This window comes from Arenimonas aestuarii (assembly GCF_054781715.1).
The window spans coordinates 891015-1112061 of record NZ_BAAGTW010000004.1 but is presented as its reverse complement, the minus strand read 5'-3'; the positions used below and the strand labels follow the sequence as shown (position 1 = coordinate 1112061).

The window sequence follows — 221047 nt, the reverse complement described above, 5'->3', positions numbered from 1 at the left end:
TTCACCACCCGCGCCGGTCCCTGTTCCATGCCGATCCGGTAGACGCGGTTTTCGTAGCTGTTGAGCGCGAGCACGCGGCCGTCGCTGTGCAGGCCCAGCGACTCGACGGCGTCGAGGATGCGGTCGGGGTCGAGGTCGGCGAACGGTGTCTCGCCGCCCACTAGCGCGGCAGCTCCAGCGCGGTAGCGCGACTGGCCAGCGCTCGCGACAGGTACAGGTGCGAACCGATGGGCGTGAAGCCGGCCTTGCCGAAGGCCTTGCGATACCAGGCCGCCGGCCGGCGGTGCAGCTCCTTGAGGTCGCCGACGATGTCATCGCCTTGCGCGAACACTTCCAGGAAGGCCACGCCGTGGCAGAGGCGCGCGAATTCCTTCAGGCCGCGCTGCAGTTCGTCGTCGGCCAGGTAGTGCATGACGTCGGAACACACCAGCAGGTCCACCGGCCGCGAGAACCCGACCGCGGCGAGGTCGCCGAACGGCATCCAGTGCAGGTTGCGGCTGGCGCCATAACGATCGACGGCGTAGTCGCTGCTGTCCAGACCCATGTAGTTCAGGCCGGGACGAAGCTTGAGCAGCGGCGCCCGCCAGGCCCCTTCGCCACAGCCGACGTCGAGCACCGACTTCAGCGGCCTGCCCAGGTGGTATTCGGCGGTGGCCACGGCCAGGGCCACCTTGCGGCCCAGCGCGGCACTTCCGCCCAGGTCGCGGCGGCGGTACCAGTTCTCGAAGTAGTCGCGGTCATAAACCTTTTTCATGCCGGCCGCACCTTGCCCCGGCGCAGCAGCCACGCGGCAAAAAGCGCACCGGTGAGATACATGCTCAGCGCATAGATGGCCGGCGCGATGCTGGCGGCGTCGCGGCCCAGTACTTCGATGGCGATGAAGATGGCCAGCGTACCGTTGTGGATGCCGATCTCGAATGCGATGGCGATGGCCTGCGGTTCGGCCAGGCGCACCCCGCGCGCCACGAAATAGCCCGACAGCAGGCTTGCCAGGTTGAACAGCAGGCAGGCCAGGCCAACCACCGGGGCGTACAGGCGGACGATGTCCCACTCCGACGCAAAGGCCATGACGATCAGTACGCCCAGCAGCAGCGAGGACAGCAGGCGCACCGGTTTTTCCGCGGCCGCCGCCAGCGCCGGGCGCCAGGCGCGCAATGCCATGCCCAGGGCCACCGGGCCGATCACCAGCACGGCGACCTCGATGATCTTTCGGGTTGGCGGCGGCACGCTGCCCTCGGCGCCCAGGAAAACCGACAGCGCGAGCGCGGTCCAGACCGGCAGGGTCAGCAGGGCCAGGACGCTGTTGATGGCGGTCAGGCTGATATTGAGCGCGACGTCGCCGCGCGCCAGGTGGCTGAAGAGATTGGCGGTGACACCGCCCGGCGAGGCGGCCAGCAGCACCAGGCCCAGGGCCAGTTCGCCGGGCAGGCCGAACGCCTTCGCCAGGCCGAAGGCGACGGGCGGCAGCAGCAGGACCTGCACGGCCAGGGCCACGGCCACCGCACGGGGCATGGCCAGGACGCGGCGGAAGTCGGACAGGGTCAGGTGCAGGCCCAGCCCGGCCATCACCACGGCCAGCGCCAGCGGCAGGAACAGCACCAGGACCGGGTTGTCGGACATCAGTTCAGCTTGCCGATGATGACCGAACGCATGGAGATGGGGCCGACGACTTCTTCGTTGAAAAACTCCACCGGGTCGTCGTCCCGTTGCAGCGCGAGCACGTAAAGCAGCGGCAGGTAGTGTTCGGGCGAGGGAATCGCCATCAGGGCATCCGGGCCCAGTGTTTCGTAGCCGAGCATGCCTTCGTGGTGGCCCTCGGCGATGCGTTCGGCAATGTCCTCGTCGAAGCGCTGGGCCCAGTCCAGCGGCTCGGTCTGCCCCTGCCGCCAGTAGCGCAGGTTGTGCACGATGTTGCCCGAGCCCACCACCAGCACGCCTTCGTCGCGCAGGGGCGCCAGCTGTTGGGCGAAGTCGTAGTGCCAGGCACCCGGCTGCAGGATGGAAAGGCTCAGCGGCACCACCGGGATGTCGGCCTCGGGGAACATGGGCTGCAGCACGCTCCAGACGCCGTGGTCCAGGCCGCGGTGGGAGTCGAAGTGCACCCGCGGCTGGTCAACGAGCTCGGCAACGCGATGCGCCAGTTCAGGGCTCCCGGGCGCGGGATAGCGCACGTCGAAGAGCGCCTTGGGGAAGCCCCGGAAGTCGTGGATGGTGTCGGGCTTTTCGGCGCTGCCGACATACACGCCCTCGGTTTCCCAATGGGCCGAGACGCACAGGATGGCCTTGGGGCGGGGTAGTCGCTTGCCCAGCGCCTGCCAGCTGCGACGCCAGGCGTTGTCCTCGACGGCGTTCATGGGTGATCCGTGCCCGACAAACAGGGCGGGCATCGGGCCAGGCATGGACGGGCTCATCGAGACACTCTCCGACAGGGGGGACGTGGCCCCCACATTAACCAAGGCCGCGCGGGATGCAAGACAAACGGCTGGCGGCGGACCCGCCGCGACCGTGACTTGCGGCACTGCCGCCGTTCCCGGCGCTGACTATTATTGACTCAACACTATCCACAAGACGCCTGTATCGCTCAGGCCGGGACAGGACCATGCAGGACACCGAGCCGCACCTGAAGAAGTTCCAGAAAGAGCTCAGCGCCGGGACCGTTTCCCTGGTCCTGCTGGCGGTCCTGGCCCGTTCGGACGAACCGCTTTACGGCTACCAGATCGCCAAGCGGCTCGAACAAACCGGCGACCCGCTGCTGGGCGGCAAACAAAGCGCCCTGTACCCGGTGCTGCGCAACCTCAGCGCCGCCGGGCTGGCCGAGAGCCACGTCGTGCCCTCGGTCAGCGGCCCGCCCCGGCGCTACTACCGCATCACCACGCTGGGCCGCCAGGCGCTGTCGGAATGGACCGGCAGCTGGCGAACCACCCGCGACTCCGTTGATTCCGTGCTGGAAGGAAACCTGCGATGACCGCCGTCACCCCGAAGACCATCCCCGAGTACCTCGACCAGCTGCGCACGGCCCTGCGCGGCGCCGACCCGGCCCTGGTGCAGGACGCCCTTTACGACGCGGAGGAGTACCTGCGCTCGGAGATGGCCGCCAACCCCGGCATGGCCGAGGCCGACCTGATCGCCAGCGTCGCCACGAGCTACGGCGCACCCGAGGAAGTAGCCGACATCTACCGCGACACCGAAGTGCAGGTGACCCGGGCACTGCGCACGCCGCCGGCACCTCCGCGCGAAAGCGCGGCGGGTCGGTTCTTCGGCGTGGCCACCGACGCGCGGGCCTGGTCATCGCTGATCTACATGCTGCTTTCGCTGGCCACCGGCATCATCTACTTCACCGTCGTGGTGACCGGATTCAGCGTGTCCGCCAGCCTGGCGCTGATGATCATCGGCGTGCCGGTGGTGATCCTGTTCATCGGCCTGGTGCGCGTGCTGTCCCTGGTCGAAGGCCGCATCGTCGAAGTGCTGCTGGGCGAACGCATGCCGCGCCGGCCGCTCTACCAGGGCCGTGGCCAGCCCTGGCTTGAGCGCATTGGCGCCATGTTCACCGACCCGCGCACCTGGAGCACGATGCTCTACCAGCTGCTGATGCTGCCGCTTGGCGTCATCTACTCCGTCGTCACCATCACCGGCATGGCGCTGTCGGTGGGCCTGGTGGGGGGTGGCGCCGCGGCGCTGCTCGGCAGCCTCGGCCTGCCGGTCGGCGCCGACTGGGATGGCATGTCCTTCGGCGCACCCTGGCAGGCGGGGCTGGTGATGATGCTTGGCACCGTGCTGTTCTTCGCCATGCTGCACCTGGCCCGGGTGGTCGGCCGCGGCCACGCCGCGCTTGCCAAGAACCTGCTGGTGAAAACCGCCCAGCACTGAGCCCCCGACCGCGCCGGGCCGTGTCGTCACGGTCCGGCGCCAGGCCATTGCAGTATGGTGGGCGACCGGATCCACCGCTGGAGTCGCCGATGTCCGATCCCCTGGCCCAGCCGCTGCGCCTGCCCTGCGGCACGACGCTCGGCAATCGCCTCTGCAAGGCGGCGATGACCGAAGGCCTGGGCGATTCCCGCCTGCGCGCGACCTCCCGCCTCGACCAGCTCTACGGCACCTGGAGCGACGGCGGCGCCGGGCTGCTGATCACCGGCAACGTGATGATCGACCACCGGGTGCTTGAGCGCCCCGGCAACGTCGCCATTGATCCCGGCTTCGCGCCCAGCGTCGACGACACCGCCCGTGAACGCCTTCGCAGCTGGGCCAGGGCCGGCACGCGGGCGGGCAACGCGCTCTGGATGCAGATTTCGCACGCCGGCAGGCAGTCGCCTCGTTATGTGACCCGCGAACCGGTGGGCCCCTCGGACGTGCAGCTGGACCTGCTGGGCAACTACGCCCGGCCCCGGGCGCTACGCGAGGACGAAATCCTGGCCCTGGTGCAACGTTTTGCCGATGTCGCGGTCATTGCGCGAGAGTGCGGCTTCACCGGCTTGCAGGTGCATGGCGCGCATGGCTACCTGCTGAGCAGCTTCCTGTCGCCGGTCACCAACCGCCGCAACGACGCCTGGGGAGGGTCGCTGCCCAACCGCGCCCGCTTCCTGGTCGAAGCCGTGCGCGCGGTGCGCAGGGCGGTCGGGGCGGATTTCCCGGTGTCGGTGAAGCTCAACTCCGACGATTTCCGCAAGGGCGGTTTCAGCCACGCCGACTGCCTGGGCGTGGTGGAACTGCTCAACGGCGAATCCGTGGACCTGCTGGAGATCTCCGGCGGCAACTACGAACAGCCGCGCCTGCTCGGGGTCGCCGGCCGGGACGACGACGCCGTGCAGGTTCGCCCCAGCACCCGCGTGCGCGAGGCGTATTTCCTCGACTACGCCACCGCCATCCGACGGGTGGCGCGCATGCCGCTGATGGTGACGGGCGGCTTCCGCAGCCGCGGCGGCATGGAGTCGGCGCTGGCCAGCGGCGATACCGACCTGATCGGCATCGCCCGACCGTTCTGCACGCATCCGGACGTGGCCCGCCGCTTGTTGGCAGGCGAAATAGACACCCTGCCGGCGTTCGAACACCGCCTGCACCTGCGCGCGCGCGGCCGCCTGTCGCCGGCCAGCCCCTGGCTGCTGGCGAAGATGGTCAATGTGCTCGGGGCCCAGGGCTGGTATTACCAGCAGATGGAGCGCTTGGCCGACGGCCGGCGGATAGACCCGCGCCGCGGCATGCTGCGCTCCTTCATGCGTTACTGGTGGAATGACCTGAGCAAGGCCGCCGCGCTGCGGCGCCGGGAGTAACAAGATGAGCCACGATCCCATGCACGGCGACGAGCCGCTGACCGACGAGGCCGTGGTCGCGGCCACCCAGGACTGGCTGGAAAAGGCCGTGATCGGCCTCAACTTGTGCCCGTTCGCCAAGGCCGTGCACGTCAAGCGGCAGATCCGCTACGTGGTCAGCCAGGCCGCCGACGAAGAGGGACTGCTGCAGGACCTGCTGCACGAGCTGCAGTTGCTGGCCTCGGCCGACCCGGGTGACATCGAGACCACGCTGCTGGTGCACCCGTTCGTGCTGCGTGATTTCCTCGACTACAACGATTTCCTGGACATCGCCGACGCGGCGGTGGAGGAACTCGGACTCGAAGGAGTGCTGCAGGTGGCGAGTTTCCATCCGCAGTACCAGTTCGCCGACAGCGCGCCCGAGGACATGGCCAACTTCAGCAACCGCGCCCCGTTCCCCACCCTGCACCTGCTGCGCGAGGACAGCGTGGACAAGGCCGTGGCGGCCTTCCCCGACGCCGACCGCATCTACGAGAACAACATCGCGATCCTGCGCAGGCTCGGCCCGGAAGGCTGGAAGGCGCTCTGGCGCAAGTAACCGGTCAGAAGGCGTCGGCGGGCATCGCCATCAGGCTGGGCGCGCCGGCACGGGCCTCGCGGAAACGTTGTTCGACCTCCGGCAGCAGCCAGGCGAAATAAAAGCGCGCCGTGGCGATCTTCGCCGCGTGGAAATCATCGTCCTTGCCGATGGCCAGCGCTGCCATGCGCGCCCACAGCCAGGCGAAGCTCAGGTGACCGACGATGCGCAGGTAGGGCACGGCCGCGGCGCCGACCTCATTCGGATCTGCTTTTGCCCTGGCGCCGATGTCCCGGGTCAGGTCCGCGGTATCGGCCAGCAGCTTCGCCAGCGGCGCGGTGAATTCGGCCAGTTCCGGGCGTCCGGCATTTTCCTTCAGGAAAGCTTGCACCAGGGCGGCGAAACGACCGAACTTGGCGCCGCCGTCCATCAGCACCTTCCGGCCCAGCAGGTCCAGCGCCTGGATGCCGTTGGTGCCTTCGTAGATCATGTTGATGCGGGCGTCGCGCACGAACTGGTCCATGCCCCATTCGCTGATGTAGCCGTGGCCGCCCAGCACCTGCTGGCACAAGGTGGCGGTTTCCCAGCCGTTGTCGGTCAGGAAGGCCTTCACCACGGGCGTCAGCAGCGCCATCAGCTCGCTGGCTTCTTCGCGCACGGCCGGATCGGGGTGGTCGTGTTCCCGGTCGAGCAGCAGCGCGGTCCACGTCGCCAGCGCGCGCCCGCCTTCGTTGCAGGCGCGCGCGGTGAGCAGCATGCGGCGCACGTCCGGGTGCACCAGGATCGAATCGGCGGCTTTGTCCGGCGATGCCGGGCCCGCGGCCGCGCGGCCCTGCAGGCGGTCCTTCGCGTAGGCGGCGGCGTTCTGGTAGGCGACCTCGGCCTGGCCCAGCGACTGCATGCCCACGCCGAGGCGCGCGGAATTCATCATCACGAACATCGCCGCCAGGCCCTTGTTGGCGTCGCCGATCAGCCAGCCGGTGGCGCCGTCGAGGTTCATCACGCAGGTGGCATTGCCGTGGATGCCCATCTTGTGTTCGATCGAGCCGGCCTTGATGCCGTTGCGCTCGCCGGGCTTGCCGTCGGCATCGGGCAGGAACTTGGGCACCAGGAACAAGGAGATGCCCTTGGTGCCGGCCGGTGCGCCGGGCAGGCGGGCCAGCACCAGGTGCAGGATGTTTTCCGCCAGGTCGTGTTCGCCGGCGCTGATGAAAATCTTGGTGCCGGTGAGGGCGAAGCTGCCGTCGTCCCTGGGCTCGGCCTTGGTCTTGAGCAGGCCCAGGTCGGTGCCGCAGTGCGGTTCGGTCAGGCACATGGTGCCGGTCCAGTCACCGGACACAATCCTGGTCAGGTACACCTGCTTCTGCTGCTCGGTGCCGAAGGCCATCAGGCATTCGTAGGCACTGTGGGAAAGGCCCGCGTACATCAGCCAGGCCTGGTTGGCCGAGTTCCACATTTCGTAAAGGCGGTTGTTCACCAGCGTCGGCAGGCCCTGGCCACCCCAGTCCGGATCGCAGGACACGGACGGCCAGCCGTTTTCGACGAACTGCCGGTAGGCGTCCTTGAATCCCGGGGGCGAGGTGACCACGCCGTCGCCGTGGAAGCTGCAGCCCTCGCGGTCGCCAACCTGGTTGAGCGGCTGGATGACCTGGCTGGCGAACTTCGCGCCTTCCTCCAGCACCGCCTCGATGGTTTCGCGGTCCAGGCCGGCGTGGCGGGGCAGGGCGGCGAGTTCGGCTTCGGCCTGCAGGAGGTCGAACAGCACGAACTGCATGTCGCGCAGCGGGGCAGTGTAGTGGGGCATGGCGGGGTCTCGGGTCGGGCTTCAGGCGCACCATACCGGTGCGTATGTGATGCCGGAGTATGCCCGAGGCCGGGCCATGGCAGCCAGTCCCGCCCTGGGGCGGGACTGGCGCGGGTCGGTCTCAGTCGACCTTGAACGGCTGGCTGTGCAGGACGGCGGTGTTGTCGCCGTTGTAATAGCGCAGCTGGTAGCTGCCCGGCGCTTCGGGCAGCTTGATCGTCACCTGGCGCTGGTCGTAGCCCTTGTCGGACTGCACCCGCCGGTTGAACAGCAGCTTGCCGCGACCGGCATTGGCGGCCGGGTCGAAGACCTGCACTTCGTCGTAGCGGGCGCCGGGGCCGACCCAGCCGATGGTGATCGTCTGGCCGGCCGGTCCGCTGGCCGGGGCGTCGAACGAGACGTCGGTGGCCGTGATCTCGATCGGCTGCACGTGCAGCACGGCCGTGTTGTCGCCGTTGTAGTAGCGGAGCTGGTAGCCGCCGGGCCGCGCCGGCGCCGTCATGGTGACCTGGCGCTGGTCGTAGCCCCGGTCGGACTGCACGCGCTGGTTGTCGACCACCTTGCCGCGACCCGCGTTGCCGGCTGGGTCGAATACCTGCACTTCGTCGTAGCGGGCGCCGGGGCCGGTCCAGGTGACGGTGAAATAGGTCGCCATCGGCACCGAGCCCGGCGCGTCGAGCCCGACTTCCGCCGCCACCACCCGCAGTGGCTGGGTGGACAGGACCGTGCTGTTGTCGCCGTTCCAGTAGCGAAGCGTGTAGTCACCGGGTTTGGCGGGTGCGGTCAGGCGCACTTCGCGCTGGTCGAAGGTCTTGGCCGAGCGCACGCGCTGGTTGTCCACCACCTTGCCGCGGCCGGCGTTGCCGGCCGGGTCGAACACCTGCACTTCGTCGTACTGCGCGCCGGGCCCGATCCAGCCGACAACGAAACTCGAGGCCATGGCCACTTCCTCCGGTGCCGACAGCCCGACATCGGCCTCGACCACGCGAAGCGGAACACTGGTGAGCGCGATGCTGTTGTCGCCGTTCCAGTACCGAAGCGTGTAGTTGCCTGGCTTCGCCGGCGCGACCAGGGTGACCTGGCGCCGGTCGGCGCCGGGCGCGTCGAGCACCCGCTTGTTGTCCACCACCTTGCCGCGGCCGGCGTTGCCGGCGGGATCGAAGACCTGCACCTCGTCGTAGCGTTCGCCCGGGCCGGTCCAGGTGACCAGGATGTCCGACGCGATCGCGACTTCCGCGGGTGCATCCAGCGCCACTTCGGCTTCCACGACGTCAATGCCACGGGTGGCGATGACCTTGCTCATGGCGCCGTGGTAATAGCGCAGCACGTAGCGGCCCGGTTTGGCCGGGGCCACCAGTTCGACCTGCTTTTCGTCGGCACCGGGTGCGTTGAGCACGCGCTGGTTGTCGATGACCTTGCCGCGACCGGCATTGCCGGCGGGGTCGAAGACCTGCACTTCGTCGTACTGGTGGGCCGGGCCGGTCCAGCGGATGGTGAAGCGCGACGACATCGGCACTTGTTCGGCCGCTTCGAGCGTAGCTTCGGGAGCCGGCGGCTCGGGAGGCGCGGCGACCACCGTTTGTGTGAGGGCCGCCGCCAGGCCATCGGCGTCGTTGGCGGCGAGGTAACGACCACCGGTGTTTTCGGCCAGACAGGCTACCTGCTTGCCTTCCTCGGCGCTGAGCCCGAAGCCGACCACGTGGGCGGTGAAGTCCACGCCGGCTTCCTCGAGTTCATTGCCCAGGGCGCAGGGGTCGGCCTTGCAGGTTTCCAGGCCGTCGGTGATGAGGATGACCGTGGCCTTCTGTTCGGTGAAGCGCAGCTCGTTCGCAGCGCGGGCCACGGACTCGGACAGCGGGGTCATGCCAAGAAACTTCATCTTCGCCGCAGCGGCGGCGATGTCGCCGGCGCTCCCGGTGCGCACGGGCACCACCAGTTCGATGTCGTCGCAGTTGCCCTTCTCGCGATGGCCGTAGGCGATCAGGCCCAGCGCCATGGTGTCGGGCGTGTCCTTGAGCACGGTGGCCAGGGTTTCGCGGGCGATCTCGAGCTTGGGTTTGCCGTTGATCTGGCCCCACATCGAACCCGATGCGTCGAGAACGATGATGGCCTGTTCCTGGGCGGGTGCCTGGGCCTGCGCCAGGCCGGAAGCCAGGCAAAACATGGCGAGCGCGGGAATCGTAGTGCGGCGCGTGGTCCGTGGCATGGACAAACTCCTGTTTTCCGGGGGTATTTGCAACTTAACGCGAAACGACGGCGGATCGCGCCACTCAAGCGACGCTGCCGGCGGCGTGGCCGCTGGCCCAGGCCCACTGGAAGTTGTAGCCGCCCAGCCAGCCGGTGACGTCGAGCACTTCACCGATGAAGAACAGGCCGGGCACGGTGTTCGATTCCATGCGGCTCGAAGACACGCCATCGGTGTCAACGCCGCCCAGGGTGACCTCCGCGGTGCGATATCCCTCGGTGCCGCTGGCGATGATCGGCCAGTGCGCCAGCTGGCGGGCGATTGCCGGCAGTTCGCCGTGGCTGTACTGCCGCATGGGCTTGCTGGTGAACCAGGTTTCGCACAGGCGCTGCGCAAAACGCTTCGGGAAGACATCGGCGAGCACGGTGCGCAGCTCCGCGGCCGGCTGCTCGCGCTGGCGTTCTAGCAGCCAGGCTTCGATATCGTGTTCGGGCAAGAGGTCGAGCAGCAGCTCGCGGCCGGGCTCCCAGTACGAGGACACCTGCAGGATGGCCGGGCCGCTCAGCCCGCGGTGGGTGACCAGCATGGCATTGTCGAAACGCGCCTTCCCGCAGCGCGCCGAAACGTGCACCGATACGCCGGCGAGGTCGGCGTAGTGCTCCAGGTGCTTGCCGCTGAGTGTCAGCGGCACCAGCCCGGCGCGTGTAGGCAGCACGGCGTGGCCGAACTGGCGCGCGATGTCGTAGCCAAACCCGGTGGCGCCCATCTTCGGTATGGAAAGTCCGCCGGTGGCGACCACCAGGGACTCCGCCTTCAGCGCGCCCAGGGAGCTGCGCAGCGCGAAGCCGCCACCGGGCGCCGCGCCTATCGTCTCGACGCTGCAGGAGGTGTCGATGAGCACGCCGGCGTCGGCGCATTCGGCCAGCAGCATGGCGACGATCTGCTTGGACGAGTCGTCGCAGAACAGCTGGCCCAGCTCCTTCTCGTGCCAGGCGATGCCGTGGGCATCCACCATGGCGATGAAGTGCTCGGGCCGGTAACGCGCCAGCGCCGACTTGCAGAAGTGCGGGTTGGCCGACAGGAAGTTCGCGGGCGTGGTGCCGGTGTTGGTGAAATTGCAGCGTCCACCCCCCGACATCAGGATCTTCTTGCCGCATCGGTTGGCGTGTTCGAGCACGCGCACGCGGCGCCCGCGCCGCCCGGCGGTGAGCGCGCACATCAGGCCCGCGGCGCCCCCGCCGATGATGACCACGTCGTGTTCCATGGCGCGGACTCTAGCCGTTGAGGTGCACCCGCGACTATCCTCGGATGCAGGCTGGAAGGAGTCGGGCATGGCGGCGAAGAAGGTCCTGGTGGGGTGCCTGGTGGTATTGCTGCTGTTCGCGCTGGGCGCCGTGGCGGCCTGGTGGTTCGTGCTGCGGCCGATGTGGAGCGCGGGCGTCGAGGGCGCGAAGACCTGGATCAGCGCCGTCGACCTGGGCGACGACATCCGCAACCAGGCTCCCTATTCGCCGCCCGCGGACGGCCGCATGACGCCGGCCCAGGTCGAAACCTTCGTACAGGTGCAAAAGGTGGTGGCGTCCGAGATGGGGCCCGACCTGGCGCGACTGGCCAACCAGGCCCAGGCCGCCGCCGGCGAACGCGCGAGCGGTGCCCGCGAGTCGTCGCTGCAGGACCTGGGCACGGTGTTCGGGGAGACCTCGGCGCTGCTTACCCGCCTGCGTGCGGCGCAGGCCAAGGGTGTGAACCAGGCGGGCATGTCGCGGCAGGAATACGCCTGGGTGCGCCGGCAGTCGGTCGCGGCCATGTCCGAACTGGTGCCGGTGCCCGACGTGGCCGGCATGGCCGGGCTGCCGGGCCTGCCGTCCTTCGGCGGGCCCGACCCCGACGACGAAGTCGCCCTGGCCGCGGCGCGACACAACGCGGCGCTGCTGCGCCCGCACCTTCCCCTGCTGGAAAAGACGCTGGGCGCGATGCCGTCCTTGCCCTGACCGGGTTCAGTCCTGGGCCGGACCCTTGCGGTGCGGCTTCTTCGGGCCGAACGACTTCTTCGGGCCGAACGACTTGCGTTCGCCGAAGTCCTTCTTCGGGCCGCCGAACGGCTTCTTGCCGAAGGGCTTCTTGCCCGGCACCTTGCCAGCGGTGTCCGGCGGCTCGCCGTCGCGGGTGATGCGCAGCTGCTGGCCGGCGCACCAGACGGTCTTGAGGTGGGTCATCACGTCCACCGGCATGCCGTCGGGCAGGTCGAGCAGGGTGTGGTCCTCGAAGATCTCGATGCGGCCGATGTGCTTGGCGTCCAGGCCGGCTTCGTTGGCGATGGCGCCGACGATGTTGCCCGGCTTTACGCCATGGTCGTAGCCCACCTCGATGCGGAAGGTCGCCTTGCCCTCGTCGGGCGTGCGCGGCTCGCGCACCTTCTTCGCGAAGGCCGGGCGCTCCGGGCGGTCGCCGCGTTCGAAGCGGGCCGGCTTGGCGTAGCGGTCGGTGGCGTCCTGCACGTCGCGGTCGAAGGCGCGCTTCTTGGCTTCGAACTTGGGGGGCTGCATCAGCAGCGGCACGTCGCCGCGGGCCATCTTGGCCAGCGCGGTGGCGATCTCGATCGCAGGCACGTTCATCTCGCGCTCGTAGTCTTCGATCAGCTTGCGGAACTCGGCAAGTTCGCCGGCGGCCAGCGTATCGGTGATCTGCTGCTTGAACTTGGCGATGCGCACGTCGTTGACGGCGGCCACGGTCGGCAGCTCCATCGGCGTGATCGGCTGGCGGGTCGCGCGTTCGATGGCCCGCAGCATGCTGCGCTCGCGCGGGGCGATGAACAGGATCGCCTCGCCGCTGCGACCAGCGCGGCCGGTACGGCCGATGCGGTGCACGTAACTCTCGGTGTCGTAGGGAACGTCGTAGTTCACCACGTGGCTGATCCGGTCGACGTCCAGGCCGCGGGCGGCCACGTCGGTGGCGACCAGGATGTCGATCTTGCCGTCCTTGAGCTGCGCGATGGTGCGCTCGCGCTGCGCCTGGACCACGTCACCGTTGATCGCGGCGGCGGAGAAACCGCGGGCCTGCAGCTTTTCGGCCAGTTCGTCGGTGGCCTGCTTGGTGCGGGCGAAGACGATCATGGCGTCGAAGGGTTCGGCTTCGAGGATGCGGGTGAGCGCGTCGAGCTTGTGCATGCCGCTGACTTCCCAGCTGCGCTGGCGGATGTTGTCGGCGGTGCGGGTCTTGGCTTCGATCGTGACTTCGACCGGTTCCTTGAGGTAGGTCTGGGCGATGCGGCGGATCGCATGCGGCATCGTCGCGGAGAAGAGCGCGGTCTGGCGCACCGCCGGCATCTTCTTGAGGATCGCCTCGACGTCGTCGATGAAGCCCATGCGCAGCATTTCGTCGGCCTCGTCCAGCACCAGGGTGCGCAGGTGCGACAGGTCGAGCGAGCCCTTGTCCAGGTGGTCGATGATGCGGCCGGGGGTGCCGACCACGACGTGCACGCCGCGGCGCAGGGCCTGCAGCTGCGGGCCATAACCCTGGCCACCGTAGATCGGCAGCACCCGGAAGCCGGGCAGGTGGGCGGCGTACTTCTGGAAGGCCTCGGCGACCTGGATGCCCAGCTCGCGGGTGGGGCACAGCACCAGGGCCTGGGGCGAATTCACCGCCGGATCCAACCTTGCCAGCAGGGGCAGGGCGAAGGCGGCGGTCTTGCCGGTGCCGGTCTGGGCCTGGCCCAGCACGTCCTTGCCGGCCAGCAGGTGCGGGATCGTCGCGGCCTGGATGGGCGAGGGCGACTCGTAGCCGACGTCGGTCAGGGCCTTGAGCAGGGGCTCGCCGAGGTCGAGGTCGCGGAAGAGCAGGGGCGCGTTCGGCGCCACGATCGTGGGGTCGGTCATGGGAAGTCCGTTGGAATTCGGGGTGCTTCGCATTCCGGCACACCACGGACACGAAGAAGGCGCGCAGATTATAGCCTAGAAAGCACGCAAACGCCTGAACCGCTTCGGTATTGCGGCCAGGGACCGATACCTGAATCATGGGCCTCCCGTACCCCCCCGGAGAATGACGATGCGCACCCTCCGCTCGAGCCTCCCGATTGCCCTGGCCTTCGTGGCCCTGGCCACCGCCTGCACCACCACTCCCACCGGCCGAAGCCAGCTGATGCTTGTCGACGAGGCCGCCATGGACCGCATGGGCGCCAGCGCGTTTGACCAGATCAAGTCCAGCGGCCGCCTGGCCAACGACCCGGCGGCGAATCGTTATGTGCGCTGCGTGGCCGACGCCCTGGTGCAGGTGCTCCCCGCACGCGAGCGACAGCAGCGCTGGGAAATCGTGGTGATCCAGGACGACAGCCCCAACGCCTTCGCCCTGCCCGGCGGCAAGGTGGGCGTGCATACCGGCCTGTTCAAGGTGGCGACCACCCAGGACCAGCTGGCGGCGGTGATCGGCCACGAAATGGGCCACATGGTGTCGCGCCACGCGGCCGAGCGGGTATCTCAGCGATTCGCCGCCGACGCGGCGATGCAGGCCTTGAACTCGGCGACCGGCGGCGAGCGCCAGCAGCTGCTTGGCCTGCTGGGCGTGGGGGCGCAGGCCGGCGTGTTGCTGCCGTTCTCGCGCCAGCATGAAGTGGAGGCGGACGTCCTGGGCCAGCGCTACATGGCCCAGGCCGGCTTCAACCCCCAGGGTGCGCCGGCGGTCTGGGAGAACATGATTCGTGCGACCAGCGGCAACCGGCCGCCGGCGTGGCTGTCGACCCACCCGGATCCGGCGTCGCGGGTGCAGTCCCTGCGCGCCTCCGCGCCCGGCCTGATGGCGACCTACCAGCAGGCCCGCGCGGCGGGCCGCGCCCCCAACTGCCGCTGACCCGGCGAGGAACCGAACCAAGATGGCCTACCTCTGGACCAAGCTCTTCCACGTGCTGTTCGTGATCGCCTGGATGGCGACGGTGTTCTATCTGCCGCGTTTCCTGGTGAACCTGGCCGAGGTGGGTGACCAGCCGGCCGTGCGCGACCGGCTGGCGCTGATGGGCAAGCGGCTCTACCGATTCGGGCACGTGATGTTCGGCATCGCCTTCGTGCTGGGGCTGACGCTGTGGTTCCACTTCGACCGGTCTGGCCCCTGGCTGCACGCGAAGCTGACGGTGGTGCTGCTGGTGCTGGCGCACTTCATCATCACCGGCCGCTGGCTCAAGCGGGCGGCCGCCGGCGGCAAGCTGCCGTCGCCGACGACCCTGCGCTGGTTCAACGAAATCCCGCTGCTGCTGGCCATCGGCATCCTCTGGCTCGTCTACTTCAAACCCTTCTGATCCCAGCTGGCTTTGTGGGAAGGCCTTTGCTCCCGATGCCCTTGGCCTTCGGCCAAGCAGAGCGTCGCCACTGAGCGTGCCGCGGGTGGAGGCGCCGCGCCTTCGCCCCGGCCGACACGCCGCGAGTACGTCCATGTAGGCTCCTCGTCGACATCCATGTCTCCGAGGGTCGGCCGGGGCGAAGACGCGACACCTCCTCGACGCAATGTCGAGGCCGATGGGAAAGCAGTCTCTCGGCAAACCGAAGCCTCAGCGCGCTCGTTGCATACAAGCGAGTGCGCATCCCGCAATTGATTTCCTGGCGGCCCCGACGTTCATTCCAGGAGGTAGCGTGCCTCTGCTTGGCCGAAGGCCAAGGGCGTCGGGACTGAAGCCCCTCCCACAAGAGCAGGGGAGGAAGGGCGGGGTCAGGCGCGGGGGCGCTGGCGCAGTTCGCGCCAGGCGACGACGCCCAGGGTTATCGCGGTGAGCGGGATGACCACGGTGCGCATCACCCAGGTGTATTCGTCCAGGCTGCTGTGGTCCTGGGTCCAGAGCACCAGGTAGGTCGTGTAGAAGACGTAGTAGGCCAGGAACAGCCCGCCTTCCCAGCGCGCGATCAGGTGCCCCGTGAACAGCACCGGCAGGCAGGCCAGCGACACCGCGAACATCACCGGCAGGTCGAAGGCCAGCAGCGCCGTCGGCACCCCCAGGCCGTCGCGCGCCACCAGTGCGCTGATGCCCAGCACGCAGACCAGGTTGAAGATGCAGCTGCCCATCACGTTGCCCACTGCGATCTCGCGTTCGCCGCGCGCCGCCGCGATTACCGATGTCGCCACCTCGGGCAGCGACGTGCCCGCCGATACGATGGTCAGGCCGATCACCAGCGGGCTCACGCCCAGCATCGTCGCGAACACCGTCGCCGACTGCACCAGCCAGCGCGAGCCGAACACCAGCATCGCAAGGCCCACCACCATCAGCAGCAGCTGGACCCAGAGCTTCGACAGCCAGGGCGAGTCGGCGCCCGTCACCAGCGCATCGTCCATTTCCGACGGCGGCGAAGACCGGCCAACGTGGTAGAGCAGCCCGATATAGGCCAGCAGCACGGCCACCAGCACCAGGCCGTCGCCGAAGGAAATCTCCCGGTCCAGCGCCATCCAGCCCACCAGCAGGCACAGGCCGACCAGGATCGGCACCTCCTGGCGCACCAGCTGCCGGTCCACCACCAGCGGCGCGACCAGGGCCGACAGGCCCAGGATGAAGAGGATGTTGAAGATGTTGCTGCCGACCACGTTGCCCAGGGCCAGGTCGGTATGGCCGTCCAGGGCCGCCTTGATCGAAATCGCCAGCTCCGGCGCGCTGGTGCCGAAGGACACCACCGTCAGGCCCACCACCAGCGGCGCGATGCCCAGGGACAGCGACAGGCGCGAGGCGCCGCGCACCAGCAGTTCGGCGCCCAGGATCAGCAGGGCCAGGCCGACGAGGAAGAGCAGGATGGTCATGGGTTCTCCGGGATCAGGCGGCCATTATCGCGCAACGATGTGTTGCCGTCGGTGAGGAAGTGGGTGACCGCGGGGCGGGTCGCGGCTATCGTCGGTTCTTCCCGTTCCTACCCGGTCGCCCGCATGGCCCTGGTTACCCGCTGGTTCCGCATCCCCTTCTGGCAGCGCGTGCTTGCCGGCTTCATCCTTGGCGCCCTGGCCGGCTGGCTCATGGGCGAGGCGGCGGGCGTCTGGCTGCAGCCGCTGGGTACGCTCTACGTCACCCTGATCAAGATGATCGCCACGCCGCTGGTGTTCTTCGCGGTCATCAACGCCGTGTCCAGCCTGGCCGGACAGGAATCGATCGCGGCCCTGGGCACGCGCACCTTCCTGTGGTTTGCCGCCACGGCCGCGCTGGCGGTGCTGGTGGGCCTGGGCACGGGGTGGCTGCTCAAACCCGGCCTGGGCCTGGGCGAACTGGCGATGGCGCCGGACTACCAGGTCCGCGAGGTGCCGGGCCCGGTGCAGGTCCTGCTGGACGTGGTGCCGGCCAATCCGTTCCGGGCGCTGGCCGATGGCAGGATCCTGCAGGTCATCTTTTTCGCCGGCCTGCTTGGATTTGCGCTGGTGAAGCTGGGCGAGAAGACGGCGCGGCTGCGCGCCCTGGCCGGCGAGGCCAGCGAGACGATGATCCAGGTGACGCGCTTCGTCCTCGAAGTCACCCCGATCGGCACCTTCGGGCTCATCGGTGCCCTGGTCGGCACCTACGGTTTCGAGCGGCTGCTGCCCCTGGGTGGCTTCGTGGTCGCGCTGTACCTGGCCTGCGCGGTGCACATCGTGGTGGTCTACGGGGGCCTGCTGGCGGCGCACGGCCTCAGCCCGGTCAAGTTCTTCCGCGGTGCAGCGCCGGCGATGCAGGTGGCCTTCGCGACGTCCTCGAGCTTCGCGGCGCTGCCGGCTTCGCTGCGCTCGGCGGTGCACAACCTGGGCGTGAAGCAGGAATACGCGGCGTTCGCGGTGCCCCTGGGCGCCAGCATCAAGATGGATGGCTGCGGCGCGATCTTCCCTGCGCTCACGTCGGTGTTCATCGCCCAGTACTTCGGCATCGAACTCAGCGCCACCCAGTACTTCATCATCCTGCTGGCGTCCGTGCTGGGCAGCTTCGGCACCGCGGGCGTGCCGGGCACCGCGATCGTGATGGCCACGGTCGTGCTCAGCTCGGCCGGGCTGCCGCTGGAGGGCCTGGGTTACCTGATCGCCATCGACCGCGTGCTGGACATGATGCGCACGATGACCAACGTCACCGGCCAGGTGCTGGTGCCGGTGCTGGTGGCGCGCGAGCGCGGGCTGCTGGACCTGGACGCCTACCGCAACGCCGGCAGCAACGTCGGCATCCAGGCAGGTGAAACCGGCCGCTGAGGCGGCCATGACCTTCGTCACGGTGCGCGGGGGCATCGGGGGCAGGTAGGCTCGGGACTTTCCGACCTCGAGTGCCCCCCGATGAAACCGCAACCGCGATGCCTGCTGACGCTCGGCCTGCTGTTGGCGCTGCCCGCCTTCGCCCAGGCCTCGGACCGCTGGGAAATCCCGGTCCAGACCCGCACCCTCGACAACGGCCTGACCGTCGTCGTTTCGTCCGATGACAGCGCGCCGGTCGTTGGCGTGAGCGTGGTCTACAAGGTCGGCATGCGCCAGGAACCGCGCAACCGCACCGGCTTCGCGCACCTGTTCGAACACCTGATGTTCGAAGGCACGCCCAATGCGGGCGAGGGCGTGTTCGACAAGGTCATCACCTCGGGCGGTGGCCGCAACAACGGCTCCACCCGTCCGGACTTCACCAACTACATCGAGGTCGCGCCGGCTTCCGCGCTCGAGCCCATCCTGTGGCTTGAGGCCGACCGCATGACCACGCTCGACTTCAACGAGCGCACGCTGAAGAACCAGCAGGACGTGGTGAAGGAAGAGATCCGCGTCAACGTGAAGAACCAGCCCTACGGCGGCTTCATGTGGCTGGACATCAACCAGCAGGCGTTCCAGAAGTGGGAAAACAACCACGACGGCTACGGAAGCTTCCAGGACCTCGAGGGCGCCACGGTCGAAGACGTCGCGGCTTTCCACCGTGACTACTATGGCCCGAACAACGCCGTGCTGTCGATCGCCGGCGACGTGACCGCGGAAGAGGGCTTCGCGCTCGCCGAAAAGTATTTCGGCGACATCGCGTCGCGGCCGACGCCGGCGCGTCCGGACGTCTCCGAGCCCATCAACACCGGCGAAAAGCGCCTCACCCAGCCCGACGCGCTGGCCCAGGTGCCGGCGCTGGCCGTGGGCTGGAAGATCGCCGAACGCGGCAGCGACGACCACGCGCCCACCGCGGTGCTGGCCGAAGTGCTGGCCGGCGGCGACGCCTCGCGCATGTACCAGGGCCTGGTGAAGGGGCGGGAAATGGCCATCAACGGCCAGTACTTGTTCGGCCTGACCAGCCCCTGGGAGTTTGATGGCCCGACCCTGCTGACGCTGTTCGCGCTGTACAAGCCGCAGTTCACCGCCGACCAGCTGCTGGCGGCGCTGGACGAGGAAATCGCCCGCATCGCCGAAGATGGCGTGGGCGACGAGGAACTGGCCCGCGTGAAGACGCGCATGCTGGCCGACTGGAACAACGGCATGGAGAGTTACCTGGGCCGCGCCGATACCCTGGCGCGCCTGCAGGCCATCTGGGGTGATGCCGCGGTGGCCAACCAGATCCCCGGCTGGATCCAGGCCGTGGATTCTGAAGACCTCCAGCGCGTGGCCAGCACCTACCTCACCGCCGAAAACCGCACCGTGATCGACCGCAAGCCGGTCGCGATGCTGGATGCGGCCGCCAACAACGCCGGCCAGGAGTAAGACCATGAGCCTTCGCAAAACCTTGACCGCCCTGCTGGTGTCCGCCGTGCTCGCCCCGGTCGCCCTGGCTTCCGATATCGCCGCGATGCCGGCCGGCCTGCCGGACTTCGCCCCCGACAAACCCCTGCCCGTGCCCGAAGTCGCGCGGCGCACGCTCGACAACGGGCTGCAGGTCTGGGTGATTCCGCGTGACGGCGTGCCGCGCGTGGACTACGTGCTGGCCTTCCGCGACGCCGGCCTGGCGGCCGATTCCGCGGACACGCCGGCCTTCGCGTCCATGCTGGCCGGGCTGATGGCCGAGGGCACCGCGAAGCGTGATTCGCGCCAGATCGCCGAGGCCGCGCAGGGCATGGGCGGCGGCGTCGGCGCGTATGCCAGCAACGATGGCCTGGTCGTGAACGCCAACGCGCTGCCGTCCAAGGCCGCCGACATGGCGGCGCTGCTGGCCGAGGTCACCCGCACGCCCAGCTTCCCCGAAGACGAGATCCGGCTGGCCAAGGCCAATGCCCTGCAGGGCCTGAAGGCCGCCGAGGCGCAGCCGGGTTTCAGGGCAGAACGGGCCATGCTGACGGCGCTGTACGGCGACCACCCCTACGCGCGCACCCAGGCCACGGAAGCAGGCATCGAGGCCGTGGATCGTGCGCAGCTGGTCGCCGAACACGCGCGCCGGCTGCGTCCCGACAACGCACTGCTGGTGATTGCCGGCCGCATCGGCGAAGACGAGGCGATCGCCCTGGCCGAACGCCACTTCGGTGACTGGCAGGCCCGGGGCGAAGCCCCCATCGCCACGCCGGCCGCACGCACCGGCGCCATGCCGACGCGTGTCCTGCTCGATCGCGAGGGCAGCGTGCAGTCGACCGTGCGCATCGGTCGCCCTGCGATCCGTGCCACGCATGCGGACCAGATCCCGCTGCAGCTGGCCAGCACGGTGCTGGGCGGCAGCTTCAGCAGCCGGCTGATGCAGAACCTTCGCGAAGACAAGGGTTACACCTATGGCGCCCGCCTCGGCCAGCGCAGCCAGGCCGCCGGTGGTGCGCTGGTGTCGAGCGCCGACGTTCGCAACGAAGTGACCGGGGCCGCGGTCGGCGAGTTCTTCGCCGAGTTCAGCCGCCTGGCCAACGAACCCGTGCCGGAGCGCGAGTTGGAGATGAACAAGCGTTACGTCGCCGGCAGCTACCTGATTTCCAACCAGCTGCAGCGTTCGGTCGCCGGCATGCTGGCTTCGAACTGGCTGGTCGGCCTGCCCCCGGAATACATCGGCGAGTTCGTGCCGCGCATCCGCGAGGTCACCGCCGGGCAGGTGCAGGCGATGGGCCGCAAGTACTTCCAGCCGGCGCAGCAGTCGATCGTGGTGGTCGGAGACAAGGCGGTGCTGGAGCAGTTGGCCCAGTACGGCGAGTTCACGGTCGCCGACTAGGATCTGGCCGCGAACGAAAAAGGGCCGCCCATCGGGCGGCCCTTTTTTCTTGGGGGCGGGGCCAACGGCACCCGCCCCGATCCGATGGCGATCAGCGTGCGCTGTCGGTGGTGCCCTGGCGACGATCACCGCCGCCGCGCGGGCCGTGGCCCTTGGGTCCGGCGTGGGCGTGGCGTTCACCGCCACCGCCGGCATGCGGACGGCGACCGCGCGGGGCGGCACCTTCGCGGCGCGCCGGCGGGCGGTTGCCTGCCGGGCGGCCACGCGCCGGGCTGTCGTTGCCCATGCGCAGCGTCTTGGTCGGCGTGTAGCCTTCGACTTCCACGACGGTGATGTCGGCCTTGAGCACGCGCTGGATGGCGCGCAGCAGGCCACTTTCGTCCTGGGCGACCAGCGAGATCGCTTCGCCGCTGGCACCGGCGCGACCGGTGCGGCCGATGCGGTGCACGTAGTCTTCGGCAACCATCGGCAGGTCGAAGTTGATCACCAGCGGCAGCAGCGGAATGTCCAGGCCGCGGGCGGCCACGTCGGTGGCGACCATCACGCGGGCCTGGCCCGACTTGAAGTCGCGCAGGGCCTTCAGGCGCTGGCCCTGGCTCTTGTTGCCGTGGATGGCGACGGCGCTGATGCCCGACTTCTCGAGCTGTTCGGCAAGGCGGTTGCAGCCGTGCTTGGTGCGGCCGAAGACCAGGATCTGGTCCTGGTGGCGCTTGCTGAGGATCTCGATCAGCAGCTCGCGCTTGCGCGAGGTGTCCACCGGATGCACGACGTGGCTGACGCTGGCCGCCGTGGCGTTCTGCGGCGCCACCTGCACCTGCTGCGGGTTGCTAAGGAAATCGAGCGCGAGCTTCTTGATCGATTCTTCGAAGGTGGCCGAGAAAAGCATGGTCTGGCGCTTGCGCGGCAGCGCCGAAAGCACGCGCTTGATCGCCGGCAGGAAGCCCATGTCGAGCATGCGGTCGGCTTCGTCGAGCACCAGGATCTCGACCTGGGACAGGTCGACGGTGCGCTGCTGCAGGTGGTCGAGCAGGCGGCCCGGGCAGGCGACCAGTACGTCGACGCCGCGGCGCAGCGCCTCGATCTGCGGCTGCATGCCGGCGCCGCCATAAACGGTGGCGGTGTTCATGCGCAGGTGCTTGCCGTAGGTGCGCAGGCTGTCGTTGACCTGCACCGCCAGCTCACGGGTGGGGGTGAGCACCAGCGCGCGCGGCTTGCGCGGGCCACGCTGGGGGCCGGCTTCGGCCAGGCGATGCAGCAGCGGCAGCGCGAACGCGGCCGTCTTGCCGGTGCCGGTCTGGGCGCCGCCCATCAGGTCGTGGCCAGCCAGGGCCAGCGGGATCGCCTGGGCCTGGATCGGGGTGGGGGTGGTGTAGCCGACGTCCGACAGCGCGCGGACGAGCTCGGGCGCGAGCCCAAGGGACTGGAAATTCATTCGGTAGTGCTCCGTGGTGTAACCCGGAGCGTTCCCTGAAACCGCGCTGCGAGTCTTGCTTCTGATTTTTCGCAAGGCCAGGGCGGCCGGGCGTGTTTGCGCAACGAAAGGCGTGCGGAGTGGGGCCTGGCGCAGGTCCAAGCGAGCTTGGGACCTGGCGGCGGGGCATACCGGGGGAAAACGGTCAGCCGGTGCAGCAAACGGGGCGAACTCTACGCTATGCGCGGCTCGCGGGCCATCCCCCGGCCTTCTGGCAGGTGAACGCCGCGTTCAGGCTGGCGTAGGATGTGTGCATGAAAATCAGCTTCGAACTCGAACCTGGGGACATCGAGCGTTTCCACGAGGCCCTTGAGCGCGCCGAGCGGCGCGTGGCCTGCGCCGAGGAGTGCGACATCGTCGCGGCTGCCCGGCACAGCCTGCAGACCCTGCCGATCGAATGTGCCCCCGGTTACATCCGCCAGCGGCTGCTGCAGGTGGTGGAGCTGGTGGAAATGCTCGAGGACGAGGCCTGGGCGCTGCCCCAACTCGAACGCCGTGAGGTGCTCAAGCTGCTGGCCTACTTCAGCGACCCCGAGGACCTGATTCCCGACGACGTCGCCGTGATCGGCCTGCTCGACGACGCCATCATGCTCGAACTCCTGCTGCGCGAGATCCGCCACGTGGTGGCGGCCTATGATGATTTCCGGCGGGCCAGGGAAGACCTGGGCGAGGCCGTCGACGAAGCCGGCCGGATCAGCCGCGCCCGCGACCTGGCGCGCCGCCGCGACCAGTTGCAGGCGCGCATGCGTCGTCGACGCGTACGCGACGAAGTCGCCCGCGCCGGCAGCGCCGGCGTCGACGCCTGACCCCCGAGGAGCAGCACAGATGAGCGGTGAACAGCGCGAACTGACCTTCCGTTTCCTGGCCGAGCCCACTGATGTCAATTATGGCGGCAAGGTGCACGGCGGCGTCGTGATGAAGTGGATCGACCAGGTCGGCTATGCCGCGGCGGTGGGCTGGGCCGGCCGCTACAGCGTCACCGTGGCGGTGGGCGGCATCCGCTTCGTGGCGCCCATCCGCACCTCGGACATGGTCACCGTCAGCGCCAAGCTCGTGTACACGGGCACCAGCAGCATGCATTTCTACGTGGACGTGTTCGCGCGCGACCCGATGACCGACGACGACGGCCGCCTGTGCACGCACTGCATGATCGTCTTCGTCGCGCTCGACGGCCCCGAGGGCAAACCCGTGCCGGTGCCGGCCTGGTCGCCGTCGGACGAGTCCGACCAGCACCTGGCCGACTACGCGCTCAACGTGATGTCGCTGAGCAAGGACATCGAACAGGCCGTCGCCCAGCTCAACGGATGAGCCCGATCCACCATGCCCGGCGCTGGCTGTGGCTGCTGCTGGCCTATGCCGCGCTGGGACTGGGCATCCTCGGCGTCTTCCTGCCCGGCCTGCCGACCACGCCTTTCGTGCTGCTGGCGGCGTTTGCCGCGGCGCGTGGCTCCAAGCGCCTGCATGCCCGGCTGCTGGCGCACCGCACCTTCGGTCCGATGATCCGCGAATGGCAGGCCAGCGGCGCGGTCAACCGGCGTGCCAAATACTGGGCGATCGGCATGATGGCGGCGAGCAGCGTGATCATGTTCGCCACCGCACCCAAGGCATGGATGGCCGCGACCGGCACCGCGATCATGGCGGTGGTGGGCCTGTGGCTTTGGCTGCGGCCGGAGCCACCCGCGGGCTGAGGCCGCGGTTTCAGTCCAGGATGCGGCGCGCGCCGGTGTAGTGCCGGCCCCAGTAGGGTCCGTCCAGGCGGTCGAGCCGCACGGTGCCGCCGGTGCTGGGCGCGTGCACGAAGCGGCCGTCGCCGACGTAGATGCCGACGTGGAAGATCGCCCCCTTGTCGCCGAACAGCACCAGGTCGCCGGGTGCCAGCCGGTCGCGCGGGGGCTTGCTGGCGTCGAAGCGGGCAATGTCGCGGGTGGTGCGCGGCAGGTAGATGCGCGCCGCGTCCAGATAGACGTAGCCGACCAGGCCGCTGCAGTCGAAGCCACCGTCGGGCGTATTGCCGCCCCAGCGGTAGGGCGTGCCGACCAGGCCGAGGGCGCGCATCAGCACTTCGTTGGCGAGCAGGGGGTCGGCCGGCGCCACGTCCACGACCTTCAGGGTCGGGGCGGCCGGTGCCTGGGCGCGGCGCGGCGTCGAGCCGCAGGCGGCCAGCAGGGCCGACAGCAGCAGCACGAGCCACGTCGCCATGCGGGGAACTGGCGCCGGGCAGGCGGGGCCGGGATAATGCGCGCTCGCTTTCACGGGTGCAGTTTGCCCCATCCCCGCCGGTCGCGTCACCGGCCCTTTCCCAGGTTTCCCATGAAGATCGAGAAGAACCGCGTCGTCCGTTTCCATTACACCGTCTCCGAGCCGGGCCAGGCTCCCGTCGAGACCTCGCGTGACCGCGATCCGATGGCCATCCTGGTGGGCCACGGCAACATCATCCCGGGCCTGGAGTCCGCGATGATGGACAAGGCCGAGGGCGACTCCTTCGAGGTCACCGTCGGCCCGGAAGAAGCCTACGGCGAACGCCGCGAGGACTTCGTCCAGCGCGTGCCCAAGAAGCACCTTCGTAATGCCCGCGTCCGCGCCGGCGACCAGATCGTGCTGGAAACCTCGATGGGCCCGCGCGCGGTCACCGTCATCAAGGTCGGCGGTACCGTGGTCGACGTCGACCTCAACCACCCGATGGCGGGCAAGACCCTGCAGTTCCAGGTCGAGATCGTCGGCGTGCGTGAAGCCGAAGCGGTCGAGGTCGAACACGGCCACGTGCACGGTGACGGCGGCGTTCAGCACTGAATCTGGTTTAAAGTGGCCATGGGGCGGGGAGGCCCCATGACCATGACCGACACGACCCCCTTGGCGCCCATCACCAGCGCCGACCGTATCCAGGCCCTTGACGCCATCCGCGGTTTTGCCCTGCTGGGCATCCTGCTGATGAACATCGAGGGCATGGTCGGCCCGCTGATGGCTTCGATGAGCGGCGTCGATCCGGCACTTGCCGGCGCCGACCGCTGGGTCGATACGGCCATCTACCTGCTGGTCCAGGGCAAGTTCTTCCCGCTGTTCTCGATGCTGTTCGGCATGGGCTTCGCCATCATGCTGATGCGTGCGCAGGCCGCCGGCAGGCCTTTCTTCGCCGTTTACCTTCGGCGCGTGCTGGCCCTGCTGGTGTTCGGCCTGCTGCACGCCATGCTGGTCTGGCCGGGTGACATCCTCGTTATCTATTCGCTGATGGGGCTGCTGCTGTTGCTGTTTTTCCGCGGTACGCCGCAGTCGCGCCTGCCCAAGTGGGGCATCGCCCTGATGCTGGTGCCCGCCCTGTTCACCCTTGGCCTGGGCCTGCTGGGGACTGCGGTCCAGTCCATGCCGGGCGAGGCCAGCGTCGGCTTCGCGCAAGCCCTGGCCGAGCAGTCCGCTGAAATGGCCTCGGTCATCCAGGCCGAACGCGTGGCCTACGGAAGCGGCAGTTTCGGCGAGGCAACGGCCCAGCGGGTGGACGACTTCCTGGGCATGATCGGCTTCATCGTCATCTACGGCGCCTTCATCCTGGGCCTTTTCCTGGTGGGCGCCTGGTTCACGCGCAGCGGCGCCATGGCCCGCCCGCAGGACCACGCGCGACTGTTCGCAGGCCTTCGCATGGTCGCGCTGCCGGTGGGGCTGGCGATGGTGCTGCTGTCGTACTGGCTGGAGCCGACGATGGACTTCGGCCGCCTCGACATCCGCGCTTCCACGGCACAGGTGCTGCAGATGCTCGGTGGCGCCGTCATGGCCCTGTCCTACCTCGCATGGGTGGTGCACGCGCTGCACGCACCGGCAACCGCGCGCCTGTTCGGCCTGCTTGGCCCGGCCGGGCGCATGGCCCTGACCAACTACCTGCTGCAGTCGATCGTCGCCACCTGGATCTTCTACGGTTATGGCCTGGGTTATTTCGAACAGCTTTCGCGCGCCTGGCAGCCTGTCTACGTGGTCACTTTCTTCATCCTGCAGGTGGCCCTGAGCCATTGGTGGATGGCCCGTTTCCGCTTCGGCCCGGCCGAGTGGGCCTGGCGCGCCGCCACGTACCTGAACCTGCCGGCGATGCGCCGCGGGTAAACTGCACGGCATGAGCCACGATGCCGATGTACTGGTGCTGGGCGCGGGCGTGGTTGGCCTGGCCTGCGCGCATTACCTGCTGTCCGAAGGCCGTTCGGTGCGCGTGCTCGACGCCGGCAAGGTCGGTGCCGCCACCTCCTGGGGCAACTGCGGAACGCTCACGCCCAGCCACGCGGCGCCGCTGGCGGCGCCCGGCATGGTCGGCCAGGCCCTGCGCTGGATGCTGCGGCCCGATGCCCCGCTGTACATCCGCCCGCGCTGGGACCCGGCGCTGGCGCGCTGGCTGGGCAAGGTGGCTGGACGCTGCAACCGCCGCGACTGGCAGCAGTCCGGGCTGGCCAAGGGCAGGTTGCTGAAATACTCGCGTGCGCTGGTCGAAGACCTCGTCTACGGCCAGGACCTGGACTGCGGTTTCGAAGCCGGCGGCCTGCACTACGTCTTCCGCAGCGCGCGGGCGCTCGCCCGCACCCAGCGCGACCTGCCGCTGCTGGCCGAGCTGGGCATCAGCGCCCGGGTGCTCGATGGTGCCGAGCTGGCCGCCGATGAACCCGCGCTCAAGCCCGGCCTGGCCGGCGCCATTCACTTCCCGGGCGATGCCCACCTGCGCCCCGACCGTTTCACCGCCGAACTGGCGCGCATCGTGCGCGCGGCCGGCGGCGTCATCGAAGAAGGCGTGCGGGTCAGCGGCTTCGAGCGCGGCCGCAATGGCATCGAAGGCGTGCAGACCAGCGAGGGCCGGCGCAGCGGTGGCCGCGTGCTGCTGGCGATGGGGGCCTGGTCGGCGGGTTTTGCCGCCAATCTGGGCCTGCCGATACCGATACAGCCGGGCAAGGGGTATTCGATCACCTACGACCGCCCGGCGCTGGCGCCGCGCCGGCCGCTGGTGCTCAAGGAGCGCAGCGTTTGCGTCACCACCTGGGACGACGGCTACCGGCTGGGCAGCACGATGGAGTTCAGCGGCTTCGACGATGGCGCAAACCCGCGTCGCCTGGCCGCGCTGGAGCGTGGCGCCGCCCAATACCTGGTCGAACCCACCGGGCCGGCGCGGCGCGAAGAGTGGCATGGCTGGCGGCCAATGACCTGGGACGACCTGCCGATCCTGGGCCGGGCACCGGGCCACAACAACCTTTTCCTGGCCACGGGCCACGGCATGATGGGCATGGGCATGAGCGCCGGCACGGGGCGCCTGCTGGCCGACCTGATGACCGGCCGCGCACCGGCCATCGATCCCGCGCCTTACGCTCCTTCGCGTTTCGCCGGCTAGACTGGCCGGCATGAGCGACGTCTTCAGCCTCCATCGTGGCGACCTGCCGCTGCTGGTCAGCCTGCCGCATGACGGCATCGCGCTGCCCGAGGACATGGCCGTGCGGGTCACCGAAGCCGCCCGTGGCGTGCCCGACACCGACTGGTACGTTAGTCGCCTGTACGACTTCGCGCGGGCGCTGGGCGCATCGGTGCTGGTGCCCAACTACTCGCGTTACGTGGTCGACCTCAATCGCCCGCAGGACGATGTCTCGCTCTACCCGGGCCAGAACACCACCGGGTTGTGCCCGGCGCGCCGGTTCACCGGCGACCCGGTCTACCTGCCGGGCCAGGAACCTGGTCCGGAGGAGATCGCGATGCGGGTCGAACGCTACTGGCGGCCCTACCACGATGCCCTTGGCGAAGAACTGCAGCGCCTGCGCAGGGCGCACGGCCGCGTGGTGCTCTGGGAAGGGCATTCGATCCGCAGCGTGCTGCCTTTCCTGTTCGAAGGCCGGCTGCCCGACCTCAACCTGGGCACGGCCGGCGGCGAGAGCTGTACGGCGGCGACACAGGCGCGGCTGGAAGCGGTGCTCGCGGCGCAGTCCAGGTACACCTGGGTGGCCAACGGCCGCTTCAAGGGCGGCTACATCACCCGGCACTATGGCCAGCCCGGGCAGGGCGTGGAGGCGATCCAGCTGGAGATCGCGCAGCCCTGCTACATGGACGAAGACGCCGGGCGCTACGACCCGGACCGTGCCGGCCGGCTGCAGCCGCTGCTGGCCTCACTGCTGCGCGCCTCGCTGGGCTGAGCCAGGCCAGGCAGGGCCGGGTGCCTGAGCGCCACTCTCCAGGCGCAGTCCGATGCCCGCATCGCCGGGCTGGATGCGGGCGTGTTTTCCAGATGGCCGGTGGCCTGGCCTTCACCCGCCTGCAGGCCCACCGCCAGCGCCACGGCAAGGAAGAGCACCAGCAGTCGCAGCATCAGACCGCGCTTGCGCGGCAGGGAGTGTGCCTGGGCCGTCATCGTTGCCGCCTCGCGCCGATGTCCACGCGGGTGGCGTCGCGCACCCGGACCTCGATGGCCCGGCTTTCGCCGTCCTCGGCCAGGAACCAGGGCAGCGGCAGGTTGTCGGGGATGACCTGCACCGTGTGCGCGCCGGTGGCGACACGTGGGAATTCGAACTCGCCCTGGCTATCGGTGCGCACCGCGTAGCGGCCGTCGAGCAGCACGGTGACGTTGGCCGCGGGCAGCTCGGATGCCGAGCGTTCGCCGTCGCCGTTTTCGTCCAGGAAGACGCTGCCGCTGATCGAACCCGCGGCCGCGCCCGGCTGGCCGCCCAGCACGCCGGCGCTGGTGCCCGCCTGCCGTTCGTAGCGCAGGCTGATGAACAGCGAACGGTCGCGCGGCAGGGTGACGAAGGGCTGCTCGGTGGCCAAGGGGTCGATGATGAAGGGCGAGCGGCGGGACCCCTGGTTTTCGTAAAGGCTTCCGACCAGCCACCAGTGGCTCGCCACGCGCCAGGCAAGATTGATGTTGAGGTCGGCGCCGCGGACCTGGTCGCCGCCGGTCCAGCGGGCACTGCCGTCGAGCGTGACCCGTTCGCCCAGGTCCAGGCCGCCGTAGGCGGACACCGTGGCCACCGCTTCGGCGGGGCCGCTGTCATAGGAAAGTTCGCCGTAGGCCGCGGAAAAACTGAGGCGGCGGCCCTTGCGCAGGGGCAGGGCGTGGTCAACGCTGACCTGCCAGCTGTCGTCGTCGCCGCCGCCGCTGTGGCTGGTGGCGTGTTCGATCTGCAGCCGGGTCTGGCCCCAGCGCAGGGTCTTGTCCAGGAATAGCTGGGTCGAGCTTGAATCCACGCCCGGCGAAGTGCGCAGCGCCAGGCTGCCACCGTAGGCCAGGGACGGACTGGACTGGTAGCGCGCGTAGCCGGTGCCGTACCAGCCCTCGAAGGAGCGGCCACTGACGCTTTCGATGCGGTCGAGGCCACCGCTCCAGCTCCAGCGCGCATGCTGGTAGGCGAGGCGGTAATAGGCGCCCCGCGAATCGTTGATCACCGGCTGGGCGCCCCACGCCATGTCCGGTTCGAGGTTGAACAGGCCGTAGCGATGGGTGTACCGGCCGGACCGGAGTGAGCCGTCCAGCCACAGGCCCCAGGCATCCACGCCGTCCTTGCGGCTGCTCAACAGGTTCAGGTTGACCCGGTGGCCCTCGCGCTGCCAGCGCGTGGCCCAGTGCACGGCATCGGTGCTTTCGGGCAGCAGACGCGGCACGCCGACCGGCGTCTGCACGATCTGCCCGTCGGTACTGAGCAGGGATACGGCGCTGGTCCAGTCCTCGCCCAGGTTCCACTGGCCGCCGACGGTGCCGACATTGCCGTCGCCCAGGTCGAAACCAACCACGCGTGCACCGCTGAACAGGCCGCTGCGGCCCAGGCCGGCAAACCACTGCAGCCCGTCGTCGGGCCGGGTCCACTGGGTGCTCAGGCCGGCCATGGCGACCGAGGGCAGGAAAACCCGGAACTGTTCCTGCAGCACCTGGCTGGAGGGTGTGTTCACGACACCCAGGCCGTTGTTGCCGCGCCAGCCGCCCCGCAGGTAGAGGCCGCGCTGCCAGAGCGTGGCGGTGCCGCCGATCCCGGACTCGCCGCGTGTGCCGATGTCGGCCTGCAGCAGCGTGGCGTCGAGGGAAAAGGTGCCGTGGGCCTGGGTTTCCCGGAAGCCACCGAAGGACAGCCCGAACTCGGAGAAGTCGTCATCGCCGCGCTGGGTGTGGCTGGCGGTGAGTTCGGCGCGGAAAGAGCGCGGCAGGCCGGTGGGGTCGAAATCAACTTCCGGATCGGCCGGCAGGGGTTGCAGGTCTTGCTCGGCAATCACGTTGTCCTGCCAGGGCTCGCCCTCGAGCGGCTCCTCGTCCTGCGCGGACGCGGCGGGGCTGGCACAAGCCAAGGCGACGAGGACGGCAAGGCACGTCCTCGTTGGCTGACGGGTCGGCTTCATTCCGCGGCCTGGGCTTCTACGGCGAAGGGCGAGCCCTTCCACTCGGTGCGGCCGCTGATGGCAAGCGGGAAGGCGAGGTCGGCGGTTTCACCTTCGGCCAGAACCGGGAACAGAACGATGTCCCGGCGCGCACCCGGCAGCACCGGATGGCCGGCCGGCGTAAAGGTCCACTTGCGGCCCGCGGCGTCGCGGGCGTCGAGGAAGCCCTGAAGTCGCCCGTGGGCATTGCCGTCGTTGCGCACGGTCAGGTAAGGGAGCTTGCGGCCGCCTTCCTCGCGCACGCCGCTGCCGTCGAGCACCAGGCGCGCAGCCCCCTTGCCGATGTCCAGGTACACGATGATGCCGATGCGTCCGGCCACGGGCATGGGCATGTTCGGCACGCGCACCGGCTCGCCTTCGAACAGGATCGCGAAGCGGCACTGGCCGTCGGGCGTGCCCTCGGGCACCCGGACTTCAAAGCGGAAGCGCCGCTTCGAGCGGGCTTCGACCTCGATTTCCTGGGCTTCGATCGCGGTCCACGGGCGGCAACTGCCCTCCACCAGGGATTTGGAGAACTCGGCATTGCCCTGGGCGTCGAGCGCCCAGTCGGCGGTGCCCACCTTCAGGCGCAGCGGCAGGTTGGAGGTGTTGTAGACCTCGATGACATCGCGGTAGACGCCGCCGGCGTTGGCCTGCTCTTCGAAGCGTGGCGGCGAAAGCTGGGCGGAAAACTGCGCCAGCACCGCCGAAGGAGCGGCCAGCAACAGGGCGGCCGCGACCGCGAGGGCGAAGGATCGGCTCACTGGCCCTCCAGCTCGATTTCGAAATGGAAGTCGAGCACCTCGGGACGCTCAAGCAGGCTGCCGTCGGCGAAGATCGTCAGCACGAAGGTGTCGGACAGGCTGCCTTCGGCGACCGGGCCGGCATAGACCAGGGCGCGTTCGCCGTCCGAAAGGGCGCCGGGCAGCAGGGGGCCGCGCGTGGTCCATTCGACCCGCACCGGCGTGGCCTGCTTGTCCAGCACCTGGTAGATGCGGACATTGCGGCCCAGCCAGGGCGAGGTGTCCAGGCGCGCCAGCACGGTCACCTGCCCAGCCATGAGGTTGCCATTGCCGGGCGCGGCGTCCATCCACTGCATGCGTACGAGGCCGCCCAGCACCTGGCTGGCGCTGTCGTCCACGCGCTGCGGGCCGTTGGCCTGGGAAAGGGCCGGCGCCAGCGCCAGCACGGCGACGAAGACGAACCGCACGAGGCTGTTCACAGGGTCACCAGCGTGAAGGTGACGGTGGTGGTGTAGGTGCCCGCGGCGACGACCTGGCTGTTGGCGTAGCTGAAGCTCAGGCAGCTTTCGTTCCAGGTGTTTTGCTGGAAGGTCGTCAGCGGGTTGGATCCGGCGGCCAGCTGCCCCGGCGGGACCGGCTGCGCGCCAGTGTCACCGATGCCGCTGGTGGTCCAGCTGATCTCGGAGACAGGGATGGTGTTGCCCTGCGGGCTGTTGAGCGTCGGCGGTGAAAGCACGCTGAGCTGGGCGGCAAAGTTGTTGGAATTGCCGGGACGGCGGAAGAAGCCACCGACGTAGATCTGGCCGGCATCGCAGAACTGGAAGCCGTCGTAGTCACTGCTGGTGCGGCCGTTGCCGGTCATCGGCTGGGGCACGCCATTGCCGACGTCCAGCGGGCTGAGCGCGACGCGGACCTGGCTGACGGCGCCGCCGCTTTCCGGCGAGCCGCCGGCGATGTAGGGGCGGAAGGCGCCGTTGTTCAACCACACGGGGTAATTTTCGAACTCGCCGTCACCCACGCGCAGGTAGACCGACCGGTCGCCGGCGTCGATCGGCACCTGGTAGGCCAGGGCGGATCCGGGGACCAGGAGCGCCAGAATCAGGGCGATGGCGTGGGCGGTGCGCATGGGCTGTCAGGCGAAGGGGGCGGGACCGGCTGTGCCAATCCCGCCCTTGCTCGCGTCGCTTACGGGGCAGTCGCGGTGTAGGTGACGGTGCCGGTGTAGGTGCCGCCGGCGACCAGCGCGTCATTCTCGTAATCGAAGGACCAGGTGTCGCTGCGGTTCACGACGCCGTTGGTCGCCGGGATGGTGACGGCGGCCGCGCCCACGACAGGCACGTCCAGGCCGGTGGCGCCGCCGGTAGCGGCCGTGCCGGTGATCTGCGACCAGGGAATGATGTCGGTGCCGTTGGTCAGGCCGGTGCCCGAGCCGACCGCTTCGAGGTCCACGTCGCCGGCATTGCTGACCAGGCGCACGCCGACGGTGATGTCGCCGTCCACGGGGGTGCCGTTGCCGATCTGGGAGTCGACGTCGGCGATGCTGGCGACGCCGGAGAGGTCGAAGGTGACCGTGTCGACGTTGGTGCCGGTGGAGCCGACCTGCAGGTAAAGGAAGCGCGGGATGACGATCTCGAAGTCGAGGTCGGCGTTCGCCGTCAGGGCGCCATTGCCGATGTCGAATTCGGAGTCGGCCACGGCCGGGGTCATCGCGATCAGGCCGAGGGCCGCCACGCTGGTGAAAGCGAGGCCTCGGATGCTACGGACGGTCTTCATGAGTCAGGATTCCTTTGAAGTTTGCTTTAGGTGAAACGACTGGACTGTTTGGTCGACATTCCGGGCCGGCTCACCGACCTGGGGCACGCAAACTGCGGGCGAAAGGACTAAAGCAGGAAGCGTGCCAACCAGTTCACCCCGGGGCGAACCGGATGGGCAGGCGTTCGGAAATGTGAAGGGGTTCACGGTATGTGACGGCGCGGCCGCACGCAAACCGGGGCCGTCACCGGCCGTCCGGCCGACGAACGGCAGCCTGGCCGGGGCAGGCGGGGTGAAAATGTGACGCGGCGCGTCACCTTTCCGGGAGCTTCGTCACGGTTTCGCCCGTGATCGGGGGGCTGGCCGGCCCTGTTCGGGCCCGGGCGGGGCCGCTCAGACTTCCAGCGAAGCCAGGTCGCCCTTCGATTCCAGCCAGGCCTTGCGGTCGCCAGCGCGCTTCTTGGCCAGCAGCAGGTCCATCAGCGAGCGGGTCTGGTCGGCATCGTCCACCGTCAGCTGGACCAGGCGGCGGGTATCGGGGTGGACCGTGGATTCGCGCAGCTGCGAGGGATTCATCTCGCCCAGGCCCTTGAAGCGGGTGACGCTGACCTGGCCGCGGATTTTTTCGCGCTCGATGCGGTCAAGCAGCAGGCGCTTTTCTTCCTCGTCCAGGGCGTAGAACACCTGCTTGCCCACGTCGACGCGGAACAGCGGCGGCATCGCCACGAAGATGTTGCCCGCCGCCACCAGGGCCGGGAAATGGCGCAGGAACAGGGCGGCCAGCAAGGTGGCGATGTGCAGGCCGTCGGAATCGGCGTCGGCCAGGATGATCACCTTTCCGTAGCGAAGGCCGTCGATGTTGTCCACGCCCGGGTCGCAGCCGATGGCCACGGCCAGGTCGTGCACCTCGTTCGAGGCCAGCACGCCGCCGGATTCGACCTCCCAGGTGTTCAGGATCTTGCCGCGCAGGGGCAGGATGGCCTGGAACTCCTTGTCGCGGGCCTGCTTGGCGCTGCCGCCGGCGGAGTCACCCTCGACCAGGAACAGCTCGGTGCGGCCCAGGTCCTGGCTGATGCAGTCGGCCAGCTTGCCGGGCAGGGCCGGGCCCTGGGTAATCTTCTTGCGCACCACCTGCTTTTCGGACTTGAGCCGGGCGGCGGCGCGGTCAATCGCCAGCTGGGCGATCTGGGTGCCAAGCTCCACGTGCTGGTTGAGCCAGAGCGAAAACGCGTCGTGCGCCGCGCCCTCGACGAAGGCCGCGGCCTGGCGCGAGCTCAGGCGTTCCTTGGTCTGGCCGCTGAACTGCGGGTCGGTCATCTTCAGGCTCAGCACGAAGCTGATGCGGTCCCAGACGTCCTCGGGCGCCAGCTTCACGCCGCGCGGCAGCAGGCTGCGGAAATCACAGAACTCGCGCAGGGCGTCGGTGAAGCCCGAGCGCAGGCCGTTGACGTGGGTGCCGTGCTGCGCGGTGGGGATGAGGTTGACGTAGCTCTCCTGCACCAGTTCGCCCTCGGGCACCCAGGCCACGGCCCAGTCGGCGATCTCGGTGTCCTTGGACAGGTGGCCGACGAACAGCTCGGCCGGCAGCAGCTCGCGGTCGGCCAGCGCACCGCGCAGGTAGTCGCGCAGGCCATCCTCGTAGTACCACTCGTCCTTGTCGCCGCTGGCGGCATCGTGCAGTTTCACGGTCAGGCCCGGGCACAGCACGGCCTTGGCGCGCAGCAGGTGGCGCAGGGCGCGGATCGAAATCTTCGGCGAATCGAAGTATTTCGGGTCCGGCCAGAAACGCAGGCGGGTGCCGGTGTTGCGCTTGCCGACCGTGCCGACCACGTCCAGGGCCGAGCTGCGGTCGCCGTCGCGGAACTCCATGCGGTGCTCCTGGCCGTCGCGCTTGATGAAGACCTCGACCTTCTTCGAAAGCGCGTTGACCACGCTGACGCCGACGCCGTGCAGGCCACCGGAGAAGGTGTAGTTCTTGCCGCTGAACTTGCCGCCTGCATGCAGGCGCGTGAGGATCAGTTCGACGCCGGGGATGCCTTCCTCGGGGTGCACGTCCACGGGCATGCCGCGGCCGTCGTCGGAAACCTCGACGCTGCCGTCGGTATGCAGCACCACCTCGATCAGCTTGGCGTGCCCGCCCAGGGCCTCGTCCACCGAGTTGTCGATGACCTCCTGGGCCAGGTGGTTGGGCCGGGTGGTGTCGGTGTACATGCCGGGGCGGCGTTTGACCGGGTCCAGGCCCGACAGGACTTCGATGTCGGCGGCGTTGTAGCGGGTGTTCATGCGGGGGAAAGGCCTTCCTGGCGGGTCTTGCGGTGGCGGGCAGGATGCGCGGCGGCCCGGGGCCGGTCAAGCCAGGGCGCCCGGGGCCGAAATGCAAGCCCTTGATGCAAAGAAGTTTCTCGCCCCCGGCGGCCTCAACCGGTAGAATACGGTTTTCCAGCGTCCCCAAATCCCATGACCCGTCTTATATTCGTAACCGGTGGCGTGGTGTCCTCGCTTGGCAAGGGCATCGCAGCGGCCTCGCTGGCGGCCATCCTGGAAGCCCGCGGCCTGCGGTGCACCATGATGAAGCTCGATCCGTACATCAACGTGGACCCGGGCACCATGAGCCCGTTCCAGCACGGCGAGGTCTACGTCACCGACGACGGCGCCGAAACCGACCTCGACCTGGGCCACTACGAACGTTTCCTGCGCGTGCGCCTGAGCCGCAAGAACTCGGTCACCACCGGCCGCATCTATGAAAACGTGATCCGCAAGGAGCGCCGCGGCGACTACCTGGGCGGCACCGTGCAGGTGATCCCGCACATCACCGACGAGATCAAGCGCTGCATCTTCGAGGCCACCGACGGTTTCGACGTCGGCCTGGTCGAAATCGGCGGCACGGTCGGCGACATCGAATCGCTGCCTTTCCTCGAAGCCATCCGCCAGATCCGCACCGAGCGCGGCCCCGACCAGGCCATCTTCATGCACCTGACGCTGGTGCCCTGGATCGCCGCCGCCGGCGAGCTCAAGACCAAGCCCACCCAGCACTCCGTGAAGGAACTGCGCTCGATCGGCATCCAGCCCGACATCCTGGTCTGCCGCAGCGAAAAGCCGCTGCCCGACTCCGAGCGCCGCAAGATCGCCCTGTTCACCAACGTGCCCGAAAAGGCCGTCATCAGCTGCGTGGACGTGGGCAACATCTACCAGCTGCCCCTGTGGCTGCACCAGCAGCAGCTCGACCAGATCGTGGTCGAACGCCTGCGGCTGGAGGAAAAGGCCGCCCCCGCCGACCTGTCGGAATGGGAGGCGGTGGTGGACGCCGTGGAAAACCCGGTGGACGAGGTCACCGTGGCCGTGGTGGGCAAGTACGTGGACCACCAGGATGCCTACAAGTCGCTGTCCGAGGCCCTGAAACACGGCGGCCTGCGCCAGCGCACCCGGGTGAAGCTCAAGTGGCTCGAGTCCGAGCAGGTCGAGAAGGACGGCGACGCCGTGCTTTCCGACGTCGACGCCATCCTGGTGCCAGGGGGCTTCGGCGACCGCGGATTCGAGGGCAAGGTGCTCACCGCCCAGTACGCGCGCGAGCACAACGTTCCTTATTTCGGCATCTGCTACGGCATGCAGGCGGCGGTGGTTGACTACGCCCGCCACGTGGCCGGGCTGGAAGGCGCCAACAGCACCGAGAACGACCGCAACTGTGCCCACCCCGTGATCGGCCTGATCACCGAATGGCGAACCGCCAGCGGCGAGATCGAACGCCGCGACGAAACCTCCGACCTGGGCGGCACCATGCGCCTGGGCCTGCAGGAACAGCGGCTCAAGCCCGGCACGCGCTCGCGCGAGCTCTATGGCAAGGACGTGGTTGGCGAACGCCACCGCCACCGCTACGAGTTCAACAACCGCTACCGCACCCAGCTCGAGGACGCCGGCCTGGTGATCAGCGCGAAGTCCATGGACGACCTGCTGGTGGAAATGGTGGAACTGCCGGGGCACCCCTGGTTCATCGCCTGCCAGGCACACCCGGAATTCCTTTCCACGCCGCGCGACGGCCACCCGCTGTTCATCGGTTTCATCCGCGCTGCGCGTGAGTTCAAGGCCGGCGGCAAGCTGCTGGCCGAGGTCTCGCCAGCGCAAAAATCCGCCGCGGGAGTGAACTGATGGAGCTTTGTGGTTTCAAGGTCGGCCTGGACCAGCCTTTTTTCCTGATCGCCGGCCCCTGCGTCATCGAGTCGCTGGAACTGCAGATGGAAACGGCCGGACGGCTCAAGGAGATCACCGGCAAGCTCGGGATTCCCTTCATCTTCAAGTCCAGCTTCGACAAGGCCAACCGGACATCGGGCACCAGTTTCCGCGGTCCCGGCTTGGAGGCCGGACTGAAGGTCCTGGCGGAAGTGAAGCGCCAGCTGGGCGTGCCGGTGCTGACCGACGTGCATGAATACACGCCGATGGACGAAGTCGCCGCGGTGGTGGACGTGCTGCAGACCCCGGCTTTCCTGTGCCGGCAGACCGATTTCATCCAGAAGGTCGCCAGCGCCGGCAAGCCGGTGAACATCAAGAAGGGCCAGTTCCTCTCGCCCTGGGAGATGAAGCACGTCACCGACAAGGCCCTTGCCACCGGCAACCAGCAGATCATGGCCTGCGAGCGCGGCGCCAGCTTCGGCTACAACAACCTGGTTTCCGACATGCGCTCGCTCAGCGTCATGCGCGACACCGGCTGCCCGGTGGTGTTCGACGCCACCCACAGCGTGCAGCTCCCCGGCGGCGCCGGCGGCAAGTCCGGCGGCCAGCGCGAGTTCGTGCCGGTGCTGTCGCGCGCGGCGGTGGCGGTGGGCATCAGCGGCCTGTTCATGGAAACCCACCCGGATCCGGAAAAAGCCCTGTCCGACGGCCCCAATGCCTGGCCGCTGCCGAAGATGGCGGCGCTGCTGGAAACGCTGGTCGAACTCGACCGCATCACCAAGAAGAACGGATTCCTGGAGCAAGACGCATGAACACCCCCGTTGTTGAACCCCTGAAGCACTCCGGCCTCGGCATCACGGCCACGATCATCGCGGTGGTCGCCGGCCTGGGCCTGCTGGGCGTGTTCGGATACGCCGGCTACGTCGGCATGAACGAACCCGGTGGCGAGCTTTCCGAAACCGACCCGCGGGCGATGATGATCGGCTTCGGCATGCTGGCGGCGATGGCGATGCTGGTGCTGGGCGCCATCCTGGGCGCGGTGGGCCTGTTCGCGGGCACGCGCAAGCGCCTGTTCGCCTGGCTCGGCCTGGTCCTGAACGTGCTGCCGCTGCTTCTGGGCATCGCGCTCGTCATCCTCGGCCTGGCGATGACCGCCTGAGCCCCGACCATCCAAAGCAAAAAAAAGTAGCCATGACCATCATCAGCAAAGTCCACGCCCGCGAGATCCTCGACAGTCGCGGCAATCCCACCCTCGAAGCCGAGGTCACCCTGGCCAGCGGCCACGTTGGCCGCGCCGCCGTGCCCTCGGGCGCTTCCACCGGCACCAAGGAAGCGGTGGAGCTGCGCGACGGCGACAAGAGCCGTTACCTGGGCAAGGGCGTGCGCAAGGCGGTGGCGAACGTCAACACCACGATCGCCGAGGCGCTCGCCGGTTTCGACGGCGCCGACCAGGAAGGCCTGGACCGCAAGCTGATCAATCTCGACGGCACGGAAAACAAGGGGCGCCTGGGCGCCAACGCGCTGCTCGGTGTTTCGATGGCCAATGCCCACGCGGTGGCCGCCGCGCGTGGCCTGCCGCTGTGGCGGCACCTGGCCGGCGACCGCAAGCCGGTGCTTCCGGTTCCGATGATGAACATCATCAATGGCGGCGCGCATGCCGACAACAATGTCGACATGCAGGAATTCATGGTGCTGCCGGTGGGCTTCGACAGCTTCTCCGAAGCGCTGCGCGCCGGCACCGAGGTCTTCCACGCGCTTAAGGCCGTGCTCAAGGGCAAGGGTCTGGGCACCGCGGTTGGCGACGAGGGCGGCTTCGCGCCGGACCTGCGTTCGAACGAAGAAGCCATCGAGGTCATCCTCGAGGCCATCGGCAAGGCTGGGCATCGCGCGGGCGAAGACATCCTGCTGGGCCTGGACGTGGCCAGCTCGGAGTTCTTCGACAACGGCAAGTACAACCTGGTGGGCGAGGGCAAGCGGCTCTCGCCGGAGCAGTTCGTCGATTTCCTCGCTGGCTGGAGCGCCCAGTACCCGATCATCACCATCGAGGACGGCATGGCCGAAAACGACTGGGACGGCTGGAAGCTGCTCACCGAACGCCTGGCGGGCAAGGTGCAGCTGGTTGGCGACGACCTGTTCGTCACCAACCCGAAGATCTTCCGCGATGGCATCGACCAGGGCGTCGCCAACGCCATCCTGATCAAGGTCAACCAGATCGGCACGCTGACCGAAACCCTGGAGGCCATCGCCATGGCCGACGCCGCCAATTACGCGGCGGTGGTTTCGCATCGTTCCGGCGAAACCGAGGACACCACCATCGCCGACATCGCGGTGGCGACCTCGGCCACCCAGATCAAGACCGGTTCGCTGTGCCGCAGCGACCGCGTGGCCAAGTACAACCAGCTGCTGCGCATCGAAGAGGCGCTGGGGGACCAGGCGCGCTACGCCGGCAACCACGCCTTCGTCAGCCTCAAGCGCTGAGTCCCGCCCTTGCGCCGTTGGTGGCCATTCGCCCTGCTGCTGCTGGCCCTGATGGGCCTGCAGCTCAAGTTCTGGTGGGGTGACGGCGGCCTTCCCGAGGCGAGGGAGCTGGAAAGCCGCGTGGAAGAACAGCGGCGCGAGAACGCCCGCCTGCAGCAGCGCAACGACGCCCTGTCGGCTGAAGTCGAGGACCTCAAGTCGGGTGAGGCGGCGGTCGAGGACCGCGCCCGCAGCGAGCTGGGCATGGTGCGGCCGGGCGAGGTCTTCTACCGCGTCGTCGAGCCCGCGCCGCCGGCACCCGAGGCCGGGGAAACCGGGGAGGACGACCGGTGACCTGGGCCATCGTGCCCGCCGCTGGCCGCGGCAGCCGCTTCGGCGGCGGAACGCCCAAGCAGTACCTGGCACTGGCCGGGCGCAGCGTCCTCGAACACAGCCTGCGTGCCGTGCTTGACCACCCCGACGTGGACGGCGTGATGGTGGCGCTGGCCCAGGACGACGCGGCCTGGCCCGGCTGGCGCGAGATCGGCGGCAAACCGGTGCTCACCTGCGTCGGCGGCGGCGAACGCGCGGATTCGGTGCTGGCGGCGGTGCACGCCCTGCCTGCCACCATCAGCGAAGACCAGTGGCTGCTGGTGCACGACGCGGCGCGGCCCTGCCTGCACAAGCAGGACCTGGCGCGACTGCTGGCCGAGGGCCGGGAAGACGCCGTCGGCGCCCTGCTGGCGGCGCCGGTGCGCGACACGCTCAAGCGCGGCGACGACCAGCGCCGCTGCCTGGGCACCGAACCGCGCGACGCACTCTGGCGGGCCCTCACCCCGCAGCTGTTCCGCCGCGGCGGCCTAACCCGCGCGCTGGACGCGGCCCAGCGCAGCGGCGTCCGGGTCACCGACGAGGCCATGGCCGTCGAACGCCTGGGCCTCAAGCCCCGCCTGGTCGAAGGCCGGGACGACAACCTCAAGATCACCACCCCGGCCGATCTCGCGCTGGCCGAGTTCATACTTTCCAAAGCAGGCAAATGACCAACATCCGCATCGGCCAGGGTTATGACGTGCACGCGTTCGGCGACGGCGACCACGTCGTGCTGGGGGGCGTGCGCATACCCCACGATCGCGGCGTGCTGGCGCATTCCGATGGCGACGTTGTCATCCATGCACTGTGCGACGCCCTGCTGGGCGCGCTGGCGCTTGGCGACATCGGCGTGCACTTCCCACCGACCGACGAACGCTGGAAGGACTGCGACAGCCGCGTTTTCCTGCGCCACTGCGCCACGCTGCTGGCGCAGCGCGGCTGGCGGCTGGGCAATGCCGACCTCACCGTCGTCTGTGAGCGGCCGCGGATCGCGGCGCATGCGCCGGCGATGCGCGCGAACCTCGCCGCCGACCTGGGCGTCGACGTGGATGCCATCAGCGTAAAGGCCACCACCTCGGAGAAACTGGGTTTCACCGGTCGTGGTGAAGGCCTGGCGGCCATGGCGGTGGCGCTGCTGGAGCGTTCGTGAGCCGCCTGCCCGGCGGCCACGGCGCGCCGGTGCTGACGGCGGACTTCCGCAGCCGCCTCGAAGATTTCCAGGTCGAGGAACTGGCCGGCTTCGAGCCGGCCGGGCAGGGCGAGCACCTGCTGCTCAGCATCGAGAAGCGCGGCATCAACACCGTGCATGCCGCCCGCCGTCTCGCGCAGTGGGCCGGCATCCCGGATGTCGGTATCGGTTACGCCGGCCTCAAGGATCGCCACGCGGTAACCCGGCAGCGTTTTTCCGTGCACCTGCCCAAACGGGTGGCGCCAGACCTGGCGAGCCTGCAGGACGACTCACTGCGCGTGCTCGAACATGCCTGGCACCATCGCAAGCTGCCGCGCGGTGCCCTGCGCGGCAATCGCTTCGAACTGGTGCTGCGGGAGCTGCGGGGCGAACGCGCGGCCATCGACCAGCGCCTTGAAGCCATTGCCCGCGGCGGGCTGCCCAATTATTTCGGCGAACAGCGTTTTGGTCGCGATGGCGACAACGTCGATGCCGCCCGGCGCATGTTCGCCGGCCAGCGCGTGCGGCGCGAGCAGCGGTCCATCTACCTCTCGGCCGCGCGTTCGGCCATGTTCAATGCCGTGCTGTCGGCGCGCGTGGAAGCCGGCGACTGGGCCACCGGCCGGGACGGGGAGGTCTGGATGCTCGAGGGCAGCCAGTCGGTTTTTGGCCCCGAGGCAGCCGATGGCGCGCTGGCCGATCGCGCCAGTCGCCTGGACATCCATGCCACGGGCCCGCTGTGGGGCCGCGGCGAACTGCGTTGCACGGGCGCCTGCCGGGACCTGGAGCTGGCGGTGCTCGAAGCCTTCCCGGACCTGCGCCAGGGCCTGGAGGACGCCGGCCTCAAGCAGGAGCGCCGGGCCCTGCGCGTGCGCGTGGCGGGCCTGGAGTGGCAGTGGCCGGACGCCGGGCAGCTGGTCCTGCGCTTCGAACTGCCGCCCGGGGCCTATGCCACGGGGCTGCTGGCCGAACTGGGCGAGGTCCGGGACGCGCACACCGGGGGCTGAACCGGGGCACTTGCGTGGGCATCGGCGAGGAGTAATCTGAACCTGCGGTTTTCCAGACTTCAGGAGGTCGCCATGAACACCGCCCGCAAGTGTCTGTTCCTTGCTTCCGCGACGCTGCTGCTCGGCGCCTGCGCCAGCACCGATTCCACCAAGGTGGCGTCCGGTCCCACGATCGGAAACGACAACGACTACATGCTCGCCGTCGAGCAGGCCGCCCGGCCGGCCGGCGTGCGCGTGGTCTGGGTCAATCCGCCCAAGGAACGCAAGGACGAGTAGTCAGCCGGTGCCCGGCCCCTGCTCGCCCGGTCGTTTCCGGGCCAGCAGCACCAGCACCGCGCCGGTACCCCCCATCGCTTCCGGAGCGGAGGCGTAGGCCAGTACGTCCGCGCGCTGGCGAAGCATCCGGTCCACCAGGGCCTTGAGCACCGAGCCGCCGGCGGCGGCCCGCAGGCCCTTGCCGTGGATGATGCGCACGCAGGCATGGCCGCCGGCGCGTGATTGCGCCAGGAACTCGCGCAGCCAGCGTTCGGCCTCGGCGGCGCGCATCTGGTGCAGGTCAAGCTCGCCGCCAATGCTGTACTGGCCGCGCTTCAGCGCCTTGAGCACCTTTTCCGGAACTTCGTCGCGGCGATAGGCCAGGGCCTCGGCCGCCTCGATGGTCGCCTCGAACCAGCCGGTCTGCCGGGACTGCTGCAGGGCAAGGGCTTCGTCGAGTTCACGCATGCGCGGCCGCGGCGCCGGCCGCGGTCGCGCCGGCACCGGCGGAGGCGCTTCAAGCCGGCGTACCGTACCGATGGCCTCCCGGAACAGGGCGGCGTCATCCTCGGTAACCGAAGTGGGTGGCTTGCGCTTGGCCATGAACAAAGGTTACCCCAGCGCAGGTGAGGGTGATGCCGCGGGCGGTGCATCCGCTATCATTGGGGTTCTTCCCGCGGGACTCCTGATGCACGTACTGGTAAGCAATGACGATGGCGTGGAAGCCCCGGGCATCCGCGTCCTGGCCGAGGGCCTGCGTGCCGCCGGCCACGAAGTGACGGTGGTGGCGCCCGACCGCGACCGTTCCGGCGCCAGCAATTCGCTCACCCTGGACCGCCCCATCCGCGTCCGCAAGATCGCCGACCGCACCTGGCGCGTCACCGGCACGCCGACCGACTGCGTGCACCTGGCGCTGACCGGCCTGCTCGAAACCGATCCCGACATCGTGCTTTCGGGCATCAACACCGCCGCCAACCTCGGCGATGACGTCATCTATTCCGGCACCGTCGCCGCGGCGATGGAGGGGCGGTTCCTGGGCCACCCGGCGGTCGCGCTGTCGCTGGTGACCGACGAGAACTCGCCGCGCCACTACGAAACCGCGGCGCGCGCGGCGCTGGAGATCACCGCGCGGCTGCTGGTCGATCCGCTGCCGGCCGACACCATCCTCAATGTCAACGTGCCTGACCTGCCGTGGCAGTCGCTGCGCGGCTACGAAGTCACCCGCCTGGGTCATCGCCACCGCGCCGAGCCCTGCGTCGAGCAGGTCGACCCGCGCGGGCGCCCGATGTGGTGGATTGGTCCCGCCGGCCCGGAGCAGGACGCCGGTCCCGGCACCGACTTCCACGCGGTGCGTACGGGCTGCATTTCGATCACGCCGATCCACGTCGACCTCACGCGCTACCAGGCGCTGGAAAAGGTCGCCAGCTGGGTCGGCGCCCTGGGTGAAGGGATGAACCTCAAGGCATGATGCCCCGTTATCAAATTCGTCCGGAAGCCAAGGGCCTGGGCATGACCTCGCAGCGCGCCCGCGACCGCATGGTCGAGCGCCTGCGCAACGAAGGCGGCATTACCGACGAACGCGTGCTTGTCGCCATGCGCACGGTGCCGCGCCACCTGTTCCTGGACGAAGCGCTGGCCAGCCGCGCCTATGACGACACGGCGCTGCCGATCGGCAATGGCCAGACCATCAGCCAGCCCTGGGTCGTGGCGCGCATGACCGAAGCCCTGGTCGAACACGGGCTGCCCGAGCGGGTGCTGGAAGTGGGCACGGGCTCGGGCTACCAGGCCTCGGTGCTGGCCACCCTGGGCCTGGAAACCTACAGCGTCGAACGCATCGAGGAACTGCTGCGCGTGGCGCGCCGGCGCTTCCGCCACCAGGGCCTGAACGTGCGCACCCGTCACGACGACGGCCGCGCCGGCTGGCCCGAGTACGCCCCGTTCGGCGGCATCCTGGTGACTGCCGGTGCCGCGGCGATCGAGCCGGCGCTGCTTGAACAACTGGCCGAAGGCGGCACCCTCGTGGCCCCGGTGGGTGGACCGAACGGGCAGCGACTGCTGCGCATCCGTCGCATGGACGGGCAGCTGGTGAAGGAAGACCTGGGTGCCGTGGTGTTCGTGCCCCTGCTGCCCGGGACGCTTTGAATGAAGCTGTTCGGACCGCTCTACGATCACTGCCGCAAGCTTGCCGCCCATCGCCACGCGCCCTGGTACCTGGCCTTCATCTCCGCCATCGAGTCGATCTTCTTCCCGGTGCCGACCGACGTGATGCTGGCGCCGATGGCGCTGGCCAGGCCGGAAAGATGGTGGCGGCTGGGCCTGCTCGCGACGCTGACCTCGGTACTGGGCGGCATCGTTGGTTATGGCCTGGGTTATTTCGCCATCGATGCGGTGATGCCCTGGATCGAACGCGCCGGATACGACGACACCTATGACAGGGTGCAGGAGCTGTTCCGGGAATACGGCGTGTGGATCATGTTCGTCGCCGCGTTCACGCCGATCCCGTTCAAGGTGTTCACCGTCGCTGGCGGCGCCGCCGCGATGCCGCTGCTGCCGTTCGTCCTGGCCTCGCTGGTCGGCCGAGGCATCCGGTTCTTCCTGGTGGCCGGCGTGGTCGCCTGGGGCGGCCCGAAGGTCGAGCCTGTTTTCCGGCGCTATATCGAAATCGTCGGCTGGATCGTCGCCGTGCTGATCCTGGGTGCCATTGTCTGGTTGAATATGCGGGCATGACGACCTCCTTCGCCCGCTGCCTGGCCTGGATCCTGGCGATCACCCTGGTCGCCGCCTGCGGGCATTCGCGCGTGGTCAAGCGCGAGGGTTCGCGTTCGGCGCCCGATCGCGCCGTGCAGTCGGTGCCACGCAGCGGCGACTACACGGTGAAGCGCGGCGACACGCTTTATGGCATCGCATTCCGGCATGGCCTGGACTACCGCGAGGTGGCCAGCCTCAACCGGATCGGCCCGCCCTACACCATCTACCCGGGGCAGACGCTGCGCCTGCGTTCCCAGCAGCGGGCGTCGACGACCCGCGCCGTGACCGGCATGCCGTCACCGCGTACGCCGCCGCCGTCCGGGTCGCGAGGCAGCACGCCGACGCGGCCCACGACGCCCGTGGCCACGCCCGCGACGCCCGTGGCCGTGCCCGCCCGGCCGGAGGCCGCGCCGGTGGTGCCCGCGGTGCCGGTCGCGGCGCCGGCCAGCGGCACCTGGCGCTGGCCCACGCAGGGCCAGGTCATCGGCCGCTTCGTATCCGGTGACCCCAAGCGCCAGGGCCTGGACATCGCCGGCAACGCCGGCCAGCCCGTGGTGGCCGCCGCCGACGGCGTCATCGTCTATTCGGGGTCGGGCCTGGTGGGGTATGGCGAACTGATCATCGTCAAGCACAGCGACGAGTGGCTGTCGGCTTATGCCCACAACCGCCGGCGCCTGGTGGGCGAGGGCGCCCAGGTGAAGGCCGGCCAGCAGATCGCCGAACTCGGCCGCACCGGCACCAGCCGCGACATGCTGCACTTCGAGGTGCGCCGCAACGGCAAGCCGGTGGATCCGATGCAAGTGCTGCCGGCCCGGTGAGCCTGCCGGCCGGTTTCAGCCCGGCAGCAGGAACGCCACCACGACCGTGCGGCCTTCGGTCGCCAGTACGTTGAACGTGCGTGCCGCGGCGGCGTTGTCCATCACTTCCAGGCCCACGCCGCGCGTGAGCATGGCGGCCATCACGGCCGGCGAGGGGAATCGCTGGCGCGGCCCGGTGCCCAGGATCGCCACCGAAGGTTTCAGGGCCAGCAGGGTGTCCATGTGCCCGGGTTCGAGTTCGTCAATCGAGGCCGGGCCCCAGTTTTCCACCAGCTGGTTGGGCGCCAGCACGAAACTGGCGTCCAGCGCCTGCTGGTTGACCAGGACGGTGCTGGCGGTCGTGCCGCGCAGCACATAGCTGAAATCCGGGTTTTCCTGCGAGAGCTGCACGGCGTTCCCCGAGGTTTCAGTCCCTGGGCAGGACGATCAGCGGGTTCTCGGCGCGCCGGCGGTAGAACACGGCGACGTTGCCGATGCGGGTGACCAGGGCCGCGTCGGCCCGCGTGGCCAGCTCGGCGATCCACTCGTCGCGCAGTTCGCGGTCACCGGCGTGGATCTTCACCTTCAGCAGCTCGTGGTGCTCCAGGGCCAGGGCGGCCTCGGCGACCAGGGCGTCGGTGATGCCCTTGGCGCCGACGAAGAGCACGGCCTTGAGGTCGTGGGCCAGGCCGCGCAGGTATCGTTTCTGGGTGTTGCTCAGGGCGGTGGCCATGGTCTCGCAGGCGGCTCGAAAGGGGCGCTAGGGTATCATGGTGGCCCGTCCCCCCCAGTAAAGGCCATGGCCCGCAGCCGCAGCAGCCAGCGTTGGCTCAAGGAGCACTTCGACGACCCCTTCGTTAAGAAGGCCCAGTCCGAAGGCATGCGCTCGCGCGCGGCCTACAAGCTCGAGGAGCTGATCGAACGCGGGCGCCTGCTCAAGCCGGGCATGGTGGTGGTCGACCTGGGCGCCGCGCCGGGCGGCTGGTCGCAGGTGGTGCGCCGGGACCTGGGGGGCAGCGGCCGGGTCCTGGCCCTGGATATCCTGGACATGCCCCCGATCGCCGGGGTCGAGTTCATTCACGGCGATTTCAGAGAAGACGGGCCATTGTCCGAACTGGAAGCCTTGCTTGGCGGTGCCCCGGTGGACCTTGTGCTTTCCGACATGGCCCCCAATATGACTGGCGTGGATACCGTGGATCAGGCCCGGGCGATGTACCTGTCCGAACTGGCCCGCGATTTCGCGGACAAGCACCTGAAGGTCGGCGGTGCGTTCCTGATCAAGCTGTTCCAGGGCGAGGGCTTCGATGCCTACGTCAAGGAACTCAGGACGCGCTACGACAAGCTGGTCATCCGCAAGCCAGCGGCGTCGCGACGCCGCTCAAACGAAGTTTATGCGCTGGCCACCGGCAAGCGACGAGGAAGCAACTGATGAACGACCTGGCAAAAAACCTCCTGCTCTGGCTGGTCATCGCCGTCGTGCTGATGGCGGTGTTCAACAGCTTTTCGACGCCGGGGGCGGCCACTTCCGAACTGAGCTACAACCAGTTCATCGAAGAGGTGAAAAGCGGCCGCGTGTCCGAGGTGAACATCGCCGAGGACCAGATCTCCGTCACCGGCAAGCGCACCGACAATTCGGTGTTCACCACGGCCGCGCCGGACGATTCGCGCCTGCTCGACACCCTGTTCGAGAACAACGTCGAGATCACCCAGGAAAAACCCCAGCCGCGCTCGCTGCTGCTGAGCATCCTGTTCAACCTGCTGCCGGTGGCGCTGATCATCGGTTTCTGGTTCTTCATGATGCGGCAGATGCAGCAGGGCGGCGGCAAGGGCGCGATGAGCTTCGGCAAGTCGCGGGCGAAGCTGCAGGGCGAAAACGACGTCAAGGTCACCCTGGCCGACGTCGCCGGCTGCGACGAAGCCAAGGAAGAAGTGGGTGAGCTGGTCGAGTTCCTGCGCGACCCGGGCCGTTTCCAGAAGCTGGGCGGCAAGATCCCGCGCGGCGTGCTGATGGTCGGTCCGCCGGGCACCGGCAAGACCCTGCTGGCGCGCGCCATCGCCGGCGAGGCCAAGGTGCCGTTCTTCTCGATCTCGGGCTCCGATTTCGTCGAGATGTTCGTCGGCGTCGGCGCCAGCCGCGTGCGCGACATGTTCGAAACCGCCAAGAAGCACGCGCCCTGCATCATCTTCATCGACGAGATCGACGCCGTCGGCCGCCATCGTGGCGCCGGCCTGGGCGGTGGCCACGACGAGCGCGAGCAGACCCTCAACCAGCTGCTGGTCGAGATGGACGGCTTCGAGGGCGGGGAGGGCGTGATCGTCATCGCCGCCACCAACCGTCCCGACGTGCTGGACCCGGCGCTGCTGCGCCCGGGCCGTTTCGACCGCCAGGTCACCGTGGGCCTGCCGGACGTGCGCGGTCGCGAGATGATCCTGAAGGTGCACATGCGCAAGGTGCCGATCGACGACGACGTCGAGGCCATGACCATCGCGCGCGGCACCCCGGGCTTCAGCGGCGCCGACCTGGCCAACCTGGTCAACGAGGCGGCGCTGTTCGCGGCCCGTGAAAACGCCAAGTCGGTGCGCATGGAACATTTCGACCGCGCCCGAGACAAGATCCTGATGGGCGCCGAGCGCCGCTCGATGGCCATGAGCGAGGACGAAAAGAAGCTCACCGCCTACCACGAGGCCGGCCATGCCATCGTCGGCCGCGTCGTGCCCGAGCACGACCCGGTCTACAAGGTGACGATCATCCCGCGCGGCCGCGCGCTGGGCGTCACCATGTACCTGCCCGAGGGCGACAAGTACTCCTACAACCGCACCCACATCGAATCGATGCTGTGCTCGCTGTATGGCGGCCGGGTCGCCGAAGAATTGATCTTCGGCGCCGACAAGGTCACCACCGGCGCTAGCAACGACATCGAGCGCGCCACCAAGATGGCCCGCAACATGGCCACCAAGTGGGGCCTGTCGGACGAACTGGGTCCGATCGCCTATGGCGACGAAGAGGACGAGGTGTTCCTGGGTCGTTCGGTCACGCAGCACAAGTCGGTTTCGGACGACACCGCCCGCAAGATCGACGAGGTCGTGCGCAGCATCCTGGACCGCGCCTACCAGCGCACCAAGGAAATCCTGACCAACAACATGGACAAGCTGCACCTGATGGCCGAGGCGCTGCTGACCTACGAAACCATCGATGCTCACCAGATCGACGCCATCATGGAGGGCCGTCGCCCCGGCCCGCCGGCCGACTGGGCCAAGTCCGGCCGCATTTCCAAGGACGACCCGGGCCCCGGCCCGGCCGCCGGCCCGCTTGGCGGACCGATGCCGCAGACCTGATCTCGCTTGCCGGTTCGACTGCAAAAGGCCAGAGTCCAGCTCTGGCCTTTTGCGTTCCTGGAGTCCCGATGTTCGACCTGACGCCCCAACTCGACTGCGCTGGCCGCCTGCTCAAGCTCGACGTGCCCCGGATCATGGGCATCGTCAACGTCACGCCGGATTCGTTTTCCGACGGGGGCGTCCACGACTCCACCGAAGCCGCCGTGGCCCATGGCCTGCGGCTGGCGGAGGAGGGCGCACACCTGCTCGACGTCGGCGGCGAATCAACCCGCCCCGGTGCGGACGAGGTGCCGGTCGAGGAAGAACTGCGCCGGGTGATTCCGGTGATCGAGCGCCTGGTGGCGGAAACCTCGCTGCCGGTGTCGGTGGACACCTCCAAGCCCGAGGTCATGCGCGCCGCGGTCGCCGCAGGCGCCGGCCTGATCAACGACGTCTTCGCCCTGCGCCGCGAGGGCGCACTGGACGCGGCGGCGGCGGCCGGTGTGCCGGTGGTGCTGATGCACATGCAGGGCGAGCCCCGCACGATGCAGGATGCGCCGGAGTACGACGACCTGGTCGGCGACGTGCACCGGTTCCTGGCCGAACGCATCTTCGCCTGCGAAATGGCCGGCATCCCGAAGACGTCCATCGTGCTGGACCCGGGCTACGGCTTCGGCAAGACCGGCGCGCACAACCTGCTGCTGCTGCGCCAGCAGTCGCGCCTGCTCGACCTGGGGCAGCCGCTGCTGGCCGGGCTGTCGCGCAAGCGGTTCCTGGGCGAGGTCACCGGTCGCGAGGTCGGGCAACGCCTGCATGCCTCGGTGGCCGCCGCGGTGCTTGCCGCCGAATACGGCGCCCGCATCCTGCGCGTGCACGACGTCGCGGCCACCGTGGACGCCCTGAAGCTGTGGGCCGCCGTTGCCGCGATGCCCGCACCGCGCCCCACCGAATCAGCAAAACCGTCGATCCGCTGGCCAGACGATGACTGAGTCCGGGGTCCTGGTCACGCCTTGACCAAAGGGGCTGGCGCCCTTGCCCCGCCTGCCTCCTGGCGTTTCATCCACAGGCGTTCTCCCAGGGTTGTCCACAGGGCCTGTGGATTGTCTCCGGGTCCGCCGGCTTCAGGCGGACCCGGCTTCCCGCGCCGTGCGAAAGCCCAGCACCCGCGGATCGACCACGCGCCGCCAAAGCGGCGGCACCAGCGCCAGCACGAACATCGCCGCGTAGCCGCCCGGCAGCTGCGGGCTGTCGGGATGGTGGCGAAGGATGGCGTAGCGACGCTTGGGAAAGGCATGGTGGTCGGAGTGGCGCTGCAGCTGGAACAGCAGCAGGTTCGACAGTGCGTAGTCGGAGTTCCAGCTGTGCAGGTGGGTGGTGCGCTCGTAGCGGCCATCGGGGCCACGCTGGCGTTCGAGGCCGTAGTGCTCGATGTAGTTGATGATCTCCAGCGACCCCGCCGCCAGCAGGCCCTGCACCAGGAAGAAGACCAGCCCGACGGCCCCCAGCCAGGCCAGGAAAATACCCGCGAACGCCAGCCAGGCCAGCGTCCAGCCGATCATTTCGTTTCGCCAATGCAACGGCGCCAGGCCGAGGCCACGCAGGCGTCGTGCTTCGAGCCGCCAGGCGTTGAGCGTATTGCGCCACAGCGCGCGCGGCAGGAAATGCCACAGCGACTGGCCGAAGCGCGCGCTGGAGGCATCTTCGGGCGTGGATACGTGCACGTGGTGGCCACGCAGGTGTTCGATCTTGAAGCCGTGGTAACCCACGCTGGCCAGCAGCAGGCCGCCGACGGAGGGCTCGAGCCGACCGTCCTTGTGGATCAGTTCGTGCGCGGTGTTGATGGCCAGGATGCCGCCGACCAGGCCCTGCGAGAGCAGCCAGCCGGCCGTGCCGCCAACACCGAAGCCGGCCTGGCCGAACCAGTGCGCCGACCACGCCAGCACGGCCAGGTGCACCGGCAGGCAGGCGAGGGTGAGGGCCCGGAACCAGGGTTCCTGCGACAGCTCGCGCTCGCGTCCCGATGGCACGTTCGCGGGGTCGTGGCCCAATGCGTAATCGGCCATCGGCAGCAGCACGAACAGGAAGAACAGGGGGAACCAGGCCATCAGGTCGGGCCGGCCCGTCAGGCTGCCCAGCCACGCGGCCAGGGGCATCAGCGCGGGCACCACGAAGACCAGCAGGAAGGCGAAGCGCTTGAGATTCGGCACGGCGGTCGGACCCACGGTAACCGGCCCCCAGCATACCCCGGGCAGCGCGGTGTTCAAGGGGCAGGCCACTGGCGAAGTCGCTAAGCTAGGCGGCCACCCGCACTCCCAGGAGCCCCCATGGACTGGACGTCCCCGCTGCACATCACCTTCGCCATCTACATCCTGGGCATGGTCGGCATCGGCTTCGTGGCCTGGTATTCAACCAAGAATTTCGACGACTACATCCTCGGCGGCCGCTCGCTGGGCAGCTTCGTCACCGCGCTGTCGGCCGGCGCCTCGGACATGAGCGGCTGGCTGCTGCTGGGCCTGCCCGGCGCGTTCTACGTTGGCGGTTTTTCGGAAGCCTGGATCGCCGTGGGCCTGGTGATCGGCGCCTGGGCCAACTGGCGCTATGTAGCGGCGCCGCTGCGCCTTTACACCGAACGCAGCCAGAACGCCCTGACCCTGCCGGACTACTTCACGCACCGGTTCGAGGACCGAAACAAGCTGCTGCGCTCGGTGTCGGCGGCGATCATCCTGGTGTTCTTCGCGGTGTATTGCGCCGCGGGCATCGTCGCCGGCGCGCGCCTGTTCGAGTCGGTGTTCGAGGTGCCGTACGCCGAGGCGATCTGGTACGGCGCCGCGGCGACCATCCTCTATACCTTCGTCGGTGGCTTCCTGGCCGTGAGCTGGACCGACACGGTGCAGGCGACGCTGATGTTCTTCGCGCTGATCCTCACGCCCATCTTCGTGGTGCTCAGCCTGGGTGGTCCGGAAACCAGCATCGCGCTGGTCGAACAGGTCGACCCGGCCAACCTGCAGTTCTTCAAGGGCGCCACCGTGCTGGGCGTGGTGTCGCTGCTGGCCTGGGGCCTGGGCTACGTCGGCCAGCCGCACATCCTGGCGCGCTTCATGGCGGCCGAATCGGTGCGCACCATTGCCCCGGCGCGCCGGATCGCGATGACCTGGATGATCCTGTGCCTGGCGGGCGCGATGGGCGTGGGTTTCTTCGGCATCGCCTGGTTCGAGTCCAACCCGGCCCGCGCCGGCGCCGTGGCCGACAACCCCGAGCGCGTGTTCATCGAGCTCTCGACGCTGCTGTTCAATCCGTGGATTGCCGGCATCCTGCTGTCGGCGATCCTGGCGGCGGTGATGAGCACGCTCAGCTGCCAGCTGCTGGTCTGCTCGAGCGCGATCACCGAGGATTTCTACAAGGGCTTCCTGCGTCCCAAAGCGGGCCACAAGGAGCTGGTGTGGGTCGGCCGCTTCGCGGTGCTGGCCGTGGCGCTGCTGGCGATCTGGCTGGCCGCCGATCCCGACAGCCGCGTGCTGGGCCTGGTCAGCTACGCCTGGGCAGGGTTTGGCGCGGCGTTCGGGCCCGTGGTCGTCCTGTCGCTGTTCTGGAAGGGCACCACCCGCAACGGTGCGCTGGCCGGCATGATCGTCGGCGCGCTGGTGGTGATCGGCTGGAAACAGCTCGACACCGGCCTGTACGAAATGGTGCCGGGCGTGGCCCTGGCGACGCTGGCGATCGTGCTGGTGAGCCGCTTCGGCGGTGCACCGTCGCCGGCGATGCTGGGCCAGTTCGACGCCGTGCACGCCGAACTGCGGCGCAGCGAGGACTGACCGATGCGCGACACCCGCCCGCTGGCCGTTGCCCTAATGGGGCCCACGGCCTCGGGCAAGACGGCGCTGGCGGTGGACTGGTGCCAGCGCCTGGAGACCGAGGTGATCAGCGTCGATTCGGCGCTGGTCTACCGCGGCCTCGACATCGGCTCGGCCAAGCCCGATGCCGCCACCCTGGCCCTGGCGCCGCACCACCTGGTGGACGTGCGCGACCCGCACGAGGTGTTCTCGGCCGCCGACTTCGCCCGCGAGGCCCTGCCGCCGATGCGGGCCCTGGCCGAACGGGGCAGGGTGCCGCTGCTGGTCGGGGGCACCGGCCTGTATTTCAGCGCGCTGCTCGAGGGCTTGTCGGCGCTGCCCGAAGCGGATCCCGCGGTCCGCAGCGGAATCATTGCCGAGGCGGCCGAATGTGGCTGGCCGGCGCTTCACGCCCAAATGGCGGCGATTGATCCGGCCGCCGGCCTGCGAATCAAACCCGGCGACAGCCAGCGCATCACCCGCGCCCTGGAGGTCTGGCGACTCAGCGGCCGGCCGATCAGCGACTGGCAGCAGGCGGGCGAGCGCCGCCGGTTCCCGTTCCGGGTGCTGCGGCTGGTACTGGCGCCCGCGGACCGGGCCGTGCTGCACGCGCGCATCGAAAAGCGGTTCGACCAGATGCTTGAGCAGGGTTTCCTGGACGAAGTGCGGCGCCTGCGCGCCGACCCGCGGCTGCATCCGGACCTGCCGTCCATGCGCGCGGTGGGCTACCGGCAGGCCTGGGCGCACCTTGAAGGGCAGACGGACGCCCCCACGTTCAGGGATCAGGCCATCGCCGCCACCCGGCAGCTGGCCAAGCGGCAGCTCACTTGGCTGCGCGCGCGCACCGAAGCCCTGTGGCTGGATCCGCAGGCTGAACGGGCCCTCGCGGAGCAGCGCCTGGCGGCCTTCCTGGCCCGCCCGGCGGGGCCTTAGCTGCTAGACTTCCGGGCATTCGCGGCCCCGGACCCTTTGGCCGCAAATCGCGCCACGCTGGCGCGCCACAATAAGAAGATGGAGTCCAAAAGATGTCCAAAGGCCAATCCCTCCAGGATCCCTTCCTCAATGCCCTGCGCCGCGAGCGCATTCCCGTTTCGATCTACCTGGTCAACGGCATCAAGCTGCAGGGCACGATCGAAAGCTTCGACCAGTTCGTGGTGCTGCTGCGCAATACGGTCAGCCAGATGGTCTACAAGCACGCCATTTCCACCGTCGTTCCGGCGCGCAACGTGCGTATCGGCCCGGGCGGCGGCCAGGTTGCGTCCGCCAACGGCGAAGAAGACGAAGCGGGTCCGGAAGATTGATCCGCGTGACGACTGATGTTTGAACGCGCCCGCAAGGGCGAACGCGCCCTGCTGGTGCAGCCGCACCCGCCGGGCATGCAGGATCCGTCCCGCCTCGAGGAATTCACCGAGCTGGCCCACTCGGCCGGTGCCACCGTGGTCGGCATCGTGCCGGCGCGTATCGAGCGGCCGAATCCGGCGTACTACATCGGCACCGGCAAGCTCGACGAGGTCAAATCCGCCTGCGAGGCCATGGAAGCCGACCTGGTGCTGGTGAACGAACTGTTGACGCCTGCGCAGGAGCGCAACCTCGAGCGTGTGCTCAAGCGTCGGGTCGTCGACCGCACCGGCCTGATCCTGGACATCTTCGCCCAGCGCGCGGCCAGCCACGAAGGCAAGCTGCAGGTCGAACTGGCCCAGCTCAAGCATTGGGCCACGCGCCTGGTGCGTGGCTGGACCCACCTCGAACGCCAGCGCGGCGGCGCCATCGGCCTGCGCGGCCCGGGTGAAACCCAGCTCGAGCTCGACAAGCGCATGCTGCAGAAGAAGCTCGAATCGGTGCGTGCGCGCCTGGACAAGGTCGAGGTACAGCGCACGCAGATGCGCCGGGCGCGGATGCGCAACGACATCCCGCGCGTGGCCCTGGTCGGTTACACCAACGCCGGCAAGTCCACGCTCTTCAACACCCTGACCAATTCCGGCGTCTACGCCGACGACCGGCTTTTCGCCACGCTTGACCCGACCACGCGCCGGATCGAGGGCGTGGCGCCGCTGGTGCTTTCTGACACGGTCGGCTTCGTGCGCGACCTGCCGCATGAACTGGTCGCGGCCTTCCGCTCGACCCTTTCCGAGGCGCGCGACGCGGATTTGCTGCTCCACGTGGTGGACGCCGCCGACGAACTGCGCGACGAGCGCATCGGCCAGGTGGATGCAGTGCTGGCCGAAATCGGCGCCGGCGAGATCCCCCAGGTGCTGGTTTTCAACAAGATCGACCGCATCGAAGGCGCCGTGCCCCGGCGCGACCCGGAAGTCGAGGGCCGTGAACGGGTCTGGCTGTCGGCGAAGACCGGTGACGGCCTCGATGGCCTGCGAGAGCTGCTGACCGACCGTTTCCTGGACCGCCGTGTGGCGGGTGAACTGGCGCTGGGGCCGGCCCAGGGCCGCCTGCGTGCACGTCTTCACGAGGTCGGCGCCGTGAAGGCCGAGTCAAGTGACGAAGCCGGCTGGCGGCTTGAGATCGACCTGCCGCGTGCCGTCGCCGAACGCCTGGCGGCCGAGCCCGGAGGTGATTTTCTGGCTGACCTCTTGCTTGTGGCCCCCGCCGCCCCTACCTACAATCCCGAGACCACCTGATGCGTGAGCAAGCAATGGCCTGGAACCAGCCTGGAAAAGGCAATCAAGATCCCTGGAAAGGCAAGGACCCCGGCAACGAGGTTGATGCCTTCGTGAACCGCCTCAAGGGCATGTTCGGTGGCGGCGGCGGTGGCAACCGCGGCCGCGGCTCGAACGCGTCGGGCGGTTTCAATCCAGTGCCCTGGATCATCGGTCTGTTCGGCATCTGGCTGGTGTTCAACAGCTTCAAGCTGATGGACGAACGCCAGCGTGGCGTCGTGCTCCGCTTCGGCGAGTTCAACCGCATCATGATGCCGGGCCCGAACTTCAAGTGGCCCTGGCCGATCGAGTCCGTTTACGTGGTGCCCGCCACCGAAGTGGTCGAGATGACCGACCAGGTGCGCGTGCTGACGCAGGACGAAAACCTGATCGACATCAAGTTCAACGTGCAGTTCAGCCGTACCGATCCGCGCACCTTCCTGTTCGGTTCGGTCAATCCCGAGCAGACGCTCAAGGATTCGGCCGAAAGCGCCGTGCGCGAAGTCGTTGGTCGCAACACCATGGACACGGTGCTCTTCGACCGTGCCCAGCTGGTGATCGCGGCGCAGGAGCGCCTGCAGGAGTCGCTGGACTTCTACCAGACCGGCCTGACCGTCATCAACTTCAACCTGCAGGACGCGCGTCCGCCGGAAGAAGTGAAGCAGGCCTTCGATGATGCGATCGCCGCCCGCGAGGACAAGGACCGCATCCAGAACGAAGCCCGCGCCTACGCCAGCAAGGTGGTGCCCGAGGCCCGCGGCGTCGCGGCGCGCATGCGCACCGAGGCCGAGGGTTACCGCGCCCAGGCCATCGCGCGCGCCGAGGGTGACGCCGAACGATTCACGCTGCTGGTGGACGAGTACCGCCAGGCGCCGGAGGTCACCCGCAAGCGCCTGTACCTGGAAACCATGCAGGAAGTGCTGTCGGCCAACCCGAAGGTGATCGCCGGCGAGAACAACATCCTGTACCTGCCGCTGGGCGGCGAGACCAACCGCACCCGAATCCCGACCGAAGCCCCGGTGCTGCGCCTGCCGGCGACCCAGGCGGCGTCCGAGCCGGAGCCCGAAGCCCGCGACACCCGTCGCCAGGGAGGCCGCTGACATGAACCGTTTCACCGTGATCATCTTCGCCGTCATCGCCGCACTGCTGGCGGCCATGGGTTCGGTTTACGTCGTCAACGAAAGCCAGACCGCCATCGTGCTCAACCTGGGCCGCGTGGTGCGCGCCGACATCCAGCCCGGCCTGCACTTCAAGTGGCCGCTGGTGGAGGAGGTGCGCAAGTTCGACCAGCGCATCCTCTCGCTCGACGACCAGCCGGAACGCTACCTGACGTCGGAAAAGAAGGACGTCAGCGTCGACTTCTTCGTCAAGTGGCGCATCAAGGACGTGGCCACCTATTACCGCGCCGCCAGTGGCGGCAGCGAGGATGCCGCGCGCCAGCGCCTGACCCCGATCGTCAAGAACGCGCTGCGCAACGAAATCAACCAGCGCACGCTGCAGGAAGTGGTGTCCGCGGGTCGGGCCGAACTGTCCGGGGCCTTCCTCAAGAAGGTCAATGAAAGCGCCGAATCGCTGGGCGTGGAAGTGGTGGACGTGCGCATCAAGCGCATCAACCTGCCCGACGACAGCAACATCCTGACCACGGTCTACAGCCGCATGCGCACCGAGCGCACCCAGGTGGCCAACCAGCTGCGCGCCGAAGGCGTGGAGCTCAGCGAGACCATCCGTTCGGAGGCCGACCGCCAGCGCGTGGTTACCCTGGCCGAAGCCGAACGCGACGCCCAGAAGCTGCGCGGTGAAGGCGACGCGCGTGCCGCCGAGATCGCCGCGGCGGCCTACGGCGGTGATCCGGAGTTCTACGCCTTCTACCGAAGCCTCGAGCTGTACCGCAACGCCATGTCCGATGGCCAGACGGTGCTGGTGCTGGACCCGGACTCGGAGTTCCTTCGCTACATGGAAAGCAGCGGGCGCTGAGCCATGCCTGACCTCTGGGCGGCACTTTGCCTGGTCCTGGTGCTGGAGGGGCTGCTGCTGTTCGCGGCCCCGGGCGCCTGGAAGCGCGCCGTTGCCCAGCTGATGGCCCTGGGCGACCGGCCCCTGCGTATCACCGGCGCCGTGATGATCGGCCTGGGCCTGCTGGCCCTGCAGTGGGCCCGGGGCTGAATCCGGGGCGGGCCATGGCCTCGCCGGGCCGGGCTAGCCCCGGCCGGGGAAAACGCGGATAATTTCCCAAAGCCGGGGCGACCTCCGGCTTTTTCCGTGTCTGGGCCCCTGTCGGCGGCCCGACGCCGTCGCCCCGTCGCCAATCCTTATTCGGAGTGCAGGTCATGGGTCAGTCGGTGGTGGTGTTGGGTGCCCAGTGGGGCGACGAGGGCAAGGGCAAGATCGTCGACCTGCTCACCGAGGAAATCGGCGCGGTCGTGCGCTTCCAGGGCGGCCACAATGCCGGCCACACCCTGGTGATCAAGGGCAAGAAGACCGTGCTGCACCTGATCCCCTCGGGCATCCTGCGCGAGGGCGCGCTGTGCCTGATCGGCAACGGCGTGGTGCTCAGCCCGGCGGCCCTGCAGAAGGAAATCGCCCAGCTCGAGGAAAACGGCGTCGAGGTGCGTTCGCGCCTGAAGATCAGCCCGGCGACGCCGCTGATCATGCCGTACCACATCGCCCTGGACCAGGCGCGCGAGAAGGCCGCCGGCGGCAAGGCCATCGGCACCACCGGCCGCGGCATCGGCCCGGCCTACGAAGACAAGGTGGCGCGTCGCGGCATCCGCGTCGCCGACCTGAACTATCCCAAGGAGCTCGCCGACAAGCTGCGCGAGACCATGGATTACCACAACTTCGTGCTCACCAAGTACCTGGGCGTCGAAGCGGTGGACTTCCAGAAGACGCTCGATGAAGCCCTCGAGTTCGGCAAGTACGTCGACCCGATGAAGGCCGACGTCGCCGGCATCCTGCACGAGCTGCGCAAGCAGGGTAAGCGGGTGATGTTCGAGGGCGCGCAGGGTTCCCTGCTCGACATCGACCACGGCACCTATCCCTACGTCACCTCGTCCAACACCACCGTCGGCGGCGCCATGGCCGGCACCGGTGTCGGCGCCGACGCCATCGACTACGTGCTGGGCATCGCCAAGGCCTACGCCACCCGCGTCGGCGGCGGCCCGTTCCCGACCGAACTGCACGACGATGTCGGCCAGGGCATCCGCGACCGCGGCCAGGAGTACGGCGCCACCACCGGCCGCCCGCGCCGCTGCGGCTGGATGGACATCGTCGCGCTCAAGCGCGCGGTCGCCATCAACGGCATCACCGGCCTGTGCATCACCAAGCTCGACATCCTGGACGGGATGGAGAAGCTCAAGATCTGCATCGCCTACGAATACCGCGGCAAGCGCACCGAATACGCGCCGCTCGACGCCGCCGGCTGGGACGAGTGCACGCCGGTGTACCTGGAGTTCCCGGGCTGGGACGAGTCCACCGCCGGCGTCACCGAGTGGGACAAGCTGCCGCCGGCAGCCCGCGCCTACCTGCGCGCGCTCGAGGAACTGGCCGGCTGCCCGCTGGCCATCGTCAGCACCGGCCCGGGCCGTGAGTCCACGATCGTGCTGCAGGACCCCTACGCCTCCTGACCCGGCCGACCGGCGGAACTGTCCAATGAAGACTCCCGCCGGGCTGCAAGCCCTGGTTGACGACGGCGTGGTTCACGCCGTGCTGCGCCAGCTCAAGAGTGGCAAGGAGGCCTCTGTTTTCGTCGTCCGTAGGGGCGACGAGATCCTGTGCGCAAAGGTCTACAAGGATCTGGGGCAGCGCAGCTTCCAGGCACGCTCGCAATACCAGGAAGGCCGCAAGGTCCGTGGCAGCCGCCAGGCGCGTGCCATGGAGAAGGGCAGCAAGTTCGGCAGGAAGGAACTGGAGTCCGCCTGGAAGAACACCGAAGTGGATGCGCTCTACCAGCTGTCGGCGGCGAACGTGCGCGTGCCACGGCCCCTGGGCTATTTCAACGGCGTGCTGATGATGGAGCTGATCGCCGACAGCGAGGGCCATAGTGCCCCGCGCCTGGGAGAAGTCCAGCTCGATGCCGGGCAGGCACGCGAATTCTTCCGGTTCCTGGTACGCCAGGTCGTGCGCATGCTCTGCGTCGGCGTCATCCATGGCGACCTGTCCGAATACAACGTGCTGGTGGATCCCCAGGGCCCGGTCATCATCGACCTGCCCCAGGCGGTCAGCGCCGCCGGCAACAACAATGCGCGGACCATGCTGCTGCGCGACGTGAACCGCCTGCGCACCGCCCTGGCCCGGTTCGCCCCAGATCTCGTGGACCTGCACTATGGCGAAGAGATGTGGGCGCTGTTCGAAAAGGGCGAACTGGGCCCGGAGACCGAACTCACCGGGGCGTTCACCTTCAGTGAGCACGATGCCGACATTGACGCCGTGCTGATGTCGATCGAGGACGCTCGCCAGGAAGCCGTGATCCGGCAGCAGGGCAGGGAAGCGGCGGCGCAGGACGACTGACTAGGCGCGCTGGCCGCTCAGGAAGTGCAGGTGGCGTTCGTACTGGTCAAGCACGTCGTTGATCAACGCGCCGCTTGACCAGCCCATCACGTCGTAGTCCTGGCCGCCTTCGCTCAGGTGTACTTCGGCGCGGTAATAGCGCAGGGTCGCGGCCCGTCTTGCCCGGGTGTCACCAAGCACGAAGCTCGGTGGTTCGTAGGGACGGGGCCGCACCACGTAGTGGAAGTCCAGTTCCTGGCCGTGGCTCACCTTTAGCGTGAGCCGGCCGTCGGCGCCGTCCAGCACCTCGGCCTCGACGCCGCGTCCGCGCAGTTCGTCCGCGACCTCGCGCAGGGCCGGGCGCGCCACCTGGTCCAGGAACAGCCCGACCTCATCCCGGCTCGGCTGGTGCACGAGCGTGCGGATGCGCTGCTGCCAGCCGAGGCCATCGCCGCCTCCCTGGGTGGTGCGCGCGAACTTCACGCTGCTGCGCTTGGCGGCGTCGGTGCGCAGGGCGCGCAGCAGGCCCCAGCAGACCAGGACCATCACCAGGGTGAAGGGCAGGGCGCTGGCGATGGACGCGGTCTGCAGCGCGCTCAGGCCGCCGGCCAGCAGCAGCACTGCGGCCACCACGCCCATCAGCACCGACCAGAAGATGCGCTGCCAGGTGGGTGATTCCTCGTTGCCGCCGGTGGTCAGCATGTCCACCACCAGCGCCCCGGAGTCCGAGGAAGTCACGAAGAAGGTGACCACCAGCAGCGTCGCCAGCAATGAGGTGATCGACGACAGCGGCAGGTGGCTGAAGAATTCGAACAGCGCCACCGTGGTGTCGGCCGCCACCGCGTCGGCCAGGCTGGTGAGGCCCTGCATCATGATCATGTGGATGGCGGTGTCTCCGAAGAACGTCATCCACATGAAGGTGAAGCCCAGCGGCACCAGCAGCACGCCAACCACGAACTCGCGGATGGTGCGTCCGCGCGAGACCCGGGCGATGAACATGCCCACGAAGGGGGACCAGGCGATCCACCAGCCCCAGTAGAACAACGTCCAGCCACCGATCCAGCCGCTGGGCTCGTAGGCATAGAGGTTGAAGGTCATCGAGAACAGGTTGGAGATGTACATGCCGGTGTTCTGCACCAGCGTCTGCAGCAGGAACACCGTCGGCCCGGCGACCAGCACGAACACCAGCAGGATCACGGCCAGCGCCATGTTCAGCTCCGACACCCGGCGGATGCCGCCGTCCAGCCCCAGCCACACCGAGATCGTGGCCAGGCCGGTGATCACGGCGATCAGGATCATCTGCACGCCGATTCCCACGGGCACGCCAAACAGGTGGTTGAGGCCGGCATTGACCTGCATGACGCCGAAGCCGAGCGACGTCGCCACGCCGAAGATGGTGCCGAACACGGCGAAGGTGTCGACGGTATGACCGGCGATGCCGTAGATGCGCTCGCCTATCAGTGGATAAAGCGCCGAGCGGATCGTCAGTGGCAGGCCGTGGCGGAAGGCGAAATAGGCCAGCGACAGCCCCACCACCGCGTAGATGGCCCAGGCATGCACGCCCCAGTGGAACAGGGTGATGCGCATCGCCTGACGGGCGGCCTCGGCGGTGGACGGATCGCCCACCGGCGGATTGCTGAAATGCATCACCGGTTCGGCGACGCCGAAGAACATCAGGCCGATGCCCATGCCGGCCGAGAAGAGCATCGCGAACCAGGACCGGTAGCTGTAGTCGGGCCGGCTGTGGTCCGGCCCGAGCCGGATGCGGCCATAGCCCGACATCGCCACGCCCACGACGAAGACCAGGAAACCCGCCACCGCCAGCACGTAGAACCAGCCGGCCTGGGTGATGACCCAGGCCTGGATGGCGGCGAACTGCTTCTCCGCGGCCTCGGGCCAGATCGCAGCCAGGGCGACGAACAGCACCACGAGCACGCCGGAGGTGATGAACACCGGCGGGTTCATGACGATGCGCCTGCGCGATACCGGGTCCGTCGTTTCCTTCTGCATTCGGGCGTCTCCTGGGTGGGTGGCGCGGCGGCTCAGAAATAGAAGCCGATGTTGATGTTCAGGCGGGTACGCCAGGACTCGTCGCCGGGCGCGAGCCCGATGCCGGGGCCGCCGATGAACCACATGTTGCGACCGGTGATCAGGTCCACGTACGTGAAGGACTTGCCCTTTGCAAAACTGCAGCCGGCGACGTTCTGCCAGGAGTCGCCGGCGGCGGCGCCCACGCCCTGGGTGCTGCTGAGGTTGTTGTAGCAGGTGATGCCGTCGAACCATCCGCTGCGCGGCAGCGACCAGGCGACGTTCGCGCTCAGGACATGGGCTTCGGTGGCGATCTCGAAGGGAAACAGGAAGGCCGAGAGCGCGACCCGCGCACCGGGAACGTCGTAGCGGTACCAGGCCCACTGCGCCTGCCAGGTCCAGGCGCCGCGCTGGTGCTGCAGGTGCAGCGCGGCGCCGTGGTGGCCGTGCCGACGCCCGCTGGCCTGGTCCTGGACGCGACCGGTGAAGGCCGACGCGCCGAATTCGGTGGTCGCGGCCGCGCCTTCGAACTGCCTGGCCCAGCGCAGGTTGATCCGCTCGCGCTCGCGGTAGCGCAGGCTGCCGTCGTCGGCCAGGTCGAAGGAATAGCGGTCGAAGCGCGCTGCGTCGCCGTACTCGTCAGCCAGGAAAAGGCCCGCATGGAAGTTGTGCCCGCCCTCGGCGTGGCGGTAGACCAGGCCGATGTCGTAATCGTCCTCCAGCCCCAGGTAATAGCCCGATCCGAACCAGAAGCTGTGCGAGGCATAGGGCAGCAGGCCGAAGGGCACCTGCTGGATGCCCAGCTTCAGGTCGCGGTCGGCGTCCAGTCGCCAGCCCGCCCAGGCGTGGTGCACGGCGTCGAAGCCGTCGTACCAGCGGTACTGCAGGGAAAAGAACAGGGGCCCCCGCGAACCCTTGGCGTCCACGCGCAGCAGTTCCAGGTCGATGTCGCCGTTGCCGGCCGGGTCGCCGTAGTCCCGCCAGCCGACGTTGAAGCGCACGGCGCCACCGAGGTCGAGGCTGGGGTCGTCATTCGCCGGGGTTGCCCACACGGGGCCGGACCCAAAGCCCAACAACAGGCCCAGGGCTACCAGGCTGCCTCTGATGAAGGGCCGGGTCGCCATGCCCCGACCTTACGAGCCACGTCGGGGCAAGTCCACCCGGACCCGGCCGGGCAATAAAAAACCCCGCCGGAGCGGGGTTTCTTGATGTTGGTGCCCAGGAGAGGACTCGAACCTCCACGGTTTTACCCGCTAGTACCTGAAACTAGTGCGTCTACCAATTCCGCCACCTGGGCAAGTCTTGCCGCAGGGCGACAAGAGCCGCGTAATTTAAGGCCAGGTCCGGTCTTTGTCAACGGTTCCGGGCCAGGCAACAAGGGCCGTGACGCCGGCAGTCAGGGGCCCCGGTGTACCATGGCCGAATGACAAAAGCCCCAAAGAGCAAGAAAAAGACACCGGGCGCCACGCTCCCGCCCTGGATGCCCGACTCGATGCGCGAACAGGCGCCTGCCAAAGGCAAGCCCGAACCCGCGAAACGCAGCCGCAAACCCCGTCCCGACGCCGCCGCCGCGGCCGCAAAGCCGCCGCGGGCCGGCAAGCCCCGCCGGGCGCCCTCGGGCCGGCCGGGCAAACCCGCCGGCGCCGGCGCACCGGGCGTAAAGGACCCGATGGCGGCGCGCGAAGCCGCCCGCTACGAAAATCCGATCGCCAGCCGCGAGGCCATCGCGAACCTGCTGCAGGAAAGCTCCGGCCCGCTGACCGCCGAGGAAGTCGGCGAGGCCCTGGACCTGCTGGCCGAGGACCGTTTCGATGCCCTTTCGCGCCGGCTGGCGGCCATGGTTCGCGACGGCCAGCTGCTGCGCAATCGCCGCGGCGGTTATGCCGTGGCCCAGAAGCTCGACCTGGTCGCCGGCACGGTCATCGCCAACCCCGACGGCTTCGGCTTCCTCAAGTGCGACGACGGCGGCGAAGACCTGTTCCTGCCGCCGGGTGAACTGCGCAAGGCGCTGCACGGCGACCGCGTGCTGGCCAGCATCACGGGCGTCGATCGCCGTGGTCGCCGCGAAGGCGCCATCGTCGAAGTACTCGAGCATCGCCTGACCCGCCTGACCGGCCGCTACAGCGAACGTGCGCGCATCGGCATGGTCGTTCCCGACGACCGTCGCGTGCTGACCGAAGTACTGATCCCGCCGGAGGACAACAATGGCGCCCGCGAAGGCCAGCTCGTGGTCGTTGAAATCACCCAGCCGCCCGAGAAGGGCCGGCCGCCGGTGGGTCGCATCCTGCTGGTGCTGGGCGACCGCCTGACCCCGTCGCTGGTGGTCCAGGCCGCCATCCACGGCCACGACCTGCCGCATGAGTTCCCGCGCGAGGCGCTGGCCGAGGCCGCCGAAGTGCCGCTGGACGTACCGGCCGCCGAAGCGCGCCAGCGGGTCGACCTGCGCAAGCTGCCGCTGGTCACCATCGACGGCGAGGACGCCAAGGATTTTGATGACGCCGTCTGGTGCGAGCCCAATGCCGAAGGTTTCCGCCTGATCGTCGCCATCGCCGATGTTTCCCACTACGTGCGCCCGGGCACCGCGCTCGACGATGAAGCGGTGAAACGCGCCACGTCGGTGTATTTCCCCGGCTTCGTGGTGCCGATGTTGCCCGAGACCCTGTCGAACGGCATCTGCTCGTTGATGCCCAAGGTCGAACGCCTGTGTTTCGCCTGCGAGATGCAGGTGGACTTCGACGGCAACGTCGTGCGCTCGAGGTTCTACGAGGCCATCATGCGCTCGCATGCGCGCCTGACCTACACCCAGGTCTGGAAGGCCGTGGGCGAGGGCGACACCGACGCGGGCAAGGAGGCCATCGCCCAGGTCGGTTCGCTGATGCCCCAGCTCCAGCGCCTTCACCAGCTGTACAAGGTGTTGGCCAAGGCGCGCTCGCGTCGCGGCGCCATCGAATTTGAATCCACGGAAGTGCGCTTCGTGCTCGACGAGCATGGCGAGGTCATCCAGGCCGGCATGCTCGAGCGCAACGATGCGCACAAGCTGATCGAGGAATGCATGATCGCGGCCAACGTCGAGGCCGGCCGTTTCGTCACCGCCAAGCAGGTGCCGGCGCCGTTCCGCGTGCACCCGCGGCCGCCGGAGGCCAAGTACGCCGACCTGCTGGAGTACCTGTCCGAGTTCGGCCTGAGCCTGCCGCCCTGGAGCAAGGTGCAGCCGCGTGATTTCACCCAGCTGCTGCGCAAGATCCGCGTACGCCCCGACGCCGCCCTGCTGGAAACCGTGCTGCTGCGTTCGCAGTCCATGGCGGTCTACCAGACCGAGAACCTGGGCCACTTCGGGCTGGCGCTGGATGCCTACTCGCACTTCACTTCGCCGATCCGCCGCTACCCGGACCTGCTGCTGCACCGGGCCATCAAGCACCTGCTCGAGAGCGGTGGCCCCGACGGCTTCCACTATTCGGCCAAGGAGATGGCGTCGCTGTCGGTGCACTGCTCCGAACGTGAACGCCGCGCCGACGAAGTCGAGCGCGAGGTGGACGAACGCTACCGCAGCGCCTGGATGGAAAAGCACGTCGGCGACGAGTTCGACGGCGTGGTCAGCGGTGTCACGAATTTCGGCCTGTTCGTCGAACTGGCCGGCTCCAAGGTCAACGGCCTGGTGCACGTGACCCAGCTGCCCCACGACTATTTCCACTTCGATCCGCTGCGCCGCAGCCTGTCCGGTGAACGCACCGGCCTGCGCTTCCGCCTGGGCGACCCGGTGCGGGTGCTGGTGCTCAAGGCAAGCGTCGAGGACAAGCGCATCGATTTCAGGCTGGTGGTGCCGGAAGGCGCGCCGAAGAAAAAGAAGAAGGCCGGCTCGCACTGAGCCCGGCGAAGGAAGCACGAGCATGAGCACCAGGAAAGACAACTGGGTCGCCGGCATCAATGCCGTGGCCTCGGCGCTGGAACACGACCTCGAGCACGTGCGCGAGGTGCTGCTCGAGGCCGGCAGCAAGAACCCACGTATCACCGAGATCGAGGAGACCGCCCGCCGCCGCGACGTCTCGGTGCGCCGGGTGCCGCTGCAGTCGCTCGAAGGCATCGCCGGTGGCCTGCGCCACCAGGGCGCGGTGGCCCGCTATGAGGCGGCCAAATCCACCGACGAGAAGGAGCTTCCCGGCCTGGTCGAAGCCGCCGCCGGCAAGGCGCTCGTGCTGGTGCTCGACGGCGTGCAGGACCCGCACAACCTGGGTGCCTGCCTGCGCAGCGCCGCCGCCGCGGGCGTGACCGCGGTCGTGATTCCGAAGGACAAGGCCGCGCCGGTGAACGCCACCGTCCGCAAGACCTCGGCCGGCGCCGCCGACCGCATCCCGGTGGTCAGCGTCACCAACCTGGCCCGTACCATGCGGGCGCTGCAGGAAATGGGCGTCTGGCTCTACGGCCTCGACGGCGAAGCCACCGCCAGCATCCACGCCACCGACTTCACCGGCAACGTCGGCCTGGTGATGGGCGGCGAAGGCGAAGGCATGCGCCGGCTTACCCGCGAAACCTGCGATGGCCTGGTGCGCATCCCGATGCCGGGTGAGATGGAAAGCCTGAACGTCTCGGTCGCCACCGGTGTGGCGCTGTTCGAGGTCGTTCGCCAACGGGGAGTCCAGAAATGAGCCTGCAGTGGTATGACTTCGTGGGGCTGGCCGGCGTGGCCTTCGTGTTGGGCGCCTTCTTTCTGCTGCAGGCCGGCAAGCTGAAAGGCGATTCGCTGGGCTACCAGCTGGCCAACCTGTTCGGCGCCATCTTCATCCTGATCTCGATCTTTGCGGCGGGCCCGGACTTCCGCGACGTCATCTCGGCCACGATCATGCAGCTGGCCTGGATCGTCATCAGCCTCTACGGGCTTTGGCGGGGGCTGCGTTCTCGCTTCTCGCGCGCGCGATCCGGCGGCTCGTCCCAGCCGGACTGAGACCTGCGTCACTTTCCGCCGGCGCCGGGCCTTGTTACTTTCGGTCGGGACGTCCGGGGGGATCCTTGATGAACAAGACCAGATGGTCGGCCTTGGCTGCGCTTGGTGTTGCACTCGTGCCCGTCGCTTCGGGCCAGGCTGGCGGCGGCCGGGGCGACAACGATGGCAGTTCGACGTCCGCGGGAGCCGCGGTCATCGAACTGCGGGTCTGCAATCGCAGCGGAAAGGACGCCCTGGTGGCCATTTCCTACCTTCCCGTCGAACAAAGCCGCTTCTACAACCGCGGCTGGTTCCGGGTGAATGACGGCGAATGCAAGAGCCTGGTCGAAACCGGCAACTCCAACTTCTACTTCTACGCCGACGTGGTGGGCGGCAATCGCCGCTGGGCCGGCAGCCATTCGCTGTGCGTGGAGTACCCGGGGCCCTACAACTTCTATTCCGACGGCTCGGACTATTGCGGGGAGCACCAGGAGGCGCGCAACTTCGTGGCCGCCAGCAAGTCCGAGCCCGGCACCTTCACCTGGAACCTGGACCCCTGAGCCACCGGCGGGCGATCAGCCTGCCGGCAGCGAGGCCAGCCACTCGTCGTCGCTGCCTTCGTTGATGCCCTCGAACAGGAAGGTGCTGAGGTAACGTTCGCCGGTGTCCGGGATCATGGCCAGCACCGCGCTGCCCGGGTCCAGGGTGCGGGCGACCTCCAGGGCCGCGGCGAAGGTGCCGCCGCCGGATATGCCGCAGAAGATGCCTTCGCGCGTGGCCAGGTCGCGCGCGGTGTCGCGCGCCAGCACGTCGTTCACCGGCACGATCAGGTCGTAGATATCGCGGTTGAGCACGTCCGGGATGAAATCCGGCGTCCAGCCCTGGATCTTGTGCGGCTGCCAGTCGCTGCCCGAAAGCAGGGCCGCGCCTTCGGGTTCGGTGGCGGCGATCTTGATGTCAGGACGCGCCAGCTTCAGCACTTCACCGGCGCCGGTGAGCGTACCGCCGGTGCCGTAGCCGGTGACGAACCAGTCCAGGCGCTTGCCGGCGAAATCCTGCAGGATTTCCGGGCCGGTGGTGGCGCGGTGCCAGGCCGGGTTGGCCGGGTTTTCGAACTGCCGGGCGAGGAAGGCACCGTGCTTTTCCGCAAATTCCTTCGCGTACCGCACCATGCCGCTGCCGCGTTCCGCCGCAGGCGTCAGGATGACCTTGGCGCCCAGCGCACGCATCAGCTTGCGCCGTTCAACCGAAAAGGTTTCCGCCATGAAGGCGACGAAGGGGTAGCCCCGTGCCGCGCACACCGCCGCCAGGGCGATGCCGGTATTGCCGGACGTGGCTTCGACCACCATCTGGCCCGGCTGCAGCGCGCCCGAGGCTTCGGCGTCGAGGATGATCGCCATGGCCAGACGGTCCTTCACCGAGGACATGGGGTTGAAGTATTCGAGCTTGGCGTACATCGCCACGCCCTCCGGCGCCAGCCGGTTGATACGCACGATCGGCGTGTTGCCGACGGTACCCAGGATGCTGTCGTGGATCATTGCCCTGACTCCTTCACGCAGAACCGCCGCCAAGAATTGAGCACCGCACAGAACAGTGCCGCCGTTCGTTCGGTGTCGTACACCGCCGAATGCGCCTGGTCGCCGTCCCAGTCGAGGCCGGCGGCCTGCACGGCCCGGCTGAGCACGGTCTGGCCATAGGCCATCCCCGCCAGCGTAACCGTATCGAAGGTCGAAAAGGGGTGGAAGGGGTTGCGCTTGTGCCCGACGCGCGTCACCGCGGCGTTCAGGAAGCCGAGGTCGAAATGGGCGTTGTGGCCGACCAGGATGGCTCGCTGGCAGCCGTTGCGTTTCACCGCCGCCCGCACCTTGGCAAATACGAGGTCCAGCGCTTCGCGTTCCGGCAGGGCGCCCCGGAGCAGGCTATCGAGCCGAATACCGGTTATCTCCAGCGACTTGGGGTCGATCTCGCTGCCTTCGTAGGGTTCGACGTGGCTGGTGGCGACTTCGCCGGGCACGTAGTAGCCGGCGTCGTCGAGCTCGATGGGGATGGCGGCGATTTCCAGCAGGGCGTGCCGGGTGCAGTCGAAACCACCGGTTTCGACGTCGACGACGACAGGGAGGAAGCCGCGGAAACGCTCGGGCATGCGCGGCGGGGAGGTGTTTTCCATGCCGCGCAGGATAACAGGGCCGACCCCTGGCTCAGGCCGGCCAGAGCCTCCCGGCGGCCAGCAGCAGCACCGACAGGATCGCCAGGACCAGGCCCGCCACCGGCACCAGCATCAGCGCCGGCATGGCCACCACCGCCAGCGCCAGCGCCCAGGCCGCGGGGTCGGCGACCGGGCGGCGCGGCGTGGTGTCGGTGCCCGCGGCCAGCAGTGCGTCGAGGCTGAAGCGGCCGGCGCCGTGGAATACCAGCGGCAGCAGCATGGCCATGAACAGCAGCGGCAGCTTGAAGTTGCCGAATCCCTTGTCGGTGATCGCATAACCCCGCCAGAGTTCGGACAGGCTGCCCCAGTCGGCCGGCCAGTGCACCGACACCGTCGCCACCGCGGTCAGCACCAGCAGCGCGAACGCGAAAAAGCGTGTGCCCAGGCCCAGCAGCAAGGCCACGGCACCCAGCAGTTCGGCCCAGGTCGCGAGGGTCCAGCTCAGGTCCGTGGGCGCGAGGTTGAACGGCGCCGGGAACTTGTCCTGGATGCCGGCGAACCAGTTTTCGCCCCGCAGCTTCTGCACGCCCGCTTCCCAGAATTCCCAGGCCAGCAGCAGGCGCAGGCCCAGGGGCGCCAGCCAGCGGCCGGTGCCTTCCAGGCGTTCACTCAGCGCCAGCCAGCGCGTGCTCGAATCGTGGGCCATCAGGGGGTCTCCGGGTTGGTGTGGGTGCCCAGCACGACGCCGTCGCGGCGCAGCTGGTCGAACATGCGGCGGCCATCGGCGACGAAGGCGTCGAGATCGGGCGCCGATGCTTCGGCGGCAAGGGCCTCGAGCTGGGCGCGCCCGGTCAGGCCAGGCTGTTCGGACAGGCGCTGCAGCAGGCGGAAGGTGAGCGGGCTCAGCGAGTGGAAATGCACGCGCTGGTCGGCGCCGCGGCGCACGAGCAGCAGGGTGGGTGCCTCCGGCGCCTCGGTGGGCTGGTAGTCCGGCGCCAGCCGGTGCACCGGCCAGGCATAGGCAAGCGGCCAGGCCAGGGGCGAAGGCACCGGCACGCCGGCGAGAAGGTCGCCGCCGGGGTCGTGCGGTGTCTGCTGGTCGCTGGCTTCGCTGAGGTCCAGCGCCAGCTCCACCCATTCGTAGTGCGCCAGTTCCACCAGCCAGGGCGGGTCGCCCGCGTCCGGCGCCTCGCGCGCCTGCAGGTACTGGATGAACTCCCGCGGCAGTTCCGGGAACAGCGGCGTGCTGCAGCGGTGGTCGCGATAAAAATCGCGCACCAGCGCGTGCCAGTGGCTGTCGTCGAGCAGGCGGCGGATCACCGGGAAGTTGGCGGCCAGCAGGCCCTGCAGGCTGTTGTAGAACAGCTCCCGATAAACCTTCAGGCGCCGGTCCTCGATGCCTGGGGGCGGGGCCTGCTGCTCCGGGTCGCGCACGTGCGCCGCCAGCCGCGCCTGCTGTTCGCGCAAGCGCTCAGGCGCGGGCATGGCGTTCCGCGGAAGCGGCGTACTGGTCCAGCACGGCGCGCACCTGGCCCAGTTCGGCCACCAGGTCGGCGTAGGGCGGGATGTTGAAGTCGCGCTCGAGAAGGGTGGGGCGTGGGCCGAAGCGCGCGCAGGCCGCGTCGAGCAGTGCGAACACGTCGGGTTTCACCGGCGCGCCGTGGGTGTCGACCTTCAGGTCGTCGGCCTCGTCGTAGTGGCCGGCGATGTGGAAATAGGCGATGCGTTCGCCGGGCAGCGCCGCCAGGAATTCCCCGGCGTCGTAGCGGTGGTTGATGGCGTTGACGTAGATGTTGTTCACGTCCAGCAGCAGGTCGCAGTCGGCTTCGGCCAGCACCGCGTTGATGAAGTCGATCTCCGGCATGGCCTGGTAGGGCGCGGCGTAATAGGAAATGTTTTCCACCGCGATGCGTCGACCCAGGGCGTCCTGCACCTGGCGTATGCGTCCGGACACGTGCCGGACCGCTTCTTCCGTGAAAGGGATCGGCAGCAGGTCGTAGAGCTGGCCGTCGGCGCTGCAGTAGCTCAGGTGTTCGCTGAAGACCGGAACCCGGTGCTCGTCGAGGAAATGCCGGAGCTTGCGCAGGTAGGTGTCGTCGAAGGGGTCGGTCGACCCCAGCGACAGCGACAGGCCGTGGCAGACCAGGGGGTGCCGCGAACTCAGGTCGCGCAGGGCGGCGCCGAAGCGTCCGCCCACGCCGATCCAGTTGTCCGGCGCACATTCCAGGAAATCGAAATCACCGGGCGAAGCGGCCTGCAGCGGGCCCAGAAGGGTCCGCCGCAGGCCCAGGCCCGCTGCCGTTCGAGGGAGCGTGCTCGCGGACATCACGGAGCGATAAGGCCTCGCTGCCTCACTTGTCGCCTTCGGCCTTTTCATCGGCCTTTTCGGAGCCGCACTTGCCTTCGCCGCACTTGCCTTCCTCGGCCTTGCCACCGGCCATGTCGGTGCCGCACTTGCCTTCGCCGCACTTGCCTTCCTCGGCCTTTTCACCGGCCATGTCGGAGCCGCACTTGCCTTCGCCGCACTTGCCTTCCTCGGCCTTTTCACCGGCCATATCGGAACCGCACTTGCCCTCGCCACACTTGCCTTCTTCGCCCTTGTGGTCGCTGGCGGAGAGCAGGTAACCCTGGGCCAGTGAATCCATGGCGAAGGCGGAGGTGGACAGGGCCATCGAACCGAGCAGCGCGGCGCTGGCGGCGAGGACGACGGGTTTCAGGGTTTTCTTGGACATGGTGTGGCTCCCTCTTGGGTTGCTTGCAGTGATGCGGGCGTGCCCGCGGTTTAATCCTGAAGGTATTCGCGCGCCAGTGCACGTGCCCGGTGCAGGCGCGCCTTGGTGGCTTCGCGGGTCAGGGACAGGGTGTCGGCCAGTTCGCCGATGGTCAGGCCCTGAACGTCGCGAAGCAGGATGATCTCGCGATAGTGCGGTGGCAGCGACTCCAGCGCCGCCGCCAGGTCCTGCGCCAGCCCGGCCGGTGCGTGCGCGCAGGGGCCGGCGATGTCCTCGGTGAGCTCTTCCTGGCGCAGGCTCCGCCAGCCGCGTTTGAGGCGGTTGCACTCGCGCTTGACGATGCGGAACAGCCAGGAGGTGAACGACTCGAGTTGGCGCAGATCGGCCAGCTTGCGCGACGCGGTGAACAGCGACTCCTGCACGGCGTCTTCGACGTCGTTGACGACGCAGTGGTGCTCGGCGTAGCGGCGCAGGTCCTGGCGCGAACGCGTCAGCACCCGCTCCAGCGCCAGGCAGTCGCCGGCACGCGCGGCCTGCAGGTCGTCCTGCCAGGGCGTTGCGGCGGCGGGGCTTGGCGGGCTTGGATGCATTGCGGTCGTCATACCCCTGAAGTGGCTAGCCGCAGGTGAAAGGATGCGCGGGCAGCCGATTCCATTCAGGCAGTGTTTAGTTAATCGGCGGCGATGCGGGGCCGCCGTGCCGGGGGAGGCCCAGGGACACGCCGGCGGCCACCAGCACGAAGACCGTCGAGATGGCCAGGCAGGCTGCCAGCCCCCAAGCCTGGTACACCGCGCCCGACAGCACCGTCCCGAGCAGCCGGCCGCCGGCATTGGCCATGTAATAGAAGCCGACGTCCAGGGACACGCCATCCTCGCGTGCGTAGCTGACGATCAGGTAGCTGTGCAGGGCCGAGTTCAGCGCGAACAGCACGCCGAAGGCCAGCAGACCGGTCACCAGCACCGCCTGGGCCGGCCAGCCGGCCCACAGCGCGGCGGCCATGCCCGCGGCCAGGGCGGCCAGGGGCAGGGCCCAGCCGAAGGCGGCACGGCCATCGGGAACCGGGCCCCGGCGCAGGCCGGTGATGGCCGGGGCCAGGGCCTGCACGCCGCCGTAGCCGATGATCCACAGCGCCATGAAGCCGCCGACCTGGGCATGCGGCCAGCCCAGGACCTGGGCGAGGAACACCGGCAGTGCGACCACGAACCAGACGTCGCGGGCCCCGAACAGGAACAGCCTTGCGGCCGAGAGCCGGTTGATGGCCCGGCTCTTGGACAGCAGGTCGCGGAACTTCGGCTTGGCCTTGGCCCGCCCGAGGTCGGCCTGAAGCAACAGCAGGCTGCTCCCCCACACCAACGCCAGCGCCGTTGCCATGGCCAGCACCGCACCGGCGAAGCCCAGCCAGGCCAGCAGCAGCGCTCCCAGGAAAAAGCCGACGCCCTTGAGCGCGTTCTTGGAACCGGTGAGCAGCGCCACCCAGCGGTACAGGCGTGCCTGCTGGTCGCCGGGCACCAGCAGCTTGATGCTGCCCTTGGCGCTCATCTTGTTGAGGTCCTTGGCGATGCCGCTCAAGGCCTGGGCCGCCATGACCCAGGGCACGGTCAGCATCGCGGCGGGCACCGCCAGCATCGCCAGCGCGCCGACCTGCAGCGCCAGGCCCAGGTTCATCGTGCGGTTCAGGCCCAGGTGCGCGCCCAGCCAGCCACCGAGCAGATTGGTGACCACGCCGAAGATTTCGTAGAACACGAACAGCATCGCCACCTGCAGCGGCGAATAACCCAGCTGGTGGAAGTGCAGCACCACCAACATGCGCAGCGCGCCGTCGGTGAGGGTGAAGGCCCAGTAGTTGGCCGTCACCAGCAGGTACTGGCGGGTCAGCGGGTTCATCCGCCGGTGCCGACCTTGCGCGCCAGTTCGACGGTGCGGTTGGCGTAACCCCATTCGTTGTCGTACCAGGCGAAGATCTTCACCTGGGTACCGGCCACGACCATCGTGAAAGGACCATCGACGATGCTGCTCCGGGGGTCGCTGCGGTAATCAATGGACACCAGCGGGCGCGTCTCGAAACCCAGGATGCCCTTGAGCGGGCCATCGGCGGCGGCCTTGAGCAGGGCATTCACTTCGTCGACCGTGGTTTCGCGCTTCACCTCGAACACGGCGTCGGTCAGCGACGCGTTCGCCAGTGGCACGCGCACGGCGTGGCCGTTCAGGCGGCCCTTGAGCTCCGGGAATATTTCGGTGATCGCGGTGGCCGAACCGGTGGTCGTGGGGATCAGGCTCATGCCGCAGGCGCGGGCGCGGCGCAGGTCCTTGTGCGGCTGGTCGAGGATGGACTGGGTATTGGTGAGGTCGTGCACGGTGGTGATGCTGCCGTGGCGGATGCCCAGGCCCTCGTGGATGACCTTGACGATGGGGGCCAGGCAGTTGGTTGTGCACGAGGCCGCGGTGACAATGCGATGCACGGCCGGGTCATACAGATGGTCGTTGACGCCCATCACCACGTTCAGCACGCCGGCTTCCTTCACCGGCGCGGTCACGACCACGCGCTTCACGCCCTGGTCCAGGTAGGCCTGCAGGGCGGCGGTGGTCTTCATCTTGCCGCTGGCTTCGATCACCACGTCGCAGCCGGACCAGTCGGTGTCGGCGATGGTCTTGTTGCGGGTGACCGGGAAACGCTGGCCGTCGATCAGCATGGCCTCGCCGTCGGCCGTGGCCTCGCGCGCCCAGCGGCCGTGCACGGAATCGAAATTCAGCAGGTGGGCAAGGGTGGCGGCGTCGCCGGCCGGGTCGTTGACCTGCACGAATTGCACGTCTTTCCAGCCGAAGGCGGCGCGCAGCGCCAGGCGGCCGATGCGGCCGAATCCGTTGATGCCGATCTTGAGGGTCATGGGCGGGTTTTTCCGGGGGTTGGGGCGCAGCGGGAGGCGTCGCCGCCACAGCAGTTTTCGGTGAGGTAGGCGACCAGGCCCTGCACGGCGTCGAGGTTCGCGCGGTAGCGGATGAAGCGCCCCTGCGGTTCCGGCACGATCAGGCCGGCCTGCTGCAAGGCCTTGAGGTGGAAGGAGAGGGTGGCGGCCGGCAGGTGAAGGTGTTCGGCGATTTCACCGGCGAAAGCACCTTCCGGGGCGCGCTCCACCAGCCAGCGATGGATCGCCAACCGATGCGGCTGGGCCAGGGCGGACAGGGCGGCGAGGGCATCTGGCGTTTTCATTGTTCCAGAATAATTAAAATATGTGACCGTTCCAAGGCCACGGCATGCGCCCCTGCAGATGAAACCAGCGGCGTGTACCCGAGGGTGCGACAGGGGCGGCTAGACTTCCCGCGCATGTCTTCCGGACTATTCACCACCTTCCTGCGCCTGGGCCTGACCTCATTTGGTGGACCGATCGCGCACCTGGGCTATTTCCGCCAGGAGTTCGTCGTGCGCCGGGCCTGGCTGTCGGAGGCTGGCTTCGCGCAGCTCTTGGCCATCGCCCAGGTGCTGCCGGGGCCGGCCAGCAGCCAGCTGGGCTTTGCAGTGGGCCTGCTGCGCGGTGGCTGGGTCGGCGGCCTGCTGGCCTTCATCGGTTTCACGCTGCCGTCGGCGCTGCTGCTGTTCGGGCTGGCCCTGCTGGCGCCCCGGCTTGAAGGGCCCACGGCGCTCGCGGTTCTGCATGGCCTGAAGCTGGTGGCGGTGGTCGTGGTGGCGCATGGACTGGCAGGCATGATCCGCAGCCTGGTGCCCGATCTTCCGCGTGCGTTGCTGGCGGGGCTGGCGCTGGCCGTAATGCTTGCCGGTGGCCCAGCCTGGCGGCAACTGGCCGTGATCGTGGCCGGAGGCCTGATCGGGCCCTGGCTCTGCCGGAGCGCGCCGCGGCTGCCCGCGGACGAACTGCGCGTGGGCCATAGTCCACGCGCGGCCTGGTGGTTGCTGGCCGTTTTCGGCATCGGCCTGGTGCTGGCCCTGCTGTACGCGGAGCGGCCGGCGTCCTTGCCTGCCGTCGCCGGCGCGTTCTACGAGGCCGGCGCACTGGTGTTCGGCGGGGGCCATGTCGTGCTGCCGCTGCTCGAGCAGTCCACCGTCGCCACGGGCTGGATCGGTCGCCAGGAATTCCTTGCCGGCTATGGCGCCGCGCAGGCCGTGCCCGGACCGATGTTTTCGTTGGCTGCCTACGTGGGGGCGATGGTCCCGACCGGGCAGGCGCCGCTGGTCGGGGCCGCCGTCGCCCTGCTGGCGATCTTCCTGCCGGGACTGCTGCTGATGGCCGCGTTGTTGCCGCTGTGGTCGCGGTTGGCCCGGCAGTCATGGGCACCGCCGGCCATCGCCGGCATCAACGCCGCGGTGGTGGGGCTCCTGGCGGCGGCTTTCCTGGCCATCGTGTTGCCCGCAGGGGTGCACGGCGGCGGCGATGCCGCCGTCGCGCTGCTGGGAATTTGCCTGCTGGCCTCCGGACGCGTGAACGTGCTGTGGGTGGTGGCCACGGTCGTGGCCACCACGGTCGTGCTTCAGGCGTCTTCGGGTTCCTTGTAGGCGTCGACCGGGATGCAGGCGCACATCACGTTCTTGTCGCCGTAGACGTTGTCCACGCGCGCCACCGGCGGCCAGTACTTCTGCTGGCGCAGGCTGGCCAGCGGGAAGGCGGCCAGTTCACGCGGGTAGGCGTGAGTCCACTCGCTGGCCGTCACCGCGGTGGCGGTGTGCGGGGCGTTGCGCAGCGGGTTGTCTTCGCGGTCGAGCTTGCCTTCCTCGACGGCGCGGATTTCGTCGCGGATCTGGATCATCGCGTCGATGAAGCGGTCGAGTTCGTGCAGCGATTCGCTTTCGGTCGGCTCGACCATCAGGGTGCCGGCGACCGGGAAGCTGAGCGTCGGAGCATGGAAGCCGAAATCGATCAGGCGCTTGGCCACGTCCTCGGCGCTGATGCCGGTGCTGTCCTTGAGCGGGCGCAGGTCCAGGATGCACTCGTGTGCCACCAGGCCGTTCCGGCCGGTGTAGAGCGTCTTGTAGTGCGGTGCCAGGCGGCGGGCGATGTAGTTGGCGTTGAGCAGCGCGACCTGCGTGGCCTTGCGCAGGCCGACGGCGCCCATCAGCGTGATGTACATCCAGCTGATCGGCAGGATCGAGGCGCTGCCGTAGGTCGCGGCGCTGACCATGCCGACGTCGCCGCGGCCGCCGAGCGACTTGGGCAGGAAGGGGGCCAGGTGCGCCTTCACCGCGCAGGGCCCGACGCCCGGGCCGCCGCCGCCGTGCGGGATGCAGAAGGTCTTGTGCAGGTTCAGGTGGCTGACGTCCGAGCCCCACTTGCCGGGCTTGGCCAGGCCGACCAGCGCATTCATGTTGGCGCCGTCGGTGTACACCTGGCCGCCGTGCTGGTGCACGACCTCGCAGATCTCGACCACGTCTTCCTCGAACACGCCGTGCGTGGACGGGTAGGTGATCATCAGCGCCGCCAGGCGGCTGGAATATTTCTCGGCGTTGCGGCGGATGTCGGCGAGATCGACGTTGCCGTTGGCGTCGCACTTGGTGACCACGACGGTCATGCCGCACATCTGCGCCGAGGCCGGGTTGGTGCCGTGCGCCGATTCGGGGATCAGGCAGATGTCGCGTTCGGGCTGGCCGTTGGCACGGTGGTAGGCGCGGATCGCCAGCAGGCCGGCGTATTCGCCCTGGGCACCCGAGTTCGGCTGCAGGCTGACGGCGTCGTAGCCGGTGCACTCGACCAGCATCGCTTCGAGGGTGTCGACCAGCTCGCGGTAGCCGCCGGTCTGGTCGGCCGGTGCCAGCGGATGGATGTTGGCGAACTCCGGCCAGGTCACCGGGATCATCTCGGCGGTGCCGTTGAGCTTCATGGTGCAGCTGCCCAGCGGGATCATGGTGCGATCCATGGCCAGGTCCTTGTCGGCCAGCGAACGCATGTAGCGCAGCAGCTCGTGTTCGCTGTGGTGGGTGTTGAACACCGGGTGCTGCATGAAATCCGATTCGCGGCGCAGCGGCGCCGGCAGCGCATCGGCGGTGCCGGCATCGAGTTCGTCGATGTCCTCGATCCGGGCGCCGAAGAGCTTGGCCAGCGCCAGGACGTCGGCGCGGGTGCTGGTTTCATCCAGGCTGATCGCCAGGCTGCGACCGTCGATGCGGCGCAGGTTGATGCGCGCGGCGGCGGCCCGGGCGTGCACGGCATCGGCATCGACGCCGGTGATGTGCAGGGTGTCGAAGAAGCCCGTCCCGACCTCGACGTCGGCCTTGCGCAGCGCCGTCGCCAGCAGGGCGGCCAGGCGATGGGTGCGGGTGGCGATGCGGCGGATGCCATCGGGGCCGTGGTAGACGGCGTACATGGAGGCCATGACCGCCAGCAGCACCTGGGCGGTGCAGATGTTGGACGTGGCCTTCTCGCGGCGGATGTGCTGTTCGCGGGTCTGCAGGGTGAGGCGATAGGCGGCCTTGCCCTCGGCGTCGATGGATACGCCGATCAGGCGGCCCGGCATGGAGCGCTTGAAGGCGTCCCGGCAGGCCATGAAGGCCGCGTGCGGGCCGCCGAAGCCAAAGGGCACGCCAAAGCGCTGGGTATTGCCGACGACGATGTCGGCGCCCCATTCACCCGGCGGGGTGAGCAGGGCCAGGGCGAGCAGGTCGGTGGCGACGCAGACCAGGCCGCCGCGCGCGTGCACGGTGTCGGCCAGGGCGCGGTAGTCGTTGGCGTGGCCGTAGGTGTCGGGGTACTGCAGCAGCACGCCGAAGGCTTCGACGCCGGCCAGGTCGGCGTCGGCGGCGACGGCCAGTTCGATGCCCAAGGGTTCGGCGCGGGTGCGCAAGACTTCCAGCGTCTGCGGGTGCACGCCGGCGGAAACGGCGAACACGTTCGACTTCGACTTGCCCGAGCGCTTGGCCAGGGTCATGGCCTCGGCGGCGGCGGTGGCTTCGTCGAGCAGGGACGCGTTGGCGATCTCCATGCCGGTGAGGTCGGCGCACATGGTCTGGAAGTTGATCAGCGCTTCCATGCGGCCCTGGGAAATCTCGGCCTGGTAGGGCGTGTAGGCGGTGTACCAGGCGGGGTTTTCCAGGATGTTGCGCAGGATCACGTTCGGCGTGTGGGTGCCGTAATAACCCTGGCCGATGAAGCTGCGGAAAACCTGGTTGCGGCTGGCGACGGCGCGGATCTTGGCGATCGCCTCGACCTCGGAAATCGCTTCGGGAAGCGCCAGCGGCGCGGCCGACTTGATGCTGCCGGGCACGATGGCGTCGGTCAGCGATTCAAGCGAGTCGTGGCCGATGGTGCGCAGCATGTGCGCGATCTCGGCGTCGTTGGGGCCGATGTGGCGTTCGAGGAAGGCGTCGTGGTGCTCGAGCTGGCGCAGGCTGTCGCGATTCATGGTCGATCCGGACGAGGGAAGGGTCCGTGCATGCCGCACGGGGCGCCCCTCTGTCCTTTTGCCTGAGAGTTTTGGCCGCCATCTTGATGCGGCCATGCCCCTTCGGCGCCGGCTGGTTCCGGTCTCTCCAGAGTCGCTCGCGCGGTTGCGGTTCCGGGTCCTGAGCGATTACGGGCGTTACGCCTTCGGCGCTGGCCATGGCCAGCCTCTCCCGCTCCGCGCATCGAGCCCCGCCATTCTACCCGATGGCGGTGAAACCGGGGTCAGGATCGACATTTCATCGGCCGATATGCCCGCAGCCCGCAGGCCTGGGGTGGAAGGGCGCCGCCGAACCCGGTTTTCGCTTGACGGGGGCAGGGCGCCTGGAATAAGGTTGGCACACGCAACTAAATGGCCCCGTCCCATGGCAAGTGCCGCCACCACCAAGCTGATGCTGGACGCCCGCAAGCTCCAGGCCGCCGTGGCCGAGCTGGTGCGCATCTACCAGGTCCGCGACCGCGACCGCATCTGCTGCCACGACATCTCGGTCACCCAGTGCCATGCCCTGGAAGTGCTGGCGACGCGCGGCCCCATGCGTGCCCAGGCCATGGCCGAGGCCCTGAGGTTGGACAAGAGCACCGTCACCCGCGTGATCGACGCCCTGGTGCGCAAGGCCTACGTCGAACGCCTGCCCGACCCCGACGACGCCCGGGCCCAGTCGCTGCGGATCACGCCCGCCGGCCGCGCGCTGTTCAAACGCATCGACGACGAGATGGTGCAGCAGCAGGCGGCCTTGCTGGGCGACCTGGCCCCCGAGGTGCGTGCCGGCGCCACCGAACTGATCCGGCGCCTGGCCAAGGCCGCCGAACAGCGGTTCGTCCCCGGCGCCTGCGCCCCCTCCGAATGTGCCCCGGGCGAGGCCGGGCCAGGCTGCGGCTGATTTTTTCACCCAAATAGTTGTCTCTACCAATTAAATCCCGGTCCGGGAGTCCAGAGGAGATCGCCATGAACACATCGCTTCCCGTTGTCATCATCGGGGCCGGCCCGGTTGGCCTGGCCGCCGCCGCCCACCTGCTCTCGCGTGGCCTGGAGCCGCTGCTGCTCGAGGCAGGTGATTCCGTCGGCACCGGCATGCAGCGCTGGGGCCACGTGCGCATGTTCTCGCCCTGGGAGTTCACCATCGACAGCCAGGCGCGCGCCCTGTTGGCGGCTAGCGGCTGGAAGGAACCCGAGCTCGCTGCTTTCCCGACCGGAGGCGAGGTGGTCGAACAGTACCTGCGACCCCTGGCCGCAACCCGGGAGATAGCGTCGCGACTGCGCCTGGGTGCGCGCGTGCTGGGCGTGGCCCGCCACCGGCGTGACCTGATGAAGGACGCCGGCCGCGACGCGCAGCCCTACGTCGTGCATTACCAGGACGCCGACGGCGAGCACGAGGTGATGGCCCGGGGCGTGATCGACGCCTCGGGCACGATGGGAAACCCGAATACCCTGGGCGCCTCCGGCCTGCCTGCGCTGGGCGAACGTGCCCTCGGCGACCGGATCGCCTACGGCATTCCCGATGTGCTGGGCGCCGAACGCCAGCGCTATGCCGGCAAGCAGGTGCTGGTGGTGGGCAGCGGCCATTCGGCCTTCAACGTGCTCAAGGACCTGGCGCGCCTGTCGACTCAGTCGCCCGGCATGCACGTGCACTGGGCGCTGCGGCGCACGTCGCTGGCGCGCGTGCTCGGCGGCGGCGACAACGACCAGCTCAAGGAGCGCGGCAGGCTCGGCCAGGACATCGCCAGGCTCGTGGGCGAGGGCATGCTGACCGTGCACGCCGGCATCGAGATCGACGCACTCGAAACCACTGCCTCGGGCATCGTCGCCCGCGCAGGCGAACGACGCCTGCCCGCCGTGGATGAAATCGTCGCCGCCACCGGCTTCCGCCCGGACCTGTCGCTGCTTTCGGAAGTGCGGCTGTCGCTGCACGCGGGCACGCAGAGCCCGACCGCGCTGGCACCGCTGATCGATCCGAACCAGCACAGCTGCGGCAGCGTTCGCCCGCACGGCGCCGAAGAACTGCGGCATCCGGACGACGGCATCTACATCGTCGGCATGAAGAGCTACGGCCGTGCCCCGACCTTCCTGCTGCTGACCGGCTACGAACAGGTGCGTTCGGTCGCCGCCGCCCTGGTGGGTGACTGGGAGGCCGCGCGCCGGGTCGAACTGGTGTTGCCCGAAACGGGTGTCTGCATCACCCAGTTCGCCGACGAAGTCACCGCCTCAAGCCCGCCGGCGAACTCCACCGGCGGCTGCTGCGGTGGCCCGCCTGTCCGGGACGCCGCGGCCTGCTGCGTCGCGGACGAACGTGCGAAGGCCGTGGGGTCTGCTGGCTGCGGCTGCGGATCGCCCAAGCCGGCGGCGCTGGCCAGTCCCGAGCCCACCGCGGCCACGGCCGGTTGCTGCGGCTGAGGCCCTGGCGATGCCAGGACGCGGCACGGCGGCAGTGTGGTGGCTGGGTCTCGCCCAGTGCGTGGCCTGGGGGGTGCTGTATTACGGCTTCCCCGTCTGGCAACTGCCGATGCAGGCACGGTTCGGGCTGTCGATGGCCTGGGTGGCGGCGGCTTACTCCGCCGCCTTGCTGGTGGCAGCCCTGGTGGCGCCGCGGGTCGGGCGTGGATTTGACCGCGGCCACGGCGCGGCACTGTTCCGACTCGGACTGCTGGCGGGCGTGTCCGGCCTGTTGGTGCTTGCGTATGTCCAGCACCCCCTGGCCCTTCTCCTGGGCTGGCTGGGCATCGGCATGGGCATGGCGCTCACGCTTTACGAAACGGCCTTCGCGCTGGTGCACCGGGCGATATCCGACCCGGCGCTGCGGCTTCAGGGCCTGGCGGCGGTAACCGTGATGGGTGGACTGGCGAGCACGGTGTTCCTGCCGCTGCTCGGGAACCTGGTCGAATACACGGACCTGCGTACGTCGCTGCTGACGGGCGCCGTGGCGGTACTGGCGGCGGGCTGGCTGGTGGAGCGCCGGGTGCTGCCGGCCCTGCCTGCCGCGCCCGTGGATATGTCGGCGCCGGAGTCGCATCGTCCGCATTCGCGAGGTTCGATCACCACGCTGGCGACGATATTCACTACGGGCACCGTGGCCGGCATGGCCCTGATCACGCTTTTCGTACCACTGCTGCTTACGCGCGGCATCAACCTGGCCCACGCGGCCCTGGTGCTGGCGGCCTTCGGCGTGGCGCAGCTGCCGGGAAGGATCTGGCTGCTGCGCGGTGGCCGCCTGCCTTCGGTTGCCGTGCTCACCGTCTGGCCGATGGCGATGCAGGCCGCGGGGCTTGTCGCTGCCGCCTTCGCTCATTCGACGGTGGTCGCCGGCCTGGGCGTGGCCTTGTTCGGACTGGGCGCAGGCCTGCACACCCTGGCCAGGCCGTGGCTGGTGCAGCTGCGCTTCGGCGCGGATGCCGGCCACCGCAATGGCCAGGTCGCGATGAGCCAGGGCATCGGCCGCGCCCTGACGCCGGTTGCCTCGGCGCTGGCGGGGGCGCTGGTGCAACCACACTGGATCCTTCTGGCGCTGGCCCTGGTACTGCTCTGCCTCGTGCCCTCAGCTCGCCGGCTTTCTGCGCAGGCGCTCGTCCATCACGGCAGTGACCAGGGCGCCGCAGAAGAACACCAGCGCGGCGTAGTAGATCCACACCAGCAGCTGCACCAGGGTTCCGAAGGAGCCATAGGCGCTGCCCGGCGTCGCCTCGGTCAGGTGCAGGCGGATGGCCCAGCGTCCAAGGACGAACAGCGCAGCCGTAATCGCGCCGCCGATCAGGGCGCGCCGCCAGGGCACCGGGCGGTCGGGCAGGAAGCGGTATAGCAGGGCGAAAACGATCACCTGCAGCGGCCCGGGTATGCGCGGGTTCTGGGCTCATGCCCACCACTAATGGCGGGCATGGTGGCGCAGGTCGCGGGTTACTGGCCGGCCGTTACCTGGCTGGTCAGGTCGCCCTTCTCGCGGTCGCCTTCGGGCAGTTCGCCGTGCACCAGGAACCAGGTGTTCTCGGCGATGTTGGTGGCGTGGTCGCCGATGCGTTCGATGTTCTTGGCGATGAACAGCAGGTGGGTGCAGGCGGTGATCTGGCGCGGGTCTTCGGCCATGTAGGTCAGCAGCTCGCGGAACAGGCCGGTGTATTCGGCGTCGATCTCCACGTCGCGGCCACGCACGGCCAGGGCACGGTCGGCGTCGCGCTCGCGGTAGGCTTCCAGCGCCTCGGTGACCAGGGCGTTGGCCAGCTTCGCCAGTGCCGGCAGGCCGCGGGCGGCCGAGACCGGCGCGGTCTGGTTGAGCACCATGGAGCGCTTGGCGACGTTGGCGGCGTAATCGCCGATGCGCTCGATGTCCGACGAGATGCGCAGCGCGGCATAAACCTCGCGCAGGTCGCGCGCCATCGGCTGGCGCAGGGCCAGCAGGCGCAGCACGTCGTGGCTGACTTCGTGCTCGAGCGTGTCGATGGCCTCGTCGTTGGCGACCACGCGCATGGCGGCCTGGGTGTCGCGACGCTGCAGGACGTCGATGGCGGCGTCGAGCTGGGCGACGGCGATCTGGCCCATGCGGATGATTTCGCCGTCGAGCCGGGTGAGTTCGTCGTCGTAGCTCTTGACGATATGGTCGTGGGAATGGGGCATGGTGGGCGTCCTCAGCCGAATCGGCCGGTAATGTAGTCTTCGGTCTGCTGCTTGCCGGGCTTGGTGAAGATGGTGGTGGTCGGACCGTGCTCGACCAGCTCGCCCAGGTACATGAAGGCGGTGAAGTCCGAGCAGCGCGCCGCCTGCTGCATGTTATGCGTCACGATCAGGATGGTGAACTGCTGCTTGAGCTCGGCGAAGAGCTGCTCGATCTTGCCGGTGGCGATGGGGTCGAGCGCCGAGGTCGGTTCGTCGAACAGGATCACCTGCGGCTTCAGCGCCACCGCACGCGCGATGCACAGTCGCTGCTGCTGGCCACCGGATAGTCCCAGGGCCGTCTGCTTGAGCTTGTCCTTGACCTCGTCCCACAGCGCCGCCTGGCGCAGGGCTTCCTCGACGCGGTTGGCCAGGTCGGCCTTCGACAGGTTTTCGTAGTGGCCGATGCCGTAGGCGATGTTGTCGTAGATCGACATCGGGAACGGCACCGGCTTCTGGAACACCATGCCGATCTTGCTGCGCAGCCGGTTGAGCGGGTACTTCGGATCCAGCACGTCCTCACCGTCGAGCAGGACCTGGCCGCTGGCGCGCTGGCCCGGGTAGATCGAGTAGATGCGGTTGAACACCCGCAGCAGCGTCGACTTGCCGCAGCCCGAGGGGCCGATCAGCGCGGTCACCTTGTTCTTGGGCACATCGAGGTTGATGTCCTTGAGCGCGGTGAAGTCGCCATAGTGGAAGGCAAGGTCGCGCGCGGCCAGCTTGACCTCCGACGGCGAATCATCGGCGGCCGCGCTCGGGACGGCGGTGGCGAAGGTGATCGGGGCGTTAGTCATGTTGGGTCTTGTTTCGCAGGAGTAGGAAGCGTGCGAGCAGGGACACCGTCAGCACGAACAGGGTGATCAGGAAGGCGCCGGCCCAGGCCAGCTGGTTCCAGTATTCGAAGGGACTCATGGCGAACTGGAAGATGGTCACCGGCAGGTTGGGCATCGCGCTGCCCAGGTCGGTGTTCCAGTACTGGTTGTTGAAGGCGGTGAACAGCAGCGGCGCGGTTTCGCCGGAGATGCGCGCCAGGGCCAGCAGCACGCCGGTGATGATGCCCGGCAGCGCGGCGCGGTAGAGGATCTGCGTGGTTACCTTCCACTGCGGGATGCCCAGCGACAGCGCCGCTTCGCGCATCTGGCTGGGCACCAGGCGCAGCATCTCGTCGGTGGTGCGAACCACGACCGGCAGCACGATGAAGGCCATGGCGATGGCGCCGGCCCAACCCGAGAAGGTGCCCGTGGTGCGCACCACAAGGGTGTAGATGAACAGGCCGAGCACGATCGACGGCGCCGACAGCAGGATGTCGTTGACGAAGCGGATGACTTCGCCGATCTTCCTCGACCGGGCGTATTCGGACAGGTAGGTGCCGGCGGCGATGCCCACCGGCGCACCCATCAGCACGGCCAGCGAACTCAGGATCAGCGAGCCGACGATGGCGTTCTTCAGGCCGCCGGTGTCCTGCCCGGGCGGCGGCGTCATTTCGGTGAACAGCTGCAGGCTCATCGCGTCCACGCCCTTGCTGATCGTGGTCCACAGGATCCACACCAGCCAGAACAGGCCGAAGATGGTGGCGGCGCCGGAGAGCACCATGGCCAGGCCATTGACCAGCCGGCGGCGGATATAGAGGTTGCGGGCAACGGTGCTCATCAGTTGCCTTCCCGCTTGGCCAGGCGCATCAGCATCAGCTTGGCGATCGCCAGCACCACGAAGGTGACGATGAACAGCACGAAGCCCAGGGCCAGCAGCGCCGACTGGTACATGGGCGTGGTGGCCTCGGCGAATTCGTTGGCGATGGTCGCGGCGATCGAGTTGCCGGGCATCAGCAGGGACGCGTGGATGTTGTGCGAGTTGCCCAGCACGAAGGTGACGGCCATCGTTTCACCCAGCGCACGACCCATGCCCAGGAAGATGCCGCCGATCACCGCCGAGCGGGTGTAGGGCAGCACGATGTCCCAGACCACCTCGAAGGTGGTCGAGCCCAGCGCGTAGGCCGACTCCTTCAGGCGGTTGGGCACGGTCATGAAGACGTCGCGCATCACCGACGAGATGAAGGGGATGACCATGATCGCCAGCACGATGCCGGCGGTCAGCATGCCGATGCCGAGCGGCGGACCGGAGAACAGCAGGCCGACGAAGGGCACGGCGCCGAGGTTTTCGTCGACCCAGGGATAGACGTTGTCGGCCAGGAAGGGCGCAAGCACGAACAGGCCCCACATGCCGTAGATGATGGACGGGATGCCGGCCAGCAGTTCGATGGCGGTGCCCAGCGGCTGCCGGATCCAGGCCGGCGCCACTTCGGTAAGGAACAGCGCGATGCCGAAACTCACCGGCACGGCGATGATCATGGCGATGATCGTGCTGACCACCGTGCCGTAGATCGCGACCAGTGCACCGTACTCTTCGGTGACGGGGTTCCAGGCCGTGGAGGTCAGGAAACCCGGGCCGAACTCCATGAAGGCTTCGCGGCCGCCCCAGAGCATGGACAGCGCGGCCAGTCCCAGCGCGGCCAGTACGAACCAGCCGGCAAGGGTGACGATGTTGCGAAACGCCCAGTCTCGGAAGGCATCGGCGAGATGTGGGCGGTCGACGGGATTCGGGGCGGAAGCGGTGTGCATGCGCGGCGCTCTTGTGTTGGGGCCTGCGTTCGTAAGCAGGCCCGCGCGCCGGAAGGCGCGCGGGCCGGACCAGCGGTTTGGCGATTACTTGAAGTTGGTGACCCAGTAAGCTTCGATCTGCTCGACCAGGGCATCCGGCAGCGGCACGTAGCCGAGCTGCGTGGCCGAATCGTCGCCGTTCTCGTAGACCCAGTCGAAGAACTCGCGGGCGGCCTTGTTGCCTTCGGCGTTCTTGGGCTGCTTGGACATCAGGATGAAGTTGGTCGCGGCGATCGGCCAGGCGTCGTCGCCCGGGGCGTTGGTCACCACCAGGTAGAAGTCCTTGGCCTTGCCCCACTCGGCGCTGGCCGCGGCAGCCTGGATCGACGCGTTGGACGCTTCGACGTAATTGCCGTTGGCGTTCTTCATGGTGGCGTAGGCCACCTTGTTGGTCAGCGCGTAGGACAGTTCGATGTAGCCGATGGCGCCCTTGATCTGCTTGACGTAGGCAGTCACGCCCTCGTTGCCCTTGCCGCCCACGCCGGTCGGCCAGCGCACCGAGGTGCCTTCACCGACCTTGGTCTGCCATTCCGGCGACACCTTGGACAGGTAGTTGACGAAGTTGAAGGTGGTGCCCGAGCCGTCCGAGCGGTGCACGACGGTGATGCGCAGGTCCGGCAGCGCCACGCCCGGGTTGAGGCCGGCGATCGCCGGGTCGTTCCACTTGGTGATCTTGCCCAGGTAGACGTTGGCCAGGGTGGCACCGTCGAGCTTGAGGCCGTTGGCGGCGATGCCCGGCACGTTGAAGGCCGGCACGATGCCGCCCATGACCGAGGGGAACTGCACCAGGTTCGAGGCGGCCAGGTCGTCGGGCTTGAGCGGGGCGTCCGAGGAGCCGAAGTCGACGGTGTTGGCCTTGATCTGGGCGATGCCGCCACCCGAGCCGATGGACTGGTAGTTCACGCGGTGGCCGGTGGCGGTGTTGTAGTCGGCCGACCAGCGGGACATGGTGGGGAACACGAACGAGGCGCCGGCGCCGGTGATCTCGGCGGCCTGGGCGGAGGTGCCCAGCACGGCGGCAACGGCCAGGACGGCGATGCGGGACTTGGTCTTGAGCGAGCTAAACACGGTCAACTCCTTGGGATTCCGGGTAGGGCGGGCAGGGCCGCGCCCTCGGGTGTCAATGATTTATGACGAATGTGACAGCGGGGTTACATGCTCATGCAGCGGGGCCGGTCGCGGCCCCGCCGGTTGGGTTCACCAGAAGAAGGAAGCGCGGGCCTCGAGGATGTTCGGGTCGTCCTGGACGCCGCGGCGGTCGGAATCGACCATCACGTAGTTCATCGAGAACTTGAAGTGCGAGCGCCAGTACCAGTTCACGCCGGCGGTGATCGAGTTCATTTCCCCGCCCAGGACGCTGCCGTCGTCCAGGTTGATGGCGTCATACCGCAGGCCGAGCTGCCACATGCCCGAGGCCGGGGAATTCGGGCGGGACGTGGCGATCACGCCCTTCTTGTAGCCCCAGGTTTCGCCGGTGACGTTCCACAGGCCGGACACGTACCAGGCGTCGCCCGTGAAGTCGTCCGGGCTGGCGTAGCGGTCCACCGTCGAAGTGAAATATTCGGCCTGCAGCTTGACCGGACCGTTCACCCAGGCGGCTTCGGCACCGAGGGTGCGCTGGCGGTCGGTGTCGGCCAGGGTGCCGGTGTCGGCCAGGCGCACCGCGGCCAGGTCGGCCTGGGGGCGGGCGCGCAGGCGCAGGCTGTCGGCATCGGTGTCCAGGTCCACGAAGGACAGGCCCAGGTGCAGCAGCTGGCCATCGGCCTTGATCGGGCTGAAGTAGCCGCGCACGCCAAAGCCCGGGCCATGGGCGCCGTCGGTCAGTTCGCGCGAGAACACGCTGCCGACCAGGCCCCAGTTGTCGCCCTCGGTCGCCAGCTGGGCGCCCAGGCGGCGCGCCACGGCGAAGGTGTTGGTGGCGGTCGCCTTGGAGATGAAGTCATTGTTCTTGGTGCTCGACAGCTCTTCCATGCTGTTGGGCTGCTTGTACTGGCCCACGGTCAGCGTGGTGGCGCCGTTGAACTTCCAGGCGACGTTGGTATCGAGGAACTTGTCGGCCTTGGCGTCGTAGCCGACCACCCAGCTCAGCATGCCCGGGCCCTTGCCCTTGACGACCAGCTCGGCGCGGCGCAGCTCGAACTCGCTGTCGCTGCGGCCCGCGCCGTTGAGGTCGACGACGTCGTTGTCGAACCAGTTGCCGTCGGCCTGGACCAGGCCTTCGAAGGTAATCTCGGAGCCACCGATCACGTCGATGGTGACCTCGGCCAGGGCCGGAGTGGACAGGGCCGCCAGCAGGGCGGTGAAGAGCAGCTTGCGGGAAGGGGTCATGTCGACGGAGCCTCTACGGGTAGCGATGCCGACGGACCACCCGCCGGATGCTGCGCAATCTAGGGCTATCCCGTGACGGCTTTGTTACAAGAAGTCAGTTTTTTGGCTGATAGGTTTCCCCGGCCATCGCCGCAAGCGGCGGGGCCGGGGCCCTCCGGCCGCCCCGTCCCGGGGGAGGCAATCGCCAAACCGACCCTTGGCGGTACCATCGTGGCCCCGACAGCCTTTTCCTCCCCACCGGAGCCCGCCATGGCGACCCTGGACCTCGCTGCGCCCTTGCGCCAATGGATCATCGAACAGGCCCAGGCCGGCCGCGAGCCGATGGACGTGGTCGACGCCATGGTCGTTGAAGGCTGGCCGCAGGAAAAGGCCGTTGATGCCGTGCAGGAGGTGCTGCAGGCGCTGCTGGTCGAGCACGCCAGGGCCAACGGCCTGCCCGAACCCACCGTGGTGCCCGAGCCGATGGAGCGTGGGGGGCCGCACTTGCTCGACGGGGGCGACCGCCGTGTGCCGGTGCTGGCCAACCTCAAGCACCCGCGCGTCGTGGTGCTGGGCAGCGTGCTTTCCGACGAGGAGTGCGACGGCCTGGTGGCCTTGGCCCGGCAGCACCTGAGCCGTTCGGAGACCTTCATGCTCGACGAGGGCGTGAGCAAGGTGCACGAAGGCCGCACCAGCGAAGGCATGTTCTTCACCCGCGGCGAAAACGAACTGGTGCGGCGCATCGAGGCGCGTCTGGCGACGCTGTGCGCGTGGCCGCTGGAATACGGCGAAGGTCTGCAGGTGCTTCGTTACGGCCCCGGCGCCCAGTACAAGCCGCATTTCGATTATTTCGATCCGGCCAAGCCCGGCACCGCCGGCATCCTGGCCAATGGCGGCCAGCGCGTGGCCTCGGTGGTGATGTACCTCAATACGCCCGAAGCCGGCGGTGGAACCACCTTCCCGGACGTACGTTTCGAGGTCGCGCCGATCAAGGGCAATGCCGTTTTCTTCAGCTACGACCGCCCCCACGAAATGACCGGTACCCGCCACGGCGGTGCGCCGGTGCTGGCCGGCGAGAAGTGGGTCGCGACCAAGTGGATGCGGCTGGGCGAGTTCGTCTAGGCGTCCTGGCTTGTCTTGTCCCGGTAGCGGCAAAGGTCCCGGATGACACAATTGGGACAGTCGGGCTTGCGTGCCTTGCACACGTAGCGGCCGTGCAGGATCAGCCAGTGGTGGGCGTCGAGCCGGTATGACGCCGGCACCGCCTTCATCAACTTGTCTTCGACCGCGCGGACGGTCTTTCCGGGGGCCAGGCCGGTTCGGTTCGACACCCGGAAGATGTGCGTGTCCACGGCGATCGTCGGTTCGCCGAAGGCGGTGTTGAGCACCACGTTGGCCGTCTTCCTGCCGACGCCGGGCAGGGCTTCGAGCGACTCCCGGTCGCGCGGGACCTCGCCGCCGTGTTTCTCCACCAGGATCCGGCAGGCGGCGATCACGTTGGCGGCCTTGGCGTTGTAGAGCCCGATGGTGGAGATGTAGGACTTCAGGCCGTCCTCGCCCAGCGCCAGGATGGCCTGGGGCGTATTGGCAACGGGAAACAGCCTGCGCGTGGCCTTGTTGACGCCGACGTCCGTGGCCTGGGCCGACAGGGTGACGGCGACCAGCAGTTCGAAGGGCGTTGAATACTCGAGTTCGGTGGTGGGCCTGGGATTGAGTTCGGCCAGGCGTGAAAACAGTTCCTGGCGATCGGCCGCCTTCATGCGGCGCCCCGCGCATGCCGCTGTCGCCAGGCCTGCCGGGTCGCCACCAGCGCCGCCAGCACCACGAATGCACCGATCGGCAGGATCGCAAGCACGAATCCCGGGTAACCCTCGGCGGCCAGCTCCAGCCCGGGCAGGCCTATCAGCGCGCCGGCACCGGCGAACAAGCTGCCCTCGCCGATCATCTCGCGCAGCGCGCCAATCAGCAGCAACACCCACAGGAAACCGAGTCCGGTCGCCAGGCCATCGAGCGCGGCCAGGCCGGGGTTGTTGCGCGAGGCGAAGGCCTCGGCCCGGCCCATCAGCGCGCAGTTGGTGACGATCAGCGGAATGAACAGGCCCAGCACCGCGTGCAGCTGCGGCAGGAAGGCGCGCATGGACAGTTCGATCGAGGTCACGACCGCCGCGATCACCATGATGAAGGCGGGGATGCGCACGTCGCGCCGGGTCAGCTTGCGGATGGTCGCGACCGCGGCATTGGTGACCAGCAGCGCCAGCACCGTGGCCAGGCCCAGGCCCAGCGCGTTGACCGCGTTGTTGCTGACCGCCAGCAGCGGGCACAGGCCCAGCAGCTGCACCAGGCCGACGTTGCCGCTGGACAGGCCGTATTCGAGGATGGCGCGGGGCGTGGCGGGGTTCATCGGGCGGGCGGCGGGTCAACCGGTGCGTCGTCGAAGGAAAGTGTAGCGCCGGCATCGGCGGCGCGGACGGCGTCACCGTGCGCATCGACGAAGTCCAGCACGCGGCGCACGGCGGCGACCACGGCGCGAGGCGTCAGCGTGGCGCCGGCGAACTGCGGGAAATGGCCGCCGTCGCGCTGCACGCGCCAGCGCTCGCGCGCCGGATCGGCCAGTGATCGCCCATCGAAGCGGTGGATCCAGTCGCTGCGCCCGGCTTCAATGTCGTCGCCCAGGCCCGGCGTTTCCTGGTGGGCCGTGATGCGCACGCCCAGGACCGTGCCGGTCGTATCCACCGCCACCAGCAGGCGGATCGGGCCCGAATAGCCGTCCGGCGCCGTGGCTTCGATCACCAGCGCTGAAATTTCGCCCGCCAGCCGCGCACGATGCACCGCGCCCGCGGCTTGGCCCAGCCAGGCAGGCGCCTGCACCGTGACGCCGTCGGCGATCGGGTCATTGTCGTAACGGTCGGCGGGAAGGACGATCTCCAGCGCCTGCAGCCGCGCCTGGCGTTCGCTTTCCGCGATCCGATCGCGCGTGAGTGCCCAGGTGCCGGCGAGCAGCACCGCCGCGGCCAGGCCGGCCAGGGCCAGCTGGCTCCCGGCGCGCAGGGATTCGCGCAGGCCGGTGGTCATGGCGTGGCGTCCCCGCCGGGTGCACGGCCTTCGCCCAGGATCCGCGGACGGGTGTGCGCGTCGATCCACGGCGCCGCGCAGTTCATCAGCAGCACGGCGAAGGCGACGCCGTCAGGGAAGCCTCCCCAACGTCGGATCGCCAGGGTCAGCAGCGCCACGCCCGCGCCGAACACCAGCCGCCCGCGCGGCGTGGTGCAGCCGCTGACCGGGTCGGTGGCGATGAAAAACGCCGCCAGCACCAGGCCGCCGGAGAACACGTGCTGCAGCGGGAAAGGATGCAGGTCCGGGTCCGCCAGCCAGAACGGCAGCGTCGCCAGCAGCATCGTGCCCAGGGTCGCCGCCGGCACCTGCCAGGGAATGACCCGCTTGAACAGCAGGAACAATCCGCCCAGCGCGAAGAAGTTGGCCACCCATTCCCAGCCGCGGCCGCCGAAATCGCCGAACACCGGCACGTCGCGGATTTCCGCCAGGGTCGCGCCCTGGCTGCCGAGCGTGCGTACGGTGTCGAGCGGTGTTGCCTGGGCCAGCGTGTCCCAGCCCCAGGGAGCAGGCAACTGGCCGGTGAGGATGGCGACCAGGGTGTCGCCCAGGCCCGGCGTGCCCAAGGCTTGGTCCAGCCCCGCCGGCGCCAGCCATTGCGTGAACACCCGCGGGAAGGCGAGCAGCACGACGGCGAGGCCGACCATCGCCGGATTGAACAGGTTGTGGCCCAGGCCGCCGAACAGGTGTTTGGCAAACACGATCGCCGCCAGCATGCCGATCGCCGCCAGCCACCATGGCGCCAGCGGCGGCAGGCACAGTGCGAACAGCACAGCCGTTAGCGGCGCGCTGAGGTCGGTGAGGAAGGGCCGCATCGGCTTGCCGCGCAGTTTGAGCATCGTGGCTTCGAACACCATCGCGAACCCAGCGGCGAGCAGGATCTGCAGGAAGATGCCGGGTCCGAAGAACCAGCCGTGCGCCAGCACGCCCGGCACCAGCGCCAGCAGGACCAGGCCCATGACGCCGCGCACGCTGCGTCGCGGCGGCAGGTGCGGGGCCGGTGCGGTGTCGAAGGTCTTCATGGCTGCTCGCCGGCGTCGTCGGACGCGGCGCGTTTGGCGCGGGCGCGTTCAAGCGCCGCCGCCACGGCGTCCGGGCTGGCGGCGGCCTTGCGCGCGGCCCTGCGCGCCTCGCGTTCGCGTGCCTCGCGCTCGAGTCGTTCCTGCCGGTTCTCGTGGCGCTGGCGGGCGGCCTCGGCGTTCGCGGCATCGGCGTCGCGCGCCAGCAGCTCGCCCTTGGCCAAGCGGAACTGCTGGGTCAGCGGAATGTGGCTGGGGCAGGCGAAATCGCAGCAGCCACATTCGATGCAATCGAACAGGCCTTGCCCGCGCGCCTCGTCCAGGCGTCCGGCGCGCGCCTGCCAAAGCAGCTGCTGCGGCAACAGGCGCGACGGGCAGACGCTGGCGCAGTCGCCGCAGCGGATGCAGGGCATTTCATCGTCGCCAAGGCGAAGCTCGGCTTCGCCCAGCACCAGCACGCAGTTGTGGGTCTTGCCGATCGCGACGTCGTCGTGGGGCAGGGCGGTGCCCATCATCGGGCCGCCCAGCATCAGTCGACGGGCGGCCGGTGTGTAGCCGCCGGCATGTTCCACCAGCTCGCAGACCCGCATGCCCAGCGGCACGATGAAGTTGCCCGGCCTGGCCACGCCCGGGCCGGTGACGGTGACCACGCGCTCGAACAGTGTTTCGCCAAGGCTTGCCGCGCGCCAGGCTGCCCGCACCGTGGCGACGTTGAGCACGATCACGCCGATGTCGCGCGGCAGGCCGGCGCGCGGCACTTCCAGGCCGGTCAGCACCTGGATCAGCTGGCGCTCGCCGCCTTCCGGATAACGCGTGGGAACCGCGACCAGTTCGACCTGGCCCTGGCCATGGGCCTGCAGCGCTGCGTCGCAGGCCGCGAGCGCCTCGCTCATGCTGTCCTCGACCGCCAGCAACACGCGTCCGGCGCCGCTGGCACGCGCCATCAGCCGGGCGCCTTGCACCACTTCGTCGGCGTGCTCGCGCAGCAGGGCATCGTCGCAGGCGATCCAGGGTTCACATTCGGCGCCGTTGATCACCAACGTTGCGCGCGCCGCCGCCAGCTTTCCGGCGGTGGGGAATCCGGCGCCGCCCAGGCCGACGATGCCGGCGTCGCGGATGCGCGCGCGGAGGGTGTCGGCGTCCGCATCCGCCGGCAGGGCCGGCAGGGCCCGCAGCGGGCCCTCCGCTCCGGTTTCGATGACGATGTGGGCGACCTCGATGCCGGTGGTTCCCGGCAGCGCGCGGTCCTCGATGGCGATCACCCGCCCGGCCACCGGCGAGTGCAGGTCGGCGCCGGCGCCGCCTTCGGCAGCGGCGATTCGCTGGCCTCGCGCCACCTCGTCACCCACGGCGACACAGGGCTCGGCCGGCAGGCCGGCGTGCTGCAGCACCGACAGGTAGAGCCGCGCCGGCGGCGGCAGGCGGCGCAGTCCGCCGGCGGTGGACTCGGCCTTGTGGCCGGGCAGGTCCAGGCCGCCGTGGAAACGATGCAGGTGCACGGCCGGCGCCGGTCCGGTCAGCGGCCGGTGAAGCTGGGCTTGCGGCGGGCCAGGAACGCGTCGGTGCCTTCCTTCATGTCCTGGGTCGAGAACGTGACCGCGAACACCTGGGTTTCATGGTCCAGCCCCATGTCGATCGGCGCTTCGCCGCCCAGCAGGATCGCGTCGAGGATGCCGCGCAGGGCCAGCGGCGCCGAGCTGGCCAGCTGCGTGGCCATCGCGTCGACTTCGGCGTCCAGCTGATCGGCCGGCACGACCTTCGTGACCACGCCCAGCGCGGCCGCGCGCTCGGCGCTTATCGGTGCGCCCAGCAGGCAAAGTTCCAGGGCCACGCTGCGCCCGGCCAGCCGCAGCAGGCGCTGGGTGCCGCCGAAGCCAGGCACCAGGCCCAGGTTGACCTCGGGCTGGCCAAGCTTGGCGGTGTCGGCCGCGATGCGCAGGTGGCAGGCCATGGCCAGCTCGAGGCCGCCGCCAAGCGCGAACCCGTTGATTCGTGCGATCACCGGTTTGCCCAGGCGTTCGATGCGGGTCATCAGGGCCTGGCCGTGGGCGGAGAAGTCACGCGCCTGGGCCGGGCTGAGCCCGTTCATTTCGGCGATATCGGCGCCGGCGACGAAGGCCTTGGGGCCGGCGCCGGTCAGCACGACCACGCGGACCGATTCATCGCCAGCGGCATCGGAAAACGCGGCGTGCAGTTCGGTCAGGGTTTCGCGATTGAGTGCATTGAGCTTGTCGGGGCGGTTGAGGGTGATGCGGCGGATACCGCCGTTGTCCTCGACGAGCAGGGTAGTGAAGGCCATTTCGTAAAACTCCGTTAAGCGGGGAACTCGGGGCGTGCACACCGGTCGCAATGGGGCCGGTGGCGTGATGTCAGTGGCGGTTCAGCCGCGCGGGGGCTATCCTAGCGCGGCATTCGGGGCACCACACCGCCCCATCCAACCAACGGAGATTCCCTGATGAAGTTGCGTCTGTTCGCTGCCTGCCTGGCGGCTTTTGGTCTGAGTGCCGGCGTTGCGCTGGCCCAGTCCGCCCCGGCCAATGCGCCGACGCCCCCGCCGGCCAACAAGCCGGTGCTGAGCTACGCCATTGGTTACGACCTGGGCAAGGACCTGGCCGACCAGAAGGTTGACGTCGACATCAACCAGGTCATCAAGGCCCTGCAGGACGGCTTCGCCAAGCGCGCGCCGGCCCACCCGCAGGACCAGATGGACGGCCAGCTGGCCGGCCTGCAGCAGCGTATGGTCGCCCAGGCCCGCGCCGAGTTCGAGCGCGTCGCCAATGAAAACAAGAGCAAGTCCGATGCCTTCCTGGCCGCCAACCGCGGCAAGCCGGGCATCACCGTGCTGCCCAGCGGCATCCAGTACCGCGTCATCGAAACCGGTTCGGGCGCCAAGCCGACCCAGGCCAGCACCGTGACCATGCACTACCGCGGTTCGGTCTCCACCGGCCAGGAGTTTGCCAACACCTACGCCCAGCAGAACCCGACCCCGGCCTCGTTCAAGGTCAGCGAGTTCCCGATCCGCGGCATCCAGGAAGTCCTGGTGATGATGCCGGCCGGCTCGCGCTGGGAAGTGTTCCTGCCGTCCGACAAGGCCTTTGGCAACGACCCGCGTTCGCCGGTCGGCCCGGGCCAGGCCCTGGTCTTCGACATCAAGCTCGAAGGCGTGCAGTAAGCATCCGCGGGGCCGCGCCGGCGACGGCGCGGCCCCTGCGTCTTTCACGATGTCCACGTCCCCCGGTTTCCGCGCCGTCCTCAGTCCCTGTGTCGGCATTTGTTCGCTTGACGCCAGCGGCTACTGCGAAGGCTGCCTGCGCAGCGTGGCCGAGATTGCCCGCTGGTCCCAGATGGGCGACGACGAGCGCCTCGAACTGATGGAAACCGTGCTGCCGGCCCGCGAGGCGCTGCGCGTGTGAGCCCGCCGTTCGAACTCCTCGAACGGATTCCCCAAGCCCTGCATCCGCTGGACCGGCCTCCGCCCGGCCCCGGCTGGAACCATGCCGAACTCGCCGACCTGCTGCCCGCCGGGCTGCCGCTGCGCCAGGCCGCCGTGCTGGTGGCCCTGGTCGAACGTCCCGGTGGTCCGCAGGTGCTGTTGACCCGCCGCACCGAATCCCTGCGCCACCATGCCGGCCAGATCGCCTTCCCCGGCGGCCGCATCGAAAACAGCGATGCCGACCCGGTGGAGGCCGCCCTGCGCGAAGCCCACGAGGAAGTCGGCCTGGCCGGCGCCCTGTCGACGCCCCAGGGTTACCTCGATCCCTTCGTCACCATCACCGGTTTCCACGTATTCCCGGTGGTGGCCAGCGTACGCAACGGATTCCAGGCCACGCCGGACCCGAGCGAGGTCGCCGAAGCCTTCGAAGTGCCGCTGCATTTCCTGCTCGACCCGGCGAACGTGCATGCGCGGGACGTGGACTTCCAGGGGCGCCAGCGGCGCATACTTGAGTTCCGCTACGGCGGGCACCGCATCTGGGGCGCGACGGCCGCGATGCTGGTCAACTTCAGGCAAAGACTGGAGCAGGGCTGATGTACTGGACCACGCTGGTTTCCGCGCAGGACCTGGCCGCGCGCTTGGGCGAGCCGGGACTGGTGCTGGTTGATTGCCGGCACGCGCTGTCCGACCCCGATGCCGGGCAGGCCGCCTGGGCCAGGGGCCATCTGCCGGGCGCTGGCCACGCCCACCTCGAGCGCGACCTCTCGCGCCCCGGCGGGCCGGCGACCGAGGGTCGCCATCCGATGCCGTCCGACGCCCAATTCGGCGCGCTGCTTGGCCGCCTGGGTGTCACGCCCGGCGACCAGGTGGTGGCCTACGACGAAGACAACGGGGCCATGGCGGCGGCGCGGTTCTGGTGGCTGCTGCGCCTGTTCGGCCATCCGCGCGTGGCCGTTCTCGACGGCGGTCTGGCGCAGTGGCGCGCACTGGGCCTGCCGATGGACACGCGCGAACCCACGCCGGTGCCGGCTTATCCGGGCCACTTCGACCGGGACGCTTACCTGTCCACGGAGCAGGTGCAGGCGCGCCTGGGCGAAGCACCGGGCTGGCTGCTCGACGCGCGGGCGCCGGAACGCTTCCGTGGCGAAGTCGAGCCGCTCGATCCGGTCGCCGGCCACATTCCCGGCGCCGGCAACCGGCCGTTCCCAGCGAACATGTGCGAAGGGCGCTTCCACGAGCCCGATGAGCTCCTGCGCCAGTTCAACCGCCTGCTGCACGGCCGGCGGCCCGAGGACGTGGTGCTTTCCTGCGGTTCCGGCGTCACCGCCTGCCATAACCTGCTGGCGATGGAGCATGCCGGCCTGCATGGCGCGCGCATCTACCCGGCTTCGTGGAGCGGCTGGGTGGCCGACCCGTCCCGGCCGGTGGCCACCGGCGACTGAGGCCTAGAGCGCGTAGCTGTCGCGATCCGGGCGCCCCGGCAGGATTTCCACGCGCACCAGGTCGTGGCCGTCCACGGTCATGCGCCAGCGTCCGTCCGACAGGTGCGGCGGCTTCTGAACCTTGAAGTGCGCGCTGAACAGGCCGACGCCGATGCTGAAGCCTTCCTTGTCGAAGCCGTGCACCGGGCCCTGGATGCGGGTGCGCGAGCCTTCGCTCACGCGCTCATAGCTGGCCTGCCCGTCGGGCAGCAGCACCAGGCGCACGCCCTCGCCGCGCCAGTGGCCGGTGTACTGCGAATAATCGGCCGGGACGGGCTCCCGGCAGGCCGCCAGGGCCAGGCAGGCCCAGGCCAGTACCGCTGGCGCGTACCAGCGGCGTGCCCTCATTTGCCCAGCCGGGCGACCAGTGCCTGCAGGGCGGCCTGGGTTTGCGGTGAGTTCCACTCGTCCAGGAACCCGTCGAGCTCATCGTCGCGGAAGGACACGAGCGCGGACACCAGGTCGGCCCTGGCCAGGGCGCGGGTGGCCAGCATCGCCTGCGCTGGCAGCTTCAGCAGTTCCTGCAGCCAGACCAGCGCCCGCTGGGTGACGTGTTCGGCGTCGGTGAGCTCGTCGACCAGGCCAAACGCCAGGGCCTGTTCGGATTCGACCAGTTCGCCGGACACCAGGAGACGCTCGGCCCGGTAGGTGCCGACCACGCGGCGCATCAGGTGCTGGATGGCGTCGGGTGCGACCAGGCCCACCTGGACTTCATTCAGGCCGATGCGGAAGGGGCCGCGCGCCATGATGCGGTAGTCGCAGCACAACGCCAGCACGCAGCCGCCGGCAGGGCTGTGGCCGGCCAGCGCTGCGGCCACCGGCACCGGCGAGGCCGCGATGGCGCGCGCCGCGGCGAACAGTGAAGCCCAGCCGGCCTTCAGGCCGGCGGCGTCCAGCGACATCAGGTGCGGGACGTCCATGCCGGCGGAAAACACCTTGGCGCCGCCGGACAGGATGATGCCCTGCGCGCCGTCCGCCGGCGCCGACTCCACGGCGGTGCGCAGGGCCGACAGCAGGTCCGGGGTCAGTGCGTTGACCGGCGGGCGGGCCAGCTGGATCTCGTGGATGGCTCCGTGGCGATGGATCTGCAGCATGGGGTGACCTCAGGGCAGTCGGACGTCGGGGGCCCAACGATAGCGCACCGTGTAACGGAGCTGGGTCTGGCCGCCGGCGGGCACGGCGACTTCGAAGCCGACAGCCTGGGCATCGAGTTTCTTCGCCGGCACGCTGCTCTGCGTCACTTCCCAATCGGTCCAGCGCGAAAGCACTTCGCGCACGTGCACGGTGGCGGCTTCGTCCTTGGCGTTGCGCAGGGTCAGCACGATGGTTTCGGTCATCGTGCGGCCGCTGCGGTCGAGCTGGAAATCGGCGCGCTCGCGTTCGGCCGTAATGTCGAAGACGGTGCCGAGCGCCAAGGACACATTCGCCTGGGCGGGGGTGTGGCCCAGGGCCGCTTCGCCCAGGAAGTCCTTGCCGTCGAAGACGCGCACGCGGCCGGCGGGCAGGGGCTGGCCCAGACCGGAGGACTTCGCGTTTGCGAACAGTAGGTTCGCGATGACGGGCTGCTCGCCTTCCTGGCGGTTGAAGTTCGGGTCGATCATCGGCTGCGGCGGCTGCCATTCGCCGATCGGTGAACGCGTCTCGTAGCGACGTTCGCAGGCGACACCGCTGGCGGCATCCACCAGCGGCAGGCGCTGCACGCTGCCGGTGGGCAGGTCACCGGTGCCGGGCAGGCGGTAGGCGTGGTATTCACCCGAGGCTTCGGGTGAAGGCGCGGCGTCGGCCACCATCATGCGTTCGGCCTTGGCGGCGATGGGCGAGGCGTAACCGCCCTCGGAGACACGGTTGGGCTGGCCGGCCACCAGGCTCAGGCCGATGTCCGTGAAATCCATGCCCGAGGTATTGGCCACCATCGCCGCGCCTTCGAAATCCATGCGGCAGGCCTTGCCCTGGCCGCGCAGCGTGGCCTGGTATTCGGCGCGCCAGGCCAAGCCGCCGGTGGCGTAGCTGAGGTCGAAACTTTCCCGGCCCGCGCCGGGTGCCGTGATGGTCCAGGCCAGGCCGGGTTCGGCCGCCAGGCCCTCGGGCAGGGACGGCAGTTCGAAGCTTGCGTAGCCCGAAAGCACCTTCACGCGGCCATCGGGCAGTTGCAGCGTGAGGCCATTGCCGGCGGCCAGGAGCAGGCCGGTATGGCGCTCGAGGCCGTTGCCGACCGCCTGTTCGACGACGACGGTCCGGCCGATCGCCCGACGCAGCAAGGCGTCCTGGTCGGCCAGCGCGAAGTCGTAGCGCTGGCCGCGCACGCTGGCCCGGCCGCGTGGTTCCAGGCGCACCGAGCTGGCGTCCAGGGCCTGCGGCAGGCGCGAATGGCGAACGCTGTTGTCGCCCGACTTCAGGTCCCAGGACAGCGGCGTGACCACGAGCGCGTGGCCGGCATTGGCGGGATAAGCGCCGGCGCGGGCGACAGCGTCGAAGTCGCCGCTGTAGATGGTCAGGCGGGTGGGTTCGGCGGCAAGGGCGGGCGTGGCCAGGGCGGCCGCGGTAGCCAGGGCAAGCAGGTGGCGGTTCATTCAGTGCTCCCATGCAGTCGTCGGATTATCATAGGCCCATGAACGCGCGACGCTTCGGGATGGGGTTGTCCCTGTTGATGCTGGCTTCAGTCTCGACGGCCGGCGCAGCCCCTGCGCTGCCCGCCAAGGGCGAGCCCTGCCAACCCGTCATTGAATCACCCTGGGTGCGCTCGGCGCCGCCGGGCGCGGCGTCGCTGGCGGCCTACCTGGTGTTGCGCAACCCCTGCGGGTCCGACATCGAGGTGGTGGGCGTGGAAAGCCTGGATTTCGGCATGCCGATGATGCACCGCACCGTCGAGGAAAATGGCATGAGCCGGATGCGCCCCGCGGGCCGGCTGGTGCTGGCGCCGGGCGAATCACTTCGCTTCGAGCCGGGTGGCCTGCACCTGATGCTGATGCGCCCGCTGCGGCCGCTGGCCGACGGTGACGTGGCGCGCCTGCGGCTGGTGCTGGCCGACGGCCGGCGCCTGTTCGCGAAATTCCCGGTGCGCCGTTCGGCGCCCTGAACCACTCAGCCCGCGCAGGCGGCGAGCACGGCTTCGGGCAGCGGCACTGACTGGCCGCTGCGATCCACCCACACCAGCACGGTGTGGCCGTCGCAATAGAGCACGCCCTCGTCGGTGGCCGAACCGATGCGGTGGCCCAGGGTCAGGCTCTTGGTGCCGATGCGTTCGGCGAAAAGTTCCACGCGCACCGTCTCCGGCCAGTTCACCGGCCGCCGGTAGTTGAGTTGCACGGCGGCCATGATCGGCGCGGCGGTTTCCCCGGCCCAGTCGTTGCTGAGCGACTTGAACCAGCGCACGCGCGCTTCCTCGATGTACCCCAGGTAGCTGGCGTTGTTGACGTGGTTGAACGCGTCCAGGTCGCGCCAGCGCACTTCCAGGTCCACGGCGTAGACGACGGGGTTCATGCCTTCTTCCTCTTGCGCGGGGCCGGCGCGGAGCCGGCCAGCAGCTTGGCCAGGAACTGGCCCGTGTGCGAGTTCTTGTTCGCGGCCAGCTGTTCGGGCGTGCCCTCGGCGATGATCATGCCGCCGCGGTGGCCGCCCTCGGGGCCCAGGTCGACGACCCAGTCGGCGGTCTTGATCACGTCCAGGTTGTGTTCGATGACCACGATGGTGTTGCCGTCGTCGCGCAGCTTGTGCAGGACCGCCAGCAGGTGTTCGATGTCGTGGAAGTGCAGGCCGGTGGTGGGCTCGTCGAGGATGTAGAGCGTGCGCCCGGTGTCGCGGCGGCTCAGTTCCTTGGAAAGTTTCACGCGCTGGGCCTCGCCGCCGGAGAGCGTGGTCGCCGACTGGCCCAGCTTGATGTAGCTCAGGCCAACGTCCACCAGCGTTTCGAGCTTGCGCGAAAGCGCCGGCACCGGGTCGAACAGGGTGAGCGCGTCCTCGACGGTCATTTCCAGCACGTCGTGGATGGAGTAGCCCTTGTAGAGGATCTCCAGGGTTTCGCGGTTGTAGCGCTTGCCGTGGCAGACGTCGCAGGGCACGTAGACGTCGGGCAGGAAGTGCATCTCGACCTTGATCAGGCCGTCGCCCTGGCAGGCCTCGCAGCGGCCGCCGCGTACGTTGAAGCTGAAACGGCCGGGTGCGTAGCCGCGGGCGCGCGCTTCGGGCACCTGCGCGAACAGCTCGCGCAGCGGCGTGAACAGGCCGGTGTAGGTGGCCGGGTTCGAGCGTGGCGTGCGGCCGATCGGGCTCTGGTCGATGTCCACGACCTTGTCGAACAGGTCCATGCCGATCACTTCGCGATGCGGCGCGGCGGTGTGCGAGGCGCCGTTGAGCTCGTTCGCGGCCAGGTGGTACAGGGTGTCGTTGACCAGGGTGGACTTGCCCGAACCCGAGACGCCGGTGATGCAGGTGAACAGCCCCGCCGGAATCGACAGGTCGACGTCCTTGAGGTTGTTGCCGCTGGCGCCCTTGAGCTGGAGGATCATCTTCGGGTTGGGCTTGTGCCGCTGCTTCGGGATCTCGATGCAGCGGCGCCCGGACAGGTAGTCGCCGGTGATCGATCGCGGCGCCTTGAGCACGTCGGCGTAGCTGCCCTGGGCCACGACTTCGCCGCCGTGCACGCCGGCGCCGGGCCCGATGTCCACGATGTGGTCGGCCAGGCGGATCGCGTCCTCGTCGTGTTCGACCACGATGACGGTGTTGCCCAGGTCGCGCAGGCGGGTCAGCGTGCCCAGCAGGCGTTCGTTGTCGCGCTGGTGCAGGCCGATCGAGGGTTCGTCGAGCACGTACATCACGCCCACCAGGCCGGCGCCGATCTGGCTGGCCAGGCGGATGCGCTGGGCCTCGCCGCCGGAGAGGCTGTCGGCCTTGCGTTCGAGGGTGAGGTAATTCAGGCCCACGTCCACCAGGAACCGCAGGCGGTCGTGGATTTCCTTGACGATCTTGACCGCGATCTCGCCGCGCCAGCCCGACAGCGACAGGTGCGAGAAGAACTCCAGCGACTCGTCCACCGGCAGCTTGGTCAGCTCGGGCAGGTTGCGGTCGGCGACGAAGACGTTGCGCGAGGCGCGGTTGAGCCGGGCCCCGCCGCAGTCGGGGCAGGGACGGTCGGAGATGAACTTGGCCAGTTCCTCCTTCACCACCTGCGATTCGGTCTCGCGGTAGCGGCGCTCGAGGTTGGGCACGATGCCCTCGAACTTGTGCTTGCGCTGGGTGCGGCCACCGGACTCGGTGAGGTAGGTGAAGGTGATGATCTCGTCGCCGCTGCCGTACAGCACCGCCTGGCGCACCGGCTCGGACAGGTCCTGCCAGGCGACGTCGGGGTCGAAGTTGTAGTGCTTGGCCAGCGAGGCGATCAGCTGGAAGTAGTAGGCATTGCGGCGGTCCCAGCCGCGCACGGCGCCGGCGGCCAGGCTCAGCTCCGGGTGCACGACCACGCGCGAGGGGTCGAAGAACTGGGTGATGCCCAGGCCGTCGCAGCCGGGGCAGGCGCCGACCGGCGAATTGAACGAAAACAGCCGCGGCTCGAGTTCGGGCAGGGCGTAGTCGCAGACCGGGCAACTGAACTTGGACGAAAACAGCAGCGGCGCCTGCGATGGATCGTCCAGGTCCTGGACCTGGGCGAGGCCGTCGCCAAGCTTGAGCGCGGTCTCGAAGCTCTCCGCCAGGCGCTGCTTGAGGTCCTCGCGGGGCTTGAAGCGGTCCACGACCACTTCGATGGTGTGCTTCTGGCGCAAGGCCAGGGTGGGCACGGCGTCGAGTTCGTAGAGCTCGCCGTTCACCCGGACCCGCACGAAGCCCTGGGCGCGCAGCTGGTCGAAGACCTGGGCGTGTTCGCCCTTGCGCTCGCGCACCGCCGGGGCCAGCAGCATGTAGCGCCGGTCGGCGGGCAGGGCCAGCACCTGGTCGACCATCTGGCCGACGGTCTGGGCTTCGAGCGGGTAGTGGTGGTCCGGGCAGCGCGGGGTGCCGACCCGGGCGAACAGCAGGCGCAGGTAGTCGTAGATCTCGGTGATCGTGCCCACGGTCGAGCGCGGGTTGTGCGAGGTGGACTTCTGCTCGATCGAGATGGCCGGGGACAGGCCCTCGATGTGGTCCACGTCCGGCTTCTCCATCACGCTCAGGAACTGCCGGGCGTAGGCCGACAGGGACTCGACGTACCGGCGCTGGCCCTCGGCATAGATGGTGTCGAAGGCCAGGGAGGACTTGCCCGAGCCGGACAGGCCGGTGATGACGATCAGCCGGTTCCGGGGCAGGTCGAGGTCGATGTTCTTGAGATTGTGGGTGCGTGCACCGCGGATGCGAATCGTATCCATGCGCCGGGGAGCGCTCCTTTTTGACGGGCGGGAACGGGAACCGGGCAGTCTAGCAGTCTGGACTGCACGGGCTGTGACCCTGGCTGGGCCGGGTATAAAACCCTGATTCGTCAATCACTTGGGCGCAGCCGGCGCGCCGGTTCCACATGCCGGGCGCCGGCCTTGCGCAGGCGCGGGCAGGCGCCTCGACCGGGCCCGGCCCGCGCCCGCCATGCCAGGGCGTTGGAAGGGTTTGACGCAAAAAGGGTTTTTCGCCTAGAATTCCGCTTCTGTCCCGTGACCGCGGGCAGGTGTTTTCAAAATAACTACTAGAGGAATTCCGGTCATGTACGCAGTCATCGTTACCGGCGGTAAGCAGTACCGCGTTATGCAGGGCGAGACCCTGAAGGTCGAGAAGATCGACCTCGAGGAAGGCAAGAGCTTCGACATCGAAAAGGTGCTGATGCTCGGCGACGGCGACAAGGTCACCGTTGGCGCGCCCCTCGTTGATGGTGCCAAGGTCACCGCGACCATCAAGTCGCACGGCCGCCTGGACAAGGTCCGCATCGTCAAGTTCCGTCGCCGCAAGCACCATCGCAAGCAGATGGGCCACCGGCAGTACTACACCGAAATCGAAATCACCGGCATCGCCGGCTAAGCCAGAGGAGACAGCGTCATGGCACAGAAAAAAGGCGTAGGCTCGTCCCGCAACGGCCGCGATTCCAACCCGAAGTACCTGGGCGTCAAGATGTACGGTGGCCAGGCCATCGACGCCGGCAACATCATCGTGCGCCAGCGCGGCACCGAGTTCCATCCGGGTCCGGGCGTCGGCCTCGGCCGCGACCACACCCTGTTCGCCCTGGTGGACGGCGTGGTGGATTTCTCGGTCAAGGGCCCCAAGAAGCGCCGCACCGTGAGCGTGGTCCCGGCGGCCTGAAACCCGCCCGGTTCCGCCTGAAGGGCCCCGCTTCGGCGGGGCTTTTCGTTTCCGAAACCTTGCCAATCCCGTCCGCGCCCTTCACGGCGCGGCGCGGACGGCCCACAATCAGCGCGGACGGCCCCGGGCCCCGCCAGGGAAACACCTCGTGAAATTCGTTGACGAAGCCACCATCACCGTGTCCGCCGGCAGCGGCGGCAACGGCTGCATCAGCTTCCGGCGGGAGAAGTTCATCCCGCTGGGCGGCCCGGACGGCGGTGACGGCGGCAACGGCGGCAGCGTCTGGCTGCAGGCCGACGAAAACCTCAACACCCTCATCGACTTCCGCCACCAGCGCCAGTACCGCGCCCAGCGCGGCCAGAACGGCATGGGCCGGCAGATGTTCGGCAAGGCCGGCGACGACGTGGTCATCCGCGTGCCGGTCGGCACCGAGGTCATCAACGTCGGCACCGACGAGATCATCGGCGACCTGACCGACCACGGCGACCGCCTGCTGGTGGCCCAGGGCGGCCTGGGCGGCAAGGGCAACGTTCACTTCAAGAGTTCGGTCAACCGGGCGCCGCGCAAGGCCGGCACGGGCACCCCGGGCGAAGAGCGCGAGATCCGGCTCGAGCTGAAGTTGCTTGCCGACGTCGGCCTGCTGGGTTTCCCCAACGCCGGCAAGTCCACTTTCATCCGCGCCGTATCCTCGGCCACGCCGAAGGTGGCCGACTACCCGTTCACCACCCTGTACCCGAACCTGGGCGTGGTCAGCGTCGAAGTGGATCGCAGCTTCGTCATCGCCGACATCCCCGGGCTGATCGAGGGCGCGGCCGACGGCGCCGGCCTGGGCGCGCAGTTCCTGCGCCACGTGCAGCGCACCCGCCTGCTGCTGCACCTGGTGGACATGGCGCCCTTCGACGAAGGCATCGACCCGGTCTACCAGGTGCGGGCGATCGAGGCCGAGCTGCGCAAGCACGACCCGGCAATGCTGGAAAAACCGCGCTGGCTGGTGATGAACAAGGCCGACCTGCTGCCCGAGGACGAGCGCCAGGCGCGCGCCGAGGCGCTGGTCAAGGCGCTGGACTGGAAGGAGCCCTGGTTCATGGTCTCGGCCATCGGCCGCGAGGGCACCTGGCCGGTGGTGCTCAAGGTGCAGCAGTTCTTCGACGACCAGAAGGCCGCGGCCCTGGAGGCGGCGCAGGACGCTGCGGCCCGGGCGGAGATGGCGCGCAATGGCTGAGGCGGCGGCCGCCGGCCGCTGCGGCACTCGCCGCAGCCCGGGGACCGGCAAATCGCGGGCAGCAAAAAGGCCGGCTTTCGCCGGCCTTCGCGCGCTGGCCAGGGCGCCTGCCTGGATGACCAGGGGCGCCGCGGACTCAGGCCTGCTTCAGCGCCTTGATGTGGGCGGTGATGCGGCTCTTGTGGCGGGCAGCCTTGTTCTTGTGGATCAGGCCACGGGCCGAGTAGCGGTCGAGGATCGGCTGGGCGGTCGCGAAGGCGGCCTCGGCGGCCGGGGCGTCCTTGGCTTCCAGGGCCTTGAGGACCTTCTTCACGGCGGTGCGCAGCATGGAACGCTGGCTGGCATTGCGGGCGTTGCGGACGACGGTCTGCTTGGCGCGCTTCTTGGCGGACTTGATGTTGGCCACGGAGGGCTCCTGAAAACGTTGGAAAAGGGCCGGGCGTTGGGTTCCCGGCCGGGAATAGGGGGTCGAAAGACCCGAAATTATGGGGTATTCAGTAGCTTGAGTCAAATACCCCCGGGGGGGCGCCCGTGAGCGCGCCGGAGGCGACCCCGGCCAAGGGCGGGCTGCTGCGTTCCACCGCGGTTTTCAGCGCCATGACCCTGCTTTCGCGCATCGCCGGCTTCGCCCGGGACGTGGTGCAGGCGCATGTTTTCGGCGCCGGCGGCATCGTCGATGCCTTCGCGGTCGCCTACCGCATCCCCAATTACCTGCGCCGTATCTTCGCCGAGGGTTCGTTCGCTTCGGCCTTCGTGCCGGTGCTGTCGGAACTGCGCCAGCGCGGCGACCAGGCGGCGCTGAAGGACTTCCTCGACCACGTCGCCGGCGCCCTGTGCGCGGTGGTGCTGGTGGTCAGCGGCCTGGGCCTGCTGGCGGCGCCGCTGGTGGTGGCGCTGATCGCGCCGGGCCAGCTCGACGACCCGGCCAAGTTCGCGCTGACCTCCGACCTGCTGCGCATCGTTTTCCCCTACCTGGCGCTGGTGTCCATGACGGCCCTGGCCGGCGCCGTGCTCAACAGCTTCCAGCGTTTCGCCCTGCCGGCGGTGACCCCGGTGCTGCACAACCTGTCGGTGATCGCCGCCATGCTGCTGCTGGCACCCCTGCTGGCGGTGCCCATCCACGCCCTGGCCTGGGGCGTGCTGGCCGCGGGCTTCCTGCAACTGCTGCTGCTGTGGCCGGCGATGGGGCGGCTCGGCCTGCGGCCCCGGCTGCGGCTGAACTTCAAACACCCCGGCGTGCGCCGGGTTGGCGCGCTGATGCTGCCGACGCTGTTTTCATCGTCGGTGGCGCAGCTGAACCTGATCGTCGGCACCATGTTCGCCTCGCTGCTGATCGATGGCAGCCAGAGCTGGCTCTATTACTCCGACCGCCTGGTGGAGTTCCCGCTGGGCCTGTTCGGCGTCGCCCTGGGCACGGTGATCCTGCCGCACCTGGCGCGCCGCCACGCCGACACCGACGCCGCCGGTTACGCCAGTGCCCTGAACTGGGGCCTGCGCAGCGTATTCCTGCTCGCGGTGCCGGCGGCACTGGGCCTGGTGCTGCTGGCCGAACCGCTGGTGCTGACCATCTTCGAGCGCGGCGCCTTCAGCGCCGGCGACGCCCGCATGACCTCGCTGAGCCTGATGGCGATGTGCATCGGCATCCCGGGCTTCATGGCCACCAAGGTGCTGCTCTCGGCCTTCTACGCGCGCCAGGACACGCGCACCCCGATGCGGGCCGCGGTACGCACGGTTCTCATCAACGTGGCGCTGACGGCCGCCATCACCACGCCGCTGTGGCTGTGGGACGTTCCGGGCGCGCACGCCGGCATCGCGCTGGCCACCGGCCTGGCCGGCCTGGCCAATGCCGTCCTGCTGTGGCGGGCCCTGCGCCGCGAGGGCACGTTCGTGCTTTCGCCGGGCTGGGGACGCCACCTGCTGCGCGTGGGCGTGGCCAGCGTGGCACTGGCGGCGGCGGTGCTGGGCTGCCTGCAGGCCATCGGCGACTGGCGGGAATGGGCCGGCATCGCGCGCTGGGGGCTGTTGCTGGCCGTGGTCGGTGCCGGTGCCGGTGCCTACGGGCTGGGGCTGCTGGCCACGGGCTGGCGACCGCGTGAACTGCGCGGGCCGTGAGCGGGGCCGGCTATAATTCCCTGATGGACAAGCTGTTCCGGGACGTCGAGGGCGAATGCATCGCCCCGCAGGGCAGCGTGGTTTGCATCGGCGCCTTCGACGGCCTCCACCGGGGGCACCAGGCCCTGGTCGGCCACGTGCGGGCGCGTGCGCGCGCCCTGAGCCTGATGGCCGTGGCGCTGAGTTTCGAACCCCTGCCGCGCGAATATTTTTCACCCGCTGATCCGCCGGCGCGCCTGCTGCTGCCGCGAGCTCGCTTCGAGGGCCTGTGCCGGCTGGGCATGGACGCCGTTGGCCTGCTGCGCTTCAACGCGGCGATGGCGGCGATGTCCCCGGAAGCTTTCGTGGAAAAGGTGCTGGTCGGGCGACTGGCCGCGCGCGAGGTCTGGGTGGGGCCGGGTTTCCGCTTCGGGCACCGCCGTGCCGGCGACCTGGCGACCCTGCAGGCGCTGGGCAAGGTCCACGGGTTTGAAGCCACCGAAGTGCCGGTCGTCGCCGACCGGGATGAACGTGTGTCGGCCAGCGCCGTCCGGGGCCACCTGGCCAGCGGCGACCTGGAGGCGGCGGCCCGGGCCCTGGGTCGGCGTTATGCCATCGCCGGCACCGTGGTGCGCGGCAAGCAGCTGGGCCGCCAGCTCGGCTACCCTACGGCGAACATCCGCCTGGCCGGCAAGCGGGCGCCTTTGGGCGGCATCTTCGCGGTCTGGGTGCACGGCATCGGCCCCGAGCCGCGCGCCGGCGTGGCCAGCCTGGGCACGCGGCCGACGGTGCAGGGTGTCGAGCCCCTGCTCGAGGCACATGTGTTCGACTTCGACGGCGACCTCTATGGAAGCCGCATCGAGGTGGAGTTCGTCGCCAAGCTGCGCGACGAGGAAAAATTCGACGACCTGCCGTCCCTGGTCCGCCAGATGGACGAGGATTCCCGGCAGGCCCGGCGCGTCTTGCGCCACGACATGGAAACATCCGGAGCGAGTGCGTGAGCGAAGTGACCGTAACTGGCGGCAAGGACTACAAGCACACCATCAGCCTGCCCGAGACGGCATTCCCGATGCGCGGCGACCTGCCCAAGCGCGAGCCGGGCATGCTGGCGGCATGGCAGCAGATGGGGCTGTACCAGCGCATACGCGAGAAGGCCCAGGGCCGGCCGCTGTTCGTGCTGCACGACGGCCCGCCGTATGCCAACGGCTCGATCCACATCGGCCATGCGGTGAACAAGATCCTCAAGGACCTGGTGGTGAAGTCGAAGCTGCTTTCGGGCTTCGACGCGCCCTACGTACCGGGCTGGGACTGCCACGGCCTGCCGATCGAACTGGTGGTCGAGAAGAAGCACGGCAAGGTGGGCACCAAGCTCGACGCCGCCGCTTTCCGCGCCAAGTGCCGCGAGTACGCCGCCGAGCAGATCGAAGGGCAGTCGAAGGACTTCCAGCGCCTGGGCGTGCTGGGGCAGTGGGACAAGCCGTACCGCAGCATGGACTTCAGCTTCGAAGCCGACATGCTGCGTTCGCTGGCGAAGATCGTCGAACGCGGACACCTCACGCGCGGCGTCAAGCCGGTGCACTGGTGCTTCGATTGCGGCTCGGCCCTGGCCGAAGCCGAGATCGAATACGCCGACAAGGTGTCGCCGGAAGTGGACGTGGCCTATGACGCCCACGACCCGGCCGCGCTGGCGGCGAAGTTCGGTGCCGATGCGGGCGACGCCATCGTCGCGGTGCCGATCTGGACCACCACGCCCTGGACCCTGCCGGCGTCGCTGGCCGTCACCCTGGGCGCCGAGATCGACTACGTGCTGGTCGAAGGCCCGGCGCGCGCCGGCAAGCGCGTGCTGCTGGTGCTGGCCGAAATCCTGCACGAGGGCGCGCTCAAGCGTTACGGCATTGAAAACCCGGTGGTGCTGGGCCGCGCCGTCGGCGCCGACCTCGAAGGCGGCGTGCTCTCGCATCCGTTCTATGACCGCGACATCCCGCTGATCCTGGGCGAACACGTCACCACCGAGGCGGGCACCGGCGCCGTGCACACCGCGCCCGGCCACGGCCAGGAGGATTACCAGGTCGGCGTCAAGTACGGCCTGCTGGACAAGTACAAGCAGCCGCAGCTCAACCCTGTCGGCGGCAACGGCGTCTACCTGCCGGGAACGCCGATATTCGAAGGCCAGTTCATCTGGAAGGCCAACGACACCATCACCGCGCTGCTGGCCGAGCGCGGCGTGCTGTTGGCCTCGGGCAAGATGGAGCACAGCTACCCCCATTGCTGGCGGCACAAGACGCCGGTGGCCTTCCGCGCCACGCCCCAGTGGTTCATTTCGATGAGCCAGGCGAACCTGCGCCGGGACGCCCTGGCGGCGATCGGCCAGGTCGGCTGGGTGCCGGACTGGGGCCAGGCGCGCATCGCCGGCATGGTCGAGGGCCGCCCGGACTGGTGCATCAGCCGCCAGCGCACCTGGGGCGTGCCGATCGCGCTGTTCATCCACAAGGTCAGCGGCGAGCCGCACCCGCGCTCGGTCGAACTGATGCGCGCGGTCGCCGACCGCGTCGCGGAGCAGGGCGCCGATGCCTGGTATTCGCTGGACCCGGCCGGGCTGCTGGGCGACGAGGCCGGTGACTACGAAAAGGTCAACGACATCCTCGACGTCTGGTTCGATTCCGGCGTCACCCACGAGGCCGTGCTGGCCGCGCGCCCGGAGGACGGCCTGCGCAAGCCCGCCGACCTGTACCTGGAGGGCAGCGACCAGCATCGCGGCTGGTTCCAGAGCTCGCTGCTCACGGGCATCGCGATGGACGGCGCCGCGCCCTACAAGGAAGTGCTGACGCACGGTTTCACCGTCGACGCACAGGGCCGCAAGATGTCCAAGTCGGTCGGCAACGTGGTCGAGCCGCAGAAGGTCAACGACGCGCTGGGCGCCGACGTGCTGCGCCTGTGGGTGGCGTCGGCCGACTACCGCAACGAGATGTCGGTGTCCGACGACATCCTCAAGCGCACCGCCGACAGCTACCGCCGCATCCGCAATACGCTGCGCTTCCTGCTGGGCAACCTGCACGGCTTCGACCCGGCGAAAAACGCCGTGGCCCATGACAAGCTGCTGCTGCTCGACCAGTGGGCCGTGCACCGCGCGCACACGCTGCAGGCCGAGATCGCCGCCGCCTATGCGCGCTACGACTTCGCCGCCGTGGTGGCCAAGGTGCAGAACTTCTGCACCAACGACCTGGGCGCCGTGTACCTGGACGTCACCAAGGACCGGCTGTACACCATGCCGGTGGACAGCCTGGGTCGGCGTTCGGCGCAGACGGCCATGTTCCACATCGCCGAGGCCTTCGTGCGCTGGATCGCGCCGGTGCTGAGCTTCACCGCCGCCGAGGCCTGGGGTTTCCTGCCCGGCAAGCGCGAAGAGCACGTGCTGTTCGCGACCTGGTACGACGGCCTGGCGCCGATGCCGGCCGATGCCGCGCTCTCGGTCGCCGACTTCGACCGCCTGCTTGAGCTGCGTGAGGAAGTGAGCAAGGTGCTCGAACCGATGCGTGCCGGTGGCGACATCGGCGCTTCGCTGGAAGCCGAAGTGGACCTGTCGGTGGATCCGGCGGTGGCGTCCAGGCTGGCACCGGTCGCCGACGAACTGCGCTTTTTCTTCATCACCTCGCGCCTGGACCTCGAGCCTGGCAGCGCCGGTGCGGCCAAGGTGGACGCCAGTGCCAGCGGGCACGGCAAGTGCGTGCGCTGCTGGCACTACCGCGCCGACGTCGGCAGCCACGCCGACGATCCGCAGCTATGCGGCCGCTGCGTTGAAAACGTCAACGGCGCCGGCGAATCCCGGCGGTGGTTCTGATGGCCTCGCCGCGCCCGAACGCGCTGGCCTGGCTGGGCCTGTCCGGCGTGCTGGTGGCCCTGGACCAGTGGAGCAAGTGGCTCGCCATGGCGACGCTGGAGTACGGCAATCCGGTGCCCTTCATCGAGGGCTTCTGGAACTGGACCCTGGTGCACAACTTTGGCGCCGCCTTCAGCTTCCTGTCCGACGCCGGTGGCTGGCAGCGCTGGTTCTTCACCGTGCTGGCGATCGGCATCAGCGCCGGCCTGGTGGTGTGGCTGGCGCGCACCCCGCGAAGCGACTGGCGTACGGCGCTGCCGTTCGCGCTGGTGATCGCCGGCGCCATCGGCAACGTGATCGACCGCATCCGCTTCGGCTACGTGGTCGACTTCGTGGACTGGTACCTGGGGACCTGGCATTGGCCCGCCTTCAACGTGGCCGATTCGGCCATCGTCGTGGGCGCGCTGCTGCTGGTCTTGTTCAGCTTCAAGTCGCCGCCGGCGGCCGGTAAAGGCGGATAATCCTGGCCATGGACGTCCTGCTCGCCAATCCCCGCGGTTTCTGCGCCGGCGTCGACCGCGCCATCGAAATCGTCAAGCGCGCCATCGACTCGCTGGGCGCACCGATCTACGTACGCCATGAAGTGGTGCACAACCGCTTCGTGGTCGAAGACCTGCGCCAGCGCGGCGCCGTGTTCGTCGAAGAGCTCGACGAAGTGCCGGCCGGCGCCACCGTCATCTTCAGCGCCCACGGCGTCTCCCAGTCGGTGCGCGCGGAAGCCGAGCGCCGTGGCCTGAAGGTGTTCGACGCCACTTGCCCGCTGGTCACCAAGGTCCACATCGAAGTGGCGCGCCACTGCCGCGCCGGTCGCGACGTGGTGCTGATCGGCCACGCCGGTCACCCGGAGGTGGAAGGCACCATGGGCCAATGGCGCCGGGAACACGGCAACAACCACATCCACCTGGTCGAGGACGTGGCCGGCGTGGCGCTGCTGCAGCCCACCCAGCCACAGAACCTGGCCTACACCACCCAGACCACGCTGTCGGTGGACGACACCAAGGAAATCATCGCGGCCCTGCAGGCACGTTTCCCGGCCATCCAGGGCCCCAAGCACGACGACATCTGCTACGCGACCCAGAACCGCCAGGACGCCGTGCGCGTGCTGGCCGGGCAGGCCGAGGTGGTGCTGGTGGTCGGTTCGGTGAACAGCTCCAATTCCAACCGCCTGCGCGAGCTGGCCGAAAAGCAGGGCGCCCGCGCCTACCTGATCGACGGCGCCTCCGACATCAACCCCGAGTGGGTGGCCGGCGTGGCCCGGGTCGGCATCACCGCCGGCGCCTCGGCCCCGGAAGTGCTGGTCCAGGACGTGGTCCAGCGCCTGCGCGACCTGGGTGCCACCACGGTGGAGCACCTTGAGGGCAAGCCCGAGGACGTGGTCTTCGCGCTGCCCAAGGAACTGCGGATCCAGCTGGTGAGTTGACCGGGCGTCCCGCAACGCCTGGCAGTCGCGTCTTCGCCCGGAGTGGCGATGTCTCACGGACAGGGCATTACCCATGAAGGTCACCGTCTTCAGCGCGAAGGATTTCGATCGGCGATTCCTCGATGCAGCCAACGCCTCCGCGGGCGGTCATCAGATTGACTATCTCGACGTCAGGTTGAGCCCCGCCACGGCCTTGCTGGCCAAGGGCTCGGGCGCCGTCTGTGCCTTCGTCAACGACCAGCTGGACCGGGCGACCCTGTCGATCCTGGCGGAGCTCGGAATCAAGCTGGTGGCTTTGCGCAGTGCTGGTTTCAATCATTGCGACCTGGTGGCCGCAAGCGAATTGGGGATCACGGTCGCGCGGGTGCCCGCCTATTCCCCCTACGCGGTGGCCGAGCACACGGTGGCGCTGATGCTGTCGCTCAACCGCCATATCCATCGCGCCTACGCCCGGGTGAGGGACGGCAACTTCGCACTCGATGGCCTCATGGGCTTCGACATGCGGGGACGAACCGTAGGCCTCATCGGCATTGGCACGATCGGTATCGAGGTCGCGCGCATCCTGGCGGGAATGGGCTGCCGGCTCCTGGGCAACGACCCGCAGCCTTCGCCGGCGTTCACCGCGCTGGGTGGCGCCTACGTGGAGCTGTCCCGGCTCTACGCCGATTCCGACATCATCAGCCTGCACTGTCCGCTCACACCCGGCACCCGGCACCTCGTGGATGACGCCGCCATCGCCGCAATGAAAAAGGGCGTGATGCTGATCAACACCAGTCGCGGCGCGGTTGTGGACACCAAGGCGGTCATCGCCGGGCTCAAGTCCGGCACCATCGGCTACCTTGGGCTGGATGTGTACGAAGAAGAAGGTGATTTGTTCTTCGAGAACCTGTCCGACCAAATGCTGCACGATGATGTCTTCGCACGCTTGCTCACTTTCCCCAATGTCCTGGTCACCGGGCACCAGGCCTTCTTCACGATCGAAGCGCTCACGGCGATCGCCGACACCACCATCCTCAACATCAGCCGCTTCGAAGCCACCGGCAGTGCGGCGCACGAAGTGTCAGTCGAGCGGATCGCCTGAGCCTGGCGGTTCCGCGGGCATAAAGCCAAAGCAGCCTGGCCAGGGAGGCGCGGGTGCCCGGGGGCGGATAGATCGGCGTCACTGGCGGCGGGTCTGCCCTGGAAATTGACCGCAGGGCCCCGCGAAGCCTAGAATTCGCGCCTTCCGCCGGAATAGCTCAGTTGGTAGAGCGGCGCATTCGTAATGCGTAGGTCGCAGGTTCGACTCCTGTTTCCGGCACCATCTTCGACGCGATCGGGTGAAGGCCAATGCGCGCTGCCTTGGACCTTCCGGGCTCAATCAAGCACGCCGCGCTGCGGCTGATGCCCTGGGTGAAGACGGCGTGGGCCACGCACAGGCCCACGGGGCTGCGCTTCCTGGTTTCCCCGCGCGACGTGGTCGGCCGCACCATCATGCGACGCCATGGCTACGAACCCGGCCTCACCGACTGGCTGCTGGCCGCGATCAACGCCGGCCCCGGCGGCGTGTTCGTGGACGTCGGTGCCAACCTGGGCTGGTTCACGCTGCAGTCGGCACGGCTGGCGAAGGTCGAGCGCGTCGTCGCCATCGAGCCGGACGTGGGCAACCACCGCTTGCTGCAAGCCAATCTGGAACGCAATGCCCTGGCCCGGCGGGTGGACGCGGTGGCCTGCGCCGCGGGCAAGGGCAGCGGCCTGGCCCTGCTCAACCGCTACAAGGGCTCGAACCTGGGCAAGCACTCACTGGCCGTCGACCACGGCCAGGGTGGCACCTGGGTGCCGGTGGAATCGCTCGACGTGCTGCTCGACCGGCTTGGCCTGGCGCAGGCACCCCTGGCGGCGATCAAGGTGGACGTCGAAGGTTACGAACCGCTGGTGATGCAGGGTGCGCAGGGTGCGCTCGCCCGCGCCCGGGCGCTGCTGGTCGAACTCTCGCCGGCGCTGTCGCGCGCCGGCGGGCTGGACGTGGCGCAGGCGCTGGACGACATCGCCGGCGCCGGCTTCCTGCCCGATACCTGGGACCAGCCGGGCGCCGTGCCGGACTTCGCCGGGCTGCGCGGGTTCGCCGGTCAGGCCACGGTGGGTTTCCTGAAAGCGGGCGCCTGAGGCGCAGCTTCCTTAACCGGGTCGCGCGGTATTCCTACGGCGCCCATCGCACTGCCTTGCCACCCTAGTCGCGTCCAATGACGGGCGAGGGAGGAAGCATGAGCAGTCTCAAGACGATGGTAATCGGGTGCCTGCTGGCTGCCTGCGGCGGCCTTGCGCTGGCAGCGCCCGCGGCGGGCGTGGGCAAGCGGCCGGTGCGGCTGGCGCCCAAGCCGGCGGAGGTCTGTTCGGCGATGTCGGTGTCCAAGCACTACACGCTGGCCGACGCCGATTTCGGCTGGGTCCGCGACCGGCTCAACGCCACGCTGGACCGCGTGCCTGCGGATCCGGCCGGACACTTCCGCAAGGCCGCCGGCCACCGAATCCCGGCCGGTGCCACCCAGTTCGGCCTGAGGCTCGACCACGCGCGCTGCGACACCGTGCAGGGGTCGCTTGCCGGCGAAGTACTGCGTGTTGGTTCCGGCGTCCCGACCAAGGACTGCCGCGAAGCCGGCTGCGAGGATCCGCTGCCGGGCTGGACGGCGCCGGAGGGTTCGACGATGGCGCTCTGGACCTGCGAGGGAAACGTCTTTCGCGAAGTCGTCTACGAGCGGGTCAATGGCAGCTGGCGCGTCAAGTCCGTGCGCGAAGAACTCGTGGCCAGCTGCCAGGCGGGCAAGGAGCAGGGAGAAGGCAAGGTGCCGCGTGACGGCAAGGAATAGATTGGGTGGCCGGGGCGGGTTGGTGGCCATGGCCCGCCCCGGTCAGGCGAGGTTCGGCTGCGCTCGCGCCGGGGGGACTAAGCTGGGGGCCGTGATCGCCGACGGAGTTCCCCATGTCACAGGACACCGAACGATCCGCACGGCTGCACCGCATGGTCACGCCGGACCACGTGTGCCCCTATGGCCTGAAATCGCGCTGGCTGTTGCGGCGCAAGGGCTTTGAAGTCGACGACCGCTGGTTGACCAGCCGGGCTGAAACCGACGCATTCAAGGAAGAACACGGCGTCGAGACCACGCCGCAGACGTTCATCGATGGACGCCGTGTGGGTGGTTACGACGACCTGCGCAAGTATTTCGGCTTGAAAGTGCGCAGTGACGATGAAACCAGTTACACGCCCGTGCTGGCGGTTTTCGCCGTGGCGGCACTGCTGGCCGCCGCCAGCCTATGGCCGGCCCTGGCGGTGGTGCCGCTGGCCGAACGTTTCATCGCCATCGGCATGTGCCTGCTGGCCATGCTGAAGCTGCAGGACGTCGAACAGTTTTCGAGCATGTTCCTCCACTACGACCTGCTGGGGCGGCGCTTCGTGCCCTACGCCTATTTTTATCCGTTCGCCGAACTGGCGGCGGGGCTGCTGATGCTGGCGGGCACGCTGCACATGGTGTCGGTGCCGCTGGCCCTGTTCATCGGCGGCGTCGGCGCGGTGTCGGTGTTCAAGGCGGTGTACGTGGACAAGCGCGAACTGCGCTGCGCCTGCGTCGGCGGGGGCAGCCAGGTGCCGCTGGGCTTCGTGTCGCTTACCGAGAACCTGATGATGCTGGCCATGGGCGCCTGGATGGGCTGGCGCTACCTGCTGCCGGTGCTCTGAGGCGGGGCGCCGGCCCGGGCCGGCCAGCGTTAGACTGGCGGCCATGTGCGCACGCTACGCCCTGTTCGGCCCCTTCAACCCGGGCAACCTGGTGCCGGGTTTCGTCGAGCATGTGGTCAATCCGCTCGCCGGTTTTGCCCACTACAACATCGCGCCCAGCCTCGTGAACCCGGTGGTGGTGGCCGGTGGTGGTGGCCCGGGGCTGGAGTCGATGCGCTGGGGCCTGCTGCCGCACTGGGCGAAGGACCCGAAGATCGCCTACTCGACGATCAATGCCCGTGCCGAAACCCTGGCCGAAAAACCCGCCTTTCGCGACGCCTGGCGCCGGGGCCAGCGCTGCCTGGTGCCCGTCACCGGCTGGTACGAATGGGTGGACCAGGGAGGCAAGCGCAAGCAGCCGTATTTCCTGCGCTCGGCCGAGGGCGCCAACCCGATGATGTTCGCCGGCCTGTGGTCGCGATGGACCGACGCCGACGGAAAATCCGTGGCCACGTACACGGTGGTCACGACGGAAGCCATGGGCGACGTGCGCCGCGTGCATGACAGGCAGCCGCAGGTGCTGCCCCCCGAGGCATGGTCGACCTGGCTGCAGGCCCCGGTGCCGGAGGCCGAAGCGCTCCTGCAGCCCGTCGTCACCGCGCTGCGCATCCACCCGGTGGGCTCGGACGTGGGCAATCCCCGCAACCAGGGCGCGTCGCTTGTCGAACCCTTGGCCGATGCGGGCTGACGCAGCAGGCTGGCTTTCAAGCCCCGACGACAGGGAGGTGGCAGATCGTGCTTCCATTCAACGCTGATCAGTTTTTTGCCGTATTCCGCGTCTACAACGAGGCGGTATGGCCTGCGCAGGTAATTCTCGCCGGGTTGGCATTGGCGGCGCTCTGGCTTGTTGCGCGGCCCAACCGGTGGTCGAACCAGGGTGTCGCCGCAATTCTTGGCCTCTTCTGGTTGTGGCTGGGCCTGGTTTATCACCTGGCGTTCTTCACGACCATCAATCCCATGGCGTTTGCGTTTGCCACTTTTTCAACGCTGGGCGGCCTTGTGTTCCTTTGGTTCGGGGTCGTCAGGCGAAAGCTTCGTTTCAGGCTGGCGATGGACGTTTGGGGTCTATCGGGATTGGCCCTGGTCGTTTTCGGTCTTCTCGTCTATCCGGCCTTGTCGGTCCTGGCCGGCCACCGCTACCCGGCGTTTCCCACGTTTGGACTGCCTTGCCCGACGACCATCTTCACCGTGGGCATGCTGGCGTTCCTGGTGCCTCCCTACCCGTGGCTGCCCCTCGTCGCCCCGGTGCTTTGGTGCCTGGTTGGCGCATGGGCCGCGTTTCTCCTCGGCGTGCCCCAGGATGCGGCGCTGCTGCTGGCGGCAGCAGTGGGCGTCTGTTTGTTCCGGCGGTCCCGGGCTGCCGGCCCTCCCGCGGTTGGCGCGGAGTGATCTACTCGCCGTCCTAGCGGAAATCCCGCGACCTTGCGTTGAGCTGGTGCGCCAGGGCGCTTTCGTCGTGCAGGCGGCTGGCGATGAGGTGGTGCACGCCGTCGACGGTTTCCCAGCGGCCTTCGACGCCCAGCAGGCGGGACTCGATGAGCACGCGGCGCTGGCGTTCGCCGAGGTCGCGCCAGACCACCACGTTGACCATGCCGTCCTCGTCCTCGAGGGTGATGAAGGTGGTGCCGCTGGCGGTTTCGGGGCGTTGGCGCATGGTCACCAGGCCGGCGGCGCGCACGCGGCTGCCGTGCGGCAGTTCGCGCAGTTCACGCGAACGCCGGTAGCGGCGGCTGGCCAGCTGGCGGCGCAGCAGCGACAGCGGATGCGGGCCCAGCGTCAGGCCCAGGCGGGCGTAGTCGGCCAGCAGGTCCTCGCCGGTGCTGGGCACGGGCAGGCTGACGGCGTCTTCGGCCGGCGAACCGTCGAACAGCGGCAGCTGCGCCTCGACGCCGCCCACGGCCCAGCGTGCACGGTGCCGGTGGCCGGCCAGCCCCTTCAGGGCACCGGCCTCGGCCAGCAGGGCACGGGCGCGTTCGTCCAGGTTGGCGCGATGGCACAGGTCGGCGACGTCGTCGAAGGGGCGGGCCGCGCGCGCGGCGACCAGCGCCTCGCCGGCGGCGCGCGGCAGGCCGGCGATTTCGCGCAGGCCCAGGCGCAGGGCCGGCTGCCGGGCGGCATCGCCGGGCCAGGCTTCCAGCGCGTTGTCCCAGTGGCTGTGGCGCACGTCCACCGGCCGCACGACGACGCCACCGCGGCGCACGTCCTGAACCAGCTGGCTGTTGGAATAAAAACCCAAGGGCTGCGAGTTCATCAGCGCGCAGGTGAAGGCGGCCGGCTCGTGGCACTTGAGCCAGCAGCTGGCGTAGGTGATCAGCGCGAAGCTGGCGGCGTGTGATTCCGGGAAGCCGTAGCTGCCGAAGCCGCGGATCTGTTCGAAGATGCGTTCGGCGAAGTCGGTGTCGTAGCCGTTTTTCGCCAGGCCGGCGAACAGGCGGTCGCGGAAGTGTTCGAGCCCGCCGCGGCGTTTCCAGGCGGCCATGCCGCGCCGCAGTTCGTCGGCTTCGCCGGCGGAAAAGCCGGCGGCGACGATCGCCACCTGCATCACCTGTTCCTGGAATAGCGGCACGCCCAGGGTGCGCCGGAATACTTCCTCCAGCGCCGCCGACGGGTAGGTCACCGGCTCCAGGCCCTGCCGGCGCTGCAGGTAAGGGTGCACCATCTTTCCCTGGATCGGCCCGGGCCGGACGATGGCCACCTGCACCACCAGGTCGTAGAAGGTGCGCGGCTTGAGCCGCGGCAGCATGGCCATCTGCGCGCGTGATTCGATCTGGAAGACGCCGACGGTGTCGGCCCGGCGGATCATCGCGTAGGTGGCCGGGTCCTCGGCGGGAATGGTCGCCGGCGTGAGGTCGCGGCCGCGGTGTTCGCGCAGCAGCGCCAGGCATTTGCTGACCGCGGTGAGCATGCCCAGCGCCAGGCAATCGACCTTGAGCAGGCCCAGGGATTCGAGGTCGTCCTTGTCCCATTCGATCAGCGTTCGCTCGGGCATGGCGGCGTTCTGCACCGGCACCAGGTGGTGCAGCGGCTGGCCGGAGATGACGAAGCCGCCGACGTGCTGGCTGAGGTGCCGGGGCGTGTCGAGCAGCTGGCGTGTGAGCGCCAGCACCCGCCGCATGACCGGCGAGCCGGCGTCGAAGCCACGTTCGTGCAGGCGCTCCTCGATCGGCGATTCACCGTCCCACCAGGCGAAACAGCGGCTCAGCTGGTCCACCTGGTCCGGCGGCAGGCCCAGGGCCCGGGCGACGTCGCGCACGGCGCTCTTGCCGCGATAGCAGATGACGGTGGCCGCCAGTGCGGCGCGGTCGCGGCCGTACTTGCGGAACACGTATTGGATGACTTCCTCGCGTCGTTCGTGTTCGAAATCGACGTCGATGTCGGGCGGTTCGTTGCGCTCCTTCGACAGGAAACGCCCGAACAGCAGGTTCATGCGCGCCGGGTCCACCTCGGTGATGCCCAGCGCGAAACACACCGCCGAGTTCGCCGCCGAGCCGCGGCCCTGGCACAGGATGCCCTGGCTTCGTGCGAACACCACGATGTCGTGCACGGTCAGGAAAAACGCTTCGTACTGCAGTTCGGCAACCAGCAGCAGCTCCTGCTCGATCTGCGCGCGCACTTTTTCCGGCGTGCCGTCGGGCCAGCGCCGCGCCATGCCTTCGGTCGTGAGTTCGCGCAGCCAGCTCGACGGCGTATGGCCCTCGGGCACCAGTTCGCGCGGGTAGCGGTATTGCAGCGTGCCCAGGTCGAAGCGGCAGCGCGCGGCGATGCGACGGGTTTCCTCGAGCAGGTCCGGTGGGTAGATGGCCGCCAGCGCCCGGCGCGTGCGCAGGTGGCGCTCGCCGTTGGGGAAAAGATGCGCGCCGGCGTCGGCCACGGTGAGGTGGTGGCGGGTGGCGGTCAGCACGTCCTGCAGCGCGCGCCGGCCGCGCACGTGCATGTGCACGTCGCCGCTGGCCACCGCCGGCAGGCCCAGCATGGTGGCCAGCGCCCGCAACCTTGCCAGCCGGGCGTCGTCGTCGGGGCCGCGGTGCAGTTCCACCGCGAGCCAGCAGCGGCCAGGGAAACAGCCGTGCAGCCATGCACCTTCGTCCGGGTCCGGTTCGGCACCGGGCAGCCACAGCGCCAGCAGGCCGGTGTTGTCGGCCTGAAGGTCGTGGCGGTGCAGCCGGTATTCGCCCTTGGCGCTGCGCCGGCGGCCGGTGGTGACCAGTTCGCACAGGCGCCGGTAGCCGGCCTCATCCTCCACCAGCAACACGCAGCGTGGGCCATCGTCCAGGCGCAGCTCGCTGCCGGTGATCAGCGGCACGCCGGTGGCTTTGGATGCTTCCCAGGCGCGCACGATGCCGGCCAGGGTGCATTCGTCGGTGATCGCCAGCGCGGCGTAGCCCTGCTGCCTGGCGCGTTCGAATAGGTCGCGCGCGCCCGATGCCCCGCGGCCGAAGCTGAAAGGCGACAGGCAGTGCAGTTCGGCGTAGCCGGGCGTGCTCACGCGAACCAGCCGTGCAGCATGAAGGGCCCACGTTCGCCGGCGGCGCAGAAGATCCAGGCGCGCTGGCCTTCGGCGGTGAGCGCGACGTAATAATCGCGGCGCAGGTCGTCGCCGTCCCACCAGCCCGATTCGATGCGCTCGGGCCCGGCCAGCAAACGTGGCGCCGCGCCGCGCAGCGGGATGGGACGTTCAAGCAGCCAGGTCGGGCGGGGCAGGGCGGGTGGCAAAAGGTAACGACCGCGCAGTTCGCGCACCCGGCGCTGGGCGTGTTCGGGGCGCGGGTCGGCGTGCGGCGCCCACTGGTGCACGGCGTCGTTGCCCAGGCGGGCCTGCAGCCGCGCCTGCAGGGCCGGCCAGTCCATCGCGCCGGCGGGCCGGGCCTCGAACAGGTCGCGCCCGGCCGGCACGAAGGGCGGCAGGTCGGTGGCGCGGATGCCGAAGGCGCGCACCGGTGCCGGGATCGGTTCACGTTCGATCACCAGTTTCGCCAGATCGAACAAGCGCGCCGGATCGCGTTCGGCCGCGACCGCGCCGACCACGTGCGCGCTGGGCGGACGCAGGTCGTGTTCGTACACCAGCTCGAACTGCTGCACGCCGCCGTCGCGGCCAACCAGGAAAGCGCACAGGTCGCCGAGCAAGCGTTTCAGCGGGAACAGCAGGCCGGTGTGGTAGCGGATTTCGTCGTCGAACTCGAAGCGCGCCTCGAAGATGTCCGGCGGCTGGTAACACGGCCGCGGGTCGGGCGCGTCGCCGGTGAGCCGGTCGAGGGTGTCGAGCAGGCCGACGCCAAAGCGCCGGCGCAGGCCCGGCCGCGGCAGCGCGAACAACTGCCGCAGGCGGCGCAGGCCCAGGCTGGCCAGGGCGGCGTGCGTGCGTTGATCGAACGGCGCCAGCGCCACCGGCAGGACGCCCAGGGCGCGGCGCAGCTGGACGCCGTCGCGCACCACCAGGCCGTCCTGCTGCTTCGCCAGGCACAGCGCGCCCAGCGGCGTCGGCGCCACCGCCAGCGTATGCGCCAGTCCCAGTTCGCGCAGGTCATCGCGCAGCAGGCGTTCAAAACGTGGCCAGGGCCCGAACAGGCCCAGGCTGCCGCCGACCTCGAGCCATAGCGTGTCGGCACCGTCGCGGCAGACCTGGCCGGAATAGCGGTAGGCCCAGGCGCAGGCCAGGTCGAGCAAACGGCTGGCTTCGCCCGCGTCGAAGGACACGGCAGCGAGGGTGGGGCATAGCGCCATTGCCGCCGCCAGCGGCTGCCCGGTGCGCACGCCGGCGGCCAGCGCGGACGCATTGGCCTGCACCACCATCCGCCGCTGCGGCGGCCCGTCGGCCAGGGCCAGCGGGGCGCTGGGGTCAGGCTGGCGCCGGAGCGCGGCGTCGAGCGCCCGTCGCGGCAAATGGATGGCGGCCCAGAGCACGGCGTGCCGGCATCAGTGCCGAAGGGCCGGTGCGTAGGGCACCGGCAACGCAGGGGGATGGCTGCCGCGGCATTTGAGTATGCGCAGCCCGCCACTTTCGAACTGCAGCCGCAGCGCCGCCGGCGAAGGATTGCGCGCCGCCGCCAGCGGCCGGAACAGGAAGCCCAGGGCCTGGCCGGCTTCCGCCGCCACCTGCAGCCGGCGCAGGGTTTTGTCGTCGGCGCGCTGGGGCCAGCCCAGCACGGCGCCGCAGGCCTGGCTGCGCAGGCATTGTTCCAGCGCCCAGGCCGACTGCCGGCCGCCGGTGTCGACGATGTGCAGGCGCGCGAGATCGATGCCGGCGCGGGCCAGCGCCGGCGCGTAGGGCCGGTAGGGCGGGTCCACCCAGGCGATGTCGCGGCCGGCGCGGCTGAGCCGGGCCAGGGTGGGCAGCAGCAGCGAGAGTTCGCCGATGCCGTCGGCCGGCAGCAGCAGTTCGGTGAGCGCGGCCTCGGGCCAGCCGCCGGCGGGCAGGGCGGCGTCGAGCGCAGCGTGGCCGGTGGGTTCGCGCGTGGCCTGCGCCTGGCCACGCGGCTGGCCGCGCCAGAGCCGGCGCTGGGCCAGCAGGGTGTCGAGGGAAAGCACGGCGCCCATGTCAGCCCCGGCGCACCAGGCCGCAGTACACGCCTTCGATGGCGAACACGGCGCCGGAGGGCACCTCGATGGGGGCGTGGTCGGGGTTGCGCGGCAGCAGGGTGATGCGGTCCTTGCGGCGGCGCAGGCGCTTGACCGTGAGTTCGCCGTCCAGGCGTGCGACCACGATCTGGTTGTCGCCGGCGTCGGGCGTGCGGTGCACGGCGATCAGGTCACCGTCGAAGATGCCGTCGTCGCGCATCGAGTCGCCCTTCACCCGCAGCAGGTAATCGGGCCGCGGGAAGAACAGTGCGCGGTCGAGCAGCAGGTGGCCTTCGAAGTCCGGGTCGCCGATGGGTTCGCCGGCCGCCACCTTGCCCAGCACCGGCAGCGACAGCGAATGCACCGGCGCCGGCAGCGTGGCCAGGCGGATGCCGCGGGCCTGGCCCGGCAGCAGGGTGAGCGCGCCCTTGGCCTCGAGTGCCTGCAGGTGGGCCTGCGCCGACCGCGCCTGCCGGAAGCCGAAGTGGCGGGCGATTTCGGCCAGGGTGGGCGGCCGGCCCTCGCGCGCGACCTGGGCGGTGACGAAGTCGAGGATGGCCTGCTGGCGGTCGGTGAGGGTATCCATGGCACAAATATATGTGGTATTCCTGTGTCCGGCCAGTCCCCCGTCGCCGGGCGTGGGGGCAGCCTGCCCCCGGGCAGGCTCACGGCCTGAGACGTGGCCCGGCTACCCTTTGTTTCCCGCCAAGTTCCCCAAGCGAGCCCCGACCCCATGGCCAAAGCCAAGACCGCCTACGTCTGCAGCGAATGCGGCTCCTCCACCACCCAGTGGCAGGGCCAGTGCGGCGACTGCGGCGCCTGGAACACGCTCACCAGCTTCGTGGTCGAGCCGGCCAGCAGCGCCAAGGCCGCGGCGCCGGCGGCGGTCCGCCACGGCGGCTGGGCCGGGCGCCCCGAAGCCGCCGGCGTCACCGCCCTGCGCGACGTCAGCCAGGACGCCGAGGTGCGCGTGTCCACCACCATCGGCGAGCTCGACCGCGTGCTCGGCGGCGGCATGGTCGAAGGCTCGGTGGTGCTGGTCGGCGGCGACCCCGGCATCGGCAAGTCCACCCTGCTGCTGCAGGCGCTGGCACTGATGTCGGCGCGGCTGCCGGCCCTGTACGTCACCGGCGAAGAAAGCCTGGCCCAGGTCGCCGGCCGCGCCCAGCGCCTGGGCCTGCCGCTCGACAACCTGCACGCGCTGGCGGAAACCTGCGTGGAGAAAATCCTGGCCCAGGCGACGTCGGCGAAACCTTCGCCGCGCCTGCTGGTGGCCGACTCCATCCAGACGCTGTGGAGCGAACTGCTCACGGCCGCACCGGGATCGGTCAGCCAGGTGCGCGAAAGCGCCGCCAAGCTGGTGCGTTTCGCCAAGGAAACCGGCACGTCCGTCTTCCTGGTCGGCCACGTCACCAAGGAAGGCGGCATCGCCGGCCCGCGCGTGCTCGAACACATGGTCGACGCGGTGCTGTATTTCGAAGGCGAGGCGGGCAGCCGCTTCCGGGTGCTGCGTGCGTTCAAGAACCGCTTCGGCGCGGTCAACGAGCTCGGCGTGTTCGCGATGGGTGACAAGGGCCTGCGCGAAGTGCCGAATCCTTCGGCGATCTTCCTGTCGGGTTCAAGCACGGCGCAGCCGGGCAGCGCGGTCATGGTGACGCGCGAGGGCACGCGGCCGCTGCTGGTGGAGGTGCAGGCGCTGGTCGATGCGTCGCCGCTCTCGAATCCGCGCCGCGTCGCCCTGGGCCTGGAACAGAACCGGCTGGCGATGCTGCTGGCGGTGCTGCACCGCCACGGCGGCGTGGTGACCGGTGACCAGGACGTGTTCGTCAACGTCGTCGGCGGCATCCGCGTGCAGGAAACCGCGGCCGACCTGCCGGTGCTGCTGGCCGTGCTCAGCTCGCTGCGCGACCGGCCGCTGGCCGAAAAAACCATCGCCTTCGGCGAGGTGGGGCTCAGCGGCGAAATCCGCCCCGTTCCAAACGGCGAAGAACGCCTGAAGGAAGCCGCCACCCACGGTTTCAGGCGCGCCATCGTGCCCAAGGCCAACGCGCCGAAGAAGGGCGCCTACAAGGACATGGAAGTCATCGCCGTCGAACGGCTCTCCGAAGCGCTGGAGGCGGCCGCACAGTAGGGGGGCGGCCTGGCCGGTACCGGGTCTGCGCCGCGTTGAGCTTGGATTGCAGGCCTGCGTCCGGCTCCGCCCCACCTGATTGCCTGCATCCGCTGCACCGGGGCATCACTTCGCCAAAGGACCCTTCCACCATGACGGTCAACCGCAGGCTCGATATCGAAGTCACCTTCAACTGCACCCACAACCCCGACGATAGCTACGGGGGCGACGCGACATATCGCCAAACCGGTTCCACGCCGGACATGGGGACGGTGGTGGACAGCAACGGCGCCATCAACCTCGATCGGGCCGCCAGCTTCGACTCCAGCGTCTACAACAACAACGTGGACATCTACCTCACCCTGGTCACGCCTTCCGGGGTCAGTCCGGACAACATCACCACGCCCGTGGCCTGGGCGACCCAGTACGGGCAGGGCGTCACCCTGCATCCGCCTGAAGGCGGCGGCACGCTCGGGGAGTTCTCGGTCGAAACCGTGCCCGGCAACCCAAACCAGATGGTCATCCGCGACAAGGACGACGACAGCAACACGTACAACTACAAACCCGCCGTCGAGTTGCTCGAACACGACCACTACTACATCAGCCTGGATCCGCCGATCGTCAACCGCCCGCCGGCCAGGTAATCCCTGGCCCTCAGGGGCGCTGCAGCACCAGTTCGTAGACGAACTTGCTGCCGAAGAAGGCCAGCAGCAACAGGACCATGGCGAACAGCGTCAGCTTGGCCGCGCGCGGGCCACGCCAGCCCCAGCGCCAGCGGCCGAACAGCAGCACCACCAGCACGATCCAGGACAGGATCGAAAGCAGGGTCTTGTGGCCCAGGTCCTGGGCGAACAGGTCATCAACAAAAAGGACGCCGGTCAGCAGGGTCAGGCTGAGCAGCACGAATCCTGCCGCCAGGCTGCGGAAGAGCAGGGTTTCCATCTGCGTCAGCGGCGGCAGCAGGCGCATCCAGCCGCCCAGGTGGCGCTGGCGCAGGGCGTGGTCCTGGAACCACAGCATCAGCGCCAGCAGCGTGGCCACCGCCAGGGTGGCGTAGGCCAGAAGGGCCATCAGGGCGTGCAGCTGCAGGCGCCAGTCCAGGTCGACGCGGGCGACGCTGCCGCCCAGCAGGGCATAAGCCAGCAGCACCAACGCCGCCAGCGGGAAAACGATGATGCCCAGGGCTTCGATGCGCTGTGCCGGGCCGAGCACCGTGGTCAGCGCGGCCATGCCCAGGCCCACCAGCGACAGCGCCGGGAAGAAGTGCAGGTCGGCCGCGCCCATCTGCTGCCAGGCCCAGCCGTGCAGCGCCGCGTGCAGCACCACCGCCGGCAGTGCCAGCCACAGCCAGCGGCGGGGCGCCGGATGCGAGGCCTGCGCATGCCCGGCCAGCTGCTGGCTGGCGAAGGCGTACAGGAGGGTCGCGAGCAGGGCTAGGACGAGGGTGGGCATCGGTCGAGTTTGGCACAGCGGCGGGCCAGCCGAGAACCATTCTCGACTGGCCGGGGGCGTCCGGTGCCGCGCGTTATACTTCGCGCCCCACAAGTGAAGACCCCTGGCCCATGTTCGAGTCGCTGACCCAGCGCCTGTCCGGCACCCTCCAGAAACTGCGCGGCCGCGGCCGCCTGACCGAGGAGAACATCCGCGAAGCCACCCGCGAGGTTCGCATCGCGCTGCTCGAGGCCGACGTCGCCCTGCCGGTGGTGTCGGCCCTGATCGAACGCATCAAGGTGCGCGCGGTCGGCCAGGAAGTGCTGACCAGCCTCACGCCCGGCCAGGCCCTGATCAAGGTCGTGCGCGACGAGATGGCCGCGGTGATGGGTTCCTCGGCCAGCGAGCTCAACCTCAACGTGCCGGCGCCGGCGGTCATCCTGATGGCTGGCCTGCAGGGCGCGGGCAAGACCACTACGGTCGGCAAGCTCGCCAAGCACCTGAAGGAGCGCAAGAAGAAGAAGGTGATGGTGGTGTCGGCCGACGTCTACCGCCCGGCCGCGATCGCCCAGCTCGAAACCCTGGCCAAACAGGTGGACGTGCTGTTCTTCCCGTCCAGCGCCGACCAGAAGCCCGATGCCATCGTTCGCGCCGCCATCGACGCCGCGCGCAAGAGCTTCGTCGACGTGCTGCTGGTGGACACCGCCGGCCGCACCACGATCGACGAGGCCATGATGGCCGAGATCCAGGCCCTGCACGCCGCGGTCAATCCGGTCGAAACCCTGTTCGTGGTCGATGCCATGACCGGCCAGGATGCCGCCAACACCGCCAAGGCCTTCGCCGAAGCGCTGCCGCTGACCGGCGTGGTGCTGACCAAGACCGACGGCGACGCCCGCGGCGGCGCCGCGCTGAGCGTGCGCTACATCACCGGCAAGCCGATCAAGTTCGTCGGCGTCGGCGAAAAACCCGACGGCCTGGACGTGTTCCATCCCGACCGTGCCGCCAGCCGCATCCTGGACATGGGCGACGTGCTCAGCCTGGTCGAGGAAGTCGAGCAGAAGGTCGACAAGGACAAGGCCCAGAAGCTGGCCGAGAAGGTCGCCAAGGGCAAGAAGTTCGACCTCAACGACATGCGCGACCAGCTCGAGCAGATGCAGAACATGGGCGGCCTGTCGGGCCTGATGGACAAGCTGCCCGGCATGGGCCAGATGCCCGAGCACGTGAAGGCCCAGGTCACCGGCAAGGAAGTGCCGCGCATGGTCGCCATCATCAATTCGATGACCAAGAAGGAGCGCCGCAATCCCGGCCTCCTGAACGGCTCCCGCCGGGCCCGGGTGGCCCGGGGCTCGGGCACCAGTCCGGCCGAGGTGAACAAGGTCCTCAAGCAGTACCAGCAGATGGAAAAAATGATGTCCAAACTGTCCCAGGGCGGCATGAAGGGCCTGATGCGGGGCATGAAGGGCATGATGGGCGGGGGGCTCCCGGGTCGTTTCCCGGGCCGCTGAGCCGCCAGCCTTCCCAACTCCGGCAAAATCCCGCTATAATCCGCGATTCCCCGGGCCGCCTTGCGGTCTGGACCACCGTCCCAGAACTGCAGAGCTAATTCTCATGGTCAAGATCCGTCTGACCCGCGGCGGCGCCAAGAAGCGCCCCTTCTACCACATCATCGTCACCGACTCGCGCAACAAGCGCGACGGCCGCTCGATCGAGCGCCTGGGTTTCTACAACCCGGTCGCCCAGGGCAACGAAAAGCGCGTCGAGCTCAACACCGAGCGCGTCGAGCATTGGGTTTCCCACGGCGCCCAGCTGACCGAGAAGGTCAGTGCGCTGGTGAAGGAAGTCTCCACGGCCAAGGCCGCGGCCTGAGGCCCCGGCCTCGCCCCGCGCGAGGCCTGATCTGATGACCAACGGGCGCCGCATCCTGCTGGGCAGGGTCGCCGGCGCCTTTGGCGTCCGGGGCGAGATAAAGCTTTTCTCCTGGACCGAGCCCCGCGATGCCCTGTTCCGCTACCAACCCTGGATCCTGCGTTCCGGCGAAACCGAACGCGAGATCACGGGCGTGCACGGCCGGGACACCACCAAGACCGTAATCGCCCGTTTCCCCGACGTGGAAACGCGTGAACAGGCCGAAGCCCTGGCCGGCACCGAAATCTGGGTGCCCCGCGACCGCCTGCCGCCCCCGGCCCCCGGTGAATATTATTGGGCCGACCTGGAAGGGCTGGCCGTGGAAACCACCGAAGGCGTGTCCCTGGGCAAGGTCTCGCACCTGTTCGAAACGGGCGCCAACGACGTGATGGTGGTCGAAGGCGACCGCAAGCGTTTGCTGCCCTTCGTCACCGGCCAGTACATCGTGTCGGTCGATTTCGAAGCCGGCCGCATCGTGGTCGACTGGGACCCGGACTTCTGAGCCCGGTGCCGCCCATGCGCATCGACGTCGTCAGCCTGTTCCCCGAGTTCATCCGCGACAGCGCCGCGCTGGGCGTGGTCGGCCGTGCCCAGGAAAGGGGCCTGCTGGCCGTCCAGGCCTGGAACCCGCGCGATTACGCCACGGACAACTACCGCCGCGTCGACCAGCGCCCCTTCGGTGGTGGCCCCGGCATGCTGATGCTGGCCGAGCCGCTTGCGGCCTGCCTGGCCGCGGCCAGGGCCGCCGACCCGGCGCCGGCCCGGGTGATCTACCTCAGTCCCCAGGGGCCGCGCCTGACCCAGGCCAAGGTCCGCGAGCTGGCCGCACTGCCACGCCTGGTGCTGCTGTGCGGCCGCTACGAGGGTCTCGACGAGCGCTTCATCCAGGACCAGGTCGACGAGGAGCTGTCGATCGGCGACTACGTACTGTCCGGCGGCGAACTGGCCGCGGCGGTGCTGGTGGACGCCGTCGGCCGGCTGCAGGAAGGCGCCCTGAACCACGCCGACTCGGCCATCCAGGACAGCTTCGAGGACGGCCTGCTCGACTGCCCGCACTACACTCGTTCGGAAGCCTCGGGCACCGAGGGCGTGCCGGCGGTGCTGCTTTCCGGGGACCATGCCGCCATCGCCCGCTGGCGCCGCCAGCAGAGCCTGGGCCGGACCTGGCTGCGACGCCCGGACCTGCTGGCCCGGGCACGGCTGGACGCCGCCGACCGGACCCTGCTGGCGGACTTCATCGCCCAGTGGCGGGCCGGCCACCCGCCGGGGGCCTGAACCGCTTCCCTTTCAAGGGCTTGCGCGGGTATACTGCGCGGCTACACGGTCAGCTCACCGACCAGATCCACGATAGCCACGCACGGTTCCCGGGCCTCTGGCGCGCACTCAAAACAAACATCACAGGCGTATACATCATGAGCATCCACAAGCTGCTGCAGCAGTTCGAGGCCGAACAGGCCACCCGGGAAATGCCGAAGTTCTCCCAGGGCGACACCATCGTCGTCAACGTCAAGGTCAAGGAAGGCAACCGCGAGCGCGTGCAGGCCTACGAAGGCGTTGTCATCGCCATCAAGAACGCCGGCCTGAACTCCGCCTTCACCGTGCGCAAGATCTCGCACGGCTTCGGCGTCGAGCGCGTGTTCCAGACCCACAGCGCGATCATCGACTCGGTGACCGTCAAGCGTCACGGCAAGGTCCGCCAGAGCAAGCTGTATTACCTGCGTGGTCTGCAGGGCAAGAAGGCGCGCATCAAGGAAGACCTGGCCGCGCGTTCGAACAGCTGATCCGCGCTGCATGCTGCAAGCGAACGGCCGCCCTTGGGCGGCCGTTTGCATTGGTGGCGCCGGCGTTGCCCGCACTTGCCTGGGCGACGACCCGGTAGCAGGATCAGGGCATGGCCGCCGCCCGGGAAAATCCAACCGTGACCTGTCGCGCCCGCTCTCGTTTGCCTGGCCTGGTCGCAGCCCTGCTGATCGCCTGCGCGGTCTTTCCCGCGTGGGCGCAGGTGCCCGCCACCGGAATGCTGGAAGCGCAACCGGTGGAGCGCCCGTCAGAGCGCGTCGACGGCGGCGAGTTCGCGCGTCGTTTGCTCAGCCCGCTGTCGGGTCGCGACGTGACGCGTTTCCTGGCCGCCGAGGGCAGGAAACTTGCCGCGGAACCGTTTGCGCCGGGTGATTTTTCCGTCGATCTTTACGTGCCAAGGCGCCAGCCCGAGGCGGGTTATGGCCTGCTGGTGTTCGTGCCGCCGATGGACGAGTTCGCCATCCCCTCGGACTGGAAGCGGGTGCTGGAGCAGCGCGGCCTGCTGCTGGTGATGCCACGCGGCGCCGGCAACGACGCCGACGTGTTCGGCCGGCGCATCCCGGCGGTGCTGCACGCCGAGGCATTTGCCGCGTCCACCTACCGCCTCGACCCCGGGCGCCGGTATGTCGGCGGGTTCTCGGGCGGTGCGCGCCTGGCCCAACGCGTGGCACTGGCCTGGCCCGATGTTTTCCAGGGCAGCCTGCAGTTCGCCGGCAGCGTGCTGGTGGGGGAAAACCTGATGCCGCCGCCCGCGCGCGAGCTGTTCGACCAGGCGCGGCGGCAGGGCCGCTTCGTGCTGGTGTCCGGCGGCCAGGACATGCCGAACCGTCGCAACGACGCCCTGGCGCGCGAACGCTTCCAGGCCCTGTGTTTCGCCGGCGTGCGCAGCTTCGGTCCGGCGCGGCTGGACCACTGGGTGCCCGATGCCCGCGGCTTCGCCAAGGCGCTCGACCGGTTGGAAGCCCCGGCGCAGGCCAGCCCCGACATCGAAACCTGCGAGCGCGACCTCGACGCCGCCGTGGCGCGCGCACTGGACGGCGTACAGGCCCGGCTCGATGCCGGCGAAGTGATCGCCGCGCGCGACGCGCTGGTGGCGCTGGACGACCGCTACGGTGGCCTGGCCGCACCGCGTTCGCTCGATCTCGCCCGCGCCATCGAAGCCGCGCTGTCGGCCCGGGCACGTTGAGCCCGGGCCGCGCCCGGACGTAGCATGGCGCATGGCAAACCAATCTCCGCCTGCCGACGCGGGCGCGACCGTCCGGCTTGATGTCTGGCTGTGGGCGGCCCGCTTCTTCAAGACCCGTGCCCTGGCCAAACAGGCCATCGAGGGCGGCAAGGTGCAGGTGGCCGGGCAGGGCGCCAAGGCCGCGCGCAGCGTGCGCGTGGGCGAAACCATGCAGGTCCGGCGGGGCGAGGACGTCTTCGAGTTCCAGGTGCTTGGCCTCAGCGCACGTCGCGGGTCGGCCAGCGTGGCCCAGGCGCTTTACGCCGAAGACGAAAGCGCACGCGAGGCGCGACTGCGGGCTGCCGCCGAACGCCGCGCCGCCGTCGCCGGCTACCGGCCGCCGGCGGGCAAACCCGACAAGCGCGCGCGCCGGCTCATCCAGGCCCTGGGCGACCTGGACTCGCTGTAGCTCAGGCTTCGTCGCCGTCCAGGTAAACGGGCAGGTCGGTGCTGCGCTTGAAGGCGAAGATCAGGTGCGTCTCGATGTGCGCCACCTCCTCGCGGCTGGTCAGCGCCGCCATGGCGAAGTCGCGCAGGTGGTCGCTGTCGCGCACGCCCACGTGCACCAGGAAGTCATCGGCGCCGGCCACGTGGTACAGGCTCAGCACCTCGGGCAGGGCCAGCAGGTGGGCATGGAAGGCTTCCACCTGCGGCCGCGAGTGCCTTGCCAGGCGCACGGCGACCATGGCCTGCAGGCCGATGCCGACCGCGGCGGGCGCGATCTCGGCATGGAAACCCTGCAGCACCCCGGCTTCGCGCAGCCGCCGCACGCGTTCGAGCGCGGTGGACGGGGCAATGCCGACCCGGGCGGCCAGTTCCTTGTTCGGCAGCCGCGCATTCTTCCGTAGAAGTCGCAGCAGGGCGAAGTCTGTTCGGTCCAGATGCATGTTTGGCCCCCGATTCGGAAATAGTGTTCGGCCAGGCCGAACCAGTCGCAAGTCTAAGCCATAGTGGCCGCCTGCCGTCCCCGGAGCCCGCCATGACGCATTTCGACACCCTCGCCGTGCACGCCGGCCGCGAAGACTTCGCCCGCCTGGGCGTGCACGCGCCGCCGATCGACCTGTCCACCACCTATCCGGTGGCCGACCTGGACGCGGGTACCGAAAGTTTCGACGCCCTGGTCGGCGGTGCCGCCAGCGCCGCCAACCCCATCTACGCGCGCCTGCACAACCCGACCGTGGGCCGGGTCGAAAACGCGCTGGCCCGGCTCGAGGGCACCGAGGCCTGCGTCGCCTACGGCTCGGGCATGGCTGCGCTGACGGCGGTGCTGCTGGACGCGCGTTCGCGCGGCGGCCACGTGCTGGTGGTGCGGCCGCTGTACGGCACCTCCGACCACCTGCTGGCCTCGGGCCTGTGCGGGCTGGAGGCGGAGTTCGTGGACGCCGCCGAAATCGCCGCGCGCCGCCGTCCCGACACCGCCCTGGTGATCATCGAAACCCCGGCCAACCCCACGCTGGACCTGGTGGACATCCGCGCCGTGGTGGCCGCCGCCGGCGACGTGCCGGTGCTGGTGGATTCCACTTTCGCCACGCCGGTGCTGCAGCAGCCCGCGTCGCTGGGCGCCACCTACGTGATGCACAGCGCCACCAAGTTCCTGGGCGGCCACGGCGACGTCATCGCCGGCGTGGTCTGCTGCAGCGAAGACCGTGCCCGGCCGCTGCGCACCGTGCGCGCGGCCACCGGCGCGCTGCTGCATCCGTTGGGCGCCTACCTGCTGCACCGCGGCCTGCCGACCCTGGCCATCCGGGTCGAACGCGCGCAGGCCAATGCCATCGTCATGGCCGAACGACTCGCGGAACACCCGGCCGTGGCACGGGTGTTCTTCCCGGGCCTGGGCACGGTGCGCAATGCGCACCTGGTGGGCACGCAGATGGCCGGTCCCGGCGCGCTGATGGCCTTCGACCTGCACGGTGGCCACGAAGCCGCGGCTTCGGTCATGTCGCGCGTGCGGCTGATGACGCCGGCCGTGAGCCTGGGTTCGGTGGACACGCTGATCCAGCACCCGGCCGGGCTGACCCACCGCGTGGTGGATGCGCAGGCGCGACTGGCCAGCGGCATCGGCCCGGGACTGCTGCGGCTGTCGCTGGGCATTGAACAGGTCGACGACCTCTGGGCCGACCTCGCCCAGGCCCTCGAAGGGGCGCGCCTCAGCGCAGTTGCCTGAGCCGGTAGAGCGCCTCGAGCGCCTGCTTGGGGGTCAGCTCGTCCGGGTCGATGGCGTCCAGCGCCTCGAGTGCCGGGGATGGTTGCGGCGCGAACAGCCCGAACTGCTGCGGCGCGTCGAGCGCCGCCGGACTCATTTCCGCCACTGCGTGCGGGGCGCCACGCTGTTCCAGGCTGGCGAGGGTACGCCGCGCCTGTTCGACCACGCTGCGTGGCAGGCCGGCCAGCGCCGCCACCTGCAGGCCGAAGCTGCGGTTGGCCGGGCCGTCCTTCACCGCGTGCATGAACACCAGCCGGTCGCCGTGTTCGATGGCGTCCAGGTGCACGTTGGCGATGCCGCTGCCCGGTTCGGCCAGGGCCGTGAGTTCGAAATAGTGGGTGGCGAACAGGGTGTAGGCGCGGTTGGCCTGCGCCAGGTGGCGCGCGCAGGCTTCGGCCAGGGCCAGGCCGTCGTAGGTCGAGGTGCCGCGGCCGATTTCGTCCATCAGCACCAGCGACTGCGCGGTGGCGTGGTGCAGGATGTAGCTGGTTTCGGCCATTTCCACCATGAAGGTGGACTGGCCGCGCGCGAGGTCGTCGCCGGCGCCGATGCGCGTCAGCACGCGGTCGACCGGTCCGATGACCGCGCGCGTCGCCGGCACGAAGCTGCCGATGTGCGCCAGTAGCACGATCAGCGCGTTCTGGCGCATGTAGGTGCTCTTGCCGCCCATGTTCGGGCCGGTGATCACCAGCATGCGGCGGTCCTCGTCGAGCACCAGGTCGTTGGGTTCGAAGGGCTCGTCGCGCACCGCTTCGACCACCGGGTGCCGGCCGCGTTCGATGCACAGGCCCGGCGCCTCGGTCAGTTCGGGGCGTGACCAGTCCAGGGCCTGGGCGCGTTCGGCGAACGCCGCCAGCACGTCGAGTTCACTCAGCGCCGCGGCGCAGCGCTTGAGCGGCTCAAGCGACTGGTTCAGCGTTTCCAGGAGGTCTTCGTAAAGCGCCTTTTCGCGGGTCAGCGACCGTTCGCGGGCGCTGAGCACCTTGTCTTCGAAAGTCTTGAGTTCTTCGGTGATGTAGCGCTCGGCGCCGGTGAGGGTTTGCCGGCGCGTGTAGTGCGTGGGCGCCTTCACCGACTGGCCCTTGCTGATCTCGATGAAATAACCGTGCACGCGGTTGTAGCCGACCTTGAGCGTGGCGATGCCGGTGGCGGCGCGCTCGCGGGCCTCCAGGTCGACCAGGAACTGGTCGGCGGTGGTGGACAGCGTGCGCAGTTCGTCGAGTTCGGCGTCGAAACCTTCGGCGAACACGCCGCCGTCGCGCATCAGCACCGGGGGCTGCGGCACGATGGCGCGGGCCAGCAGGTCGGCGGTGGTCTCGTGTTCGCCCAGCGACGCGGCCAGGGCGTCCAGGCGCGGGGAATCGAGCGGTGCCAGCACGGCGCGCACGCCGGGCAGCAGGGCCAGGCCGTCGCGCAGGGTGGACAGGTCGCGCGGGCGCGCCGAGCGCAGGGCCACGCGCGACAGGATGCGTTCGATGTCGCCCAGGCCGCGGAAGGTTTCGCGCAGGCTGTCGTGGGCGCCGGAATCGATGAAGGTGGCGACGGCGTGGTGGCGCTGGCCAAGCACGCCGCGATCGCGCAGGGGGCGGTTGAGCCAGCGCCGCAGCAGGCGTCCGCCCATCGGGCTGACGCTGGTGTCGAGCACGCCCAGTAGGGTGTGTTCGCTGCGGCCGTCGGTGCGGCTGTCGAGTTCCAGGTGCCGGCGTGTCGCCGCATTGAGCGCGATGCCGTCGCCGGCCGATTCGAAGGCGATGGCGGTCAGGTGCGGCAGCTGCTGCTTCTGGGTTTCTTCCACGTAGGCGAGCAGGGCGCCGGCGGCGGCGGTGGGCAGGGCCTTGTCTTCCAGGCCGAAACCGCTGAGGTCGTGCAGCTTGAAGAACTTCAGCAGCTGGCGCCGGCAGGCGTCGGTGTCGAAACCCCAGGGCGGGCGGCGGCGCAGGCCGGGCTGGGTGGCCAGGAAGGCCGGCCAGCCGTCTTCGTCGGGCAGCAGCAGTTCGGCCGGATCCAGACGGGCGATTTCCGCGGCCAGCTGGTCTTCGTCGGCGACCTCGGAAACCAGGAAACGACCGCCGGCCAGGTCGGCCCAGGCCAGGCCGAAGCCGCTGCGGCCACGGCTGAGAGCCATCAGCAGGGTGTCGCGGCGTTCCTGCAGCAAGGCCTCGTCGGTGACCGTGCCCGGCGTGACGATGCGCACGACCTTGCGCTCGACCAGGCCCTTGCTCGCGGCCGGGTCGCCGATCTGTTCGCAGATGGCCACCGATTCGCCCAGCGCGACCAGGCGCGCCAGGTAACCCTCGTAGGCATGCACCGGAACGCCGGCCATCGGGATCGGCGCCCCGCCTGAGCTGCCGCGTTGGGTGAGGGTGATGTCGAGCAGCCGCGCCGCCTTGCGCGCGTCGTCGTAGAACAACTCGTAGAAGTCGCCCATCCGGAAGAACAGCAGGATGTCGGGGTACTCCGCCTTGGCGGCGAAGAACTGCTTCATCAGCGGGGTGTGCTGGGGCGTTTCCGAGGCGGGCATCCGGATGGCAATGGCGGGGGCGGCCCTATAGTCTAGCGGCCATGGCCACCGACGCCCTGCCCACTGACGAACAACTGCACGCATTGGCCGAAGACGTGGGCGAACGCCTGCAGGCCAGCCACCTGATGCTGGCCACCGCCGAAAGCTGCACCGGTGGCTGGATCGCCAAGATGATCACCGACATCCCGGGCTGCTCGGCCTGGTTCGACTGCGGCATGGCGGCCTACAGCTATGAGGCCAAGCAGGCCCTGCTGGGCGTGCGGCCCGAAACCCTGATCGAGCACGGCGCCGTCAGCCGGGAAACCGTGATGGAAATGGTGTCCGGGGCCCTGGTGACCTCCGGCGCAAGCATCGCCGTGGCGGTGACCGGCATCGCCGGCCCCACCGGCGGCAACCCGGACAAGCCGGTCGGCACGGTCTGGATTGGCTGGAAGCGCCGCGGTGGTTACCCCGAAGCGGAACTCTTCCACTTCGACGGCGACCGCGACGCGGTTCGCCGGCAGACCGTCGCCGCCGCCCTGCACGGCCTGATGGCCCTGGCCCGCTAGCGCGCAACAAGGGGCTTGACAGCCTGGGGCGGTTCGTTAGTAGTATTACTACTAATGGACATCACCGACACCCAGCAGGCCATCCTGGCCATGATCACCGAGCGCATCGAGGCCGACGGCGTGCCGCCGTCACAGGTCGAGATTGCCCACGCCTTTGGCTTCAAGGGCGTCCGCGCGGCCCAATACCACCTCGAAGCCCTGGAGCAGGCCGGCGCCATCCGCCGCGTGCCGGGGCAGGCGCGCGGCATCCGCCTGGCGGTGTCCCCCGGTTCGTCGTCCCCGGCCGCCGACCTCGTCCCGGCGGCCGGGGACGCACCCCTGCGCCTGCCGGTGCTGGGCCAGGTCGCGGCGGGCATGCCGATCGGCGCCGACGCCGGCCTTCACGACATGGTGCTGCTTGATCGTGTCTTCTTTTCCCCGGCGCCCGACTACCTGCTGCGGGTGAAGGGCGACTCCATGCGCGACGAAGGAATTCTGCACGGCGACCTGATCGGCGTGCACCGAACCAATGACGCTCGCAGCGGCCAGATCGTGGTCGCCCGAATCGACGAGGAAATCACCGTGAAACTGCTCAAGATCGGCAAGGAAGGCATCCGCCTGCTGCCGCGCAATCCCGACTTCGCCCCCATCGTCGTCCAGCCCGACCAGGACTTCGCCATCGAAGGCCTGTACTGCGGCCTCGTAAGGCCGAACCGATGAGCCTGGGTCGGAAAAAGTCGGCAAGGAAAAAGTCCCATTCCCTACAGCGGATCGAAGCCCAGGAGGCTGCCGCTGGCAATTCGGGCCAGGCAGATTCAGGGGCGCCGGCGGCTTCTCAATCCGTGAGACCCCGCCCCGCTAACGTCATGACCACCGACACTACGACATCAAGGAACAAACCCGTGGACGAGAACAAGAAGCGTGCCCTCTCCGCCGCCCTGAGCCAGATCGAAAAGCAGTTCGGCAAGGGTGCCGTCATGCGCATGGGCGACAAGGCCATCGAGGCGGCCGAAGTCATTGGCACCGGCTCGCTGATGCTCGACATTGCGCTGGGTATTGGCGGCCTGCCGAAGGGCCGGGTGATCGAAATCTACGGTCCCGAATCCTCGGGCAAGACCACGCTCACCCTGCAGGCCATCGCCGAATGCCAGAAGGCTGGCGGCACCGCTGCCTTCATCGACGCCGAACATGCCCTGGACCCGACCTACGCGCAGAAGCTGGGCGTGAACGTCGAGGACCTGCTGGTCAGCCAGCCCGACACCGGCGAGCAGGCGCTCGAGATCGCCGACATGCTGGTGCGCTCGAATTCGGTTGACATGGTCGTGGTCGACTCGGTCGCTGCGCTCACCCCGCGCGCCGAGATCGAGGGCGAGATGGGCGACCAGCTGCCGGGCCTGCAGGCGCGACTGATGAGCCAGGCCCTGCGCAAGCTCACCGGCAACATCAAGCGCAGCAACTGCATGGTCATCTTCATCAACCAGCTGCGCATGAAGATCGGCATCATGATGCCGGGCCAGAGCCCGGAAACCACCACCGGCGGCAATGCGCTCAAGTTCTACGCCTCGGTGCGCCTGGATATCCGCCGTATCGGGTCGGTCAAGAAGGGCGATGAAGTGATCGGCAACCAGACCAAGATCAAAGTGGTCAAGAACAAGATGGCGCCGCCGTTCAAGGTCATCGTCACCGAGATCCTCTATGGCCAGGGCATCAGCCGCGAAGGCGAACTGATCGACATGGGCGTCGACGCCAAGCTCATCGACAAGGCTGGTGCCTGGTACAGCTACAACGAGGAGCGCATCGGCCAGGGCAAGGAAAACGTCCGCCAGTGGCTCAAGGACAACCCGGCCGTGGCCAAGGACCTGGAAGCCAAGCTGCGTGAGAAGTTCGTGCCTGGCCTGGTGATCGGCGACGAAAACGCCGAGGCCGTCGAGGGCTGAGGTCGGCATGGGCCGGCCGCGCGGCGAAGCCGCCGACGCCTACCAGCGGGCCCTGGGCCTGCTGGTCAGGCGGGAACACTCCCGCCGCGACCTGTCCCGCAAGTTGGCGCAGCGCGGCGTCGAGCCGGCCGAGGCTGATGCGGCCGTGGCTCGGTTGGCCGAGCAGGGCTACCAGGACGACAGCCGGTTTGCCGCCAGTTTTGCCCGCGACCGCGCCAGTTCGGGCTATGGCCCTGTCCGTATCCGGGTCGAGTTGGCCGGCCACGGCTTGGGCGAAGACGCCATCCAGCAGGCCCTGGAGGCCTGCGAGGCGGATTGGCCGGCCTCCGCCCGACGCCAGGTCGAACGCCGCTGGACCGCCGCCGTACTGGCCGATCCCGACCGCCGCCGCAAGGCGGTCGAGTTCCTGCTCCGACGGGGTTTCGACCAGGACAGCGCTTGGGCGGCCGTACGGGCCCGGGCCCAGGGCGAAGACGAGCACGGGTTCTAGCCGGTTCTGCGGGGCAGGGAGGGTCCGGCTGCCCGCTCCGGGCTGGTAATCTTGTGGGTCTGGCCGCACCTTCCGGGCGTGGCCTCCGACTTACTGCCAGCCAGCCCATGACCAAGACCAGCCACCAGATCCGCCAGGATTTCCTCGACTTCTTCAAGTCCAAGGGCCATCACGTGGTGCCCTCGAGCCCGCTCGTGCCCGGCAACGACCCGACCCTGCTGTTCACCAATGCCGGCATGGTGCAGTTCAAGGACGTGTTCCTGGGTGCCGAGAAGCGCAGCTATACGCGCGCCGTCTCATCGCAGCGCTGCGTGCGCGCCGGCGGCAAGCACAACGACCTCGACCAGGTCGGCTACACCGCGCGCCACCACACCTTTTTCGAGATGCTGGGCAACTTCAGCTTCGGTGACTACTTCAAGCGCGAGGCCATCACCTGGGCTTGGGAGCTGCTGACCGAAACCTGGAAGCTGCCCAAGGACAGGCTGCTGGTCACGATCTACCACACCGACGACGAAGCCTTCGACATCTGGCACAAGGAAGTCGGACTGCCGGCCGAGCGCATCATCCGCATCGGCGACAACAAGGGGGCGCCCTTCGCCAGCGACAATTTCTGGCAGATGGCCGACACCGGCCCCTGCGGTCCCTGCAGCGAAATCTTCTACGACCACGGCGAGCACATCGCCGGGGGTCCGCCGGGCAGTCCGGATGAAGACGGCGATCGTTTCATCGAGATCTGGAACAACGTCTTCATGCAGTTCGACCGCCAGGCCGACGGCACGCTGTTGCCGCTGCCCGCGCCCTGCGTGGACACCGGCATGGGCCTGGAACGCATCTCGGCCGTGCTCCAGCACGTGCACAGCAACTATGAAATCGACCTTTTCCAGCACCTGATCAAGGCCGCCGCCGCCCTCACCGGCAAGCAGGGCGACCTGGAGAACAAGTCGCTGCGCGTCATCGCCGACCACGTGCGCGCGTGCAGCTTCCTGGTCGTTGACGGCGTGCTGCCGTCCAACGAAGGCCGCGGTTACGTGCTGCGCCGGATCATCCGCCGTGCGATCCGCCACTTCTGGAAGCTCGACGGCCTGGCGCCCGAGGGCAAGTTCTGGCGCATGGTGCAGCCGCTGGTGGAGGTGATGGGCGAGGCCTATCCGGAGCTGGCCGCCAAGCAGAAGCTCGTCGAGCAGGCCCTGAAGGGCGAGGAAGCCGCCTTCGCCCAGACGCTCGACGCCGGAATGACCCGCCTGCAGGACTACCTGGCGGCCTCCGGCAATCGCATCCGCGGCGACCAGCTGTTCCAGCTGCACGATACCTACGGCTGCCCGCCCGACCTGATCGCCGACTTGCTGCGCGAGAACGCCGATAAGGGCTGGGCCCTGGCCGAGGGCGCGCTGGACGAATACGACACGCTGATGGACCAGCAGCGCGACCGCGCCCGCGCCGCCAGCAAGTTCGCCGGCGGCGTGGTGCTTCCGGCCGAGCTGGTCTCGGGCCTCAAGCCCACCGACTTCCGCGGATACGAAGAACTCGAGGCCGATGGCTGCCGCGTGGTCGCGCTGGTTCGGGACGGCAAGCCGGTCGATGAGATCACCGCCGGCGACGATGCCGTCGTGCTGCTCGACGGCACGCCGTTCTACGCCGAGTCCGGCGGCCAGGTCGGTGACACCGGCACCCTGCTCGATTCGCGTGGCACCCGCTTCGACGTCGCCGACACCCTGAAGCTTTCCGGCGTTTTCCACGGCCACGTCGGCAAGCTGGTCGCCGGCAGCCTCAAGCGCGGCGACCTGGTGTCGGCGCGCGTTGATGGCGTCCGCCGGCAGGCGGTCGTGCTCAACCACTCGGCGACCCACCTGCTGCATGCCGCGCTGCGCGAGGTGCTGGGCGAGCACGTCACCCAGAAGGGTTCGCTGGTCGCGCCGGACCGCCTGCGCTTCGACTTCGCCCATTTCCAGGCCATCACGCCCGACGAACTGGCGCGCATCGAGGCCTTGGTGAACGCGCAGGTGCGCGGCAATGCCGAAGCCGAGATCCACCAGATGGGCATGCAGGAAGCCATGGACTTCGGCGCCATGGCCCTGTTCGGCGAGAAGTACGGCGAACGCGTGCGTGTGCTGCGCATGGGCGATTTCTCGACCGAGCTGTGCGGCGGCACCCACGTGCACCACACCGGCGACATCGGCCTGTTCAAGATCATCAGCGAAGGTGGCGTCGCTGCCGGCGTGCGCCGCATCGAGGCGGTCACCGGCGAGGGTGCGCTGGCGCACATCGCCGAGGAAGAGCGCCGCCTGGCCCAGGTGGCCGGACTGCTCGGCGGCAGCCCGCGCGACGTGCTCGACAAACTTTCGCAGCTGCTGGACCGCCAGAAGAAGCTCGAGCGTGAACTCGAGTCGATCAAGGCGAAGGCCGCCGCCGGCGCCACTGCCGACCTGGCCGCCTCGGCCCCGGAAGTGGCGGGCGTGAAGATCGTGGCCGCGCGGCTGGAAGGCCTGGATGCCAAGGCCCTTCGCGATGCGGTCGACCAGCTGAAGTCGCGCCTGGGCGACGCGGTGATCCTTCTGGCCTCGGCCCAGGACGGCAAGGCGTCACTGGTGGCGGGCGTGCAGGGCGGCGCGCTGGGCAAGGTGAAGGCGGGCGAGCTGCTTTCCCACGTTGCCGGCCGCATCGGCGGCAAGGGCGGCGGGCGTCCCGACATGGCCCAGGGCGGCGGCAGCGACGGCCCCGAGCTGGTCGCCGCGCTGGCCGACGTGCCGGCCTGGGTCGCCCAGCGCCTGGGCGGCTGATCGCGCGCGTCCGGCTCTTCGTTGCGCCCCGGGCGGTGCCGAACTATCCTCCGGGACATGCCGCGCGTCGTGCGCGGCTGGGGAACCGCGGGTCACGCGCCATGCGGGCCGGTGCAGGGACGTATCGGGAGGGAAGGGGATGCTGATTCTGACGCGAAGGGTGGGAGAGACCCTGATGATCGGTGACTCGGTCACCGTGACGGTGCTGGGCGTCAAGGGCAACCAGGTTCGGATCGGCATTACCGCGCCGAAGGACGTGGCCGTGCACCGCGAGGAAATCTTCCAGCGGATCCAGAAGGATGACGTGCCGGGTGCCGAGTCGGGCGAGGCCGATGCGGGTTTACCTAAGCCGGGCTGAAAGGCTATCCTATGCGGCCGGTTTCGCCCCCAGGGTGGATCCGGCAACGGTTTCCGGAGTGATGCCCGAGTGGCTGAAGGGGCTCCCCTGCTAAGGGAGTATAGGGTCAAAAGCCTTATCGAGGGTTCGAATCCCTCTCACTCCGCCAGGTCGATGGATCGCCGCCCAAGGGCGGCGATTTTTTCGCCCCGGCAATCGATGGCGGCACGTCGGCGCAGCGAAAAAGTTGTTACGAAAGTATTGACGGTTTCGGTGTAGTGCCCCATAATTTCGCTTCTGCGCGCCCGTAGCTCAGCTGGATAGAGCACCAGGCTACGAACTTGGTGGTCGGGAGTTCGAATCTCTCCGGGCGCGCCACTAATGCAAACAGGGTGCTTCGGCACCCTTTTTGTTCGGACGACGGGGCCACGGCGCATTGCGCCCGAATCCCCGCCGGCCGTACAGTGAGACTCCTTGAGGCGTGCCGGTCTGGGCGTCTGGCTTCACCGCCGGGGTATAGCTCAGCCTGGTAGAGCGCCAGCTTTGGGAGCTGGATGTCGTGGGTTCGAATCCCTCTGCCCCGACCAGGCCGTTCTGCCCCGGACCTGCGATCCGCATGGATGCGGCGTGCACCGGTCGGTATCATCCCGACAGGCGCCCGTAGCTCAATCGGATAGAGCACCGGCCTTCTAAGCCGGCGGTTGCAGGTTCGAGTCCTGCCGGGCGCGCCAGGTGGGCAAGGTGGCGGAGGCAGGGTTGTTTTACATTGGTGGATGTAGCTCAGTTGGTTAGAGCATCGGATTGTGATTCCGAGGGTCGCGGGTTCGAGTCCCGTCTTCCACCCCAGTTCCAAGCGCGGCATAATGTCGCGTCGCAGCCGCTTCGGCGGGAAGATAACGGGCCGTTAGCTCAGTTGGTAGAGCAGTTGACTCTTAATCAATAGGTCGTAGGTTCGAATCCTACACGGCCCACCATCTTCCCCAAGAATCGAACCCGCGCGGCGTTGCGAAAGTGGCGAAACTGGTAGACGCGCTGGATTTAGGTTCCAGTGGGGCAACCCGTGAGAGTTCGAGTCTCTCCTTTCGCACCATCCGGCAACGGAGGCGCGGGGACGAGCCGAAGCTCCGCGGGTTTTTTCATTTTCGCGCCCAATCCAAAGGCGCGTCGCAGGAGTGAACATGCAAGTCTCGCTTGAGAACACCGCCAATCTGGAACGTCGCCTCACCGTCAGCCTGCCGGCCGACCGTCTGGAGGGCGCCGTCGGCAATCGCCTGCGAGAGATCGCGCGCACGGCCAACATCAAGGGCTTCCGCAAGGGCAAGGTCCCGACCAAGGTGATCGAGCAGCGCTTCGGCCCGCAGGTCCGGTCCGAGGCCTACGGTGACCTGGTGCGCGAGAGCCTCGGCGAGGCCATCCGCCAGGAGAAGCTGCAGGTCGCCGGTAACCCGGAGATCAAGGCCGAGCCGGAAGGCGAGGGCGGCGAGATCCGCTACACCGCCACCTTCGAAGTGGTGCCCGAATTCGGCGAGATCGACCCCGCCAAGCTCGAGATCGAGCGGGTCACCGCCACCATCGAAGAGTCCGACATCGACACGATGATCGAGACCCTGCGCCAGCAGCGCCGCAGCTGGGAGCCGGTCGAGCGTGCCGCCGAAGCGGGCGACCTCGTCCAGGTCGAGACCTCCGCGACCACCGATGCCGGCCGCGTGCCGGCCGAGGGCGTCGAGCGCGGTGCGACCGTCGTCGGTTCGAACGTGATGTACCCGGAACTCGAGCAGCGCCTGGCCGGCATGAAGGCCGGCGACGAGGCCGAGTTCGAAGTCACCTTCCCGGACAACTGGCGCAACGCCGAGCTCGCCGGCAAGGCCGCCAAGGTCGCCGTCAAGGTCCTCAAGGTGTCCGCGCCCAAGCTGCCCGATGTCGATGAAGCCTTCATCAAGAGTTTTGGCATCAAGGGCGGCAAGCTGGAAGTCTTCCGCAAGGAAGTCCGCGCCAATCTCGAGCGCGAGCTCAGGGGCAACCTGATGCAGCGCCTGCGCGCCGAAGTGGCCAGCAAGCTCGTCGCGGCCTACGCCGAAGTCGAACTGCCGCCGCGCCTGGTCGAGGCCGAGGCCCGCAACATGGCGGCCAACGCCCAGCAGCAGGCGCGCCAGCAGGGCCAGGCCAACGCCACCTTCGAAGCCGCGCAGTTCAAGGACGCCGCCCACAAGCGTGTCGCCGCCGGCCTGCTGGTGGGTGAAGTCGCCCGCCAGAACAAGCTCACGCTCGACAACAAGCGCCTGACCGAAACCCTGCAGCTGATCGCCTCGACCTACGAGGACCCGGCGCAGGTGGTCGAGCTTTACCGCAACGACGCCAACCTGATGTCGGGCCTGCGCAACCGCGTCATGGAAGAGCAGGTGATCGACTGGATCGCCGAGCGTGCCAAGGCCACCGAAAAGAGCATCAGCTTCAACGAACTGATGCGTCCGGCCGCCTGAGGCGGTCACCAAGGAGGAATCGCGAATGGATCCGATCAAGGGCTTGAACCTGGTGCCGATGGTGGTCGAACAGACCAGCCGCGGTGAACGCGCTTACGACATCTACTCGCGGCTGCTCAAGGAACGCGTCATCTTCCTGGTCGGTCCCATCGACGACTACATGGCCAACGTCATCGTCGCCCAGCTGCTCTTTCTCGAGGCCGACAATCCCGAGAAGGACATCAGCCTGTACATCAACTCGCCGGGCGGCATCGTCACTTCCGGCATGGCGATCTACGACACCATGCAGTTCATCCGTCCCGACGTGAGCACCATCTGCGTCGGCCAGGCGGCTTCGATGGGCTCGCTGCTGCTGGCAGCCGGTGCGGCCGGCAAGCGGTATTGCCTGCCCAGCTCGCGCGTGATGATCCACCAGCCCCTGGGCGGTTTCCAGGGCCAGGCCAGCGACATCGAGATCCACACCCGCGAAATCCTGACCATGCGCGACCGGCTCAACGCGATCCTGTCCAAGCACACCGGCCAGCCGGTCGAGCGCATCGCCAAGGACACCGACCGCGACAACTTCATGGATGCCGAGACCGCCAAGGGCTACGGCATGGTCGACGCGGTGCTCGACCGCCGCCCCGAAGACAGCATCCAGGCCGGCTGAAACCGGCTCCCCACGCGGCCTTCACGCGCGCTCCGGCCCCCGCCAGGGGCCGGGGCTTGACCCGCGCCGGCCTGTGATATTCTCGTTCCCGACCCACTTCACCAGGGCCCAGACAGCATGACCGAAGACCGCCAGGGCCGCTCCGGCGACAGCAGCAAGATCCTGTACTGCTCCTTCTGCGGCAAGAGCCAGCACGAGGTGCGCAAGCTGATCGCGGGCCCCAGCGTGTTCATCTGCGATGAATGCGTCGAGCTGTGCAACGACATCATCCGCGAGGAACTCGAGGAGAAGGCGCATGCCGCGCGCAGCCACCTTCCCAAGCCCAAGGAAATCCTCGAGGTCCTGGACCAGTACGTGATTGGCCAGCACCGCGCCAAGAAGACGCTGTCGGTGGCCGTCTACAACCATTACAAGCGCATCGAAAGCCGGATCAAGAACGACGACATCGAACTGTCGAAGTCCAACATCCTGCTGGTCGGCCCCACCGGCTCGGGCAAGACCCTGCTGGCCGAGACGCTGGCGCGCCTGCTCAACGTGCCCTTCACGATCGCCGATGCCACCACCCTCACCGAGGCGGGTTACGTCGGCGAGGACGTCGAGAACATCATCCAGAAGCTCCTGCAGAAGTGCGACTACGACGTCGACAAGGCGCAGCAGGGCATCGTCTACATCGACGAGATCGACAAGATCTCGCGCAAGTCCGAGAACCCGTCCATTACCCGCGACGTCTCGGGCGAGGGCGTGCAGCAGGCCCTGCTCAAGCTCATCGAGGGCACGGTTGCCTCGGTGCCGCCCCAGGGTGGCCGCAAGCATCCGCAGCAGGAGTTCCTGCAGGTCGACACCAAGAACATCCTGTTCATCGTCGGTGGCGCCTTCGCCGGCCTGGACAAGATCATCCAGGCGCGCAGCACGGATGCCGGCGGCATCGGCTTCGGCGCCAAGGTGAAGTCCAGCGAGCGCAAGATCGAGGTCGGCAAGCTGCTGGCCGAGGTCGAGCCCGAGGACCTGGTCAAGTTCGGCCTGATCCCCGAGTTCGTCGGCCGCCTGCCGGTGGTCGCCACGCTCGAGGAGCTTGACGAAGCGGCCCTGGTGAAGATTCTCACCGAGCCCAAGAACGCCATCACCAAGCAGTTCCGCAAGCTGTTCGAGATGGAAGGCGTCGAGCTCGAGGTCCGCCCCGACGCCCTGCTGGCGATCGCCCGCCGGGCGCTGAAGCGCAAGACCGGCGCCCGTGGCCTTCGGACCATCATGGAGTCGGTGCTGCTCGACACGATGTATGAGCTCCCGTCCCTGGAAAACGTCAGCAAGGTGGTCGTGGACGAGTCGGTGATCAACCACCAGACCGAGCCCTACCTGATCTACAGCTCGGAGCCCCAGGCCAGCCCCAAGGCCGCGTCCGCGGACTGAATGGGGGCACGCAAGTCCTTGAAACACGGGCCGGTTTTTCCGGCCCGTGTGCGTTTGGGCGGCAGAGCTTGCAAGCAGCCCCCCGGGACCCCATAACCTGAGCCATACCGGGGCCCGGTCCCCGAGGAGCCTTCACATGCAAGACACCCCCAAGATTGCACTCCGCGTCGACCTTCCCGTGCTGCCACTGCGCGACGTGGTTGTGTACCCGCACATGGTCATTCCGCTGTTCGTCGGCAGGGACCGCTCGATCAAGGCGCTGGACCTGGCCATGGCCGGGGACAAGCAGATCCTGCTGGTCGCCCAGAAGAGCCCGGACACCGACGACCCGGCCGCGGACGACCTGTATTCGGTCGGCACCCTGGCCCAGGTGCTGCAGCTGCTGAAGCTCCCCGATGGCACGATCAAGGTGCTGGTCGAAGGCTCGGGACGCGTGGCCATCGACGGCTTCGGTGAGCGCGAGGGCGCGCTGACCGCCACCGGCGAGGAAGTGGACTCGGTGCACGAGCGCGACGAACGCGAGCTCGAGGTCACCCTGCGTTCGCTGATGAGCCTGTTCGAGCAGTACGTCAAGACCAACCGCAAGCTGCCGCCGGAGCTGCTGACGACGCTGTCGGGCATCGAGGACCCCAGTCGCCTGGCCGACACCATCTCGGCCCACCTCGGCGCACGCCTGGCCGACAAGCAGCAGCTGCTCGAGACGCTCGAAGTCGGCCAGCGCCTGGAAATGCTGATCGGCCTCGTGGACGGCGAGATCGACGTGCAGCAGATCGAGAAGCGCATCCGCGGCCGCGTCAAGTCGCAGATGGAAAAGAGCCAGCGCGAGTACTACCTCAACGAGCAGATGAAGGCGATCCAGAAGGAGCTCGGTGAGCTCGACGAGGCGCCGAACGAACTCGAGGAGCTGGCCAAGAAGGTCGCCAAGGCCGGCATGCCCAAGGCCGTGGAGACCAAGGCAAAGGCCGAACTCAACAAGCTCAAGCAGATGTCGCCGATGTCGGCCGAAGCCACCGTCGTGCGCAACTACATCGACTGGCTGGTCGGCGTGCCCTGGAAGAAGCGCAGCAAGGTGCGCAAGGACCTCAAGGCGGCCCAGGACGTTCTCGACGCGGACCACTACGGCCTGGAGAAGGTCAAGGAACGCATCCTTGAATACCTGGCCGTGCAGTCGCGCGTGAAGCAGATGCGCGGCCCGATCCTGTGCCTGGTCGGTCCGCCGGGCGTGGGCAAGACCTCGCTCGGCCAGTCCATCGCCAAGGCCACGAACCGCAAGTTCGTGCGCATGTCGCTGGGCGGCGTGCGCGACGAAGCCGAGATCCGCGGCCACCGCCGGACCTACATCGGCTCCATGCCCGGCCGGATCGTGCAGAACCTCAGCAAGGTCGGCAGCAAGAACCCCCTGTTCATGCTCGACGAACTCGACAAGATGAGCATGGACTTCCGCGGCGACCCGTCGTCGGCCCTGCTCGAAGTGCTGGACCCGGAGCAGAACAGCGCCTTCAACGACCACTACCTCGAGGTCGACCTGGACCTGAGCGAGGTGATGTTCATCGCCACGGCCAACTCGCTCAACATCCCGGGGCCGCTGCTCGACCGCATGGAAGTGATCCGCATCCCCGGTTACACCGAGGACGAGAAGCTCCATATCGCGCAGAAATACCTCATTCCCAAGCAGCTCAAGGCCAACGGCCTGCAGCCGGCCGAACTCAAGATCGGCGAGAGCGCGGTGCGCGACATGGTGCGCTACTACACGCGCGAATCGGGCGTGCGCAACCTCGAGCGCGAGATCTCCAAGGTCTGCCGCAAGGTGGTCAAGGAAATCGCGCTCGCCGGGCCGCGCAAGGCTGGCAAGTCCGGGATCAGCGTCACCTCCAAGAACCTCGACAAGTACCTGGGCGTGCAGCGCTTCGATTTCGGCCGGGCCGAACAGGAAAACGAAATCGGCCTGGTCACCGGCCTGGCCTGGACCGAAGTCGGCGGCGAGCTCCTGCAGATCGAAGCCACGCTGCTCCCGGGCAAGGGCCAGCTGATCCTCACGGGCAAGCTGGGAGACGTCATGCAGGAGTCGGTCAAGGCCGCCTACAGCGTCGTGCGCTCGCGCAGCGAACGCCTGGGCCTGGACTCGGAGTTCCACCACAAGTTCGACACTCACGTGCACGTGCCCGAAGGGGCCACGCCAAAGGACGGCCCCAGCGCGGGCATCGCGATGGTCACGGCCCTGGTGTCGGTGCTGTCGGGTGTGCCGGTTCGCGCGGACGTGGCGATGACCGGCGAGATCACCCTGCGCGGCCGCGTGCTTCCCATCGGCGGACTGAAGGAAAAGCTGCTGGCCGCCCTGCGTGGTGGCATCCGCACGGTGATCATCCCGGAAGAAAACCGGAAGGACCTGGTGGATATCCCCAAGAACGTCACCCAGGGACTGGAGATCATCCCGGTGAAGTGGATCGACGAAGTGCTGGACGTGGCCCTGGTGCGCGCCCTGGCGCCGGAGTCGACGCCCGAGCCCACCCCGGAGCCCGCACCCGACGCCGCCGAGGGGCAAGACCAGACGGACACCGGAGGTGCGCCGCTGCGGCATTGAGTATTTGCACGAAACAATGGCTGGAAGCCGCGAAATAAAAGGCTTTCGCTTGTTGCGCATGCAAAATGCCGCTGGTATAAATCGTTCAACCGCCGCGCGGACCACGTTCCGGGCAGTGGCGGTACAGGTGGATCGGGGCGAGCCCAGGCCAAGCCGGGCGCCCCCGGTTTTCAAACACGCGGGTTCAACTCGCTCAGGGAGTCAATAATGAACAAAGCCGAATTCACGGGTGCCGTCGCCGACGCCGCCGAGATGTCCAAGGCCGACGCCGCGCGCGCCGTCGACGCGATGATCGAGACCATCAGCAAGGCCCTCAAGAAGGGTGACACCGTCACGCTGGTCGGCTTCGGTACCTTCTCGGTCCGCAAGCGCGCTGCCCGCCAGGGCCGCAACCCCCAGACCGGCGAAACCATCAAGATCAAGGCCTCGAAAAATCCTGCGTTCAAGGCTGGCAAAGCCCTGAAGGATGCTGTAAACTGAGCGTCTTCCTTGGGAAGGGTGCTTAGCTCAGCGGTAGAGCGTCGCCCTTACAAGGCGAGGGTCGGGGGTTCGAAACCCTCAGCACCCACCAGGTAAGTGATACGCGGAGTGGTAGTTCAGTTGGTTAGAATGCTGGCCTGTCACGCCGGAGGTCGCGGGTTCGAGTCCCGTCCACTCCGCCATATCCCCGAGGGCGCCCCAAAAGGGCGCCCTCGTTTTTTCCGGCCCCGGAAAACCCGGGGTCCCACTCGGACGGCATAGCGCACATGCTCCAGACCATTCGCGACAAGTCTTCAGGCTGGATGGCTTTCACCATCCTCGGCCTGGTCATCATCACGATGGCCTTCTTCGGCGTCGAATCCTATTTTTCCCCGAAAATCGAAACCTATTCGGCCAAGATCGAGGGTCCGGCCAAGTTCTGGATCTGGGGCAAGCAGGTCCGGGAAATTTCGCAGGATCGCTTCCAGCGTCGCTTTGAACAGGCGCGCCAGGCCGAACGCAGCCGTCAGGGCGAGGCCTTCGATTCGGCCCGCTTCGAAGCCATTGAGAGCAAGCGCGAAGTACTCGATCGCTTGATCGACGAAGAAGTGCTGGCGATGGCCGCCGAACGCGACGGCATCACCATCGGCGAGGCGGAAGTCGCCGCCGAGCTCAAGCAAATGCAAGAGTTTCAGGTCAACGGCCAGTACAGCGCCGACCAGTACCGCCTGGGACTGGCCTCGCGTGGCCTGACCCACGGCCAGTTCGTCGCCACGGTCGCCGCCGACATGGCCAGCCGCACCGTGACCGGCGAAGTCGCCAGCACCGGCCTGGCCACCGATGCCGAGCTCGAGGCCTACCTGGTCCTGGCCCGCGAGGAGCGCGACCTCGAACTGATCGACCTGCCGACCCCGGCCGCGCCCGAAGCGCCGACCGACGACGATCTCAAGGCTTGGTACGACAGCCACGGCGATCGTTACACCCGTCCGGAACAGGTCGCGATCGAATACGTCGAAATCGACGGCGCCACCCTGGAGGTGCCGACCGTGGTCGACGAACAGACCCTGCGCGAGCGCTACGACGAACAGCGCAGCCGCTACGTCACCGAGCCGGTCCGCACGGCGGCGCATATCCTGGTTTCGGTGCCGGCCGATGCCGACGAAGCCGAGGTCGAGGCCGCGCGCGAACGTGCCCAGGCCCTGGCCGACCAGGCCCGTGAACCCGGCGCCGATTTCGCCGCGCTGGCCGGTGAACATTCCGACGACATCGGCTCGAAGGCCGACGGCGGCATGCTCGGCCCGATCGAGGCCGGCGTGTTCGAGGGTCCTTTCCAGGATGCGCTGTTCGGCCTGGACGAGGTCGGCCAGGTGGCCGATCCGGCCCGCACCCCCGAGGGCTGGCATGTCATCCAGCTCGCCGACCTGGAGCCGGGCAGCGAACGCAGCTTCGAGGAAGTGCGCGGCGAGATCGAGGCCGAGTACCTGGCCACCGAACGCGACCGCGTCTACAGCGAACTGGGCAATCGACTGATCGAACGCATCTACCGCGACCCGACGGCGCTGGCGCCGGCGGCCGAGGAGGTGGGTCTTGAGGTCAATCGCACCGGCCTGTTCGCCCGCGACGCCGGTGAAGGCATCGCGGCCATTCCGGAAGTGCGCCAGGCCGCCTTTGCCGATGCACAGCGCGTGGACCGCCAGGTCAGCGACGCCGTCGAGATCGGCCCGAACCACCTGGTGGTGGTGCACGTGGTCGAAGTCGAGCCCGCCGCGCTGATCCCCTTCGAGGACGTGCGTGAGCGCGTGCGCGCCGACCTGGTCGCCGACAGCCTGTCCAAGGCCTCCCAGGCGCAGGCCGAAGCCCTGCTCGAACGTGCCCGTGCCGGCGAGTCCTTCACCGACCTGGCCAGTGAAGTCGGCCGCACCGTGGCCGAGCTGCCGGCAGTAAGCCGCCAGGCGCAGCTGCCGCCCGCGCTGATCGAGGAAGCCTTCCGCCTGCCCGTGCCGACCGCGGACGTGGCCAGCGTTGGCATGGTCCGGCTGGGTGTCGACCGCCACGCGCTGGTGCGGGTGGTGGAGGTGCGCGAGGGTGAAGTCGGCGAGCTCGACGACGCCACCCGCGAAGCCCTGCGCCAGCAGCTCGGCCAGGCGCGCGCAGTCGTCGAAGCCGAGGCCTACGTGCGGGCGCTGCGCCGCCAGTTCACGGTCACGGTGGCGGAAGACCGGCTCTGAGCCCTGCGCGGAACGCAATAAAAAAAGGCCCGGGATTTCCCGGGCCTTTTTGATTCAGCCGCCGATCGTGGTCAGACGCCTTCGATGCCGGTCATGCCGAGGATGTTGTATCCGGCGTCAACGTAGGTCACTTCGCCGGTGACGCCCGACGCCAGGTCCGAGCACAGGAAGGCGGCGACGTTGCCGACGTCCTCGATCGTGACGCTGCGGCGCAGCGGCGCGTATTCCTCGACGTGGCCCAGCATCTTGCGGAAGTTGGCAATGCCGGCCGCCGCCAGGGTCTTGATCGGCCCGGCCGAGATTGCATTGACGCGGGTGCCTTCCGGTCCCAGGTTCAGTGCCAGGTAGCGCATGTTCGCTTCCAGGCTGGCCTTGGCCACGCCCATGACGTTGTAGTTGACCAGTGCGCGCTGGGCGCCCAGGTAGCTCAGCGTCAGGATGCTGCCGCCGCGGCCCTTCATCATCGGCCGCGCGGCCTTGGCCAGGGCGGCCAGGCTGTAGCTGGAGATGTCGTGGGCGATGCGGAAGTTTTCGCGGGTCAGGCCCTGCAGGTATTCACCCTCGATGGCCTCGCGCGGCGCGAAGCCAACCGAGTGCACCAGGATGTCCAGTCCGTCCCAGTGCTTGCCCAGCTCGGTGAAGACGCTGTCGATCTGGGCATCGTCGGCCACGTCCAGCGGCAGCACGATGTCCGAGCCGTTCTCGCGCGCGGCGTCTTCGACGCGCGACTTGAGCTTGTCGTTCTGGTAGGTGAACGCCAGCTCGGCGCCTTCGCGATGCATGGCCTCGGCGATGCCGGTGGCGATGGAGCGCTGGCTGGCGATACCTACGATCAGGGCACGTTTGCCCGTCAGAAATCCCATGTTCTCCTCCTGGTGCCGCCGTGTCGGCGGTGCGAACGCCCTAGTTTCGCCCGGCACGGGCCATACCGCCAAGCATGGAGCCCGGTCAGGGGTCGACCTGCACCTGCTGGCCGATCTGCAGCACGGACCGGGCGTCCATGCCGTTGAGCCGGTAGATCTGGCGCAGGCCGACGCCGTACTTGCGGGCAATGCCCGACAAGGTGTCGCCGCTGCGCACCCGATGGCTACGCGGCGGCGCGTCGCCCGGCGCAGGCGCGGCAGGCAGGTCACGGGCCGCCAGCAGTGTCGCCGGGTCGGCGGGCACCAGGACTTCGCGCGGCGCGCCGGCGGGCAGTCGGCCACCCCGGTAGGCCGGGTTGAGGCGCCGCAGCTCGCGGGCGTCGACCACCAGCTTCAGGGCCGCCTGGTCGAGGCTGTCGGTGCCGGGCGGGAGCGGCAGGCGCGCCAGCGGCACGAAGCGCGCGTCGCGCGGCAGTTCGAGCCCCTGTCGTTCGGGTTCGGCGATCAGGCAGGCCAGGGCCCGCAGCTTGGCCACGTAGTCGTAGGTGATGCGCGAAAGCCCTTGCGGCAGCCTGCGTTCGGCCGAGGCATCGCGGTGTCCGTTCGCATTGAAGGCGCGCAGGATCCTGTACTCGCCGGCGTTGTAGGCCATGGCCGTCGCGCGCCAGTCGCCGTCGAACCGCGTCGACAGGCTGGCCAGGTAGTCCAGCGCGGCGTCGGTGGACGCCACCGGCGACATGCGGCCGTCATAGCCGGACTGGATGCGGATGCCGTGGTTGCGGGCGGTGCTGGCGATCATCTGCCACATGCCTGCGGGGCCGCCGGGGCCAATGGCCGCGGGGTGGTACCAGCTTTCGACGATCGGGATGAGAACAAATTCCGCCGGAAGGTCCCGCCGTTCGACTTCGGCGGCGACGTAGGCCATCAGCGGCAGGATGTCCCGCAGGTGCTTGGCGAAGGAGGCGGGGTGCCCGGCATAGCGCTTGCGCCAGGCCCGGTTCGCCTCGCCCTTGATGCACACGGGCGACTGGAAGTTGCCGGCCAACTGGTCGAACAACTCGGCGCCGGTATTGATCGGGTCGGGCGGCGAGGGCGGGGTGTCGGGCAGCGCCAGCGGCGACATCGGCGCCACCACGCCGTGGCCGGCCTCCGGGGCGGCGGGCGCGGGAGGCGCCGGTGATGCGGCAGCGGCCGGCGGGGCCGGCTCGGTGTCCGGCCCCACCGGCCTGACCGGTACCTGGCAGGCGGCCAGCAGCAACGCCGGCAAGAGCAACAGCGCCTTCAGTGACTTCATCCGGCGAATCCGTCCTTCCAGGCGCGCAGCTCGGCGAAGGTCTCCAGACGGTCCCGGGGCGGACGGCCCAGGCGCCGGCCGATGCTTTCGCGCACCTGCGCGGTGTCCACGCGCAGGAAGGGATTGCAGGCACGTTCGCTGGCCAGCGGCACCGGCAGGCTCGGTTCTCCGCGGGCGCGCAGCCGCCGCACGTCCTCCAGGCGCTGGTCACGCGCCGGGTTGGCAGGCTCGGCCTCCCTGGCGAAGCGGCCGTTGGCTTCGGTGTACTCATGACCGCAGCAGACCCGGGTTTCGCCGGGCAGGGCCGCCAGCCGGTCCAGCGAGGCAAGCATCTGCGCCGGGCTGCCCTCGAACAGCCGTCCGCAGCCAAGGCTGAACAAGGTGTCCCCGCAGAGCAGCAGGCCGGCGCCATGGAAGACGATGTGGCTGCGCGTGTGGCCCGGTACGGCGATAACGTCGAATTCGGCGCCCAGTGCCGGTACCTGCACCTTGTCGCCGTCTCCGACGCGCCTGGTGGCCGGCGGCATGCGTTCGTCGTCCGGGCCGTAGCAGGGAACCGGGAAGGCTTCGAGCAGCGCCTGGACGCCGCCAACGTGGTCGGGGTGGTGGTGGGTCAGCAAGACCGCCACGGGCTTGAGGCCGCGCGATGCGGCCGCCAGCACCGGAGCCGCTTCACCCGGATCGACCACGATGCAATCGCCGTCGCGGCCGGCCAGCAGCCAGATGTAGTTGTCCCGGAACGCCGGCAGCGCAATGACTTCCAGGATGCCGGCGGGATTTTCCGGGACGACGGGCAAGCGGGGTGACCTCGAAGGCGTGAATGACGCAGAATCGGAAACATGCCCGTGGCTCCCACCCCCCGTCAACACGAAGGCAACGCCGACGCCTGGTTCTGCCGGGAGCCCGGCTTGGCCCTGCTGCACCAGATCCAGCGCGAGGCGATACCGGAGCTTACGCGCGTGTTCGGGCAAAGCGGCCTGTACCTGCGCCCCTGCCGGGCGCTGCCGGAGGCGCTGTCGGGCAACATGCTGGCCCAGGTGCTGAGCCTGTACCGGCACGAGGACCACTTCCGGGGTGCCCTGGCCTGTGGTGATGAAGCCCTGCCGCTGGCCAGCGGCAGCCTGTCGCTCGTCTACGCGCTGTGTGTGCTGGAAACCTGCCCGGACCCCGACGCGCTGGTGGGCGAAATCGCCCGGGTGCTCAAACCCGGCGGCGTGGCGCTGCTGGCCAGCCTCAACCCCTGGGGCCTGGCGCGGCTGCGCTGGGCCTTGCGCGGACTTCGGGGCATCGACCCGGTGCGCCTGGGCCAGCAGGTGGTCGACAATGGCCTGGAAATCGAACGCCAGCATTGGCTGGGGCCGGTCTGGGCGCCGACCGCCGGGCTGGAACTTCGCGAGCCGCGCGGCCAGGGCCTGTTCGCCGGGCTGCGCGCCGCGCACCTGATCGTTGCGCGCCGGCGCGAGCCCGGCATGACGCCGCTGCGCACCGGCACCCCCAACATGGCCCTGCGCCCGGGAATGACCGCTGGATGAGCCTGTCTTGAGCAAGAAAAGCGTTGAAATACACACCGATGGCGCCTGCCTGGGTAATCCTGGCCCGGGCGGCTGGGCGGCCCTGCTGCGCCACGCCGGCCGCGAGCGCGAACTGGCCGGAGGCGAAACCGAGACCACCAACAACCGGATGGAGCTGATGGCGGCGATCATGGCGCTGGAAGCGCTCAAGTCGCCCTGCGAGGTCGAACTGTCCACCGACTCGCAATACGTGCAGAAGGGCATCGGCGAATGGCTGCCGAACTGGATCCGCCGCGGCTGGAAGACCGCGGCCGGCCAGCCGGTCAAGAACCAGGACCTGTGGATCCGTCTCGACGCCGCCGCCAAGCCGCACGCGGTGCGCTGGAAATGGGTCAAGGGCCATGCCGGCCATGTCGAAAACGAACGCGTGGACAAGCTCGCCCGCGCCGAAGCCGAAAAACTGAGGGGTTGAACCGCCGCATGCGCCAGATCGTGCTCGACACCGAAACCACCGGCCTGTCCTGGGAAAAGGGCAACCGCGTCGTCGAGATCGGCTGCATCGAGCTCGTCGAACGGCGGCCGACCGGGCGGCACTTCCACCGCTACTTCAATCCCGGTCGCGAAATGGAGCCTGGTGCGCAGGAAGTCACTGGCTTGACCCTGGAGTTCCTGCAGGACAAGCCGCGCTTCGATTCCGCGGTGGACGAGTTCATCGAATTCATCCGGGACGCCGAGCTGATCATCCATAACGCCAGCTTCGACGTCGGTTTCCTGGACTACGAACTGTCGCTGGCCGGCAAACACTTCGGCCGCATCACCGACCACGCCGGCGTGCTCGACACCCTGGCGATGGCGCGCGAACGCTACCCGGGCCAGCGCAATTCGCTCGATGCCCTGTGCCGCCGCCTCGGCGTGGACAATGGCCACCGCAAGCTGCACGGGGCGCTGCTCGACGCCGAACTGCTGGCCGAGGTGTACCTGGGCATGACCTCGGGGCAGGGTGACCTGGGCCTGGCCGCCAGTGGCGAAACCGACGCCGCCGACGCCGCCGCCACCGCCACCCGGCTGGCCAACGCGACCATGCCAAGGGTCCTTCGGCGCGCCAGCGCGGCCGAGGAGGCCGCCCATGCCGAACGTTTGGCGAAGATCGCCGCGAAAGCCGGCAAACTGCTCTGGCCCGGGACCGCATCCGGGGCCTGAACCCGTTGTTGGATGTGCCAGGGGTTTCCACCCACCACGAGGTCGCCTTGAACGCCACCGTCCTGCTCACCTCGGTTGACATCAACATTCCCGGCTACCGCATCCTGCGGCCGATCGGCGAGGGCGGCATGGCCTCCGTGTTCCTGGCCGTGCAGGAGTCGCTGGATCGCGAGGTCGCGCTCAAGGTCATGGCGCCGGCGCTGGCGGCCAACGCCGAGTTCGCCCACCGCTTCCTGACCGAAGGCAAGATCACCGCCAGGCTGCAGCACCCGAACCTGGTGACGGTCTACGACATCGGCAACCACGGCAACGTCTATTACCTGGCGGCCGAATACATTCCCGGCGGCACGCTCAAGGACCGCCTGGAAGCCGGCGGCCTCAGCGTCGGCCAGATCCTCGACATCACGGCCGATATCGCCCATGGCCTCGATTTCGCCCACCAGAAGGGCTTCGTGCACCGGGACGTGAAACCGGGCAACGTGCTTTTCCGCAACGACGGTCGCGTGGTGCTGGCCGATTTCGGCATCGCCAAGGCCATGGACGGCAGCAACAGCTCCACCGTCGCCGGCACCTCGATCGGGACCCCGGACTACATGAGCCCGGAACAGGCGCGCGGGGAGTCGGTGGACGGGCGCTCGGACCTCTACAGCCTCGGCGCCGTGCTGTTCGAGATGCTCGCCGGCACGCCGCCTTACCAGGCCAGCGACGCCTTCACCGTGGCGCTGATGCACGTCACCCACCCGGTGCCCGCATTGCCCGACGAGCACGCCTGGCTGCAGCCGCTGGTCGAGGGCCTGATGGCGAAGGATCCGGCGCAGCGTTTCAATACCGGCGCGGCCTTCGTCGAGGCCATGCACAAGTGCGTGGCCGGTGCCCCGGCGGGCGCCGTGGGCGTGGAGACCCGCGCGCGGCGTCCCGGCAGCGACCGCATCGCCGGTGCCACCCAGCAGCGCACCCGCATCCGTCCGGGGGAGAAAGCCACCCGCCCAGCCTGGCTGCTGCCGGCGGCGGGCTTGGCGGGCACCTTCGTGGTCGCGCTATTGGCCTGGTGGCTGATGACGCCGTCGCCACCGCAGGCCGCGCCGCAACAGCCGGCCTCCGTGCAGATGCCGACGGCGGCAGAGGCGGCTGACGGCCCGCTGCCGGAAGGTTTCAGTTTGCCGGCGGCGGTCGATGCGCCGGCCGACGACCGGCTTGAAAGACTGCTCAATGCCGGCGATGCCCTGTTTGGGAACGCGATCAAGCCGGGTCCCGACTTCGGTCGCAAACTCGATTACCCGGACGATGACAGCGCGCTGGGTTATTACCGGCAGGCGCTGGCCATCGAGCCCGAAAACGCCCGTGCCAGGGCCGGCGTGGCGAACGTGGTGGCCTTCTATCGCAGCAATGCCTTCGAAGCCTGCAACCTGGGACGGTGGGTGCAGTGCCAGGTGCTGGTGATGAAGGGGCAGGCGGTGGACCCGGCCGACCCCTACCTGCAGCAGCTGCAGGACGCCGCGGTGGCGGGAAAAAACGGCGAGAACCCGACGCTGCCGGCGCCTCCGGCCGGCTGAGCCGCGCGACCTAGCGGCGACGCAGCAGGATGACGGTGACGTTGTCGGAGCCACCGCCGTCGAGCGCCGCCGACACCAGGTGGTCCACGCACTCCTGGGCCGACAGTTTGGTGCGCGCCAGCAGGGACGCGATGGTGGCGTCGTCCACTTCTTCGGTCAGGCCGTCGCTGCACAGCAGCAGCTGCTGGCCGGGCCGCAGCTCGCCCGACAGGGTCTCGACCTTCAGGCTCTGCGGGTCGGTGACGCCCAGGGCCTGGGTGACCACGTTGCGGTGCGGATGCACGCGGGCCTGTTCGGCGGTGATGGCACCCTGATCGATCAATTCCTGCACGTAGCTGTGGTCGGCCGAGAGCTGGCGCAGCTCGCCATTCCACAGGTAGGCGCGGCTGTCGCCGACCCAACCCACTTCGAAGCGGTTCTCCGCGATGCGCAGGGCCACCATGGTGGTGCCCATCGGCAGGCTCTCGGCGCGCTGCTTGCTGTGCCGGATGATGTCTTCGTCGGCGCGGCGGATGGCGTCCACCAGCGAATGCCCGGCGCGCACCTCGCGGACCACGGTGTCGCGGGCGAGCGCGCTGGCGACTTCACCGAACTCATGGCCGCCCATGCCGTCGGCGACCAGCCACAGACCCAGCTCGGCGTCGCCGTAGTAGGTGTCCTCGTTCAGCTCGCGGCGCAGGCCGACGTGGCTCAGGTGCCCGAATTCGATCATGCGCACTGCCCGTGGTTGGCCGGCGTGGAGGTCGGTTGCATCAACGACATCATGCGTTCGCCCTGCGCCGGGCTGCAAGCGGCCACTCAGAATTCCATCCGGAAGCCAAGCGCGAGGTTGTACTGCGAGCTGCGGTCCTTGCCCATCAGGCGCTCGTAGTAGAAGAAGCCCGAGCGCCCCTTGGTCAGCACCATCGACAGGCCCAGGCCGATCCGGAAATAGTCGGTATCGAGTGCATCGCCGCGCAGCCGCATCGCCGTTCCCGTGGGGTCGTTGAGGAAACGCGCCTCGATCGCCTGGGGGTCGTCGCGGAACTCGTGCTCCCATTCCAGCTGAAGGTGGGGCATGAGCACGCCCCAGCTGGCGCTGTGGGTGTAGGTGAGCTTGCCGCCGAGCACGCTGGCCACGGATTCGAGTTCACGCTCTTCGATGCGCAGGCCCAGGCCCGAACCCGGGCCGGGCTGCAGGGTCTCTTCGATCGCGTCGAAGTCCAGGCGGGTGAACAACAGCCGGCCGTAGGGTCCCAGGCCCCAGGCGCCGCGGTTGAAGTCGCGGCCGAAGGTGACGGCCATCGACAGCATGTCGCCGTCGGACGAGGACACGGCGCTCTGGTCGATGGTCTGCGTACCACCACCGGCCAGGGGCAGGGTGTAGCGGATATGGCGCAGCAGGTCGTAGTCGTTCCGGCCCCAGGTCAGCACGCCATCCACGTACCAGCTGTCGGGCTGGTAGAACGTGGTGTAGCCGGACACGCTCCAGCCGGAGGTCTCCACCTCGCCACGACCGTCGGGCAGGCGGGTGTCCTGGCGCGTCATGCCGACGGCGCCACCCAGGATCCAGCGGTCGCTGATCCGGTAGTCGAATCCGGCCGTGACGCCTTCGATGTCGGTGTCGTAGGCCGGATCGACCTGGCCCGGCTCCACTTCGCCGCGACCCAGGGTGCCCGAAGCGAAAAAGCCCCACCGGCTGAAATCCGTGCCGATTTCCATGGTCGGCTCGTCCCCGTCCCCCGCCTGCGCCAGCAGGCCCAGGGAGAACAGCCCCTGGGGCGTGGTCAGGGCCAGGCCGCCGAAGTCGGTGCCCTGGGTGCCGCTGCGCAGCGCGGCGATGCGCGCCCGCAGGTTCTGGAACTGCGACTGGGCGGCGGCGAAGGCGGCATTGCCCTGGGCCAGCGCCAGGTCAGCCATCAGCTGGTCCAGCGCCAATACGGTCGCGGCCGGGTCCAGCGCGGCGGCTTCGATCAGCTCCAGGCAGCGATCCAGCAAGTCCTGTTGCGCCGCGTTGCGGGCGGGCAGCGCGGCCAGGGCGGGACACAGGCTGTCGACGGCGTTGGCGATTTCAGCGGTGGTGGCGTTCAATCCCGCGAGTTCAGAGAGCGCGCCCTTGAGCGAGATCACCAGCGGGGCCTGGGCCAGGGGCGAGGTGGCGACGATTTCGGCGCCACCGGAGATGTCCGGCGTGACGAAATTGCTGGTTTCGCCATTGGCGCCGGTGGTGCTGGTCGCCGTATCCAGGCTGCCGTTGTTGCTGGTCCAGGTGATGCTGGCGCCCGCCACCGGCAGGCCGCCGGCGTCCACCAGCTTCACCACCAGCGGATCGGAGGGCTGGCCGGCCCGCATGAGTTGGTCGCCGCCGGAAACCAGCGCCAGCGTGCCGGCGGGGTCGACGGCAAGGGTGAAGGCGACGCTGACCGCGGGGGCGTCCTGGCGGGTTGCCGTCACCACCACGGGGCCGGCGGTCGGGCCAGCGGTGACCGTGGCGCTGGCACGGCCGTTGGCATCCGTAGGCCCGCTGGCGACCAGGCTGGCGTCGCCGGCAACGGTCCAGGTGATGCCGACGCCGACTGCCGGCAGGCCACTGTCGTCCGCCAGCACGACCAGCGGGGCCGGGAACGGCAGGTTGGTGGTAATCCCCTGGCCGTCGCCGCTTTCGATGACCAGGCCAGGGACCGCCGTGATGGTGGCATCGAAGGCCAGGCTGATCTCGTCGCCGCTGGCCGGCACGCCATCGGGATCGAACCGGGCGGTGACCGCGCCGGTGAAGGTTCCGGCCGCCGACGCGGTGAAGCTTGCGCCGGCCTGGCCGGCCGCATCGGTGGTGGTGTTGGCCGTGGCCGGGGCGAAGGGGGCGTTGGCGGACCAGCTGATGGCTGCGCCGGCCACCGGCGTGCCGCCCTGGTCGAGCGCGACGCCAAAGGCGACCGGCGTGTTCGGCGTCCCCGTCGCCGGATTGGCGCTGGTGGCCACCAGGTTGAAGGGAAGGGCCGTGGTGGTCAGGTTGAAAGTGACGCTGACGGTGGGCGCATCCTGGCGCGTTGCGGTGACGGTCACCGGTCCGGCGGTGGCGCCGGCGGTGACCGTTGCGCTGGCCTGGCCGCTGGCGTCGGTGACGCCGCCGGGCGAGACCACGGCGTCGCCAGCCACGGTCCAGGTAATGCCGACGCCCGCCGCGGGCACGCCGCTGTCGTCGGCCAGCACGACCAGCGGCTGGGCGAAGGGCTGTCCGGTGTCGGCCTGCTGGCCGTCGCCACTGGCGATGGCCAGTCCGGGCACGGCGGCGATGTTGGCGTCGAAATCGAAGCTCACCTCGTCACCGTTGGCCGGTATGCCATCGGGGTCGTAGGTGGCGGTCAGTGCCGCGGTGAAGCTGCCGGCCGTCGCCGGCGTCAGGGTGACGCTGGCGTTGCCCGCGGCATCGGTCAGGCTGGTGGTGGTCACGGGGCCAAAGGGCGCGGCGGCGGCGGTCCATTCGATGGTTCCCGCCGGAATCGGCACGCCACCCTGGTCGAGCTGCACGGAGAAGGTCTGCGCGACCCCGACCGTGCCTGTCGCCGGGTTGGCGCTGGTGGCGACAAGCGAGAAGGGCAGGGGCGCCGCGACGGTCACCTGGAAGGTGCGGGTGTTCACCGCGCAGGGCACGCAGGCGACGCTGGCTTCGATGGTGTAGACGCCGGGTACGGTGGCGGTGAAGGAGGCATCACTCTCGCCGGCCGCCAGCAGGCTGCCGGTGACGGCGCCGTCGCCGCCGGCGGGCTCGCCGGTCAGTGCCCATGAAACCGCGGTGCCATCGGGTCCCGGGAAAGTGAGGCTGCCGAAATAAACGGTCAGCGTCTGGAGGTCACCTGCCGTCATCGCCACCGTCTGCGGCGTTACCGCATCGAGCGCGACGGCCTCGACCTGCACCGTGAAATCAACCGGCGGCACGGCACCGCAGCCTTCCAGGACGAAGGTGACGGGGCAGACCACGCTGCCACGCACGGTGAAGGTGCCCTGCGCGGTGATCGTTTCAGTCAGGGTGGCGATGCCGAAGGTGTCGGCGGGCCGCGTGCCGTAGGCCGTGGGGGGCGTCAGGACGTTGTAGTTGGTCGCCAGTCCGCCGGCATTGCCATTGATCTGCAGACTGGTGGCAACCGTGAAATCCTGGATCTGGTTGGTCACCACCGTCGCGGCCGTGGAGTTGGTGTAGACGAACTGGTTGTTGGTGGTGAAGCTGAAGGTCAGGAAGTTGCCCGCGCAGCCGCCGCTGAGGCAGGTGGCGGTGACGGTGCCGCTGGCGCCGGGGTTCGGGCCCAGGATGACGTCGAAGGTATAGGGGGTGTCGAGCGTGATCGTCGGGTTTGCCGGCGGCACGATGCTGGCACCGCCGGTGTTGTCCGGCACGTCGACCACCAGCGATATGTTCACCGTGGCGGCGCAGGCGGTTTGCGCCTCGAGCGTGAAACTGACGGTGCTGCCCGCCGGCGCGAGCTGGCTGGTCGGACCGATGGCGACGAAGTCGCAGGACTGGGCGCTGGCTGCGCTGCTCCAGGCCAGGGCCAGGCAGGCCAGGGAAATGACGACGGCCCAGTGCCAGGCTCGACGAAGAATGGAGTCGACCGTCTGTCGGCCCGTCGCGACGCTGCCTTTCGCGTACATCGCATTTCCCTTGGTTTACCGTTATAACGGCGACACGAGTATAGCGGCTGACGCGCCGCTGCAAGTGCCTCGGCGCGGGCCGCATTGCTTCCCTGGGAGCCATGCCTATGAACCTGCCCGACGCGTGTCCGGTGCTTTCCCGCTTCTCCGTTTTCGCTTTTGGTTTTGCCCTCGTCGTGCTCGCAGGCTGGCCGGTCGCGCCGGCCCAGGCGGCGGTGCGGAACGCCGAAGACCTGATGATCGTCGATTGCCTGCTTCCCGGGCAGATCCGCAAGCTTGGCCGCCAGGCCACCTACCTCAGCGCCCGGCGTCCGGTACGCACCACCCAGGCCGACTGCGAAATCCGCGGCGGCGAATACGTCGCCTACGACCGCGCCAATTACCAGACTGCGCTCAAGGTGTGGCTGGAAGGTGCGATGGCGGGAAGCCCCGAGGCCCAGAACAACGTCGGCGAAATCTACGCCAAGGGCCTGGGCACCGCGCCCGATTACGGCATGGCCTTCCAGTGGTTCAAGAAGGCCGCGGAGCAGGGCTACGGGCGGGCCAAGATCAACCTGGGCTTCCTGTACGAGCAGGGCCTGGGCGTGGCCCAGGACCAGGCCGCCGCGCTCAACCTCTACCGCGAAGCCTCGGGCATCGAGGACGAATTGCTGTACGCGTCGGTCGTGCAGGTCGAGATCCGTGCCAAGGACGAACGCATATCCGGCCTGCAGCAGCAGGTGGCGCAGGGTGAGGCGGAATCGGCTGCGCTGCGCGAGAAGGTGCGCAAGCTTGAACAGGAGCTCGTGCAGCGCCGCAGCGCCCTGCAGCAGACCCGGCAGGAGCTGGCGCGCACCGAACAGCGCCTGGCCGATGCCCGCGCCAGCCGCGACGACCCGCTGACCCAGCTGCTGGAAAACCAGCTTCTGGCCCAGCAGGAACAGATCAATGACCAGCGCACCCAACTGGCCGCGCTCGAACGCGAAGCCGGCAGCGGCGGCGCGCTGCTGGCCAGCGTGCCGCGCCTGGAAATCCTCGACCCGGTGTTCGTGGCCACCCGTGGCCGCAACACCGCCGTCTATCGCGGCGGCCCCGGCACCCGCAAGATCGTCGGCCGCGTCACCGTCCCGCAGCTGGTGCGCGAGATCACCATCAACGGCAAGCCGGCGCCGATCGGCGCCAACGGGGCGTTCAGCGCCGAAGTCGAAGTGCCGGCCGGCGGCGCCCAGGTACAGGTTGCGGCGGTGGACACCAGCGGTACCCGTGCCCAGCTCGACTTCACCCTGCTGCCGCAGGCGGGCGGTGGCAGCGCGCCGATGGCCGCTGCGCCGGCGACCGCCGGCACGGTGCCGCGCGGCGTCAAGCTCGGCCGTTACCATGCCGTGGTCGTGGGCAACAACAGCTACCGCGACGCTGGCTACCCGACGCTGCAAAGCGCGGTGAACGACGCCAACGCCGTCGCCAACATGCTGCGCAGCCGCTATGGCTACGAAACCACCGTCGTGCACAATGCCACCCGGCTGGAGCTGCTGACCGCGCTCAATGAAATGCGCGAGACGCTCAAACCCGAGGACAACCTGCTGATCTACTACGCCGGCCACGGCGAGATAGACGCCCAGGGCCAGGGATACTGGGTGCCCACCGATGGCGTGCAGGGCAATCCGAAGTCCTGGATCTCCAACGCCGTCGTCAGCGACATCCTCAACACCGTTGCCGCCAAGCACGTGCTGGTGGTCGCCGACTCCTGCTACTCGGGCACGATGACGCGCGCTTCGGTGCCGACCTTCGCCACCGGCGCCATGCCGCCCGACAAGTGGAACGCCTGGGTCAAGGCCATGGCCGATGGCCGCAGCCGCACGGCGCTGACTTCGGGCGGGGTGATGCCAGTGCCCGATACCGGCAGCGGCAAGCACAGCTACTTCGCGCGGGCCTTCCTGAACGTGCTTCAGGACAATGACCGCCTGCTCGAGGGCCAGCGCCTGTTCCAGGAGGTGGCGACTTCGCTGGCACTGGGCGCCATGGACGCGCCGCTGGCGCAAATGCCCGAATACGCGCCGATCCGTTATGCCGGCCACGAGAGCGGCGAGTTCTTCTTCCTGCCCAAGGGGGCGCGTGCGGCCACCGGTCCATGAGGCTGGCGGGCCGGCCTCGCTGCCCCTATAATCGCGGGCCCGGCGCCAGCCACGGCGGCACCGGGTCCGGAGAGGTGGCAGAGCGGTTGAATGTACCTGACTCGAAATCAGGCAGGCGTTTATAGCGCCTCGAGGGTTCGAATCCCTCCCTCTCCGCCAGATGCAGCAAGAAGGGGCCCGAAAGGGCCCCTTTTTCATTGGCGCCGGCCGCTGCCACCTTCCTGGCCGCCGCGCCGCCCGCGCTACAATCGAGGCCTTGCCAAGGAGCCCGCCATGTCCGAAATCCACGTCCCCGTTTCCTTCGGCGAACTGCTCGACAAGATCGCCATCCTGCAGATCAAGTCCGAGCGCATGTCCGACCCGGCCAAGCTGGCCAACGTGCGCGCCGAGCTGTCGGCGCTCGAATCCACGTGGATGGCGCACCCGGCGGCCGGCAACGACATCGCCAGGCTGCGCGCCGGGCTCAAGGCGGTGAACGAGCGCCTGTGGGTGATCGAGGACGACATCCGGCTCAAGGAAAAGGCCCAGGCCTTCGACGATGAGTTCATCCGCCTGGCCCGTGCGGTGTATTTCGAGAACGACGAGCGCGCGCGCATCAAGAAGGACATCAACCTGGCGCTGGGTTCGGCCTACGTCGAGGAAAAGTCCTACCAGGACTACCGCTCGGGCCCGCGCCCCTGATTCAGGCGCCGGCCTGCGCCCGGAAGGCCTCGAAGCGGGCGATCACCTCGTCCACCTGCACCAGGTCCATGACGCCGGCAAACTCCACGCGCTTGCCCCAGGGCAGGGCGCTGGCGGGCTTGCCCAGGAACTGCCGCGCCGCCGCGTCGTAGTGGTTCACGGTCCAGCGGCGGTCCGAGTACGGGCCCGACCGTTCGGCGTCCGTGCAGGCGTGCAGGCCCAGCACCGCCGTGCCCATGGCATTGGCCATGTGCGCCGGCCCCGAATCAGGCGTCAGCACGAGCCGGGCACGCCCGAGCAGGGCCAGCAGCTGCTTGAGCGTGTCCTTGCCCACCAGGTCCAGCGCCGGCGCCTGCATCGCGGCCAGGATGGCGTCGGCGGTATCACGCTCGAGCGCGCTGCGGCCACCGCACAGGGCCACCCGCCAGCCTTTCGAGGCCGCGTGGTCGGCGACCGCGGCATAACGTTCGGGACGCCAGTTGCGCAGCACGTGGCTTGAACACGGTGAAACGAGCAGGGTCGGCGTGTCGCCGGGCAGGTGGCCGGCCGCCCAGCGGTGTGCGTCTTCGGGCACCGGCAAGCGCCACTGCACCGGCCCCGGCGTCACGCCCAGCGGCAGCAGGAACTGCCGGAAGGCGTCGAGCACGTGGTGGCCGCCGGGCGGGATGCGTTCGTTGATGAACAGGCCGTGGCCTTCCTTGCTGCGGCCGCGGTCGAAGCCGATGCGGCGCCGGGCGCGGATGGCGGTGGACGCCAGGCCAGCGCGCAGGGCCAGCTGCATGTTCAGCAGCACGTCGAAGCGGCGGCCGGCCAGGCGGGCGCGCAGGTCGCGCCAGGCCGCCAGCCCGGCCTTCTTGTCGAAGACCAGCAGTTCCACGCCGTCCAGGCCTTCAAGCAGTTTGGCCTCGCCCTTGCCGATGACCCAGGTGATGGGCACGCCCGGGAACGCACGCTGCAGGTCGCGGACCAGGGCCAGCGCATGCACGGCGTCGCCCAGCGCCGACAGGCGCAGCAGGCAGATCGAACGCGGCGCGGGCTTCACGGGCATTGGTTAGACTGCACGAATGGGAAACGCCACCGTCATCGCCGCGACCAGGCAATCGATCCGCGACGCGCGAGGGGAGGGGGCGATTGTGTTCGACGCCGCGCGCTGGCCGCAAGCCACGGCCGATGCGCTGGAGCCGGCCGGCTGGAATCCCGCCGCGACACCGGTCGCCGGCGGTGGGCGCGGCGCGGCCTGGTTCGTCGAAGGCACATTCGGCCGCGGCGTGCTGCGCCGGTATCGCCGCGGTGGCCTGGCCGCGCGCGCCAGTCGCGACGCCTACCTGTGGCTGGGCGAGGACCGCGTCCGCAGTTTCGCCGAATTCCGCCTGCTGGCCGCGCTGCGCGCACAGGGATTGCCGGTACCGGCGCCGCTGCTGGCCGGCTATTGGCGTCGCGGCCTGGCGTACCGGGCGGCGATCGTGGTCGAACGCATCGAAGGCGCCATCGCGCTGGCCGACTGCCTGGGCGACCCGGACGCCGCGGCCTGGGCCAGCGCCGGCCGCAGCATCGCGCGCCTGCACGCCGCCGGCGTCGATCATGCCGACCTCAATGCCCATAACGTGCTCCTGGGCGCTGATGGCGAGGCCTGGCTGATCGACTTCGACCGGGGCCGCCTGCGCCGCCCGGCCGCCGGCTGGCGCGAAGCCAACCTGGCCCGGTTGGCGCGTTCTCTGGCCAAGCTGTCCGGCCCGGGGAGCGACACCTGGCGCGGCGGGTTTGCGCGGCTGCGCCGGGCTTACGAGGAAACCATCGTCGGCGCAATGGCCGGAACCGTCGCGGAGGCTTCCCGATGAGCTGGTCGCTGCGTTTCCTGGGGGTGGGCAATTCGCAGGCGGCCGTGCTGCTGGGCGCGTCCTCGGCGGTGATCGAATCCGACGGCGAACCGCTGCTGATGATCGACTGCGGCCAGGAAGCCCTGACCGCCTATGAAGGCGTTTATGGCGGCCTGCCGGACGCGCTGTTCATCACCCACGTGCACATGGACCACGTGGGCGGCCTGGAGCGGCTGTTCTTCGCCACCTATTTCGATCCGGCGCGGCGCGGCAAGGTGCGCCTGTACGTGCCGGTCGGCGTGCTGCCGCACCTGCAGGCGCGTCTGGCCGACTACCCGGGCGTGGTCGCGGAAGGCGACGCGAACTGGTGGGATGCGTTCCAGCTGGTGCCGGTGAGCCGCGGCTTCTGGCATGCCGGGCAGTGGTACGACGTTTTCCCGGTGCGCCACCACCTGCCCGACACCGCCTTCGCACTGCGCCTGCCGGGCAGCCTGGTCTGGACCGGAGACACCCGGCCCATTCCGGAAATGCTGGCCAGGTTCGCCGGTGCCGGGGAAATCGTCGCCCACGACTGCGCGCTGCGGGGTAATCCGTCGCACAGCGGCCTGGACGACCTGGAGCGCGAGTACCCGCCCGGGCTGCTCTCGCGATGCGTGCTCTACCACTACGCCACGCAGGCCGACGGCGTGGCGATGCGCGAACGCGGCCACCGCGTCGCCAACGCCGGCGACGTGCTGGCATTGGCCGAACCCTTGCCCGCGCCCGGCCGGCCGGAGGTCCCGTGAACGCCCTGGTCTCGGAAGCCATCGCCGTGCGCGACCAGTTGGGTCGGCCCCTGCGCGACCTGCGCATTTCGGTCATCGAAACCTGCAACTATCGCTGCCCCTACTGCATGCCCGCCGACAGCACGCCGCCGGACGGCACGCTTGGCCGCACCGGTCGCCTGGACTTCGATGAAATCGAAACCGCGGTGCGCGCCTTCGCCCGCCTGGGCGTCAGCAAGCTGCGCCTGACCGGCGGCGAACCGCTCTTGCGCAAGGGCCTGCCCGACCTGGTGGCGCGCCTGGTGCGGGTGCCGGGCATCACCGACCTGGCGCTGACCACGAACGGCGCGCTGCTTGCCGGCCAGGCGCGGGCGCTGCGTGAGGCGGGCCTGGGTCGGCTGACGGTGAGCCTGGACGCGCTGGACCCGACGCTGTTCCGCGAGCTCACCGGCGGCCGCGGCGAACTGGACGACGTGCTGGGCGGCATCGCCGCCGCCGAGGCCGCAGGCTTCGATTCACTGAAGATCAACTGCGTGGTGCAGCGCGGCGTCAACGAGTCGCAGGTGCTGGCGCTGGCCGGCCACTTCCGCGGCACGCCGCACGTGCTGCGTTTCATCGAATTCATGGACGTCGGCACCTGCAACCGCTGGCAGGCGGCGAACGTGGTGCCTTCGCGCGAACTGCGCGACACCATCGCCGCGCGCTGGCCGCTGCGGCCACTGCGCGAGGCCTACCGGGGCGAGGTGGCCAGCCGCCACGCCTATGTCGACGGCGCCGGCGAGGTGGGTTTTGTCAGCTCGGTCAGCGAACCCTTCTGCGGTGACTGCCACCGGGCCCGGCTGTCGGCCGACGGCCAGCTGTTCACTTGCCTGTTCGCCGGCAAGGGCCTGCCGCTGCGCGAAGCGATCGCGGCGGGCGAGAGCGCCGTGGCCGAACGCCTGCGCGAGGCCTGGCTGGCCCGAGCCGACCGCTACAGCGAACAACGCGCGGCCCGGCCCGGCAATGGCCGGCGCATCGAAATGTATTTCATAGGCGGCTGAGATGGCTAAGAAAAAACTCACCCACGTGGACGCGGCGGGACGGCCGGCGATGGTGGATGTCACCGGCAAGCCCGTGACCGCGCGCGAAGCCGTCGCCGAATGCCGCGTGCGCTTTCCGCCGGCGGTGGCCGTGGCCCTGCGCAAGGGAGGCATGAAAACCGCCAAGGGTGCGGTGATGGATACCGCGATCATCGCCGGGACGATGGCGGTCAAGCGCACGCACGAACTGGTGCCGTTCTGCCACCCGCTGCCCATCGAAGGCTGCCGCTTCGACCTGGCCTGGCAGTCTGAAAACGTGCTGCGCATCGAATGCGGGGTGCGCACCACGCACCGCACCGGCGTCGAAATGGAAGCGCTCACCGGTGCCACCGTCGCCGCGCTGACCGTTTACGACATGTGCAAGGCCTTGTCGCACGCCATCGTCATCGGGCCGGCCAGGCTGTTGGCCAAGCGCGGCGGCAAGCGTGACGTGGGCAGGGCGCGGGCATGAGCGTGACCGTGCTCTATTTCGCCAGCCTGCGTGACGCCGCCGGCCGCGAAAGCGAAATCCTGCCGCTGCCGGCGTCGCTGCCGGCGCTGTATGAAAGCCTGCGCGAAAGGCACGGCTTCACGCTGCCCGTGCAGCGCCTGCGCGTGGCCGTTGACGGCGAGTTCGTCGACTGGGAGGCGACGCCGCGCGAGGGCGCCGAGATCGCCTTCATCCCGCCGGTGTCGGGCGGATGAAACGATTCGGGCTCTGCGACGTCGTGCTCGACCCGGCGCCCCTTCGCCGGCAGCTGCATTCGCCGCAGGCGGGGGCGCTCGCAACCTTCGAAGGCTGGGTGCGCGACCACCATGCCGGACGCGCGGTCACGGCCCTGCGATACGAAGCCTATGCCGACCTGGCCGAGGCCGAGGGCTTGCGCATCGTTGCCGAGGCGGCGCGCCGGTTCGATATCGCGGATGCGGCCTGCGTGCATCGCGTGGGCGACCTGGTCCCGGGCGACCTGGCCGTCTGGGTCGGCGTCAGCGCCGCCCACCGCGGCCCGGCCTTCGACGCATGCCGCTGGATCCTCGACGAAGTGAAGTCCCGCGTCCCCATCTGGAAACACGAACGCTACGCGGACGGGGACGCCGAGTGGTTGCATCCGACTGCGTGACTGGGCGCAGGGGAGTGGAGTTTTAGAAGCCTTGTACGCGGATCAGAGCGAAAAAAGCGCGGATCAAAGCAGATAGGGCGCAAGCGATAAATGGTTTCGCCGCGAACTGCCAAGACGCAGAGCCCCCCTTGGTAAGGGGGGGCGCGCCGACAGGCGCGGGGGATTGGAAGCGCAGACAGGGACCCGGGGTTTGCGAAGCAAACTTTGGGCACCCTTTCGGGCTGCGCCCGAAAGGGTGGCAGCCCCGCCGGCTGATCCCGGCACCCGCATCATCCAATACCGTTGCTGCCTTCCGGCCCTGGCGGAGTTTTCGGACTAGCGTCGCGGGAGGCCGACGGGGCCACCATTGAAGCGAACGGCGCGCCCGGGCTCTGCTGGCCGGACGCGCCGTTGGAAGATGGCGGAGAGAGGGGGATTCGAACCCCCGAAGCGCGGTTTAGACGCTTACACACTTTCCAGGCGTGCTCCTTCAACCACTCGGACACCTCTCCGCAGAGGTAACTGGCTGAATCAAGCCGGAAATGATACCCGCCGGCGGGGCCCGCCACAAGCGCGGCGTGGACACGCTGGCCGGGGGGCAGGGGGGTTGGCACAATGGGCCGTCCCACTTCCGAGCCTCGCATGTCCTATCTCGTCCTTGCCCGCAAATGGCGCCCACGGCGCTTCTCCGAACTGGTGGGCCAGGAACACGTCGTGCGCGCCCTTTCCAATGCGCTTGAAACCGGCAAGGTGCACCACGCCTTCCTGTTCACCGGCACCCGCGGCGTCGGCAAGACCACCATCGCCCGCATCTTCGCCAAGTCGCTCAACTGCGAACGTGGCAGCGGCGCCGAACCCTGCGGCGAGTGCGGCGCCTGCGTGGACATCGATGCCGGCCGCTACGTCGACCTGCTCGAGATCGACGCCGCCAGCAATACCGGCGTGGACGACGTGCGCGAGCTGATCGACAACGCCCAGTACATGCCGGCGCGCGGACGCACCAAGGTCTACCTGATCGACGAAGTGCACATGCTGTCCAAGAGTGCCTTCAACGCGCTGCTGAAGACGCTCGAGGAACCGCCGGGCCATGTGAAGTTCCTGCTGGCCACCACCGACCCGCAGAAGCTGCCGGTGACCGTGCTTTCGCGCTGCCTGCAGTTCAACCTGCGCCGGCTCGAGCTGGGCCAGATTTCCGGGCAGATGCAGCGCATCCTCGAAGCCGAGGGCATAGCCTCCGAGCCGGCCGCGATCGAGCTGCTGGCGCGCGCCGCCGACGGCAGCCTGCGCGACGGTTTGTCCCTGCTCGACCAGGCCATCGCCTACACCGGCGGCCAGCTGGGCGAAGCCTCGGTGATCGCCATGCTCGGGACCGTCGACCGTGGCCAGGTTGGCGGCCTGCTCGACGCCCTGGGCGCTGGCGACGGGGCCGCGCTGATGCAGCGCATCGAGGCGCTGGCGGCCTATTCCCCGGATTTCGGCCACGTGCTCGAGGACCTGGCGGTTGCCTTGCACCGCATCCAGCTGCAGCAGCTGGTGCCGGGTGCGGCCGGCGAGGAGCTGCCTGCGGCCTGGGCCGCGCTGGCCGACGGGCTTTCAGCCGAACTGGTGCAGCTTTGGTACCAGATGGCGGTCACCGGCCGTCGGGACCTGGGCCTGGCGCCCAGCCCGCGGACCGGCTTTGAAATGACCCTGCTGCGCATGCTGGCCTTCCGGCCGGCCGGGCCGGCGGGGGGTGCACGTGCCGCCGCGATCGGCCAGGGCGGGGCCGCATTGGCAACGGCGTCCGCCTCGGCGACATCGGCTGCCAGCGTCGGCCCGGCCAGGGCGACTGCCCCGGCGCCGGCGCCGCCGGCGGCTGCACGCGCGCCGATGCCGCCGAGCCCGCCCAAGCCTGCTCCGGTCGCCGAGGCCTCCGGGGTCGTTGCCCCGGCGCCTGCCCCGGCGACGCCGGCGCCCGCACCCGCACAAGCGTCCCCGGCTGCGGGAAGTCCCACGCGCCTGGCCGCGGTCGAAGACTGGCTGGACCTGGTGGCCGATGCCGGCCTTCGCGGCCCGGTGCGCGAACTGGCGGCGCATTGCGCCTTCTGCGGATTCAACGACGGCGTATTGTCGCTGTCGCTGCCCGACAGCTTCGACCACCTGCGCAGCGATTCCCTGGTCCGACAGCTGGCCCAGGCCCTCGCCGGCCCGCTGGGCCAGCTTCCGCAGGTGCGCTTTGAATCCGCGCGCGCCGCCGCCGGCACCGAAACCCTGCACGCGCGCACCGAGCGCCAGCGCGGCGAGCGCCAGGCCGGCGCCGAAGCCGATTTCCTGGCCGATCCCGTGGTTGCCCGGCTCGTGCAGCAGGGCGCCCGGCTGGTCCCCGATTCCGTCCGTCCCCTCGACGACCACTGACAGCAAAAGGAACAAACCATGCGAGGCAACATCGCCCAACTCATGCAGCAGGCCCAGCGCATGCAGGACAACCTCAAGAAGGCCCAGGAAGAACTGGGTGGCATCGAGGTGCAGGGCCAGTCCGGCGGCGGCATGGTCAAGGTCACCCTGACCGGCAAGATGGAGTGCCGCGCCGTGCGCATCGATCCTTCGGTGCTGGCCGACGCGGAAATGCTCGAAGACCTGGTGACCGCCGCTTTCAACGACGCCGTGAACAAGGCCAACGAGGAAAGCCAGAAGCGCATGTCGGCGGCCACTGCGGGCATGCCGATCCCGCCGGGCATGAAACTCCCGGGCATGTTCTGAGCCGCCCATGAGCGCCTCGCCGCTGCTGTCGCAGCTGATCGAGGCCCTGCGCTGCCTGCCCGGCGTCGGCCAGAAGTCGGCGCAGCGCATGGCCTACCACCTGCTCGAACGCGACCGCGAGGGCGGCCTGCGTTTGTCGGCTGCGCTGGCCGAGGCGGTTGAGAAAGTGGGGCACTGCGAAACCTGCCGCGATTTCAGCGAAACGCCGGTCTGCGCAATCTGCGCCAGCGGCTCGCGCGAGCGCGGCCTGCTGTGCGCGATCGAGTCGCCGGCAGACCGTTTGGCGATAGAAACCGCTACCGGCTACCGCGGCCTGTATTTCGTGCTGCAGGGGCGGCTGTCGCCGCTGGACGGCATCGGCCCGCGCGAGCTGGGTCTGGACAAACTGGCATCACGCCTGGCCCAGGGCGAAGTGCGCGAACTGATCATCGCCACCAATCCCACCGTCGAGGGCGAGGCCACCGCGCACTACCTGGCGCAGCTGGCGCACCAGGCCGGGGTCAGCCCCAGCCGCCTGGCCCACGGCGTGCCGCTGGGTGGCGAGCTTGAGTTCGTGGACCGCGGCACGCTGGCGCATGCTTTTGGTTCGCGCACGCAGATCACTTCCTGAGGAGCGAAAGATGGCCACGATCTTCGACAAGATCATCGCCCGCGAGATCCCCGCCGACATCGTCTACGAAGACGAGCAGGTGCTGGCGTTCCGCGACATCAATCCGCAGGCGCCGGTGCACGTTCTTTTCATTCCCAAGACGCCGGTCGCCACGCTCAACGACCTGGGCCCGGGTGACGAGGCCGTGGTCGGGCGGCTGGTGATGGCCGCCGCGTCCTATGCCAAGGCCGAGGGGTTCGCGGAAAACGGCTACCGCGTGGTGGTCAACTGCAATGGCGACGGCGGCCAGTCGGTCTATCACGTCCACCTGCACCTGCTGGCCGGGCGTGCCATGAGCTGGCCGCCCGGCTGAAGCCGGCGGGGTTCACCACCAGAACGGGTAACGCTCGACGATGACGTCCACGTCCTTGCGCTCGGGCCACAGGTAGATGACGTCGGCGGCGACGCTGGGGTAGCGGTAGTCGTAGTCGCCGACCTTGCGGGTCTCGAAGCCGGTGACGCGGCCGGTGATGGTCACTTCGCGGCCGGCCTGGAACACTTCCGGGTCGTAGAAGCCGGCGCGGCAGGCAATGAAGCGGCCGTCGCTCTGGTCCCGCGCCATCGGGCGGCCATCGGCGCCGACGCGCACGCCGACGATTTCGAAGCAGCTCTGCGCCGCCAGCGGATCCACGCGCACGATGCGGCCACCCCAGCGAACCACGTCGCCGGTGGCGCCCGAACGCGCAACCTCGCCCGGCTGCACCGGGGCGTAGGCACCATCGAGCACCTTGGGCGCTGAAACGCAGCCGGCCAGGGCCAGCGCGGCGAACACGGGAAGCAGGCGGGACGGCAAACGATTCATCGGGAGTCTCCGTTGGGACGGGGTGGTTTACCGGGCCGGAAGGCGCGCAGTTCGGCGATCAGCTGGCGTCTTTCTTCCCCGGGCAATCCCCCGCGAGCGTATCGGCCGGCGGCATAACGCCGGCTGAGTGATTCCAGCTCCGCCGACCGGGCGGGCAAGGCCGCTGACAAACGGCGACCGAAGGCGATCGGTGGCTCCCAGGGGGCCTTGGCCAGGCCGGCACGGCGCAGGCGCTTGGCGAAGCCAAGCCACGCGGCCACCAGCGGGTCGCGGCTGGCCGGCTGGCCACGCATCAGGTACCACAGCGTCAGCAGCATCACCGCCCCGGCGCCGAACGCGAAGGCCATGCCCAGCTGCGTGGCGCTGGCCTGGTTGATGCCCAGGGGCCGGAACAGCGCCGCCTGGCGTTCGGCGTCGAACGCCAGTACCAGGTCGTTCCAGCCGCGGCGGGCCCAGTCGGCCAGGTCGCGAATCGGCGCCAGGCCTTCGGGCAGCAGCGCCTCGCTGCGCTGTCGGTCGGCAATGGTGTCGAGCACGCGCGACGGCGCCACGGCCGCGGTCGGGTCCACCCGCACCCAGCCTCGGCCTTCGAGCCAGACCTCGTTCCAGGCATGGGCGTCCATGCGTCGCACCACCCAGTAGTCGGCATAGGGGTTGCGGTAACCGCCGGAGTAACCCAGCACGACGCGGGTGGGGATGCCGGCCGAACGCATCAGCACCGCGAAGGCGGAGCTGTAGTGCTGGCAGAAACCGACCTTGGTTTCGAACAGGAACTCGTCGACGCCGTGCCGGCCGGTGGGCGGCACCGACAGGCTGTAGCTGAACTCCTGCTCGATCCAGTCCAGCGCGCGCCTGACGACCTGGACGTCGTTGTCGCCTGCCTCGGCACGCCACTGGCGGCCCAGTGCCACGGCCCGCGGATTGAAGCCGGCCGGCAGTCGCGTCGCCAGCCAGCGCAGGCTGGGGTCGATCCCGGTGCCAAGCTGGCCGGCGGGAGACGAAACCGCCTCGTACCTGAGCAGGCGGTTGACCGGCGAGGAGGTGACCACGCTGGCGTCCGCAAGCATCTGCCCCCCCTCGGGGGCCTGCATCGGCAGGTCGAGCACCGCCAGGTAGCGCTGCTCCGTCGGCTCCAGCGTGACTTCGTAGCGCACCACGCTGTCGCCGGCCTGCACCCGTGCGCCGGCCAGTTCGGCAATGCCCCGTTCACGGGTCCAGCTGCTGCCGTCGAAATTCCACAGTACCTGCGCGCGCCAGTACATCTGCCGCGGTGGTGGCGCCGGGTCCAGGAAGCGTACGCGCAGGGCCGGGCTGTCGTCGGCGAACAGGTCCACCCACTCGTCGGGCGTCATGCGCTCGCCCAGTCCGCCCTGGCCCAGCACGTTTTCCGGCATGCCCCACAGTGGCGTGGACAGCCGCGGAAACAGCCAGAATGCCGCCAGCGCAAGCGGCAGTGCGATGGCGACCGCGCGCAGGGTGTCCCAACCGCGGGCCCGGTCGAGCCGGGGCGGCGCGGCGCCGGGCCGATGTTCGGCCAGCATGGCCAGTCCCACCAACAGCAGGCCGAGCGCCAGCATCGCCAGCATGAGCACCAGCGGCCCCTGGTCCTGAAGGAACGCGGCAAACGGCGCGAACAGCGAAAAACCCAGCAGGCTCCGGGCATCGCGCAAGGTCCGGGTTTCGCCGGGTTTCACCGCCAACAGGGTGGCGAGCAGTGCGGTGCCGGTGTCGCGGCCGAGGTTGAAGCCGAAGGTGAACAGCATGTAGCCCATCACCATTGCTATCACCGTCATCCGCAGCAGCGCCGGCCAGCGACGGTCGAAGAAATAGCCCAGCGCGGCGACCATGCCCAGGACGATCGCCATCCCGGTGGGGACCTGCAGCAGAAGGGGCAGCAGGCAGGCACCGGCAGCGGCCATGCACCAGCGGCGAAGTGGTGGCGGCAGCGGCATCGGGTCAGCCATGGGGCATCAGCGCCAGGGCACGCAGGCAGGCGTGGCGGTGGTCGGGGCCGCGGCCCGGCCCCAGGGTGGCCGATGGCAGGTGCAGGCGATAACGATGGCCCAGCCGTTCGGCGTCCACCACCCAACGCGCCAGCCGTCCGATGCGGGCTTCGTGGGCCAAGGGATGCAGCGCCTGCCAGTCGAGCTCAAGTTCGCGCGGGGCACTGGCTTCGTATTCGCGAACCAGCAGGCGTTCGGCGCGCGCGGAGGGCTTCCATGCCACCTGCTTGAGGGGGTCGCCGGGCCGGTACTCGCGCAGGTGGTGCGGTTGTTCGCCGTGTTGCCGGGTGCGGCGGGAACTGCTGTCGCCGCCCTGGTCGGGCAGCGGCACCTGGCCGGCTTCGGGGCAGGGGTAGACCAGCAGGCGGGTGCGCGGCAACAGCCACGTCCAGGCCCGGGCCAGGCCCAGCGGCCGGATCGTCGACACGCGCAGGCGGCCGGGATCGAGCCAGCCTCGCGCCCTGGTGGGCAGGGCCAGGGTCACCTCCGCGCGCTCGCCGGGCGCCAGGTCCAGGAAACCTTCCGCCTCGCCGGCACGCAGTTCCAGGCCGGGCCGGCGGCGGAGGCCGGTGGCTTCGAAGGCGGCGCGCACGGCGATGGGCTGGCCGGCGAACACCGGCTCGGCATGCAGCGCCACCAGCCGCAGGCCCGACAGCGTCAGGTGGGCCTGCACCAGGGAATTGTGCGCCACCGCGATGGTGACGAAGGCCAGCAGAAGGGCGGGGTTGTTGTTGTAGTTCAGGCCGCCCAGCACCATCGCCATCAGCATCAGCGCCAGGAACAGGCCGAAGCCGGTGGGCAGTATGTAGATGCGGCGGCGGTCGATGTGCACCGGCAGGTCCTCGACCTGGCGCGGCTTGACCAGCGGAAGGCGGGCGAGACGTTCGCTGACGCGGTCGACGAAGTCGGGCGTGCGCGCCACGGGTCAGTCCACGGCCACCGAGTGCAGGATGCCCAGGGCGAGAGAGTCCCGGCCTTCGGCCTCGGATTCGGGCACCAGCCGGTGCGCAGAGACGGCGGCGAACAGGGCCTGCACGTCTTCGGGAAGCGCGTGGTCGCGACCGTCCAGCAGGGCCAGGGCGCGGGCGCCGCGAAGCAGGCCCAGTCCGGCGCGCGGCGACAGGCCGACCTGCACGCCGGGGTGCCGGCGGCTTTCCTGCAGCAGCGCCTGCACGTAGGCCACCAGGGCGTCACTGGCATGTACGTTGCCGACCGCGTTGCGCAGGGCCAGCACTTCGTCGGCCGACAGGCGCGGCATCGAGTGCGAGATGAGGTCACGGCGGTCGGCACCGGCCAGCATCTCGCGCTCGGCGTCGGCATCGGGATATCCAAGGTGCAGGCGCAGAAGGAAACGGTCCATCTGCGAGTCGGGCAGTGGGAAGGTGCCGGCAAGGTCCACCGGATTTTGCGTGGCGATGACAAAAAACGGCTGCGAGAGTGAATGCGTGGTGCCGTCGAGCGTCACCTGGTGTTCGGCCATGGCCTCGAGCAGGGCGCTCTGGGTGCGCGGCGGCGCACGGTTGATTTCATCCGCCAGCAGAAGCTGGGTGAACACCGGGCCGGGATGGAAGCGGAATTCACGCGCCGCCTGGTCGTAGATGGAGACGCCGATGATGTCCGAGGGCAACAGGTCGGACGTGAATTGCATGCGCTGGAACTCCAGGCCCAGGGTCGCGGCCATGGCGCGCGCCAGGGTGGTCTTGCCCAGGCCGGGCAGGTCCTCGATGAGCAGGTGTCCGCCGGCGAGCAGGGTGGTGAATGCCAGCCGCACTTCGCGGGGTTTGCCCAGCACGAGCTGGTTGACCTGGGCCAGGGCATCGTCAAGGGCCTGGCGGGTTCGCTCGGGTAGGATGTCGGCGTCTTTGGCCTGCGCGTGCATGCGTGCGTCCCGGCGTTGAGTTAAGGAAGGATACCTTGTGGATGCTGGCATGCGGACCGGTTCGAAACGCGTGAAGTTCCTCGTGCTGTGGGCCCTGCTGTTACTGGCGAAGCTGGTGCTGGCGGCGACCTTGCAGCCTTTCGGCGACGAAGCCTTTTATGCCTGGGAGGCGCGGCACCCGGCCTGGGTCTATTCCGATCTTCCCGGGCTGACGGCCTGGATCGCGTGGCTGGGCGGCCTGGTCGGCGGGTCGGGCGTCTTCGCGCTGCGCCTGCCGTTCGTGCTGCTTGGCGCGCTGCTGCCGTGGCTGGTCGTACGCATCACGTGGCGCTGGTTTGGCGCCGAGGCCGGCTGGCAGGCGGGCCTGCTGGCGCTGCTGATGCCGCTGGGCGGGCTGATGGGCCTGCTGGCCCTGCCGGACGTGCCGATGCTCGTTGCTGCGCTGTTGTGCCTGGACGCCTTCGCTTCGCTGATGCGACGGGTCACGACCTGGGGGCTCGTGCAGCTGGCGCTGGCGCTGGCCATGGGCGCGTTCGCGCACTATCGGTTTGCGCTGGTGGTGGTGGCTGGTGCCGCAGGCCTGGCCTGCACGCCCGCCGGCCGCGCCCTGCTGCGGCACCCCGGGCTCTGGGCCGCGCTGGCGCTGGGTGCCCTGGCCTGGGCGCCGGTGCTGGCCTGGAACCTTTCCCACGCGGGCGCCGGCCTGGGCTTCCAGTTCGTCGACCGCCATCCCTGGCAGCCACAGTGGCGTGGCCTGTGGTGGCCGCTGGTGCAGGGGCTGCTGCTGACGCCGCCGCTGGCCTGGCTACTGGGCCAGTCCCTGCTTGAGTGCTGGCGGCGCCGACGCGAGCCTGAGCCCGCCTGGTCCTTCATGCTGGGTCTGGGCCTGGTTGCGGTGCCCGGTTATTTCCTCTTCGGTTTTTTCACCGACGCCGAACGGGTGACCTTCCACTGGCCGCTGGCAGGCTGGCTTGCGCTGTGCTGCGTGGCGCCGCCCGTGCTGGCGCGCTGGCGACCGCTCGCGCGTGGCGTCCTGCATGCTGCGGCGGGACTTGGCCTGGCCCTGATGCTGGCGTACATGGCCCTGCTTTCCAGCGCCCAGGGCCGTGCCTGGCTGGCTGCCGGGCCGGCGTATGCCGACAACTTCAGCGGCTGGTCGGAGGCCGCCACGGCGGTGCGCGAGGACCTGCGCGCGATGCCGGCCGACACGCTGCTGGTGGCCGACAATTTCATGCTGGCCGCGCAGCTGCGGCTGGCGCTTGGTCGCGACGACGTGCGCGTGCTGCCGCATCCGCTCAATGAAAAACATGGCCGGTCGGTGCAGCTCGCGGACTGGGGCCAGCTCGTCGAGGGCGCCCTGGACGCATCGGGCCGGCCGGTGCTGCTGGTGGTCGAGGACACGGCGCGGCCGCTGCGCCTGCGACTGGCGGGTTACCGGCAACTGTGCGACCGGATCGGACGCCTGCCGGCGCCCCGGGTGCTGAACGTGGACCATGGCCGCAAGCGTTTCCTTCGCTTCGAGCTTGGGGAAGGGCCTGTGCCGGCGCTGGCGGAAGAATGCAGGCTGCCCGCGCTGGCCTGGCTCGAGGCCCCCGGCCATGGCGATACCCTGGCGCCGGGTGACCTGGTGCGCGGCTGGGCGCTCAAGCCCGGCAGCGCGATCACCCGGGTAGAAGTCCTGTTGGACGGCCAGGTCGTGGCGGAGGTGAGGCCCGGCTTGCCGCGTCCGGACGTGGCCACGTATTGGGCCCTGGCCCCGGCTGATGGCGACACGTTCGGCTTCAGCTTCGAAATGCCGGTCGTGCCCGGCGTGGCCGCCGGCCGGGCCTGGCTCGGGCTGCGCCTGGTCAGCGCCGAAGGCGGCGTCGAGCCGTGGCCGGCCCAGTTCGTGCAGTGGCGCCCCTCAGGGCAGCCGGAAGCCAGCGCGGCGCAGGGCGGCCGACAGGGTGATCAGAGGTAGCCCCACCAGGGCGGTGGGGTCGCGGGTATCGATGGCCTCGAACAGGCTGATGCCCAATCCTTCGCACTTGAAGCTGCCGGCGCAGTCCAGCGGCTGTTCGGCGGCCAGGTAACGCGCCACTTCGTCCCGGTCCAGCGCGCGGAACCGCACCACGGTGAGGTCCTCGCCCGCGAACATGCCGCCATCGGCCTGCCGGAACAGGCAGAACGCGGTATGGAAGTGCTGCTCCCGGCCGGAGGCCGACAGCAACTGGGCCGTCGCCGTCGCGACGTCGCCGGGTTTGCCCACTGGCTGGCCGTCGCGTTCGGCCACCTGGTCCGAACCGATGACCCAGGCCTCGGGATGGGCCGCCGCCACCGCGCGGGCCTTGGCTTCGGCCAGGCGGCGGGCGAGTGCCGGCGGACTTTCTCCGGGGCGCGGGCTTTCGTCCACGTCCGGCCGGGCGACGCTGAAGGGCAGGGCGAGGCGTTCGAGCAGTTCGCGCCGGTAGCGCGAGGTGGAAGCCAGGATGAGCGGAGTCACGGCTTCGATGCGGGCCGGCGCAGGGTGGGCGGCTCGCGAACGGCGGCTTGTTCGTTGGCTTCGGTAGCCTTGGCCAACTCGGCGCCGGCGCGCTCGAGCTCGGCCAGGCCGCTGGCCAGGCGCTCACGGGCCCGGTCAAGGGCGGCGCAGGCGGCATCCAGTTCGGCCTGGCGGGCGGACTGGCCATGGTATTTGATCCAAAGGCGGTGCTGGAGCAGGTCGCGCTTGGCTTCGCGCACCGGCAGGGCGCTTTCGAGCGAGGCCTGGGCGACGGCGGCCATGTCGGCAGGTACCCGCCCGACCACGGCCTGCAGGGACTGCATGCGCACCTGGCTACGGTTCAGCAGGCCTTCCATTTCGTCGGCGAGGTCCAGCAGGCGGACCAGGCTGCGGTCCCGCCGCCTACCGCGCAGGATCCACCAGAGCAGGGCGGCGACCAGGGCCAGGCTGGCCAGCCCGAGGGTTATGAGGGTATCCATGCGGTTTCCGTTGGCTGCAGGCAGTCTGCACCAGGCCTGCGGCGGGCGGCAAACCCTTGTTGGTGCAACTACTTGGGTTTGACATCGGTAGGGGTGGAGCCTAAAATCCCGCGCTTATGTCCGCTCCCTTGCCCCCTGTGCTCGATGCCTGGCGCATGGTTGCGGCCAAACGGCTGTTCGATGGCCACCTTCCGCTGTCCGGGATGCCCCGGTTGCGTCCGGTGCTGGCGGATGCCGAGGGAGATTGCCGGTTCGAGGTCGAATTCGGCGTGGACGCGATGGGAATGCGCTACGTCGAAGTGCGTGCCGAGGCCGAATTGCCGCTGCTGTGCCAGCGTACGCTCGAACGGTTCCTGTATCCGGTGCGCATAGACCAGCGCCTGGGCCTGATTACCGACGAGTCGCAGGAAGCAGCCTTGCCGGAGGGCGTCGAACCCCTCCTGCTCGATGCCAGTGGCGAGCTCAACCCTGCCGGCCTGGTCGAGGACGAACTGATCCTCGCCGTGCCGGTGGTACCGATCGACCCCGCTTCTGCGGAAATCGAGGCCAACTGGCCCGACGAAGCCGAAGAGGATGAGAAACCAAACCCTTTCGCCGCGCTCGCCGCGTTGAAGGAACAGAAGAAGTAGTTGGAGACAAGCCATGGCCGTCCAGAAATCCCGTGTTTCCCCGTCCCGCCGCGGCCAGCGCCGCGCGCACGACTCGCTCACCGCCAAGCAGCTGGCCACCGACCCGACCACGGGCGAGACCCACCTGCGTCACCACGTCACCAAGGACGGCTACTACCGCGGTCGCAAGGTCATCGCGACCAAGACCTCGGTGGTCGAGGAAGACTGAGGCCGTTGGCCGCACCCTGCCGTCGCGGGGGTGGCCTGACGTGAGCCTTGCGCGGCGGGCCAGGCCCGCCGCGTGCGTTTTTGACGGTTGGCAGAGGAAGTGACCATGGCCGTGTTCTCGCGTATCGCCGGTACGGGCAGCGCCCTGCCGGAAAAGGTCCTGACCAACAAGGACCTCGAACAGTTCGTCGAAACCAGCGACGAATGGATCGCCACGCGCACCGGCATCCGCCAGCGCCACGTCGTGGTCGAAGGCGAAACCACCGCCGATCTCGCCGAGCGCGCCGCGCGTGCGGCCATGGAAGCCGCCGGCGTCACCGCCGACGAGCTCGACATGATCGTCCTGGGCACCACCACGCCCGACCTGATCTTCCCGTCCACGGCCTGCCTGGTGCAGCACCGCCTGGGTGCGAACGGCTGCGCCGCGTTCGACGTCAACGCCGCCTGCTCCGGCTTCATCTACGCGCTCAGCGTCGCCGATGCCTTCGTGCGCTCGGGGAATGCCCGCACCGTGCTGGTGATCGGCGCCGAAACCCTGACCCGCATGCTCGACTGGTCCGATCGCAATACCTGCGTGCTGTTCGGCGACGGTGCCGGCGCTGTGGTGCTCAAGGCCGATGCCGAGGCAGGCATCCTCTCGACCCATCTGCATGCCGACGGCGGCAAGAAGAACCTGCTTTACAACCCCGTCGGCGTCTCGGTGGGCTTCAAGCCCGAAGAGAAGAACGCCGGCGTGCGCGTGCTGATGACGGGCAACGAAGTCTTCAAGCATGCGGTCAAGGCGCTGGATTCGGTCGTTGACGAAACCCTGGCCGCCAATGGCCTGGACAAGTCCGACCTGGATTGGCTGATCCCGCACCAGGCCAACCTGCGCATCATCGAAGCCACGGCCAAGCGGCTGGAAATGCCGATGGAGCGCGTCATCGTCACCGTGCACAAACACGGCAACACCTCCTCGGGCTCGGTGCCGCTGGCGCTGGACGAAGCCGTTCGCTCGGGCAAGGTGCAGCGCGGCCAGCTGCTGCTGCTCGAAGCCTTCGGCGGCGGCTTTACCTGGGGCTCGGCGCTCATCCGCTACTGACCATGGCGGCCACGCGCGTCCAGCGCGAAAGCTGGCAAGGCCAGGTCGCCTGGCGCAAGACCTATTCCGATGGCGGCCGCCGCCGCCGGGTCGCCGCGCTTCGCTGGGTGGCGCGGCGCCTGGGCGCGAACGCGCTGCTGGCGCCGATGCCGATCTCCCCCGAACTGGCCTGCCTGACCGAGCAGGCCATGATCAATCGCCTCGCCGCGCTTGGTGCGCACGTGCCGCCGCTGCTGGCCGTGGCCGAGCGCGAGCTCCTGCTCGGTGACCTGGGTCCGACCCTGGCCATGGCCTGCCGCGCCGAACCCGACGCCGGCAAGCGCCGCCAGCTGGTGCAGCTTGGACTGGACGCGCTGGCGCGACTGCATGCCAGCGGCGGCTACCTGAGCCAGGCCTTCGCGCGCAACATGACCCTGCGCGATGGCCGCGTCGGCTTCATCGACCTCGAGGAAGACCCCTGCACCATGATGTCGCTGCCGGCAGCGCAGGCGCGCGACGTGCTGTTCTACGCGCACTCGACCGCGCGATTCCTGTCGGGCCAACCGGGCGAGCACGCGCGCCTGCTGCAGGCCCACCTGGTGCACGAAGCGCCGGAAGTGCGGCGCGAAGTCGCACGCACGGCGTCGGCGCTAGCCTGGCTGGCGCCGCTGGCGAGGCTGTTCGGCCGGCGCTCGCGCGATGTCGCCGAAGCCCTGGCCAGCCTGGCACGCGCCACCGCCTGACCCTACGCGGCGGTACAGACGGTTTGGCGACTGCCTCGCTTATCATTCTCCGATTACGCAGACCGGACCGCCGATGAGCCAGACCATCGCTTTCGTGTTTCCCGGACAGGGTTCCCAGTCACTGGGCATGCTGGCCGAACTTGCCGCCGCGCACCCCGAGGCGCGTGCTGCCTTCGACGAAGCTTCGGAAGGTGCCGGCGTGGACCTGTGGGCGCTGTCGCAGCAGGGTCCCGAGGACCAGCTCAACCAGACCGAATTCACCCAGCCGGCCCTGCTTGCCGCCGGCGTGGCGACCTGGCGCGCCTGGTGCGCGCGGGGCGGTGCCCGCCCGCAGCTGCTCGCTGGCCACAGCCTGGGCGAGTACGCGGCGCTGGTCGCCGCCGGCTCGCTGACGCTCGCCGATGCCGCCCGCCTGGTGCGCGAGCGCGGCCGGCTGATGCAGCATTCGGTGCCCGCGGGCACCGGTGCCATGGCGGCCGTGCTCGGCACCGAGGACGACCTGGTCGCCGACGTCTGCGCCGCGGTGTCGGGTGACGACATCGTCGTGCCGGCCAACTTCAACTCGCCGGGCCAGGTGGTCATCGGTGGCCACGCCGCCGCGGTGGACCGTGCGATCGCCGAGCTGCAGGCGCGTGGCGTGCGCAAGCTGGTGAAGCTGGCGGTGTCGGTGCCTTCGCACACGCCGCTGATGCGCGAAGCGGCCAACCGCCTGTCCGAAGTCATGGCTCGCATGGACTGGCGGGAGCCCCAGTTGCCGGTGGTGCAGAACGTGGACGGCGAAGTGCACGAAGGCGTGCAGGCCATCCGGGACGCGCTGGTGCGACAGCTCTACCTGCCGGTGCGCTGGACCGAATGCGTGCAGGCCCTGGTTGCGAAGGGTGCGACCCGGGTCGCCGAATGCGGACCCGGCAAGGTGCTCACCGGCCTGGCCAAGCGCATCGACAAGTCCCTCGACAGCCGCGCCATCGGCGCGCCCGCCGATTTCGATTCCGCCTTGTCGGACTGGAAAGACTGAAACACGACTCTGGAGTACGACGATGTCCGAACAACTCAAAGGCGAGATCGCGCTGGTGACCGGTGCGAGCCGTGGAATTGGCGCAGCGATCGCCGACGAACTGGCCGCCATGGGCGCCACCGTCATCGGCACCGCGACCAGCGATGCCGGCGCGGCCGCGATCGGCGAACGCCTGGCCGCCTCCGGCGGAGCGGGGCGCCGGCTCGATGTGTCGTCCAGCCCGGATGTCGAAGCGGTGCTCGACGAAATCGCCAAGTCCTTCGGGCCCGTCTCGATCCTGGTCAACAACGCCGGCATCACCCGCGACAACCTGCTGATGCGAATGAAGGACGAGGACTGGCAGGCCATCCTCGACACCAACCTCAGTTCGGTCTTCCGCACGTCCAAGGCGGTGATGCGCGGCATGATGAAGGCGCGCAAGGGCCGGATCATCAACATCGCCTCGGTCATCGGCGTCACCGGCAATGCCGGCCAGGCCAATTACGCGGCGGCCAAGGCCGGCATCATCGCCTTCAGCAAGTCGCTGGCCAAGGAAATCGGCAGCCGCGGCGTCACGGTGAACGTCGTGGCTCCCGGATTCATCCAGACCGACATGACCAAGGACCTGCCGGAGGCTTCCCGAGAGGCGCTGGTGGGCCAGATCGCCCTGGGTCGCCTGGGTGAACCGACGGACATCGCCCGGGCGGTGGGCTTCCTCGCCAGCCCGGCCGCGGCCTACATCACCGGTGAAACCCTGCACGTAAATGGCGGCATGTATATGCCCTAAGCCCTTGTGGCGGCTGGATTTGCGTTAGAATCCCGCTACCCGATCCCAGGCCGCGGCGCGACCGGCGCCCGCCGCGGCCGGCATTTGATTACAATGCGCCCGCAAACATCCCTCCGGGAGGAGACAGATCCATGAGCAGCATCGAAGAACGCGTCAAGAAAATCGTCATCGAGCAGTTGGGCGTGAAGGAAGAAGAAGTCACCGTGAACGCCTCGTTCGTGGACGACCTCGGCGCCGACTCGCTGGACACCGTCGAGCTGGTCATGGCCCTCGAGGAAGAGTTCGAGTGCGAGATCCCGGACGAAGAGGCCGAGAAGATCACCTCGGTCCAGCAGGCCATCGATTACATCAAGGCCCACGTCAAGGCCTGATCGCCTGACGGAAGTTACGCCGGGGCCGCGCTTGCGCGGCCCTGCGCGTTTGCGGCATCCGGCCCAAATGTCGGCATGATCGCCGGCGCACGTGCGGCCCGGCCGCACACCCTGAATCCATCGCGGAGTTTCGCCATGAGTCATCGTCGCGTCGTCGTCACCGGCATGGGCATCGTCTCGCCCATCGGCAATACCCTGGCTTCGGCCTGGGAAAGCATCGAGGCCGGCCGAAGCGGTATCGGCCAGATCACCCACTTCGATGCCTCGGCCTACGCCACCCGCATCGCCGGCGAGGTGCGCGATTTTGATGCCAAGTCCTTCCTGCCTCCGAAGGACGTCAAGAAGATGGACACCTTCATCCACTACGGACTGGCCGCCAGTTTCCAGGCGCTGGACGACGCCGGCCTGGAGGTGACCGACGACAACGCCGAGCGTATCGGCGCCCTGGTCGGTTCGGGCATCGGCGGCGTGCGTGGCATTGAAGACACGGCCATCGCCCTGCACGAGGGCGGCCCGCGCAAGATTTCCCCCTTCTACGTGCCCAGCACCATCATCAACATGCTTCCGGGCCAGCTGACGATCCTCAAGGGCATCAAGGGTCCGAATTTCTCGGCCGTTTCGGCCTGTGCCACGGCCAACCATTCGATCGGCATGGCCATGCGCATGATCCAGTACGGCGATGCCGACATCATGGTGGCCGGCGGCGCCGAACATGGCTGCACGCCAACCTCGGTCGGTGGCTTCTGTTCCATGAAGGCCATGTCCACCCGCAACGACGACCCGACCCGGGCCTCGCGGCCCTGGGACAAGGACCGCGATGGTTTCGTGCTGGGCGACGGCGCCGGCATCCTGATCCTGGAGGAGTACGAGCACGCCAAGGCCCGCGGCGCCCGCATCTACTGCGAGCTCGCCGGTTTCGGCGCCAGCTCCGACGCCTTCCACATGACCGCGCCAAGCGAAACCGGCGACGGTGCCGCGCGCTGCATGCGCGCCGCGCTCAAGGACGCCGGCGTCAACGCCGAGCAGGTGGGTTACCTCAACGCCCATGGCACGTCCACGCCGCTGGGCGACCTGGGCGAGACCCTGGCGATCAAGAGCGCGCTGGGCGAGCACGCCTACCAGACCATGGTCAGTTCCACGAAATCCATGACCGGCCACCTGCTTGGCGCCGCTGGCGGCGTCGAGGCGGTGTTCACCGTGATGGCGCTGCACACCGGCGTTGTCCCGCCGACCATCAACCTCGACGAGCCCGGCGAAGGCTGCGACCTCGACTACGTGCCCAATACCGCCCGCCAGGTGCAGGTGGACGTGGCCGTTTCCAACGGCTTTGGCTTCGGGGGCACCAACGGCAGCCTGGTGTTCAAGCGGCTCTGAACCCGGCAGCCCCGGCCCCCGCGATGCCGACCCTCGCGCTGCCGCCGGGCACCGACCTGCTGCGGCTGCAGGCGGCGGACCCGGCGGTTTTCCCGCTGCTGCTCGAAAGCGTCGCGGGCGGCAATTCGCTTTCGCGCTGGGACCTGCTGCTGGCTACCGACGGCGACGGCCTGCGCCTGGACGTCGACGGCCACGTGCGTACGCTCGCCGATGGCGCCGTGGTCGGCCAGGACTTCCTGCAGGAGCTTGATGCCCGCTGGTCGGCGGCCCGGCAGCCGCCCGCCGACCCGGTGCTGCCGTTCCGGGGCGGCTGGGCCCTGTTCTTCGCCTACGAACTTGCGTCACAGGTGGAAGCAAGGCTGCGGCTGCCGCTGGCGCCCGGCCCCTTGCCGGTGGCGATCGCCTGGCGCTGTCCGGCGGCGGTGCTGCGCGACCGCGAAAGCGGCCAGTGCCTGGCCGTCGCCGAAGAGGGCTCGGCGCACTGGCTGGATCGGCTGGCCGGCGCGGCCATGGCCCCGCAGGCCGGCGGCTTTCCGCCACCCGTGCTCGAAGAAGACCGGCCCGGCCGTTTTACCGACGGGGTCGCGCGCATCCACGACTACCTGCGCGCCGGCGACGTCTTCCAGGTGAACCTCTCGCGGGCCTGGCGCGCCCGCTTCGAATCGGCGCCCGACCCGGCGGCCGTGTACGCCCGCCTGCGCGAGAACAACCCCGCGCCTTTCGCCGGCCTGATGCGCTTCGGCGACGCCGCACTGCTGAGCTCGTCACCCGAACGGCTGGTGTCGGTGCGCGGCCGTCGCGTGGACACGCGCCCGATCGCCGGCACCCGCCCACGCTTCCCCGGCGACGACGACCAGGCCCGCATCCGCGACCTGGTCGGCAATCCCAAGGAGCGCGCCGAACACGTGATGCTGATCGACCTCGAGCGCAACGACCTGGGCCGCGTCTGCGAACCCGGCAGCGTGCGCGTGGACGAACTGATGGGCGTGGAGAGTTACGCGCACGTGCACCACATCGTTTCCAACGTCACCGGCACGCTGCGTGAGGACGCCACGCCGGGTGCGGTGGTGCGCGCCGTTTTCCCCGGCGGCACCATCACCGGCGCACCCAAGGTGCGTTGCATGGAAATCATCGCCGAGCTCGAGGGCGAGGGACGCGGCGCCTACACCGGCGCCTTCGGCTACCTGGGCCATGATGGCGACATGGACCTGAACATCCTGATCCGCAGCGCCTGGCTGGACGGCGACCAGCTGCAGTTCCGCACCGGCGCCGGCATCGTCGTGGATTCGGACGCGGACCGCGAGCTCGAGGAGACCCGCGCCAAGGCGCGCGGCCTGCTGCTGGCGCTGGGAGCCGCGGAATGAGCGCGCTGGCCACCCGCGTTTTCCGCGGCCAGGCGCGCGTGCCGGCGATCGACCCTGCCGATCGTGGCCTGGCCTACGGCGACGGCCTGTTCGAAACCATGCGGGTGGCCGCCGGAGGCATCCCCTGGTGGGACGCCCACCTCGCGCGGCTGGCCCGGGGCGCGGGCATGCTGGGTTTCCCGCTGCCGGACGCTGGCTGGCTGCGGGCGCAGGCCGGGGAGTTGCTTGAGGCCGCACCGGCCCAGGCCGTGCTGAAACTGCTGGTGACCCGCGGCGCGGGCGGCCGCGGCTACGCGCCACCCGCCGCACCCGAGCCTGCCCTGGTGCTTTCCGTGCATTCCCTGCCGCCGACGCCGGGCCCGCTGCGCCTGCGCTGGTGCAAGACGCGGCTGTCGCTGCAGCCGGCGCTGGCCGGCATCAAACACCTCAACCGGCTCGACCAGGTGCTGGCCCGCGCCGAGTGGCAGGATCCCGCCATCCACGATGGCCTGATGCTCGATGCGCGCGGTCACGTTGGCTGCGCCACCTCGGCCAACCTGTTCGCGCGCATCGATGGCCGCTGGCTGACACCTTCGCTGGCCGACGGCGGCGTGGCCGGCCTGGCGCGGGCCTGGGTGCTGGCCAATGCACCCGACGCCGGGCAGGCCACGCTGCGGCCGCAGGACCTGGCTTCGGCCGAAGCGCTTTTCCTGTGCAATGCCGTGCGCGGTATCCTGCCCGTCGGCCAGCTCGACGCGTCGCACTGGCCGCCGCACCCGGCAACCGAATCCTTGCGCCGGGACCTGGGCCGCGAACTGTCGGCCGCCTGACCGGAGCCCCCCTTGCCGAAGTCTTCGTCGCACAAACTGCTCAAGGCCCTGGTGGCGCTTTCCCTGCTGGTCGCGGTCGCCCTGGGCGGTTGGTTCTGGCAGCGCTACGAGGGTTTCGCCAATGCCCCGATCGCCCTGGCCCAGTCCGAGCGCATCCTGGTGGTCGAATCGGGCGATGGTTTCCAGGACATCCTCGACAAGCTGCGCGAACTTGGCGTGCGCGAAGGCCACGACCTGGAATGGAAGGCCCTGGCCCACGAAATGAAGGTGGTCTCGCGCCTGCAGGTGGGCGACTACACCATCCGCCACGGCATCACCCCGGCCGAACTGCTGCGCAAGCTCGAACGCGGCGACGTCATCCACTATCGTTTCACCATCGTCGAGGGCTGGAACCTGCGCGAACTGCGCGCGGCCCTGGCCCGCGACGAGCGCATCAGGCAGACCCTTGCCGACACCAGCGACGCGGCGATGATGACGGCCCTGGACCGCGAGGGCGTGCATCCGGAAGGCCGGTTCCTGCCCGAGACCTACCATTTCACCCGCGGCATGAGCGACCTCGACCTGCTGAGGCGGGCGCTGCTGGCCATGGACAAGGCACTGGCCGATGCCTGGGAGAGCCGCCTGGACGACCTGCCGCTGGAGACGCCGGACCAGTTGCTCACGCTCGCTTCGATCATCGAGAAGGAAACCGGCAAGGCTTCGGAACGACCCGAGATCGCCGGGGTGTTCGTGCGCCGCCTCAAGCTGGGAATGCGCCTGCAGACCGATCCGACCGTCATCTACGGCATGGGCAGCGCCTATGCCGGCAACATCCGCCGCAGCGACCTCACCACCGACACGCCCTACAACACCTACACCCGCGGCGGCTTGCCGCCGACGCCGATCGCCATGCCCGGCCGCGCCGCGCTGGAAGCGGCGGCGAAGCCACTGCCCGGCAATACCCTGTACTTCGTTTCGCGCGGGGACGGCAGCCATGTTTTTTCATCCACGCTGGCCGAACACAACCGCGCCGTGGCCTGCCACCAGCTCAAGCGGTGCCGCTGATGGCGGGTATCTTCATCAGCCTGGAAGGCGGCGAGGGCGCCGGCAAGTCCACCGTGCTGGCGGCGCTGCGCGACGTGCTGGCCGGGGAGGGGTGGGACGTGGTCTGCACGCGCGAACCCGGCGGCACGCCCGAAGGCGAGGCCATCCGCGACCTGCTGCTGGCGCCCGGCCGCGACCTGGTGCCGGAGGCCGAACTGCTGCTGATGTTCGCCGCGCGCGCGCAGCTGGTGCGCCGGGTCATCCGACCAGCGATCGAACGCGGCGCCGCGGTGCTGGCCGACCGGTTCACCGACGCGAGCTTTGCCTACCAGGGCGGCGGCCGCGGGCTTGATGCCGGCCATATCGCCGAACTCGAGCGCTGGGCCGCGGGCATCAGGCCGGACCTGACCTTCCTGCTCGACGTCGGCGTGGCCCAGGGCCTGGAACGTGCACGATCGCGCGGCGGCGAACCGGACCGCATCGAATCCGAGCGCGAGGATTTTTTCGAACGCGTACGCGGCACCTACCTGGCCCGCGCCGCCGCCGAACCACAGCGATTCCGCGTGATCGACGCCAGCCAGCCGGCCGATGCCGTGCGCGATGCCGCCGTCGCCGCCCTGCGTGCCTGGCTGGGACAGGCGCGGTGAACCCGCTCGCGCCCTGGCAGCAGCGCCAGTACGACCAGGCCATCGGCGCCCTGGCCGAAGGCCGGCTCGGCCACGCCCTGCTGCTGATGGGGCCGGCGATGATGGGAAAGCGCGACGTCGCGCTACGGCTGTCGCGACGCTTGCTGTGCGCCACGCCGGCGGCCGACGGCCAGGCCTGCGGCGCCTGCCGCGGCTGCCGTCAGTTCGAGGCCGGCACCCACGCCGACTTCAAGCACGTCAGTTTCATCCCCAACGACAAGGGCGACAAGCTGCGCAGCGAGATCGTGGTCGACCAGATGCGCGCCCTGGGCCAGTGGTTCGCGCTGACGCCGCAGTTGGGCGGCGCCCAGGTCGCGCTGGTCGAACCGGCGCATGCGCTCAACACCGCCGCCGCCAACGCCCTGCTCAAGACCCTGGAGGAACCCGCGCCCGGGCGTTACCTGCTGCTGGTGACCGACCAGCCGGGCCGGCTGCCGGCGACCATCCGCAGCCGCTGCCAGCGGCTGGAGTTCCGGCTGCCGCCGCGTGGGGAGGCCGAGGCCTGGCTGGCCCAGAAGGGACACGGCCCGCAGGCACGCCAGCGGGCACTGGACGCCGCGCGTGGCCACCCCGGCCTGGCCGCCGACTGGCTCGACGGTGACCACCTGGCCCTGCGCAGCGAGGTGATCGATGAACTGGGCGCCCTGGCGGAAGGCCGGCGCGCCCCGGTCGAACTGGCGGGCGCCTGGCTGGGCGACGAACAGGCGCCGCTGCGCCTGCGATTCGCCGCCGAAGCCGTGCTCGACGGGCTTTCCCACCGGCTGGCGGGGGCGCCGGCGCCGGGCTTGACCCTGCCCGGCGATTTCCAGAAGCTCTCGGCATGGTTCGACGCCGCCAACCTGCTGCGCAACCAGTTGCGGCTGCCGGCGCTGCGCCACGACCTGGCGCTGGCCGGGCTGCTGCTCGAATGGCGTAGCATGTTCAAGGACACGGCAAGGACGGGAGCACGACGATGATCGGAGGCGGCGCGGGCGCGAGGCAGGGCATCCTGTCCCTGGCCATCAAGGACAAGGCGGCGCTCTACAACGCCTACATGCCTTTCGTGAAGGGGGGCGGCATCTTCGTGCCCACCACCAAGCGGTATGCCCTGGGCGACGAGGTGTTCATCCTGCTGTCGCTGATGGAAGAAAAAGACCGCCTGCCGGTGGCCGGCAAGGTCGTCTGGCTCACGCCTGCGGGGGCGCAAGGCAACCGTGGCGCCGGCATCGGCGTACAGTTCGCCGACACCGCCGAGGCCGAAGCCGTGAAGGGCAAGATCGAAACCTTCCTGGCGGGCACGCTGGAAGCCGACAAGCCCACGCACACCATGTAGCCGCCGGGCTCAGCCCATCCGGCCGCTGAGCCACAGTCCCAGCACCAGCCCCGCCGAGCCCAGCAGCAGGCCCAGGATGGCGCCGATGCGGCTGTTGCGCCGTTCGCGCGCCTGCCGCCGCGCGGCGCCCACCGGGTCGAGCTCGCGTTCCCGGGCGCGGCGCGGGGCAAGTACCCGGGGCAGCCACACTGCGCACAGCAGGACGATGCCCGCCATGAAGCCCACGGACAGGGCCAGGTGCGGCATCCAGCCGGGCACCTTCGCCAGCAGGGTGATGCCGACGCTGAAACCAAGCACCATCAGGCTGCCGACGGCGCCGTAGGCGAGCAGGCCTCGCCGCTCCCGGTCGTCGAACGGTGCGCGCAGGTAGGGGCGGATACCGCCCCACAGGCCGGCCAGTCCGCCGATGACGCCCAACGCCGCCGCGCCGAAGGCACCCAGGCCAAGCTTGGCCAGGCCCTTGGCACCGCCGAGCGCTCCGGCGCCCAGGGCGGTGGCTGCAGCGGCCGGTGGCGCGGCGATCGCGAGCGCCGTCGCCACCGCCGTGGTGAAGGCCAGTCCCGGCGCCGTGCCGCGGGCGAAGCTGCCCAGCCGCTCCAGCAGTTCGCCGCGCACCCGGTCTCGGGCGCGCTGCAGGCGCTTGCGCACGGCGGCGTCCTGCAGGCCCAGCAGGCCGGCGACCTGGCGCGAATTCTGGCCTTCGCGGTAATACAGCAGAAGTACCTCGCGGCTTTCTTCCGGCAGGCTGTCGATCACCGCGGCGGCAATGTCGTGTTCCTGGCTCTCCGCGGCCTGTTCGCAGGGCGGTGGATGCGGGTCGGCGACCTGGGCCAGCAGCCCCTCGACGTCACCGCCGGGTTCACGCCGCCGGGCCTGGGCACGCAGGTGGTCGCGGGCGAGGTTGCGGGTGATCTGGCGCAACCAGGGCAGGAAGCTGTCGGGGTTCTGCAGCCGGCGCAGGTTCTGCCAGGCCGACAGGAAGGCCTCCTGGGCGACGTCTTCGCTGGCGGGGACGTCGCGCACGATCGCCAGTGCGATCGAGGCCACGGTGCCCTGGCAGGCGGCGACGATGCGGCCATAGGCCTCCGGGTCGCCGCGGGCGGCGGCCGGCAGGTGGGCGTGGATCAGGCTTTCGACGAGGTCGGTGCTCACGGCGTGCTCCGGCTTGGATTCATACCCAGGACGCCGCGCAGGGGTCGGGTGTGACCGGGGTCAGGCCAGGAACGTCCGGGCGGCCATCACCACCCCGGTGAGCAGCACCGCCACCAGCAGCAGGATGCGCAGCTTGGACACCTTGCGGCCGGGGTCGTTGGCCGCAGGGCCGCGGAACTGCAGCGGCGCGGGCACGTAGCCACCGGCCTGGCTGCTGGTTTCGAGCAGGCCGGCATCGTGCAGGATCTCGCGCGCCTTCTTGAAATCGTCCGGGCGAACCACCCACACCGACGGCTGCTGGCTGGGGTCGTGGTTCTTGTTCGAATAGCTGAACTCGCGGCGGCTGTTGCCCTTCCAGGTGCGGCCGCCGTTGATCTTGGTCTGGATGCCGGCCTCGTTGAGCAGTTTTTCGACCGCTTCGACGTTCTCCAGCCGCACGGACGTGAATACCTGGCGCATCAGTTCGGGCTCCATGCTTCGGGCAGTACCCGGATAAGGCCTTCCTGGGCGGTGGAGGCCACCAGCCGGCCGTCACGCGCATAGATCTGGCCGCGGGCGAGGCCGCGGGCGCCCTGGGCGCTGGGGCTGTCGAGCGAATACAGCAGCCAGTCGTCGGCGCGGAACGGGCGGTGGAACCACATGGCGTGGTCGAGCGAGGCCATCTGCACGTTCGGCTGGTAGTAGCTGATGCCGTGCGGGAAGGTGGCGGTGCCGAGCAGGTGGAAATCGGAAGCGTAGGCCAGCAGGGCCTGGTGAAGCACGCGCGAATCGCCCACTTCACCGGTCAACCGGAACCACACCTGCTGGTAGGGCGGGCGCTTGGGCGGCTTGACCTCGTCGCGCGGATAAACCGGGCGGATTTCGAAGGGGCCCATGCGGGAAAGCCAGCGCTGCGCCTTGGCCGGCAGCTGGGCCAGCTGGTCGGGCGTGGGCGCCGGCACCGGCTCGATGTCCTCGGGCGGCGGCACGGTCGGCATGGCCAGCTGGTGTTCGTTGCCCGGCTCGTCTTCCTGGAAGGACGCGGCGAAGACGAAGATCGGCTTGCCGTGCTGGATGGCGGTGACGCGGCGCACCGAGAAGCTGTTGCCGTCGCGGGTGCGGTCGACGTCATAGACGATGGGGTTTTCGACGTCGCCTGCACGCAGGAAGTAAGCGTGGATCGAATGCACGTGGCGATCGCCGGCCAGCGTCTGCTGGGCCGCGGACAGGGCCTGGCCCAGCACCTGGCCGCCGAAGACGTATTTGGTGCCGATGTCGCGGCTCTGGCCGCGGAACAGGTTGTCTTCAAGGCGCTCGAGGCGCAGCAGGTCCACCAGTTCGGCGGCGACGGAAGCGGTCATGGTGACTCCGGGGTTCGGCCGCGGATTATACCCGGCCGCCTAGGGCCGGATGCGTTCGAGCGGCACCGCGTCGAGCACCTTCGACCAGGGGAATCGGGGCCCCGGGTCGCGTTTTCGGAAGACCAGCTGGTGCAGGTTGTCGCTGGCCGGCACCTGGGCCTGGTCCAGGTCCTCGTGGCCGGCGATGAATTCCAGCGACGGGAACTGATGCCGCAGCCAGGCCAGCAGGCCCAGCAGGGCGGCGACCTGTTCCTCGGTATAGGGCTCTTCCATGGTCTGGCGGCGCGAATCGAGCCAGTCGGGATAGCGCCCGCGGTTGACCAGCTCGATGCCCACCGACCGTTCGTTGTAGCTGCGCGTGTGGTGGGCGATTCGTTCGGGCCGGACGAAGACATGGATGCTGCCGTCGCGGTCGATGTAGTAGTGGCCGCTGTTGCCGGTGCCGCCTTCGTAGAGCGCGCGCTCGCCGTATTCGCGGGCGCTGGCGAGGTCGGGCAATTCGGTGCAGTGGATGACCACCAGGTCGATGCTGGCGCCGGGACGGGCCTCCAGGCGATCTTCGTAGGGCAGGGGCCAGGGCTTGAAATCGGGTTCTGGCGGCAGGTCCGGGATCATGGCCGCATGCTAACATCGCGACCGTTTCCGGAGTCCCCCATGCCGTTTCCCGCCGACCACGCGCCATGACTGGCCACGTCATCATCTCGCATGGTCTCGAAAGCGGCCCCGAGGCCAGCAAGGCGGCCGCGCTGGCGCGGGTCGCCGGCCAGTTGGGCTGGACCCACGAACGCCCCGATTACCGCGATCTCGACGTGCTCGGCCCGCTGGGCGACGTCAGCGGCCGTATTCGTCGCCTGGCCGAACGCGCCCATCTGGCTGCCCGCAAGCCGTTGGTGCTGGCCGGTTCAAGCATGGGCGCCTTCATTTCCGCGCATGTCTCGCGCGAGGTGCCGGTCGGCGGCCTGTTCCTGATGGCGCCACCGGTGGCGCTGGACGTGGCGCCGCACCTGCTCAAGGCGGCCATGGTGCCGACCCGCATCATCCACGGCTGGGAAGACGAACTGATCCCGGCGATGGACGTCGCCCGCTGGGCGCAGCGCCGGCTGGATCCGCTGCTGCTGGTGCCCGACAGCCATCGCCTGGCCGCGCACGTGGAGTTTTGCGCCGAAGAGTTCGGTCGATTCCTGCAGATGCTGTCCTCATGAGGTTCTTCGCCGCCTGCGCCAAGGGCCTGGAGTACCTGCTGGCCGACGAACTGGTGGCCCTGGGCGCCACCCGCGCCAGCGCTGCGCTGGCCGGCGCCAATTTTGAAGGCGAGCCCGAGGTGGCCTACCGCGCGGTGATGTTCTCGCGCCTGGCCAGCCGCGTGCACTGGCCGCTGGCGGAGTTCGACTGTGCCAACGAAAACGACCTCTACCAGGGCGTGCATGCCATCGACTGGGCCCAGCACCTGGACGCCGAGGGCACGCTGGCGGTGGACGCGCACGTGTCGGGGCCGGCGCTGACCCACGAACGCTACGCCGCCCAGCGGACCAAGGACGCCATCGTCGACCGCATGCGCGCCGCCCACGGCGTGCGCCCCTCCGTGGACACCGACAGCCCGGACCTGCGCATCAGCCTGGTGGTGCGCAAGGGTCGCGGCATCGTTTCGATCGACCTTGGCGGCGGTCCGCTGCACCGCCGCGGCTGGCGCCAGTCGCAGGGCGAGGCGCCGCTGAAGGAAAACCTGGCGGCCGGCATGCTGGTGCGGGGTGGCTGGCCGAAGATCTACGCCGAAGGCGGCGCACTGCTCGACCCGATGTGCGGCAGCGGCACGCTACTGATCGAAGGCGTGCTGATGGCCGCCGACGAAGCGCCCGGCCTGCGACGCCTTGCCGGCACCCTGCCCACGCGCTGGAAACAGTTCGACGAAAGCCTGTGGTCGCGGATTGAATCCGAGGCCCGGCAGCGCGCCGAGGCGGGCCGGGCGGCCCTGCGTCAGGTGTTCTTCGGTGCCGACCTCGACCCGCGTGCGCTGCAGTCGGCGGTGGCCAATGCCGATCGTGCCGGCGTCGCCGAGTGGATTTCGCTTGAACGCCGGGACATCGGTGCGCTGGTCGCGCCCGGCCCGGCGCGTGGCCTGGTGGTCTGCAATCCGCCCTACGACGCCCGCCTGGCCGCCGATCCGGCGCTGTACCGGGCCCTGGGCGATGCCCTCCGTTCGGCGGTGCCGGACTGGCGCGCGGTGCTGCTGTGCGGCTCCCTGGAACTGGCCCAGGCCACCGGCCTTCGTGCCGGCAAGCGCTACGCCTTCTTCAACGGCGCGCTCGAATGCACGCTGGTGGTGTGCGACCCCGTGCGACCTCCGGAGCGGGCGCCGCGCGAGGCCAGGCCGCTGGGCGAGGGTGCGCAGATGGTGGCCAACCGCCTGCGCAAGAACCTCAGGCACCTGAAGTCCTGGCGCGAACGCGAGGGCGTGTCCTGCTTCCGTGCCTACGACGCCGACCTGCCGGAATACTCCGCGGCCGTGGACGTCTACAACGAAGACGGCGGCGACGCCCGGCTGTTCGTCCACGTGCAGGAATACGAAGCGCCGCGCAGCATCCCCGAGGCTGACGCACGGCGCCGTTTCGGCGAACTGCTCGATGCCGTGCGCGACACCTTCGGCGTGCCGCCGGCGCAGGTTTCGATCAAGACCCGCGCGCGCGGCAAGGGCGGCAGCAAGTACGGCAACATGGACCGTCGTGGCGAAACCTTCGTGGTTCGCGAGGGCGATGCCCGCCTGCGCGTGAACCTGTTCGACTACCTCGACACCGGGCTGTTCCTCGACCACCGCCCGATCCGCCGGCGCATCGCCTCCGAAGCCGGCGGCAAACGGTTCCTCAACCTGTTCTGCTACACCGGGGCCGCGAGCGTGCAGGCGGCGGTGGGCGGCGCGGCCGAAACCACCAGCGTCGACCTGTCGGCCACCTACCTGGAATGGGCGGCGGCCAACCTGGCGCTCAACGGCGCCACCGGCCGCCAACACCGCCTGGTGCAGGCGGACGCCATGGCATGGCTCGATGCCGACCGAGGCCAGTACGACCTGGTGTTCTGCGACCCGCCGACGTTTTCGAACTCCGCACGCGCGGAGGATTTCGACACCCAGCGCGACCATGTGCGCCTGCTTCGCGCCGCCATGGCCCGGCTGGCGCCGGGCGGCGTGCTGCTGTTCTCGAACAACTATCGCCGCTTCCGGCTCGATGAGGTCGCGGTGGCGGAGTTCGCCCAGGCCCGGGAGATCACCCCGGAAACGATCGCGCCGGACTTCGGGCGCAATCCGCGCATCCATCGCTGCTGGGAACTGCGCCGGGCCTGAGGCCGGCCACGGGCCTAGTTTTCGCCGCGCCTGTCGTCGCCGGCCTGCAGCGCTTCGAGCCAGGCGGCATCGTCCAGACGCTCGACGCGCTGGATGCGGCAGCGCTGGTGCCCCGAAACCACGTACTCGCCGATATGGCCGCACACCCGGTTGTTGATGCTGTCGCCTACGAAGCGCAGCTCCGGGGAGGTGCCGAGCAAGAAGCAGGGCTCGGCCAGCACGACCCGATACTTGCGGTTGCCGGCGTCAACCAGCAGGGTGCTGTCGTCAACGTCATTCCAGCTGCGCGCGCGCGCCGGGTCCAGGCACTCGCTGGGATGGGCCGTCACGCCCGCGGAGGGCGGCCCCGCGCCCGTGCCGGCGCAAGCCGCAAGGAAAATGAGGGCCAGCAGGGACAAGGCGTGACGCATGGCGGTTGCCTCGATCGGGGTCCGTGCCCCAGTGTGGTCCGGAATCACTTAACCTGCATGAAACGAACCGGCCGGCATTATCCTTTGAAGATGGATCGAAACCCACACTCAGCGCTGGCACAGACCTGGACCTTCTTTCGCCAGTGGCTGAAGAACCCCCGTGGCGTCGCCGCCATTTCCCCCTCGAGCCAGCAGCTGGCCCGGCAGATGATGTCCGAGCTGCCGCGCGGCGCACGCCGGGTGATCGAACTGGGCGGCGGCACCGGTGTGTTCACCCGGGCCCTGCTTGGCCAGGGCATCGCCCCGGCCGACCTGCTGGTGCTCGAGCTCAACGAGGAGCTGCACCAGCACCTGCAGCGGCACTACCCGCAGGTGCACGTGGCTTGCGCCGACGCCCGGGACCTGGCCGACGTGGCCCGGGCCCACGGTTTCCACGGCGAGACGCCGGCCGACGCCATCGTGTCGGGCCTTGGGCTGCTTTCGATGCCTCGTCCGACCCAGCAGGCCATCCTCTCGTCGGCTTTCGAATGCCTGCAGCCGCAGGGTCGCTTCGTGCAGTTCACCTACGGCCCGGCCAACCCGGTGGGCAGGGAAGTGCTTGATGCGCTCGACCTCACCGCCCGGCGCGGCAGTTTCACCTGGTGGAACGTGCCGCCGGCGACGGTGTACGTGTATACGCGGCGCGTCTCGCGCGCCATCAAGCCGCGTTCGATGCGCTGACCGCCCTTCGGGCAGCCCAAGCCGGCGGGGCCCGCCTTACTGGCCGGTCTTGATGGCGGTCCAGGCACGCACGCGTTCGCGCGTGGCCTGGGCGGGCAGGGTCACCGGATCGACCAGCTTGGCCATCACCTCGGGAGGCGGGTACACGCCCGGGTCGGCGGCGATTTCCGGGTCCACCAGTTCCATGGCCGCGGTATTCGGGCTGGCATAGGACACGTAGTCGACGATGCCGGCCGCGACTTCCGGCGTGAGCAGGTAGTCGATGAACGCGTGGGCGCTCTCCGCGTGCGGCGCGTCCATGGGGATCGCCATCAGGTCGACCCAGCGCACCGCGCCTTCCTTCGGGATGACGTAGGCGATCTCGATGCCGTTTTCCGCATCGACGGCCGTATCGCGGGCCTGGAAGACGTCACCCGAATAGCCCATCGCCAGGCAGATGTCGCCATTGGCCAGGTCGTCGATGTAACGCGAGGAGTTGAAGTAGCGGACATGGGGACGGATGCCCGCATAGACGTCGGTGACGACCTGGGTTTCGTCGCCTTCCAGCGCGTTGGGATTGCGTCCTTTCCAGATCAGCGCGGCGGCGAATGTTTCCTGTTCGTCGTCGAGCACGCCGATGCCGCACGCGGCAAGCTTCTCGGCATTGGCCGGGTCGAACAGCAGCGACCACGAGTCCAGCGGTGCGTCCTGGCCGAGGATTTCCTTGACCTTGCCGACGTTGATGCCCAGGCCGGTGGTGCCCCACATGTAGGGAACCGTGTGGGCATTGCCGGGGTCGACGTCCTGCAGTCCCGCCAGCAGGTCGGCGTCGATGTTGCCCAGATTGCCCAGCCGCGACTTGTCCAGCGGCGCGTAGACGCCGGCCTGGATATGCCTTTGGGCGAAGGGTCGCGCCGAGGGGAACACCACGTCATAACCCGACGCGCCGGCCATCAGCTTGGTTTCCAGCATCTCATTGCTGTCGTAGACGTCGTAGACGACGCGGATGCCGGTCCGAGACTCGAAGTTGGCCAGCGTGTCCTCGGCGATGTAGTCCGACCAGTTGTAGACGTACACCAGGCGCTCGCCGCCAGGGGTGTCGGCGTGGGCCGCCGGTGCGGCGTCGTCGCCCGCCTCCTGGCCTGGGCCGCAGGCGGCCAGCAGCAGGGCGGAGGCCACGAGGCCAAGGCGCAGGGACAGGGTCGACATGCTCGGCTCCGGGTGAACGGGGGTCCCCATGGTTATCCCGGCCCCTGAGGCTGTCAACGCGTCGGGGCGTGCCGGGCGGGCTTAGCCCGGGCCGGCCCAGTCGCTTGCCAGCAGGCCCATCAGCACGCTGTCCTGGATTTCGCCCGCCACCCGCCAGCGCTGGCGCAGGTAACCCTCGCGGCGAAAGCCCAGGGCTTCGAGGGTATTGAGCGAGCCTTGGTTGCGCGGGTCGACGTCGGCTTCGATCCGGCGCAGGCCCAGGCTCGAGAAAGCGTGGTCGAGCAGCACCGTCAGTGCTTCCCGGGCATACCGGCGGCCCCAGTGGTCGCGCGCCAGCGCGAAGCCCAGCTCGGCACGGCCCTGGGCGTGGTCGATGGCATACAGGGTGGTGGTGCCGATGAGCTGGTCGTCGCCGCGCAGTGCGATGCCCCACTGGAACAGGTCGCCCTGCTCGAAGCCGCGATGGATGGACTCGAGGTAGATCGAGGCCTCGTCGCGGTGTGGCCAGGCGACGTGGCTCCAGTAGCGCATCACGTCGGGGTCGGAGAACACGGAATAAAGACCGTCCAGGTCGCGCGGCTCGATCCAGCGAAGGGTCAGGCGCGGGGCCACCAGGGTCGGCAGCCGGTCCGGGGTGGACCGGGCGGGGCCGGGCGCGGGGCGTCGTCGGGCGGTGGGCATGTCGTGCAGGGCCATCGTCAGGGGGGGCGTTGTCGTCGGCGGGCTACCGGTTTAGAACGCATGACAGGGAGGATTCCGGACGCCGCTGCGCGCGGGCAACCCAGCGTTGCGCCGCCGGCACCTCGTGCCAGCCGCCGCAGCCCCCATAGTTGTAGCATCGCCTCGTCAAGAGGCCCCACCTGGAGTCGCCATGAGCCCGTCCATCCGCCCCGTCCTGCGCACCCTGCGCGGACAAGCCGCGTCCGATGGCGCCGGCGTGAAGCTCACGCGCGTCATCGGCAGCCCGCAGCTGCCTGATCTCGACCCCTTCCTGATGCTCGACGAGTTCGGCACCGACCGGCCCGAGGACTACCTGGCGGGTTTTCCCGAGCATCCGCACCGCGGATTTGAAACCGTCACCTACATGCTCGACGGCCGCATGCGCCACCGCGACAACCACGGCAACGAAGGCGTGCTGGTGCCCGGCAGCGTGCAGTGGATGACCGCGGGCCGCGGCATCGTGCATTCGGAGATGCCCGAACAGGAAGAAGGCCGCATGCGCGGTTTCCAGCTGTGGGTGAACCTGCCCGCGCGCGAGAAGATGACCGCCCCGAAGTACCAGGAGTACGGCCCGGAGCGTTTCCCGGAAGTTGACGCCGCACCGGGCGTGCGCGCGAAGGTGATCGCCGGCGACGTGGCCGGCGTGCGTGGCCCGATCGAGCAGCCCGCAACCCGCCCGACCTACCTGGACCTTCGCCTGGGTGCCGGTGACCGTTACCAGCACCTGTTGCCAGCGGGCCACACGGCCTTTGCCTATGTCTACGAGGGCAGCGCCCGCATCGGCGACGGCGAGGACGCGGCCACCGTGCAGGCGCGCGAGCTGGCCGTGCTGGGCGAAGGGGAGGCGGTCGTGCTGGAAGGCCGCGAGGCCGACACGCGCCTGATCCTGGTGGCCGGCCAGCCGCTGCGCGAACCGGTGGCGCGTTATGGCCCCTTCGTCATGAACACCCAGGCCGAATTGCGCCAGGCCTTCGAGGACTACCAGGCCGGACGTTTCTGAGGGTCAGCGCTCGGGCAGCTCGATGCGTTCGGTTTCACCGGGCACCTGGCCCATGCGGTCCTCGCGCCAGGCTTGTTTGGCCTGTTCGATGCGTTCGCGCGAGCTGGACACGAAGTTCCACCAGACGTGGCGGCGGCCGTCGAGCGGGTCGCCGCCCAGCAGCATCACCCGCGCGTCGCAGCTGGCCTTGAGCAAGGGTTCGCTGTCGGGGTCGAGCACGACCAGGTGTTCGAGCGGCACGGGTTCACCGTCGAGCGTGAGTTCGCCTTCCACGGCGTAGATCGCCCGTTCGGCATGATCGGCCGGCAGCACCAGCGTGGCATCGGCGGACAGGTCGATGGCCACGTAAAGCGTGCGCGCAAGCACCTGCACCGGAGACGTTTCGCCGAACGCATCGCCGGCGACCACGCGCATCCGGATCCCGGGCAATTCGACCACCGGCAGGGTGGCGGCGGGATGGTGGGCGAATGCCGGTGCGGCTTCTTCGTCCCCGCGCGGCAGCGCCACCCAGGTCTGCAGGCCATGCATGCGATGTTTTTGCCCGCGCAGTCGGTCGGGCGTGCGCTCGGAGTGCACGATGCCACGACCCGCGGTCATCCAGTTGACGTCGCCGGGCTGGATTTCCTGGGTCGATCCCAGGCTGTCGCGGTGCATGATCGCGCCTTCCCACAGGTAGGTGACCGTGGCCAGGCCGATGTGCGGATGCGGACGCACGTCCAGCGGCGTGTCCGGGCCCAGCTCGGCCGGCCCGATGTGGTCGAAGAATACGAAGGGACCGACGCTGCGGCAGCTGGCGTGCGGAATCAGGCGCTTGACCGTGAAACCACCGCCCAGGTCGTGCACGCGCGGGGGAACGAGCAGGGGCATGGCGGGCTCCTCAGTAGCGGCTGGTGATCACCCGGGCGCCACCGTCGGCGTCGAGCAGGACCAGGGTGTAACGATCGTATTCCGTTTCCGGCATGGCGTCCGCCGCCTGGCCCGACAGGGCCAGCACGATGTCCGGCACGGTGTTGCTGTGGCCGACCACCAGCACCGTGCTGCCGGCTGGCATGGCGCGCAGGTCGCTGGCCAGTTCGGCGGCGTAGCTGGCGGCATTGCCGGCGTTGATCTCGCGCACTTCAACCGCGATGCCCGCGGCCGCGGCCGCAGGTTCCGCGGTCTGGCGCGTGCGCCGGTACTGGGTGGTGATGGCCCGGTCCAGGCCGGCGCCTGCGAGCGTGGTCGACAGCGCCTGTGCGCGCGCTTCGCCGTCGCCGGCCAGCGACGGGTCGTGTTTGTCGTCGTCGTCCTTCTCGGCGTGCCGCACCACGACCACGGCGACGCTGTCGTTGGTATTGGAGGGGCCAGGCGCGGCGAGCGAGATCGAGAGCAGCAGCAGGGACATCAGTGACATGGCCGGTTCCTCGGGGGCAACGGGCCAAGTCTAGCCGCCCCGGCGCGGGCCGGCAGCGCCGGGATTCAGCCGTGGACCAGCAGGGCCAGCAGGCCGCGCGCGGTGCGCAGGCGGGAGCCGGCGTCGGGCAACTCCATCCGGATGCGCAGCTTGTCCGGGCCGTCCATCGAATACACCTTGGGCTGCGACTGGATCAGGCGGATCACCGACATCGGGTCGATGTTGGGCTGGGGCAGGAAGTGGCAGCGTCCACCCATGGGTCCGAGCTCCAGCTTGCGGATGCCAAGCGGCGTGGCGTCGAGCTTGAGTTCGGCGATCGCGAAAAGCTGCTTGGCCGGATCGGGCAGCAGGCCGAAGCGGTCGACCATCTCCACCTGCAATTCCTTCAGGGCGTCGGTGTCCCGGGCCGAGGCGATGCGCTTGTAGAGCGTGAGCCGGGCGTGCACGTCGGGCAGGTAGTCTTCCGGAATGAGCGCGGGCACGTGCAGTTCGACGTCGGCGCCGTGGCGCTGGGCCGGGTCGAGTTCGGGCAGCTTGCCGGACTTGATCGACTTCACCGCGCGCTCGAGCAGCTCCGTGTAGAGCGAGAAGCCGATCTCGGCCATCTGGCCACTCTGGTCCTCGCCCAGCAGCTCGCCGGCGCCGCGTATTTCCAGGTCGTGGGTGGCCAGGGTGAAGCCGGCGCCCAGTTCCTCGAGCGAGGCCAGGGCTTCCAGGCGCTTGCCGGCGTCGGAGGTCAGCGACTTCTTGTCCGGCACCACCAGGTAGGCATAGGCGCGGTGGTGGCTGCGGCCGACGCGGCCGCGCAGCTGGTGCAGCTGGGCAAGGCCGAAGCGGTCGGCGCGGTTGATGATGATGGTGTTGGCGCTGGGGATGTCGATGCCCGACTCGATGATGGTCGTGCACACCAGTACGTTGAAGCGCTGGCGGTGGAAATCGAGCATCACCTGCTCGAGCTCGCGTTCGGGCATCTGGCCATGGGCGATGCGCACGCGCGCCGCCGGCACCAGGTCGGCCAGGTCGCGCGCCATCTTCTCGATGCTGTCGACTTCGTTGTGCAGGAAATAGATCTGGCCACCACGCGCCAGTTCGCGCTGGAAGGCTTCGCGCAGCAGGTTGGCGTCCCAGGGGGTGATGACCGTCTGCACCGCCAGGCGGTGGGCCGGCGGCGTGGCGATGATGCTCAGTTCGCGCAACCCGCTCATGGCCATGTTCAGGGTGCGCGGGATCGGCGTGGCGGTGAGCGTGAGCAGGTGCACCTCGGCACGCAGCGCCTTCAGGGCTTCTTTCTGGCGCACGCCGAAGCGCTGCTCCTCGTCGACGATCACCAGTCCCAGGTCCTGGAACTTCACGTCCGGCTGCAGCAGGCGGTGGGTGCCGACGATCACGTCGATCTTGCCTTCGGCGAGCAGGGCCAGCGCCGCCTTTATCTCCTTGGCGGACTTGAAGCGGCTCAGCACTTCCACGCGGATCGGCCAGTCGGCGTAGCGGTCGCGGAAGTTGCGGTAGTGCTGTTCGGCCAGCAGCGTGGTCGGCACCAGCACGGCCACCTGCTTGCCGGCGACCGCGGCGACGAAGGCGGCGCGCACGGCGACCTCGGTCTTGCCGAAGCCGACGTCGCCGCAGACCACGCGATCCATTGGCTGGGTGTTGCCCAGGTCGGCGACCACGGCATCGATCGCGGCCAACTGGTCGGGCGTTTCCTCGAAGGGGAACGTGGCTGCGAATGGTTCGTACATCGAGCGGTCCAGCGGCAGCGCCAGGCCCTTGCGGGCCTGTCGGCGGGCCTGGATTTCCAGCAGTTCCGCGGCCACGTCGCGGACTTTTTCCGCGGCCTTGCGCTTGGCTTTCTCCCAGGCTTCGCCGCCAAGCGAATGCAGCGGGGCATGTTCGGGCGAGGCGCCGGAGTAGCGGCTGACCAGCTGCAGCTGCGACACCGGCACGTAGAGCTTGTCGCCCTTGGCGTATTCGATCTGCAGGAATTCGCTGGTGACGCCGCCGGTGTCGAGCGTCACCAGGCCCTGGTAGCGGCCGACGCCGTGGTCTTCATGCACGATCGGCGAGCCGACCTGGATCTCGCTCAGGTCGCGCAGCACCGCGTCCGGGTCGCGCACGGCCTTGCGGCGGCGGCGTGATTGTTCGGCGCGCTCCGGGAACAGCTGGCGTTCGGTCAGGACCACCAACGCCGGCTTGCTCAGCGCGAAACCGTCCTCGAGCGCCGCCGCGGTGATTGCGAAATCATGTTCGCTGGCGAGGAAGGCGGACCAGTCGGCGACCACCGCCGGACGCAGGTCGGCCGAGGCCAGCAGTTCAAGCAGGGCTTCGCGGCGACCGGCGGAGTCGGCGGCGAGCAGCACGCGGCCCGGGTAGGCGCGCAGGAAACCCAGCAGCGCACTGCCGGGCTCGCCGCCCTTCTGGCTCCATGGCAGGCTCGGGGCGGGTTGTTCGGGCAGGGCGACGGCCTTGCCGGCCTGCGCATGGGCCGGGTCGAGCACGTCGATGCGGCTGGCCTTGTTCCAGCGGGCGCGCAGTTCCTCGGGCGAGAGGTAGAGCTCGCCCGGAGGCAGGATCGGCCGCTCGAGGTCGTGCCGGCGCTGTTCCCAGCGGTCGCCGGTCTGTGCCCAGAACGCCTCCGCGGCCTCGGCGACGCCGTTGCCCAGCACCAGCAGGGTGTCGTCGGCCAGGTGCTCGAACAGGCTGGCGGTCTGCTCGAAGAACAGCGGCAGGTAATACTCGATGCCGGCCGGCGTGCCGCCTTCCTTCAGATCCTGGTAGAGCGGGCAGCGGCGCGGGTCGAAGTCGAAGCGTTCGCTCAGGCGCTCGCGCACGCGTTTCGTGCTGGCATCGTCTAGCGGGAATTCGCGCGCCGGCAGCAGGCGCACGCTGTCCACCGGGTGGTCGGAGCGCTGGGTGTCGGGGTCGAAGCTGCGCAGCGAGTCGATCTCGTCGTCGAACAGTTCGATGCGATAGGGCCGGTCGGCGCCCATCGGGTAGAGGTCGAGCAGGGCGCCGCGCACGGCGAAATCACCGGGGTCGAGTACCTGCGGCACGTTGCGGTAGCCGGCGGCTTCGAGCCGGCGTTTTTCCGCGTCCATGTCCAGGCGCTGGCCCTTGTGCAGGTCCAGCGTATTGCCGGCGATCCAGCTTGGCGGCGCCAGCCGCTGCATCAGCGAGGCCACCGGCACCACCAGCACGCCCTTGCGGGTGGTGGGCAGGCGGTAGAGCGCCGCGACGCGCTGGGAAACAATGTCCGGATGCGGGCTGAACAGGTCGTAGGGCAGGGTTTCCCAGTCCGCGAAATGCAGCACCGGGAGCGCGTCCGCGGCCTGGCCGGCGAACACGCGCAGGTCGTGTTCCAGGGCCTGGGCGGCGTGGCTGTCGCGGGTGACCGCCAGCACCAGGCCGTCGTGCTGGCGGGCGGCTTCGGCCAGGGCCAGGGCCTGCAGGCTGGCGCTGGTGGGGGCGCGCCAAAGGGCGCGCTGCTGGCCGGCCCGGGGGCGGGGCGCGCTTGGAAGGGAGTCTTGGGTCATCAGACCCGGGATTTTACCGGAGGTCGAGCGTGACGCGGACCTGGCCACCCGAACCCGGGATGTGTTCACGGCGGAAACCCACCGCCTGGGCCAGCGCCAGCATCGCGGCATTGTCCTCGAGCACGTCGCCCCAGAGCCGTTTGAGGCCGCGGGCCTGGGCCCATTCGACCACGCGCTTCATCAGCAGCTTGCCCAGGCCCTGGCCGGCCACGAAGCGCGAGACCAGGATGGCGAACTCGGCGCTGTCGGTGCCCGGGTCGAGGTCGACGCGGGCGACGGCACCGACCAGGGCCTCGCCGGGCGGCAGCGGTTCGGCGGCCACCACCACGTAGGACCGGTCGGGGTCAGGCCCCACCAGCTGGGCCAGGTAAACCGGCGCGAGGGCCTTCACCGGATGCAGGTAGCGCCGGCGTACTTCATCTTCGCTCAGCAGGTCGAAGGCGCCGGCGATCGGTCCGGCATCAAACGGATGCACCGGTCGCAGCCACAGTTCACGGCCATCGGGCAGGCGCACGGCTTCACAGCGCCCGGGGTCGGGCGCGGCGGCGGACTTCTTCCGGCGGCGCTTCTTTTCCACGGTGCCAAGTGTCCCCGCCTCGTGTTGCAGGCTTGCTCTAAACGCCGCGCCTGCCGTTCACGCCGGGTCCGGGTCGCCGCCGCCGAACTGCGCGAAGGTGACTGCGTGGCCGCCGGGTTCGCGATAGCCCACCTCGGTGGCGCCGTAGAAGGTGGTCCGGCGCGGCAGCAGGACGGTGAATCCCGCCAGCGCACGCTCTATGGCATTGATGTCGGCGACCTCGACGAACAGGTAGGCCCGCGCCGCCCGTGCCTCCTCGGCCTGCGCCGGCACGTCGTCGGCGATGGAGTCGTAGGTTTGCAGCATCACTTCCAGGCCGTGCCCGGCCAGGATGACGAATCCCAGCCGGTCGCCGTGCGGAACTTCCACCGTGCGAACCATGCCCACGGCCTCCCAGAAGGGCAGGCAGGGTTCGATGGTCTCGACTGGCAGGACGGCGGTGATGCGCTTGAGCTGAGGCTTCATCGCGGGCTCCCCGGGTCAGGTGCCCCCGATCATACGCGCAGGCACAATGGCCGGGACCAGGAGGTGGCGCATGGACCCCCGCGAACGTTTCCGCACCCATGTGGTGGAGAACCAGCCGCCGCCGCTCGCGCCCAGCGACCTGTGGCAGGACGACGTCGCCCTGCGCGAAGCCGTCGCGCGCGAAGGTGGCGGCTGGGCCGGCGATGGGCTCGCGGCCTACGGTGCATTGGCCGGCGGCGAACTGCAGGAGCTGGGCCGGCTGGCCAATGAGAACCGGCCGCGGTTGATGCCTTTCGATGCCCGCGGCGAGCGCATCGACCAGGTCGAGTTCCATCCGGCCTACCACCAGTTGATGCAAACGGCCGTCGAACACGGCGTGCCCGGCTTCGCCTGGCGCCATGCCGACCGTGCCGGCGCCCACGTCGCGCGCGCGGCGCTGATGTTCCTGCACAACCAGGCCGACCAGGGCAGCAGCTGTCCCCTGACCATGACCTACGCGAGCGTGCCGGCCCTGGCCCATTCCCCCGCGCTGGCCGACACGTGGCTGCCACGCATCCGCGCGGGCAGCTACGACCCCGCGCATCGTCCAGGCTGGGAAAAGCAGGGCGTCACCCTGGGCATGGGCATGACCGAAAAGCAGGGCGGATCGGACGTGCGCGCGAACACGACCCGGGCGACGCCGCTGCCCGGCAACGCGGACCTTTACAGCCTGGTCGGCCACAAGTGGTTCTTTTCCGCGCCCATGTGCGACGCCTTCCTGGTGCTGGCGCAGGCCCCCGGCGGCCTGAGCTGTTTCCTGCTGCCGCGTTTCGCGCCCGACGGCAGCCGCAACGCGGTGCAGCTGCAGCGCCTGAAGGACAAGCTCGGCGACTGGAGCAATGCCAGCGCCGAAGTCGAGTTCCAGGGCGCGCTGGCCTGGCGGGTCGGCGAGGAGGGCCGCGGCGTGGCGACCATCCTGCAGATGGTGGCGCTGACGCGGCTCGACTGCCTGCTCGGCTCGGCCAGCCTGATGCGCCAGGGGCTGGCGCGGGCGCTGCATTTCGCACGCCATCGCCGGACGTTTGGTGCGCGCCTGGTCGAGCACGGCTTGATGCGCAACGTGCTGGCCGACCTGGCGATGGAATCCGAGGCCGCCACGGCGCTCGCCTTCCGGGTGGCACGCGCCGTCGATGCCAGTGGTCGCGATCCGTCCGAAGCCGCCCTGGCCCGGCTGACCACCGCCCTTGGCAAGTACTGGGTGTGCAAGCGCACGCCGGCCTTCCTGGCCGAGGCCATCGAGTGCCTCGGTGGCGTCGGCTATGTCGAGGAAACCGGCATGCCGCGCCTGTACCGGCAGGCGCCACTGAATTCGATCTGGGAAGGCAGCGGCAACATCCAGTGTCTGGACGTTTTGCGTGCGCTGGGCCGCGAGCCGGCCTGCGCGCAGGCTTTTTTCGCCGAGCTCGCCGCGGCCCGGGGCGCCAGCGCGGCCCTGGACGCAGAAGCCGGTGCGCTTGAATTGATGCTGCGACAATCCGCCGACGAACTGCTGCCGCGGGCACGCGAGCTGGCCGGACGCATGGCGGTGGCGCTGCAGGCCAGCGTGCTGCTGCGCGGCGCGCCTGAACCGGTGGCACTGGCTTTTTGTGCCGCGCGCCTCGGGGCCGGCGGGGGCCATGTCTTTGGCAGCCTGCCGCGCCAGGACGGCTGGCAGGAACTGCTGTCGCGCGCCTTGCCCTGAGCGCGACGCCGCAGCGTCTTTGCAGCATGTTCATGTCGGCGCGGTTTAAATAGGCGGCCGACTCCCCCAGAGAAGGCGCAAGCGCCCATGAACCGAACCCTCCTCGTGCTGGCCTGCCTGGCCAGCCCCGCCGCGGCGTCCGCCGCGACCTGGCAGCCAAACGCCGAGTTAGGCATCGTCAACACCACCGGCAATTCCGAGACCACCAGCATCAACGGCCGTTTCGGGCTCAAGGCCGAGGAAGACCTCTGGCTGCACGACTACTACCTGGCTGCGCTGCGTTCGGAAAGCGACGGCGAGCTGACCGCCAATCGCTACGAGCTGGGCGCCAAGTCCGATCGCATGCTCACCGAGCGAAGCTACCTCGGCGCCGCCGGCCGCTACGAGAACGACGACTTTTCCCCTTACGCCTACCAGGCGACGCTGGCCCTGAACTACGGCGGCTGGCTGCTGCGGGAGGAAGGCCAGAGCTTCAAGATCGAAGGCGGCCCCGGTATCCGGCGGGCCGAACGCGCCGACACCGGCGACGTGGAGTCGGGCGCGCTGCTGCGCGGCTTTGCCGACTACCAGCACCAGATCACCGACAGCACGAAGTTCTTCAATACGACCCTGGTGGAAGCGACCAGTGACAACACCTTCGCGCAAAACGACATCGGCATCGCGGTCAGCATCAACAAGACGCTGGCGCTGAAGGTCGCGTTCCAGGCCCGCCACAACACCGACGTGCCGGTGGGCACCGAGCGCACCGACACGCTCAGCTCGGTGAACATCGTCTGGTCGCCGGCCGCGGACTAGCGGCCGTGCCGGCCGGATTGACCCCCGGCCGGCTCGCGGCCTAGCCTCGGTATCTTCTTTCCCGAGCAAGGCAGGCAGATGGCCGACAAGTCCCCGGCGGCAGGTTCCTTCATCGAGCGGCTGCCCGGCATGCTTGCCTATCCGGCGACCAAGGGCATGCTGGTGATGTTCGTTGGCCTGGCGCTTTTCCGCCTGCTGTCGAACCTGCCCAACATCATGGGCCTGCTGTTCGAACTGGCGTTCTGGATCATGGGCTTCAAGATGGCGGTCGAGGCGCTGACCAACACGGCCCATGGACGCTACGAGCCCCTGCACGGCGAGGACATGCTGGCCACCGACGGCGACGCCATCGAACAGATGGTGCTCGGCGTGCTGGTCGGGCTGGGGGTCACGCTGGTTGCGGTTTTCCTGGGCCTGCTGCCGACGGCGGGGGCACTGCTGGTCGTGTTCCTGTTCATGCCCGCGGCGGTGATGCTGCTGGCGGTCAACCACCACTACCTCAATGCCCTGAATCCGCTGGCCTGGTTCGAACTGATCAGCCGCCTTGGCGGCGCCTATTTCGGCGTGGTGCTGGTGTTCTCGATCCTCGGCCTGCTGTCCGAGGTGTTGCAGTGGGGCCTCCAGGCTGCGTTGGGCGGGCCCGGCCAGGTGCCCGGCAGCTTCATCGCGCTGTATGCGCTGGTGGCCAGCTACCACGTGCTGGGCGACGTGCTGTATCGCAACCACCAGGTCCTGGGCCTGGACATCACGCCGGCAGTGGCGCGTGCCACCTATGGCAATCCGATCGAGGATGAAACCATGGCCCGCGCCGGGGAGCTGGCCGCGCAGGGCAGCAACGCGGCCGCGGCGGAGCTGCTGGCCGGCCTGTTCCGCGGACGTGGTGCTTCCGATCCGGTGCATGAACGCTACCGGGAACTGCTGATCGCCGAAGGCGACCTCGAGCGCCTGGCCGCGCACGACGGCGAATACATTTCAAGCCTGGTGGTCACCGGCAAGGACAAGCGGGCACTGGCGGTCTACGCCGACACCGCCGATCGCGTGCCGGGTTTCACCCTGGCCCTGCCCGAGCATGTCGCACGACTGGTGGCGCTGGCGGCGCGCCTGGGGCAGGCGCAGCGCGCCGTGGCCCTGGCCCGGGATTTCGAGACGCGGTTTCCCGACAGCCCGGACCTGCCGCAGGTGGTGGTGACCGCCGCAAGCCTGCTTAGTGATCGCCTGGGCCGTGACGAGGAGGCCTGCGACCGGCTCAGGGCACTGTTGCGAACCCATCCCGAGCATCCCTTGGCTGAGCCGGCCCGGGCCCAGTTGAGGGCCCTGGAACAGGTGCTGGCGGCTTCGGCGGGTCGCACGGCAGGCTGACAGACCGGTTGCAAGTCAGGGAAATTCAATAAGTTAGGGAACATGACTTCCGGCCCATGGCGGGTGCGATTAGGTGTTGTAGATTACCAGCACACCAACTCACGAGGCCCTGGCCATGAATGCCCTGAACACCTTCTACCGCCTGTTCCCGACCCGCCCGGTCGCGTCCGTGCCGGTGACCCGGGCGTCCGCCGCCAAGCTGCTGCCGAGCGCCACCCCGGTGGCGATCGAGCTGGCCGAGGCCTTGCGCCCCGACCGCTACCGCCGCCGGGACTTTGGCACCGGCTATGGCCGCAGCAGCGGCTATGCGCAGGACCGCAGCTACGCCAGCGACTCCAGCCACCGCCTCGTGCGGGTTGGCTGAAGTCGCAAGGACCGGCCGGCCTGACCGGCCGGCCAGCTCAGCCAGCTCAGCCAGCGATCGTCGCGGCCACCGCGTCGGTCGCCGGCTTCGCTTCCCGGCGTGTCACCAGCTTGCGCAGCGCCACGTAGAACACCGGCGTCAGCAGCAGTCCGAACAGGGTCACGCCGAGCATGCCGGCAAACACCGTGATGCCCGTGGCCGACCTCACTTCGGCACCGGCCCCCGAGGCGAACACCAGCGGCACCGTGCCGGCGATGAAGGCGATCGAGGTCATCACGATCGGCCGCAGGCGCAGGCGGCAGGCTTCCAGCGCCGCCTCGACGATGCCGCGGCCCTGCAGCTCGAGCTCGCGGGCGAATTCGACGATCAGGATGGCGTTCTTGCAGGCCAGCCCCATCAGCACCACCAGGCCGACCTGGACGAAGACATTGTTGTCGCCGCCGGTCAGCCAGACGCCGGCCAGGGCCGAGAGCAAGGTCATCGGCACGATCAGGATCACGGCCAGCGGCAGGGTCCAGCTTTCGTACAGGGCCGCCAGCACCAGGAAGGCCAGCAGCACCGCCAGCGGGAACACGACCAGCACCGCGTCGCCCTGGGTCGCCTGCTGGTAACTCAGGTCGCTCCATTCGAAGGCCATGCCCGGGGGCAGGGCCTGCGCCGCGATCTTTTCGACCTCGGCCATGGCCTGGGCCGAGGACAACAGGCGCGGGTCGGCTTCGCCCAGGATGTCGGCGGCCGGATAGCCGTTGAAACGGATCACCGGGTCGGGACCGAAGGTGCGCCGGATGTTCACCACGCTGCCGATCGGCACCATTTCGCCGCGATCATTGCGCGTGCGCAGCCTGGCGATGTCCTCGACGTCGTCGCGGAAGGGGCCGTCGGCCTGGGCGATCACCTGCCAGGTCCGGCCGAACAGGTTGAAGTCATTGACGTAGGCCGAACCCAGGTAGGTCTGCAGCGTGTCGAAGACCTCGGTCAGCGGCACGCCCTGCGCCTTCGCCTTCACCCGGTCGACCTCGGCTTCGAGCTGGGGCACGTTGGCCTGGTAGCTGGTGATCGGAAAGCCCATGCCCGGTGACTGCGAGGCCACGCCCTGGAACGCCGAGACGGCGTCCTGCAAGGCGCCGTAACCGAGACCGGCGCGATCCTCGATGAACAGCGAATAGCCCGAACCATTGCCCAGTCCCTGGATCGGCGGCGGCATCAGCGCGAAGGCAAAGCCCTCTTCGATGCCGGCGATTTGCTGGTTGAGCTGGGCGGTGATCTCCGCGGCGCTCAGCGAACGCTCGTTGGCGGGGGTCAGCGAGAAGAAGGCCACGCCGCTGTTGGGGGTGTTGGTGAACTGCAGCGGGTTGAGGCCGGGGAAGGCCACTTCGCTTTCGACGCCCTCAATCTGCAGGGCCATGTCGGCCAGCTTGGCCAGCGCCCGGTCGGTGCGTTCGATGGACGCGCCTTCGGGCAGCTTCACGCCGGCGATCAGGTACAGCTTGTCCTGTACCGGGATGAAGCCACCCGGCACGGCCGACGAGATCGCCACCGTGGCCGCCAGCAGCGCGGCGTAAACCGCGAACACCGCGCCACGCCGGCCGAGGATGCGCGACACCGAACGGCCGTAGGCCTCCGAGCTGCGTCCGAAGAAGCGGTTGAAGGGGCGGAAGATCCAGCCGAACAGGCGATCGATGAGCCGGGTCGGTGCGTCGGGCGCCGCGCCATGCGGCTTGAGCAACCGCGCCGCCAGCGCCGGCGACAGGGTCAGCGAGTTGATCGCCGAGATCACCGTCGAGATGGCAATCGTGACCGCGAACTGCTTGTAGAACTGGCCGGTGACGCCATCCAGGAAGGCCATCGGCACGAATACGGCGCACAGCACCAGGGCGATGGCGATGATCGGCCCGGACACTTCGCGCATGGCCTGGTGGGCGGCGGCCAGCGGCGCCAGGCCTTCGGCGATGTTGCGTTCGACGTTTTCCACGACGACGATCGCGTCGTCCACGACGATGCCGATCGCCAGCACCAGGCCGAACAGGGTCAGCGTGTTTATCGAGAAGCCCAGCAGGTGCAGCACGGCGAAGGTGCCGACCACCGACACCGGCACCGCGATCAGCGGGATGATCGAGGCGCGCCAGGTCTGCAGGAACAGGATGACCACCAGCACCACCAGCAAGGTGGCCTCGAGCAGGGTGGTGACCACCGCCTTGATCGAGTCGCGGACGAACACGGTGGTGTCGTAGACCGACTTGATCTCGACGCCCGGCGGCAGGCGTGGCGAGATTTCCTGCATCTTGGCGACCACGGCATCGCGGATATCCAGGGCGTTCGCGCCCGGCGCCTGGAAGATGCCGATCGCCGAGGCGTTCATGCCGTTCAGGCGCGAGCGCAGGGTGTAATCGCCGGCCGCCAGTTCGATGCGGGCGACGTCGGCCAGTTGCACGATCTCGCCGCTGGCCCCCGCCTCAAGCACGATGGCGCCGAATTCTTCCGGGGTCTCCAGGCGCCCGCGGGCGTGGATCGGCAGCAGGAAGTCGCTGCCATTGGCCATGGGTTCGGCGCCCAGCTGGCCGGCGGACACCTGCACGTTCTGCTCGCGCACGGCGCGCAGTACGTCACCGGCGGTCAGGCCGCGCGCGGCGATCTTCTCCGGGTCCAGCCACAGGCGCATGGCGTAGTCGCCGCCGCCGAAGGCCTGGGCGTCGCCGACGCCGGGAATGCGCGCCAGCTCGTCCTTGACGTGCAGGCGCATGAAGTTGCGCAGGTACAGGGAATCGTACTTGCCGTCGGTGGACACCAGGTGCACCACCATCAGGAACACCGGCGACTGCTTCTGGGTGGTCACGCCCTGGCGGCGCACGTCCTCGGGCAGGCGCGCCAGCGCCTGGCTGACCCGGTTCTGCACGCGCACGGCGGCTTCGTCGGGATCCACGCCCGGTCGGAAGGTGACGGTGAGCTGCAGCACGCCGTCGGAGCCGGCGACCGACTTGAGGTACATCATGTCCTCGACGCCGTTGATCGCCTCCTCGAGCGGCGTGGCCACCGTCTCGGCGATCACCTTCGGGTTGGCGCCGGGATAAACCGTGCGCACGACCACCGACGGCGGCACCACTTCGGGGTATTCGCCGATCGGCAGGGCGGGCAGGGCGACCAGGCCGGCGGCGAAGATGATGATCGACAGCACCGCCGCGAAAATAGGCCGGTCGATGAAGAAGCGGGAAAAGTCCATGGAAGCTCCGGGTCAGTGTGCGCTGGCGACCGCGGCGGCGGTCGCGAGGCTGGCCGGCTCGCCGGCCGGCTTGGGATCGAGGGGCATGCCCGGGAAGAAAATGCGCTGCACGCCGCCGACCACCACCTGGTCACCTTCCGACAGGCCCTGTTCGACCACGCGCAGTCCGTCGACCAGCCGGCCCAGGCTCACGTCCCGGCGTTCGGCGGTATTGTTTTCGCCGACCACGTAGACGTACTTGCGGTCCTGGTCGGTCAGCACGGCCTTGTCGTCGACCAGCAGCGCCGGTTCTGGGGCATTGGCCACCAGCTGCACCCGGGCGTAGAGGCCCGGCGTCAACGTGCGGTCGGGATTGGGCAGCACGGCGCGGGCACGGATGGTGCCGGTGCGGGCATCAACCTGGTTGTCGATGAAGTCGAGTTCGCCTTCATGCGGGTGGCCGGACTCGCCGGCCAGCCCCACGTGCACCGGGTTGCGGGCGCCGCGCACGTTGCTGCCATTGCGGGCATGGCGCAGGTAGGTCTGTTCGTCGCTTTCGAAATACACGTGCACCGGATCGAGCGACACCAGCGTCGTGAGCACGGTGCTGTCGGGCGCGGCCAGGTTGCCGGTGGTCACCAGGGCGCGGCCCGCCATGCCGTCGATCGGCGCACGGACGCGGGTGAAGTCCAGGTCCAGCCGGGCCTGGGTCACCTGCGCCTGCGCCGAACGAACATCCGATGCGGCCTGGGCGGTGGCGGCGCGGCGCTGTTCCAGAAGTTCCGCCGAGATCAGCTGTTCGGCGGCCAGCTGGCGCGCGCGCCTGAGTTCGCTGTCGGCCAGCGCGGCATGGCTGCGGGCGCGGCTGAGCTCGGCTTCGGCGCGGTCGAGCGCGGCGCGGTAGCTGCGGTCGTCGAGCACGAACAGCACCTGGCCCTTCTTCACTTCCTGGCCCTCGGTGAACTCGACGCTTTCGACGTAGCCCGAAACCCGCGGCCGCAGCTGCACGGTTTCGATGGCGGCCACCCGGCCGGTGAACTCGTCCCAGGGCGTGATGCTGCGCGACTCAACCGGTGCCACGGACACCTGGGCCGGTGCGATGGCGCCGTGTTCCTGGGCCTGGCTGCCGCAGGCGGCGGTGATGGCGACGGCGAGGGCGAAGCCGGCGAGGTGGACAAGGCGGGTGATCGGGCGTGCGTTCATGGCGAGTTCTCGGAATGCAGTTCAGGGGAGGGAGACGGCCGGCTGCGTGACTGCCGGCGGTCGAAGCGGACCACCGGCTCGGTGCCGGGCGATGCCAGCAGTTCGACCACCTGCAGGCCCAGCTCGGAAGGTTCGGGCCAGTCGGGGCAGGCGGCGTCGCCGCGTTGGCGGGTGCGCAGGGGCGCGCAGACCGACAGCTGCTGCACGCGCACGGTCGTGCCCAGGGTTTCTTCGCGCAGCGCCCGGCTGAACATGCGCAGCGCGGCCGAGGCCACGGAGGCATGGCCATAACCGGCCCAGGGCGTGTCCGCGGCCGGTCCGCCGACCACCAGGTAGTGGCTGGCGTAGGGGTTTGCGGACAGCAGGGGCAGCAGGTGGCGCGCCGCGATCAGGTGCGGGAACACGCTGCCATCGAGTGCATCGCTGAGGAAGTCCCGGTCGTGGTCAAGCAACCGTCCGGGCATGAGTTCGCCGCCCAGCACCGCGACCACTGCGCCCAGCGGGCGGCGCAACAGCCGAACGGCATTGGCGAGTGCGGCGCCCGCGGTTTCGGTGTGGGTATTGCCCTGCACGCGATGCAGGTCCGGGCCCCCGGGCGGCGGCGCCGGCAGATCGGCAAGGGCCTGCGCTTGGGACGAGGCCGCGATGACCGGCCGCCCACTGGCCAGCAGGGCCGCCACGATCGCCGCGCCAGCTTCGCCCGTGGCGTCCAGCACCAGGGCAGGGCGGAGGATTGTCCCGTGGGTGGGACGGTAAAGCCCATTATCTGTATGAATCGGGACAATGTTCATGGCCGGGCCTGGTAGATAGGGGGATCCGAACCTTGCCTGGGGGGAGGTTTTGGCGGCAGGGCCCGGATCCATGGCCAACAATCTAGGCGCGACGAGGGCACTTGATAAGTCCGTGAAGAAGGGAATAATTGTCCCGCCAGCGGGCCAATTGCCCGACACAGGAGACAGGCATGGCCCGCGATCTGAACGACACGCTGATCTTCGCCAAGGTGGTTGAGCAGGGCAGTTTCACGGCGGCCGCCCGCACCCTCGGCTTGCCCAAGACCACGGTGAGCCGGAAGGTCCAGGAGCTTGAAGAGCGTCTGGGCGCGCAGCTGCTCAATCGCACCACGCGCAAGCTTGGGCTGACCGAAGCCGGCGCGGTGTACCACGACCACAGCGTGCGCATCGCGCGCGAACTCGAAGAAGCCGAAAGCGCCGTCGGCCAGCTCCAGGGCGGGCCGCGTGGCTGGCTGCGCGTCACCGCGCCCTATTCAATCGGGGTGATGTGGATCGCGCCGCTGCTCAGCGAATTCCACCAGCGCCACCCCGAGCTGCGCATCGACATGAACCTGGGCAACGAGAAGCTGGACCTGATCGCCACCGAAACCGACGTGGCCCTGCGCGTCGGCAGCCTGCCCGATTCGTCGCTGGTGGCGCGCCGGCTGCACAGCTTCCGGACCCAGGTCTACGCCAGCCCCGAGTACATCGCGCGCCACGGCGAACCCCTGCACCCGGACGACCTGCAGCACCATCGCGTGCTGGCGTTTTCCAAGCACCGCCACGGCAACCGCTATTGCTGGCCGCTGGTGGCGACGGGTGAACAGGCGACGCAGGAGTACCTGGTGAACCCGATCTTCGTCGCCAACGACCCGGCGCCGCTGCAGGGGGCGATGCTCTGCGGCGAAGGCCTGCTGATGTCCACCGACGTCAGCATCAAGCCCTTTGTCGAAGCCGGGCGTGCGGTGCGCGTGCTTGCGGGCTGGACCGGGCCGCAGGTGGACTTCAATGCCGTGTTCACCCGGGGCCGGGTGCCGTCCCCGAAAGTCCGCGCCTTCGTCGATTTCCTGGTCGAGCGCCTGAGCTTCGACGCCAACTACATGCTCAAGACCTGTCCGCAGGGCAGCGGCCAGGCCTGCGAAAGCCGGGCACTTGAACTGCCGGTGGTGCGGGAGGACCGGCCGGCGCCGGTGCCCGCGGCCAAAGCCCGGACGAAACCGGTCGCGGCCTAGTCTTCGGTGGCCTGCGGCAGCAGCCGCAGGTGGTGGAAGTCGAAGCTGAAATCGGTCAGCGAAGACGCCGCCTGCATGCGCAGTTCGCGCACCTTGCCGTCCGGGTCAAGTGCG

215 protein-coding genes, 13 tRNA genes, 1 other RNA gene, 5 pseudogenes and 1 riboswitch (2 of these 235 only partly in view) are annotated in these 221047 nt (G+C 69.0%); of the genes and pseudogenes, 142 read left to right on the top strand and 92 right to left on the bottom strand.

Annotation, left to right across the window (positions count from 1 at the left end):
- The 4 genes in view from ACYVJH_RS06250 to ygiD are tightly spaced (each overlapping or abutting the next) and all read right to left on the bottom strand, a layout consistent with a single transcriptional unit that may run on beyond the window.
- Nucleotides 1-161, bottom strand: partial view of a serine/threonine protein kinase gene (locus ACYVJH_RS06250; protein ID WP_460453753.1) — the beginning only. It extends 820 nt beyond the left edge of the window; the window shows 161 of its 981 coding nt (coding positions 1-161); it begins with the start codon at nucleotides 159-161; its stop codon lies beyond the left edge, outside the window.
- On the bottom strand, nucleotides 161-754 hold the full coding sequence (locus tag ACYVJH_RS06245; RefSeq protein ID WP_460453752.1) for a methyltransferase: 594 nt from the start codon (nucleotides 752-754) through the stop codon (nucleotides 161-163). The genes ACYVJH_RS06250 and ACYVJH_RS06245 overlap by 1 nt, the downstream gene beginning before the upstream one ends.
- Nucleotides 751-1620, bottom strand: a complete 870-nt coding sequence (locus tag ACYVJH_RS06240; protein ID WP_460453751.1) for a bile acid:sodium symporter family protein — start codon at nucleotides 1618-1620, stop codon at nucleotides 751-753. The genes ACYVJH_RS06245 and ACYVJH_RS06240 overlap by 4 nt, the downstream gene beginning before the upstream one ends.
- A complete protein-coding gene (gene ygiD / locus ACYVJH_RS06235; RefSeq protein WP_460454276.1) occupies nucleotides 1620-2387 on the bottom strand; it encodes a 4,5-DOPA-extradiol-dioxygenase in 768 nt (255 codons plus the stop codon). The genes ACYVJH_RS06240 and ygiD overlap by 1 nt, the downstream gene beginning before the upstream one ends.
- A gap of 212 nt (nucleotides 2388-2599) precedes the next feature.
- Here ygiD and ACYVJH_RS06230 point away from each other — a divergent pair, with 212 nt between their 5' ends.
- The 4 genes from ACYVJH_RS06230 (at nucleotide 2600) to ACYVJH_RS06215 (ending at nucleotide 5841) form a co-directional block, all read left to right on the top strand.
- Entirely contained in the window at nucleotides 2600-2965 is a 366-nt protein-coding gene (locus ACYVJH_RS06230) for a PadR family transcriptional regulator (RefSeq protein ID WP_460453750.1), read from the top strand.
- Nucleotides 2962-3867, top strand: coding sequence for a sensor domain-containing protein (locus ACYVJH_RS06225; RefSeq protein WP_460453749.1), 906 nt, complete (start codon nucleotides 2962-2964; stop codon nucleotides 3865-3867). The genes ACYVJH_RS06230 and ACYVJH_RS06225 overlap by 4 nt, the downstream gene beginning before the upstream one ends.
- An 89-nt stretch (nucleotides 3868-3956) precedes the next feature.
- Nucleotides 3957-5264: an NADH:flavin oxidoreductase/NADH oxidase family protein gene (locus tag ACYVJH_RS06220; RefSeq protein ID WP_460453748.1), complete on the top strand. Its 1308-nt coding sequence runs from the start codon at nucleotides 3957-3959 to the stop codon at nucleotides 5262-5264.
- 4 nt (nucleotides 5265-5268) lie between these two features.
- Nucleotides 5269-5841 carry a DUF1415 domain-containing protein gene (locus tag ACYVJH_RS06215; RefSeq protein WP_460453747.1) on the top strand — a complete coding sequence of 191 codons (573 nt, stop codon included), beginning with the start codon at nucleotides 5269-5271 and terminating at the stop codon, nucleotides 5839-5841.
- 4 nt (nucleotides 5842-5845) lie between these two features.
- Here ACYVJH_RS06215 and ACYVJH_RS06210 read toward each other — a convergent pair whose 3' ends face one another.
- From ACYVJH_RS06210 to ACYVJH_RS06200, 3 genes are all read right to left on the bottom strand, one after another.
- Nucleotides 5846-7624 carry an acyl-CoA dehydrogenase C-terminal domain-containing protein gene (locus ACYVJH_RS06210; RefSeq protein ID WP_460453746.1) on the bottom strand — a complete coding sequence of 593 codons (1779 nt, stop codon included), beginning with the start codon at nucleotides 7622-7624 and terminating at the stop codon, nucleotides 5846-5848.
- 121 nt (nucleotides 7625-7745) lie between these two features.
- On the bottom strand, nucleotides 7746-9830 hold the full coding sequence (locus tag ACYVJH_RS06205) for a VWA domain-containing protein (RefSeq protein ID WP_460453745.1): 2085 nt from the start codon (nucleotides 9828-9830) through the stop codon (nucleotides 7746-7748).
- Between the two features lie 64 nt (nucleotides 9831-9894).
- On the bottom strand, nucleotides 9895-11073 hold the full coding sequence (locus tag ACYVJH_RS06200) for a BaiN/RdsA family NAD(P)/FAD-dependent oxidoreductase (RefSeq protein WP_460453744.1): 1179 nt from the start codon (nucleotides 11071-11073) through the stop codon (nucleotides 9895-9897).
- Nucleotides 11074-11140: 67 nt separating this feature from the next.
- Here ACYVJH_RS06200 and ACYVJH_RS06195 point away from each other — a divergent pair, with 67 nt between their 5' ends.
- Nucleotides 11141-11800, top strand: a complete 660-nt coding sequence (locus tag ACYVJH_RS06195) for a hypothetical protein (protein WP_460453743.1) — start codon at nucleotides 11141-11143, stop codon at nucleotides 11798-11800.
- Nucleotides 11801-11806: 6 nt separating this feature from the next.
- Here ACYVJH_RS06195 and ACYVJH_RS06190 read toward each other — a convergent pair whose 3' ends face one another.
- Entirely contained in the window at nucleotides 11807-13684 is a 1878-nt protein-coding gene (locus tag ACYVJH_RS06190) for a DEAD/DEAH box helicase (RefSeq protein ID WP_460453742.1), read from the bottom strand.
- Nucleotides 13685-13853: 169 nt separating this feature from the next.
- On the opposite strand from ACYVJH_RS06190, the gene ACYVJH_RS06185 reads away from it, so the two are divergent.
- Together ACYVJH_RS06185 and ACYVJH_RS06180 are read left to right on the top strand one after the other, a co-directional pair.
- Entirely contained in the window at nucleotides 13854-14651 is a 798-nt protein-coding gene (locus tag ACYVJH_RS06185) for a M48 family metallopeptidase (RefSeq protein WP_460453741.1), read from the top strand.
- 22 nt (nucleotides 14652-14673) lie between these two features.
- Nucleotides 14674-15093: a CopD family protein gene (locus ACYVJH_RS06180; RefSeq protein WP_460453740.1), complete on the top strand. Its 420-nt coding sequence runs from the start codon at nucleotides 14674-14676 to the stop codon at nucleotides 15091-15093.
- A 407-nt stretch (nucleotides 15094-15500) separates the two neighbouring features.
- On the opposite strand, the gene ACYVJH_RS06175 is transcribed toward ACYVJH_RS06180, so the two are convergent.
- On the bottom strand, nucleotides 15501-16574 hold the full coding sequence (locus ACYVJH_RS06175; RefSeq protein ID WP_460453739.1) for a calcium/sodium antiporter: 1074 nt from the start codon (nucleotides 16572-16574) through the stop codon (nucleotides 15501-15503).
- Nucleotides 16575-16697: 123 nt separating this feature from the next.
- Here ACYVJH_RS06175 and ACYVJH_RS06170 point away from each other — a divergent pair, with 123 nt between their 5' ends.
- From ACYVJH_RS06170 to ACYVJH_RS06160, 3 genes are all read left to right on the top strand, one after another.
- Nucleotides 16698-17972 (top strand): dicarboxylate/amino acid:cation symporter, encoded by a 1275-nt coding sequence (locus ACYVJH_RS06170; RefSeq protein ID WP_460453738.1) that lies wholly within the window; start codon nucleotides 16698-16700, stop codon nucleotides 17970-17972.
- An 81-nt stretch (nucleotides 17973-18053) separates the two neighbouring features.
- On the top strand, nucleotides 18054-19436 hold the full coding sequence (locus ACYVJH_RS06165; RefSeq protein WP_460453737.1) for a M16 family metallopeptidase: 1383 nt from the start codon (nucleotides 18054-18056) through the stop codon (nucleotides 19434-19436).
- A gap of 4 nt (nucleotides 19437-19440) precedes the next feature.
- The gene (locus ACYVJH_RS06160) at nucleotides 19441-20853 is read left to right on the top strand and encodes a M16 family metallopeptidase (protein WP_460453736.1); all 1413 of its coding nucleotides are present in this window, start codon (nucleotides 19441-19443) and stop codon (nucleotides 20851-20853) included.
- A gap of 91 nt (nucleotides 20854-20944) precedes the next feature.
- On the opposite strand, the gene ACYVJH_RS06155 is transcribed toward ACYVJH_RS06160, so the two are convergent.
- A complete protein-coding gene (locus ACYVJH_RS06155; RefSeq protein WP_460453735.1) occupies nucleotides 20945-22285 on the bottom strand; it encodes a DEAD/DEAH box helicase in 1341 nt (446 codons plus the stop codon).
- Nucleotides 22286-22578: 293 nt separating this feature from the next.
- Here ACYVJH_RS06155 and ACYVJH_RS06150 point away from each other — a divergent pair, with 293 nt between their 5' ends.
- Genes ACYVJH_RS06150 through ACYVJH_RS06140 form a run of 3 tightly spaced genes read left to right on the top strand, consistent with a single transcriptional unit; the run spans nucleotide 22579 to nucleotide 24012 of the window.
- On the top strand, nucleotides 22579-23130 hold the full coding sequence (locus ACYVJH_RS06150) for a YkvA family protein (RefSeq protein ID WP_460453734.1): 552 nt from the start codon (nucleotides 22579-22581) through the stop codon (nucleotides 23128-23130).
- A gap of 19 nt (nucleotides 23131-23149) precedes the next feature.
- Complete coding sequence (locus tag ACYVJH_RS06145) at nucleotides 23150-23632, top strand: acyl-CoA thioesterase (RefSeq protein ID WP_460453733.1); 483 nt, start codon at nucleotides 23150-23152, stop codon at nucleotides 23630-23632.
- The gene (locus tag ACYVJH_RS06140) at nucleotides 23629-24012 is read left to right on the top strand and encodes a YbaN family protein (RefSeq protein WP_460453732.1); all 384 of its coding nucleotides are present in this window, start codon (nucleotides 23629-23631) and stop codon (nucleotides 24010-24012) included. Before ACYVJH_RS06145 ends, ACYVJH_RS06140 begins: the two co-directional genes overlap by 4 nt.
- A gap of 10 nt (nucleotides 24013-24022) precedes the next feature.
- Here the strand turns inward: ACYVJH_RS06140 and ACYVJH_RS06135 are convergent, their stop codons facing one another.
- Nucleotides 24023-24595, bottom strand: a complete 573-nt coding sequence (locus ACYVJH_RS06135; RefSeq protein WP_460454275.1) for a C40 family peptidase — start codon at nucleotides 24593-24595, stop codon at nucleotides 24023-24025.
- Between the two features lie 39 nt (nucleotides 24596-24634).
- Here ACYVJH_RS06135 and ACYVJH_RS06130 point away from each other — a divergent pair, with 39 nt between their 5' ends.
- From ACYVJH_RS06130 to hutG, 4 genes are read left to right on the top strand one after another with little or no spacing between them, the layout of a single operon-like run.
- Nucleotides 24635-25114 (top strand): FKBP-type peptidyl-prolyl cis-trans isomerase, encoded by a 480-nt coding sequence (locus ACYVJH_RS06130; RefSeq protein WP_460453731.1) that lies wholly within the window; start codon nucleotides 24635-24637, stop codon nucleotides 25112-25114.
- A 42-nt stretch (nucleotides 25115-25156) separates the two neighbouring features.
- The gene (locus ACYVJH_RS06125) at nucleotides 25157-26410 is read left to right on the top strand and encodes a DUF418 domain-containing protein (RefSeq protein ID WP_460453730.1); all 1254 of its coding nucleotides are present in this window, start codon (nucleotides 25157-25159) and stop codon (nucleotides 26408-26410) included.
- 10 nt (nucleotides 26411-26420) lie between these two features.
- On the top strand, nucleotides 26421-27674 hold the full coding sequence (locus ACYVJH_RS06120) for an FAD-dependent oxidoreductase (protein ID WP_460453729.1): 1254 nt from the start codon (nucleotides 26421-26423) through the stop codon (nucleotides 27672-27674).
- A 10-nt stretch (nucleotides 27675-27684) separates the two neighbouring features.
- Nucleotides 27685-28464, top strand: a complete 780-nt coding sequence (hutG, locus tag ACYVJH_RS06115; RefSeq protein ID WP_460453728.1) for an N-formylglutamate deformylase — start codon at nucleotides 27685-27687, stop codon at nucleotides 28462-28464.
- On the opposite strand, the gene ACYVJH_RS06110 is transcribed toward hutG, so the two are convergent.
- From ACYVJH_RS06110 to parE, 7 genes are all read right to left on the bottom strand, one after another.
- Nucleotides 28395-28679 carry a hypothetical protein gene (locus tag ACYVJH_RS06110; RefSeq protein ID WP_460453727.1) on the bottom strand — a complete coding sequence of 95 codons (285 nt, stop codon included), beginning with the start codon at nucleotides 28677-28679 and terminating at the stop codon, nucleotides 28395-28397. The two genes, hutG and ACYVJH_RS06110, sit on opposite strands and share 70 nt — an antisense overlap.
- Nucleotides 28676-30601: a carboxypeptidase-like regulatory domain-containing protein gene (locus ACYVJH_RS06105; protein WP_460453726.1), complete on the bottom strand. Its 1926-nt coding sequence runs from the start codon at nucleotides 30599-30601 to the stop codon at nucleotides 28676-28678. The genes ACYVJH_RS06110 and ACYVJH_RS06105 overlap by 4 nt, the downstream gene beginning before the upstream one ends.
- A 47-nt stretch (nucleotides 30602-30648) precedes the next feature.
- Entirely contained in the window at nucleotides 30649-31434 is a 786-nt protein-coding gene (locus tag ACYVJH_RS06100) for a hypothetical protein (protein ID WP_460453725.1), read from the bottom strand.
- Nucleotides 31431-31892 carry a hypothetical protein gene (locus ACYVJH_RS06095; protein ID WP_460453724.1) on the bottom strand — a complete coding sequence of 154 codons (462 nt, stop codon included), beginning with the start codon at nucleotides 31890-31892 and terminating at the stop codon, nucleotides 31431-31433. Before ACYVJH_RS06095 ends, ACYVJH_RS06100 begins: the two co-directional genes overlap by 4 nt.
- A complete protein-coding gene (locus ACYVJH_RS06090) occupies nucleotides 31889-32539 on the bottom strand; it encodes a hypothetical protein (RefSeq protein ID WP_460453723.1) in 651 nt (216 codons plus the stop codon). The genes ACYVJH_RS06095 and ACYVJH_RS06090 overlap by 4 nt, the downstream gene beginning before the upstream one ends.
- A 59-nt stretch (nucleotides 32540-32598) precedes the next feature.
- Nucleotides 32599-33186, bottom strand: a complete 588-nt coding sequence (locus tag ACYVJH_RS06085; protein ID WP_460453722.1) for a hypothetical protein — start codon at nucleotides 33184-33186, stop codon at nucleotides 32599-32601.
- 372 nt (nucleotides 33187-33558) lie between these two features.
- Nucleotides 33559-35448: a DNA topoisomerase IV subunit B gene (gene parE / locus ACYVJH_RS06080; RefSeq protein WP_460453721.1), complete on the bottom strand. Its 1890-nt coding sequence runs from the start codon at nucleotides 35446-35448 to the stop codon at nucleotides 33559-33561.
- A gap of 174 nt (nucleotides 35449-35622) precedes the next feature.
- Between parE and ACYVJH_RS06075 the strand changes: the two genes are divergently transcribed.
- From ACYVJH_RS06075 to ACYVJH_RS06035, 9 genes are all read left to right on the top strand, one after another.
- Nucleotides 35623-37308 (top strand): CTP synthase, encoded by a 1686-nt coding sequence (locus ACYVJH_RS06075; protein ID WP_460453720.1) that lies wholly within the window; start codon nucleotides 35623-35625, stop codon nucleotides 37306-37308.
- Nucleotides 37308-38141 (top strand): 3-deoxy-8-phosphooctulonate synthase, encoded by an 834-nt coding sequence (gene kdsA, locus ACYVJH_RS06070; RefSeq protein ID WP_460453719.1) that lies wholly within the window; start codon nucleotides 37308-37310, stop codon nucleotides 38139-38141. Before ACYVJH_RS06075 ends, kdsA begins: the two co-directional genes overlap by 1 nt.
- Nucleotides 38138-38488, top strand: coding sequence for a hypothetical protein (locus ACYVJH_RS06065; RefSeq protein WP_460453718.1), 351 nt, complete (start codon nucleotides 38138-38140; stop codon nucleotides 38486-38488). The genes kdsA and ACYVJH_RS06065 overlap by 4 nt, the downstream gene beginning before the upstream one ends.
- Before the next feature lie 32 nt (nucleotides 38489-38520).
- The gene (gene eno, locus ACYVJH_RS06060) at nucleotides 38521-39807 is read left to right on the top strand and encodes a phosphopyruvate hydratase (protein WP_460453717.1); all 1287 of its coding nucleotides are present in this window, start codon (nucleotides 38521-38523) and stop codon (nucleotides 39805-39807) included.
- Between the two features lie 9 nt (nucleotides 39808-39816).
- A complete protein-coding gene (ftsB, locus tag ACYVJH_RS06055; protein WP_460453716.1) occupies nucleotides 39817-40140 on the top strand; it encodes a cell division protein FtsB in 324 nt (107 codons plus the stop codon).
- A complete protein-coding gene (ispD, locus tag ACYVJH_RS06050; protein WP_460453715.1) occupies nucleotides 40137-40826 on the top strand; it encodes a 2-C-methyl-D-erythritol 4-phosphate cytidylyltransferase in 690 nt (229 codons plus the stop codon). Before ftsB ends, ispD begins: the two co-directional genes overlap by 4 nt.
- A complete protein-coding gene (gene ispF / locus ACYVJH_RS06045; protein ID WP_460453714.1) occupies nucleotides 40823-41305 on the top strand; it encodes a 2-C-methyl-D-erythritol 2,4-cyclodiphosphate synthase in 483 nt (160 codons plus the stop codon). Before ispD ends, ispF begins: the two co-directional genes overlap by 4 nt.
- Nucleotides 41302-42330 (top strand): tRNA pseudouridine(13) synthase TruD, encoded by a 1029-nt coding sequence (truD, locus tag ACYVJH_RS06040; protein WP_460453713.1) that lies wholly within the window; start codon nucleotides 41302-41304, stop codon nucleotides 42328-42330. The genes ispF and truD overlap by 4 nt, the downstream gene beginning before the upstream one ends.
- Before the next feature lie 72 nt (nucleotides 42331-42402).
- The gene (locus ACYVJH_RS06035) at nucleotides 42403-42606 is read left to right on the top strand and encodes a hypothetical protein (protein WP_460453712.1); all 204 of its coding nucleotides are present in this window, start codon (nucleotides 42403-42405) and stop codon (nucleotides 42604-42606) included.
- Here the strand turns inward: ACYVJH_RS06035 and ACYVJH_RS06030 are convergent, their stop codons facing one another.
- A complete protein-coding gene (locus ACYVJH_RS06030; protein ID WP_460453711.1) occupies nucleotides 42607-43188 on the bottom strand; it encodes a Smr/MutS family protein in 582 nt (193 codons plus the stop codon).
- A gap of 85 nt (nucleotides 43189-43273) precedes the next feature.
- On the opposite strand from ACYVJH_RS06030, the gene surE reads away from it, so the two are divergent.
- The 4 genes from surE to ACYVJH_RS06010 are packed head-to-tail and all read left to right on the top strand — an operon-like array spanning nucleotide 43274 to nucleotide 46151.
- The gene (surE, locus tag ACYVJH_RS06025; RefSeq protein ID WP_460453710.1) at nucleotides 43274-44053 is read left to right on the top strand and encodes a 5'/3'-nucleotidase SurE; all 780 of its coding nucleotides are present in this window, start codon (nucleotides 43274-43276) and stop codon (nucleotides 44051-44053) included.
- Nucleotides 44050-44727, top strand: coding sequence for a protein-L-isoaspartate(D-aspartate) O-methyltransferase (locus tag ACYVJH_RS06020; protein ID WP_460453709.1), 678 nt, complete (start codon nucleotides 44050-44052; stop codon nucleotides 44725-44727). The genes surE and ACYVJH_RS06020 overlap by 4 nt, the downstream gene beginning before the upstream one ends.
- Nucleotides 44728-45312, top strand: a complete 585-nt coding sequence (locus tag ACYVJH_RS06015; protein WP_460453708.1) for a YqaA family protein — start codon at nucleotides 44728-44730, stop codon at nucleotides 45310-45312. It begins immediately after the preceding gene.
- Nucleotides 45309-46151, top strand: coding sequence for a peptidoglycan DD-metalloendopeptidase family protein (locus ACYVJH_RS06010; protein ID WP_460453707.1), 843 nt, complete (start codon nucleotides 45309-45311; stop codon nucleotides 46149-46151). Before ACYVJH_RS06015 ends, ACYVJH_RS06010 begins: the two co-directional genes overlap by 4 nt.
- Nucleotides 46152-46166: 15 nt before the next feature.
- Here ACYVJH_RS06010 and ACYVJH_RS06005 read toward each other — a convergent pair whose 3' ends face one another.
- On the bottom strand, nucleotides 46167-46541 hold the full coding sequence (locus ACYVJH_RS06005) for an Mth938-like domain-containing protein (RefSeq protein ID WP_460453706.1): 375 nt from the start codon (nucleotides 46539-46541) through the stop codon (nucleotides 46167-46169).
- A gap of 16 nt (nucleotides 46542-46557) precedes the next feature.
- Entirely contained in the window at nucleotides 46558-46863 is a 306-nt protein-coding gene (yhbY, locus tag ACYVJH_RS06000) for a ribosome assembly RNA-binding protein YhbY (RefSeq protein WP_460453705.1), read from the bottom strand.
- A gap of 66 nt (nucleotides 46864-46929) precedes the next feature.
- Here yhbY and rlmE point away from each other — a divergent pair, with 66 nt between their 5' ends.
- The 3 genes from rlmE to folP all read left to right on the top strand — a co-directional run bounded on the left by rlmE (nucleotide 46930) and on the right by folP (nucleotide 50434).
- A complete protein-coding gene (rlmE, locus tag ACYVJH_RS05995) occupies nucleotides 46930-47559 on the top strand; it encodes a 23S rRNA (uridine(2552)-2'-O)-methyltransferase RlmE (protein WP_460453704.1) in 630 nt (209 codons plus the stop codon).
- On the top strand, nucleotides 47559-49466 hold the full coding sequence (ftsH, locus tag ACYVJH_RS05990; RefSeq protein WP_460453703.1) for an ATP-dependent zinc metalloprotease FtsH: 1908 nt from the start codon (nucleotides 47559-47561) through the stop codon (nucleotides 49464-49466). Before rlmE ends, ftsH begins: the two co-directional genes overlap by 1 nt.
- A gap of 68 nt (nucleotides 49467-49534) precedes the next feature.
- A complete protein-coding gene (gene folP / locus ACYVJH_RS05985) occupies nucleotides 49535-50434 on the top strand; it encodes a dihydropteroate synthase (RefSeq protein WP_460453702.1) in 900 nt (299 codons plus the stop codon).
- A 132-nt stretch (nucleotides 50435-50566) separates the two neighbouring features.
- On the opposite strand, the gene ACYVJH_RS05980 is transcribed toward folP, so the two are convergent.
- Nucleotides 50567-51652, bottom strand: coding sequence for an alkane 1-monooxygenase (locus ACYVJH_RS05980; protein WP_460453701.1), 1086 nt, complete (start codon nucleotides 51650-51652; stop codon nucleotides 50567-50569).
- 117 nt (nucleotides 51653-51769) lie between these two features.
- Between ACYVJH_RS05980 and putP the strand changes: the two genes are divergently transcribed.
- From putP to ACYVJH_RS05935, 9 genes are all read left to right on the top strand, one after another.
- Complete coding sequence (gene putP, locus ACYVJH_RS05975; RefSeq protein WP_460453700.1) at nucleotides 51770-53257, top strand: sodium/proline symporter PutP; 1488 nt, start codon at nucleotides 51770-51772, stop codon at nucleotides 53255-53257.
- Nucleotides 53258-53260: 3 nt separating this feature from the next.
- On the top strand, nucleotides 53261-54208 hold the full coding sequence (gene miaA / locus ACYVJH_RS05970; RefSeq protein ID WP_460453699.1) for a tRNA (adenosine(37)-N6)-dimethylallyltransferase MiaA: 948 nt from the start codon (nucleotides 53261-53263) through the stop codon (nucleotides 54206-54208).
- A 92-nt stretch (nucleotides 54209-54300) separates the two neighbouring features.
- The gene (gene hfq / locus ACYVJH_RS05965; RefSeq protein WP_460453698.1) at nucleotides 54301-54576 is read left to right on the top strand and encodes an RNA chaperone Hfq; all 276 of its coding nucleotides are present in this window, start codon (nucleotides 54301-54303) and stop codon (nucleotides 54574-54576) included.
- Nucleotides 54577-54591: 15 nt separating this feature from the next.
- Nucleotides 54592-55908, top strand: coding sequence for a ribosome rescue GTPase HflX (gene hflX / locus ACYVJH_RS05960; protein WP_460453697.1), 1317 nt, complete (start codon nucleotides 54592-54594; stop codon nucleotides 55906-55908).
- A 14-nt stretch (nucleotides 55909-55922) separates the two neighbouring features.
- On the top strand, nucleotides 55923-57026 hold the full coding sequence (gene hflK / locus ACYVJH_RS05955; RefSeq protein WP_460454274.1) for an FtsH protease activity modulator HflK: 1104 nt from the start codon (nucleotides 55923-55925) through the stop codon (nucleotides 57024-57026).
- 1 nt (nucleotide 57027) lies between these two features.
- The gene (gene hflC, locus ACYVJH_RS05950) at nucleotides 57028-57900 is read left to right on the top strand and encodes a protease modulator HflC (protein ID WP_460453696.1); all 873 of its coding nucleotides are present in this window, start codon (nucleotides 57028-57030) and stop codon (nucleotides 57898-57900) included.
- Nucleotides 57901-57903: 3 nt separating this feature from the next.
- The gene (locus ACYVJH_RS05945; RefSeq protein ID WP_460453695.1) at nucleotides 57904-58089 is read left to right on the top strand and encodes a DUF2065 family protein; all 186 of its coding nucleotides are present in this window, start codon (nucleotides 57904-57906) and stop codon (nucleotides 58087-58089) included.
- 164 nt (nucleotides 58090-58253) lie between these two features.
- Nucleotides 58254-59549, top strand: coding sequence for an adenylosuccinate synthase (locus ACYVJH_RS05940; protein WP_460453694.1), 1296 nt, complete (start codon nucleotides 58254-58256; stop codon nucleotides 59547-59549).
- A gap of 25 nt (nucleotides 59550-59574) precedes the next feature.
- Complete coding sequence (locus ACYVJH_RS05935; protein WP_460453693.1) at nucleotides 59575-60432, top strand: PA4780 family RIO1-like protein kinase; 858 nt, start codon at nucleotides 59575-59577, stop codon at nucleotides 60430-60432.
- Here the strand turns inward: ACYVJH_RS05935 and ACYVJH_RS05930 are convergent, their stop codons facing one another.
- The 3 genes from ACYVJH_RS05930 to ACYVJH_RS05920 form a co-directional block, all read right to left on the bottom strand.
- The gene (locus ACYVJH_RS05930; protein WP_460453692.1) at nucleotides 60433-62421 is read right to left on the bottom strand and encodes a BCCT family transporter; all 1989 of its coding nucleotides are present in this window, start codon (nucleotides 62419-62421) and stop codon (nucleotides 60433-60435) included.
- 32 nt (nucleotides 62422-62453) lie between these two features.
- On the bottom strand, nucleotides 62454-63563 hold the full coding sequence (locus ACYVJH_RS05925) for a hypothetical protein (RefSeq protein ID WP_460453691.1): 1110 nt from the start codon (nucleotides 63561-63563) through the stop codon (nucleotides 62454-62456).
- A gap of 88 nt (nucleotides 63564-63651) precedes the next feature.
- Nucleotides 63652-63736, bottom strand: a tRNA-Leu gene (locus ACYVJH_RS05920).
- A gap of 126 nt (nucleotides 63737-63862) precedes the next feature.
- On the opposite strand from ACYVJH_RS05920, the gene rnr reads away from it, so the two are divergent.
- From rnr to ACYVJH_RS05900, 4 genes are all read left to right on the top strand, one after another.
- The gene (gene rnr, locus ACYVJH_RS05915) at nucleotides 63863-66304 is read left to right on the top strand and encodes a ribonuclease R (RefSeq protein WP_460453690.1); all 2442 of its coding nucleotides are present in this window, start codon (nucleotides 63863-63865) and stop codon (nucleotides 66302-66304) included.
- 22 nt (nucleotides 66305-66326) lie between these two features.
- Complete coding sequence (gene rlmB, locus ACYVJH_RS05910; RefSeq protein WP_460453689.1) at nucleotides 66327-67082, top strand: 23S rRNA (guanosine(2251)-2'-O)-methyltransferase RlmB; 756 nt, start codon at nucleotides 66327-66329, stop codon at nucleotides 67080-67082.
- Nucleotides 67079-67378, top strand: a complete 300-nt coding sequence (locus ACYVJH_RS05905; RefSeq protein WP_460453688.1) for a CBU_0592 family membrane protein — start codon at nucleotides 67079-67081, stop codon at nucleotides 67376-67378. The genes rlmB and ACYVJH_RS05905 overlap by 4 nt, the downstream gene beginning before the upstream one ends.
- 68 nt (nucleotides 67379-67446) lie before the next feature.
- Nucleotides 67447-67917: a DUF1036 domain-containing protein gene (locus ACYVJH_RS05900; RefSeq protein ID WP_460453687.1), complete on the top strand. Its 471-nt coding sequence runs from the start codon at nucleotides 67447-67449 to the stop codon at nucleotides 67915-67917.
- Between the two features lie 15 nt (nucleotides 67918-67932).
- Here the strand turns inward: ACYVJH_RS05900 and cysK are convergent, their stop codons facing one another.
- The 10 genes from cysK to ACYVJH_RS05850 form a co-directional block, all read right to left on the bottom strand.
- Complete coding sequence (gene cysK / locus ACYVJH_RS05895) at nucleotides 67933-68895, bottom strand: cysteine synthase A (protein WP_460453686.1); 963 nt, start codon at nucleotides 68893-68895, stop codon at nucleotides 67933-67935.
- Nucleotides 68892-69524, bottom strand: a complete 633-nt coding sequence (gene rnt / locus ACYVJH_RS05890; protein ID WP_460453685.1) for a ribonuclease T — start codon at nucleotides 69522-69524, stop codon at nucleotides 68892-68894. The genes cysK and rnt overlap by 4 nt, the downstream gene beginning before the upstream one ends.
- Nucleotides 69525-69555: 31 nt before the next feature.
- Complete coding sequence (locus ACYVJH_RS05885) at nucleotides 69556-70209, bottom strand: HvfX family Cu-binding RiPP maturation protein (protein ID WP_460453684.1); 654 nt, start codon at nucleotides 70207-70209, stop codon at nucleotides 69556-69558.
- Nucleotides 70209-70988 carry an HvfC family RiPP maturation protein gene (locus ACYVJH_RS05880; RefSeq protein ID WP_460453683.1) on the bottom strand — a complete coding sequence of 260 codons (780 nt, stop codon included), beginning with the start codon at nucleotides 70986-70988 and terminating at the stop codon, nucleotides 70209-70211. The genes ACYVJH_RS05885 and ACYVJH_RS05880 overlap by 1 nt, the downstream gene beginning before the upstream one ends.
- Nucleotides 70975-71829, bottom strand: coding sequence for an HvfB family MNIO-type RiPP peptide maturase (locus ACYVJH_RS05875; RefSeq protein WP_460453682.1), 855 nt, complete (start codon nucleotides 71827-71829; stop codon nucleotides 70975-70977). Before ACYVJH_RS05875 ends, ACYVJH_RS05880 begins: the two co-directional genes overlap by 14 nt.
- Before the next feature lie 25 nt (nucleotides 71830-71854).
- Nucleotides 71855-72235, bottom strand: coding sequence for an HvfA family oxazolone/thioamide-modified RiPP metallophore (locus ACYVJH_RS05870; RefSeq protein WP_460453681.1), 381 nt, complete (start codon nucleotides 72233-72235; stop codon nucleotides 71855-71857).
- 50 nt (nucleotides 72236-72285) lie between these two features.
- Complete coding sequence (locus ACYVJH_RS05865) at nucleotides 72286-72825, bottom strand: RNA polymerase sigma factor (RefSeq protein WP_460453680.1); 540 nt, start codon at nucleotides 72823-72825, stop codon at nucleotides 72286-72288.
- A 76-nt stretch (nucleotides 72826-72901) separates the two neighbouring features.
- Entirely contained in the window at nucleotides 72902-74119 is a 1218-nt protein-coding gene (gene arsJ, locus ACYVJH_RS05860; RefSeq protein WP_460453679.1) for an organoarsenical effux MFS transporter ArsJ, read from the bottom strand.
- A complete protein-coding gene (locus ACYVJH_RS05855; protein ID WP_460453678.1) occupies nucleotides 74116-75120 on the bottom strand; it encodes an ArsJ-associated glyceraldehyde-3-phosphate dehydrogenase in 1005 nt (334 codons plus the stop codon). Before ACYVJH_RS05855 ends, arsJ begins: the two co-directional genes overlap by 4 nt.
- Entirely contained in the window at nucleotides 75117-75443 is a 327-nt protein-coding gene (locus ACYVJH_RS05850) for an ArsR/SmtB family transcription factor (RefSeq protein WP_460453677.1), read from the bottom strand. The genes ACYVJH_RS05855 and ACYVJH_RS05850 overlap by 4 nt, the downstream gene beginning before the upstream one ends.
- Nucleotides 75444-75557: 114 nt before the next feature.
- Here ACYVJH_RS05850 and chrA point away from each other — a divergent pair, with 114 nt between their 5' ends.
- Nucleotides 75558-76742 carry a chromate efflux transporter gene (chrA, locus tag ACYVJH_RS05845; RefSeq protein WP_460453676.1) on the top strand — a complete coding sequence of 395 codons (1185 nt, stop codon included), beginning with the start codon at nucleotides 75558-75560 and terminating at the stop codon, nucleotides 76740-76742.
- On the opposite strand, the gene gcvP is transcribed toward chrA, so the two are convergent.
- A complete protein-coding gene (gene gcvP, locus ACYVJH_RS05840; protein WP_460453675.1) occupies nucleotides 76718-79579 on the bottom strand; it encodes an aminomethyl-transferring glycine dehydrogenase in 2862 nt (953 codons plus the stop codon). The two genes, chrA and gcvP, sit on opposite strands and share 25 nt — an antisense overlap.
- A gap of 40 nt (nucleotides 79580-79619) precedes the next feature.
- Nucleotides 79620-79720, bottom strand: a riboswitch (glycine riboswitch).
- Between the two features lie 262 nt (nucleotides 79721-79982).
- Between gcvP and ACYVJH_RS05835 the strand changes: the two genes are divergently transcribed.
- Together ACYVJH_RS05835 and ACYVJH_RS05830 are read left to right on the top strand one after the other, a co-directional pair.
- Entirely contained in the window at nucleotides 79983-80498 is a 516-nt protein-coding gene (locus ACYVJH_RS05835) for a MarR family winged helix-turn-helix transcriptional regulator (protein WP_460453674.1), read from the top strand.
- A 65-nt stretch (nucleotides 80499-80563) separates the two neighbouring features.
- Nucleotides 80564-82009 carry an NAD(P)-binding domain-containing protein gene (locus tag ACYVJH_RS05830; RefSeq protein ID WP_460453673.1) on the top strand — a complete coding sequence of 482 codons (1446 nt, stop codon included), beginning with the start codon at nucleotides 80564-80566 and terminating at the stop codon, nucleotides 82007-82009.
- A 1138-nt stretch (nucleotides 82010-83147) separates the two neighbouring features.
- On the opposite strand, the pseudogene ACYVJH_RS05825 reads toward ACYVJH_RS05830, so the two are convergent.
- From ACYVJH_RS05825 to ACYVJH_RS05795, 7 genes and pseudogenes are all read right to left on the bottom strand, one after another.
- Nucleotides 83148-83432 (bottom strand): annotated as a pseudogene (locus ACYVJH_RS05825) (YihY/virulence factor BrkB family protein); the annotation flags it as partial.
- 71 nt (nucleotides 83433-83503) lie between these two features.
- Nucleotides 83504-84217: a phosphate signaling complex protein PhoU gene (phoU, locus tag ACYVJH_RS05820; RefSeq protein ID WP_460453672.1), complete on the bottom strand. Its 714-nt coding sequence runs from the start codon at nucleotides 84215-84217 to the stop codon at nucleotides 83504-83506.
- Nucleotides 84218-84228: 11 nt separating this feature from the next.
- A complete protein-coding gene (pstB, locus tag ACYVJH_RS05815; RefSeq protein ID WP_460453671.1) occupies nucleotides 84229-85047 on the bottom strand; it encodes a phosphate ABC transporter ATP-binding protein PstB in 819 nt (272 codons plus the stop codon).
- Nucleotides 85040-85903, bottom strand: coding sequence for a phosphate ABC transporter permease PstA (gene pstA / locus ACYVJH_RS05810; protein ID WP_460453670.1), 864 nt, complete (start codon nucleotides 85901-85903; stop codon nucleotides 85040-85042). Before pstA ends, pstB begins: the two co-directional genes overlap by 8 nt.
- Nucleotides 85903-86871: a phosphate ABC transporter permease subunit PstC gene (gene pstC / locus ACYVJH_RS05805; protein WP_460453669.1), complete on the bottom strand. Its 969-nt coding sequence runs from the start codon at nucleotides 86869-86871 to the stop codon at nucleotides 85903-85905. Before pstC ends, pstA begins: the two co-directional genes overlap by 1 nt.
- An 84-nt stretch (nucleotides 86872-86955) precedes the next feature.
- Nucleotides 86956-87948, bottom strand: a complete 993-nt coding sequence (gene pstS / locus ACYVJH_RS05800) for a phosphate ABC transporter substrate-binding protein PstS (protein WP_460454273.1) — start codon at nucleotides 87946-87948, stop codon at nucleotides 86956-86958.
- 159 nt (nucleotides 87949-88107) lie between these two features.
- Nucleotides 88108-89238, bottom strand: a complete 1131-nt coding sequence (locus tag ACYVJH_RS05795) for an OprO/OprP family phosphate-selective porin (protein ID WP_460453668.1) — start codon at nucleotides 89236-89238, stop codon at nucleotides 88108-88110.
- Between the two features lie 249 nt (nucleotides 89239-89487).
- Between ACYVJH_RS05795 and ACYVJH_RS05790 the strand changes: the two genes are divergently transcribed.
- On the top strand, nucleotides 89488-90339 hold the full coding sequence (locus tag ACYVJH_RS05790; RefSeq protein WP_460453667.1) for a 2OG-Fe(II) oxygenase: 852 nt from the start codon (nucleotides 89488-89490) through the stop codon (nucleotides 90337-90339).
- Here ACYVJH_RS05790 and nth read toward each other — a convergent pair.
- Genes nth through ACYVJH_RS05760 form a run of 6 tightly spaced genes read right to left on the bottom strand, consistent with a single transcriptional unit; the run spans nucleotide 90336 to nucleotide 95646 of the window.
- Nucleotides 90336-90977, bottom strand: coding sequence for an endonuclease III (gene nth, locus ACYVJH_RS05785; RefSeq protein ID WP_460453666.1), 642 nt, complete (start codon nucleotides 90975-90977; stop codon nucleotides 90336-90338). The two genes, ACYVJH_RS05790 and nth, sit on opposite strands and share 4 nt — an antisense overlap.
- Nucleotides 90974-91618: an electron transport complex subunit RsxE gene (gene rsxE / locus ACYVJH_RS05780; protein WP_460453665.1), complete on the bottom strand. Its 645-nt coding sequence runs from the start codon at nucleotides 91616-91618 to the stop codon at nucleotides 90974-90976. Before rsxE ends, nth begins: the two co-directional genes overlap by 4 nt.
- A complete protein-coding gene (gene rsxG, locus ACYVJH_RS05775) occupies nucleotides 91615-92289 on the bottom strand; it encodes an electron transport complex subunit RsxG (protein ID WP_460453664.1) in 675 nt (224 codons plus the stop codon). Before rsxG ends, rsxE begins: the two co-directional genes overlap by 4 nt.
- Nucleotides 92286-93350, bottom strand: a complete 1065-nt coding sequence (locus tag ACYVJH_RS05770) for an RnfABCDGE type electron transport complex subunit D (RefSeq protein ID WP_460453663.1) — start codon at nucleotides 93348-93350, stop codon at nucleotides 92286-92288. Before ACYVJH_RS05770 ends, rsxG begins: the two co-directional genes overlap by 4 nt.
- Nucleotides 93347-94846: an electron transport complex subunit RsxC gene (gene rsxC, locus ACYVJH_RS05765; RefSeq protein ID WP_460453662.1), complete on the bottom strand. Its 1500-nt coding sequence runs from the start codon at nucleotides 94844-94846 to the stop codon at nucleotides 93347-93349. Before rsxC ends, ACYVJH_RS05770 begins: the two co-directional genes overlap by 4 nt.
- A gap of 17 nt (nucleotides 94847-94863) precedes the next feature.
- Nucleotides 94864-95646: an enoyl-CoA hydratase/isomerase family protein gene (locus ACYVJH_RS05760; RefSeq protein WP_460453661.1), complete on the bottom strand. Its 783-nt coding sequence runs from the start codon at nucleotides 95644-95646 to the stop codon at nucleotides 94864-94866.
- A 156-nt stretch (nucleotides 95647-95802) separates the two neighbouring features.
- Between ACYVJH_RS05760 and ACYVJH_RS05755 the strand changes: the two genes are divergently transcribed.
- From ACYVJH_RS05755 to ACYVJH_RS05745, 3 genes and pseudogenes are all read left to right on the top strand, one after another.
- Nucleotides 95803-96519, top strand: coding sequence for an FKBP-type peptidyl-prolyl cis-trans isomerase N-terminal domain-containing protein (locus ACYVJH_RS05755; RefSeq protein ID WP_460453660.1), 717 nt, complete (start codon nucleotides 95803-95805; stop codon nucleotides 96517-96519).
- A 49-nt stretch (nucleotides 96520-96568) separates the two neighbouring features.
- Nucleotides 96569-97374 (top strand): annotated as a pseudogene (locus ACYVJH_RS05750) (CoA pyrophosphatase).
- Entirely contained in the window at nucleotides 97374-98222 is an 849-nt protein-coding gene (locus tag ACYVJH_RS05745; protein WP_460453659.1) for a sulfurtransferase, read from the top strand. Before ACYVJH_RS05750 ends, ACYVJH_RS05745 begins: the two are co-directional and overlap by 1 nt.
- A 3-nt stretch (nucleotides 98223-98225) precedes the next feature.
- On the opposite strand, the gene ACYVJH_RS05740 is transcribed toward ACYVJH_RS05745, so the two are convergent.
- From ACYVJH_RS05740 to ACYVJH_RS05730, 3 genes are read right to left on the bottom strand one after another with little or no spacing between them, the layout of a single operon-like run.
- Nucleotides 98226-98609, bottom strand: a complete 384-nt coding sequence (locus ACYVJH_RS05740) for a hypothetical protein (protein WP_460453658.1) — start codon at nucleotides 98607-98609, stop codon at nucleotides 98226-98228.
- Nucleotides 98606-99355, bottom strand: a complete 750-nt coding sequence (locus ACYVJH_RS05735; protein WP_460453657.1) for an enoyl-CoA hydratase/isomerase family protein — start codon at nucleotides 99353-99355, stop codon at nucleotides 98606-98608. Before ACYVJH_RS05735 ends, ACYVJH_RS05740 begins: the two co-directional genes overlap by 4 nt.
- A gap of 9 nt (nucleotides 99356-99364) precedes the next feature.
- Nucleotides 99365-100831, bottom strand: a complete 1467-nt coding sequence (locus ACYVJH_RS05730) for a DUF4139 domain-containing protein (protein ID WP_460453656.1) — start codon at nucleotides 100829-100831, stop codon at nucleotides 99365-99367.
- Between the two features lie 38 nt (nucleotides 100832-100869).
- Between ACYVJH_RS05730 and ACYVJH_RS05725 the strand changes: the two genes are divergently transcribed.
- Nucleotides 100870-101337, top strand: coding sequence for a copper chaperone PCu(A)C (locus ACYVJH_RS05725; RefSeq protein WP_460453655.1), 468 nt, complete (start codon nucleotides 100870-100872; stop codon nucleotides 101335-101337).
- A 5-nt stretch (nucleotides 101338-101342) separates the two neighbouring features.
- On the opposite strand, the gene ACYVJH_RS05720 is transcribed toward ACYVJH_RS05725, so the two are convergent.
- Together ACYVJH_RS05720 and uvrA are read right to left on the bottom strand one after the other, a co-directional pair.
- Entirely contained in the window at nucleotides 101343-101741 is a 399-nt protein-coding gene (locus tag ACYVJH_RS05720) for an acyl-CoA thioesterase (protein WP_460453654.1), read from the bottom strand.
- Between the two features lie 11 nt (nucleotides 101742-101752).
- Nucleotides 101753-104596: pseudogene (uvrA, locus tag ACYVJH_RS05715) on the bottom strand (excinuclease ABC subunit UvrA); the annotation flags it as partial.
- A 325-nt stretch (nucleotides 104597-104921) separates the two neighbouring features.
- Between uvrA and rplU the strand changes: the two are divergent.
- The 3 genes from rplU (at nucleotide 104922) to cgtA (ending at nucleotide 106734) form a co-directional block, all read left to right on the top strand.
- Nucleotides 104922-105233, top strand: a complete 312-nt coding sequence (gene rplU / locus ACYVJH_RS05710; RefSeq protein ID WP_188661280.1) for a 50S ribosomal protein L21 — start codon at nucleotides 104922-104924, stop codon at nucleotides 105231-105233.
- An 18-nt stretch (nucleotides 105234-105251) separates the two neighbouring features.
- Nucleotides 105252-105512: a 50S ribosomal protein L27 gene (rpmA, locus tag ACYVJH_RS05705; RefSeq protein WP_188661283.1), complete on the top strand. Its 261-nt coding sequence runs from the start codon at nucleotides 105252-105254 to the stop codon at nucleotides 105510-105512.
- A gap of 148 nt (nucleotides 105513-105660) precedes the next feature.
- On the top strand, nucleotides 105661-106734 hold the full coding sequence (gene cgtA / locus ACYVJH_RS05700; protein WP_460453653.1) for an Obg family GTPase CgtA: 1074 nt from the start codon (nucleotides 105661-105663) through the stop codon (nucleotides 106732-106734).
- A 136-nt stretch (nucleotides 106735-106870) separates the two neighbouring features.
- Here cgtA and rpsT read toward each other — a convergent pair whose 3' ends face one another.
- A complete protein-coding gene (gene rpsT / locus ACYVJH_RS05695) occupies nucleotides 106871-107140 on the bottom strand; it encodes a 30S ribosomal protein S20 (protein ID WP_188661288.1) in 270 nt (89 codons plus the stop codon).
- 125 nt (nucleotides 107141-107265) lie between these two features.
- Here rpsT and murJ point away from each other — a divergent pair, with 125 nt between their 5' ends.
- The 13 genes and pseudogenes from murJ to ACYVJH_RS05630 all read left to right on the top strand — a co-directional run bounded on the left by murJ (nucleotide 107266) and on the right by ACYVJH_RS05630 (nucleotide 119262).
- Nucleotides 107266-108846, top strand: a complete 1581-nt coding sequence (gene murJ / locus ACYVJH_RS05690) for a murein biosynthesis integral membrane protein MurJ (protein ID WP_460453652.1) — start codon at nucleotides 107266-107268, stop codon at nucleotides 108844-108846.
- Nucleotides 108847-108869: 23 nt separating this feature from the next.
- Nucleotides 108870-109826 carry a bifunctional riboflavin kinase/FAD synthetase gene (locus ACYVJH_RS05685; protein WP_460453651.1) on the top strand — a complete coding sequence of 319 codons (957 nt, stop codon included), beginning with the start codon at nucleotides 108870-108872 and terminating at the stop codon, nucleotides 109824-109826.
- 68 nt (nucleotides 109827-109894) lie between these two features.
- Nucleotides 109895-112472, top strand: a pseudogene (ileS, locus tag ACYVJH_RS05680) (isoleucine--tRNA ligase); the annotation flags it as partial.
- A gap of 68 nt (nucleotides 112473-112540) precedes the next feature.
- Nucleotides 112541-112663, top strand: a pseudogene (locus tag ACYVJH_RS05675) (zinc finger domain-containing protein); the annotation flags it as partial.
- A complete protein-coding gene (gene lspA, locus ACYVJH_RS05670; protein ID WP_460454272.1) occupies nucleotides 112660-113163 on the top strand; it encodes a signal peptidase II in 504 nt (167 codons plus the stop codon). The pseudogene ACYVJH_RS05675 and the gene lspA, both read left to right, overlap by 4 nt.
- A gap of 8 nt (nucleotides 113164-113171) precedes the next feature.
- Entirely contained in the window at nucleotides 113172-114122 is a 951-nt protein-coding gene (ispH, locus tag ACYVJH_RS05665) for a 4-hydroxy-3-methylbut-2-enyl diphosphate reductase (protein WP_460453650.1), read from the top strand.
- Nucleotides 114123-114195: 73 nt separating this feature from the next.
- A complete protein-coding gene (locus ACYVJH_RS05660; protein ID WP_460453649.1) occupies nucleotides 114196-115203 on the top strand; it encodes a 2-hydroxyacid dehydrogenase in 1008 nt (335 codons plus the stop codon).
- A 146-nt stretch (nucleotides 115204-115349) separates the two neighbouring features.
- Nucleotides 115350-115425 (top strand) — tRNA-Thr (locus ACYVJH_RS05655).
- A gap of 26 nt (nucleotides 115426-115451) precedes the next feature.
- Entirely contained in the window at nucleotides 115452-116267 is an 816-nt protein-coding gene (locus ACYVJH_RS05650; protein WP_460453648.1) for an FkbM family methyltransferase, read from the top strand.
- A gap of 98 nt (nucleotides 116268-116365) precedes the next feature.
- Nucleotides 116366-116968, top strand: a complete 603-nt coding sequence (locus ACYVJH_RS05645; protein ID WP_460453647.1) for a hypothetical protein — start codon at nucleotides 116366-116368, stop codon at nucleotides 116966-116968.
- Between the two features lie 113 nt (nucleotides 116969-117081).
- A complete protein-coding gene (locus ACYVJH_RS05640) occupies nucleotides 117082-117834 on the top strand; it encodes a MauE/DoxX family redox-associated membrane protein (RefSeq protein ID WP_460453646.1) in 753 nt (250 codons plus the stop codon).
- Between the two features lie 43 nt (nucleotides 117835-117877).
- Complete coding sequence (locus ACYVJH_RS05635) at nucleotides 117878-118561, top strand: SOS response-associated peptidase (protein ID WP_460453645.1); 684 nt, start codon at nucleotides 117878-117880, stop codon at nucleotides 118559-118561.
- A 47-nt stretch (nucleotides 118562-118608) separates the two neighbouring features.
- The gene (locus ACYVJH_RS05630; protein ID WP_460453644.1) at nucleotides 118609-119262 is read left to right on the top strand and encodes a DUF6064 family protein; all 654 of its coding nucleotides are present in this window, start codon (nucleotides 118609-118611) and stop codon (nucleotides 119260-119262) included.
- Between the two features lie 13 nt (nucleotides 119263-119275).
- Here ACYVJH_RS05630 and ACYVJH_RS05625 read toward each other — a convergent pair whose 3' ends face one another.
- The 4 genes from ACYVJH_RS05625 to lexA (ACYVJH_RS05610) are packed head-to-tail and all read right to left on the bottom strand — an operon-like array spanning nucleotide 119276 to nucleotide 125014.
- A complete protein-coding gene (locus ACYVJH_RS05625; RefSeq protein WP_460453643.1) occupies nucleotides 119276-122359 on the bottom strand; it encodes an error-prone DNA polymerase in 3084 nt (1027 codons plus the stop codon).
- Nucleotides 122356-123774 carry a Y-family DNA polymerase gene (locus tag ACYVJH_RS05620; RefSeq protein WP_460453642.1) on the bottom strand — a complete coding sequence of 473 codons (1419 nt, stop codon included), beginning with the start codon at nucleotides 123772-123774 and terminating at the stop codon, nucleotides 122356-122358. Before ACYVJH_RS05620 ends, ACYVJH_RS05625 begins: the two co-directional genes overlap by 4 nt.
- Nucleotides 123775-123786: 12 nt before the next feature.
- Nucleotides 123787-124407 (bottom strand): translesion DNA synthesis-associated protein ImuA, encoded by a 621-nt coding sequence (imuA, locus tag ACYVJH_RS05615; protein ID WP_460453641.1) that lies wholly within the window; start codon nucleotides 124405-124407, stop codon nucleotides 123787-123789.
- A gap of 1 nt (nucleotide 124408) precedes the next feature.
- Nucleotides 124409-125014: a transcriptional repressor LexA gene (lexA, locus tag ACYVJH_RS05610; RefSeq protein ID WP_460453640.1), complete on the bottom strand. Its 606-nt coding sequence runs from the start codon at nucleotides 125012-125014 to the stop codon at nucleotides 124409-124411.
- Between the two features lie 147 nt (nucleotides 125015-125161).
- On the opposite strand from lexA (ACYVJH_RS05610), the gene radA reads away from it, so the two are divergent.
- Together radA and ACYVJH_RS05600 are read left to right on the top strand one after the other, a co-directional pair.
- Nucleotides 125162-126559, top strand: coding sequence for a DNA repair protein RadA (gene radA, locus ACYVJH_RS05605; protein ID WP_460453639.1), 1398 nt, complete (start codon nucleotides 125162-125164; stop codon nucleotides 126557-126559).
- A 131-nt stretch (nucleotides 126560-126690) separates the two neighbouring features.
- Nucleotides 126691-127182, top strand: a complete 492-nt coding sequence (locus ACYVJH_RS05600; protein ID WP_460453638.1) for a hypothetical protein — start codon at nucleotides 126691-126693, stop codon at nucleotides 127180-127182.
- 10 nt (nucleotides 127183-127192) lie between these two features.
- Here the strand turns inward: ACYVJH_RS05600 and ACYVJH_RS05595 are convergent, their stop codons facing one another.
- Nucleotides 127193-127990: a cytochrome C assembly family protein gene (locus tag ACYVJH_RS05595; RefSeq protein ID WP_460453637.1), complete on the bottom strand. Its 798-nt coding sequence runs from the start codon at nucleotides 127988-127990 to the stop codon at nucleotides 127193-127195.
- Between the two features lie 110 nt (nucleotides 127991-128100).
- Here ACYVJH_RS05595 and ffh point away from each other — a divergent pair, with 110 nt between their 5' ends.
- The 7 genes from ffh to ACYVJH_RS05560 all read left to right on the top strand — a co-directional run bounded on the left by ffh (nucleotide 128101) and on the right by ACYVJH_RS05560 (nucleotide 133308).
- Nucleotides 128101-129474, top strand: a complete 1374-nt coding sequence (ffh, locus tag ACYVJH_RS05590) for a signal recognition particle protein (RefSeq protein ID WP_460453636.1) — start codon at nucleotides 128101-128103, stop codon at nucleotides 129472-129474.
- A 103-nt stretch (nucleotides 129475-129577) separates the two neighbouring features.
- Nucleotides 129578-129835 (top strand): 30S ribosomal protein S16, encoded by a 258-nt coding sequence (gene rpsP / locus ACYVJH_RS05585; protein WP_188661339.1) that lies wholly within the window; start codon nucleotides 129578-129580, stop codon nucleotides 129833-129835.
- Nucleotides 129836-129869: 34 nt separating this feature from the next.
- The gene (gene rimM / locus ACYVJH_RS05580; RefSeq protein WP_460453635.1) at nucleotides 129870-130376 is read left to right on the top strand and encodes a ribosome maturation factor RimM; all 507 of its coding nucleotides are present in this window, start codon (nucleotides 129870-129872) and stop codon (nucleotides 130374-130376) included.
- 14 nt (nucleotides 130377-130390) lie between these two features.
- On the top strand, nucleotides 130391-131149 hold the full coding sequence (gene trmD / locus ACYVJH_RS05575) for a tRNA (guanosine(37)-N1)-methyltransferase TrmD (protein WP_460453634.1): 759 nt from the start codon (nucleotides 130391-130393) through the stop codon (nucleotides 131147-131149).
- 137 nt (nucleotides 131150-131286) lie between these two features.
- Nucleotides 131287-131655 carry a 50S ribosomal protein L19 gene (rplS, locus tag ACYVJH_RS05570; protein WP_425488988.1) on the top strand — a complete coding sequence of 123 codons (369 nt, stop codon included), beginning with the start codon at nucleotides 131287-131289 and terminating at the stop codon, nucleotides 131653-131655.
- 254 nt (nucleotides 131656-131909) lie between these two features.
- Complete coding sequence (locus ACYVJH_RS05565) at nucleotides 131910-132860, top strand: alpha/beta hydrolase family protein (protein ID WP_460453633.1); 951 nt, start codon at nucleotides 131910-131912, stop codon at nucleotides 132858-132860.
- 31 nt (nucleotides 132861-132891) lie between these two features.
- The gene (locus tag ACYVJH_RS05560) at nucleotides 132892-133308 is read left to right on the top strand and encodes an RNA-binding S4 domain-containing protein (protein WP_460453632.1); all 417 of its coding nucleotides are present in this window, start codon (nucleotides 132892-132894) and stop codon (nucleotides 133306-133308) included.
- A gap of 1 nt (nucleotide 133309) precedes the next feature.
- On the opposite strand, the gene ACYVJH_RS05555 is transcribed toward ACYVJH_RS05560, so the two are convergent.
- Nucleotides 133310-133786 (bottom strand): Lrp/AsnC family transcriptional regulator, encoded by a 477-nt coding sequence (locus tag ACYVJH_RS05555; RefSeq protein WP_460453631.1) that lies wholly within the window; start codon nucleotides 133784-133786, stop codon nucleotides 133310-133312.
- Between the two features lie 92 nt (nucleotides 133787-133878).
- On the opposite strand from ACYVJH_RS05555, the gene ACYVJH_RS05550 reads away from it, so the two are divergent.
- On the top strand, nucleotides 133879-135063 hold the full coding sequence (locus tag ACYVJH_RS05550) for a trans-sulfuration enzyme family protein (RefSeq protein WP_460453630.1): 1185 nt from the start codon (nucleotides 133879-133881) through the stop codon (nucleotides 135061-135063).
- Here ACYVJH_RS05550 and mutS read toward each other — a convergent pair.
- Nucleotides 135047-137623 (bottom strand): DNA mismatch repair protein MutS, encoded by a 2577-nt coding sequence (mutS, locus tag ACYVJH_RS05545; protein ID WP_460453629.1) that lies wholly within the window; start codon nucleotides 137621-137623, stop codon nucleotides 135047-135049. The two genes, ACYVJH_RS05550 and mutS, sit on opposite strands and share 17 nt — an antisense overlap.
- Nucleotides 137624-137664: 41 nt before the next feature.
- Here mutS and ACYVJH_RS05540 point away from each other — a divergent pair, with 41 nt between their 5' ends.
- The 21 genes from ACYVJH_RS05540 to ACYVJH_RS05440 all read left to right on the top strand — a co-directional run bounded on the left by ACYVJH_RS05540 (nucleotide 137665) and on the right by ACYVJH_RS05440 (nucleotide 153495).
- Nucleotides 137665-138171: a CinA family protein gene (locus tag ACYVJH_RS05540; RefSeq protein ID WP_460453628.1), complete on the top strand. Its 507-nt coding sequence runs from the start codon at nucleotides 137665-137667 to the stop codon at nucleotides 138169-138171.
- 54 nt (nucleotides 138172-138225) lie between these two features.
- On the top strand, nucleotides 138226-138870 hold the full coding sequence (gene lexA / locus ACYVJH_RS05535; RefSeq protein ID WP_460453627.1) for a transcriptional repressor LexA: 645 nt from the start codon (nucleotides 138226-138228) through the stop codon (nucleotides 138868-138870).
- A 182-nt stretch (nucleotides 138871-139052) separates the two neighbouring features.
- A complete protein-coding gene (gene recA / locus ACYVJH_RS05530; protein WP_460453626.1) occupies nucleotides 139053-140087 on the top strand; it encodes a recombinase RecA in 1035 nt (344 codons plus the stop codon).
- A 7-nt stretch (nucleotides 140088-140094) separates the two neighbouring features.
- Complete coding sequence (locus ACYVJH_RS05525) at nucleotides 140095-140577, top strand: regulatory protein RecX (protein WP_460453625.1); 483 nt, start codon at nucleotides 140095-140097, stop codon at nucleotides 140575-140577.
- A 107-nt stretch (nucleotides 140578-140684) separates the two neighbouring features.
- The gene (alaS, locus tag ACYVJH_RS05520; RefSeq protein ID WP_460453624.1) at nucleotides 140685-143354 is read left to right on the top strand and encodes an alanine--tRNA ligase; all 2670 of its coding nucleotides are present in this window, start codon (nucleotides 140685-140687) and stop codon (nucleotides 143352-143354) included.
- Nucleotides 143355-143493: 139 nt separating this feature from the next.
- Nucleotides 143494-143712, top strand: a complete 219-nt coding sequence (gene csrA, locus ACYVJH_RS05515) for a carbon storage regulator CsrA (protein ID WP_460453623.1) — start codon at nucleotides 143494-143496, stop codon at nucleotides 143710-143712.
- Nucleotides 143713-143767: 55 nt separating this feature from the next.
- Nucleotides 143768-143860, top strand: a tRNA-Ser gene (locus ACYVJH_RS05510).
- 132 nt (nucleotides 143861-143992) lie between these two features.
- A tRNA-Arg gene (locus ACYVJH_RS05505) sits at nucleotides 143993-144069 on the top strand.
- Between the two features lie 132 nt (nucleotides 144070-144201).
- Nucleotides 144202-144278: transfer RNA gene (locus ACYVJH_RS05500), tRNA-Pro, on the top strand.
- Nucleotides 144279-144345: 67 nt separating this feature from the next.
- Nucleotides 144346-144422 (top strand) — tRNA-Arg (locus tag ACYVJH_RS05495).
- 38 nt (nucleotides 144423-144460) lie between these two features.
- Nucleotides 144461-144537, top strand: a tRNA-His gene (locus tag ACYVJH_RS05490).
- 52 nt (nucleotides 144538-144589) lie between these two features.
- Nucleotides 144590-144665, top strand: a tRNA-Lys gene (locus ACYVJH_RS05485).
- Between the two features lie 31 nt (nucleotides 144666-144696).
- Nucleotides 144697-144781, top strand: a tRNA-Leu gene (locus tag ACYVJH_RS05480).
- A gap of 88 nt (nucleotides 144782-144869) precedes the next feature.
- Nucleotides 144870-146171 (top strand): trigger factor, encoded by a 1302-nt coding sequence (gene tig, locus ACYVJH_RS05475; protein ID WP_460453622.1) that lies wholly within the window; start codon nucleotides 144870-144872, stop codon nucleotides 146169-146171.
- A 25-nt stretch (nucleotides 146172-146196) separates the two neighbouring features.
- Nucleotides 146197-146820: an ATP-dependent Clp endopeptidase proteolytic subunit ClpP gene (gene clpP, locus ACYVJH_RS05470; RefSeq protein ID WP_460453621.1), complete on the top strand. Its 624-nt coding sequence runs from the start codon at nucleotides 146197-146199 to the stop codon at nucleotides 146818-146820.
- A 117-nt stretch (nucleotides 146821-146937) separates the two neighbouring features.
- Entirely contained in the window at nucleotides 146938-148227 is a 1290-nt protein-coding gene (clpX, locus tag ACYVJH_RS05465) for an ATP-dependent Clp protease ATP-binding subunit ClpX (RefSeq protein WP_460453620.1), read from the top strand.
- 136 nt (nucleotides 148228-148363) lie between these two features.
- Nucleotides 148364-150808, top strand: a complete 2445-nt coding sequence (gene lon / locus ACYVJH_RS05460) for an endopeptidase La (RefSeq protein ID WP_460453619.1) — start codon at nucleotides 148364-148366, stop codon at nucleotides 150806-150808.
- Between the two features lie 207 nt (nucleotides 150809-151015).
- Nucleotides 151016-151288 (top strand): HU family DNA-binding protein, encoded by a 273-nt coding sequence (locus ACYVJH_RS05455; RefSeq protein ID WP_188661386.1) that lies wholly within the window; start codon nucleotides 151016-151018, stop codon nucleotides 151286-151288.
- 16 nt (nucleotides 151289-151304) lie between these two features.
- Nucleotides 151305-151379, top strand: a tRNA-Val gene (locus ACYVJH_RS05450).
- Nucleotides 151380-151393: 14 nt separating this feature from the next.
- Nucleotides 151394-151470: transfer RNA gene (locus ACYVJH_RS05445), tRNA-Asp, on the top strand.
- A gap of 84 nt (nucleotides 151471-151554) precedes the next feature.
- Nucleotides 151555-153495 (top strand): SurA N-terminal domain-containing protein, encoded by a 1941-nt coding sequence (locus tag ACYVJH_RS05440; protein WP_460453618.1) that lies wholly within the window; start codon nucleotides 151555-151557, stop codon nucleotides 153493-153495.
- Between the two features lie 71 nt (nucleotides 153496-153566).
- Here ACYVJH_RS05440 and ACYVJH_RS05435 read toward each other — a convergent pair whose 3' ends face one another.
- From ACYVJH_RS05435 to gloB, 3 genes are all read right to left on the bottom strand, one after another.
- A complete protein-coding gene (locus ACYVJH_RS05435) occupies nucleotides 153567-154358 on the bottom strand; it encodes an enoyl-ACP reductase FabI (protein WP_460453617.1) in 792 nt (263 codons plus the stop codon).
- An 85-nt stretch (nucleotides 154359-154443) separates the two neighbouring features.
- Nucleotides 154444-155652 (bottom strand): transglycosylase SLT domain-containing protein, encoded by a 1209-nt coding sequence (locus ACYVJH_RS05430; RefSeq protein WP_460453616.1) that lies wholly within the window; start codon nucleotides 155650-155652, stop codon nucleotides 154444-154446.
- A complete protein-coding gene (gene gloB, locus ACYVJH_RS05425) occupies nucleotides 155649-156416 on the bottom strand; it encodes a hydroxyacylglutathione hydrolase (protein WP_460454271.1) in 768 nt (255 codons plus the stop codon). Before gloB ends, ACYVJH_RS05430 begins: the two co-directional genes overlap by 4 nt.
- Nucleotides 156417-156497: 81 nt before the next feature.
- Here gloB and ACYVJH_RS05420 point away from each other — a divergent pair, with 81 nt between their 5' ends.
- From ACYVJH_RS05420 to ACYVJH_RS05405, 4 genes are read left to right on the top strand one after another with little or no spacing between them, the layout of a single operon-like run.
- Nucleotides 156498-157184: a class I SAM-dependent methyltransferase gene (locus tag ACYVJH_RS05420; protein ID WP_460453615.1), complete on the top strand. Its 687-nt coding sequence runs from the start codon at nucleotides 156498-156500 to the stop codon at nucleotides 157182-157184.
- A gap of 7 nt (nucleotides 157185-157191) precedes the next feature.
- On the top strand, nucleotides 157192-157635 hold the full coding sequence (gene rnhA, locus ACYVJH_RS05415) for a ribonuclease HI (protein ID WP_460453614.1): 444 nt from the start codon (nucleotides 157192-157194) through the stop codon (nucleotides 157633-157635).
- 8 nt (nucleotides 157636-157643) lie between these two features.
- Complete coding sequence (dnaQ, locus tag ACYVJH_RS05410; RefSeq protein ID WP_460453613.1) at nucleotides 157644-158363, top strand: DNA polymerase III subunit epsilon; 720 nt, start codon at nucleotides 157644-157646, stop codon at nucleotides 158361-158363.
- A gap of 47 nt (nucleotides 158364-158410) precedes the next feature.
- Nucleotides 158411-159916, top strand: coding sequence for a serine/threonine-protein kinase (locus ACYVJH_RS05405; protein ID WP_460453612.1), 1506 nt, complete (start codon nucleotides 158411-158413; stop codon nucleotides 159914-159916).
- 10 nt (nucleotides 159917-159926) lie between these two features.
- On the opposite strand, the gene ACYVJH_RS05400 is transcribed toward ACYVJH_RS05405, so the two are convergent.
- Both ACYVJH_RS05400 and ACYVJH_RS05395 read right to left on the bottom strand, forming a co-directional pair.
- The gene (locus tag ACYVJH_RS05400) at nucleotides 159927-160628 is read right to left on the bottom strand and encodes a PP2C family protein-serine/threonine phosphatase (protein ID WP_460453611.1); all 702 of its coding nucleotides are present in this window, start codon (nucleotides 160626-160628) and stop codon (nucleotides 159927-159929) included.
- An 86-nt stretch (nucleotides 160629-160714) separates the two neighbouring features.
- A complete protein-coding gene (locus tag ACYVJH_RS05395; RefSeq protein ID WP_460453610.1) occupies nucleotides 160715-164542 on the bottom strand; it encodes an autotransporter domain-containing protein in 3828 nt (1275 codons plus the stop codon).
- Nucleotides 164543-164649: 107 nt separating this feature from the next.
- Here ACYVJH_RS05395 and ACYVJH_RS05390 point away from each other — a divergent pair, with 107 nt between their 5' ends.
- The 3 genes from ACYVJH_RS05390 (at nucleotide 164650) to ACYVJH_RS05380 (ending at nucleotide 167334) form a co-directional block, all read left to right on the top strand.
- Entirely contained in the window at nucleotides 164650-166653 is a 2004-nt protein-coding gene (locus tag ACYVJH_RS05390) for a caspase family protein (RefSeq protein ID WP_460453609.1), read from the top strand.
- A 68-nt stretch (nucleotides 166654-166721) separates the two neighbouring features.
- Nucleotides 166722-166812 (top strand) — tRNA-Ser (locus tag ACYVJH_RS05385).
- A 114-nt stretch (nucleotides 166813-166926) separates the two neighbouring features.
- Nucleotides 166927-167334: a DUF6165 family protein gene (locus tag ACYVJH_RS05380; protein WP_460453608.1), complete on the top strand. Its 408-nt coding sequence runs from the start codon at nucleotides 166927-166929 to the stop codon at nucleotides 167332-167334.
- A 1-nt stretch (nucleotide 167335) separates the two neighbouring features.
- On the opposite strand, the gene ACYVJH_RS05375 is transcribed toward ACYVJH_RS05380, so the two are convergent.
- A complete protein-coding gene (locus ACYVJH_RS05375; RefSeq protein WP_460453607.1) occupies nucleotides 167336-168382 on the bottom strand; it encodes a glycosyltransferase family 9 protein in 1047 nt (348 codons plus the stop codon).
- Nucleotides 168383-168398: 16 nt separating this feature from the next.
- Here ACYVJH_RS05375 and ACYVJH_RS05370 point away from each other — a divergent pair, with 16 nt between their 5' ends.
- Genes ACYVJH_RS05370 through ACYVJH_RS05345 form a run of 6 tightly spaced genes read left to right on the top strand, consistent with a single transcriptional unit; the run spans nucleotide 168399 to nucleotide 172094 of the window.
- Nucleotides 168399-169172, top strand: a complete 774-nt coding sequence (locus ACYVJH_RS05370) for a 3-deoxy-D-manno-octulosonic acid kinase (protein WP_460453606.1) — start codon at nucleotides 168399-168401, stop codon at nucleotides 169170-169172.
- Nucleotides 169169-169936: an MBL fold metallo-hydrolase gene (locus tag ACYVJH_RS05365; protein WP_460453605.1), complete on the top strand. Its 768-nt coding sequence runs from the start codon at nucleotides 169169-169171 to the stop codon at nucleotides 169934-169936. Before ACYVJH_RS05370 ends, ACYVJH_RS05365 begins: the two co-directional genes overlap by 4 nt.
- Nucleotides 169933-170955, top strand: a complete 1023-nt coding sequence (gene moaA, locus ACYVJH_RS05360) for a GTP 3',8-cyclase MoaA (protein ID WP_460453604.1) — start codon at nucleotides 169933-169935, stop codon at nucleotides 170953-170955. Before ACYVJH_RS05365 ends, moaA begins: the two co-directional genes overlap by 4 nt.
- Nucleotide 170956: 1 nt before the next feature.
- The gene (gene moaC, locus ACYVJH_RS05355) at nucleotides 170957-171445 is read left to right on the top strand and encodes a cyclic pyranopterin monophosphate synthase MoaC (RefSeq protein ID WP_460453603.1); all 489 of its coding nucleotides are present in this window, start codon (nucleotides 170957-170959) and stop codon (nucleotides 171443-171445) included.
- Complete coding sequence (locus ACYVJH_RS05350) at nucleotides 171442-171678, top strand: MoaD/ThiS family protein (RefSeq protein WP_460453602.1); 237 nt, start codon at nucleotides 171442-171444, stop codon at nucleotides 171676-171678. The genes moaC and ACYVJH_RS05350 overlap by 4 nt, the downstream gene beginning before the upstream one ends.
- Nucleotides 171675-172094 carry a molybdenum cofactor biosynthesis protein MoaE gene (locus ACYVJH_RS05345; protein WP_460453601.1) on the top strand — a complete coding sequence of 140 codons (420 nt, stop codon included), beginning with the start codon at nucleotides 171675-171677 and terminating at the stop codon, nucleotides 172092-172094. The genes ACYVJH_RS05350 and ACYVJH_RS05345 overlap by 4 nt, the downstream gene beginning before the upstream one ends.
- A 241-nt stretch (nucleotides 172095-172335) precedes the next feature.
- Here ACYVJH_RS05345 and ffs read toward each other — a convergent pair.
- Nucleotides 172336-172432: signal recognition particle sRNA small type (ffs, locus tag ACYVJH_RS05340), an RNA gene on the bottom strand.
- Nucleotides 172433-172492: 60 nt separating this feature from the next.
- A tRNA-Ser gene (locus ACYVJH_RS05335) sits at nucleotides 172493-172585 on the bottom strand.
- 130 nt (nucleotides 172586-172715) lie between these two features.
- Between ACYVJH_RS05335 and dnaX the strand changes: the two genes are divergently transcribed.
- From dnaX to ACYVJH_RS05315, 4 genes are read left to right on the top strand one after another with little or no spacing between them, the layout of a single operon-like run.
- Entirely contained in the window at nucleotides 172716-174467 is a 1752-nt protein-coding gene (gene dnaX / locus ACYVJH_RS05330; protein ID WP_460453600.1) for a DNA polymerase III subunit gamma/tau, read from the top strand.
- A gap of 18 nt (nucleotides 174468-174485) precedes the next feature.
- On the top strand, nucleotides 174486-174812 hold the full coding sequence (locus ACYVJH_RS05325; RefSeq protein ID WP_460453599.1) for a YbaB/EbfC family nucleoid-associated protein: 327 nt from the start codon (nucleotides 174486-174488) through the stop codon (nucleotides 174810-174812).
- A 7-nt stretch (nucleotides 174813-174819) separates the two neighbouring features.
- Nucleotides 174820-175422 (top strand): recombination mediator RecR, encoded by a 603-nt coding sequence (gene recR / locus ACYVJH_RS05320; RefSeq protein ID WP_460453598.1) that lies wholly within the window; start codon nucleotides 174820-174822, stop codon nucleotides 175420-175422.
- A 10-nt stretch (nucleotides 175423-175432) separates the two neighbouring features.
- The gene (locus ACYVJH_RS05315; protein ID WP_460453597.1) at nucleotides 175433-175774 is read left to right on the top strand and encodes a histidine triad nucleotide-binding protein; all 342 of its coding nucleotides are present in this window, start codon (nucleotides 175433-175435) and stop codon (nucleotides 175772-175774) included.
- 12 nt (nucleotides 175775-175786) lie between these two features.
- Here the strand turns inward: ACYVJH_RS05315 and ACYVJH_RS05310 are convergent, their stop codons facing one another.
- Genes ACYVJH_RS05310 through ACYVJH_RS05295 form a run of 4 tightly spaced genes read right to left on the bottom strand, consistent with a single transcriptional unit; the run spans nucleotide 175787 to nucleotide 180145 of the window.
- Nucleotides 175787-176263, bottom strand: coding sequence for a Slp family lipoprotein (locus tag ACYVJH_RS05310; protein WP_460453596.1), 477 nt, complete (start codon nucleotides 176261-176263; stop codon nucleotides 175787-175789).
- Nucleotides 176260-178227 carry a transglutaminase TgpA family protein gene (locus ACYVJH_RS05305; protein ID WP_460453595.1) on the bottom strand — a complete coding sequence of 656 codons (1968 nt, stop codon included), beginning with the start codon at nucleotides 178225-178227 and terminating at the stop codon, nucleotides 176260-176262. The genes ACYVJH_RS05310 and ACYVJH_RS05305 overlap by 4 nt, the downstream gene beginning before the upstream one ends.
- On the bottom strand, nucleotides 178220-179188 hold the full coding sequence (locus ACYVJH_RS05300) for a DUF58 domain-containing protein (protein WP_460453594.1): 969 nt from the start codon (nucleotides 179186-179188) through the stop codon (nucleotides 178220-178222). Before ACYVJH_RS05300 ends, ACYVJH_RS05305 begins: the two co-directional genes overlap by 8 nt.
- 3 nt (nucleotides 179189-179191) lie before the next feature.
- A complete protein-coding gene (locus ACYVJH_RS05295; protein ID WP_460453593.1) occupies nucleotides 179192-180145 on the bottom strand; it encodes an AAA family ATPase in 954 nt (317 codons plus the stop codon).
- A gap of 49 nt (nucleotides 180146-180194) precedes the next feature.
- Between ACYVJH_RS05295 and ACYVJH_RS05290 the strand changes: the two genes are divergently transcribed.
- The gene (locus ACYVJH_RS05290) at nucleotides 180195-182105 is read left to right on the top strand and encodes an ArnT family glycosyltransferase (RefSeq protein WP_460453592.1); all 1911 of its coding nucleotides are present in this window, start codon (nucleotides 180195-180197) and stop codon (nucleotides 182103-182105) included.
- Here the strand turns inward: ACYVJH_RS05290 and ACYVJH_RS05285 are convergent.
- Both ACYVJH_RS05285 and ACYVJH_RS05280 read right to left on the bottom strand, forming a co-directional pair.
- Nucleotides 182049-182627 carry a Maf family protein gene (locus ACYVJH_RS05285; RefSeq protein ID WP_460453591.1) on the bottom strand — a complete coding sequence of 193 codons (579 nt, stop codon included), beginning with the start codon at nucleotides 182625-182627 and terminating at the stop codon, nucleotides 182049-182051. The two genes, ACYVJH_RS05290 and ACYVJH_RS05285, sit on opposite strands and share 57 nt — an antisense overlap.
- Nucleotides 182624-183106: a hypothetical protein gene (locus ACYVJH_RS05280; protein ID WP_460453590.1), complete on the bottom strand. Its 483-nt coding sequence runs from the start codon at nucleotides 183104-183106 to the stop codon at nucleotides 182624-182626. Before ACYVJH_RS05280 ends, ACYVJH_RS05285 begins: the two co-directional genes overlap by 4 nt.
- Before the next feature lie 116 nt (nucleotides 183107-183222).
- Here ACYVJH_RS05280 and ACYVJH_RS05275 point away from each other — a divergent pair, with 116 nt between their 5' ends.
- The 14 genes from ACYVJH_RS05275 (at nucleotide 183223) to ACYVJH_RS05210 (ending at nucleotide 194465) form a co-directional block, all read left to right on the top strand.
- Complete coding sequence (locus ACYVJH_RS05275; protein WP_460453589.1) at nucleotides 183223-183735, top strand: YceD family protein; 513 nt, start codon at nucleotides 183223-183225, stop codon at nucleotides 183733-183735.
- 13 nt (nucleotides 183736-183748) lie between these two features.
- Nucleotides 183749-183943: a 50S ribosomal protein L32 gene (rpmF, locus tag ACYVJH_RS05270; protein WP_188661456.1), complete on the top strand. Its 195-nt coding sequence runs from the start codon at nucleotides 183749-183751 to the stop codon at nucleotides 183941-183943.
- Between the two features lie 105 nt (nucleotides 183944-184048).
- Nucleotides 184049-185023, top strand: coding sequence for a beta-ketoacyl-ACP synthase III (locus tag ACYVJH_RS05265; protein ID WP_460453588.1), 975 nt, complete (start codon nucleotides 184049-184051; stop codon nucleotides 185021-185023).
- A 2-nt stretch (nucleotides 185024-185025) separates the two neighbouring features.
- Nucleotides 185026-185745 (top strand): BUD32 family EKC/KEOPS complex subunit, encoded by a 720-nt coding sequence (locus tag ACYVJH_RS05260; protein WP_460453587.1) that lies wholly within the window; start codon nucleotides 185026-185028, stop codon nucleotides 185743-185745.
- Between the two features lie 73 nt (nucleotides 185746-185818).
- On the top strand, nucleotides 185819-186760 hold the full coding sequence (fabD, locus tag ACYVJH_RS05255) for an ACP S-malonyltransferase (RefSeq protein WP_460453586.1): 942 nt from the start codon (nucleotides 185819-185821) through the stop codon (nucleotides 186758-186760).
- A 22-nt stretch (nucleotides 186761-186782) separates the two neighbouring features.
- On the top strand, nucleotides 186783-187526 hold the full coding sequence (gene fabG, locus ACYVJH_RS05250; protein WP_460453585.1) for a 3-oxoacyl-ACP reductase FabG: 744 nt from the start codon (nucleotides 186783-186785) through the stop codon (nucleotides 187524-187526).
- 131 nt (nucleotides 187527-187657) lie between these two features.
- Nucleotides 187658-187897, top strand: coding sequence for an acyl carrier protein (acpP, locus tag ACYVJH_RS05245; protein WP_034210536.1), 240 nt, complete (start codon nucleotides 187658-187660; stop codon nucleotides 187895-187897).
- A gap of 135 nt (nucleotides 187898-188032) precedes the next feature.
- Nucleotides 188033-189271 (top strand): beta-ketoacyl-ACP synthase II, encoded by a 1239-nt coding sequence (gene fabF / locus ACYVJH_RS05240; RefSeq protein ID WP_460453584.1) that lies wholly within the window; start codon nucleotides 188033-188035, stop codon nucleotides 189269-189271.
- Nucleotides 189272-189294: 23 nt separating this feature from the next.
- Nucleotides 189295-190635, top strand: a complete 1341-nt coding sequence (locus tag ACYVJH_RS05235; RefSeq protein ID WP_460453583.1) for an aminodeoxychorismate synthase component I — start codon at nucleotides 189295-189297, stop codon at nucleotides 190633-190635.
- Complete coding sequence (pabC, locus tag ACYVJH_RS05230) at nucleotides 190632-191444, top strand: aminodeoxychorismate lyase (RefSeq protein WP_460453582.1); 813 nt, start codon at nucleotides 190632-190634, stop codon at nucleotides 191442-191444. Before ACYVJH_RS05235 ends, pabC begins: the two co-directional genes overlap by 4 nt.
- Before the next feature lie 12 nt (nucleotides 191445-191456).
- Entirely contained in the window at nucleotides 191457-192488 is a 1032-nt protein-coding gene (gene mltG, locus ACYVJH_RS05225) for an endolytic transglycosylase MltG (protein WP_460453581.1), read from the top strand.
- Nucleotides 192488-193114: a dTMP kinase gene (tmk, locus tag ACYVJH_RS05220; protein WP_460453580.1), complete on the top strand. Its 627-nt coding sequence runs from the start codon at nucleotides 192488-192490 to the stop codon at nucleotides 193112-193114. The genes mltG and tmk overlap by 1 nt, the downstream gene beginning before the upstream one ends.
- Entirely contained in the window at nucleotides 193111-194109 is a 999-nt protein-coding gene (locus tag ACYVJH_RS05215) for a DNA polymerase III subunit delta' (protein ID WP_460453579.1), read from the top strand. The genes tmk and ACYVJH_RS05215 overlap by 4 nt, the downstream gene beginning before the upstream one ends.
- A complete protein-coding gene (locus ACYVJH_RS05210; RefSeq protein WP_460453578.1) occupies nucleotides 194106-194465 on the top strand; it encodes a PilZ domain-containing protein in 360 nt (119 codons plus the stop codon). The genes ACYVJH_RS05215 and ACYVJH_RS05210 overlap by 4 nt, the downstream gene beginning before the upstream one ends.
- A gap of 9 nt (nucleotides 194466-194474) precedes the next feature.
- On the opposite strand, the gene ACYVJH_RS05205 is transcribed toward ACYVJH_RS05210, so the two are convergent.
- From ACYVJH_RS05205 to ACYVJH_RS05190, 4 genes are read right to left on the bottom strand one after another with little or no spacing between them, the layout of a single operon-like run.
- Nucleotides 194475-195617, bottom strand: a complete 1143-nt coding sequence (locus ACYVJH_RS05205) for an RNA polymerase sigma factor (RefSeq protein ID WP_460453577.1) — start codon at nucleotides 195615-195617, stop codon at nucleotides 194475-194477.
- Between the two features lie 60 nt (nucleotides 195618-195677).
- On the bottom strand, nucleotides 195678-196076 hold the full coding sequence (locus tag ACYVJH_RS05200) for a pathogenicity-like protein (RefSeq protein ID WP_460453576.1): 399 nt from the start codon (nucleotides 196074-196076) through the stop codon (nucleotides 195678-195680).
- Nucleotides 196076-196957, bottom strand: a complete 882-nt coding sequence (tesB, locus tag ACYVJH_RS05195) for an acyl-CoA thioesterase II (RefSeq protein ID WP_460453575.1) — start codon at nucleotides 196955-196957, stop codon at nucleotides 196076-196078. Before tesB ends, ACYVJH_RS05200 begins: the two co-directional genes overlap by 1 nt.
- Before the next feature lie 39 nt (nucleotides 196958-196996).
- Nucleotides 196997-197572, bottom strand: coding sequence for an N-acetylmuramoyl-L-alanine amidase (locus ACYVJH_RS05190; RefSeq protein WP_460453574.1), 576 nt, complete (start codon nucleotides 197570-197572; stop codon nucleotides 196997-196999).
- Nucleotides 197573-197637: 65 nt separating this feature from the next.
- Between ACYVJH_RS05190 and ACYVJH_RS05185 the strand changes: the two genes are divergently transcribed.
- A complete protein-coding gene (locus ACYVJH_RS05185; protein WP_460453573.1) occupies nucleotides 197638-198159 on the top strand; it encodes a hypothetical protein in 522 nt (173 codons plus the stop codon).
- Complete coding sequence (gene rlmKL / locus ACYVJH_RS05180) at nucleotides 198156-200291, top strand: bifunctional 23S rRNA (guanine(2069)-N(7))-methyltransferase RlmK/23S rRNA (guanine(2445)-N(2))-methyltransferase RlmL (protein WP_460453572.1); 2136 nt, start codon at nucleotides 198156-198158, stop codon at nucleotides 200289-200291. Before ACYVJH_RS05185 ends, rlmKL begins: the two co-directional genes overlap by 4 nt.
- A 14-nt stretch (nucleotides 200292-200305) precedes the next feature.
- Here rlmKL and ACYVJH_RS05175 read toward each other — a convergent pair whose 3' ends face one another.
- Entirely contained in the window at nucleotides 200306-200701 is a 396-nt protein-coding gene (locus ACYVJH_RS05175) for a DUF6491 family protein (protein ID WP_460453571.1), read from the bottom strand.
- A 90-nt stretch (nucleotides 200702-200791) separates the two neighbouring features.
- On the opposite strand from ACYVJH_RS05175, the gene ACYVJH_RS05170 reads away from it, so the two are divergent.
- Nucleotides 200792-201421: a class I SAM-dependent methyltransferase gene (locus ACYVJH_RS05170; RefSeq protein ID WP_460453570.1), complete on the top strand. Its 630-nt coding sequence runs from the start codon at nucleotides 200792-200794 to the stop codon at nucleotides 201419-201421.
- A gap of 36 nt (nucleotides 201422-201457) precedes the next feature.
- On the opposite strand, the gene ACYVJH_RS05165 is transcribed toward ACYVJH_RS05170, so the two are convergent.
- A complete protein-coding gene (locus ACYVJH_RS05165; protein WP_460453569.1) occupies nucleotides 201458-202609 on the bottom strand; it encodes a polyamine ABC transporter substrate-binding protein in 1152 nt (383 codons plus the stop codon).
- An 81-nt stretch (nucleotides 202610-202690) separates the two neighbouring features.
- Entirely contained in the window at nucleotides 202691-203290 is a 600-nt protein-coding gene (locus tag ACYVJH_RS05160) for a GNAT family N-acetyltransferase (RefSeq protein ID WP_460453568.1), read from the bottom strand.
- A gap of 190 nt (nucleotides 203291-203480) precedes the next feature.
- On the opposite strand from ACYVJH_RS05160, the gene ACYVJH_RS05155 reads away from it, so the two are divergent.
- Nucleotides 203481-204329, top strand: a complete 849-nt coding sequence (locus ACYVJH_RS05155) for a pirin family protein (RefSeq protein ID WP_460453567.1) — start codon at nucleotides 203481-203483, stop codon at nucleotides 204327-204329.
- Nucleotides 204330-204332: 3 nt separating this feature from the next.
- On the opposite strand, the gene ACYVJH_RS05150 is transcribed toward ACYVJH_RS05155, so the two are convergent.
- The 5 genes from ACYVJH_RS05150 to ACYVJH_RS05130 form a co-directional block, all read right to left on the bottom strand.
- Entirely contained in the window at nucleotides 204333-205196 is an 864-nt protein-coding gene (locus ACYVJH_RS05150) for a pirin family protein (protein ID WP_460453566.1), read from the bottom strand.
- A gap of 10 nt (nucleotides 205197-205206) precedes the next feature.
- Entirely contained in the window at nucleotides 205207-205722 is a 516-nt protein-coding gene (locus ACYVJH_RS05145; protein WP_460453565.1) for a SixA phosphatase family protein, read from the bottom strand.
- Nucleotides 205723-205787: 65 nt separating this feature from the next.
- Nucleotides 205788-209252 carry a transcription-repair coupling factor gene (mfd, locus tag ACYVJH_RS05140; protein WP_460453564.1) on the bottom strand — a complete coding sequence of 1155 codons (3465 nt, stop codon included), beginning with the start codon at nucleotides 209250-209252 and terminating at the stop codon, nucleotides 205788-205790.
- Nucleotides 209253-209265: 13 nt separating this feature from the next.
- Nucleotides 209266-209829 carry a GNAT family N-acetyltransferase gene (locus ACYVJH_RS05135; RefSeq protein ID WP_460453563.1) on the bottom strand — a complete coding sequence of 188 codons (564 nt, stop codon included), beginning with the start codon at nucleotides 209827-209829 and terminating at the stop codon, nucleotides 209266-209268.
- Between the two features lie 57 nt (nucleotides 209830-209886).
- Nucleotides 209887-210294, bottom strand: coding sequence for a VOC family protein (locus ACYVJH_RS05130; protein WP_460453562.1), 408 nt, complete (start codon nucleotides 210292-210294; stop codon nucleotides 209887-209889).
- 70 nt (nucleotides 210295-210364) lie between these two features.
- Between ACYVJH_RS05130 and ACYVJH_RS05125 the strand changes: the two genes are divergently transcribed.
- The 4 genes from ACYVJH_RS05125 to ACYVJH_RS05110 all read left to right on the top strand — a co-directional run bounded on the left by ACYVJH_RS05125 (nucleotide 210365) and on the right by ACYVJH_RS05110 (nucleotide 214532).
- Nucleotides 210365-212014 (top strand): isovaleryl-CoA dehydrogenase, encoded by a 1650-nt coding sequence (locus ACYVJH_RS05125; protein WP_460453561.1) that lies wholly within the window; start codon nucleotides 210365-210367, stop codon nucleotides 212012-212014.
- A gap of 87 nt (nucleotides 212015-212101) precedes the next feature.
- Nucleotides 212102-212809 (top strand): DUF481 domain-containing protein, encoded by a 708-nt coding sequence (locus ACYVJH_RS05120; RefSeq protein ID WP_460453560.1) that lies wholly within the window; start codon nucleotides 212102-212104, stop codon nucleotides 212807-212809.
- A 78-nt stretch (nucleotides 212810-212887) separates the two neighbouring features.
- Nucleotides 212888-214168, top strand: coding sequence for a tetratricopeptide repeat protein (locus ACYVJH_RS05115; RefSeq protein ID WP_460453559.1), 1281 nt, complete (start codon nucleotides 212888-212890; stop codon nucleotides 214166-214168).
- A gap of 115 nt (nucleotides 214169-214283) precedes the next feature.
- Nucleotides 214284-214532 (top strand): hypothetical protein, encoded by a 249-nt coding sequence (locus ACYVJH_RS05110; RefSeq protein WP_460453558.1) that lies wholly within the window; start codon nucleotides 214284-214286, stop codon nucleotides 214530-214532.
- A gap of 46 nt (nucleotides 214533-214578) precedes the next feature.
- On the opposite strand, the gene ACYVJH_RS05105 is transcribed toward ACYVJH_RS05110, so the two are convergent.
- From ACYVJH_RS05105 to ACYVJH_RS05095, 3 genes are read right to left on the bottom strand one after another with little or no spacing between them, the layout of a single operon-like run.
- Entirely contained in the window at nucleotides 214579-217749 is a 3171-nt protein-coding gene (locus ACYVJH_RS05105) for an efflux RND transporter permease subunit (protein WP_460453557.1), read from the bottom strand.
- Between the two features lie 12 nt (nucleotides 217750-217761).
- Nucleotides 217762-218931 carry an efflux RND transporter periplasmic adaptor subunit gene (locus ACYVJH_RS05100; protein ID WP_460453556.1) on the bottom strand — a complete coding sequence of 390 codons (1170 nt, stop codon included), beginning with the start codon at nucleotides 218929-218931 and terminating at the stop codon, nucleotides 217762-217764.
- Complete coding sequence (locus ACYVJH_RS05095; protein ID WP_460453555.1) at nucleotides 218928-219647, bottom strand: SDR family oxidoreductase; 720 nt, start codon at nucleotides 219645-219647, stop codon at nucleotides 218928-218930. Before ACYVJH_RS05095 ends, ACYVJH_RS05100 begins: the two co-directional genes overlap by 4 nt.
- Nucleotides 219648-219892: 245 nt before the next feature.
- Between ACYVJH_RS05095 and ACYVJH_RS05090 the strand changes: the two genes are divergently transcribed.
- Complete coding sequence (locus ACYVJH_RS05090) at nucleotides 219893-220933, top strand: LysR family transcriptional regulator (protein ID WP_460453554.1); 1041 nt, start codon at nucleotides 219893-219895, stop codon at nucleotides 220931-220933.
- Here ACYVJH_RS05090 and ACYVJH_RS05085 read toward each other — a convergent pair.
- A protein-coding gene (locus ACYVJH_RS05085; protein WP_460453553.1) for a serine hydrolase crosses the window boundary here: on the bottom strand, nucleotides 220930-221047 show its 3' portion. 1454 nt of this gene lie beyond the right edge of the window; 118 of the gene's 1572 nt are visible here — the last part of the coding sequence; its start codon lies beyond the right edge, outside the window — the gene reads right to left on this strand; the stop codon is at nucleotides 220930-220932. The two genes, ACYVJH_RS05090 and ACYVJH_RS05085, sit on opposite strands and share 4 nt — an antisense overlap.

Coding starts and splice junctions, on each gene's coding strand:
- ACYVJH_RS06245 (WP_460453752.1), bottom strand. CDS start 754: ATGAAAAAGGTTTATGACCGCGACTACTTCGAGAACTGGTACCGCCGC.
- ACYVJH_RS06240 (WP_460453751.1), bottom strand. CDS start 1,620: ATGTCCGACAACCCGGTCCTGGTGCTGTTCCTGCCGCTGGCGCTGGCC.
- ygiD (WP_460454276.1), bottom strand. CDS start 2,387: ATGCCCGCCCTGTTTGTCGGGCACGGATCACCCATGAACGCCGTCGAG.
- ACYVJH_RS06230 (WP_460453750.1), top strand. CDS start 2,600: ATGCAGGACACCGAGCCGCACCTGAAGAAGTTCCAGAAAGAGCTCAGC.
- ACYVJH_RS06225 (WP_460453749.1), top strand. CDS start 2,962: ATGACCGCCGTCACCCCGAAGACCATCCCCGAGTACCTCGACCAGCTG.
- ACYVJH_RS06220 (WP_460453748.1), top strand. CDS start 3,957: ATGTCCGATCCCCTGGCCCAGCCGCTGCGCCTGCCCTGCGGCACGACG.
- ACYVJH_RS06215 (WP_460453747.1), top strand. CDS start 5,269: ATGAGCCACGATCCCATGCACGGCGACGAGCCGCTGACCGACGAGGCC.
- ACYVJH_RS06210 (WP_460453746.1), bottom strand. CDS start 7,624: ATGCCCCACTACACTGCCCCGCTGCGCGACATGCAGTTCGTGCTGTTC.
- ACYVJH_RS06205 (WP_460453745.1), bottom strand. CDS start 9,830: ATGCCACGGACCACGCGCCGCACTACGATTCCCGCGCTCGCCATGTTT.
- ACYVJH_RS06200 (WP_460453744.1), bottom strand. CDS start 11,073: ATGGAACACGACGTGGTCATCATCGGCGGGGGCGCCGCGGGCCTGATG.
- ACYVJH_RS06195 (WP_460453743.1), top strand. CDS start 11,141: ATGGCGGCGAAGAAGGTCCTGGTGGGGTGCCTGGTGGTATTGCTGCTG.
- ACYVJH_RS06190 (WP_460453742.1), bottom strand. CDS start 13,684: ATGACCGACCCCACGATCGTGGCGCCGAACGCGCCCCTGCTCTTCCGC.
- ACYVJH_RS06185 (WP_460453741.1), top strand. CDS start 13,854: ATGCGCACCCTCCGCTCGAGCCTCCCGATTGCCCTGGCCTTCGTGGCC.
- ACYVJH_RS06180 (WP_460453740.1), top strand. CDS start 14,674: ATGGCCTACCTCTGGACCAAGCTCTTCCACGTGCTGTTCGTGATCGCC.
- ACYVJH_RS06175 (WP_460453739.1), bottom strand. CDS start 16,574: ATGACCATCCTGCTCTTCCTCGTCGGCCTGGCCCTGCTGATCCTGGGC.
- ACYVJH_RS06170 (WP_460453738.1), top strand. CDS start 16,698: ATGGCCCTGGTTACCCGCTGGTTCCGCATCCCCTTCTGGCAGCGCGTG.
- ACYVJH_RS06165 (WP_460453737.1), top strand. CDS start 18,054: ATGAAACCGCAACCGCGATGCCTGCTGACGCTCGGCCTGCTGTTGGCG.
- ACYVJH_RS06160 (WP_460453736.1), top strand. CDS start 19,441: ATGAGCCTTCGCAAAACCTTGACCGCCCTGCTGGTGTCCGCCGTGCTC.
- ACYVJH_RS06155 (WP_460453735.1), bottom strand. CDS start 22,285: ATGAATTTCCAGTCCCTTGGGCTCGCGCCCGAGCTCGTCCGCGCGCTG.
- ACYVJH_RS06150 (WP_460453734.1), top strand. CDS start 22,579: ATGAAAATCAGCTTCGAACTCGAACCTGGGGACATCGAGCGTTTCCAC.
- ACYVJH_RS06145 (WP_460453733.1), top strand. CDS start 23,150: ATGAGCGGTGAACAGCGCGAACTGACCTTCCGTTTCCTGGCCGAGCCC.
- ACYVJH_RS06140 (WP_460453732.1), top strand. CDS start 23,629: ATGAGCCCGATCCACCATGCCCGGCGCTGGCTGTGGCTGCTGCTGGCC.
- ACYVJH_RS06135 (WP_460454275.1), bottom strand. CDS start 24,595: ATGGGGCAAACTGCACCCGTGAAAGCGAGCGCGCATTATCCCGGCCCC.
- ACYVJH_RS06130 (WP_460453731.1), top strand. CDS start 24,635: ATGAAGATCGAGAAGAACCGCGTCGTCCGTTTCCATTACACCGTCTCC.
- ACYVJH_RS06125 (WP_460453730.1), top strand. CDS start 25,157: ATGACCGACACGACCCCCTTGGCGCCCATCACCAGCGCCGACCGTATC.
- ACYVJH_RS06120 (WP_460453729.1), top strand. CDS start 26,421: ATGAGCCACGATGCCGATGTACTGGTGCTGGGCGCGGGCGTGGTTGGC.
- hutG (WP_460453728.1), top strand. CDS start 27,685: ATGAGCGACGTCTTCAGCCTCCATCGTGGCGACCTGCCGCTGCTGGTC.
- ACYVJH_RS06110 (WP_460453727.1), bottom strand. CDS start 28,679: ATGACGGCCCAGGCACACTCCCTGCCGCGCAAGCGCGGTCTGATGCTG.
- ACYVJH_RS06090 (WP_460453723.1), bottom strand. CDS start 32,539: ATGCGCACCGCCCACGCCATCGCCCTGATTCTGGCGCTCCTGGTCCCC.
- ACYVJH_RS06085 (WP_460453722.1), bottom strand. CDS start 33,186: ATGAAGACCGTCCGTAGCATCCGAGGCCTCGCTTTCACCAGCGTGGCG.
- parE (WP_460453721.1), bottom strand. CDS start 35,448: ATGAACACCCGCTACAACGCCGCCGACATCGAAGTCCTGTCGGGCCTG.
- ACYVJH_RS06075 (WP_460453720.1), top strand. CDS start 35,623: ATGACCCGTCTTATATTCGTAACCGGTGGCGTGGTGTCCTCGCTTGGC.
- kdsA (WP_460453719.1), top strand. CDS start 37,308: ATGGAGCTTTGTGGTTTCAAGGTCGGCCTGGACCAGCCTTTTTTCCTG.
- ACYVJH_RS06065 (WP_460453718.1), top strand. CDS start 38,138: ATGAACACCCCCGTTGTTGAACCCCTGAAGCACTCCGGCCTCGGCATC.
- eno (WP_460453717.1), top strand. CDS start 38,521: ATGACCATCATCAGCAAAGTCCACGCCCGCGAGATCCTCGACAGTCGC.
- ispF (WP_460453714.1), top strand. CDS start 40,823: ATGACCAACATCCGCATCGGCCAGGGTTATGACGTGCACGCGTTCGGC.
- ACYVJH_RS06035 (WP_460453712.1), top strand. CDS start 42,403: ATGAACACCGCCCGCAAGTGTCTGTTCCTTGCTTCCGCGACGCTGCTG.
- ACYVJH_RS06030 (WP_460453711.1), bottom strand. CDS start 43,188: ATGGCCAAGCGCAAGCCACCCACTTCGGTTACCGAGGATGACGCCGCC.
- surE (WP_460453710.1), top strand. CDS start 43,274: ATGCACGTACTGGTAAGCAATGACGATGGCGTGGAAGCCCCGGGCATC.
- ACYVJH_RS06020 (WP_460453709.1), top strand. CDS start 44,050: ATGATGCCCCGTTATCAAATTCGTCCGGAAGCCAAGGGCCTGGGCATG.
- ACYVJH_RS06015 (WP_460453708.1), top strand. CDS start 44,728: ATGAAGCTGTTCGGACCGCTCTACGATCACTGCCGCAAGCTTGCCGCC.
- ACYVJH_RS06010 (WP_460453707.1), top strand. CDS start 45,309: ATGACGACCTCCTTCGCCCGCTGCCTGGCCTGGATCCTGGCGATCACC.
- yhbY (WP_460453705.1), bottom strand. CDS start 46,863: ATGGCCACCGCCCTGAGCAACACCCAGAAACGATACCTGCGCGGCCTG.
- rlmE (WP_460453704.1), top strand. CDS start 46,930: ATGGCCCGCAGCCGCAGCAGCCAGCGTTGGCTCAAGGAGCACTTCGAC.
- ftsH (WP_460453703.1), top strand. CDS start 47,559: ATGAACGACCTGGCAAAAAACCTCCTGCTCTGGCTGGTCATCGCCGTC.
- folP (WP_460453702.1), top strand. CDS start 49,535: ATGTTCGACCTGACGCCCCAACTCGACTGCGCTGGCCGCCTGCTCAAG.
- putP (WP_460453700.1), top strand. CDS start 51,770: ATGGACTGGACGTCCCCGCTGCACATCACCTTCGCCATCTACATCCTG.
- miaA (WP_460453699.1), top strand. CDS start 53,261: ATGCGCGACACCCGCCCGCTGGCCGTTGCCCTAATGGGGCCCACGGCC.
- hfq (WP_460453698.1), top strand. CDS start 54,301: ATGTCCAAAGGCCAATCCCTCCAGGATCCCTTCCTCAATGCCCTGCGC.
- hflX (WP_460453697.1), top strand. CDS start 54,592: ATGTTTGAACGCGCCCGCAAGGGCGAACGCGCCCTGCTGGTGCAGCCG.
- hflK (WP_460454274.1), top strand. CDS start 55,923: ATGGCCTGGAACCAGCCTGGAAAAGGCAATCAAGATCCCTGGAAAGGC.
- hflC (WP_460453696.1), top strand. CDS start 57,028: ATGAACCGTTTCACCGTGATCATCTTCGCCGTCATCGCCGCACTGCTG.
- ACYVJH_RS05945 (WP_460453695.1), top strand. CDS start 57,904: ATGCCTGACCTCTGGGCGGCACTTTGCCTGGTCCTGGTGCTGGAGGGG.
- ACYVJH_RS05940 (WP_460453694.1), top strand. CDS start 58,254: ATGGGTCAGTCGGTGGTGGTGTTGGGTGCCCAGTGGGGCGACGAGGGC.
- ACYVJH_RS05935 (WP_460453693.1), top strand. CDS start 59,575: ATGAAGACTCCCGCCGGGCTGCAAGCCCTGGTTGACGACGGCGTGGTT.
- ACYVJH_RS05930 (WP_460453692.1), bottom strand. CDS start 62,421: ATGCAGAAGGAAACGACGGACCCGGTATCGCGCAGGCGCATCGTCATG.
- ACYVJH_RS05925 (WP_460453691.1), bottom strand. CDS start 63,563: ATGGCGACCCGGCCCTTCATCAGAGGCAGCCTGGTAGCCCTGGGCCTG.
- rnr (WP_460453690.1), top strand. CDS start 63,863: ATGACAAAAGCCCCAAAGAGCAAGAAAAAGACACCGGGCGCCACGCTC.
- rlmB (WP_460453689.1), top strand. CDS start 66,327: ATGAGCACCAGGAAAGACAACTGGGTCGCCGGCATCAATGCCGTGGCC.
- ACYVJH_RS05905 (WP_460453688.1), top strand. CDS start 67,079: ATGAGCCTGCAGTGGTATGACTTCGTGGGGCTGGCCGGCGTGGCCTTC.
- ACYVJH_RS05900 (WP_460453687.1), top strand. CDS start 67,447: ATGAACAAGACCAGATGGTCGGCCTTGGCTGCGCTTGGTGTTGCACTC.
- cysK (WP_460453686.1), bottom strand. CDS start 68,895: ATGATCCACGACAGCATCCTGGGTACCGTCGGCAACACGCCGATCGTG.
- rnt (WP_460453685.1), bottom strand. CDS start 69,524: ATGGAAAACACCTCCCCGCCGCGCATGCCCGAGCGTTTCCGCGGCTTC.
- ACYVJH_RS05885 (WP_460453684.1), bottom strand. CDS start 70,209: ATGGCCCACGATTCGAGCACGCGCTGGCTGGCGCTGAGTGAACGCCTG.
- ACYVJH_RS05880 (WP_460453683.1), bottom strand. CDS start 70,988: ATGCCCGCGCCTGAGCGCTTGCGCGAACAGCAGGCGCGGCTGGCGGCG.
- ACYVJH_RS05875 (WP_460453682.1), bottom strand. CDS start 71,829: ATGTCCGCGAGCACGCTCCCTCGAACGGCAGCGGGCCTGGGCCTGCGG.
- ACYVJH_RS05870 (WP_460453681.1), bottom strand. CDS start 72,235: ATGTCCAAGAAAACCCTGAAACCCGTCGTCCTCGCCGCCAGCGCCGCG.
- ACYVJH_RS05865 (WP_460453680.1), bottom strand. CDS start 72,825: ATGCATCCAAGCCCGCCAAGCCCCGCCGCCGCAACGCCCTGGCAGGAC.
- arsJ (WP_460453679.1), bottom strand. CDS start 74,119: ATGAACCCGCTGACCCGCCAGTACCTGCTGGTGACGGCCAACTACTGG.
- ACYVJH_RS05855 (WP_460453678.1), bottom strand. CDS start 75,120: ATGACCCTCAAGATCGGCATCAACGGATTCGGCCGCATCGGCCGCCTG.
- ACYVJH_RS05850 (WP_460453677.1), bottom strand. CDS start 75,443: ATGAAAACGCCAGATGCCCTCGCCGCCCTGTCCGCCCTGGCCCAGCCG.
- chrA (WP_460453676.1), top strand. CDS start 75,558: ATGTCTTCCGGACTATTCACCACCTTCCTGCGCCTGGGCCTGACCTCA.
- gcvP (WP_460453675.1), bottom strand. CDS start 79,579: ATGAATCGCGACAGCCTGCGCCAGCTCGAGCACCACGACGCCTTCCTC.
- ACYVJH_RS05835 (WP_460453674.1), top strand. CDS start 79,983: ATGGCAAGTGCCGCCACCACCAAGCTGATGCTGGACGCCCGCAAGCTC.
- ACYVJH_RS05830 (WP_460453673.1), top strand. CDS start 80,564: ATGAACACATCGCTTCCCGTTGTCATCATCGGGGCCGGCCCGGTTGGC.
- phoU (WP_460453672.1), bottom strand. CDS start 84,217: ATGCCCCATTCCCACGACCATATCGTCAAGAGCTACGACGACGAACTC.
- pstB (WP_460453671.1), bottom strand. CDS start 85,047: ATGACTAACGCCCCGATCACCTTCGCCACCGCCGTCCCGAGCGCGGCC.
- pstA (WP_460453670.1), bottom strand. CDS start 85,903: ATGAGCACCGTTGCCCGCAACCTCTATATCCGCCGCCGGCTGGTCAAT.
- pstC (WP_460453669.1), bottom strand. CDS start 86,871: ATGCACACCGCTTCCGCCCCGAATCCCGTCGACCGCCCACATCTCGCC.
- ACYVJH_RS05795 (WP_460453668.1), bottom strand. CDS start 89,238: ATGACCCCTTCCCGCAAGCTGCTCTTCACCGCCCTGCTGGCGGCCCTG.
- ACYVJH_RS05790 (WP_460453667.1), top strand. CDS start 89,488: ATGGCGACCCTGGACCTCGCTGCGCCCTTGCGCCAATGGATCATCGAA.
- nth (WP_460453666.1), bottom strand. CDS start 90,977: ATGAAGGCGGCCGATCGCCAGGAACTGTTTTCACGCCTGGCCGAACTC.
- rsxE (WP_460453665.1), bottom strand. CDS start 91,618: ATGAACCCCGCCACGCCCCGCGCCATCCTCGAATACGGCCTGTCCAGC.
- rsxG (WP_460453664.1), bottom strand. CDS start 92,289: ATGACCACCGGCCTGCGCGAATCCCTGCGCGCCGGGAGCCAGCTGGCC.
- ACYVJH_RS05770 (WP_460453663.1), bottom strand. CDS start 93,350: ATGAAGACCTTCGACACCGCACCGGCCCCGCACCTGCCGCCGCGACGC.
- ACYVJH_RS05760 (WP_460453661.1), bottom strand. CDS start 95,646: ATGGCCTTCACTACCCTGCTCGTCGAGGACAACGGCGGTATCCGCCGC.
- ACYVJH_RS05755 (WP_460453660.1), top strand. CDS start 95,803: ATGAAGTTGCGTCTGTTCGCTGCCTGCCTGGCGGCTTTTGGTCTGAGT.
- ACYVJH_RS05745 (WP_460453659.1), top strand. CDS start 97,374: ATGTACTGGACCACGCTGGTTTCCGCGCAGGACCTGGCCGCGCGCTTG.
- ACYVJH_RS05740 (WP_460453658.1), bottom strand. CDS start 98,609: ATGAGGGCACGCCGCTGGTACGCGCCAGCGGTACTGGCCTGGGCCTGC.
- ACYVJH_RS05735 (WP_460453657.1), bottom strand. CDS start 99,355: ATGCTGCAGATCCATCGCCACGGAGCCATCCACGAGATCCAGCTGGCC.
- ACYVJH_RS05730 (WP_460453656.1), bottom strand. CDS start 100,831: ATGAACCGCCACCTGCTTGCCCTGGCTACCGCGGCCGCCCTGGCCACG.
- ACYVJH_RS05725 (WP_460453655.1), top strand. CDS start 100,870: ATGAACGCGCGACGCTTCGGGATGGGGTTGTCCCTGTTGATGCTGGCT.
- ACYVJH_RS05720 (WP_460453654.1), bottom strand. CDS start 101,741: ATGAACCCCGTCGTCTACGCCGTGGACCTGGAAGTGCGCTGGCGCGAC.
- rplU (WP_188661280.1), top strand. CDS start 104,922: ATGTACGCAGTCATCGTTACCGGCGGTAAGCAGTACCGCGTTATGCAG.
- rpmA (WP_188661283.1), top strand. CDS start 105,252: ATGGCACAGAAAAAAGGCGTAGGCTCGTCCCGCAACGGCCGCGATTCC.
- ACYVJH_RS05685 (WP_460453651.1), top strand. CDS start 108,870: ATGGACAAGCTGTTCCGGGACGTCGAGGGCGAATGCATCGCCCCGCAG.
- ispH (WP_460453650.1), top strand. CDS start 113,172: ATGGACGTCCTGCTCGCCAATCCCCGCGGTTTCTGCGCCGGCGTCGAC.
- ACYVJH_RS05660 (WP_460453649.1), top strand. CDS start 114,196: ATGAAGGTCACCGTCTTCAGCGCGAAGGATTTCGATCGGCGATTCCTC.
- ACYVJH_RS05650 (WP_460453648.1), top strand. CDS start 115,452: ATGCGCGCTGCCTTGGACCTTCCGGGCTCAATCAAGCACGCCGCGCTG.
- ACYVJH_RS05645 (WP_460453647.1), top strand. CDS start 116,366: ATGAGCAGTCTCAAGACGATGGTAATCGGGTGCCTGCTGGCTGCCTGC.
- ACYVJH_RS05640 (WP_460453646.1), top strand. CDS start 117,082: ATGTCACAGGACACCGAACGATCCGCACGGCTGCACCGCATGGTCACG.
- ACYVJH_RS05635 (WP_460453645.1), top strand. CDS start 117,878: ATGTGCGCACGCTACGCCCTGTTCGGCCCCTTCAACCCGGGCAACCTG.
- imuA (WP_460453641.1), bottom strand. CDS start 124,407: ATGGGCGCCGTGCTTTCCCTCGACACCCTGCTGGCCCAGCGCCGGCTC.
- lexA (WP_460453640.1), bottom strand. CDS start 125,014: ATGGATACCCTCACCGACCGCCAGCAGGCCATCCTCGACTTCGTCACC.
- radA (WP_460453639.1), top strand. CDS start 125,162: ATGGCCAAAGCCAAGACCGCCTACGTCTGCAGCGAATGCGGCTCCTCC.
- ACYVJH_RS05600 (WP_460453638.1), top strand. CDS start 126,691: ATGACGGTCAACCGCAGGCTCGATATCGAAGTCACCTTCAACTGCACC.
- ACYVJH_RS05595 (WP_460453637.1), bottom strand. CDS start 127,990: ATGCCCACCCTCGTCCTAGCCCTGCTCGCGACCCTCCTGTACGCCTTC.
- ffh (WP_460453636.1), top strand. CDS start 128,101: ATGTTCGAGTCGCTGACCCAGCGCCTGTCCGGCACCCTCCAGAAACTG.
- rpsP (WP_188661339.1), top strand. CDS start 129,578: ATGGTCAAGATCCGTCTGACCCGCGGCGGCGCCAAGAAGCGCCCCTTC.
- rimM (WP_460453635.1), top strand. CDS start 129,870: ATGACCAACGGGCGCCGCATCCTGCTGGGCAGGGTCGCCGGCGCCTTT.
- trmD (WP_460453634.1), top strand. CDS start 130,391: ATGCGCATCGACGTCGTCAGCCTGTTCCCCGAGTTCATCCGCGACAGC.
- rplS (WP_425488988.1), top strand. CDS start 131,287: ATGAGCATCCACAAGCTGCTGCAGCAGTTCGAGGCCGAACAGGCCACC.
- ACYVJH_RS05560 (WP_460453632.1), top strand. CDS start 132,892: ATGGCAAACCAATCTCCGCCTGCCGACGCGGGCGCGACCGTCCGGCTT.
- ACYVJH_RS05555 (WP_460453631.1), bottom strand. CDS start 133,786: ATGCATCTGGACCGAACAGACTTCGCCCTGCTGCGACTTCTACGGAAG.
- ACYVJH_RS05550 (WP_460453630.1), top strand. CDS start 133,879: ATGACGCATTTCGACACCCTCGCCGTGCACGCCGGCCGCGAAGACTTC.
- mutS (WP_460453629.1), bottom strand. CDS start 137,623: ATGCCCGCCTCGGAAACGCCCCAGCACACCCCGCTGATGAAGCAGTTC.
- ACYVJH_RS05540 (WP_460453628.1), top strand. CDS start 137,665: ATGGCCACCGACGCCCTGCCCACTGACGAACAACTGCACGCATTGGCC.
- lexA (WP_460453627.1), top strand. CDS start 138,226: ATGGACATCACCGACACCCAGCAGGCCATCCTGGCCATGATCACCGAG.
- ACYVJH_RS05525 (WP_460453625.1), top strand. CDS start 140,095: ATGGGCCGGCCGCGCGGCGAAGCCGCCGACGCCTACCAGCGGGCCCTG.
- alaS (WP_460453624.1), top strand. CDS start 140,685: ATGACCAAGACCAGCCACCAGATCCGCCAGGATTTCCTCGACTTCTTC.
- csrA (WP_460453623.1), top strand. CDS start 143,494: ATGCTGATTCTGACGCGAAGGGTGGGAGAGACCCTGATGATCGGTGAC.
- tig (WP_460453622.1), top strand. CDS start 144,870: ATGCAAGTCTCGCTTGAGAACACCGCCAATCTGGAACGTCGCCTCACC.
- clpP (WP_460453621.1), top strand. CDS start 146,197: ATGGATCCGATCAAGGGCTTGAACCTGGTGCCGATGGTGGTCGAACAG.
- clpX (WP_460453620.1), top strand. CDS start 146,938: ATGACCGAAGACCGCCAGGGCCGCTCCGGCGACAGCAGCAAGATCCTG.
- lon (WP_460453619.1), top strand. CDS start 148,364: ATGCAAGACACCCCCAAGATTGCACTCCGCGTCGACCTTCCCGTGCTG.
- ACYVJH_RS05455 (WP_188661386.1), top strand. CDS start 151,016: ATGAACAAAGCCGAATTCACGGGTGCCGTCGCCGACGCCGCCGAGATG.
- ACYVJH_RS05440 (WP_460453618.1), top strand. CDS start 151,555: ATGCTCCAGACCATTCGCGACAAGTCTTCAGGCTGGATGGCTTTCACC.
- ACYVJH_RS05435 (WP_460453617.1), bottom strand. CDS start 154,358: ATGGGATTTCTGACGGGCAAACGTGCCCTGATCGTAGGTATCGCCAGC.
- ACYVJH_RS05430 (WP_460453616.1), bottom strand. CDS start 155,652: ATGAAGTCACTGAAGGCGCTGTTGCTCTTGCCGGCGTTGCTGCTGGCC.
- dnaQ (WP_460453613.1), top strand. CDS start 157,644: ATGCGCCAGATCGTGCTCGACACCGAAACCACCGGCCTGTCCTGGGAA.
- ACYVJH_RS05400 (WP_460453611.1), bottom strand. CDS start 160,628: ATGATCGAATTCGGGCACCTGAGCCACGTCGGCCTGCGCCGCGAGCTG.
- ACYVJH_RS05395 (WP_460453610.1), bottom strand. CDS start 164,542: ATGTACGCGAAAGGCAGCGTCGCGACGGGCCGACAGACGGTCGACTCC.
- ACYVJH_RS05390 (WP_460453609.1), top strand. CDS start 164,650: ATGAACCTGCCCGACGCGTGTCCGGTGCTTTCCCGCTTCTCCGTTTTC.
- ACYVJH_RS05380 (WP_460453608.1), top strand. CDS start 166,927: ATGTCCGAAATCCACGTCCCCGTTTCCTTCGGCGAACTGCTCGACAAG.
- ACYVJH_RS05375 (WP_460453607.1), bottom strand. CDS start 168,382: ATGCCCGTGAAGCCCGCGCCGCGTTCGATCTGCCTGCTGCGCCTGTCG.
- ACYVJH_RS05370 (WP_460453606.1), top strand. CDS start 168,399: ATGGGAAACGCCACCGTCATCGCCGCGACCAGGCAATCGATCCGCGAC.
- ACYVJH_RS05365 (WP_460453605.1), top strand. CDS start 169,169: ATGAGCTGGTCGCTGCGTTTCCTGGGGGTGGGCAATTCGCAGGCGGCC.
- moaC (WP_460453603.1), top strand. CDS start 170,957: ATGGCTAAGAAAAAACTCACCCACGTGGACGCGGCGGGACGGCCGGCG.
- ACYVJH_RS05350 (WP_460453602.1), top strand. CDS start 171,442: ATGAGCGTGACCGTGCTCTATTTCGCCAGCCTGCGTGACGCCGCCGGC.
- ACYVJH_RS05345 (WP_460453601.1), top strand. CDS start 171,675: ATGAAACGATTCGGGCTCTGCGACGTCGTGCTCGACCCGGCGCCCCTT.
- dnaX (WP_460453600.1), top strand. CDS start 172,716: ATGTCCTATCTCGTCCTTGCCCGCAAATGGCGCCCACGGCGCTTCTCC.
- ACYVJH_RS05325 (WP_460453599.1), top strand. CDS start 174,486: ATGCGAGGCAACATCGCCCAACTCATGCAGCAGGCCCAGCGCATGCAG.
- recR (WP_460453598.1), top strand. CDS start 174,820: ATGAGCGCCTCGCCGCTGCTGTCGCAGCTGATCGAGGCCCTGCGCTGC.
- ACYVJH_RS05315 (WP_460453597.1), top strand. CDS start 175,433: ATGGCCACGATCTTCGACAAGATCATCGCCCGCGAGATCCCCGCCGAC.
- ACYVJH_RS05310 (WP_460453596.1), bottom strand. CDS start 176,263: ATGAATCGTTTGCCGTCCCGCCTGCTTCCCGTGTTCGCCGCGCTGGCC.
- ACYVJH_RS05305 (WP_460453595.1), bottom strand. CDS start 178,227: ATGGCTGACCCGATGCCGCTGCCGCCACCACTTCGCCGCTGGTGCATG.
- ACYVJH_RS05295 (WP_460453593.1), bottom strand. CDS start 180,145: ATGCACGCGCAGGCCAAAGACGCCGACATCCTACCCGAGCGAACCCGC.
- ACYVJH_RS05290 (WP_460453592.1), top strand. CDS start 180,195: ATGCGGACCGGTTCGAAACGCGTGAAGTTCCTCGTGCTGTGGGCCCTG.
- ACYVJH_RS05280 (WP_460453590.1), bottom strand. CDS start 183,106: ATGGATACCCTCATAACCCTCGGGCTGGCCAGCCTGGCCCTGGTCGCC.
- ACYVJH_RS05275 (WP_460453589.1), top strand. CDS start 183,223: ATGTCCGCTCCCTTGCCCCCTGTGCTCGATGCCTGGCGCATGGTTGCG.
- rpmF (WP_188661456.1), top strand. CDS start 183,749: ATGGCCGTCCAGAAATCCCGTGTTTCCCCGTCCCGCCGCGGCCAGCGC.
- ACYVJH_RS05265 (WP_460453588.1), top strand. CDS start 184,049: ATGGCCGTGTTCTCGCGTATCGCCGGTACGGGCAGCGCCCTGCCGGAA.
- ACYVJH_RS05260 (WP_460453587.1), top strand. CDS start 185,026: ATGGCGGCCACGCGCGTCCAGCGCGAAAGCTGGCAAGGCCAGGTCGCC.
- fabD (WP_460453586.1), top strand. CDS start 185,819: ATGAGCCAGACCATCGCTTTCGTGTTTCCCGGACAGGGTTCCCAGTCA.
- fabG (WP_460453585.1), top strand. CDS start 186,783: ATGTCCGAACAACTCAAAGGCGAGATCGCGCTGGTGACCGGTGCGAGC.
- acpP (WP_034210536.1), top strand. CDS start 187,658: ATGAGCAGCATCGAAGAACGCGTCAAGAAAATCGTCATCGAGCAGTTG.
- fabF (WP_460453584.1), top strand. CDS start 188,033: ATGAGTCATCGTCGCGTCGTCGTCACCGGCATGGGCATCGTCTCGCCC.
- ACYVJH_RS05235 (WP_460453583.1), top strand. CDS start 189,295: ATGCCGACCCTCGCGCTGCCGCCGGGCACCGACCTGCTGCGGCTGCAG.
- pabC (WP_460453582.1), top strand. CDS start 190,632: ATGAGCGCGCTGGCCACCCGCGTTTTCCGCGGCCAGGCGCGCGTGCCG.
- tmk (WP_460453580.1), top strand. CDS start 192,488: ATGGCGGGTATCTTCATCAGCCTGGAAGGCGGCGAGGGCGCCGGCAAG.
- ACYVJH_RS05210 (WP_460453578.1), top strand. CDS start 194,106: ATGATCGGAGGCGGCGCGGGCGCGAGGCAGGGCATCCTGTCCCTGGCC.
- ACYVJH_RS05200 (WP_460453576.1), bottom strand. CDS start 196,076: ATGCGCCAGGTATTCACGTCCGTGCGGCTGGAGAACGTCGAAGCGGTC.
- tesB (WP_460453575.1), bottom strand. CDS start 196,957: ATGACCGCTTCCGTCGCCGCCGAACTGGTGGACCTGCTGCGCCTCGAG.
- ACYVJH_RS05190 (WP_460453574.1), bottom strand. CDS start 197,572: ATGATCCCGGACCTGCCGCCAGAACCCGATTTCAAGCCCTGGCCCCTG.
- ACYVJH_RS05185 (WP_460453573.1), top strand. CDS start 197,638: ATGACTGGCCACGTCATCATCTCGCATGGTCTCGAAAGCGGCCCCGAG.
- rlmKL (WP_460453572.1), top strand. CDS start 198,156: ATGAGGTTCTTCGCCGCCTGCGCCAAGGGCCTGGAGTACCTGCTGGCC.
- ACYVJH_RS05175 (WP_460453571.1), bottom strand. CDS start 200,701: ATGCGTCACGCCTTGTCCCTGCTGGCCCTCATTTTCCTTGCGGCTTGC.
- ACYVJH_RS05170 (WP_460453570.1), top strand. CDS start 200,792: ATGGATCGAAACCCACACTCAGCGCTGGCACAGACCTGGACCTTCTTT.
- ACYVJH_RS05165 (WP_460453569.1), bottom strand. CDS start 202,609: ATGTCGACCCTGTCCCTGCGCCTTGGCCTCGTGGCCTCCGCCCTGCTG.
- ACYVJH_RS05160 (WP_460453568.1), bottom strand. CDS start 203,290: ATGCCCACCGCCCGACGACGCCCCGCGCCCGGCCCCGCCCGGTCCACC.
- ACYVJH_RS05155 (WP_460453567.1), top strand. CDS start 203,481: ATGAGCCCGTCCATCCGCCCCGTCCTGCGCACCCTGCGCGGACAAGCC.
- ACYVJH_RS05150 (WP_460453566.1), bottom strand. CDS start 205,196: ATGCCCCTGCTCGTTCCCCCGCGCGTGCACGACCTGGGCGGTGGTTTC.
- ACYVJH_RS05145 (WP_460453565.1), bottom strand. CDS start 205,722: ATGTCACTGATGTCCCTGCTGCTGCTCTCGATCTCGCTCGCCGCGCCT.
- mfd (WP_460453564.1), bottom strand. CDS start 209,252: ATGACCCAAGACTCCCTTCCAAGCGCGCCCCGCCCCCGGGCCGGCCAG.
- ACYVJH_RS05130 (WP_460453562.1), bottom strand. CDS start 210,294: ATGAAGCCTCAGCTCAAGCGCATCACCGCCGTCCTGCCAGTCGAGACC.
- ACYVJH_RS05125 (WP_460453561.1), top strand. CDS start 210,365: ATGGACCCCCGCGAACGTTTCCGCACCCATGTGGTGGAGAACCAGCCG.
- ACYVJH_RS05120 (WP_460453560.1), top strand. CDS start 212,102: ATGAACCGAACCCTCCTCGTGCTGGCCTGCCTGGCCAGCCCCGCCGCG.
- ACYVJH_RS05115 (WP_460453559.1), top strand. CDS start 212,888: ATGGCCGACAAGTCCCCGGCGGCAGGTTCCTTCATCGAGCGGCTGCCC.
- ACYVJH_RS05110 (WP_460453558.1), top strand. CDS start 214,284: ATGAATGCCCTGAACACCTTCTACCGCCTGTTCCCGACCCGCCCGGTC.
- ACYVJH_RS05105 (WP_460453557.1), bottom strand. CDS start 217,749: ATGGACTTTTCCCGCTTCTTCATCGACCGGCCTATTTTCGCGGCGGTG.
- ACYVJH_RS05100 (WP_460453556.1), bottom strand. CDS start 218,931: ATGAACGCACGCCCGATCACCCGCCTTGTCCACCTCGCCGGCTTCGCC.
- ACYVJH_RS05090 (WP_460453554.1), top strand. CDS start 219,893: ATGGCCCGCGATCTGAACGACACGCTGATCTTCGCCAAGGTGGTTGAG.